The sequence below is a fragment of the Brucella haematophila genome (assembly GCF_005938105.1).
In the GTDB taxonomy this organism is placed as follows: Bacteria; Pseudomonadota; Alphaproteobacteria; order Rhizobiales; family Rhizobiaceae; genus Brucella; species Brucella haematophila.
This window is the reverse complement of record NZ_VCPE01000008.1, coordinates 1-203,446: the sequence shown is the minus strand read 5'-3', so window position 1 is coordinate 203,446 and position 203,446 is coordinate 1. Positions and strand designations below refer to the sequence as shown.

Below are 203,446 nucleotides of genomic sequence, written 5' to 3'. Positions count from 1 at the left end.
CGCTGAAAAACAAACGAGGGAAGGTTCAAACATGGGTCAATTCTAAATGGAAATATCACCCCAAACCGGGTCACTTCTCAGCGGCAATCAACACCATTGATCGCTTCGGGGGGTATTGGAGACGGTCGAGGTATGGCTGCGGCCTTGATGCTGGGCGCGGAAGGCGTGAACATGGGAACGCGCTTTTGCGCGACCAAAGAAGCGCCGATCCACGAGAACATCAAGCAGGCCTTGCTTTCCGCGAGTGAACGCGACACCAATCTTATTTTCCGCACTTTCCGTAATACGGGTCGTGTCCTGAAGAATACCATTTCTGATGAGGTTGTGACGATCGAACATCGTGCAGGAGGCGCGGAGTTTACTGATGTGCAACCACTTGTGTCGGGTAGCCGCGGACGAGCTGCGCTTTCAACAGGGGTCTTAGATAACGGCTTGATATGGGCTAGTCAGGCGATTGGATTGATCGATGATATCCCGAGCTGTGGCGAGCTTATTGAGCGCATGGTTTCGGATTGCCGTTCGGCGTTGAAGGGAGGGCTGGAACTCTTTTCCAACTGATGGTGAAGGCCGCTCGAAACGCCTTGGAGGAGGAACGGTTCGGGCAAGGTCATAAAGCAAAGCAAAATGATCTGGCATGACAATTGCCAAAATGGGAGGAACAATGAAAACAAGAATTATGATTGCGACGGCTGTCGCGATGTTTGCCAGCGCCGCATATGCCAACGAAACTGTGAGCTACGCGTCCTACGGCGGCGCTTATCAGGAAGGCGTGCGCAAAGCCATTCTTGACCAATTGCCTGCGGATCACGGTATGACAGTGGTCGACTATGTATTGGCCGGTGGGATACGCGACATCAGGACCAAGGTGCGCGCCAAGGCCGTGGATATTGATGTCGCTGAGCTTTACGGCGGCCTCTGTGATCTGGCCGGGACGGAAGATCTTCTTGTACCGCTGGATTATTCCAAAATCCCCAACGCAGCTGGTATTCCAGAACATCTGCGAAGCAAATACTGGGTTGGCTTTACCGCTTATACCACGGTTCTGGCCTATAACAAAAATGTCTATGGAGACAATCCGCCCAAGAACTGGACCGACTTTTTCGATGTCGAAAAGTTCCCGGGTAGCCGTGCCATTTCCGGCAATTCGCCCGCGACGAATATGGAAATCGCGCTCATGGCGGATGGCGTGGACAAAAAGGATATCTACCCTATCGATATGGATCGTGCGATGGCGAAATGGCAAAAGCTGAAGCCTGATATCGCGGTTCAGTGGGCCACAGGCGCGCAGGCGACGCAGCTTGCCACGTCTGAAGAAGTCGACATGCTTTCCATCTGGGCGGCCCGTATTGATGCGGCGATCAAGGAGGGTGCGCCCTATGCCTATAAGCTTACCGATGCCGTGATGGATGTCGAGTGTCTGGTCATTCCAAAGAATTCGCCAAATCCAGAAGGCGCAATGCGCCTGATCAATCATTTGCTTGATCCGAAATATCAGGCGCGTCTGCCCGATTACATTTCATACGGTCCGATGAACCAGGATGCTTTCCGTCAGGGACTGGTATCGCCTGAAAAGGCCGCCAGAATCATTACAAGTGGTGACAACCTGAAGCAGCAGCTCATCACCAATATGCCGTATTGGGCGAAACACAGTGAAGAAGCCCAGACGAAGTGGGATTCAACCATGATGAAGTAATCGGCAGCTTGGGTGCGGGTTATTTGAGCCCGCACCCGTTTGCTGATCCATTTCAGGTTCCCATTATTCTCAGCGGTTCGGCGCCCGGAATTGACGGTGTCGTCAGATGGAACGTATAGATGCCTCACTCACCGATCACGGCTCTACCGGTTACGATCCGGTCATTGTCAAAGCACTATGGATCAGTTCGCGCGGTTGATGATGTCTCATTCAACATTCAGGCGGGCGAATTCCTGACCCTGCTCGGTCCGTCGGGTTCCGGCAAGACCAGTCTCCTGATGATGATTGCAGGCTTCTCCAGACCGACGGCCGGATCGATCCGTATAGCCGATCAGGAGATCATTCACCTGCCGCCGCATAAACGCAATATCGGCATGGTGTTCCAGAACTATGCTCTATTTCCGCATATGTCGGTTCAGGAAAACGTTGCCTATCCGCTGCGTCTTCGGAAAGTGTCGAAAAGCGACGTTGAAACGCGTGTGAACCGGGTACTGGATATGGTCCAGTTGTCCGGTTACGGCGCACGGCGGATCAACGAGCTTTCAGGCGGGCAGCGTCAGCGTATCGCACTGGCGCGCGCCATAATCTTTGAACCACGCATTCTCCTCATGGATGAGCCGCTGTCTGCATTGGACAAACAGCTTCGCGAGACGATGCAGATCGAAATTCGGAAACTACATGATCGTCTTGGTATGACGACCATCTCTGTTACTCATGATCAGCGTGAGGCGCTGACCATGTCTGATCGGATCGCTGTTTTCTGCAACGGAAAGCTGGCGCAGATTGCAACGCCGTCAGACCTCTATGAGAAGCCAGACAGCCGTTTCGTTGCTGAATTCATCGGCGAAACCAGCTTTTTGCCTTTGCACAAAACGCCTGATGGCTTCAGCTACGACAACAAGCCTGTGCGCTTTGCCGGAGACGTGTCTGCGCTTGGCGGTGACGCTCTGCTGTCGTTGCGCCCGGAACATCTGCGCATTGTCGTTGACGAAGATCGTGCTGGGCAGAACGGTGATAATATTTTCAAAGGTTTGGTCACATCCTCGATTTATCAGGGCGAATGTATTCTCTTTGAAATCATGCTGGACGGTGGTCACAAGGTTTTCACGCGTATCGCGAACCGGTCAGATAATCATGGTTCTTTGCCTCGTGCTGGTGAACGTGTGACGCTTGGCGTTCAGCGGGCGGACACCCGCTATGTGAGGGCGGAGGCTTCATCATGAAGGAAGCAATCATTTCGGCCCCGATAACAGGCAGCGAACTTGATGAAAACAGTCGCCTCTTGAATAGGGAAAGACGGAACGAAATCTGGTCGATGCTGGGCCTGACAACGCCTGCGCTACTGATCGTTGGTGTCTTGATGGTGGCTCCACTGATGTGGCTGCTTTCCATGTCTGTCATCGATGTGACCGGCCAGATGAGCTTTGAGAACTATCGTCTGTTCTTCTCGGAAGAAGCCTATGTTGAGATGTTTCTCAACACGTTCCGCATTGCGCTGATCGTCACGGTTATCTGTGTGCTTCTGGGCTATCCTGTCGCCTATCTGATCTCGATACTGCCGAGCAAATGGGCTGGTCTGTTGATGCTTCTGGTGTTGGTTCCATTCTGGACATCGGGACTTGTACGCACCTTTGCCTGGCTCATCATTTTGCAGCGCAACGGCGTGGTCAACAAGACGCTTGCCTTCCTTGGCGTCATCGATCGGCCTCTCACGCTCGTGCACAACACGACAGGCACCGTCATCGGCATGGTGCATATCATGGTGCCATTTCTGGTGCTGCCGCTCTATGCGTCGATGAAGACAATTGATGCCAATCTGATGCGCGCAGCCGCGAATGTCGGCTCATCGCCCACCCATGCGTTCCGCCGCATATTCCTGCCCCTATCGATGCCCGGACTTGTCGCGGGAACTGTGATGGTCTTCGTCATGTGCCTCGGCTTTTACATCACTCCGGCATTGCTGGGCGGCGGGAAGGTCAAGCTGATTGCGCAGCGTATCGAAGAGTCGATCTCGCTTTATCCAACTTGGGGACCTGCAGCAGCCCTTGCCGTACTTCTGCTTGCGATGACGGCGCTGTGCCTGTGGATCAGCCTGGTCCTTGTGCGCTGGCTCTCATCAGGTCGTTGAGGTGATATCATGGAATCCCACATCTCTCATCGTGATCGGCTCTGGCTCTATATTCTGGTTGGCGTTGTCATCTTCTTCCTGATTGCGCCGACACTGATTGTCATCCCGGTATCGTTTAGCTCGAGCACCGCCCTGATATTTCCACCGGCTGGATGGTCGCTGCGCTGGTATAATGCCTTTCTTCATCAGGAGAAATGGATTGATGCATTATGGGTATCCCTACGGGTTGCTTTGGGCACCATGGTGTTGGCCACGGTGACCGGCGTCGCGGCATCCTATGCGCTCAATCAGGGCCGCTTTGGTCTGAAAAACCTCATACGCACCACGCTGGTCGCGCCGCTGGCCGTGCCGTCAATACTAATCGCGATAGGAATATTCTTTGTCTATGCGAGCATTGGCGGGATGCTCAACACGATCTGGGGTATGATACTAGGCCATTCGGTTGTGGCGATGCCTTTTGTCATCCTCACCATGACTGCGGGGTTCAGCGCTTATGACGAAAGCCAGGAGATGGTTGCGCGCAGCCTTGGCGCCAACCGCTTCAAGGCCTTTATGACCGTAACACTGCCGCAACTGAAGCTGTCTGTGATTACCTCCATGCTTCTGTCATTCCTGATATCTTTCGACGAACTGATCATCTCATTGATGGTGGCTTCCGGACCGATGTCCACACTGCCACGTGTTACATTTGCGACGTTGCGCGATGATGTTGACCCCACTCTTGCTGTGGTTTCGACAGTGATGCTGGTTGTGACCTCGGTACCCCCATTATTGCTGCACCTCTACAGTCTGAAAGCTGCAAAAAAGGGAACTCAATCATGATCGACACTTTGAACGTCGAGTTCTCAGGCTATCTTTCGTTGCAGCGCGAAGGACCCGTACTGATCATCCGCATGGTCAAGCCGAAGGTCAATGCGATCTGCCGGGCCTTGAGCCGGCATCTGGAAAAGGCCGCACTTTATCTTCAAAACGATCCTGAATTGCGCGTTGGTATTCTGACAAGCGGATCCGACAAGGCGTTCTGTGCAGGTCTTGATTTCAACGAGGCTGGTCACACCGATCAATTAGAACCCGGCGCGCGGGAGGGCGGTTTTGGCGGCATTACAACCTTGTGGTCTTTGAAAAAGCCCCTGATTGCGGCCATTAACGGTCCAGCCGTTGGCGGTGGTCTTGAACTGGCTCTTGCTTGCGACATGCTCATCGCAGCGGAAAACGCCTTTTTCCAATTGCCCGAACTGGAGCGCGGGCTGTTGCCAGATGGTGGTGGTCTTCAGCGTTTGCCACGTCGCATTCCCTACCATGTCGCGACGGCGATGATCTGGACTGGCATGCCGATGAGTGCTCAGGAAGCCTTTCGTTGGGGGCTTGTCTATCGCGTGACAGCGAAAGAGGAACTCATGGCCACAGCCATGGCGGTTGCCCAGCACATCGCCGGAACAGCGCCACTGGCGCAGCAAGCCCTGAAAGAGACTTTGCGGGCTGCGGACGGTCTTTCCGAGCGGGACGCCATGCATCTGCGCGCCGACGGGCGGGCTGATCTCGTCATCTACGAGAAAATGTTGACATCGCAGGACATGATTGAAGGACAGCGCGCCTATCTGGAGAAACGCGCGCCGCAATGGAGCGGAAGCTAGAGGACTAATAATAACGGAACGTGCCCTCGCACCTTGGGCAGAAATGGGAAAAATGTATAAGTTTATCAAAGTCGAACGGCATGACGCCGTTGGGGTGATCGCGCTCGACCGGCCGGAAGCCAGAAACGCGCTCGGCATGGGCCTGACAATTGAATTGCGCAAGGCTCTTCGAGAGGCAGCGTTGGACGCTGATATGCGCGCCTTGATCTTGACCGGTCGTGGAGGCGCATTTTCCGCCGGAGCCGACGTCAAGGAATGGGCTGCTGGCAAGACCGATTGGCCGGACATGAACTGGGTCGAAGAATCTCTGCGTCTAGTCCAGCAGGTCAACGACATGCCAAAGCCCGTCATCGCGATGATTGAAGGCGCGGCTGTTGGAGCAGGTCTGGACATGGCTCTTGCCTGCGATTTCCGCTACGCCTCGACGACGGCCAAGTTCATCTGCTCCTACACCAATGTGGGTTACAATCCGGACTGTGGCGGCACCTGGCTTTTGCCAAGAATTGTCGGATTGGAGACGGCCAAACATTTCGTCTATACCGGCGAATTGTGGAATGCAGAAAAGGCGCTGGAGAACAGGCTGGTCAGTCATGTCAGTGCGCCAGACAAGCTTTGGGCCGAAACGCTCGCATTCGCACAAAAGCTGGCAAGCGGTCCGACGGTCGCAATCGCGCAAGCAAAGAAGCTTCTCAACGCATCCAATCTTCGCAGCCTGTCCGATCAACAGCTTGAGGAAGTACTAGCCGGGAAAATCTGCGCCAAGACGAAAGATCATGCAGAAGGTTTGGCGGCCGCCAATGAACGTCGCGCGCCGCGCTTTATGGGTGCCTGAGGGGGATAGAATATGGATTTTTCACTGAGCTTCGAACAGCAGGCGCTTATCGATTCACTGGAGGAATTCTGCAAAAGAGAACTTTATCCGCATGAGAACATCGTTGAGGAGCTGCGATATGTTCCTGATGAGATCAAGGACGAGATTAAACAGAAGGCGGAGGATGCCGGTTTTGCCGGCATGAATCTGCCCGAAGAATGGGGCGGCCCGGGCCTCGATAAGCAGACGAAAATGCAGGCGGAGCGTGTGCTTGGTAAGGTCAGTTCGGCGCTGACAATGTGTATGAACCGCGGTGTCACGGGCATTCTGTTCAAATGCAAGGGTGAGCAGATTGAGGAATATCTGAAGCCTGCAATCCGGGGCGAACGAAAGGATGCTTTCGCTTTGACGGAGCCGGGGGCCGGTTCTGACGCACGCGGTATCACCACCAAAGCGGTGAAGGAGGGAGATCACTGGGTCATCAACGGGGTTAAACAATTTATCTCCCATGCTGACATCGCTGATTTCATCATTCTGATTGCCGTTACCGGCGTCGATGAAACACCGCGTGGTCGTCGGAAACGGTTTACATCCTTCCTCATCGACAAGTCCTTGCCGGGAGTACGTGTTGAGCCAATGAAATCGATCGTGACACGCGGTTACAATCCGACCATGGTGTATCTTGAAGATGTGCGCGTGCATGAGGACAAGATATTGGGCGAGGAAGGCAAAGGCTTTGATATGGCCAATGAATGGCTTTATGACGGTCGTGTTGCCTTGTCGGCGCATTGTGTAGGGCGCGCGGAACGCATCTTCGAGATGAGCAAGGAATGGGCGGGCACGCGCAAAGCATTTGGTAAGACCATTGGCGAGTTTCAGGGCGTCGGTTTCAAGATAGCCAACATGGCTGTGGATGTTAGGCTGGGCGATCTGATGGTGAAGGAGGCGGCCTGGAAGATCGAAAATGGATTGATGAACCGGACGGAAGCCTCGATGGTCAATTATTATTGCTCAGAAATGGTTTTCCGGGTTGCGGACAATTCTGTTCAAATCTTTGGCGGTATGGGGCTTATGGAAGAATTCCCGATACAGCGCTTCTGGCGTGATGCCCGTATTGAGCGCATATGGGAAGGAACATCGGAAGTTCATCAGGATATCATCGCCAGGGATCTTCTAAGCCCTTATCGACAATAATTGACGCAGGATTCCGTATTTTAGAAGGTAGCTGATGAGAAGACAGAGCAAACCACGGCAGACGAATGAAATCAGGAAGCAGGAACTGATCATTGCTGCGCTGAATTCGATCATCAAGAACGGATATCTGAATTCAACGATTAACACGATCAGCGACGAATCCGGGTTCTCGCGCGGACTGATCAATCATTACTTTGCCAGCAAAGAGGATTTGCTGACGGCTGCTCATCGCTATTATCTTCAAAATGCGGATGATTTTTATCGTCATCTGATGACATCGACCACCACTGGCAACTTCCAACGGCTGATTTTTGCAGCCTCCGGCCCGTTTCTTCGCGATATCGGTTATCACCCATTGCTGATCCATTACATGAGTGCAGCCTGGGTTGTGCCGGAGATACTCGCGCTCCATCGCAGTCTGTGGGGGAAGTATCGGTCGTTCATTGAACGCCGGCTGCTGGCCGTCGCCCATGACAAGGGTATGGAGATTGATGTGCGGCTGGAAGCTATCACACTGACCCAGCTGGCGGATGGCTTGTGGCTTGGCCGTGTCATGGAACAGACCTACACTGACGAGGAATGCTGCATCATCATTCGCAAATGGCTTTGCGGTTTGTTCGGCGAGAAGCCGGAAGACTATCCGTTGAGGCCAGATTTCGGGGTGGACGAGTTTCCAACATCAGCGCCTTTGCCCAAGAGATTTAATACCTATCCCAACCAATCCGACGGTCACTGATACGTCGCGGAGGCGATAGGGGAGCGTTCACGGGAGGAAAGAATGCTAAAGACCCATGCGCTTGCGCAGGATGGATTCGTGCGTCCAGCGTTGAGAGAAAATTTCAGGCGATTGCTGGCGCCAAAGACCATGGCTTTCATTGGGGGTGGTCAGGTTGAATCGACCCTGAAAACCTTGCGCGAGCAGGACTTCGCCGGTGAGGTTTATGTGGTAAATCCAAAGCGCAGTGAGATTGCTGGATATCCATGCGTCGCGTCGATTGTCGATTTGCCTGTTTCTCCCGATGCGGTCTTTCTGGCTGTGAATGCCGACGCTACGATTATCGCGTTGCGGCAACTGCAAGCACTCAAGGCAGGGGGTGTCGTTTGTTATGCCTCCGGGTTCTCGGAGATCGGCGAAGCGGGCATGGCACGCCATGAGGCATTCATTGAAGCTTCCGGCGATATGGCTGTGGTAGGTCCCAATTGTTATGGCCTTGTCAACTACGTCAATCACGGTAGCATTTGGCCAGCCCTTTACCCGCCGCTCAAAGGCGGTCGCGGTGCAGCCGTCATCTCGCAAAGCGGCAATGTCACGGGGCATCTGGTGTCGAACAGCCGTTCGGTTCCTTATTCCTACCTCATAAGCGCCGGTAATCAGGCTGTCCTTGGGTTTGAAGACTATATTGACTGTCTGATCGATGATCCCAATGTCACCTGTCTTGGCCTGTTTATGGAAGGAATCCGCGATGTGGAAGCCTTTTCGCGGGCCTGCCTGCGAGCGCGATCAAGCAAGATACCGGTGATTGTTTACAGGTCGGGCCGCTCGGAACTTGGCGCGGTTATGGCGGCCAGCCATACCAGCTCGCTGGCGGGGCAAAATGAGTATTATGAAGCGCTTTTCAAAAAGCTGGGCGTGCTGGAGACCGATACGGTTCCGCAGTTCCTGGAGATGATGAAACTCGCTTCGATCTGCGAACCTTTGAACGGTGATCGGGTCGCGGTGTTCTCAAGTTCAGGCGGCGACAATGGCCTTGCTGCGGACTATTGCTCTTTCTCAGGCTTGAAATTGCCGCAGCCGGATAAGCATCAGGTCGATACTATCAAGCCGATGTTGCCGGATTTCGGGCATGTCTCCAATCCTCTCGATTTTACAGCCGGTTATTGGGGTAGCGAGCCGTTGTTGACCCCGATGTTTACAACGATGCTGGAAGGTGACGTCGATGCCGGGATTCTCGTGATCGACTATCCGCCCGTCGGATCACCTTACAAAGACAAATCAGCCCATCAGGCGATGGATCGCGCTTTGGCTGCGGCGGGACGTGCAACCGGCAAGCCGGTCTTTCACGCATCGGTCAATACTGAGAGCATCCCTCCGGAAGATGCCGCCATGCTCATCGAGCAGGGAATTGTGCCTTTGAACGGCCTGCATGACGCGGCTCGCGTTATTGCCCTGTGGGCAGGCTATTGCGCAATGATCGCGAATGACACTGAGGCTGGATGCCACAAAATTTCGCTGCCGCTACGTGTTGGCAGGAGGTTGTCGGATCCCGGTGCGAGGGTTGTGCACGAAGCGGAATCCAAGCGGCGGCTGAGTGCCTTTGGATTGCCTATACCAGCGGGACGCGTCGTGTCATTGGCAGCGATACAGGCGCTTCCAGAACAATTCGACAATCCTGTCGTGTTGAAAGTGTTGCACGAAAAGCTGGCACATAAGACTGAGGTTGGTGGCGTTGCATTGAATATCAAGTCGCGCGCTGACGCGATTATCGCTGCCGAGAAGATGGTCGCTTCGGTTGAACGTCACGATCCGTCGATCAAGCTTGAAAACTTCCTGCTTGAACCGATGCAGTCTGCGCCCCTTGCCGAGCTGATTGTCGGTGTCAAACGGGACCCGCTATTCGGTCAGGTTCTGTTGATTGGCGCGGGCGGCATTCTGGTGGAACTTCTAAAAGATGCGGCCACTTTGCTACTCCCGGTCTCTCGCAGTGAAGTCAGATCGGCTCTGCAAAACCTGAAAAGCTTCAGTCTGCTGGATGGTTTCCGCGGGCGTCCAAAGGCCGATCTGGAGGCTGTTGTGGATGCAATCATGGCAATTGCCAGCTATGCCGATGAGCATCATGAAACCCTGCTTGAACTGGACGTCAATCCATTGATGGTCGGAGCTGATGGTGCGGTCGCCGTGGATGCACTTATTGTTGAGACAGTTGGGGCTTGACCAAAGCCCCGCGCTTATGACGGGATACTGTAATCTGGGATTGGAGGACGCATGACCGATAATAGCTTAACCGGAGCCGAAGCTCTCGTGCACACCCTCGTTGAGGGAAAAGTCGATACATGTTTTGCCAATCCCGGGACCAGTGAAATGCACTTTGTTGCCGCGCTCGATACCATTCCGGGTATCCGGTGTGTGCTGGGGCTGCAGGAAAACACGGTCACAGGTATGGCCGATGGCTATTATCGTGTGACCCAAAGGCCAGCAGTCACACTGCTTCATTGTGGACCAGGCTATGCCAATGGCATTGCTAACATTCATAACGCAAAACGCGCGGGCAGTGGCATGCTGAATATTGTCGGCGATCATGCCATGGATCATGTCGCCTATGACAGCCCGCTGACAGCGAATGTCGAGGCTCTGGCGGGCGGTACATCGCAGTGGGTCCGCTTTGGAACCGATCCGGCGAAGATTGGTGACGACGCATTGGCAGGTTTGGCTGCCGCCTCGTCCGGGAATGGCAAAATTGCTTCGCTTGTGCTTCCAGCGGATGTGTCGTGGAGCAAAGGCGGTGTGATCGCCCGAGATTACATTGCCGGAAAACCTGAGCCATTTGTTGCGGAGACCGTCGATAAGGTTGCCAATGCCCTTGGCTCGGATAAAAAGGCGCTCATATTGCTTGGCACAGCGGGACTAAGCGCTGATCTTCATCCGCTGCTACATGGAATTTCCGTCAAGAGTGGCGCCGCATTGATGGGAAGTCCGATGATTGCGCGACAACCCAAAGGACGGGGACGTCTGAACCTGCCAGCCGTACCCTATTCGGTCGCAGATGCTGTTCGCACTCTCGAACCGTATGACATCGTTATTCTGGTGGGCTGTCCGCCGCCGGTCGGGTTCTTCCGCTATCCGGGCTTGCCAAGCCTCACGCATCGAGAAGATGCAGAAGTCTTGACACTGTGCACGCCTAATGAAGATGCACATGGCGCACTTGTGGCGCTGGCGTCTCGCATGAATGCCAGTCCCACAGACGTACCCGTCGAAGGTCAACAATTGCGCGGCCCTGAAACAACAGGTCCGATAACGCCGGAGACCTTGGCTCAGATCGTCGCTTCGCAACTGCCGGACGGTGCAATTGTTGTTAATGAGGCATTGACCTCCGGCGGTGGGTTTGAGGCAGTTATGTCGTCAGCCGCACCATGCGATTGGCTATCTGTCACCGGTGGCGCAATCGGCGGCGGAATTCCCCTTGCGACAGGTGCGGCTATAGGCGCGCAAGCTATGGGAGAGCCTGATCGGCGCGTGATCGCCTTGCAGGCGGATGGTTCAGCAGCCTATACATTGCAGGCCCTGTGGACACAGGCGCGCGAAAATCTGCCGGTCACAACGCTCCTCCTCAACAACCGGTCCTATGCCATCCTGCTCGGTGAATATGCCAAAGTTGGCGCAAAGCCGGGTGAGACGGCGCGGGATATGATGAGCCTCGACAAGCCCGAACTTGACTGGGTTTCTCTGGCTCGTGGTTTTGGCGTGGATGCGGTATCGGTTTCAGACAATGCTGCTCTCGCAGCGGCGCTGAAAACGGCTTTGTCTAAAGACGGACCAATGCTGATTGATGTCCGTTTGTGATGCAAAAATCCGAATGTCTGGCCTGATGCCCGCTTCACAGAAATATGAACGCAATGCGCAGATGTACTGGAGCCTGCGTGATCGTGTTCGCGCGACGCAAGATATCGACAGAATAAACAGCGATTACATATGCATTTTGAAAGCGCGCAAGCTGCTTTTGACTAGCAAGACTTCGGTTGCGTGACCTGAGCAGCCGGAGTCCGGTTGCCAAAAAACCATAATTGCTCCACATAGATTGAAGTCAATTATTTTTGCGCTGAACAACAGGTCGACTCTTGAAACGTCTAAAATTTGGTTCCCTTTGCCTCTTTCTGGCAACCGTTTCACCTGCACTCGCTTTTGAGGCTGGCCCACCACCAGCGCTCGAGCCACTGCCGCAGCAGGTTCAGGCCGCGCGTCTGACCGCAGAATTTCTGACGCGTTTTCATTATAAGCCTGTGCCGCTTGACGATGCATTGTCGACCAAGATCATGGACCGGTTTATCAAGTCGCTGGATCCGGATCGGCTGATCTTCCTCAAATCGGACGTTGACGGTTTTATGGCCAACAAGGCCAAGATCGACGACGCGATCAAGCAGGAAAATCTGAGCATCCCGTTTTCTATCTTCAACATATATGAAAAGCGCATTACCGACCGCATGACCTACGCACGTAGCCTGCTCAACACGAAATTCGATTTCAGCGAGCAGGAAAGCTACCCGCTTATGCGTGACAAGGCGCCGTGGCCGGCGACCGACGAGGAAAGCAAGGATCTCTGGCGCAAGCGTGTCAAGAATGACTGGTTGCGCCTGAAGCTGGCAGGCAAAGATGATGCCTCCATCCGCGATACGCTGGAAAAGCGCTATCAGAACTCGCTTGAACGTATTTACAAATACAAGAGCGACGATGTTTTCCAGATGTTCATGGCTGCCTATACGACGTCCGTCGATCCTCATACGGATTATTTCGGTGCAAGTGCCTCTGCCGAATTCGATATATCGATGAAGCTTTCTCTTGTTGGTATCGGCGCGGTGCTGCAGGAGAGGGATGATTACATCACGATCCGTGAACTTGTGGCCGGTGGACCGGCTCAGGTTTCGGGAAAGATTGCTGTCGGCGATCGTATTACCGGTGTTGGCCAGGATGAAAACGGGCCGATGAAAGAAGTGGTCGGCCAGCGCCTCGATGAAGTTGTGCAGTTGATCCGTGGTGCCAAAGGTTCAACGGTGCGTCTGGATATCTTGCCAGCCAATGCCGGCCCGGATGCAAAACATCAGATCATCAGTCTTGTGCGCGATAAAATCAGCCTTGAAAAGCAGGCTGCACAGAAATCAGTGCTTGATGTCAAAGATGGCAACGCCACCCGTAAAATCGGCGTTATCACCTTGCCCGCTTTCTACGAAGATATCGAAGCGCGGAGAAAAGGCGACAAGGATTATCGTAGCGCCAGCCGCGATGTCGCCAAGCTCATCACCGAGTTGAAGCAGGATAAGGTCGACGGCATCCTGTTCGATCTCCGTAACAATGGCGGTGGTTCGCTGTCGGAAGCGATTGAGCTGACGGGTCTGTTCGTTGGGAAGGGACCAGTGGTCCAACAGCGCAACGCTAACGGCAAGGTCAAGGTGGAAAGCGATGATCTTTCGACGCCTGCGTGGCAAGGGCCTCTCGGCGTGCTGATCAATCGCGGTTCGGCTTCTGCTTCGGAGATTTTTGCCGCAGCGATCCAGGATTATGGTCGGGGCGTGATTATCGGCGAACCGAGTTTCGGCAAGGGCACGGTGCAAACCGTGGTCAATCTTGACGAGGTCGCGAATAATCCCGAGCCGAAATTCGGTGAGCTGAAACTGACGATCGCCCAGTTCTTCCGGGTGAACGGAGGCACGACGCAGCTGCGCGGTGTCACGCCGGATATCAGCCTGCCCGGACTTTTCGATCTGAAGACCGTTGGCGAGTCGAGCTTTGACAATGCCTTGCCTTGGAGTGAAGTCAAACCGGCCAAATACAAGCGTCTTGGTGATATCAAGGCGTTGTTGCCCCAGCTTCAGAGTCTTCATGATGCGCGCGTAAAGGATGATCCTGAATTCCAGCAGTTTGTGGAAGATATCGCGGTGTTGAAAACCCAGCGCGAAAAGACGGAGCTTTCTCTCAATGAAACGGAACGCCGCAATGAAATGGCGACGGAAGAAAACCGCCTCAAGTCTCGTAAGAAGTCCGATGACGGTTTGAATAGCAGTCCCGATGATGGTCTTCAGTCCAATGAGCGGAGCCTGAGCGCAGATATCGCCATTGAGAAGACCCGCAAGAACGCCAAGGATGTTCTGCAAACCGAAGCGGCGGGGATCGTTGCAAATCTGGCGGATATGCAGGCTGGAGCCAAAGCGGCGGCGAAATAATCCAGACAAACATCACCACTATGCGGAATGCGCCGTATAGTGGTGATGTCGAATATTGATCCGGGGCCGTTTAGCCTAGGTGGCTGCAACTTTACTGTCCGATCTTGATGACCAGTTTTCCGAAATGCCCCGCGCCCTGGAGCGCGTTATAAGCGTCTTCGGCTTGGCTGAACGGATAGATCTTGTCGATCTGCGGCTTGATGCCGGTGCGAACAAGGGACGCAAGCGTTGAAACCGGGCCGACATAAATGCCCTGCAAGGTGATCCGCTTTTCAAGGATTGCAGCGGTTTCAATGGGGCCATCGAACCCGGTCAGGACACCCATAAGCGATATGCGTCCATCAAAGCGTGTTGCCTTGAGGGTCTTGTTCAGTGTGGCCGGACCCGCTGGATCAATCGCCAGGTCAACGCCCATATTGCCCGTCAGCCGCAGGACTTCATTTTCCCAATCCGGATGTGTTTGATAGTTGATGACGTGGTCTGCGCCGAGCTTTTTGGCCCGCTCCAGCTTTTCGTCTGAACTCGATGTAATGATGACCCGAGCGCCTGCCATTTTTGCGAGTTGCAAGGCGAAAATCGCCACGCCGCCTGTGCCGAGGAGCAATACGGTCTCGCCGGGCTGAACCGGTCTTCTTTCAAAAAGCGCCGACCATGCCGTGACGCCCGCACAGGGAAGCGTTGAGGCTTCTTCAAATGTCATAGTGTCCGGTATCCGCACGACCCCGGTTGCCGGTACGACGATGCGCTCGCTTAACACGCCATCAACAATATTCCCGCCAAGGCTTGAGGCCTTCTTGGCCTCAGAAAAAGGGCCTTCCACCCATTCAGGCATGAAGCCGATGACCACGCGATCACCGATGGCGTAATCGGTCACGCCTTCTCCGATGGCCGACACTACGCCCGCTCCGTCGGACAAGGGAATGCTGTCTTTGGTACGCTTCGCGACAATGAGGTCGCGATAATTCAACGATGCAGCGCGCAGATCGACTGCAATCTCTCCGCGACCGGGCTTGCGATCCTGCTTTTCAACCAGTTTGAGGCGTGGATTTTCGTTTCCAGTTAGAATGTAACTCTGCACGGCATTGTCTCCTTTAATGCCGGAACAAATAGGCCTATATTGATCTTTGAAAAAGTACGTACAAATTTGGCATGTAGTATCATGGATGATAGTGTCAGGGCCCGCGGCAAGCGTCGCAGTGTCAGCAAAACAGGCTGCGCGGTAGAAGCAACGCTTTCGGTCATCGGCGGCGTGTGGAAGCCGGTTATTCTCTTCCATTTGCTGAAAGGAAAGCTGCGCTTCAACGCGCTTTGCAGGCTTGTTCCGGCCGCAACGCCACGGATGCTGACTTTGCAACTTCGGGAACTGGAGGCCGATGGGATCATAAATCGCACTGTTTTTCCGGAGGTGCCGCCAAAGGTGGAATATGAGCTGACCGGCCTTGGCCACTCTCTGGCGCCTATATTGATCAGTATGCGTGACTGGGGAGAGCGTATGCAGGGCGAGCAAGCACAGCCGGGAGCGAAGTGCTGAGTTGGCATTCGGGGCGACTTCATCCTTGACGGGCAGCCACTTGCGCGTTTAAGCGGAAGGGCAGACGGAACCAACAGCGGAAGCCTCTGCCAATGAGCACTTTGCGCATTCTCCCCAGCGCTGATATCCCGGAACTGCCGAACCGCTACAACGGCAAGGTTCGTGAGAACTACGACCTGCCAGACGGCAGCCGTATCATCATCTCGACTGATCGGCTGAGCGCCTTCGATGTCATTTTGACGTCGATCCCGTTCAAAGGTCAGGTTTTGACGCAGACTGCGTCCTACTGGTTCGAGGAAACCGCTGATATCTGCCCGAACCATGTTCTGGCTTATCCCGATCCGAATGTCGTCATCGGCACGCGGTTGAATATTCTGCCGGTTGAGGTGGTTGTCCGCGGTTATCTCGCTGGAACGACCAGCACGTCGATCCTGACGAAATACCGCAAGGGTGAGCGCCAGATGTATGGCGTTATATTGCCCGATGGTCTCAGGGACAATGAAAAGCTGCCGCATCCAATCATCACGCCGACCAGCAAGGCTTTTGACGGAGGGCACGATGAGCCGCTTTCCGGTGAGGAAATCCTTGAACAGGGTCTGCTGACTGCCGAACAATGGGAAACAGTGTCGCGTTATGCGCTGGCCCTTTTCGAGCGCGGACAGGCGCGTGCTGCTGAACGTGGATTGATCCTTGTCGACACCAAATACGAGTTTGGGACAGACGCCAGCGGTCGCATCATTCTTGCGGATGAAATCCATACGCCAGATTCCAGCCGCTACTGGATTGCCGACAGCTATGAAGAGAGCTTTGCGGCAGGCAGCCGTCCGGCAAGCTTTGACAAGGACTTTGTGCGCGCTTGGGTCACCGAGCGTTGCGATCCTTATAATGATCCGATCCCGGAAATCCCGCTCGATCTGATTGAACAGACGTCGAAGGTCTATGTTCAGGCCTACGAACAGATAACGGGTAAGACTTTTGTGCCTGATCTGACCGGTGATACGGTTCTGGATCGCATTCGCGCCAATCTCAAGCCGTACTTCGTAGAGAAGTCTGCGGGCGCCAAGCCGAAAACCCGCGCGCCGCGCAAGAAAGCAGAGCCCAAGGCTGTGGTTGCAAAGCCTGCTGCGAAGGCAAACAAGGCGGATGTAACTGCCGCAACGCCTATTGCTGGCACGAGAAAGAGATATTCTCCAGCTGAACGCGCTTCCATTCTCGCTTCTGTTGCAAAGGCGATGAAGAGTGGGGAGACCACGCTGAAAGCCGTTTTGCAGCAGGCTGAAGTCAGCGAGCAGACCTATTACAACTGGAAAAACGCCGCTGGAAAAACTGCAGCACCGGCAACGGTCCAGTCGTCTGTGGGTGATGATCTGAAGGCGCTTGTGGCGCTGGAAGCTGAAAATCTGAAGCTGCGCAAGGAACTGGCTGCAAGGCTTCGCGCTGAGAATGCCGAATTGCGCAAGCGTCTCGGCAAGGCGTGAGATTAGCCTACCTCTTGGCTTGCCATCCTGCGCAGTGGCATTGAGAAGTTATACAAACAGGCGCTCTGAGTTCAGGGCGCCTGTTTGGCGTTTATGTTTCGGGCTATAGCAGATCAGCTGACTGGGCATATCCGATCAAATGATTGCATGAAGTGGTCGTTCTCTTCCGGGCTGCCGATGCTGACGCGAATGAAGTTCGTGTAACCCTGCTGCTTCCAGGGTTTGACGATAACGCCGTCTCGCAGGAGCTTTTCGGCAAAAGTGACAGAATCCGACTTCACGTCGATGAACAGGAAATTGCCTTTCGATGGGGCGAACCGGACTCTCCGTGTCATGAGAAATTCAGCCACCCGATCCCGCTCACGCAATGCAAGCGCCACACCTGCCGCAAGATGTTCCGTATCACGGCGTGCAATCAATCCCGTCGCTTGTGCAATCGCATTGGCGTTGAATGGCGTGCGGGCGCGGTCCAGATATCCGCGTAAGGCGCTGTCGCTGGTAAGGCCAAAGCCAAGCCGTGCGCCTGCCAGCCCGTAAGCCTTGGAGAAGGTCCGAAGCACCACCCAGTTGAGATCGGTGTCGCGCAGCAGGTCGATGGCAGATGGATAATCATCGCCAGCGGCATATTCCGCGTAGGCCTCATCCAGCACAAGCAAGGTGTCCGGCGAGACGGCTTCTACGACCCGTTGCAGCGCTTCCGGATCAAGCCAGCTTCCAACCGGATTGAGTGGATTAGCGAACATGACAAGGCGAGGGCCTTTCGAAACCGCTTCGACCAATGCGTCGACATCCACCTCCAGCGATTGTTTCACTTCGACCCGTTCGACGGTTGCGCCCATCAACGTTGAATAGTCTTCGTGCAAAGGGAAGGACGGGTATAAGGTGACAACGTGATCACCAGGGCGAAGGACGGAACGGCAGATCACACCGATCAGATCTTCAGATCCATTGCCCAGAATGACCTCATCTTCGGGCCACAGAAATTCTTGTGCTATTTCCAGCGCCAGAGCCCGACCGGATGGATCGGGATAGAGCCGCAGCAGATCATGCGCCGAGGCGAATAACTCTTCTATCTTCGGGGAAGGGCCTAGCGGGTTTTCGTTTGAACCGAGCTTCGCGATCTGCGCGGGGTGATAGCGGTCTTCAACTTCGGCAATGGTCAGCCCGGCATTATAAGGGTTAAGCGCTCGTATTTCCGGACGAATCAGACTGTTGAGGGGGGCTTCATCATTGGTCATTTGCGTTCTCCTCTGATGGCGCGCTCTTGGATGCGGCGCGTCCTTCATAAAAGAGTTCTAAGACTAAACTCCTATTTTGTATATATATGTATAGACAAGTTCCGAAAAAGATGCCTTTATGTCGGGGAGACCATAAAAAATTGCTAAACATTACTCCCAGAATGATTAGAAGTTCTGGCGATGTTTGTTCAGGCAAGGTCCATAGGGGAACATGATGCAGGTTTTATCGCTTTTCGACCTTAGCGGGCGTAAGGCGCTGGTCACTGGTGCAAGCCGGGGGCTGGGACAGGCTATTGCCGAAGCATTGGCATCGGCGGGGGCCGACGTCGCCATAACAGCGCGTAAGTCCGACGATCTGACCGAAACGGCTTCTCGTATCGCCGCCCATGGGCGCGTCTGTGTGCCGCTCGCCCTTGATGTCCGCGATGTTGATGCCTGTGCTCGCGTGACTGGACAAGCCGCAGCACAACTGGGCGGTCTCGATATTCTCGTCAACAATGCCGGTTATGAAGAAATACGGCCTTCGCTTGATATTGATGAAGCGCTGTGGGATCGCATTGTCTCGACCAATCTGAAGGGCGCTTTCTTCTGCGCTCAGGCTGCTGCGCGTCACATGACGGATGCCAAAAGCGGCGGCTCAATCATCAATCTTTGTTCGCTAACCTCCTATGTTGGTGTTCCGACAGCGGCGCCTTATGGCTCATCGAAATCCGGCCTCATGGGCATGACGCATGCGCTTGCGACCGAATGGGCGCCGCACGGCATTCGGGTCAACGGCATCGCACCGGGCTATTTCCGCACATCAATGACGGACGTCTTTTATGAGAACGACGAATGGCAAAAATCTATGCTGGATAAAATTCCGCAAGGTCGGTTCGGCCGAATGGAAGACGTTGCAGGTGCTGTGGTGTTCCTTTCAAGCAAAGCTTCGGCTTATGTAACGGGGCAGGTCATTCCAATCGATGGCGGCTATCTGGCATCGATTTAAGCGTTTCGAAGCTTCGAAACGCGATTTGAGACAATTCTATCTGGCGTTTTCAAACGCTTCTGAATGAAACGGGAAACATCGATGAAAACCACCGGAAACGGAACTGGCCATACTGCCAAGAATGGACCGGCTGCCGTCTCGGCCAAGAATGTCAGCATGATCTATAACGGTTTCCATGCCGTCCGGTCGGCTTCCTTCGATCTCGAACAGGGGCGTTTCCTGACCATTCTCGGACCGTCCGGTTCGGGCAAGACGACTCTGCTGCGGCTGATTGCAGGCTTTCAGCGTCCAAGTGTCGGCGAAATCTTCATCAATGGACAGGCTGTCAGTGCGGTCCCGTCGCACAAGCGTTCCATCGGCATGGTGTTCCAGAAACTCGCCTTGTTTCCGCACATGACGGCGGCACAAAATGTCGCCTTCCCACTCAAGATGCGCCGGTTTGATGCTCGTACCATTCCCGAGCGGGTTGAGTGCTATCTCGATCTGGTTCGCCTTGGCGGATTGGGCAACAGGCGTGTTCATGAACTTTCCGGCGGTCAGCAACAGCGTGTCGCCATTGCACGCGCTCTTGTATTCGAGCCTGATCTTCTTTTGCTCGATGAACCGCTGGCTGCTCTTGACCGCAAACTTCGTGAAGAAATGCAGCTTGAATTTCGCCGTATCCAGCGCGAACTGGGTGTCACGACCATCAACGTCACCCACGATCAACGTGAAGCTCTGGTCGTGTCGGATGAGATCATTGTTATGGATGGCGGCGAAATACAACAGATGGCAAGGCCATCGGAAACCTATCGCAATCCGTCCAACGCCTTTGTCGCGAACTTTATCGGCGTCACCAATTTCATCACCGGTAAAGCTGCTTCCGTGGACGGCAGCGTTGTGCAGGTTGATGCCGGACCGAAGCTTGCAGGTGTCATGGTTGATGGTCACAAGCCCGTTGCGGCAGGCGATGCCGTTTCTTGTGCCATTCGCGCTGAACAAATCCGTATTGGTGCTAACGCTGAAAGCGGCGCAGGGCTTGATACGAAGCTCGAAGGTGTGGTGACCGACGCGATTTTTGAGGGCGAGCGGATAGTATATGAATTGCGCGTGCCGGCACTGGGCGACGCCTTGATGCGCGTGTTCGATCACGACCCGGTCGGACACAGCCAGTTTGAAGAGGGCGCGACCGTTCCCATTGGCTGGAATGCACGCGATCTCATCGTTTTTGCAGCATGAACTGAATACCAGATTACAGACAAAACCCTAGAGGAGAGAACATTATGAGCGCTCTGAAGAAGCCCTTTTTGATACTCGACCGCCGCCGCTTCCTGCAAAGCGCAGGCGCTCTGGCAGCAGCAGCGGGAACCACTTCACTTGGCTTGTCCCGCGCTTTTGCAGAAGAGCCTGCAAAGCCGAAGGAACTGATCGTTCGCGCCTGGGGCGGTAGCTGGGTGGATGCGCTGAAAGCGGGCGTCTCCGACCCCTTCACTGCAAAGACCGGCATTTCAATTCGCCACGATCTGACCGAAGACAATGAGATTCAGCCGAAGCTTTGGGCTGCGGTGGCGCAGAAGCGTATTCCGCCGATCCATGTCAACTGGGATACGACGACCAATGCGACCAAGTCGGCCTTGCGTGGTGTGACGGAAGATCTGTCGGACCTGTCCAACCTCAAGAACACGACCGATCTTGCCAAGCCGGTCGGCCTCGACGGCTATCCGATCGTCAATACCTATGGCTATGTTTATGTGCTGGCCTATCGTCCGGAAGCCTTTCCAGACGGCCCGCCAAAGTCGTGGCATGCGCTGCTTGATCCCAAGTTCAAGGGACGCATCGCGCTTTACAATGACGGTATCGGCTTCCACTTCCCGGCGCAGGTTGCCGGTGGCGGCAAGCTCGAAGACATTCCGGCCAACATGCAACCGGCTTGGGATTTCATCACAAAGGTGAAGCAGCAGCAGCCGCTTCTCGGTGAAGATCCGGATTTCACCACCTGGTTCCAGAAGGGTGAAATCGATCTGGCCTGCACCATCTCCACCAATGCGCGCGAAGCGCAGAAGAACGGCGTCAAGATCGACTGGACCGTTCCGGAAGAGGGTGCGAAGTTCGATACGGACGGTCTTTGGGTTCCAAAGGGCCTGCCAGAGAATGAGCTTTACTGGGCCAAGGAATATGTCAACTTTGCCTTGACCAAGGATGCGCAGCAGGTCTGGCTCGACGGTCTCGGTTTGCCCGGCGTGGTTCCGGGTCTGACCCCGCCCGCCGATCTGGTGAACGATCCTGCTTATCCGACGACGGAAGAGGATTTCAAACATCTCATCCGCATCTCGGCCAAGGTACAGGTTGAGAACGAGAGCGAGTGGTTCTCCAAGTTCAAGGCGATCATGCAGGGCTGATCCAGCTTTATAAACAACCGGGATCGCCCGAATAGGGCGATCTCATGCCCGATATCTCAAGGCAAATATTCAGGAATTGAAACATGCGAGCGGCACGCACTGCCTATCCCATGACATGGCGCATCATGGATACGCTGGAAGCAATCGCAGCCTTTTTATGGCCCGCGCGGTTCAACCGTGCTGTGCCTTATCTGATGCTGCTTCCGGCGATTGTTCTGGTCGGATTGCTGGTACTGGGTCTGATGCAGATCGCAGATACCAGCCTGCGCACGCTGGATACGTCGACATTCCTGATGTCGGACTATTATACGCTTGCAAACTACAAGCGCGCCCTGACGGAATCCCTTTTTGCGACGGTTGCATGGCGCAGTCTTCTGGGATCGCTCGTCGTGACCTTTTTCACACTCGTTCTGGCATTTCCTTATGCGTATCTGATGGTCAGAACGCCTTCGGCGGCGCTGCGCAAACTTCTGCTGATCGCGCTTTTCCTGCCGTTTTTCATCGGGCAGGTGGTGCGCGCTTATGGATGGCTTATCATCCTGGGCAATCAGGGCATGGTGAACGAGGCGCTTGGCCTCGTCGGCATCGCGCCTTTGCGCCTGCTTTATAACTATCCGGCAGTGCTGTTCGGCCTTGTGCAATATATGCTGCCCTTTGCAGTCCTGATGCTGGCCCCGGCGCTGACCGCCATTCCGGAAGAAATGGAAGCGGCGGCAAGTTCGCTCGGTGCGAACTGGGTGCGAACATTTGCGCATGTTGTTCTACCCATGGCACGTCCCGGCTTGATTGGTGCCGGACTGGTAGTGATGACGCTTTCGCTCACAGATTTTGCCATTCCTGCAATCCTCGGCGGTGGCTCTCAGGATTTTATCGCCAACGCGATTTATGACCAGTTCTTCCGCACCTCCGATCAGGGACTGGGCGCGACATTGGCGCTGCTTTTGGTCGGTGTCGGCTCCATCCTTGTCGGGCTCGTTTTCACGCTGTTCGGTGCTGGAACACTTGCCATGGGGAGGGCACGGAAATGACCGCTCCATTGTCCAAATCTGTTGTTATCTGGACCTTTGTGATTGCCGTGCTGGTCCTGCTTTCGGCACCGACCATCGTGGTTCTCGGTGCGTCCTTTACCTCGGGCAATATGATCACCTTTCCCCCGGAAGGGTTTTCATTGAAGTGGTATCAGAAGATCGTCGGGACGAGCGACTTGTGGGACGCTTTCCTGCGCTCCCTCTACGTATCTTTCATCTGCACCATCGTGGCCATTCCCGTCGGAACGCTTGCCGGTATCGCGTTGGCCAAATATGCGGTCCGCTTTGAAAAGACGATCCAGATCTATCTGCTTTTGCCCTTTACGATTCCGCTGATCGGTTCAGGCATCGGTTTGATGCTGATCTTCGGTCATGCAGGCATTCTCGGTCAGCTTTGGCCAGTGGGGATTGCAGCCTGTGTCATCAATCTCCCGTTCATGATCTGGGCGGTGACGGCAAGCGCCGCCAATCTCGACGCGGATCTTGAGCTGGCGGCAGCCAATTGCGGGGCGGGGCCCATATCGACATTTTTCTTTGTCACGCTGCCTGTTGTCGTGCCGGGTGTGATCAGCGGATCGTTGCTGATGTTCATTCTCGCGCTCAATGAGTTTCTGGTGAGCCTGCTGCTGGTTGATGCCCGTATCGTCACCCTGCCGGTGCAGATTTACAATTCGATCCGGTCCATCATCACGCCCGATCTTGCAGCGATTTCTGTGGTTTTCATCGCCTGCGCTGCGTTTGCCATTTTCCTGCTCGACCGGTTGGTCGGGCTCGACATTTTCCTCAAATCGAAATGACCAGCTGCGACCCCGTGGCAGCAAGCAAGGAGCCGACTATGTCCGATGTTACCTTTCACGAACTGGCAAAGCTGGATGATGCTGGACGTGCGGAGCTTCTGAAGCGTTCCGAAACCGATCTTTCCGGCTTTATCGAGAAAGTGAAGCCGATTATCGAAGCGGTGCGCACGGAAGGCGACGCCGCACTGGTGCGGTTTGCGCGCGATCTGGACAAGGCCGAAGTTGATCCGGCCAATATCAAGGCAACCGAGGCGGAATTTGACGCGGCTTTCGACAAGGTCGAAAAAGATGTCATTGAAGCCATTCAGTTTGGTATCGACAATATCCGTCACTTCCACGAAGAGCAGAAGCCGGAAGCGATGTGGCTGAAGGAAATGCGTCCCGGTGCTTTCGCTGGTGATCGTTTCACGCCAATCCGCTCTGTGGCGCTGTATATTCCACGCGGGAAAGGCGCATTTCCGTCTGTCACCATGATGACAGCCGTTCCCGCTGTCGTCGCCGGTGTGCCGGAACTGGCCATCGTTACCCCACCGACCCCGGACGGCTCGGTTGATGCTGCCACGCTTGTCGCCGCACGTCTTGCTGGTGTGGAAACTGTCTATAAGGTGGGCGGCGCACAGGCCGTTGCAGCTGTTGCTTATGGCACGGAGACGGTTAAGCCCGCGCTCAAGATCGTTGGTCCGGGCAGCCCGTGGGTTGTGGCTGCTAAGCGCCTTCTGGGTGGCGTCATCGATCCGGGTCTTCCCGCAGGTCCTTCCGAAGCGGTGATTTTTGCCGACGACACTGTCAAGGGCGGTCTTGCCGCGCTCGACCTTCTGATCGAAGCCGAACACGGCCCGGATTCATCAGCCTGGCTGGTCACGCATAGCCGTCGCGTGGTTGAGGAAGCACTTGCCGCTCTCCCCGATCATTGGGCGCGCATGACGGAACAGCGCGTCGGCTTCTCCAAGACTGTGCTGACCGGCAAATATGGCGGCATCGTTCTGACGTCATCAGTCGAGGAAAGCTATCGCTTCATCAACGATTACGCGCCAGAACATCTGGAGCTGCTTTCGACCGATCCATTTGCGCATCTTGGCCACATCACTGAGGCAGCAGAAATTCTCATGGGGCCACATACGCCGGTCGTCATTGGCAATTTCGGCCTGGGCCCGAACGCTGTTCTGCCGACCAGCCGCTGGGCGCGCACCTATGGCCCGCTTTCCGTCACCGATTTCGTGAAGCGCTCTTCCATCGGTTATGTGACGGCTTCCGCCTATCCGGAATTCGCCAAGCACGCCCGCACGCTTGCCCGCTACGAGGGCTTTTCTTCCCATGAAAATGCCGTTTCGGAAATCCGTAAAGACTATCTCTGAACAAGGTGGGTTTCATGAAAGCGGTTCGGCTTTATGCAGCCAAAGATTTGCGGGTCGAGAATATCGACCCGCCGGCGCTACTTGAGCCGGGCTGGGTTCGACTAAAAGTATCGGCGGCTGGAATTTGCGGTTCTGACCTGCACAACTTCTCGACCGGACAGTGGATCAGCCGTTCGCCATCGGTCGCAGGTCACGAATTTGCTGGCGTTGTGACCGAGATTGGTGCCGGTGTCAGCGGGTTCAAGCCGGGCGATACGGTGATCGCCGATTCCAGATATTGGTGCGGCGAGTGCCCGGCCTGTGCGAGCGGTCGGCACAATGTCTGTTCCACGCTTGGATTTATCGGTGAAGTCTGCGATGGTGGCTTTGCCGAAGAGACGGCGCTGCCGGCGCGGTTGCTCGTCCCCTATGTCGCTGACATCAACCCCGTTGTGGCCGCGATGGGCGAGCCGCTTTCCGTCGCGTTGCACGCCATTCGCAAGCAGCGTTTGCCATCTGGCGAGGCGGTTCTGGTTGTGGGTTGCGGACCGATTGGCGGGCTTGTTGCTCTGTTATTGTCGCGCTTGCACGACGGGCCGGTGCTGGTCTGCGACCGCAATGAACAGCGGGCAGGACTGGTCGCAAGAGTGACCGGCGCGACCAGCGTCCGGCTCAACAAGACAGCGCTGGAAGCCGTCCTTTCGGGAAAGACTTTACGGTACGCAATCGATGCGACGGGCAACATCGCCGTTTTGAATGCGATAATCGATGTCCTGTCGGGTGGCGGGTCTCTGGCGCTTGTGGGGATTTCGCACGGCAAGATCGAGCTCGATCCGAATATTCTGGTCGAGCGTGAAATCAGCCTGATCGGATGCCACGCCTATCAGGACGAACTTGCGGAAATCGCGGCCTTGCTTCCAGAGCTGGAAGCATCGCTTGTCGAATTGATCGATCGCGAGATTTCGCTTGATGAAGTACCTCAGGCTTACGACCGGTTGCTTGCAGGGCAGGCCGAGGGGCTGAAAACGATCATACGGATAGGAGCGTAGTTTAATCATGGGCTCTACCGGCAAATCGGATAGTGATCACGCATCGGCGATGGAATTGCCCGAGACAGCAGGGCCGCTTTACGAGAAGGTCAAAGCCCAGGTTCTGGAAAATATCCGGTCTGGACGCTGGCCCGGAAATTTTCGCCTGCCATCTGAACATGAGCTTGTCGATGCGCTCGGCATCTCTCGCATGACTGTCAATCGTGCGCTACGCGAACTCACCGATCAGGGCATTTTGAAGCGTATCCAAGGTGTCGGTACCTTCGTTTCACCACCAAAGCCCGAAACGACATTGATTGAAGTGGTGAATATTGCCAATGAGATCGCGGCGCGGGGTGGCACGCATCGCGCGCAGGTGGTGGCCCTCGATATTGTGCAGCCGGATGCAGCACTGTTGAACGCTTTTGAACTGCAAAGCCCAATACCTGTCGCGCATTCAATCATCGTGCATTTCGAAAACAATGTGCCGGTGCAATTGGAGGAACGTTTCGTCAATACGCAACTGGTGCAGGACTACGAGTTGCAGGACTTCCACACCATCACGACCTACGATTATCTGCAGAAGAGCACACCGATGACGGAAGTCGAGCAGGTGATCTCAGCCGTTACCGCAGATGCCCACATTGCAGCTTTGTTGCAAATCGAGGTCAATGCGGCTTGCCTCCATCTCGACCGCCGCACATGGACCAGAGAGACGGTCGCGACCGTCAACAAGCTGATCTATGCCGGTGATCGGTATCGTTTGGGTAGTCGCTATAAGCCCGAAATTTACCGGTAGCGTTTGCCCATTCGTGTTCGTCAGCGTTTCCGAACAATCTCGACATTGCTCTGTTCAATGCGCGCTTTGAGCAGGTCCTGACGCGAGACCAGACCAACCACATTATGGGATTGGGGGTCGAGTATCGGAATGCGCGGGATACCACTCATGACCATGAGATCGGCGACTTCACCCAGTGGCGTTGATGTAAAGGCAGTGGGCTGAGACGCGTCTGAAAGCGTCTCGGCGAGCGAGGCTGCTACCGGAGCGCCCGACACTTGCCATTGCAAAACTTCCGATCGTGAAACGAGACCGAGCAAGCGCCCGTCATCGTCCAGCACCGGATAGGCTCTGTGGCGTGCGTCTTTGGTGAAGAATGCAATTGTGGCATCAATCGACTGTTTGCCCGACAGGCATTGAGGGCTGGGCGTCATTACGTGTGAGGCCTGAAGAAATGCAAACGGGTCTACGGAATATTCCTGCAAGATGTGCCGTCCCCGACGCGCAATTTTCTCCGTCAGAATAGAGCGATTGAGAATGAGCACGCTGACGGCATAGGCAGAGGCCGACGCGGCAATTGTCTCGGGCAAGGCCGCAAAATGGCCGGTGAGTTCGACCGCAAAGATCGCACTTGTCAGTGGTGCTCTCATCGCGCCGCTCAATATTCCGGCCATGCCGATCATTGCCCAGAAACCAGCGCCGCCCGGCAGGAACTGTCCAATCAATGCGCCCAGAGCGCCGCCGAGCAGAAGAAGCGGCGCGAGCACACCGCCGGAAGTGCCGGACCCCAGCGCGATCAGCCACACCGCCGCCTTGACCACCAGTAGCAGTGCGATTGCCTTCATTGTCATTGAGCCATCCAGCAATTGCTGAATGCTGGCATAGCCTGCACCGAGAACATGCGGATCAATCAATCCGCCGATACCGACCGCAATCGCTCCAAGCGCTGGCCACCACATCCAGTGGATAGGCAGCCGGTGAAACATGTCTTCAATGCGATAAAGGCCGGTTGAGAGCAGCACGCTCTGGATGCCGACAATAGCGCCGAGGATCAACGCAAACAAAAGAGGCATTCCACCGCTGGCATCGAGGCTCATGAAGGGGAAAAGCGGCCCTGAACTGATCAGAAAGGGCCGCCAGGCAGTCGAGACCAGAACAGCGACGACCACAGGTATGAAACTGCGCGGTTTCCATTCGAAAAGCAATACCTCCAATGCAAGCAGGATGGCCGCCATTGGTGTGCCGAATATCGCCGTCATGCCTGCTGTTGCGCCTGAGACGAGCAGTGTTTTGCGTTCCGCTGCACTCAGTTCAAAAAGCTGGGCGAATAGAGAGCCGATGGCTCCGCCCGTCATGATGATTGGTCCCTCGGCGCCGAAGGGACCACCGCTGCCGATGGAAATTGCGGAAGACAATGGCTTCAGCACCGCGACCTTGAGCGAAAGACGGCTCTCGCCAAACAGGATCGCTTCAATCGCTTCCGGAATTCCGTGTCCACGGATTTTTTCCGAACCATATCGCGCCATCAATCCGATAATGAGGCTGCCGATGACCGGGATGATAATTGCCAACATGCCCAGTTGATTGTCGATGATCTCGGAATTCGCGAATGAAAATCGGCCAAACCAGAAAAGATTGGTCGAGAGGGCAATGAGCTTCAGCAGCAACCACGCCCCGAACGCGCCGCCTGTACCAACCACGACAGCCGCAAGCGCCAGCATCAACATACGGCGATCGGTCGTATGGTCGCGCAATCGTGGAAGATTTGGTATGGCTGAAGGCGTGGACATAATCGCTCCGGACTTGATGAGATCGAAAGCGAATTATATCGTAATGCGATATAATTCAAGAAGGTAAAAATGGCTTCGAGAAGAATGACTGATGACGATTATGCGGTGCTGGCGGATTTTCGCTATTCGTTGCGAAATTTCATGGCCTTCAGTGAAAGCAAGGCCGCCGAGTATAATCTGACACCGCAGCAACATCAGGCGCTGTTGGCCATTCGCGCAGCAGCAGACGGCAAGGCAACAGTGGGTTATGTCGCAGAGCGTCTGGTTTTGAAGCCGCATAGCGCCAGCGGATTGATTGCGCGTCTTGAAGCACTGGGGCTTCTGAGGCGTTTGCCGGGACCGGATGATAAACGGCAAACTCTACTCGGCCTGACCGACGAGGCGGAAAGAATACTGGCCGAACTGAGCCTGACCCACCGCGAAGAAATCCGCCGGTTGCGTCCTTTGCTGCTCGACTTGCTGTCGCGAATAGAAAGTGAAGCCTAACTGCGGGTCTCTGATATCAGCCAGCTGTGGCTTGTCTAGCCGATGGGCAGGCCAATTTCGGATTTCATTGTGCGCAAGGCGATTTCCGATTGCACACGAGCGACCTGCGGGTGCGGCAGCAATACGAGATGTATGAAATCAGCAAAGGCAGCAAGATCCTTGGCGACGATGATCAACACATAATCCGCATCGCCGGACACCGAATAGGCTTCGCGCACTTCTTCATGTCTTGCGAGAAAGCTGACAAAGGATTCATCAGTGCGTTCATTATGCGTCGATAGATTGATGCGTGTGATAGCCCGCAGGCCATAACCAAGCCGTACGGGATCGAGACGGGCAGAATAGCCTTGAATAATGCCTTCCTGTTCCAACCGCGTTCGGCGGCGCGAGCATTGGGATTGTGACAAATTGACGAGTTCGGAAAGCTCGGCATTGGTCAATGATGCATCTCGCTGCAATGTTTGCAGAATTGCACGATCAAAGGAATCGAGGGTAATTTCGTGCATGAAATGTCCTTATGGCTCACAATTCATGCAAATCTTCTTCGAGGTCGTGCGACATTGCAAGTACTTCGCGTAATCCATCCCGTAGAATCCGTCTTAATGACGATAAGGAGGATTCAAAATGGGACCATATCCGCACGACGCGCCGAAAGCCGAAATCAACGAAGCAAATCCTGCCGGAACGGATGGCTTCGAATTTGTTGAATTCGCCCATCCCGAGCCTGAAAAGCTCGACATTCTGTTCCGCGAGATGGGCTTTCGACCCGTTGCCAAGCACCGCAAGAACGACATTGTTCTCTACCGTCAGGGTGATATCAATTATCTTCTGAACCGTGAGCCAAACAGCCATGCCGCGGCGTTTGTTGCAGACCATGGACCTTGTGCGCCCGCGATGGCATGGCGTGTGGTGGATGCGGGCCATGCGCTGCGGCGCGCTGTGGAATTGGGTGCGGAAGAATATCGCGGCGACGGCAAGTCGCTCGATGTTCCCGCTGTCATCGGCATTGGCGGGTCGCTGCTTTACTTCGTGGATACTTATGGCGACGATGGTTCCTGCTATTCAGCGGAGTTTGAATGGCTGGGTGAGGTCGATCCGAAACCGGAGGGTTTCGGTTTCTACTACCTCGACCATCTTACGCATAATGTCGTGCGCGGGAATATGAACACCTGGTACAAATTCTACCACGACACATTCAATTTCCGTGAGATCCGCTATTTCGACATCGCCGGGAAAATGACCGGGCTGACCAGCCGTGCATTGACGTCTCCTGACGGGAAAATCCGCATTCCAATCAATGAAAGTGCGGATGATCATAGCCAGATCGAGGAATATCTTCGTGAATACAAGGGCGAGGGCATCCAGCATATAGCAATCGCCAGTAATGATATTTACGGCGGCACGGATGCAATTGCTGCGCAGGGGCTGGAATTCATGCCCGGTCCCCCGGACATTTATTATGAAAAGTCAAAGGCGCGTGTCAAAGATCACAATGAGCCGCTCGACAAGTTGAAGAAGCGTGGAATCCTCATCGATGGCGAAGGTGTTCTGGGCGGTGGCGAGACGCGCATCCTTCTGCAGATTTTCTCAAAGACCGTAATCGGCCCGATTTTCTTCGAGTTTATTCAACGAAAGGGCGATGATGGCTTTGGCGAGGGCAACTTCAAGGCCTTGTTCGAGTCCATCGAGGAAGATCAGATTCAGCGCGGTGTGTTAGGCAATGTGCAGCCGACATCCAAGAGCGGCCAACTGGCTGACAATCGTGCATGAGTGATGCGTGGCGCTCATATTCTGGCGCACCTGAGAACGGCACCGTCCTATGCGCCTCTTTGGACATAGCCGATGGTCACACAAAATGTCTGGTTCTTCGCGCTGATGGGAAGGAGTTTCCACTTCTTCTTATCAGGCAGAGCGGAATTGTGCGCGGATTCGTCAATGCTTGTCCGCATCAGTATCTCCCATTAAACTACCGATCAGATGAGATACTCTCAACCGATGGTGCGCGTCTTCTTTGCACAGCTCACGATGCGACGTTCGATGCCGAGAGCGGCGCGTGCCTGTCTGCCGGGCTGGACGGACTTGATGCGGTCCCTGTGGCGGATGACGGAAACGGGAATGTCGTCATCCACGAGCGCGAGTAAACAAGCAATGGGAGGAAGTCATGCCGAGTACAATTCGCCTGCATCGTGTCATTGCAGCAAAGCCTGAAAAGATTTTCCGGGCATTTGTCGAGCCGGACGCGATAGCGAGCTGGTTGCCGCCCTATGGATATCTTTGCACCGTTCACGAACTGGATGCGAAGGTTGGCGGTAGTCACAAAATGTCGTTTCGCAATTTCACGACGGGCCATGGCCACAGCTTTGGCGGGACATATCTCGAATTCGCTCCCGGTGAGCGTCTTGTCTACACAGACAAATTCGACGATCCGAACTTGCCGGGTGAGATGAAGGTTACGGTTGTTCTGAAAGCCGTTTCTGTCGGAACGGAAGTTACCATCACGCAGGAAGGCGTGCCGGATATTATTCCCGCAGAAGCCTGCTATCTGGGTTGGCAAGACTCGCTTCACAAACTCACCAAACTGGTTGTGCCTGAAATAAACGAGTAGCTATCGTCGCTATGTATAAGGACGGGAGCATCCGTCATGGTCATTCGCCACAGGGGCCTTATCGGTTGCAACGCGACAAATAATGCAACTGGTTCTTTTCGGAACAGATCGCGTTATTCTGATGGTTAGCTTGCGAAACATTTTGTCCTTAATCTCGGAAAAGTATCGAGATTAGCCAGCGCGAATGCTTATTTTATAGCTTTCTAATTTTTCTTGGTGGCTTTGCTTGCCTTAAAGCAACTGCGCCCTACTCTCCTTACCTGTCCGATTGTGGCTTGGAGGGCAGTATGCAGTGGCTTCAGTCCGTATTTGAGCAGGCACCGGAGATAGCATTGTTTCTGTCTCTGGCTGGCGGTTACGCGCTGGGAAAAATACATTTTGGGAAATTTCAGCTGGGTGGCGTGGCTGGTTCGCTGCTCGTGGCGGTTGTGATCAGCCAGGTCGGCGTTCACATAGATAATGGGGTGAAGGCTGTGCTCTTCGCCCTTTTCATTTATGCCGTCGGTTTTGAAAGCGGACCGCAATTCTTTCGGTCGCTTGGGCGTCAGTCTCTTCGCGAAATTGCGATGGCCGCCGTGCTGGCCATCAGCGGATTGGTGACGGTCGTTGTCCTGGCGCGAATATTCGGCCTCGACAAGGGTCTTGCAGCCGGCATTGCCGCAGGAGGCCTGACACAGTCAGCCATCATTGGTACCGCCAGTTCGGCGATTTCGAAACTCGGCCTTGCCGCCGACGAAGTTCAGCGATTGCAGGCCAATGTCGCGGTGGGTTACGCTGTTACCTATATTTTCGGGTCTTTTGGCGCGATCCTCGTTTGCGTCAATTTGCTGCCGAAATTCATGGGGCGGACCATACGCGACGACGCCATCAAGGCGGAAGCTGAACTTCTTGCGGGTATCCGGCTGCTCGGCCCCAATGAGCAGGAAGCTGCGCCTGATCTTGTCGGGCGTATCTATCAGGTAGACAAGGCTGCCGGAAAAACCGTCGCTGAAATCGAGGCCAAGACCTCAATCGACAACTCCATCACGGTCGAGCGCGTCAAACGCGCAAACAAGATCATCGGTGTATCACCGGATTTGAAGCTGGAAACCAATGATATCGTGCTCATTGTCGGACGCCGCACTGGTGTTGTCACATTGGGCAATGAACTTGGCTCAGAGCTGCAATCGTCCAATGGCATGGATGTGATCGTCGCCATTCGTGATGTGACGATCACCGCTCCGGACTTCGTCGGAAAGTCAGTCGCAGACATCAAGCAGCATATCAGCTCGGAACTGCGTCACGGCATTTATGTGATTGGCGTCAAGCGAGCGGATAAGCCGCTTCCACTCAAGGCCGACACCGTTATTGCTGCTGGTGATGTCGTTTCTCTTTACGGAACGGATCAGGATTTGCAGCGCGTTGCCAGCTCTATCGGGCCGGTTATTGTCGTCAGCGACAAGACGGATTTTGTCTTCCATGGTCTTGGAATTGCGGTCGGTCTGTTGATCGGTCTCGCAGTCATTCGTCTGGGCTCCATTCCGCTGACGCTCGGAAGCGGAGGTGGCGCACTTTTGTCGGGTCTATTGTTCGGCTGGTATCGCAGCCGCAACATGGCCATCGGCAATATGCCGACAGCCGCTTCGACGCTTCTGCGCGATCTCGGCCTTGCCGGTTTCGTGGCCGTTGTCGGTCTCCAGTCAGGGCTTCAGGCCGTTCAGACGATCGTCAGCAGTGGTCTGTCGATTTTCCTGATCGGCGTGGTGGTGACCATTCTCCCGCTCATCATCACCATGCTGTTTGGCCGCTATGTTCTCAAATACGACAACGTAGCCGTCTTTGCCGGTGCGCTTTCCGGTTCGCGCAGCGCAAACCCTGCCTTTGGCGAAATACTGGATAAGGCCGGTAACTCGATACCAACCACTCCTTTCGCAATCACCTATGCACTTGCCAACGTGTTCCTGACCTTGCTCGGGCCACTGGTAGTCGCGTTTTCCTGAGGAATAGATCATGGCGAAGAATGAATATAGCAAATATGCCAAGCTGAGCCCGTTTGAGCTGAAGGATGCCCTTATCGAACTCGCCTCCAGCAAAGCAAACCATGCCATGCTGAATGCGGGGCGCGGCAATCCGAACTTTCTGGCCACTATACCGCGCCGGGCGTTTCTGCGTCTGGGCCTGTTTGCCGTTGCGGAAGCAGAATTGTCTTATTCCTACCTCTCAACGGGCGTCGGTGGACTTCCGAAGATTGAAGGCATTGAAGGCCGGTTTCAGCGCTTTATTTCCGACAATCACGATCAGCCCGGTGTTCAGTTCCTCGGACGCTCGCTTTCCTACGTGCGCGATCAGCTGGGACTGTCGCCGTCCGAATATCTGCACGAAATGGTGGAAGGCATTCTCGGTTGTAACTATCCGGTTCCGCCGCGCATGTTGAAAATCAGCGAAGAGATTGTGAAGCACTATCTCGTCCGAGAAATGATCGGTGGCTATATGAGCTCCGATAAAGTCGATCTGTTTGCAGTCGAAGGCGGAACCGCCGCCATGACCTATATTTTCGATACGCTGAAGCAGAACAAGATTCTTACAGAAGGCGATACGGTCGCCATCGGCATGCCCGCTTTCACGCCCTATATCGAAATCCCGGAACTGAATAATTATCGGCTGAAAGAGGTGCATATCAACGCGGACCCTAAACAGGGTTGGCAATATCCAGAGGCCGAGCTGAACAAGCTGCTCGATAAATCGGTCAAGGTGTTCTTCCTGATCAATCCAAGCAACCCGCCTTCGGTGAAGGTGGATCAACGCGGGTTGGACCAGATCGCCAAAATCGTCAAGGAAAAGCGCCCAGACCTCATCATCCTGACCGATGATGTTTACGGGACATTCGCTGACGATTTCAAATCGATCTTCGCAATTTGCCCGTACAACACGATGCTCGTTTATTCGTTCTCGAAATATTTCGGTGCGACGGGTTGGCGTCTGGGTGCAATCGCCATGCAGAAGGACAATGTTCTGGATGCGAAGCTGAAGGACTTGCCGGGTTCGGCGAAAAAGGAACTGGATCAGCGTTATTCGTCGCTGGTGCCCAATGTCTCGAAGCTGAAATTCATTGACCGTCTTGTCGCGGATAGCCGCACCGTCGCCCTCAACCACACTGCGGGTCTTTCCACGCCACAGCAGGTCCAGATGGTTTTGTTTTCCCTGTTCGGTCTGACGGATGAAAAGGATGCCTATAAGACGGAACTGAAGAAGCTCATCCGTAATCGCGAGGCGGCGCTGTATCGCGAACTGGGCCTGCCACCGCAAACCGACAGCAATGAGGTCGACTATTATACCTTGCTCGATCTGGAAGACATTGCGCGTCGTCTCTATGGCGACGAGTTTGCAGCCTGGGTGAAGAAGAACATATCGCCGACCGAACTGTTGTTCCGGATTGCCGATGAAACCGGCATTGTTCTCTTGCCGGGTACAGGCTTTGGCACGCAGCAACCGGCGGGCCGCGCATCGCTCGCCAATCTCAACGAGTATGAATATGCAGCTATCGGGCGCGCATTGCGGACGATGGCTGACGAAGTCTATCAAAAGGAATTCAAATCCAAGAAATGATCGGGTTTGTCTTGGCCTTGAGCCAAGGCTGCCTTTTGAAACAAAAACGCCGATCTGTTTCACGCAGGTCGGCATTTTCATGAGATGACCTTTAACTTATAATATAAATTATAGTGAAATAGATGATAACGCCGATAACTCATACCACCTGACTTGTGAGCACTCCGCGGGCCTGCTACCAAAGGATTACGGAAAACAATGTGCAGGATCGCGATGATGACAACGAGAAGCAATGAAACATCCGCCCGTCCTGCGGGCAATCTTGTTGTCAAAGTCAGTGGCGAGCTGAAAAAACTGATCCAGTCCGGCGAGTTCAAGCCGGGAATGAAGCTGCCCAGCGAAGCAAAACTGACGGAAGCCTATGGTGTCAGCCGCACGGTTATTCGCGAGGCGGTGGCTGCCCTGCGGGCCGACGGGCTCGTCGAGGCGCGGCAGGGAGCCGGGGTTTTTGTGCTTGAGGCACAATCAGCTGAAGCTCTGCCGTTTCATAACCTCGATTATGACCGGGTTTCATCGGTTATTGAGCTGCTTGAGCTGCGCACGGGGGTGGAGGTGGAAGCCGCAGGACTTGCAGCGCTGCGCCGTTCTCCCCAGCAGGAAGAAGCTATCATCGACTGCCACCGGCAAGTACTCACTTGCCTGGAAGCTGGGCTTCCGACAGCGGAGGCGGATTTCGCATTGCATCTGGCGATTGCTGATGCGGCCAACAATCCTCGCTTTCGCGAGTTCCTGACGATGATCGGCAGTGGCGTCATTCCGCGTGCGGCTTTACAGTCCCAGTCAGATACGAATTCTGCCGAGTACATCGCGCGTATCCATGATGAACATTCCCAGATCATCGAAGCCATTTCCAATGGTGATGAAGAGGCTGCGCGTTCGGCAATGCGGCGGCATTTGAAGGGAAGCCAGATGCGATATCGCAGCATTCTCAGACAAGTTCGCTCTAAATTATAATATAAGTTGTTGACATATAATATCTGATTGCGCTAGGTCATATGCAGACATCAAAAAGGGGTCAACATATGGAACCGCAGCAGATCAAGGAAAAGCTTGGAGCAGGATTGCTCTCCTTCCCGGTAACGCATTTCGATGCCGAGGGGCAGTTTGCGCCGGAAAGCTATAAAGCCCATGTAGAATGGCTTTCGGGCTTCGATGCACCGGTATTGTTCGCCGCTGGCGGCACCGGCGAGTTCTTTTCTCTGCGCCCGAGTGAAATTCCGACCATCGTGTCTGCGGCAAAGGAGGCCGTTGGCAACAGTGGCACCGCGATTGTTTCAGGCTGCGGCTATGGGACGGAAATGGCGATTGAAATTGCCAAGTCGGCTGAAAAGGCTGGAGCGGACGGCATATTGCTTCTGCCACATTATCTGATCGATGCGCCTCAGCAGGGTCTTTACGAACATGTCAAGCGTATCTGCCAGTCGATTGGCATCGGCGTCATGGTCTATAATCGCGATAATGCCGTTATTCAGGCCGACACGCTAGCCCGGTTGTGTGATGAGTGCCCCAATCTTGTCGGTTTCAAGGATGGTGTAGGCGATATCGGGCTCGTCCGCCAGATTACGGCCAAGATGGGTGATCGCCTGACCTATCTGGGTGGGATGCCGACGGCGGAACTCTTCGCCGAAGCTTATCTGGGTGCCGGGTTCACCACTTATTCTTCCGCAGTCTTCAACTTCGTTCCGGGTCTGGCGGTGGAGTTTTATCGTGCGCTGCGGGCCGGTGAACGCTCCACATGCGAGCGTATTCTCAATGAGTTCTTCTATCCGTTCATGGCAATCCGCAACCGCCAGAAGGGTTATGCCGTGGCTGCCATCAAGGCAGGCGTTCGCCTTCAGGGCTTCAAAGCCGGGAAGGTTCGTTCTCCGCTTTGCGACCTGACCAGAGAGGAAGAAGGCCTTCTCGAAGCGCTCATCGGCAAGTACAGCCGCAAACAAGCGGCTTGAGAGACGGAATAGGAAAAACCGCGGGTCATCCCCGCGGTTTCTTTTTAAGATGCAATAAAGGCCGCGCTTAAAGTGACGCAGCCATTTCTTTCAGGCGTTCACAGGCCTTGGTCAGTTCCGCTTCCGAAGCGGCAATCGACAGGCGGATGAAGCCGGGCGCGCCAAAGGCGATACCTGGCACGCTGGACACGCCAAAATCATTGAGCAGATATCCCGCGACGTCAGTGTCGCTTTTCAAGGTCACGCCCGCTGGCGTTGTTTTGCCAATCAGTTTGGTGACACCGATGAAGGCATAAAATGCGCCGTCCGGCTGGCGGAAGTCGATATTGGGTATTTCCGACAGATGGGCTGTGACAAGCTCGGCGCGGCGACGAAACGTCTTAGCCGCTTCCTGTACAAAACTCTGGTCTCCATCGAGTGCGGCTTTTGCAGCCGCCTGCGCAATGCTGCATACAGAGGTGACGCTTTGTGACTGCATCTTGTTGATTGCTGCAATGAGTGTTTTTGGACCTGCCGCATAGCCAACCCGCCAGCCCGTCATCGCGTAGGCTTTCGAGACGCCGTTGACGATGAGAGTTCGTTCCCGCAATTGCGGGCAGACGCTGCCGAAGGAAACGAAGGGATGGTCGCGCAGCAAGATATGCTCGTAAATCTCATCGGAAAGGATGAGAATGCTCGGGTGTTTTTCCAACACCGCCCCGAGTGCGCGATATTCCGCAGCGCTGTAGATCGCACCTGTCGGATTGGATGGTGAGTTCAGCATGAGCCAGCGGGTGCGTGGCGTTATAGCCTCTTCCAGTTGTTGGACGGTGAGTTTGAAGTCATCTTGCCGCCCACATTCGACATAGACCGGCGTGCCGCCGTGCAAGGAAACGATATCGCCATAAGAAACCCAGCAAGGTGTGGGGATGACCACTTCGTCACCCGGTTCAAGTGTGGCGAGGAACGCATCGAACAATATCTGTTTTGCGCCATTGGCAACGGTCAGCTCTTCCGGTGAAAAATCGAGATCATTGTCACGCTTGAACTTGGCGATAATCGCGGCGCGAAGCGCTTCGGTGCCGGCTGCTGCTCCGTAACGAACACCGCCGGCATTGACCGCTGCACAGGCTGCATCGAGAACATGGCGTGGCGGTTCAAAATCCGGCTCGCCCAGCGACAGATCGACAATGTCTCGCCCCTCGGCACGCAGCTTTTTGGCGGCCATAGAAACAGCCATGCTCGGCGATGACTGAATGCCCGCTGATCTTCTATTTTCATATTGCATTGGAATGCTCTTGTTTGTGGATCGGAAAAAAGGAGAAGCCGCCCTAAAGGCGGCTTCTGACAGGATCTGGTGCTCAACCATTCACGACATAGTCGAATTCTCTGTCGCGTTGCTTGGCTTCCGGGCACCGTTCATCCGCAGCGCCATAGCCGCCGCCGCCCGGCAATTGCAGGATCAGCCTGCGTCCGGCGGGGACATGCTGACGGCCCTTGGCATTGAGCACCGAGCCATCATCGAGCAGCACCGCGCCCGGCGCTCCATTCTCGCCACCTTCACGTCCGCGCGGCGGGTGTTTGATGCGATCAAACATGGCATTGAAGTAGATTTCATGTCCGTCCGTCGGCGCAATCTCGACAACCTGACCAAGCCCACCACGGAATTTTCCGGCGCCGCCGGAACCGTCGCGCAATTCCTTGCGCCAGAAAATAACCGGGCCGACATGTTCCGTCGCCTCAATGGACATCGAATGAACACCGCTTGGAAAAGCGGTTGCGCTCAGCCCGTCGAGATGGGACCGGGCACCGGCTCCACCGCTGTTGAACAGAAGAACCTCGGCGCGCTGGCCGCCATCTTTTGGCGCCTTGTCGCCGGAAAGCGGACGCGCACTGACATGAAGGTTCCAAAGCGCGCCTGAGCCTTCCGCAGGTACCCGACCGGGCAGCATTTTATGGACCGCACCAAGCACTGCATCGGGCACCAGATGGCCGAGCACGTGGCGCACGGAAACCGGGGCAGGGTGCTGCGCGTTCAGGATGCAATCTTTTGGCGCAATCACCTTGAAGGGGAGAAGCGATGCGTGATTGTTCGGGATTTCCGGCGCAATCGAGCATTTCAGGCCGTAGCAGGCATAGGCAGCTGAATAAATCAGCGGACAATTGATGCCCTTGGGGCTAGGGGCAGATGTGCCGTTGAAGTCCGCAAGTATGTGATCGGCATGGACGTCGATCCGTACCGCGATATCGATAGGGTCGCCGTAACCGTCAACCCGCATCACGTTGGAATAAGTGCCGTGCGGAAGTGCTGCGAGTTTTTCAAGCGTGGCATCATAGCTGCGTTTGAAGATGAATTCGGCCAGCCCTTCCAGATCGTTGAGCCGGAACTCATCCATCATGTCCATCAAGCGGCGATGACCGATTTCGTTGCAGGCGGCGAGGGAATAGACGTCGCCGACGACCTGATGGCTTTCGCGAACATTATTACGCAAAATGTTCACGAGATCCTTGTTGACCACCCCGCGTTCCGCGAATTTCATGATCGGCACAAAGATGCCTTCCTCATAAACTTCGTTGGCATCGGGGCCAAAGCCACGTCCGCCCACATCCACCACATGGGCGGTGCAAGCGAAGAAGCCTGTCAGCGCGCCATTGCGAAAGCTTGGCGAGACGACGGTGAAATCATGCAGGTGGCCGGTGCCTTTCCACGGGTCGTTGGTTATGTAGACATCACCTTCGAAGATGTTCTCCCGCCCGATATCGTTGATGAAATGGCCAACGGCTTCCGCCATCGCATTGACATGGCCGGGCGTGCCGGTCACGGCCTGCGCGATCATCTGTCCGGCGCGATTGAAAACGCCAGCTGAAAGATCGCCAGATTCACGCACACTGGTGCTGAAAGCTGTACGAATGAGCGTTACGGCCTGTTCTTCAACGACCGAGATCAGGCGGTTCCACATGATCTGCATGTGGACATCGGAAATAGGTTTCACTGACATGGGTAAACTCCTTCAGGCAGCCTTGGCGCGCAGCAACAGGCAACCATCGGCCTGCATGATTGCTTCGCGGCTTGAGGTTACGATGGTGGATGTCTCGCGTTCCGTGATGACGGCTGGTCCTGCAATCCAGTCGCCGGGCTTCATGTCGCCGCGATCAACCACGCTGGCATCAAGGAAACGCTCTTCGAGAACGTCGAACACCTTGCGCTGGCCGGATACTGTCGCAGTTGATTGTTTCGTCACGGGTTTGGCGGGAGTTGGTGCTGCCGCATCTGCGCTGGCGCGTAGCGACCAGCTGACGATTTCAACATCCAGCCCATCAATCACACGGCCGAAGAAGCGCTCGTAGCATTCATCGAAAAGCGAGCTGAAAAGCGATGCATCCGCTTGGCTATAATCACGAACTTCGATGGTGACTGGCACTTCCCATCCCTGACCAACGTAGCGCATATAAGCGGTGCATTCGAGTGAAGGATTGGCATTTGGGGCGCCCGAGCGCACGAAGGAGGTTGCTTCCTGCACCAGTTCGGCAATCACGGTATTGATCGCCTTGGCGTCGAAGCGGCTGATGCGGCTATAAGCGCTGCGGACCGATTCAAAACCAAAAGGGGCACGCAGGAAGCCGATTGCAGAGCCGACGCCGGCGCCAGGCGGGATCAGCAGATCGTTGACGCCAAGCTTTTCGCAAAGCCGCGCAGCATGAACCGGGGCCGCGCCGCCAAAGGCGATCATGGTGAACTCGGACAGTTCCTTGCCGTTTTCCACCGCATGCATACGGGCGGCATTGCTCATATTCTCATCGACAACTTCGCTGAGACCATAAGCCGAGGTTGCGACATCGGAACCCAGTTTGCTGCCAATATCCGCATCCATGGCGCTTTCAGATGCCGAGCGCGATAGTTTCATCGATCCACCAGCAAAACTGTCTGGATCAAGGCGACCAAGGATGACATCGGCGTCGGTTACGGTTGGGTTGACACCGCCCCGATCATAGCAAGCCGGTCCCGGTTCGGAGCCTGCGCTATGAGGGCCGACGCGGATCTGGCGCATGGAATCGACGGTTGCAATCGAGCCTCCGCCCGCGCCAATCTCGACCATTTCGATGACCGGGATGGAGATTGGCATACCGCTGCCCTTCTTGAAGCGGTAGGTACGCGCTACTTCAAAGGTCTTCGACGTTTTCGGTGTCTGCTGTTCAATCAGGCAGATTTTTGCGGTGGTGCCGCCCATATCGTAGGATACGACCTGATCAAGCTTGTGATTGGCTGCGATATGAGCTGCGAAAATCGCGCCGCCCGCCGGTCCGGATTCAAGCAGGCGAACGGGAAACTCAATCGCACTGTCGACGCTGATAATGCCGCCGCCCGAGTGGATCATAAACACCGGCGCAACAAGGCCTTCATCGTGAAGGCGGCCTACCAGACGATTGAGGTACGATGCCATCAAAGGTTTGACATAGGCATTGGCGCAAACGGTATTAAAGCGTTGAAACTCACGCATCTGCGGCGAGACTTCCGACGAAATCGAGACCGAAAGATCAGGCTTCCTGGCCAGCAGTCGGTCACGGAAACGGCGCTCATGTTCGCCATTGAGATAGGAGTGGATGAAGCCGACCGCGATACTCTCATAGCCTTGCGCGATGATGCGATCGCAAAGCGCTGCCATCTCGGTCTCATCCAGAGGCTTGAGCACTTCGCCGCTCGCACCCATGCGCTCATCGAGGACGAAACGGTCGCTACGGTCGACCAGCGGGGCCGGGAGGACAATATCGAGATCATATTGCTCGAAGCGGCTTTCAGTGCGCATTTCGATAACGTCGCGAAAGCCTTTGGTCGTGACGAGCGCCGTTTTTGCACCACGACGCTCGATCAGCGCGTTTGTCGCAAGAGTGGTGCCATGGATCACCGTATCGATCTGGTTCAGCGCTATGCCAGCCTTTTCCGCGACCTCGCATATGGCTTTGACAATCGCATTTTCAGGGAACGCGTAATCGGTCAGAACCTTGGTTGAGTGCAGTGTTGAACCAACCTCCATCGCCACATCGGTGAAGGTTCCGCCAATGTCGACGCCAACCCTGATCAGTTTGCCATCTATCGTCATGTCTTGCCTAACTCCCAAGATCAGATTCTATGCGTTAAGTGCGGGGCCGGGCTGGAAGGCCGCGGTTCAGGCACGTGTTTCCTCGTTCCGGCAGGTGGTGCCTGCCGGTTCAAACTGTTGCTTTGTGGTGTTCGGCTAACTCGGAACGTTCAGACGTTCACCAGTCAGTCTGTGGTTAGTTCTTGCCGGTGAAGTCCACTCCATCAAGGGTGGTCGGTAACTTTGCGCGATCCACACCGATCCACTTTTTGTAAAGACCGTCGAGTGAACCATCCGCCGTGTGACGGGTGACAAAATCATTCAGGTAGTCGAGCATTTCCTGATCGCCTTTGCGAACCGCCATTGCCTGGAAATTGTCTGCGACCTTGTACTTGCGACCGTAGTTGCCGCTGTTGCCGGTCTTGTCGATCACCAGCCCATAGGTCACGCTGCCAAGAATTGCATCGACCTGACCGGACAGGAGCGCCTGCACGGTGGTCGCATCGTCATCGAAGCGCTTGATCTGCGTGTTGGCTGGGGCAACTTTCTTCAGGACCGGTTCGAAAACGCTGCCACGATTGACGCCAATTGTGTATTTGCCGAGGTCGTCATTGCCCTTGATATCAACGTCGTTCTTGCCCCAGACAGTGATGTCATTGGAGGAATAGGGAATGGCGAATTGAATGACCTTGGCACGCTCTGGCGTGATGGTCATGGATGGAACGAGAAAATCGACCATGCCATTGGTGAGAAGTGGAATACGGTTCTGACCGGTAATGCGCTCGAACTTGATCTGAACGCCCAGTTCCTTGGCGATCAAGTCGGCAACATCGACGTCATAGCCGCCATTCTTGCCGTTCTCATCGATAAAACCCCATGGAAACTGGTCCATCTGCACACCGATGGTAACGGTGCCCTTGGCCTTGATTTCCTCCGGCGTGGCGGCACCAGCCCCGGTAATCAAGCATACAGATGCGAGCAGACCGAATGCGAAGCCGAGTGAAGCCTTGGAACGAGCGAAACTTGAATTGAACATGTTCTTACCTCTGGTTGTTTTATTGTTATTCAACGGGACGCATTCATGCGCTTTTCAATCCGGGCGCTGTAATAGGTGAGCGGAATGCAGATCATGAAGTAGACAAGGCCGACAGCGCCGTAGACTTTGAGTGGTTCGAAGGTGATGTTAGCCATCAGCTGACCTGAGCGTGTGAGTTCGGTCAGTCCAAGCAGAGCCGCAAGGGCGGTGCCTTTGATCAGATTGACGAGAAAGCCAATCGTTGCGGGCAGGCCGATGCGGAATGCCTGGGGAAGCACGACATCCGACATGCGGCGGACATAGCCGATACCAAGCGCGCGGGCCGCTTCATCCTGCCCCGCCGATACAGCCTCAATGCTGCCGCGCCAGATTTCACCGAGAAATGCACTGGTATGGAGTGAAAGACCGATGATGAGTGCGACCCAGACATCGACACGAATGCCCAGCAACGGCAGGCCGAAATAGACGAAGAAAAGCTGGATCAGTAGCGGTGTGCCCTGAAAGATCTGGATATATGTCGCCATGAAATAGCGAAGCCATTTCTTGTTGCTGGTGCGTCCAAGGGCCACGACGAGACCACAGGCGCCGCCGAAGACGAAGGCGAGGAGTGACAGGATTACTGTCCAGCGAGCCCCTTCAAGAATGAACAGGAATTCTGCAAAGCCGAAACTACGTATCATCGGTCTGCCTCACTTCGTCGGGTAGGAAAAGTAAGTTCTGCCAATGAGTTGGAGAACAATGGAGAAGAACTGCGAAAGCGCGAGATAGATAACGCCGAGTGTGAAATAGACTTCAAAGCTGCGGAATGTCTCGGAATCGATCATTTGACCGACATAGGTGAGTTCTTCTGCGGAAACCGAAGCCACCAGGCTGGAATTGAGCATCATCAGGATGAACTGGCTGCAAAGCGCCGGGTAAACCGCGCGAATGGCCGGTCGGAAGATGATGAAGCGATAGACGTCAAGCGTGTGCAGACCCAGCGCTCGTCCTGCTTCCACTTGACCCTTCTTGATGGACTCCACTCCGCCGCGCACGATTTCGGCTGCATAAGCTGCGCAATTGAGCGTCATGGCGAGAATTGCCGCCTGTGTGGCTGTCAAGGTGACGCCAAGAGATGGCATTCCGAAGAAGATGAAAAATACCTGCACCAGAAACGGCGTGTTGCGGATCAGTTCGATATAGGCAAATGCCACCCGGGATAAGGTTCGTATCGAACTCATGCGCATCAACATGAAGACAATGCCGAGCATCAGCCCAAGCGCCATCGAGATGGAGGATATTTTTAGGGTTTGTAATGCGCCGCTGAGCAGCAGTGGCCACGCTGCCAGAACCGGCCCCATGTCGAAACTATATTGCATTGGCAAGCTCCCGTTATTTCGTCTGGTTCCCCTTTATGGTTAGTGATTGAGGATCTGGCCCAGAAATGCCTTGGCACGTTCGTGCTTGGGATTGCCGAAAAACTCTGCGGGAGGGGCGCTTTCGATAATCTCGCCGCGATCCATAAAGATGACACGGTGCGCAACGGCGCGCGCAAACCCCATTTCGTGGGTTACGCAGATCATGGTGATGCCATCGTCGGCAAGCGAGATCATGGTATCGAGAACTTCTTTCACCATTTCAGGATCAAGTGCCGATGTGGGTTCATCGAACAACATGATCTTGGGGCCCATACATAACGCACGTGCAATCGCCACACGCTGCTGCTGGCCGCCGGAAAGCTGGGCTGGATATTTGTTGGCCTGTTCGGCGATATGCACCCGCTTGAGAAAATGCATGGCCTTTTCTTTGGCCTCGGCTGTTGAAGCCTTATGCACGCGGCGCGGCGCCAGCATACAGTTTTCGAGTACGGTCATATGGGGGAAAAGGTTGAACTGTTGAAACACCATGCCGACGTCGCGCCGGATATGATCGACATTGGCCCCTTTATTGCCAAGGCGGGTTCCATTCACATCGATAGTGCCGTCCTGAATCTCTTCAAGATGATTGATACAGCGAATAAGCGTTGATTTACCCGAACCGGAGGGGCCGCACAGAACGATATGTTCACCCCGCTTCACGTGCAGGTCCACATTCTTGAGTACGTGAAGCTGGCCATACCATTTATTGACCGCGCTCATTGTGATGGCTTGTTCAGACATCTATCTCTCGCTTCATATGTGTAGGCAGAACGGAAATCGCCCGTTCAGGGCTGAACTTCGAAAATGGCGTCGACTTCGACAGCAAATCCCCGTGGCAGGGAGCCAGCGCCCAGTGCAGTGCGGGCATGTCGACCTTTCTCGCCGAAAACTTCGAGCAGAAGATCGGAGGCTCCATCAATCACGGCGGGATGATCTTTGAAGTTGGGCACCGCATTCACAAAGCCGCGCACCTGCAAACAGGCTGAAATGCGGTCGAGATCGCCATCAATGGCCATTGAGGCGCGTGCCAGAAGATTGAGCGCGCAGACACGCGCTGCCTGATAGGCTTCCGCTATATCCATGGTGTCGCCGACGAGGCCCAGATAACAGTCAACACCGTCGACGCGGGGCACCTGTCCGGAAATGTAGAGTGTGCTTCCACTCAACCGAAACGGAACATAGGTTCCGCTCGGGGCCGTCACGCTGGGCAAGGCAAGGCCCAACTCCGCCAGTCTGGAAGAAACGATTCCCATCTCGAATTCCCCTGTTTTTGTTCGCCTGTTCTGCAATTGCTTCAGCATCGAGCTATTCGCAACTCCATAGTGATATTATCACATGGCGTCTTGTTGTGATATTAGGTTTGCTGAAATAATATCACTTGTCAAGAATGAATCTCTGGCGCTATTTTTTATGAAGAGACATGTGAAAATGGGCGTTATGCCATATAAAACAGCTCACTGATCAACTTTTGGGCGAATTCAGAAGGTTGTGCTGCGAAATTTGAAAATCTATTTTTGCCAGTGTGTTTTGTTCCGAGGGTGCCCCTTTGACGCGGTTTCGGGTGTTTGAATAGCGGGTGTTGAGTGGCTTAGCTTCAAGAGATATTATCACTGATGTGATGATAGTATCTTGTCTTGAGCTTGCTAACCGCGTATCACCATGGAAAGACAATATTTTCCACCGGGACAGGCTCATATTGAAAACACTGACATCGCGAACGATTGAGAGCCTCAAGACACTGATTGGTGATGGTACGCTTCAGGTCGGGGACAAGTTGCCAACCCTTGCCGAGCTTGGTGACAAGCTTGGTGTCAGCCGCACGGTTATCCGGGAAGCTGTGGCAGCTTTGCGTTCTGACGGATTGCTGGAAGCAAAGCACGGAGTCGGAATATTTATTCGCGATCCCGGAAAGGCAGCTCCTCCCGTCTCGGACGATTCCATGCTGGAGCCGCTGGCGCGGCTTTCGCTTCCATTCATGGATTTGCTCGAATTGCGTATGGCTTTTGAAGTCCATGCCGCCGGATTGGCCGCACAGCGTCGGTCATGGGCGCAGGAAGCCAATATGTGGGAAGCGCTGAAGCAGTTCGAGGCTTCTATTGAGAATGAAGAAGCGCTGGATGAGCTGGACTTCATTTTCCACCGATCCATATCGGAAGCCACGAATAATCTGGCGTTTATCGAATTTTTCAGCGTCATGAGCCTGAAGATACTGCCACAGCCAGCATTTTCGCGGGATCTGAACCCCTCGCTTATCACGCCTGATTATATCCAGAACACCGTTATCGAGCATCGCGCCATTTGTGAAGCGATTAGTGCCGGGAATGCTGAGCAGGCACGTGAAGCGATGCAGGCACACCTCAATCGCAGCCATCAGCGCTATCGCGGGTTCAACGGCGCTTTCGGGTCGCCGTTGAGCAATATTGTGGATAGCTGAAACCTATTCAGTAAGTCGTGTCGGCGACCGTGTACCCGCTGACGGACTATGGTCGCGGCCTTCAACATTCGGGAGGTGAGGGCGGAACGACCGGCTGTTCGAAAGTGCGCTGCAACTGACCCCAGCCGGGATCGTGCATATGGGCGTCCAGTCCGGCTCGGGCGACCAGAGCACGCGCCTCTGCTTCACCGAAGGCAAGCGCCTCGTGCATATCGGCAGTTAGGACCACGCCGTCCTGCATGATAATCTTGCCATCCACGATGACAGTATCAACATCGCTGCCAAGAACCTGATGAACCAGCCGATGGACCGGCATCCAATTGGGCGTCAGATGCGGTTTACGCATATCGATGATCGCGATATCTGCTTTCTTGCCAGTTTCAAGAGAACCGATCTCATGATCCATACCAATGGCACGCGCCGCGTCGATGGTGATCATCTCGAACACTTTGCCGGGCGGCAGAAGGTATCGGTCGTGATTGTGCAGTATATGCTGGGTTGATTGCGCGATCCGCGCGACTTGCAGCATATCAAAATGGCGGCTCGGCGCTGCGCCATCCGATGTGATCGCGACGGGAACGCCCCGCGCAAGCATCTGCATAATCGGCGTGGAACGTCCGGGCGGCGCATGGGTGACGTGGGTGCCGGTTTCGGCAAGGATATCTATTTCCTCATGTGAGATGCCCCAGCAGTGCTGCAAATGCACATCGGGACCCAGCAGCGCATTTTCCTTGTCCTGATATGCCATCCGAACTTGGCCGGCAAAGGCATCGGAATGGATGCGAACGCCCCATTTGCGTGCGGTTTCGCGAATACGGCGCGCTTGCATCCGGTCGTTCTCCGTCAGATTGACGGCAAAATCCGGTGTGGAAGCGTTCGATGGCTCGACCGAAGGGACGATTGTGAAAGGCGTCAGAAAAACCCTGATACGGCCGTCGGCTGTTCCGTTGAGACTCTCAATAGTGGCTTCTGCACCCTCAATCATTTCTTCGAATGAAACAGTATCACGCACAGGCTTGCCGCTTTCCCATCGTGTCACCGATTGCGGCCATGGTAGCCCAGCGGGGCCGACGCAGATGATTTCACGCAGGCCGAGTTCCGCATAGGCGCGCGCGTGATTGGCTGCAAAAACCGGATCGTCACTGCGCGGCATGGAAGTGATGATGCTGGCCGAGGTTGTCACGCCAGCGCACAACCTTTCCAGGCCGGAAACGAGACCATCAGCGTACCAGTAATCGCGGGTCACATAATGATAATAGGTTGGCGTGACGATCCGCATCCAAAGCGAATTGGTGTCGGCGGCAATGCTGCGGATCAGCGCGTGACCGGCATGGCCGTGCGCGTCAATGAGACCTGGAATGAGCATCTTGCCGCGACAGTCGATTGTCTTCTTGTCGGTATGGCGGGGGGAGAGGTCTTGTGATGTGCCGATGTCGACAATTCTGTCGTTCTCGACCGCCACGGCTCCATCTTCGATAATCCGCCGTGTTTTATCGACTGTCACGACCGTTCCGTGAAGCAGCAGCAATCCAGTCATATCTTCCCCTTTTTATGTCCATGACGACAACGTTTGACACTGTGTGGTCTCATATCGATGTGTCGATGTTTTTGAACTTAATTGGCGACAATATCGTTGACAATAAAAGAATGGATTAAGATACTGCAACGAAATTCAGTCCAACAATCTTATCGTTATGGATGAGGGGAAAAGCATGTCGCGTTTAAATAGGTTTTTTATATCGGCCCTGATGGCAGCTGCCATTGCGGCTCCGGCGCTGGCCAGTTCTGCCGACGCGGCTACGTTACGTTGGGGCAGTCGTGCGGATATCTATTCGCTCGATCCTGATTCTGTTCCATCCACATCCAATCTGGCTTTCCTGAACCACATTTACGAAGGTCTGATCCGCTACGGCCCGAACTTCGAGATCGAGCCTGCGCTGGCAACCGAATGGAAGCTGGTTGATAACAAGTTCTGGCGCTTTACCCTTCGCAAGGGCGTGAAGTTCCACAATGGCGCAGATTTCACGGCTGACGATGTCGTGGCTTCCATGAACCGCGTTTCGGACCCAACATCACCTCTGCGCGGCAATATTCCGCTCTATGTCGGTGTCAAGAAGGTGGACGATTCCACAGTCGATATCGAGGTTTCGGCGCCATCCGCGCTGTTCCTCAATGACATGACCAATATTTTCATGTTCAACGCGACGTGGTTGAAGGACAATAATGCTGAAAAGCCGACTGATATCGCGTCCAAGACCGAGAATTATGCCACGCATAACACCAATGGTACCGGCCCGTTCAAGCTTGATAGCCGCGTTCCCGATTCAAAGACGGTTCTGATCGTCAATGATCAGTGGTGGGATCAGAAGAAGCACAATCTGGATCGCATCGAGTATATTCCGATCTCCTCGGCTGCGACGCGCGTTGCGGCGCTTCTTTCCAATGAAATCGATCTGGTTGATTCAGCGCCAATTCAGGATATTCCTCGTCTGGAATCAACACCGGGCATCAAGGTCGACAAGCGTACCGAGTTGCGTACGGTTTTCATTGGCTTCAACGGCAAGGAAAAGCTTGAGGACGGACGTCCGAACCCGTTCCTGGATGTTCGCGTGCGTCAGGCCGTCGAGGCGAGTATTGATCGCGATTTGATCAACAAAAAGATCATGCGTGGTTTGGCGCGTCCTTCCGGTTCGCTGATTGCGCCTGAAATTGCCGGCTATTCGAAAGCGCTCGACACCTATCAGCCAGCCGATCCCAAACTCGCCCAAAAGCTGCTTGAAGAAGCTGGTCAGAAGGGCCTGACGTTCAACTATCTTTGCATGAATGACGAGAGCATCAACGAGGAAGATATCTGCTCGGGCATCGCCAATATGATGAAACGCGGCGGTTTCGAACCGTCCATCGATATGGGCCCGCGTGCCGTTCAGCAGCCCAAGCGCACCAATGGCAAGGCTGACATGTTCAATCTGAGCTGGGCCAATGAACCCACACTTGATGCCTATTCGTTGCTTTCGCAGGTGCTTTCCACACGCAGCGGTTCCACCGGCGTATCCAACTATGGTGGCTGGTCTTATCCTGAACTTGATGAGCTGATGAAAAAGGCAGCACAGGAGCCGGATACGGCGAAGCGTCTTGCTCTGGAAGAACAGGCGCTGAAAGTTGCCAAGGACAAGGCAATTCTGATCCCGCTTCACCAGCAGCCGATTGCATGGGGGATGCTGGGCAAGGTCAAGAGCGTGGACTTCCGAGCCGATAACAAGCCGCGTCATTGGCATACGCAAATGGCTGAGTAAGGCCAGTAACGCGAAAACTGAAAAGCGCTTCACCATGGTGAGGCGCTTTTTTTATGGGCGAACAAGCTGAAAAGCCGCAATGCTCATTGAAAGGCCGTCACTTCGGTTGCTGCATAGAAATGTGGCAATGGTTGACTAATTGTAGAGCATAGTTGTCGACAAATAGGTTATTGAAACCCAAAAAATTGTCTACAATTACGTTGACAACTTTATATCGACTGGCAATACTGCCCTTCGTGATCTGGGAGGCAGGTCACCTCAAAAGGGAGAAATCAGTATTACCCGCCGTCATGGCGTGAGCAGGCACTGAAAACGCAGCACCGAAACGGATGCTGCGATGCATGAAAACAGACCTCCAAAAAAGGAGGCGCAAATTTCCAGAAGCGGAGCAAAATCTATGTTAAGAAAACTTGGCCTTGCGGCCACAATGCTGGCTGGGCTGACATTGGCTGGCCACGCCGAAACGCTCAAATGGGGCGCTGCGCGCGATATCTATTCGCTTGATCCCTATTCTTATGGCGACAGCTATACGCTGTCCTTCCTCAATCACATCTATGAAGGCCTCGTGCGCTACGACGCCGAGCTGAAGATCGAGCCTGCGCTTGCTGAATCCTGGGAAAATGTTTCCGAGACGGTTTGGCGTTTTCATCTGCGCAAGGGTGTCAAGTTTCATGATGGCGCTGATTTCAATGCCGACGATGTGCTCGCTTCGCTGAAGCGCGTCAGCGATCCGGTTTCGCCGCTGCGTGGTAACTTGCCGGCCTACAAGTCTTCGAAGAAAGTGGACGACTACACAATCGATATCGAGTTGAGCGGCCCTTATCCGCTGCTCCTTAACGACCTCACCAATATTCACATCTTCGACGCTGGCTGGCTGAAGACCAATAATTCGGAAAAACCCACCGACGTTGGCGCCAAGATCGAAGGTTATGCAACCTACCACACCAATGGTACGGGTCCGTTCAAGCTGGAAAGCCGCGTGCCGGATTCCAAGACCATTCTGGTCAAGAACCCGGACTGGTGGGACAAGGCGTCCAAGTCCAATATTGACCGCATCGAGTTCAATCCGATTACGTCGGCTGCAACACGCGTGGCGGCACTCCTCTCCGGAGAAGTCAATTTTACAGAAAGCGCGCCATCGCAGGATTTGCCGCGTCTTCAGGCGCAGCCTGACCTGAAGGTCATGGAACGTACCGATTTGCGCACTGTCATGATGGGCTTCAATCGCAAGCCGAAACTCGAAAACGGATCGGAAAACAAATTCAACGACTTGCGCGTGCGTCAGGCTTTCGCACATTCACTTGATCGCGACCTGATACAGAAACGTATCATGCGCGGCAAGTCGCGCACGGCAGGCGCGGTGGTTGCGCCGGAAATTCCTGGCTACACACCGGAACTGGATACCACACTTGCCTATGATCCGGCCCTGTCGAAAAAGCTTCTGGCTGAGGCTGGCGCTACGGATTTTCCGTTCACACTGGTCTGCACGACCGATGCTTATGTGAACGAAGAAGAACTGTGCCAGGGGCTCGTGAACATGTTGAGCCGTGGCGGGTTCAAACCGCAGCTTGATATTGCACCAACGGCTGCGCAGGCACCAAAACGTACGGGCGGCAAGGCTGACGTCTATATCATTGGCTGGGCGACTGAGCCGATGCTCGACAGCTATTCGATCCTGTTACAGATGATTGAAACCAAAACCGATAATGCCGGTGTCTTCAACTGGGGTGGCTGGAGCTATCCGGAAATCGACAAGCTGGTTATTGAGGCATCCACCGAGATGGATCGCAGCAAGCGGCTGGCGTTGCAGACAAAGGCCCTGCAAATGGTCAAGGACGAGATCGTCATGCTGCCGCTGCATCAACAGCCGATGGCGTGGGTCATGTCGAATAAGATTGATCATATCGTCCAGTTGCCAGACAACAAGCCGCGTCACTGGCTGACGCATTTTGCCGAATAGTCTCATCAAGATGCTCCGGGGCACGTCGCACCGGAGCATCCTGTTCCCAAGGAATTCACATGCTGGTTTTTATCATCAAGCGTCTGGCCAATGCCATCATGGTCATGCTGGCGGTTGCTTTGCTGGCCTTTTTGATCTTTCGTCTGGCGGGCGACCCCGTCGAGATGATGGCCAACGAACAGATGACACAGGCCGACCGCGATAATCTGCGTGAGCGTCTGGGGCTTAACGATGGCCTGATGACGCAATATACCCGGTTCGTGGTGAACGCCGCTCAAGGCAATTTTGGCATCTCCTATCGCAATGGTCAGGATGTGCTTGGCCTTATCGCCGAGCGCTTTCCGGCAACACTGGAACTGGTTCTGGTGGCCACCTTGATCTCGCTGTTGCTCGGCCTTCCCCTTGGCGTGCTGACTGCGATCAAACGTGGGAAATGGTACACGGAGGGATTGCAGTTTCTCTCCATTGTCGGTGTCTCACTGCCAAGTTTTGTGGTCGGTATCCTGCTCATTCTGGTTTTCTCGGTTACGCTTGGTTGGTTCCCGGCTTTCGGACGAGGTGATGTCGTACAGCTTGGCTGGTGGTCCACTGGATTGTTGACGCATTCCGGTCGTATCGCGATTTTGCTGCCAGCGATTGCGCTGTCGCTTTACCAAGTCACGCTTGTCATGCGTCTGGTTCGCGCTGAAATGCTGGAAGTGCTGCGTTCGGACTATGTGAAATTCGCCCGTGCCCGTGGCATTCCGCGCTGGCGCATCTATTTTCGTCATGCGCTTCGCAACTGCCTGATGCCAGTTGTGACCATGACAGCAATGAATGTCGGTTCGCTGATCGCCTTCGCGCTGATCACCGAAACCGTGTTTCAATGGCCAGGCATGGGCATGTTGTTCATTCAGGCCGTTACCTTCCTCGATATCCCGGTCATGGCAGCCTATCTCTGCATCATTTCCTTCATCTTCGTTGTGCTCAACACTTTCGTGGACATTGCCTATGCGGTGATCGATCCACGCCTGCGCACGGCGCGTTGAGTTGCCCATGGAACCGATTGTGGAGTCAAAGCCGATGAGCACCCCAACCATTCAAACCCCTTCCGTCCCGCGCCCATCGCTTTTGCAGCGGCTTCGTAAAAGCGACTTGTGGTGGTCGTTCACACACAGCAAGACCGCGATGATCAGCGCAGCGCTGCTCGCGGTTCTGATCCTGACGGCATTGTTTGCGCCCCTCATTGCACCGCAAAACCCCTATGACGGCGCTGCGCTTGATATGTGGAAGGCTGAACTGCCGCCGATCTGGGAAGAGGGCGGCGAATGGCCCTTCCTGCTAGGTACTGATACGCAAGGTCGCGATATGCTGTCTGCCATTCTCTATGGCACGCGCATTTCCATCGTCATTGGCATCGCTTCTGTTGTGCTGTCGTTGGTAATTGGCATGAGTGCCGGTTTGGTCTCAGGCTATTTCGGCGGCTTCATCGACAATCTGCTGATGCGCATCGGCGATATCACGCTGTCGATCCCAACCATTCTGGTGGCCATTTTGGTTTCAACCGTGGTGCGACAGATGCTGCCGGTCAGCCTTCGCGAGGTGGGAGCCTCGGCGGTTCTCATTCTGGCCATCGCGCTCTCTGCATGGGTGCAATATGCCCGAACTGTACGCGCTCAGGCCATCGTTGAAACCGGCAAGGATTATGTGTCCGCCGCCCGTCTGATCGGCGTTCCGGCGCGCCGCATCATGGCGAGACATATCCTGCCGAACACGCTGACCCCCATCATGGTGGCGGCAACGCTTAATTTCGGCATGGCCATTCTTACCGAAGCGACACTCTCCTTTCTTGGTATCGGCATGCCGCCGAGCCAGCCCTCTCTCGGGACCCTGATCCGTATCGGTAACCAGTTCCTGTTTTCCGGTTCCTGGTGGATCGTGCTCTTCCCCGTCATTCAGCTCTGCCTGCTGGTCGTGGCCGTCAATATGCTTGGCGACTGGCTGCGCGATGCTCTCAATCCGAAACTGAGGTAATATCGATGAACAATCTTTTGCTCCGCAATGTGCGCCCTATGGCCGGCGATACATGCGACGTTTTGATCAAGGATGGGAAGATTGCCGGTTTCGGACAGTTCGAGGCAGAGCCGGGCATGGCCACTGAAGATGGTGGCAATGCAATCATGGCGCCCGGCCTGATTGATGCGCATACGCATCTCGACAAGACAACCTGGGGCATGCCCTGGCATGTCAATAATCGTGCCGCGATCCTGCGCGAGCGTATCGATTTCGAACGCGAGCACCGGCTGGAAATCGGCCTTGATCCGCATCGCCAGTCAATGCGTCATGCCATCGGTCTTGCTGCCCATGGCGCAACGCATATCCGCAGCCATGTTGATATCGATCCCACCCATGGATTGTCATTGGTCGAAGGTGTCTGGGCAACACGCGAGAAGCTGAAAGGCATCATCGATATCGAAATCGTCGCATTCCCCCAGTCGGGCCTGATGGTCATGCCCGGTACGGAAGAATTGCTCGATGAGGCCTTGCGTCAGGGTTGCGAGGTTCTCGGCGGTATTGATCCATGCGGTATTGATCGCGACCCGAAGGGTCAGCTCGATATTCTGTTCGCGCTTGCTCTCAAGCACGGTGTACCGATTGATATTCATCTGCATGAGACCGGCGATCTTGGCGCGTTCACGATGGAACTCATCTTCGAGCGTATCCGCGCCAACGGTATGGAAGGGAAGGTGGCGATCAGCCATGCTTTCGCGCTCGGCATGAATGATTATTTGCGCGTTGGCCAGTTGATCGAACAGATCGCGGCTCTGGATGTTGCAATTCTGACGACTGGCGCGCCATCGGCCACGGTGCCGTCGATCAAGCGCCTTAAGGAAGCGGGCGTGCGTATTGGTGGTGGTTGTGATGGCATTCGCGACACCTGGGGACCGTGGGGCCAGCCGGATATGCTGGACCGTGCCAAGATCATCGGCATGAAAAACGGCGTCCGCTCGGACCATGATCTGGAGCATCTCCTCTATATCGTCTCTCAGGGCGGTGCGGATGTGATGCGTCTTGAAAACTATGGTCTGGATGTGGGCTGCAATGCCGACTTTACCCTTCTGACGGGAGAAACATTGGCCCATGCCGTGGTGGATATCGCACCGCGCCCTCTGGTGGTCAAGAACGGTCGCGTCACTGCACGCAACGGCGTTGCTGTGGTGGAGATGCCATGATGAATAACGCTATGGATACACTGACGCTCGGTCAGCGACCTGATGGACGGACCCTGATTACCGCCAGCTGGGTGGTTGGGCACAGGGATGGTGGCCACACGCTTTTGCGCAATGGCGAAGTCGTTTTTGAAAACGGCGAGATTGTTTTTGTGGGACATGGTTTCACCGGGGAACTGGCCCGCCGCATCGATTTCGGCAATGCGTTGATCTCGCCGGGTCTCATTGATCTTGATGCCCTGTCCGACCTCGACACCACCATTCTTGGTATCGACAACCATCCCGGTTGGGCCAAGGGCCGCGTCTGGCCACGGTCTTATGTCGAGGCTGGCCCATATGAGATGTACACACAGGACGAGCTGGCTTTTCAAAAGCGCTTTGCGTTCGGCCAGCTCCTGTTGAACGGGATCACCACGGCAGCTCCCATCGCCTCCCTGTTCTATCGCGAATGGGGCGAAACCGTTGCCGAGTTTGATGCTGCCGCCGAGGCCGCCGGTGAACTGGGGCTACGCGTTTACCTGAGCCCCGCTTACCGTTCCGGCGGTATGGTTCTGGAAGAACCGGGAAAGATTGTTCCGGTTTTTGACGAAGAGCGTGGTTTTCAGGGGCTGAAAGACGCCATTGCCTATATCGAGCGCCAGAATGGGCGTCACGGCGATCTGGTGCGCGGTATGCTGGCTCCGGATCGGGTTGAAACTTCGACACTTGGATTGTTGCAACGCACCGATGCAGCGGCGCGCGATCTTGGCTGCAAGTTCCGTCTTCACATGGCTCAAGGCACGATGGAAGTTGATACTGTGCGGATGCTGCACGGCTCGACGGCTCCGGTCTGGCTTGCGAAACATGGTCTGCTCAGCGACCGGATGATTGCACCTCACGCGACGAATGCCACAGATGAAGATCTGGGCCTCTATGCGGCCAATGGCGTTTCCATTGTGCATTGTCCGCTGGTATCGGCACGCAGCGGTTCGATCCTCAAATCCTTCTCCGCTTGTCGCAAGCGGGGGATCAATATTGCCATGGGTACCGATACCACGCCGCCCGACATGCTGATGAATTTGCTGACGGGCCTTATCGCCGGCCGCATAGCCGATGGTGCGCCGGACCGTTTGCGGTCTGCCGATCTTTTTGACGCCGCGACCATTGGTGGCGCAAAGGCGCTTGGACGTGCTGATATCGGGCATCTTTCGCCGGGTGCGAGAGCGGATATAGCGGTCTTCGATCTCGACGACACCATCATGGCCGCGACAGTTGACCCGATCACGACGATAGTCATCGGTGGTTCGGGCAAGATCACGCGTGCGGTTTTTGTCGATGGCCGCGCGTCCATGATCAATCGAAAGCTTGCAGGGTTGGACATGGAACAAGCGCGTCGTCAGGCGCAGGCCCAGTTCGATGGACTTATCGCCAAATATCCCGAGCGCAGCTGGAACCATCCTCCTGTCGCGGAAATCTTCCCTTCCAGCTATCCGATAGAAGGTGATTTCAATGCATGACATGCAAGAACCAGTCATTGAAGTGCGCAATCTGCGCGTGGATTTTCCGGGGCGTCATGGCACGGTTACCGCTCTGTCGGATGTGAGCCTGTCGATCCGCCCCGGTGAAATCCTTGGCGTTGTGGGTGAATCCGGTGCTGGCAAGTCCATGACTGGCTTGGCCATTCAAGGCTTGCTGGAAGCGCCCGGACATATTGCCGATGGTGAAGTGTGGCTTGGCAAACAGCGGATAGACACGCTGGATGACCGGGCTATGGAGAAAATTCGCGGACGAGAAATCGGCGCGATCTTTCAGGACCCGCTCACCTCGCTCAATCCGCTGTTCACGGTGGGCGCGCAACTTGTCGAGACGATCCGGCGCCATCTTGGTCTTGGTAAGGCTCAGGCACGCGAACGGGCCATCCAATTGCTGCGCGATGTCGGCATTCCTTCGCCGGAGGACCGCGTCAACCAGTATCCGCATCAGTTCTCGGGCGGCATGCGACAGCGCGTGGTGATTGCGCTTGCGCTTGCCGCATCGCCAAAGCTGGTGATCGCGGACGAACCGACGACGGCCTTGGACGTCTCGATCCAGGCGCAGATCATTTCGCTTCTGCGGAAACTGTGCAAGGAAAAGCAGACCGCTGTTATGCTCGTTACGCACGATATGGGCGTGATCGCCGAAGCCGCTGATCGCATTGCCGTGATGTATGCGGGGCGGCTGATAGAAATCGGGCCTGTCGAGCAGGTTCTGCATCAGCCGCGTCACCCCTATACGCAGGGCTTGATGGCCTCAATCCCGTCGCTTGGCGCGCGCGTGGAAAAGCTGAACCAGATCGATGGCTCAATGCCGCGTCTTGACGCTATTCCCAAGGGCTGCGCTTTCAATCCGCGTTGCAAGGTGGCGGTGCCACGCTGTCTTGAGGAGCGCCCCGAACTCAACCTTATCAGTCAAAACCCCAATCTTGGCGCTAGCGCTTGTTGGCTCAACGCAGGAGGCAACGTATGACGAACCCGTCGAAAGAAACTGCGGCTTTGACCGTCGAGCGTCTGGTCAAGACATTTGATGTCTCGGCTCCATGGCTCAACAGAGTGATAGAACGCAAGCCGCGCCAGTACCTCCAGGCTGTCAACGATATCAGCTTTACGGTGCCAGCAGGTGGTTGTCTGAGTATCGTTGGTGAAAGTGGATGCGGAAAGTCAACCGTGGCCCGACTGGTCACCGGATTGCATGGCGCGACAAGCGGCCAAATGCGGTTTGCGCCCGGCAAAAGTGGTGCGCCATTGACGGCGCAGATGATATTTCAGGACCCTTATGCCTCGCTCAATCCTCGTTGGCGCGTCAAGAACATCATTGCTGAACCATTGCGGGAATTGAAACTGCGCAAAACGGCGGCGGAAGTTACCGAGCGCGTGGAGGAACTTCTGCGCACTGTTGGACTTTCACCTTCCGATGGCGAAAAGTTTCCGCACGAATTTTCTGGCGGGCAACGCCAGCGTATTTCAATTGCGCGTGCCTTGGCGAGCGAGCCTGAGTTTCTCGTTTGCGACGAGCCGACTTCGGCGCTGGACGTTTCGGTTCAGGCGCAGGTGCTCAATCTTATGCGCCGCTTGCAGGATGAATTGGGCCTGACCTACCTCTTTATCAGCCACGATATGAGCGTCGTCCGCCACATGTCCGACCGCATCGCGGTCATGTATCTGGGGCGGATTGTTGAAGAGGGCGATACAGAGGAACTCTTCGCGCAGCCTCGCCATCCCTATACGCAGCTTTTGTTGCAGACGATCCCCAATATTGAAGCGCCCAACCGCAACCGCGCACCGGCAAGCGGCGAAATCCCCAGCCCGTTGAAGCCGCCTTCGGGCTGCACATTCCATCCGCGGTGTCCGTTTGCGGTGGCGCGGTGTGCGCAGGAAGCGCCGAAGATGCAGACTTTGTCGAATGGCACACGCGTGGCCTGTCACCTCGTGGAAGAGGCGGCAGCTGCTGCTGCCTGATGCCCGATCCGCAACCGCCGCTTTTGTCTTCGGTTTGAGGTTTGAAAAAGATGACGAGATCTGCGGAAAAGTGCTTCAGGCGAGGTTGAAGCGGGTTGTTAAATTGTCGACAATATGAAATATTATTGTAGATAATAAATCAGGTTTCGGGGACGCGATGGAATTCGATTTTGAAGAGCTGGACCCACAAAGCCGTTACAGGCTTCTGACGAATTTCATCGGTCCGCGACCGATTGCACTTGTGACGACCCGTTCACCGGCAGGCCATAGCAATGCTGCGCCGATGAGTTTTTTCAACGTGTTTTCGCACGATCCGGCAATTGTTGTTCTCGGCATTCAACCGCGTCTTTCGGGTGAGGAAAAGGACACGCTGGCGAATATCCGCCGCACTGGCGAATTCGCAATCAGCATGGTCGACATGGCATTGTCAGAACAGATGCTGATCTGCGGATTGGGTTTCGACAGCGAGATCGATGAGCTTGAAATGGCCGGACTGTCAGCGACACCCTGCCAGAAAATCGATGTCTCTTTCGCTGAGCAAGCGCCTTGCACGTTTGAGTGTCGTGTCGAACGTGTGATCGATTATCCGCGTCGCGCACTCATTCTGGGCGAGGTGGTGCATATGCACGTCCGTCGCAACTGTCTGGATAGTGACGGCCATTACGTCGATCCCGAATTCTATCAACCGATTGCCCGGCTTCATGCCGACAATTACATCACTTCAGATCGCCAGTTCGTTTTGAAGGCACCGCCCATCGCCGATTTCGTGAAGCCAGAAAAATAGGCCATAACGACGGTTCTTCGAGAATTTTTACCATGCACATTCATCTGATCAATCCTAACTCAACAGCGTCAATGACAGCGCAAGCTCTTGATAGCGCTCTGCTCGTCAAACACAGCAACACCAAAGTCTCAGCCTCAAATCCTGCCGACACGCCGGTCAGCATTGAAGGCGGCGCCGACGAAGCATTGGCTGTGCCGGGCATGCTTGCGGAAATCCGTAAAGGTGAGGCGCAAGGTGTAGACGCCTATGTGATCGCCTGCTTTGACGATCCCGGCCTGCATGCGGCGCGCGAGATCGCGAAGGGTCCGGTACTGGGTATTTGTCAGGCGGCGGTACAGGTGGCCATGACGATCAGCCGGCGCTTTTCAATCATCACGACCTTGCCGCGGTCGGTTCCGATCATCGAAGATCTGGTCAGTGATTACGGCGCAGACCGCCATTGCAGAAAAGTGCGTGCGATCAATTTACCGGTTCTGGGTCTGGAAGAAGATCCGGAGGAAGCGGAGCGCCTTTTGCTCAACGAGATCGAACTCGCCAAGCGTGAAGATCGGGCAGAAGCGATTATTCTTGGCTGCGCGGGAATGACATCCCTGTGCGACCGGTTGCGCGATGCAACGGGCGTTCCGGTGATCGACGGTGTCGCGGCGGCGGTGAAGCTTGCCGAAGCTCTGGTCGGCGCGGGCTATGCGACCTCGAAAGTGAACACCTATGACTATCCGCGCGTGAAGACAGGCGATACGGACGCCATCTGCGGAATATGTGCCTGAATTAGAAGCATCACGATGTATTGTTGACAATTTTGTAGGCGCTTTGCGGTTGCAATAGTTGACTTTTTCGGTCGCATCACGCTTCCTGAATCGGAACGGGAGCAAGACCATGACTGATCAGACAGGTGTCTCGACGCAGCAGATTGTTGAGAAAGTATGGCTATCCATTGCCGAGCGCCGTCTGCGTCCGGGGGTGCAGCTTAAAGAAGAGCAGATGGCGACGATTTTTCACGTCAGCCGTGCGCGTATCCGTCAGGCGCTTGCCGCGCTTGAGCGGGAAGGGCTTGTCACGATCATTCCCAATCGCGGCGCTTTTGTCTGCAAGCCGACCGTGGAAGAAGCGCGGGATGTGTTCTTTGTACGCCGGACTGTTGAGCGTTGTGTGGTCGAGCGCCTTGGGCGTTCTCCGTCAAAGGACAAGATCAAGATTTTACGTGAGCATGTCGCGAAAGAACGTGTCGCCAACAAGAATAATGTCACGACCGATATCATCAAGCTGTCGGGTGGCTTTCATCTGCTGCTGGCCGAACTGACAGGCTCTGATTTTTTGTTCACGACGATGCGCGATCTCATTTCTCGCACCTCTCTCATCACGGCTGTTTACCGCAATACCAACCGCTTCAACTGCGGGCCTGATGAACACGCGGAGATTGTGGAGGCGATTCTGCATGGCGACGTCACAAAGGCTGCCGATCTGATGGCACACCACCTCGAACATGTGGAATCGGAGTTGGACCTGCGGGAAATCAACGACCTCTCCCATGATTTGAGTGCCGCACTTGCCTGAGCGGATGTGACCGGAAAACGGGCCGCTCTTCTGTGCTTAGTTACCCTGGCCGAAGCCAGATGCGGCTTTATCAAATTATTTCAATGGATTGCTAACAGGTAAAGCCAGACGGGTATTGCCCGGTTGGTTCGTTATTGCTGTCTTTCTATGACGCGCATAGCGACTTTTCTCGATCAAAGATGGATAAATTTCGGTTGAAACTGGCTGTTCCGTTCTCACCGCAAAGAAATCTACCGTTCATCTTGACATATGTCATAAGTTAGCATTAGCTTGATTGAAATTGAGCAGATGCTGCTTCGAGGAGATCCTTGCGAGGGTGAAGCGCATCGAGCTTGGGAGGAAATATTTGTGACTGGATTGTACACTGCAATCTTCGATTGCGTGATTTTGCGCGGCTGCGTTTCAGGCGGAGTATCCGCCTGTCTGCGGTCGGGCGTGGATCAGAAACTGGCTTGTGCGTTGCAGGGTTCTTCGCCGAAACTGGTGAAGTCTCTATGAGTTACGAGTTCAGTTTCAGCTTTCTGGCTCAGTACTGGCCGCTGCTGTTAAAAGGTACTTTGGCGACGATCCAGATGTCCCTGATCGTGACTGCACTTGGTTTTGTGCTCGGTACGATCTGTGCGGTTGCCAGCATCAGCAAATACAAGTTCCTGCGTATTCTCGTGGCGATCTATGTCGAGGCGATCCGCAACACCCCTCTGCTGGTGCAGCTGTTTCTGGTCTATTTCGGGCTGTCTTCCATGGGCGTCAAATTTTCCGCCCAGACCTCGGCGCTGATCGGCCTGACCATCAATGTCGGCGCTTACTCCAGTGAGATCATTCGCGCCGGATTGCAGGCCATTCACCCCGGTCAGCTGGAAGCTGCCGACACTCTCGGCTTATCGCGCTTGCAAATGCTTGCAGGGATCATGCTGCCGCCAGCGCTTGAGAAGGTTTATCCCGCTCTCGTCAGTCAGTATGTGCTGTTGATGCTGGCAACCAGCGTGGCATCGCAGATATCGGCTGAAGAGCTGACCGGAGCTGCGTCCAGAATCCAGTCGATGACCTTTCGTTCCTTCGAAGTCTATCTCGTCATTCTGGTCATCTATCTCGTCCTTTCCCTATTGATGCGGGGGCTGTTCAAGCTTCTGGGGTTGGCGTTGTTTCCACGCAAACGCCGTCTTGGCACCAATCTTTAGGAGGTCGGGATGTTTACGAATTTCTCCTGGATTCATATCGAAGTTCTGCTTCAAGGCTTGGTCTGGACAGTTCTGCTCTCCATCATCGCCTTTATATTCGGCGGCCTGCTTGGCTTTGCCGTGGCGCTGGCTGGAATAGCAAAGAACAAGGCTCTTGTTGCTCTGGTCGATGGTTATATCGTTCTGGTGCAGGGCACGCCGGTTCTGATCCTGATGTTCATCGTTTACTTCGGCTTGCCGGTCTTCGGCATTGAAGTTTCGTCGCTTTTTGCGGCCAGCGTTGCGATGACGATCTTTGCCAGCGCTTTCCTTGGCGCCATCTGGCGGGGAAGTCTGCAATCCGTGCCGCGCACGCAGTGGGAAGCATCCGACTGCCTGGCCCTGACTGGATTGCAGGGGCTGTTCCTCGTCATCATGCCTCAGGCCGTTCGCATCGCGACGCCGCCAACTGTCGGCTTCATGGTCCAGATCGTCAAGAACACGTCGCTGGCATCAATCATCGGCATGGCCGAGATGACCTATATTGGCAAGGAAATCAACGCTTCGACGTTCCAGCCCTTCACGACCTATCTCGTGATCGCATTCTTCTACTTTTGCATTTGCTTCCCGCTCTCTGCGGCCAGCCGGAAATTCGAGAGGATGTACAGTGTCAGCCGTCGTTAAGTTTGTTGACGTTCATAAAAGCTATGGCTCGCTGCCGGTGCTCAGGGGTATCAATCTCGAAATCGAGAAGGGGCAGGTTGTTGCTCTTATCGGGCGAAGCGGTTCAGGCAAAAGCACAGCGCTTCGCTGTGTCGACCGGCTCGAAACCGTCAATAGCGGGGATATATGGGTTTGCGATCATCGGGTGAGTGATCCCGACATCAATCTGCGCGCGCTCCGTCAGGATGTTGGCATTGTCTTCCAGAGCTACAATCTGTTCCCGCATCTGACGGTTGAACAGAACATCACTCTGGCGCTGCGCTGGGTCAAGAAACTGACAAGACCAGCGGCGCGGGAAATAGCCGAGACGGTTCTGCGGCAGGTTGGACTGGCGGAAAAGATCGATTCCTATCCCGAACAATTGTCCGGCGGGCAACAGCAACGCGTGGCCATTGCCCGATCACTGGCCATGAAGCCGAAGGTCATGCTGTTCGACGAGGTTACCTCGGCACTCGATCCGGAACTGACCGGCGAAGTGCTGAAGGTCATAGAGGACCTTGCCCGAAATGGCATGACGATGCTGCTCGTCACCCACGAGATGGATTTTGCCAAGCGCGTGGCAGACAAGATTGTCTTCATGCATCAGGGCCAGATTTGTGAGCAGGGCGGGCCGGCAATTCTGGCCACTCCGCAAACGCCTGAATTGCGCAACTTTGTTGGCGCGCATCACTAACCATCCAATCAAAGCATGTGGTGTCGATGAGGAGCGACACCATCAACAACAGGAGGAGGAAATATGACTATTCTGAACAAGAGAAAATTTTTGGCGATGATGGGTCTTGGCATCGGCATGGCTGCCATGATGGCACAACCATCCTTTGCCAATCAGCTGGATACCATCCGCCAGCGTGGCAAGCTGCAAGTCGCTATTGACCTTGGCAATCCGCCTTATGCGATGCGCGATGCGAAGTTTCAGCCAACAGGCTCCGAAGTCGAAACGGCGCAGTTGCTGGCCAAAGACATGGGCGTGGATATCGAGTTCCTGACGGTTCCGACCTCGGGCCGCATTCCTTTCCTTGTTTCGGGCAAGGCTGATCTGGCCGTATCGACGCTTTCGATAACCAAGGAGCGGCTTGAGGTGGTGGATTTCAGTATTCCTTATGCTGAAACCGCAATCGTCGTGGCAGCTCCCAAAGAAGCAAATGTGAAGTCCTATGCGGATCTCGCCAATGCGTCGGTCGCCGTCACGCGCGGCACGGTCAACGACGCCAACCTGACGGAAAAGACAGCTGATGTTTCCGGCGTTCAGATCGTGCGGTTTGAAGATGATCCGACATCGAGCGCGGCGGTCACCAGCGGCCAGATTGCAATCTATGCAACGTCCCGCCCGCTTCTGACCGAGTTGATCAAGGCCAATCCCAAGCTCGACCTCGAAGAGAAATTTGTCGCCAAGGCTTATCCGCTCGGCATTGCGCTTCGCAAGAACGAGCCAAAGCTCAAGGAATGGATTGACGCCTGGATAAAGACCAATCTCGATAATGGCAAGTTGATCGACATCTACGAAAAATATCACGGCGCTCGTCTGGACCCGCAGAAGCTGCTGGCCAGTGATTTGCCTCGGTCGTGACACAGGTGCTGTGGCGGGATTGAAAACCACCCCCGCCACGGCTTCGGTCTGGATACTGATGGAACGGAACCTTGCTCTTGAGAACTTGGACGATCCCGAAACCAGTAGATGAGAGCGCATCCCGAAAAGTGTGAAACGGTTTTCGGATCAGATGCGCGTTAAAACAAACATCTGGAGCGCCGATCTGATCCGATCAGGACGAAACGCGCTCTAACGTGCAGGAATGAAATGATGACAGACAAGTTCAGTGTAAGAGACAAGATTGCTATTGTGACCGGCGGGTTGGGGCAGCTTGGCACACAGTTCAGCAAGTCGCTTGCGGAATCTGGCGCCAAGGTCGCGATCTTCAGTCGCCGGGCAATCAATGCCGCCGATCTTGAAGCGAAGTTTCCAGGCCTGACGAAGAACATTCGTGTTTATGTCGCGAGTGTTACGGACAAGGCCAGCCTTGAGCAGGCAACAGAACAGCTCATCGCCGATTGGGGCGTGCCGCATATTCTGGTCAATAATGCAGGCATCGATTCAAAGCCCTCGGGTTCGGCAGACCAGAACAGTCCATTTGAAATCTACCCGCAGAAATACTGGAACGAGATCATCGAGACCAATCTGACGGGTGTGATGCTGTGCTGTCAGGTCATCGGTTCGAAGATGGCCGACGCCAGACGCGGCAGCATCATCAATGTCGGTTCGATCTACGGCATCGTGTCGCCCAATCAGGCGCTCTATGCCTATCGTGAGGCACGAGATGGCGAGCCTTTCATCAAGGCCGTCTCCTATGCGGCTTCCAAGTCCGGCCTTGTCAACTTGACCCGCTATCTTGGCACCTATTGGGGAACCAAGAATGTCCGGGTGAACCTGATTTCATTCGGTGGCGTGAAAACTGCAAACTTCGACAAGGAATTTGTGGATGCGTTTCTTGAACGCGTGCCGATGAACCGACAAGCAGAGATCGATGAATATAATGGCGTGATACAGTTTCTGGCATCCGATGCCTCGTCATATATGACCGGCTCGAATGTCGTCGTCGATGGAGGCTTTACGGCATGGTGACAGAACAGGCAGACAATCGATATCTGACGAGGCGCGCGTTACCTGATCGTGACAAGCTGCACGTCTCGGTCGTTGAGGCGCTGGAAGCACAAATTCTTTCCGGCAAACTCAAGATTGGCGATCGTCTGCCTGCCGAAGCCGCAATGGCGCGTGAATTCAATGTCAGCACGCGATCTGTTCGTGAAGCGCTTCAAATTCTCGAAACAAAGGGTCTCGTTCGCCGCAAGCACGGTGAAAGAGCGCTTGTTGTGCGTGACGATGTCGGAGAATTTCTCGGTTCGCTTGCAACGACTGTCAAACAGCTCTTTGCCAATAATTCGGACTATCTCGTCCAGCTGATGGATGTGCGCCGGATCATCGAGACAGAAGTCGTGACGCGACTGAGTTCGGAAGACCTGGTGATGACGCCGGAAGTTGACGAGGCGCTTGCAAGTATGCGGGCTGCGGCTGACGCCAATGATATGGCCCGTTTTACCGACAGTGACGCCGCTTTCCATCTTGGGCTCGTGCATTCCGTGGGCAACGAGATCCTCAATGTCGTCTATGACAATCTTTTCTCGATCATCATCGACGTCATCCGGGTCACGAGCCGCGTGCCGAACAAGTCGCTGGAAGACGGGTTTGCCGAGCATGAGGAAATTTACAACCTCATCAAGGCCAGAGAACCAGAGACCGCCAGACAATCTATTCGCAGACAGATCGATGAAAGTTCGCGTTATCTCAAGGTGGCGCTGGACAATTCAAATCTTAAGAACAAGGTCAAAACCAAATGAGCAACTTCGATTATTCCGATACAGACTGGGCCTCAATCGAGCGTCTTTCGAAATGGTATTCCGGCGATGTCCATGACAGCCTGGAACAACTCGGCGGCTGGGGTTATCTGGACGGTATATCGTTACAGGGTGAATTGAAGCCGGGCGAAGTGGTCTGCGGTCCCGCAGTCACGGTGCAGTTCGCACCCAGCGAACGTCGCAATCAGCCGCAGGATGTCTATCACAACGCCATCGACAATGCGCCGAAGGGTGGCATTGTTGTCGTCGATGCATCTTGCGCGCAAGGCTCATGTTCGGGAGAGCTGATGAGTTCAGGTGCGAAAACACGCGGTGCAGCGGCTACGATCGTCAACGGAACAGTGCGTGATATCGCCCAGGTTCGTCATCTCGGCTATCCGCTTTTCGGTCGCGCCCGCTCGCCTGTTTCGGTGTCCGGCAAGATGGAACCGAAGCTGTCGCAGGTTCCAATCGAAATCGCCGGCGTGAAGATTATGCCGGGCGACGTTGTCTTCGCGGATATCGATGGCGTCGTCGTCATCCCCAAGGCCATGGTTGCAGCAGTCGCTGATCAGGCCGACAAGCTGGGCGCAAACGAAGCTTCGGCCCGCGACCGCATTCTGGGTGGCGAAAAGCTCCAGTCAGTGTGGCCGGTGGAGTCGAAATACGGCGCCTGATCAAGCGGCGCATGACATAAAAAAGGCCGCCTTTGAGGCGGCCTTTTCATAATATCGCTGTTGAGCCGATTATGGCGTCACGTCAAAGCCGAACCACTTTTCGGAAAGACGCTTGATGGTGCCATCAGCCTTGGCGGCTTCAATGGCTTCATTGAACATCTTCTGAAGTTCAGGTTCGTTCTTGCGAAGACCAACGGCAACGCCGCGACCCAGAATGCCGCCCTTAAAGAAAGGACCGGTCATGACGATATCTTCGTTGCCCGGCTTCTTGGCGGCATCGCTGAGATAAGCCAGCGATGCGACGACGAGATCGACGCGACCCGACTTGAGGTCGAGGTCATGCTGATCGGTGGTCTTGTATTCGCGGATATCGGCAGAATCCTTGAAATACTTGTCGAGCAGCGACAGGCCGAGCGAGGCAGTCTGTACACCGATGGTGCGACCCTTGATTTCAGCCTTGACGTCGTCAATGGCCTTCTGAGCAGCAGCTTCGTCCTTAGCCAGATAGAGCGTTTCGCCCGTATGCGGCAGCTTGGCGAATGGACTATCCTTCAGCGTGGCGAAGGTCTGCGGCGTCAGGCCGTAGGAAACGGAAAAGTCGATGGTTTCTTCGCGCTTCGGCGTGGCGGTCAGGCCAGCCATGATTGCGTCGAACTTGCCTGCATTCAGGGCCGGGATGATGCCGTCGAAAGGCTGTGCAATCATGGTGCACTCGACCTTCATGCGGGCGCAGAGGTCTTTACTCAGTTCGATTTCATAACCGTCCAGCGTGCCATCCGGCTTGGTGAAATTATACGGACGGAAAGCGCCTTCAGTTGCGATGGTGATCTTGGTCCACTTCTTCTCTTCGGCATGGGCCGAAGCAGCGGTCACAACGAGGGCCGAAACGAGAAGGGCTTTGAACAATCCCTTGGTATTCATCTTAATTACCTTACTGCAGTTAAGTGCTGAGCGGTCTTTTGGCATAAATTAGCGACGTTTGAAATAATCAGCCGGCGTTTTCGTGGCTGATAAATTTGCGAAAACGCTCTGATTTGGAGTTTGTGAACACATCTTCGGGCGCACCGTCTTCTTCGACCAGTCCCTGATGAACGAAAACGACCCGGTTAGACACGTCGCGGGCAAATCCCATTTCGTGGGTAACGACAAGCATGGTGCGGCCTTCTTCGGCCAATCCGCGCATAACGCGCAGCACTTCGCCGACGAGTTCAGGATCGAGCGCGGAGGTCGGTTCGTCAAACAACATCACCTTCGGCTTCATCGCCAGCGCGCGCGCAATGGCTGCGCGCTGTTGCTGGCCGCCGGAGAGATGCGACGGGTAGAAGTCGCGCTTGTCTGCGATGCCAACCTTGGCCAGCAGCGCTTCGGCCTCTGCGATGCATTCGGCGCGCTGCCGACCCTGAACATAGATCGGCGCTTCGATGATGTTTTCGAGAATGGTCTTGTGCGACCACAGATTGAAGCTCTGGAAAACCATGCCGAGTTCAGAGCGGATCCGGGAGACCTGCTTCTTGTCGGCGGGATAGGCTTCGCCCTTGGAATTCTTGGCCATCCGGATCGTCTCACCGGAAACGGTGACGGTGCCGGATGTTGGAATTTCCAGAAGGTTGATGCAGCGCAGCAAAGTTGACTTTCCCGACCCCGAAGAGCCGAGGATAGAGATGACTTCGCCTTCGCGCGCTTCAAGCGAAATGCCCTTCAGCACTTCATTCGCGCCAAAGCTTTTGCGCAGGTTTTCGACTTTTAGCGCCACCGGTGCGTTAGGAGAGATGGCTTTACTCACGATGTTTTTCCTTCGGTGGAGATGCTGACGGCTGGCTGGCGCAAATAGGGCGTGAGCCTGTATTCGGCGATCAGCAGCAAGCGTGTCAGAACGAAATTGATGGCCAGATAGATGGCGCCCGCAATCACGAACACCTCAATCACGCGGTAGCTTTCTGCGATGAGCTTGGCTGCAATGCCGGTGACTTCCATGAGCGTGATGATGGAGGCAAGCGAGGTCGCCTTGATCATCGAGATCATCTCATTGCCATAGCCGGGCAGCGCCTGACGGATGGCAAGCGGCATCACTACTCTGCGGAAGCAGGTGAAACGCGACATGCCGCAGGCTCTTGCCGCCTCGATCTGGCCATGTGGTACCGACAACAGGCCACCGCGAATGATCTCGCTTGCATAGGCCGCATTGTTCAGCGTCAGCGCGATGATCGCACACCAGTATGGTTCACGGAGAACGGGCCAAAGGAACGAATAGCGTATCGTCGAAAACTGGCTGAGGCCGTAATAGATGATGAAGATCTGTACCAGAAGCGGTGTGCCGCGGAACACGAAGACATAGAGCCGGGCAATCCAGTCGAGGACGCTTATTCCCGACAGACGCATCATGGCAAAGAGCAGTGCAAGAATTGCGCCGCAGACAATGGAGATGGCCGCAAGCTGCAACGTCAGCGGCACGCCGCCCATCATTGCCAGAAAGGATTCTGTATAGAATTGAAGGTTCATTTTGCCCTCCTGACGCCGCGTGAGAAGTGACGTTCAGCCGCTTGCAGGATGCCGCCGGAAACGGAGGAAATCAGCAGATAGAGAGCGCCCGCGATCAGGAAGAAGTTGAAGGGCAAGCCCGTGGACCCTGCGCCAATCTGTGCCTGACGCAGAATATCGACAACACCAACGACGGATATCAGTGCGGATTCCTTCAAGGCAACCTGCCAGACATTGCCAAGACCCGGCAGCGCATGACGCAGGGCCAGCGGCGCGATAATGCGGCGAAACTTCAGTGCCTGTCCCATGCCGCAAGCCGATGCTGCTTCAAGTTCGCCCTTGGAGACGGCTCGAAACGCACCACGGAACACTTCCGTATGATGAGCGCCGCAGGAAATGCCGATTGCCAGCACACCAGCCAGAAAAGCGGGGAACCCGATGAAACCCTGCGCACCGAAGAGCTTTCCAAGCGCTGTGATGGCGGCGCTGCCGCCAAAATAAAACAGGTAAATCACCAGAAGATCTGGGATGCCGCGAATGATGGTGGTGTAGCCATCAGCAATACCACGCAGTGTGCGTCCGCCGGAAATCTTTGCCCAGGCAGCAAAGACGCCAATGGTAGCGCCAAGCAGAAAGCCGACGACGGCCAGCGAGACCGTTACCAGAGACGCCATCACGAGAACATAGCCCCAGCCATCGGGGCCGAAGCTTAAAATATCGAAAAAAGCCTTCATGATGCTTCAGGCCAATTCTTGAAGGAGCGATTGAACTTCATTTCACTTTCCGGCGGCTGCATTGGCCGTCTTTCATTTCGCTGCGACGGGCAGGGCAGGTTGCACGCTGTCGGGAATAGGATTGACGAAAACGTCGCCATTCAGCCTTTTCACGTGGTCCTGTTTGGCTTCTGCAATCCGTTCTGGATGCAAAAACAGTTCCACGGCCGTGCTTCCCATGACCTTTGCGGCATGAGCCATTCCTTTATGAGCAGTTGATAATTTACCCTGCGCCACCATTTGCCACGAATGGAGCGGCGTGCCAATAGCGCAGGTAGCGCCACGCATTTGCACGGTGGGGACAACCCAGCTCACGCTGCCAACGTCTGTCGAACCAACGAGGGAATTGTCTCCCTTATAGGGTTCATAAACATCCTCACAAAGGGCAAGGCCTTCCTTCGGCTCGACGCCGAAACGGCGAAATGCGTCAGAAATGTCTTCCTTGGTCAGCGTGGCCTGAAAACGTTGTGCCACTTCCTGATCTTTTGCATCGAATATGGGGGGTCCCAGCCGTTCCAGCTCGCGCTGCATGAGCTGTTCCAGCGGCTTGTTGCCGATCAGATTGGCGTCGCCGCTAACGATTTCGCTGCGCACTGTCGTTTCCGTCATGAGCGCCGCGCCGTCAGCAATTTTCTTGACCCGTTCAAGCAAGGTCTGCATGACAGGCAGGCTCAGCGCGCGGATCAGATAACGTACACTGGCCTTGGCCTGCACGACATTGGGCGCGAAACCACCCGTATCCGTGACGGCGTAGTGAATACGGGCCGTTGATGGCATATGCTCGCGCATGTAATTGACGCCGACATTCATCAGTTCCACGGCGTCGAGAGCGCTGCGTCCCAAATGGGGAGCGGAAGCGGCGTGAGCCGCGCGGCCGGAGAAATGAAAGCTAATTTCGTTACAGGCCAGCGATACCGGGTCGTTGACGCCCGCGAACGGTGCCGGGTGCCAGCAAAAGGCAATATCGACATCGTCAAACAGGCCTTCACGCACCATGAAGCCCTTGGCCGATCCGCCTTCTTCTGCCGGGCAACCGTAATAGCGCACGCGGCCCTTGATTCCATGCGTTTCCAAATATTGCTTGACGGCGGCGGCGGCCAGTAGGGAGCCAGCGCCAAGCAGGTTATGGCCGCAGCCATGGCCGTGGCCACCTGCCTCGATGGGCTGTTCTTCTGCAATGCCCGCGATCTGGCTTAAGCCGGGAAGGGCGTCGAATTCACCAAGAATAGCAATGACCGGACCTTCGTCACCTGCTTCGCCCATGACAGCGGTCGGCAGTCCTGCGATACCACGCGAGACGCGAAACCCTTCGGTTTCAAGCATTGCAGCATGAGCAGCGCTGGACTCATATTCTTCGTAATTGGTCTCGGGATGATCCCAAACTGTGTCGCTGAGTTCGAAATAGGCAGCACTTTTGCCGTCTACGATATCCCAGATATCGTGATGGTTCTTCGCCATAGCTCGATCCTCCATCGTCTGGCTCCCTTTGTATTGGGGTCCGTTATTGTCGGCCCTTATGTCCTGGATTGCGCTTTTCAGCGCAATCCCGTCGAAGGGGGTAATCTGAAGTGGTGCTGATTACCCCCTTCTGCGTTCATGTCAAACATTGAATTGAAAGCCATCAACCGTGAATGCCTGACCGGTGATGAAGCACGGTTCGGATGTGGCAAGGAAAGTGACAAGGCGCGCGACATCGTCAGCGCAACCAAGGCGACCGAGCGCGATGCCCTTGATGACTTCATCGGCGCGTTCAGTGACATTCGTGTCGATTTCGGTGCGAATGACGCCGGGGCAGATCGCATTGACGGCGATATTCGGGCCAAGTTCCTTGGCGAGCGAGCGCGTCATGCCGAGAATGCCAGCTTTTGCGGCGGCATAGGCAAACTTGCTGACGGCTGCGGTCACGCCGCCGGAAAGTGCATTGAGCGATGACATGGAAACAATGCGGCCTCCGCCCAGTTGCAGCATATGCGGGGCCGAATGCTGGATATAATTGAAGCAGCTTTTCAGGTTGATCGCGATAGCGCGGTCGAACTCGTCTTCCGAAATGTCGAGAATGCCAACCGGGGCAGAACGGCCTGCATTGTTGAGCAGAAAGTCAAGACGCCCAAATGTTTCAATCGTTTGCGCAACGACTTCACCAGCCCGCTTGTGGCTGGAAACATCGGCCACGCAGGAGATTGCCTTGACGCCGAGGTCTTCGATTTCGGCTGCGGTTGCCGCCAGTTCCACTTCCAGCAGATCAACCAGCGCAATGTCATAGCCCGCACGCGCCAGATCGAGAGCGCAAGCCTTTCCGATGCCTCTTGCTCCGCCGGTAACAATGGCAACCTTGTTTTGTGAGTTCATTTCCAGATGCGCTCCTTTTTGTATTGCCACTTGATCGTATGTCTGCCACATTATTCCACAATAGGAATTTGGTTCACATATATGAACATTGAAAACAGTGGTGAAGTTAAGTCGGCCGTTCGGGTTCTCGAGATCCTCGAATTCCTCGGTCGTGCGCATAAGCCGGTGACGCTCAAAGCAATCGTCGCTGAGCTTGGTTATCCCAAAAGCAGCACGTTCAATCTGCTGGCCACATTGGTGGCGCGGGCATATGTCGTGCGGGACGATACCGAGTCCTATCGCATCCATGAGGCGTTTCGTGACGGGCCGGGGTGGTCGAGCGGCAGCGATGCCTATCTGATCGCGACGGCCCAGCCGATCATGGATGCCATGCGTGACAGTGAAGGCGAAACCGTCTTTCTCGGCACACGCCGCAAGGATGGGCGGGTTAAGCTCCTCGCCAAGAGCGTCAGTCATCAGGCGGTCCGCTTTGATTCCGATCTGACAGGGTCTGATCCTGCCTATTGCACGGCAATGGGGCGGGTTCTTCTGTCACATTGGCAGCCGGAAAAGACATCTACCTATCTAGCCAAAGAACGGATCGTTCCTTTGACGGAAAAGACCGTGATCGACCGCGTGCAGATACGCCGCATCATTGAAGCGGCCCGTGAGGACGGTTTTGCAATCTGTGACGAAGAGGCGGTTGTCGGCGGGTCCGGCGTCGCTGCTCCGGTGTTCGATGCCAGTGGCGACGTGATCGCGACGCTCAACATGGCCACCATCTCATCGCGCTTTACCGCATGCCGTCAGCGCATGATCGACGCCGTCGTCAAGCATGCGGCGGAGTTGAGCGCGCGCCTTGGATACAAACCAACAACAGCAGACAAGCAATAACATGGATATAGAATTCAAAGAAAAGCGGGTTCTGGTGACTGGAGCCGCAAGGGGAATTGGGCGATCTATCTGCGAGGCATTTGCTGCAGACGGTGCAATCGTCACTGCGACGGATGTGTTGGATGACGAACTGGTCGTGCTGGCCCGTGAGGCGCAGCCCGCACGTGGCGGTTCGATCAGAACCGTGCATCTGGATGTGACCGACGAGGCAGCGATTGCGGCACTGGCGGCGGTAGAAGAGGCTAATGGCGGGTTTGATATCTTCGTCCATGTTGCCGGTGGTGTCCTCGGACAGAAGAAGCGCCCAGTGGAAAATGTTCCAGCCGCCGATTGGGATCGCATCTACGACATCAATGTGCGTGGTGCATTTCTGGTAGCCCGAGCACTTGTCCCCGCCATGAAGCGTCGAGGCGCAGGAAAAATGGTCTTCATTTCCAGCGGCGCCGGTCTTGGCGTTAGCCTCACGGGCATTCAGGCCTATGCGAGTGCAAAGGCAGCGCTGATCAGTCTTGCCCGCCAGCTGGGTCACGAGCTTGGACCATTCGGGATCAACGTCAATGCGGTTGCGCCCGGCTTTTTGCGCACCAGCCCGGATTATGAGCGCCAATGGACCTCTTACGGCGAAGAGGGGCAGGCCGCAATGATCAACGAAATTCCGCTACGCCGGATCGGACTGCCGGAAGATATCTCGAATGCTGTGCTCTTTCTCGCATCTCCTTTTGCGAGCTGGATCACGGGGCAGACATTATCGGTCAGTGGAGGGCCGACATCATGACAATCGACGCGCCTGTTCCAACCTGGACCTGGTCTGAAGAACGCCTTCAAACCATCATGAATCGCGCCCGCGCTGGCCGCAGTTTCAAACCGTCCTCATGGCAGGGTGATGCTCGATGTGCGGTCGCTTTGTCCTTCGATTCAGACCATGATACGTTTGAACTGCGCGATGGCGGAAAGTCGATTTCGGCCCTGTCGCAGGGGCAGTTTGGTCCAAGGCAGGGTATCCCGCGCATCCGTGAAATTCTGCGCCGCGATAACATCCCGGCCACATTCTTCGTGCCTGCCATTTCGGCCATGCACTATCCTGATGAACAACGCGCCCTGATCGGCGAGGGGCACGAAATTGCCCTTCATGGTTGGATACACGAGCGCAACACATTGCTTGACGGCGAAACGGAGCGCGATCTTCAACACCGTGCCGCCGACGTGCTGGAAAAGATCACGGGTGTTCGTCCGGTCGGCATTCGTACGCCGTCCTGGGATTTCAGCGACAACACATTGCAGATCACGTCCGAGATGGGATTGATCTACGATTCATCGCTTATGGCGGATGTCGATTGCTACGAGCTTTTGCTCAATGGCGAGCCGTGCGGCGTCACCGAACTACCGGTGGAGTGGATTCGCGATGACGCGGCCTATCTCGTCATGGACAGATGGGGCGGGTTGCGCCCACAGATCGCGCCGCACGATATTCTCCAGATATTTCTTCGGGAGTTCGATGCAGCCTATGAAGAAGGCGGCATTTTCCAGCTGACCATGCATCCGGATATCATCGGGCACCGTTCGAGAATCTGGATACTGAAAGAGCTGATTGCCCATATTCGCACCCATAAGGATATATGGTTTTCGACCCACGCGGATATTGCGTGCTATGCCAAGCTAAATGGTTGATAACTAGAGATTTTCGGTGCTGTTGAAACTAACCTTGGCCCGATTTGCGGGCCAGGCATGTTTGCGTTTGATAGCCATGCGTGGCTTTCATAGAGCAGAACAAAGTTCATATATATGAACCAAATTCCGCTTTTCATCACTGGTCAGTGAGTTCAAACTCTTTGCAACCGGGCAGAGAAAAGTGCGTAACCGCCGCCCGCATTGCAGATAGAAAACACAAATAAGCATGAGGGAACTATGCTGAAGAAAATTGCGGCCATTGGCCTTTGCACTTTGTCGATGCTTTATAGCGGCAGCGTTTTGGCGAAAGACTGGAAAGCTGTGACCGTTGGTGTCGAGGGCGCCTTTCCGCCTTTCAACCTGACAAGCCCCGGTGGTGAGCTTCAGGGCCTTGACCTTGATGTCATCAAGGAAGTCTGCAAGCGCGCCGAGCTTGAGTGCAATATTGTTGCGCAGGATTGGGACAGCCAGATTCCGTCGCTGCTCGCTGGTAAATTCGACGTTGTACTGACGATGGGGCCAAACCCAGAGCGTCGCAAGGTCATCGATTTCTCCGATCCATATGTGATAACGCCGAACACGTTCCTGGTACCAGCTGATGGTCCTTTGGCCAACCTGCCGCACACGGGCGAAAGTCTTTCCACGGATACCGAGGAAGGTAAAAAGGCGATTGCTGATCTCAAGGAAGCGTTGAAAGGTAAGACTATTGGTGCTTCGCTTTCGACCAGCCAGTTGCAGTTTGTCGAACAGAATTTCGGTGATGCCGTTCAGGTTCGCACCTATAAGGGATCGGAACAGGTCAAGCTGGATCTCGAATCCGGTCGCGTTGACGGCCAGTACGACAATGTGGTTTTCGCACGCGACCGCGCTGAGAAGAGCAATGGCAGGCTCAAGATCACCGGGCCGCTTCTGGTTGGCGGCATTCAGGCAACCAATGTCTGCATCGGCCTGCGCAAAGAAGAGCCCGAACTGAAAGCCAAGCTTGACAAGGCATTGGGCGAAATGCGCGCAGACGGCACGCTCGCCAAGATGTCGGAAAAGTGGTTCTCCATGGATTTGAGCCCGAAGAGCTGAGTGAACTCAGCTTTGGTCTTTCAGGAAGGCCCCGCATTTGCGGGGCTTTTTCTGTTGTAGGTGCCTTAGACGGTTCGCTCCATCTGGCGATAGGATCATCTTAAATGCAACGCGTGCGACTTCATTCATCCTCTATTCAAACATCTGGAATTAAAGCATAGTCCGGCACATATGGAGGGACCAAGAATGGTATCTGTAGTTAAGACGACGGTTGCATCGCTTTGTCTTGGCGGCGTGATGGCAATGTTCTCGCCGATGCTCGCAACGACCGCTTCCGCAGCAGAGTTGCAGCGTTGCGCAAGTGAGGGTGGCATTTGCCGACTGCCTTACCCGGCTGAAGTTGTCTATGGAACAGGCGGACGCAACACGTCCCGTTTCATCGATCGCCCGGAAGTACCGTGCTCGAACCGTGTTTTTGACGACCCGGCACCGGGCAAAAAGAAAAGCTGCTCTTTCGTTGTCCGTGACCGTGACTACCGCGACGGTCGCCCTGATCGTCGGGGCCGACCAGACCGTTACGATGACCGGGACCGGGATTGGAGACCTTGCGCCAAGGAAGGCGGGTATTGCGACTTCTATGGTCGTAAACGTGTTCGCTATGGCGTAAACGGTCGCTTTATAGAGCGTACTTTCCGTGATGGGGTTGATTGCGGCAATTATTCATTTGGTGATCCGGCACCCGGAAAAGGAAAAGCCTGCTACGTGCTGGATTAGGTTCTAAAACATTTTGCAAGCCCGAAGGCATCCTGATTAAGGTGCCTTCGGGCTTGCTTTGTTTGATAGCTCAAGTGGAGCAGCACGCCTTCAATGCGCGGTTACAAGACTGTGTATGATCGAGAACATTGTGCGCGCACCATCGGCAGCGGCAAGGATGGCCTGCTGCATCGGCCCCGCAGCACAGTCGCCCGCAGCATAGATACCCTTCAATGAAGTCTCATTCATTTCGTCGCGCCACACGCCACCATCATCTCGTATGTTGAGTCCCAGTCCCGTGATGATGGGTGTCTGGCTTTGAAGTGGTCTGATCCATAGCGACTGGATATCTTCTCGACGCCCATCCTTGAGCACTATCCCGCCAATGGCGTGACCATCACCGCTGAGAACTTCTCTGATTGGCGTTGTTACCAGGCCGATCTCAGCGTGTGACAGGTCAGCCAGCTTCTCGGCTGGAAGGTCAGCGCCATTGGTGAAGACAGTCAGGCGACCTGCCCAGTTTCTGAAGAATGCGGCGTGATCCAGCATTGCTGTTGTCTCCGCAAGCACACCCCAATGCTCGCCGCGATGCTCAAAGCCATCGCAGAAAGGGCAATGATGAACGCCGCGTCCCCAGTTCTCCGCAAGGCCTTCAATGGCTGGAAGTTGATCCGTCACGCCAAGGGCGAGGAGAATTTTGGGCGCAGAAACGATGTCTCCACCGGCCAGCTCTACTGAATAGCCGCCGTCAGCTGGTTGGATCGCTTGAGCTAGACCTTCGCGATAGGTCACCGTTTCATAGCGTGATAGCTCTTCGCGCGAGACCTTCCGAAATTCTTGCGGCAGGATACCATCCCGTGACAGATAACTGTGCATGGCTGGCGCTTTCCGGTTTCTAGGCTCTCCGCCATCGATGACAAGCGCTCTGCGCAGAGCGCGGCCCGCAATCAGGGCCGCTGAAAGTCCGGCGGGGCCGCCGCCGATGATGATGGTCTCGTAATTTCGCATGATTGTTATCCGGTCATCTTGATTGCCGTTGATGTTGTTCGTGCCAAAGCAGCTTTGTTGAACTGTCGTTGCGAACTCCGAAAACGGTGTTTAATCGAATACGATACAACATAAGTTACATGAGATGAGGGAGTCAACAGTCATGTAACTTCACTTGTATCAATTTGCTTTCTGGTCAGAAATATCCGATAATCAGGGCCGTCTTTTCAGGCCGATACAAAGAGTGAAAACATATGAGGCAGGATAGCCGGCTCTCCCGCATGTTGCATGTGTTGATCCATATGGATCATCACGACGGCGCCATGACGTCAGAAGAAATCGCATCAATGTTGGACACCAATTCGGTGGTGATCCGACGCACGATGGCTGGGCTTCGCAAGGAGGGCTATGTGCATTCCGAGAAGGGACATGGCGGTGGCTGGACACTGGCGCGACCGCTGGACCAATTGACCTTGTTTGACATTTATCGCGCTGTTGGCGAGCCGTCGATTTTTGCGGTCGGCCCGGCCTACGACATGCCCGGTTGCGTTATAGAACAAGCAGTTAACGAGAAACTTAAAAGCGTTTTCAATGAAGCAGAGCAGCTGCTTATGATGCGATTGCAAGGCATCACCCTTGCCGATATCGCGCAGAATTTTTCTGCAAGTCTGGCGAGGAATGGCCATTCGGGAAGAGGAAAACCGACCTCTGTCTGAAGCTCCAGCTGGAGACGACCTGCCGGTTGGCTATTGCTTCCGTTGCGTCCAGGGCTCCACAATTTAACGATCATGAATAAGCCACATTAGGACAGGGTTCCTTGCCTTGAAGGCACGTGCAGGGACCGTGCTCTTTGAGGTTGAATCCGCGTAAAACCTCATTCAGCAACGGTTCATGATCACACCGGTAACGCTTCTGTGAAGTTGCCGCAATTTGCCTCTATTCGCATTCCAGCATGCGCGGAATCGGAAGCAGGCATTTGCTTATCAGTTCTGCTTTCCAGAAGGAGAAGGATATATGTCTATTCGTTCCAAGCTTCGCGCCACTGTTGCGATACCGGTGATGTCTGTCTGTGTTTTCGCACAGCCATCTTTCGCTGATATGCTGTCGCAGCCTTATCAAGTGGCACAGGAAAACAGCGAAGAGCGAGCACCTCAGGAACAGCCGCCGGCAGAGGGCGAGCGTCCTTCTGAAGAAGGTCAGGGGCGTCGTCATGCTGAGGAGCAGAAGCAGGCTGAACAGGAAGAAGCGCAGCGTCAAGCCGAAGAGCGCAAACGTGCCGAGCAGGAAGAGGCGCATCGCCAGGAAGTAGAAAAACAGCAGGCGGAAAAGGCAGAGGCTGCAAGGCAGGCTGAAGAGCGTAAGGCGGCAGAAGCGGAAACGCAGCGTCAGGCGGCTGAGGAGAAAAAGGCCGCTGAAGAAGCTGCCGCGCAGCAGAAGGCCGCCGAACAGGCACAGCGTAAAGCTGAGGAACAGCAGAAAGCGGAGCAGGAAGCCGCGGAGCGCCAGGCTGAGAAGCAGAAGCAGGAGAAAGCTGCCGCCGACGAAGCTGAAAAGCAGGCTGCTGAACAGAAGAAAGCCGCAGAGGAAGAGACGCAGCGCCAGGCCCAAGAGAAGAAGCCTGCACCGGAAGAAAGCGCACCGAAAGGCGAGGCTGAACCGGAGCAACAGGCTCCTGCCCACAAAAAGCCAGCCGCGAAGACGCCGGATGCAAGCGGTGTATCGGAAGAGACCGCCAAGGAACCCGTTGAGCGACCGAAGAAGAAGCCGGCCCCTGCCGACGATGCGCAAGCACAAAAGCCTGAGACGCAGCCGGAATCTGCGCCAGCTCCAGTCCAGCCGACCGAGCCGCAGACTGGTGAAACCAGCCCTGTTCAGCGGTCGGAACAACCAGCCGTCAAAGAACAGCATGGCAAGAAGAATCGCGAGCAATCACCGGTAGAACAGCAACCAGCGGAGCAGCCGCAGGAAGCTGAAAAGAAGCCAGAGCCTGTGCCAGCAATCGTAGACAAGCGCTCGGCAGCCGAAAAGGAAGCCATCGCGAAGGATCCGTCGAAGACCGATGAGACGGTGGTTCTTCCGGTTGAGAATGGCGCTGCTATTCTCGATAGCGACAAGGATGCCGATAATAGCGGTGGCAATCAGGCTCGCGAGCAACGTCGCAAGCAACGTGGCCAACAGCGTGAGAACGAAGCATCAGCGCCGCCACCTGCAGACGACGCTTCCGCTCAGGTTGCCATCCCCGAGCAGATCAAGGCCGATCTTCCCAAAAAGATTGAAGCCAATCTGAAGGAAAAGGGAAAGCGCGTCGATGAAGCACCCGCTTTCGTTGTCCCGGAAACCACAAATATCGTGAACAACACCGTTGTTAACAACACGGTCGTCAATAACACGACGGTCAACAATGTGACGAACAACGTCAGCAACGTGAAGGTGCTTGAACAGGTTGATAACCGTGTTGTTATGGATGTGGGCGACCGGATGTTCGTGCGCGGTGATGACCGCCCACGACTGCGTCGCAACGCAGAAGAAGCCTATTATGATGAGCTTCCACGCGGCCGCATGCGTGAAACGATTGTGCGTCCCGGTGGATATCGTGTGGTTACTGTTTATGACCGCTATGGTGATGTTGTGCAGCGCTCCCGTATCGACCGCGACGGCAATGAGTATCTGATGGTCTATGCCCCCGACTATGAAGATACGCCGCGTGCTGCCATCGCCGATGTGGGTTATGATCTGCCACCAATGCGCCTGACGATCCCTGTCAGCGACTACATTATCGACGTAACAGACGACCGTGATCGCGACTTCTATGACTTCCTGGCAATGCCACCAGTCGAGCGTGTTGAACGCGTCTACACAATCGATGAAGTGCGCCATTCGGCACGTCTGCGCGATAAGGTGCGTCGTATCGATCTGGACACAATCCACTTTGCGACCGGCAGCGCTGAAGTCTCGCTTTCACAGGCCAAGACGCTGCGCAAAGTGGCTGATGCCATGCAAAAGGTCCTTGCCAAGGACCCCGGTGAAACTTTCTTCATTGAAGGTCATACGGATGCTGTCGGCTCTGATCGGTCGAACCTCGTTCTTTCCGACAAGCGCGCAGAGTCAGTCGCAAGCCTGCTGACGGAAGTCTATGATATTCCGGCTGAAAATCTTGTCACGCAGGGTTACGGCGAACGGTTCCTGAAGATCAAGACTGATGGACCGGAGCAGGAAAACCGTCGCGTTACTATAAGACGTGTAACGCCGCTGGTTCGCCCGGTAGCGCAACGCTAACCACGGGTAGCGCATCACAAGTAACAGTTCAGGCCGCATGACAAATGCGGCCTGAGCTACAACGACTAATCTCCCAGCACCTGTTTGTCGTCACCGTCGCGGGATCGGACAAGCTCCTCCTTGATCTGTCGGAGCACATGGGCAGAGCGATTGCGGTCGGCATAGGCAACCATATTTGCCAGAATATCGATCGTCGCCAGATAGGCGTAACGGGTGGATGTGGGGCGAAAGATATTCTTGCCTTCATCAAGATCGATTGTGATCACCAAGTCAGAAGCCTGTGCAACAGGGGAGTTGCTTTGGGTTATCGCAATCGTGGGAATAGCGCGGGCGCGCAGCAAGTTCATGCAATGCACCAGATCGCGATCTCGTCCCGTGATGGATGAACCGATGACCACTGTTCCCGGTTGGGCGGCGGCTGAGAGCATATGGTTCATGCTGTGATCGGTTGATGCATTGATGCGGCATCCAAGGCGGAACAACCGGTTGTGGAGTTCATTGGCGATCATGGCCGAGTTGCCGGTAGCACCAAAAGCCTGAATAAAATCGGCTCCCCGCAGCAAATGGGCGGCCTTCTCCAATGCGACCAGATCGAGTTGGCGGTGGAGTTGAAAAAGCGCGTTCTGTGCTTTGGTGATAATGTCTTCCGCTACTTCTTCTACCGTGCTGGTTTCCGTTTCCGGCATCAGATAGCGCAACCCGACATAGGTGATCTTTGCCAGTTGCACCTTGAAATCGGAATAGCCCTGACAACCAATCCGTCTGCAAAACCGCGTTACGGTCGGCGGAGATACGCCCGCTTTCTCAGCCAACTCGCCAATGGAGGAGTTGACGACGAAATCGACATTTTCAAGCACAACAGCAGCAAGCTTTTTTTCGAGACCGGAAAGCCTTCCTTCCTTGTCCGACAATGCGTGAATGACGTCCATGGGATCTCCGGTCGGGTTGCAACTAAGGTTGGCAGGCAATCTTCCAAGCGTATGCTCTGAAAAATAATTACATAACTATGGAAATTTTCTACGTTCTGATTAATGATTATCTCTCAACTGAGGTCAATCAAGAAAATAATATACACCGCCATCGATCATCGCGTTGTACACCCGAGAGAGGCAATCCATGACGTTCCCTTGGCCAGAAGCCGGCACCCCACTTGAAAACATCCCCACGCCGATGCCGGTCATCGATGAAGATCGTATGGCTGCAAATATTGCGCGCGCGCAGGCCTATTTCGATCAGCATGGGAAGGCTTTTCGTCCGCATATCAAGACGCACAAAATCCCCTCTGTCGCGCGACGGCAGGTGGAGGCCGGCGCCAAAGGCATCAATTGCCAAAAGATCACCGAGGCGGAGGTTTTTGCCGGTGCCGGTTTTGATGACATTCTGATCACCTATAATATTCTGGGGGCAGCGAAGCTCGCACGGCTGAAAGCGCTCAATGAGAAAGTCGGTGGATTGAAAGTGACTGTCGACAGTGACTTCACGATCAAGGGACTTGGTGAGACCTTTGATTCCAAGCGACCGCTTGCCGTGCTGGTGGAATGTGATACGGGCGGCAAGCGTTGCGGTGTACAGACGCCGGATGCCGCTGTCGCGCTGGCTGAACTGATCTCCGCTCAACCGGGGCTGCGCTTTGCGGGTATACTGACGTATCCGGCGGCGGGAGGGGCAGCAGGGGTTGAGAATTTCATCGTCGAGACAATGACAAAACTTGCCGCGAAAGGAATAGATTGCCCGATCCGTTCCAATGGCGGCTCACCGGATCTCTATTCCGCGCATCTTGTGCCATCAGCCACTGAGCATCGTGCCGGCACCTATGTCTATAATGACCGCAGCATGGTTCGGGCAGGGCATTGCACCCATGACGACCTTGCCATGCATATTCTGGCGACTGTGGTTTCGAGACCTGCGCCGGGCAGGGCCGTGCTTGATTGCGGCTCCAAAGCCCTGACGTCCGATCTTCTGGGCTTTGTGGATCATGGCGTCATCGAAGGGTTCGACGGCGCACGGGTTGTTGCCCTTTCGGAAGAGCACGGTGTGGTTGATCTGACGGACTGCGCACAGGAATTTCCGCCCGTGGGAGCTGTCGTCCGCGTCATTCCGAACCACACATGTGTCGTCAGCAACCTTTTCGACCGCATGGTTTTTCATCGTAACGGCGTGGTGACTCGCGTTGAAGATGTTGCCGCGCGTGGCACCGTATGGTGAGTTACGTCTTGTCCGTGGTGTGAATTGACAGCGCGCGCCAAAAATAATGAACAGAATTTATGAAAAAGGAGCCGGATTTTCCGGCTCCTTTTTCATCTGATAAGTAAAATTATCTCGCTCGACACATTCTTCCTGAAGCCAAAGGCCTTGAATGAACGCGGATTTTTGACATGTTTCTGCGGAGAGGTCTCCACCGCATCGTGAAAATCAATTTCACAGATTTTCATCCAGTGACCTGCCGTAGTGCCATGATCACGATATCCGGTTGACACAGCCAATATTCGACGCATTATCAAGAAAATAAATTACAGAAAATAATCAAAGGGCGAACACAAGGCGGAGACCATCTTCATAGACCGATTTCAATTGTTGTGCGGACGGGATCGTCGGACTGCGTGAACTGCTCCTTGTGTGCAGGACGTGGAGACAATCCTGAAGCCAGCACGCGTGATCGTGAGGTCGTGTGCGTGATCATCTGCCAATAATACGTCCCTCGCTTAACCCGTGCCACCTGGAACCAACACATGCGCATATTCACAGCCTCGATGGCTACGGAAACGAATACATTTTCTCCCGTTCCAACGGACATGGATGCATTCAAGGCTGCCTTTTATGCCGGGCCGGGTGAGCACCCGGAAACACCGACTTTGTGTTCATCGGTTGTGCCACTCTTGCGACGCCGCGGCAAAGCTGAAGGTTTCACGGTTATCGAAGGCACATCCTGCTGGGCTGAACCTGCCGGGCTCATTCAACGCCAGACCTATGAAACGCTGCGTGATACAATTCTGGCAGAGCTGAAAGCAGCGCTGCCTGTGGATGCTGTCGTTCTGGGGTTGCATGGTGCGATGGTGGCGCAGGGCTACGATGACCCGGAAGGAGACTTTCTGGAACGAGTGCGCGCAATCGTCGGTCCTGACATTCTGGTCGCTGCCGAATTCGATCCGCACAGTCATCTGACCGCAAAGCGTGTGGCCAATCTCGACATCATGGCAACGTTTCTGGAGTTCCCGCATACGGATTTTGAAGAGCGCGGAGAGCACGTCGTTGATCTGGCTCTCAGGACGCTGCGTGGGGAGATCAAGCCCGTCATTTCGACGTTTGATTGCCGCATGATCACTATCTACCCCACCAATCGTGAACCGATGCGGTCCTATGTAGATCGTCTTGTGGCCATGCAGGGCAAGAATGGCATCCTGTCGATTTCTGTGATCCATGGTTTCATGGCTGGTGATGCGCCTGATATGGGAACGCGGATCGTTGTCGTTACCGATAATGACAAGGCCAAAGGCGACCAGCTTGCACGCGCGTTGGGTCATGAATTGTACCGTATGCGCAAACTCACGGCTATGTTGATGTTCGATACAGAAAGGGGCCTGGACCGTGTGCTGAGCGTGCGCGCCAGCGATCCAGCGCGTCCTGTTGTGATCTCCGATATCTGGGATAATCCGGGCGGCGGCGTGGCGGGTGACGCAACCTATATTCTGCGCTGCATGTTCGAGCGCAAGCTCGACAATTTCGCCGTTGCCACCATCTGGGATCCGGTTGCCGTTGCCTTCTGCCACGCGGCAGGCGAGGGAGCCGAGCTTGAAATCCGCGTCGGCGGCAAGTCGTCATGGCAAGGCGGCGAGCCACTGGATTTGCGCGTGACCATACAAAAGGTGGCGGATGCAGGCTGGCAGAGTTTCCGCAATAGTCGGGTCAATCTTGGGCGTGTCGCGGTGATCCGTCCTGTTGGAACGCAAATCGATATCATTCTGATTACCAGCCGGTCCCAGACCTATGAGCCGGATATCTTCACTAACCTTGGGATCGATTTTGCCAACAAGGATTTCCTCGTCGTCAAGTCGACCAACCACTTCCAGGCCGGGTTTCAGCCGATCGCATCGGAGATCGTCTATATCGCAGCGCCAACATCATACCCGACCAATCCGGCGGTGACACGATACAGGAAAGCAAGTCTGGAACTCTGGCCACGGGTCGCCGATCCGTTAGGGCTGGACTAACAATCGCGAACCATCAATCAGTTCAATCATAAAAGGGGAGTTACAATGAAGAAACGTTTCCTGCTCGCGGCCACCGCAGCACTTCTATGTTCAAGCGCCATGGCTTTCGCGCAATCATCGGATGGTGTTCTCACCATCGCGACCATTGGCGAGCCGCCAACGCTGGATGCGATGCAGACTCCAACCGATATTGTTCTGACGATTGATCAGCATATCTTTGAGACGCTTTACACCTATGATGAACAGTGGAAATCAGTTCCATTGCTCGCCGCCGGTATGCCGGAAATCTCCGAAGATGGTTTGACTTACCGGATTGCACTGAGAGAAGGGGTGAAGTTCCACGACGGTAGCGATTTTGACTCCAAGGACGTCGTTGCCTCCTTGAAGCGTTGGATGGAAATCAACTCAAAAGGCAAGCAGGTTGCTGGTATCGTGGACAGTCTGACTGAAGACGGCGACCATGCCGTCATCATCAAGCTGAAGTCGCGTTATGCGCCGCTTCTCGCCACGCTCTCGCAGGCATCGATTATTATCCCGTCCGAAACTGTCGCCGATACGCTGACGAAGTTTGTTGGCACCGGTCCCTACGCGCTGAAGGAACGCAAACCGGATCAGTACACGCAGCTCGTGCGCTTCGATGACTATAAGTCCCCGGAAGGCGCGCCAAGCAATTATGCAGGCAAGCGCGAAGCCATTGCAAAGGAACTGCGTTTTGTGCCTGTTCCCGATGCGAATACGCGCGTTGAGGGACTGATTTCCGGTCAGTTTGATTTCGCAGATTCTCTTCCTGTCAGTGCCTATGAGCGCGTTGAAGCGAGTGGCAAGGCAAAGCCGGTCATCTTCAAGAACTCCGGCTGGGCCTCCATGAACATCAACATGAAGGAAGGCGCGCTCGTCAAAAAGGAACTGCGTCAGGCGGTACAAGCTGCACTCAACGCCTCCGACATGATGCTCGCAGCCTTCTCCGATGACCGTTTCTACAGCGTCGATGGCTCCATCTTCCCCGAAGGCTCGTTCTGGCACACTGAAGCCGGTGTTGCCCGCTATGGCGAAGGTGATCCGGAGACAGCGGCCAAGCTCCTGAAGGATGCCGGATATGACGGCACGCCGATCAGGCTCTTGACCAGCCGTCAATATGAGTTCCACTACAAGATCGGTGAGGTGGCGAAAGCCTATCTTGAGGCAGCCGGTTTCAAGGTGGACATGCAGGTTGTCGATTGGGCTACATTGACGACACGTCGTGCCGATCCCAAGCAGTGGGATATCTTCATCACCCATTCGAATTTCCCTGGCGATCCGACGACGATTAACACCATCACGGATACCTATCCGGGCTGGTATGTGTCGGACCAGAAAGCCAAGGCCGTCGCTACCTATATGGATGCGACGAGCGATGAAGCAAAGCAGAAGGCGTGGGAAGGCATCCAGACTGTTATCTATGATGACGCGCCGCTCTATAAGGTCGGTAATTTCAATGCGCTTTCCGGCGTTGCAGATGGGGTTTCGGGTTATACGCCAACCTACTGGCCGCATTTCTGGAATGTAGCCCCGAAGAAGTGAGGCAAACCATGTCGAGGATCGTCCGGGCACTGTTGCATCGTTTGATAGGCATGGCCGTCGTACTTGCCCTTGTTGTGACGGTTGTATTCGTCATTGTCCGGGTCACGCCGGGCGATCCCGCTGCCGTCATGCTGGGGTCTGACGCGACCCCTCAGGATATTGCAGATTTGAGAGCGCGGATGGGGCTGGATGCGCCCCTTCTGGTGCAATATGGCCAGTTCGTACTGGGCATATTCCAGGGGGATCTGGGTCAGTCTATCTTTCTCAATCAGCCCGTGACGCAAGCCCTTGCTTCGCGTGCGGAACCGACATTTTTTCTCACGCTGTTTTCGATATTGATTGCAGTGCTGATTGCGTTGCCCGTTGGGGTTTTCTCTGCGGTCAAACGAGGCACTTTCTTTGACCAGACCGTGGTGGTGCTGACCATGGTCGCCGCAAGTGTGCCCAGTTTCTGGCTGGGCCTCCTCCTCATTCAGATTTTCGCCGTGCAATATGGCTGGTTCCCGGCGTCAGGTTATGGTGGTCCCGATACGAGCTTTCTGGAGCGTTTACATCACCTGATTTTGCCTGCTGTGGCGCTTGGGGTTGTTAATTCCGCACTGATTACCCGCTTTACACGCGCTGCTATGCTTGATGTGTTGGGGGATGACTATGTGCGCACTGCCCGTGCAAAAGGTGCTAGTGAACGACGTGTGATCCTCAAGCATGCATTCAAGAATGCGCTTGTCCCCATCATCACCGTCATCGGCCTTTCCATTGCAATGCTGGTCGCTGGCGCCGTGGTAACGGAGACTGTGTTCGGCCTGCCCGGCATTGGCAATCTGGTGGTGTCGGCGGTTTTGCGCCGCGACTATCCGGTTATCCAAGGCACGCTGCTTGTCGTCGCCGCCATCTATGTCCTGATCAATTTTGTGGTCGACATGCTCTATATTCTTGTAGATCCGAGGGTACGCCTGTGACGCTCGCTTCCATTTCCTTGCCCTTTGCATCGAGCTTGCGGCGTCTGTTTGGCAATAGAGCAATTTTGCTCGGTGCGCTCATTCTGCTCATTGTCGTGCTGGCCGCGATCCTTGCGCCATGGGTTGCACCCTATGCGCCCAACAAACTGTCTATCGTCAACAAGCTTCACGGACCGTCCTGGACGCATTTATTCGGCACCGACGAATTCGGGCGCGATATCTTCTCGCGTGCCATTTATGCGGGGCGTATTTCGCTGCTGGTCAGCCTCGGTGTGGTTGTGATCTCAACCGTTCTGGGTGTCATACTGGGTGTCACAGCCGGATATTTCCGCAAGCTGGATACGTCAATCTCCAGACTGCTCGACGCGATGATGTCCTTTCCGGATATTCTGCTGGCGATTGCGCTCGTTGCAGCACTTGGTCCTTCGTTGATGACCGTTATCATCGCGCTTGGGATCACCTATGCACCACGTCTGGCGCGTATCGTGCGCGGCTCGACACTGGTGATCCGCGAGATGCCCTATATCGAAGCGGCAATTTCGCTCGGTCTTCCCACCTGGCAGATATTGTTGCGTCATGTGCTGCTCAATCTCGCTTCTCCCATTCTCGTGCAGGCGACGTTCGTTTTCGCTTCGGCAATGCTGGCAGAGGCAAGCCTGTCATTCCTGGGTGTGGGCGTTTCGGCGGACATGCCAACCTGGGGAACCATGCTGGCGTCGGGGCGTGAATATATGAACAACGCACCCTGGCTTATGCTTTTCCCCGGCCTTGCCATCGTCTTTTCCGTCCTTTCGCTGCAACTTGTCGGCGACGGCCTGCGCGATCTCGTCGATCCGCGTCTCGCGAAGGAAAGTTGATCATGTTTGAAGAGCATAACGGCGATATTCGTCCTGTTCTGTCGGTTGAAAATCTGACCACCTCGTTCAAAACGGCGGAGGGTTGGCGGCCCGTTATCCGCAACATCAATTTCCATGTGAACGCTGGCGAGACGGTTGCAATCGTGGGGGAAAGCGGGTCAGGCAAAAGCGTCACCGCGCTTTCCACGATGCGGCTTTTACCACCTGCAAAATCGAAGTCGGAAGGCAAGATTTTGCTCGATGGTCGTGATCTTCTGCAGGTGTCGGAAGCCGAAATGCGCTCGGTAAGGGGCGGCTCCATCGGGATGATTTTTCAGGAGCCGATGACTTCGCTCAATCCGGTTTTCACGATTGGCAATCAATTGGCTGAAGCCTTGGTCCTTCATCAAAAACTGAGCTGGAAGCAGGCCGAAGACGAAGCCGTTCGTCTTATGGAGCGCGTCCGTATTCCTGCGGCTCGCACCCGCCTGAAAGAATATCCGCATAAGTTCTCCGGCGGTATGCGCCAGCGTGTGATGATTGCAATGGCGCTCGCTTGTCGCCCAAGACTTCTGATCGCCGACGAGCCGACGACTGCTCTGGACGTGACGATTCAAGCCGAAATTCTTCACCTCATTCGTGAACTGCAGCAGGAAGAGAACATGGCCGTTCTTTTCATTACGCATGATATGGGGGTGGTCGCGGAGGTGGCGGACCGTACTGTCGTCATGTTCCGTGGTGATATGGTCGAGACCGGTGGCACGGAAGAACTCTTCGCTGCACCGAAAGAAATTTACACAAAATCTCTACTCGCCTCCATTCCGCGTCTGGGGACCATGGGAGATGCTGCAGCGCCAAAGCGGTTTCCTTCGGTTGATCCGCAAACCGGACAGGCCGCTGACGGCGTGCAGACGAAACCCGTGCCCAAGAACAGAAAGCCGCTTCTTCAGGCGTCCAACATTGTCGTACGGTTTGATCTCCCGAATGGTCGCATTCACGCCGTTGAAGACGTATCGTTCGATCTCCGTCCCGGCGAAACACTTGCATTGGTTGGAGAATCCGGTTGCGGAAAATCGACGACCGGCCGGACGATCATGCGTCTGCTCCAGCCGACATCGGGAAATATCGTCATTGATGGTCAGGATGTGACCAAACTAGGTGCATCGCAGTTGCGCGAAATGCGGCGCAGTGCGCAGATGATTTTTCAGGACCCGTTTGCTTCGCTCAATCCGCGTATTCGCGTAGGCGCGGCAATTGCAGAGCCTATTCTAGCCCACAAGATGATGGGCAAGCGTGAGGCCAATCAGCGGGTCGCGGAACTGCTGGAGCAGGTAGGTCTCTCCGCTTCCGTCGCGGAGCGTTTTCCGCATGAATTCTCAGGCGGGCAAAGACAGAGAATTTCCATTGCGCGTGCGTTGGCGCTGAAGCCAAAGCTGATCGTCGCTGACGAGGCTGTTTCGGCGCTCGATGTTTCGGTCAAGGCACAGGTGGCCAATCTCCTGCTCGATTTGCAGGAGGAGAACGATCTTGCCTATCTCTTCATCAGCCATGACATGGCCGTTGTGGAGCGGATCAGTCATCGCGTGGCGGTGATGTATCTCGGCGAGATTGTCGAGATCGGTCCGCGCGAAGCGATCTTTGGCAATCCTCAACATCCCTATACGCGCCGCCTTATTGCAGCAGTGCCGATTCCTGATCCATCGTCGCGCGGGTTGGTGCGCCCGCAGCTTGGCGATGAAATCAAGAGTCCGTTGCGACCGCTCGATTATGTACCGCCCAAACGCAACTATATTGAAGTGTCGCCAGGGCATCTGGTGCAGGATTTCTCCGAATGGGGCGAGCGGCTAACTGCTGTGTGAGTGATACAACATACCAATTGAATAAGGAGCCTAGACATGAGCAATGAAAAGCTGATCCGTTACGAAACCGCTGACAATCAGGCTGGCGGACAGCGCCGCCCATTTGCAAAAGCGGTTCGCGCGGGCGATTTCGTTTATGTCTCAGGGCAAGTCCCGACACTTGATGGCGAAGTGGTGGTGGGCAATATCGTTGCCCAGACTGAACAGGTTATCACCAACATCAAGGATGTGCTGGCTCTCGCTGAGTGCACATTGGCTGACGTGGTCAAAGTGAATGTCTGGCTTGATGACGCGCGCGATTTTTCCAGCTTCAACGCGGTGTTTCAAAAACACTTCATTGACTATCCACCAGCGCGTTCCACGGTGCAGTCACCATTGATGATTGACGCCAAGGTAGAGATGGATGTGATCGCCTATAAGCCGCTTGCATAAAGCATGCACGACAATCGGCAAGCCGACCCAGCTTGGCTTGCCGATATTTACTTAGTTCTGGTCCAGCACGCGTGACAGGCTGAGTGCAGCCAGTGTGCAGATTGCACCGGATATCAGATATCCGCCAATGAAAATAATGCCAAGGCTGGTTGCCAGACCAAGTGCGACCAGCGGGGCAAAAGCTGCGCCGACCAGCCAGGCAAGATCGGACGTCAATGCCGCACCGGTATAGCGATAATACTGCGTGAAACGAGATGAGACAGCGCCGGAAGACTGACCGAATGTCAGCCCCAACACGCCAAAGCCAATAAGGATATAGGCATCTTGTCCGGCACTTCCTGCATCAAGCAGGAAGGGGGCGGAGAAGCTGAATATGGCGATGATGATGGCGCCAACCATCAATTCGCTCCGTCGTCCAATTCGGTCCGCGACAAATCCTGACAGGATAATGCCGACGACACCAATCGCAGCGCCAGCCACCTGCACCCAGAGGAAGCGTTCGGCAGGCTGTGTGCCTGAAAGGACAACCCAGCTCAGTGGAAAGATCGTCACAAGATGGAACATGGCAAAGCTCGCCAGCGGCACGAATGCGCCGAGCAAGACGTCGGTGCTATGTTTGCTCAACATCTCAAATACCGGCCGCGGCTGCAATTCCTGCGCTTCCATAGCCGCGCCGAATTCACTGCTTGCAACGATGCGAAGACGGGCAAATAGCGCAACGACATTGATCGCGAAGGCGACAAAGAATGGATAGCGCCAGCCCCAGGCGAGGAAGTCCGCTTCGCTGAGATTATGCACGAAATAGGCAAAAAGAACACTGGCGAGCGCAAAGCCAATGGGCGCTCCCAATTGCGGGATCATTGCATACCAGCCCCTTTTGTTCTGGGGCGCACTCAAACTGAGCAGTGAAGCCAGACCATCCCAGGCGCCACCGAGCGCGAAACCTTGTCCCAGTCTGAACAGGGCAAGCAGAAACACTGCCCAATATCCGATCGTCTCAAAGCCAGGCAGGAATGCGATAGACGCCGTTGATCCTCCGAGGATGACGAGGGCAAGCGTCAGTTTCGTACCTCGCCCGTACTCGCGATCAATCCACATGAAGATGAAAGAACCCACGGGGCGCGCAATGAATGCGAGCGAGAAAACTGCAAACGACATTAATGTCGCCGTCACCGGATCGGGTGCAAATGGAAAAATCAGCTTTGGGAAAACAAGGATGGACCCGAGCCCATAGACGAAAAAATCAAAAAATTCGGATGTTCGACCGATGACGACACCGATGGCGACGTTACCCGGCGATAAGGGCTTTCCGTCACTGTGGATGCGTCGCGCGTCTTGTTCAAGACCTGATGATGTCGGCGTGGCGGACGAACTCATGAAACTCTCCGAGGGAAACGTATCATGTGCTTTATGATGTCGCACCAACGCACGATATCAAGGAACAGGGCAAAAAAAAAGCGGGTATAGTTGCCTAAAAGCTGCTTTGCCGTGAAATTTTGATAAACTGAAAAATGGGTCTTCCCGAAATGCATTTGTGCCTTATCATGATTAAAGGAACAGAATGTAGGTCGGGTTTAACATGGACGCATTCTTTAGTTTCATACGAAATACGATACTAGCCTCGCTACTTCTGGGGCTGGCCGGGTGCAATATGGTCGTGATGTCGCCATCAGGGGATATTGCCGCTCAGCAAAGGGATCTCATCGTCATATCGACGATTCTGATGCTGATCATTATTGTGCCTGTCATTTTCCTCACGCTGTTCTTTGCCTGGCGATACAGGCAGTCCAATAGTGCTGCCAAATACGATCCAGAATGGCATCATTCGACAGCGTTGGAAGTGGTTATCTGGACAGCACCCTTGCTGATCATCATTGCATTGGGCGCGATCACCTGGGTCAACACGCACAAACTCGACCCCTATAGGCCTCTCGACAGAATTGACAGTGCAAGGCCAGTTGAGGCTGGAACAAAGCCACTGATCGTCGAGGTGGTGGCGCTCGACTGGAAGTGGCTGTTCTTCTACCCGGACTATGGTATCGCCACCGTCAACGAGATGGCCGCCCCCGTCGACAGACCGATTGATTTCAAGATCACCGCTTCATCTGTTATGAATTCCTTTTATATTCCGGCACTTGCGGGCATGATCTATGCGATGCCCGGAATGCAGACGCGGCTTCATGCCGTCATCAACAAAGCAGGTGAATATGAAGGCTTCTCATCGAACTATAGCGGTGAAGGGTTTTCGCATATGCGGTTCCAGTTTCACGGAGTTGACAATTCCGGCTTCGACAACTGGATAAATCAGGTGAAGCAAAACGGAACCGCGCTGAACCGGGATACATATCTCAAGCTTGAAAAGCCAAGTATCAAGGAACCTGTTCGGTATTTCGGAGCGGTCGAAGACGGGCTTTTTCAAGCCATACTTAATATGTGTGTACGTCCGGGCCAGATGTGCATGAGTGATATGATGCATATTGACCGGATGGGTGGCGCAGGCGTCGACAGCCGGGAAAATAAGGCCAAGCTTCAACACGACAATCGCTATAGCAATGATGCGGCTCAACCCGCAGCAACTGATGTTCAAACTACTCCAAGCACCAATCAGGAACAGGGCCATGACATGCATAATATGCACAACATGCCTTGAGGCTAATTCAGGTCGATTGCGTGACACAGGTTAGGACGAATTAAAGTTAGAGTTCAGACGAGTACACAGGCCCAAACATTGAAAACGCGATGATCGCGTGAATATAACTTCGGGAATGTTCTATCATGATTGGCGGTAACAGTCCTACGAGTATGATTTTTGGACGTCTCACTCTTGAGGCGATACCTTATCACGAACCGATCCTCCTGCTGACCTTCATAGTGGTCGCAATCGGAGGGATCGCCGTCGTGGGGCTGATCACCTATTTCAAGCTTTGGGGCTATCTGTGGAACGAGTGGTTCACCAGTGTGGATCACAAGAAGATCGGCATCATGTATGTTGTTCTCGCGCTGATCATGCTTTTGCGTGGCTTTGCGGATGCTATCATGATGCGTATTCAGCAGGCGCTCGCCTTCAACGGATATGAAGGCTATCTGCCTCCCCACCACTATGATCAGATCTTCACCGCCCATGGCGTGATCATGATTTTCTTCATGGCCATGCCCTTCGTCACGGGTCTGATGAACTATGTGGTGCCGCTTCAGATCGGCGCGCGCGACGTGTCGTTTCCGTTTCTCAATAATTTCTCGTTCTGGATGACAACCGGCGGTGCCGTCATCATCATGATGTCGCTTTTTGTGGGAGAATTTGCGCGTACTGGCTGGCTGGCTTACCCACCTCTGTCCGGTATTGACTACAGTCCTGATGTCGGGGTTGATTATTATATATGGGGCTTGCAGGTGGCAGGCGTCGGCACGACGCTATCTGGCATCAATCTGATTGCGACAATCGTCAAGATGCGTGCGCCGGGCATGTCTTTTATGAAGATGCCTGTGTTTACCTGGACGTCCCTGTGCACCAATGTGCTTATCGTCGCGACATTCCCGATCCTCACTGCAACGCTCGCTCTGCTATCGCTGGACCGTTACGTGGGGACGAACTTCTTCACCAATGATCTTGGTGGTAATCCGATGATGTATATCAACCTCATCTGGATTTGGGGGCACCCGGAAGTTTACATTCTTGTTCTGCCTGCCTTTGGTATTTTCTCGGAAGTGGTGGCGACATTCTGCGGCAAACGCCTGTTCGGCTATGCTTCAATGGTCTATGCGACCTGTGTCATCATGATCCTGTCCTACATTGTGTGGCTCCATCACTTCTTCACCATGGGTTCCGGCGCATCCGTCAATGCGTTCTTCGGGATCACGACGATGATCATCTCCATCCCAACGGGTGCGAAGATGTTCAACTGGCTCTTCACGATGTATCGTGGACGGATACGCTATGAAGTGCCTATGCTTTGGACGATAGGGTTCATGGTGACCTTCGTGATTGGCGGCATGACTGGTGTGATGCTGGCCATACCGCCAGCGGATTTCGTGTTGCACAATTCGCTCTTTCTCATCGCGCATTTTCATAATGTCATTATCGGTGGCGTTGTTTTCGGTCTGATGGCGGGACTGGTCTACTGGTGGCCGAAAGCTTTCGGCTACAAGCTCGATCCGTTCTGGGGCAAGATGAGCTTCTGGTTTTGGCAGATCGGCTTCTTCTTTGCCTTCATGCCGCTTTATGTTCTGGGCCTCAAAGGCGTTACGCGTCGTGTCAGTCAGTTTGAAGATTCATCATTGCAGATATGGTTCGTCATTGCTGCCTTTGGTGCGTTTCTCATTGCGCTTGGCATTGCGTCCTTCGTCATCCAGCTTGTGGTCAGTTTTCTGAAACGAGAACAATTGCGTGACTTCACCGGTGATCCATGGGGCGGACGAACGCTTGAGTGGTCAACCTCTTCGCCACCGCCGGAATACAACTTCGCTTTCACGCCCGTCGTGCATGACCATGACAGTTGGTATGACATGAAGAACCGTGGTTACGAGCGGCCGCTCACCGGTTATCGTCCCATCCACATGCCGCGAAATACGGGTGCTGGGGTCATACTTGCAGGGTTGAGCGTTGTTCTCGCCTTCGCCCTCATCTGGCACATCTGGTGGCTCGCAATCGCGTCCTTTGTCGCTTTGCTGATCACCGCCATCGGCCATACATTCAATTATAAACGCGATTTCTACATTCCCGCTGAAACCGTGGCGGCGACTGAAGATGCCCGTTCGAAACTTCTCGCTGGATAGGCTGAACTATGACAGAGACACATCTGGATCAAACCGAGAAGCCGCAGTTCTATCTGACGGAAGACCATCATCCGGAAAACAGCACCATGCTGGGCTTCTGGCTCTATCTGATGAGCGACTGCCTGATATTTGCTGTTCTGTTTGCTACCTATGGTGTGCTTGGTCGCAATTATGCAGCCGGACCATCACCGGCAGATCTGTTTGATCTCAACCTTGTCGCGATCAATACGGCGATGCTTTTGCTGTCGTCGATTACATATGGCTTTGCCATGTTGCAGATGCAACGCGATGACAAGACCGCAACATTGTTCTGGTTGGGTATCACCGGCATTTTTGGCGCGCTGTTTCTTGCAATCGAAATCTACGAGTTCAGCCATCTTATCCGCGAAGGGGCCGGGCCCGGTCGCTCGGCATTTCTATCCTCGTTCTTCACGCTCGTCGGCACCCATGGGTTGCACGTCACGTTCGGCATCATCTGGCTGATTACGTTGATGTTGCAGGTCATGCGTCACGGCCTGATTGTTGAGAACCGCAGACGTCTGATGTGTCTCTCAATGTTCTGGCATTTCCTCGACGTGATATGGATTGGGGTGTTCTCCTTCGTATATTTGTTGGGAGTTCTGGGATGAGTGTACAAGGCGAGCACCACGGAGCCCAGTCGGGGCATCACGATCACCATGGATCAGGCGCGGATGAAATCCACGCGACCTTTGGCGGATATATGACTGGCTTTGTCCTGTCGGTTATTCTGACAGCCATCCCATTTTGGCTGGTCATGGGGGATGTCTTCGCCAGCAAGCAGCTGACCGCTATGCTTGTCATGGGGATAGGGGCTGTCCAGATCGTGGTTCACATGGTTTATTTCCTGCATATGAGCCCACGCTCTGAAGGCGGCTGGACGCTGATGGCGCTGATCTTCACACTCATCATTGTCGGTATCGCATTGGCTGGATCGCTATGGGTCATGCACCATCTTAACCAAAACATGATGCCGATGAGCCCGGAAATGATGAAAAACATGCCATAGCTGCGGTCGCGACGACCGCCTTCTATGATCAGTCAGCTGAAAGCCGCTGTGACAGGATTTCGGCCACAGATTCAGGCAATGAACCTTGCGGCAATTCCAGAGCGGAAACGGCGCCCATGGCTGCTTGAACGTCGGCGATCTTGTCAGCAAGAGCGCCTGTCAGGCCCAACGCGTCAAGTGTGGCGGCGCTTTCACGCATTTCGGCTGACCGGCGTGCACCGTGACGCAGTGTTCGTTCAAACATGTAGCTGACGTTCTGCGGCCATCCGAGGCCAGGGTAGCTCGCTGAAAGCGAAGAAAGGACGTAGTCAAAGCAACCCGAAGCCGAAGCAGCCAGCATTGTTTCGACGGTTAGTGCTTCCAGCCCTTTGACGAAGAGTGAACGAACCATCTTGATGGCGGTCGCCGCACCTGGCTCCGCCCCGACGACTTCGAAGTTGAAGCCCAGGGTGCGCATTTCCTTGCTCACCTTATCCGCTGTCGAACCGGCGAGCAGCACAGGCGTTTGATGACCTCTTGGGTCAACGGGAGCCATAACCGCCATGTCGAGATAAGTGGCGCCGCTTTTTCCCACTATGGCGGCGGTTTCCTTTTTCCGGTCAGGTGAGACGGAATTGATGTCGATAAACAGCTGACCACTGCAAAGTGCATCCTTGACCGCATTGGCTGCGGCGAAGCTCTGGTCGGCGGTAACAGCGCTGAAAATCCAGTCGGCGCCCGCAATTGCTGCGCCTGCGGTGGGCTTTAATGAAACGCCGCGCGCATTGGCTGCGGCGGCAATTGAGCCGTCCGCTTTCAGGTCGTAGGCGGCTATTATTTTGGCGGTGCCGAGCTTCTGCAAACTGTCCGTAAATGAACGTGCAGCTTCGCCAAATCCAATAAATGCTATTTTCATAGTTCCTCTCAAGACTGGTGTGCCGCCACCAGATCGATGAATTGTTGCTGCGCTGCCGTTGGCATCCAGTTCTTGCGCGTGGTCAAGCCAATGGGGCGCTCGGTATGGCTAAGGTCGAGCGGCAGCTGTTTGAGAAATCCGCGAGCGAGTTCCGCCTGTGCCTGAAGATAGGATATGCAGCCAAGATGCTCGGTGCTGAGCAGCAGTTCGCGCATCAGCACCAGCGAGCTGGATTCGATGAGGCTATCCGGTGCACAATCGGCATTTTCAAACAGCCGGTCGAAGTGCTGGCGGATGGGCGTTTCGCGATTGCCGACGACCCAGGGATAGCGCGCCAGATCCTGAACGGTAATGGTGCTTTGGCGCATCAAGGGGTGTTCGCTTCCGGCAATCAGCGCCAGCGTATCGGTGAAGAGAACCTGTTGTTCCACATCGTCTATAGGTGTGGGAAATCGGAGCGCTCCAATAAGAAAATCGATCTCACCTCGCCGCAGAGCGGAAAGAAGATCGACATAGGGTCCTTCCACAATCTTTATCAGGGTCTTGGGACGCAGAACGCGAAACTTGGCGATTGCCTTTGGCAAAATATAGGACCGCGACAGCGGCATGCCGCCGATGACTACTCGCCCTGTTTCTTCGGAAACTGTATCTGCGACATCGGCTTCCGCTTGTTCAAGCTCGGCAAAAGCCAATCGCGCGGCTTGTGCCAGTTGGACGGTTATGCGGGTGGCGATGATGCCATAGGCGGTGCGCTCGAAGAGCTTGCGTCCTGAGGCATCTTCCAGTTGCGTGATTGCGCGGTGGACGGTGGGCTGGGCCAGATGCAAACGTCTCGCGGCGAGCGTGAAATTCTGAGTCTCATGGACAGCGATCAGCGCTTCCAGCTGAGCCGTGGTGACGGTGATACACAGACGCGGATTGATGCTGGACAGGATCGGGTCGATCAGTTCGAAAGTGCGCCGCACGCGTGTCGCAAAGGCTTCGCCATGCCGGTTCGCAAAGAGGCCGGTGCTGGTGCGGGAAAACAGCGACATGCCAAGCTTGCGCTCGATTTTCGCTAGCGCCTGCGTCACGGCGGGTTGTGAAACATGGCAGGTTTCAGCCGCTCTGGTGACTGAGTTGCTATCGACAACGGCCAGAAACACACGCAGATGCCGGAAATTATGACGCGTATCCGATTGCGAAGACGGCGATATGTGTGGGAAGAGCGGTGTTTCAGCGTTCATTTTTTCAAGCTTGCCAAGGGTAGCAAACTCTAGGCTGAGTTTAACGCTCTGTCCACGAGAGACGCGGCGATGCGGTGTACTTGGCCGGGACTGATCCATGCGTCAAACCTCACATAACCGCTTTCGAATTATAAACGGGAGCGGCGGATATCGCCGCTCCCGATACTCTTTACTTTGCAGGGTCCTTGACCTGCTCGTAGGTCTGAAACTCGGTGTTATAGAGTTCTCCGTCGACTTTCTCGACCTTACGCATGTAGATGTTCTGGACGATGTCCCGCGTCGCCGGATCGATGGAAATCGGCCCGCGTGGGCTGTTGATCTGCATGCCCTTGGCAGCGTCGACAAATGTATCGCCGGTTGCATCACCGCCAGTCTTTTCCAGCGTCTTGTAAATCAGCTCCAGTGCGTCCCAGGCGGACACTGCCACCATGTTGGGGCGCATGCCGCCATTTTCCTTCTTGAACGCTTCCACGAAGGCTTTGTTTTCAGGCGATGCGTGGTTCGCGGAGTAGGGCCCTCCGGTGATAACGCCGATAGCCGGATCACCCATATCATTGATGAGGTCATCATCGGTGACGTCGGCCATGGCGATGACCTTGATGCCAGACTTGTCGAGGCCGCGCTCGACAAACTGCTTCATGAAAGCCGCGCCCGCGCCGGTTGGCACGAAGACGAAGATGGCTTCCGGCTTTTCGTCTGCGGCGCGTTGCAGAAACGGGGCGAAGTCCGGATTGGCGAGTGGCACTTTGAGTTTGGACAACAGCGTGCCGCCATTGTCCTGCAACGTCTTTTCAAACCATTTTTCGGCATCCGCGCCCGGGCCATAGTCCGACACGATGCTGACGAATTTCTTGGTACCGTTTTCCGGTGCCCATTTGCCGATAACCGCTGCCATCTGCGGAATGGTCCAGGACGTCCGGAGAATGTAAGGCGATGCACCGGGGATTGAAGAAGTGGCCGCCACCATGATGATCTGCGGCACCTTGGCACGCTTTGAAAGCTGCGCCACAGACAAGGCCGTTGGTGTGTTGCCGAAGCCAGTCAGAATGGAAACCTTGTCTTTGGTCACGAGTTCCTGCGACAGCCGCAAGGCATTGTCTGGGGTGCTGGCATCATCCTTGATGATGAACTCCACCTTCTTGCCGCCAGCCGTGTCGCCGTGCGTGGCGAGATAGGTCTTGAGCGCGGCATTGATCTGCCGTCCGTTCGACTGAAAGCCGCCAGTCAGCGGTATAACGACGCCAACTTTGACGGTGTCCTCAGCCTGTGCCAGTGCAGGCAGACCGATTGCCGCCGCCACCAGTGCTCCAAGTGCAAGTTTCTTCAATCCCATTGTTTTCCTCCTCCAAATTTGACCGGACGTTCTGTAGCTCCGGCGATATGCTCAAGCTGTCGGCTGGTTCTACGAAAGACCGACACCCAAAAGCTGCCCCAGTGTTTTTTCGTCACGGGCCAGATCGTCGCTTCGGCCCGCATAGGCCACAGTCCCGCGGTCGAGAACGATGGCTTCGTCTGTAATGTTGAGTATTTGTTGTGCGTGCTGTTCCACGATGATGGCTGAAAGGCCTTCCTCGCGAACGATCCGGCGGATGGCGGCCAGCAGTTCTTCCACGATGATCGGCGCGAGACCTTCGGTTGGCTCATCAAGCAGAAGCACCTTTGGATTGATGACCAGCGCACGCGCGATAGACAGCATTTGCTGTTCGCCGCCTGACAGCTGGTTACCCATATTGGCGCGCCGTTCCTGCAATCGCGGAAAAAGCGTATAGACGGCGTCGAGTGTCCAGCGACCGGGCCGCGCAATGGCCGTGATGTTTTCCTCGACTGTTAGTGAGCGGAAAATGCCGCGCTCCTGCGGAACCCAACCGATCCCCGCCACAACGCGCCGTTCCGGTGCCATGCGCGCAATGTCTTCGCCATCCAGCAAAATGCGCCCACTGTGAAAGCGGGTCAGCCCGACAATGGTGTTGAGCGTTGTCGTCTTGCCGACACCGTTGCGTCCGAGTAGCGCCAGCGCTTCGCCAGCACGCAAGTTGAAGTTCACGCCATGCAGCACGGTTGCCTTGCCATAACCGGCGCAAAGTCCTTCCAGTTGCAGAAGATCAGCCATGCTGCCCACCTCCAAGATAGACTTCCTTGACGCGTGGATCAGAGGCGATCTCTTCAACATTTCCTTCCGCAAACAAGGCTCCGGAAACCAGAACTGAAATGCGGTCGGCAAAGCTGAAGACGAGGTCCATATCGTGTTCGATCAGCAGAACGGAAACATCGGCTGGAAGTTTCGCCAGACGCTTAAGCACTTCCTGCCGGTCGGCCTGCGGCACACCTGCCGCGGGTTCATCCAGCAGCAGAACTTTCGGTTCGCAAGCGATGGCAAGCGCTATTTCCAGCAGGCGTTGCTTGCCATAGGGCAGGGACGAGCAGGTGGAATCCATGACGCTTTCCAGCCCGAAATCCTCGACCAGCCGTGCTATTTCATCATCGATCCCGGGCAAGGAGCCGGTGCGGCGATACCATTGCCTGCCATATCCGCGACGCTCATTGATGACGAGCGCCAGACTTTCAACGACACTGAGTTCGGCGAAGAGCTGGTTGATCTGGAATGTGCGAACAAGTCCGCGTTTCACACGTTTCTCGCGGGAAACGGTCGAGATATCGGCGCCATTGAGACGGATTTCGCCATGTGACGGGGTAATCACGCCGGTCAGCAGATTGATCAGCGTGGTCTTTCCGGCGCCGTTTGGTCCGATCAGGGCATGGCGTGCGCCGCGTTCCAGGCGGAAAGTCACATCATTGGTGGCTTTCAGTCCGCCAAAGAACTTGCTGAGATGAATGGTTTCCAGTGCGGCGACGGTCATTGTGTGGCCTCGCGGGATTTCTGGGTGCGCCGCGACAGCCGTGCAGAAAGTGCGCGGATGAACTGGCGAGGACGGTCGCGCCCGAACAGAACGAAAGACACGAGAAGGACACCGAGCCAGAACTGCCAATATTGCGGTGTCACGGATGACAGGGCATCCTGGATCAGTTCGTAGACGAGTGCGCCAATCAGGCCGCCATAGAGATAGCCGGAGCCGCCGATGACGAGTACCATCAGGCCGTCTGCCGATTTCTGGAACGATAATACATCGAGCGAAATGAACTGCTGTGTCTGAGTGAAAAGCGCGCCCGCTATGCCCGCATAGGCACCGGCAATGGTGTAGATCGTCACCAGTCGGGGGCGTACAGGAACGCCCACCGCCGAAGCGCGCAGCGGATTTTCACGGATCGCTTGTAGCGAATAGCCGAAAGGCGAGAAGACGATGAGGCGGGCAAGCACGAACAGCACGAACAATACGGCCAGACTGTAGGCGTAGCCCGTATGGCCAAACAGGTCGAACTCGAAGATGCCGAAGATCGGCTCGATGGCAATGCCCTGAAGCCCATCTGCACCGCCTGTCAGCCAGCTCGCCTGATTGGCAATTTCATGGCAGACTGCGGCAACGCCGAGTGTCACCATGAGGCGGGTCAGGTCGCCACCGCGCAACAGGAGAAAACTTGTGGCGAAGGCCAGAAGTGCACCGGAGACAGCACCAACTGCGAGACCCGTCAGTGGCTCGCCGGAAACATAGATCGAAAACAGGCCGCTGGCATAAGCGCCGACGCCATACATCGCGGCCTGTCCGAGCGTTACCACGCCGCCATAGCCGAGGATGAGGTCGATAGAGAGCGCCAGAATGGCAAAGCCGACGACTTCGATCAAAATGAGATGCTGGTCAGGAAAGAGGAACCAGGCGGCAACGGCTGCAACCCAGAAAATGGCTTCCAGCACACCCCAGCGCGTTCGCCGTCTGAGACTTTGCGCGACATCCGCGGCGGAAAGTGTCTGTGTCTGGGCGTTATCCATCAGCTTGCCCTCGCAAACAGGCCCTGCGGACGGAAGACAAGCACCGCGACCAGAACGATATAGATGATGAAACCGCCGAGTGCCGGGACGTAATATTTGCCCATGACATCGGCAATGCCGAGCAGGATCGACGCCACAAGCGGTCCAGTCATGCTGGATGTGCCGCCGATGGAAACGACGATCAGGAAATAGACCATGAATTTCAATGGAAAGGTTGGATCAAGGCCAAGGATCTCTGCACCAAGCGCTCCGCCCAGACCAGCCAGTCCAGAGCCGACAGCAAAGGTTACGGCGAAGACAGTGTTGACGCGAATGCCAAGTCCGCGCGCGACACGGCGATCATCGACCGAGGCGCGCAATTGGCTGCCGAAACGGGTCCTTGCCAGCGCCAGTTGAAGCGCTATAGCAAGAGCGCCGCAAACGACGATAAGAAATGCACGATAAATGCCGATGCCAACGCCTGCAATTTCGACGCGTCCGCGCAGGAATTCGGGAAGGTTGAGGATCTGTTGTTGCGATCCCATCAGATAGTCGATCCCGGCCACGGCGATGAAAACAATACCGATGGAAAACAGCACCTGATCGAGATGCGATTTTTCATAAAGACGGATATAGAGAGTCTTCTCCAGGACGACCCCGGCTATAGCCGTCACGATGAACGCGATGGGTAGCGTCGCCAAAAAAGGCACGCCAATACGGTTCGTGAGAATGACGGTGACATAGCCTCCGGCCATGGCGAAAGCGCCATGCGCGAGGTTGATGAAGTTCATCAATCCCAGCGTAACCGCCAATCCGCATGACAATACGAATAGCAGCATTCCGTAAGCCACCCCGTCGAACAAAAGGGTAAGCATTCTTCCTCCCAGTCGGATCGCGCCGTAAGGCGCGCCTCTCTATCGGACGGATCGGAGGCGACCATGCACTCGCAGCGCTTCCAATGCGTCCTGATTGGCTGTCAGGATTATGGAAAGTACGCGCCAAACCCATTTAGAAATGGGCGTGACGACATAAGAAAATGCTATAGTTGAAATGAAGTCCGTCGAGATATCAGATTTCCCTATAGCAAAAACTTATCATGTTGCGCCCATAACCAAATTGGAATGTGGCGCGGTCTGTTGTGAAGTTTCCTCAGATTAGAGGAGAGTTTCATGACCGAGAAAAAGACGGCGCTCGTTATCAGTGCGCATGCAGCCGATTTTGTCTGGCGCTGCGGTGGAGCGATCGCGCGGCACGCCGAGCTTGGATATAACGTAACAGTCGTCTGCCTTTCCTTTGGTGAGCGTGGAGAGTCAGCCAAGCTCTGGAAAGATGCAGGTATGACGCTGGAGCGCGTCAAGGCGGCGCGCCGTGCGGAATCGGAAAAGGCGGCAAAGGCTCTTGGTGTGCATGACCTCGTTTCGTTCGATCTTGGCGACTATCCGCTGCGTTTGAACGATGAAGACAAGTTCAAGCTTGTGGATGTCATCCGCAATGTGCAGCCAGCTTTCATGCTCAGCCATTCGCAATATGATCCCTACAATACCGACCATATGTATGCCACCGAGATTGCGCTTGAAACGCGCATGATCGCGCAGGCCTGGGGGCACAAGCCAGGCGAGAAAGTGCTCGGTGCGCCGCAGCTTTATCTGTTCGAGCCGCATCAGACCGAACAGATGGGCTGGAAGCCGGATACGTTTTTAGACATCACGCCGGTGTGGGACAAGAAATGGGCCGCCATCCAGTGCATGGAAGGGCAGGAACATTTGTGGGCCTATTACAAGAACGTTGCCGAAAATCGCGCAAACCATTTCATGCGCAATTCGGGCGGGCAGTCCGGCGGTCGTAAGGCAAAATATGCCGAAGGCTTCCAATCTGTATTTCCACGTACCGTGGATGAGCTTTAAACAGCATGGCGTATGACAGGGAGGACGCCATGGAGCGGAGTTTTGATATTGCCCACCTCGCGCATGTCGAGGTTTATTCCGACAAGTTTGAGGAAAGCCTCGACTTTTTCACGCGCATCTACGGGCTGAAACTGTCCGGCATGGATGAGCAGTCCGCCTATTTGCGGGCCTGGGACGATTATGAATTCCATTCGCTCAAACTCACCCGGCATCACACCACGGGCGTTGGACATATCGCTTATCGCGTAGCGTCGCCAGAAGCACTGGAGCGCCGTGTGAAAGCGATCAGCGAAAGCCGATACAAGATCATCGGTTGGGTGGGGGGTGATCGAGGGCATGGCCGAGCGTTCCGGTTTGAAGATCCGTTCGGCCATGTCTTCGAGATCTATTGGGATACTGTACGCTATACCGGACAAGGCGCGGATGCGCCGGTGCTCAAGAACACCGCAAGCTCCTACACCGGCGCAGCACCGCGACGGATCGATCACCTCAATCTTCTTTGCAGCGATGTGACGGAGTTCCGCCAGTTCATGGAAACCTGTCTTGGGTCGCGTGTCACAGAGATGATCCAGCTCGATAATGGCCGTATCGGTGGTGCGTGGTTCACCATCAACAACAAGACCTACGATCTCGCCTGCACAGAAGAACATGGCGGCGGTCATGCGCGTTTGCATCATCTGACCTATGCCACGGATCAGCGTGAAGACATCCTGCGTGCAGCCGACATCTTCCTTCAAAATGGTGTCCATATCGAAACCGGGCCGCACAAACACGCCGTGCAGGGCACGTTCTTTCTCTATGTCTGGGAACCGGCGGGCAATCGCGTGGAATTGGCCAATTCGGGTGCACGTCTGATCCTCGCGCCGGACTGGGAGCCGATCGTCTGGACGGAGTCGGAGCGCAAAAAGGGACAGGCCTGGGGTCTGAAGACCATCGAGACGTTCCACACCCATGGAACGCCCCCGGTCGCAGGAAGTAACAAGGAGCGTTGAAATGCCAGTTGTCGTTCAGAATATTGCGCGCGCCAAACCGGAAGTCATTGATGGGCTGGCGGCGGCAGGTGTGGCAACCGTCCACGAAGCGCAGGGACGCAAAGGTCTGCTGGCAAGCTACATGCGCCCGATCTATTCCGGCGCGCAGGTTGCCGGATCGGCTGTAACGATTTCGGCGGCTCCGGGCGACAACTGGATGATCCATGTGGCAATCGAACAGTTGCAGCAAGGCGATATTCTGGTTCTGGCACCAACAAGCCCCTGCGAAGACGGATATTTCGGTGATCTGCTTGCCACTTCGGCACAGGCGCGGGGTTGCCGCGGGTTGATCATCGATGCGGGTGTGCGCGATGTGCGCGATTTGACGTCTATGGGCTTTCCAGTTTGGTCAAAGGCTGTCTTTGCGCAGGGAACGGTGAAGGAAACGCTGGGATCGATCAATGTTCCTGTTGTCTGTGCCGGAGCCTATATCGAGGCGGGTGATATTATCGTAGCCGACGATGACGGTGTCTGTGTCGTGAAGCGCAGTGAGGCCGAAGACGTGTTGAGTGCTGCACAAACGCGCCTTGCAAATGAAGAAGCCAAACGCGCAAGGCTGGCGGCGGGTGAACTGGGCCTCGACATCTACAAGATGCGCGAACGACTGGCGGAAAAGGGACTCAGATATGGATGAGGACGGCATTCCCTGCCTCTGGATGCGGGGAGGGACATCCAAGGGCGCTTATTTTCTGGCGGCCGACCTGCCGTCTGATAAGCAACAGCGTGATGCAGTGCTGCTGAGCGTCATGGGCTCGCCGGATGTTCGCCAGATTGACGGTATTGGCGGTGCCGACCCGCTGACCTCGAAGGTGGCCATCCTGTCGCCTTCAAGCCGCGACGACGCGGATGTGGATTATCTCTTTTTGCAGGTCTTTGTGGATCAGCCGCTTGTCAGCGACGCGCAGGGCTGTGGGAATATTCTCGCAGGTGTTGGCCCTGCGGCCATTGAAATGGGACTGGTGGCTGCAAAGGACGATTTGACGCCCGTGCGCATTCACATGGTCAATTCCGGTGAGATTGCGCTTGCCCAGATTTCTACGCCCAATCGCCGCGTCAATTATGTTGGAGATACCGCTATCGCGGGCGTACCGGGTACGCACGCCGCCGTACCGCTTCTTTTCATGAATGTCGCTGGCTCCATGTGCGGAACGCTGCTGCCGACCGGCAACGAAATGGACGTCATAGACGGTGTCGAAGCAACCCTTATCGACAATGGAATGCCTTGCGTCATCATGCGTGCCGCCGATTTCGGCATGACAGGCATGGAGACCCGAGAAGAACTGGAAGCGAATAACGATCTTAAAGCAAAGCTTGAAGTGATCCGGCTAAAGGCCGGTCCATTGATGAAGCTTGGCGACGTGAGTGAAGCGTCCGTGCCGAAAATGACACTCGTTTCTGCGCCCACTGCCGGTGGCGCGATATCGACGCGCAGCTTCATTCCGCACCGTGTTCATGCTTCCGTCGGTGTTCTGGCGGCGGTGACGGTCGCGACAGCAACACGCTTGCCGGCCAGCCCCGCAGCAAAGCTGGTGAACGCACCGAACGATGGTCGTTATGCGATTGAACATCCAAGCGGCGCGATGGAAGTTTTTCTCGATCTGGCAGAAGACGGAACAGTCAAAGGCGCAGGCACGATCCGGACAGCGCGCAAACTGTTCGAAGGCAGGGTTTTTCCGGCGGCGAGTGAGTAGCCATTTGACATGCATTTGATGAATATGCCTGTGTGAGGAGCGAAACAGGCGGGAAACAGATGCTGACATTGCGACAAATCGAAGTTATCCGGGCAATCATGGTGACCGGGACGATTGCCGGTGCGGCCAAGCTGTTGAATGTCTCTGCTCCGGGGATCAGCAGGCTCATGAAATATTCGGAAGATTCGCTCGGCATCCGGCTTTTCGACCGTCGCGGCGGGCGTTATGTTCCAACATCACAAGCCCGCAATATCTTCGATCTTCTGGATACGGTGCATCGGAAAATCGATGATCTGCAATCGGCTGTCGCGGATTTGAGCAAGGGCAAGGCGCAGGAACTTTGCGTTGCCTCCGTGCCGAGCATCGCCAATGTGATGGTTCCGCGTGCGGTCGCAAAGGTGCGTGAGCGTTATAGCGATGTTCACCTCGACCTCAATATTCTCAAGATTGAAGAAGCGGTTGACTATCTTCTGCTCGGACGTGGCGAGATCGTTGCAATCTCATCGCGTTTCGATCATCCGCTGATCGAGTTTGAACCGCTGGCAAAGGGGCGGTTGCTCTGCATCGTGCCTGAGACAAGCCCGCTGGCATCACGCGAAAAGATTACGCCTCGGGAAATGTCGGAACATCCGCTGATCGGCATCAACCCGAAAGACCCGTACGGTGCGATCATGGCGGCGATGTTTACCAATGCGGGTCTCGACTATCGCATGAACATCAAAGCGCGTTTTGGTACTACAGTGTGCAGTCTGGTCGCAGCCGGATTGGGTATAGCGATTATTGATGAGTTTACGGTTGCGCACGGCGTGGTGAGGGGTCTCAAGAGCATTCCAATTGACGCCGAGAGCGCTTTTCATACTTACATCGCCTACCGCAACGATCTGCCGCTTTCCGTCTATGCGGAACATTTCATCGATGTGTTGCGCAAGGAAATGAACGCTGTCAGTTCATTCAGCCGCAAATGCTGATCCGCTGCCAATTAACATCATGTTATGGATTCCTATTCATTTGGTAGGCGATATTATCACTGCCATTCGCTAATCTGTTCCTGGGAGCGCTCGAATGCGAGCGCGCAGGCTAGGATCAGTGAATTCATGGCATATGGCGATAATGCTCAATCTTCGCAGGACAAAGGACCGTTTCCGAATGGAGCGACGCGCCTTTTTCCAGTGGTTGGAGACCCGATTGAGCAGGTGCGTTCGCCGGAAGTCATGACGGAACTGTTCCGCGAGCGCGGCGAGAATGCGCTTGTTGTTCCGCTGCATGTTGCGCCATCCAATCTGCCAGTTGTTTTCGCCACATTGAGCGTGGTGGACAATGTATGCGGTTTGCTGGTGACGATACCGCACAAGCAGCAAGCCTATGAGTTATGTGCGGGATTGACGGATAATGCCGCCTTTATTCAGGCGGTCAATGTTGTTCGGCGCGCTGGAAATGGCTGGTACGGCGATAATACTGACGGGATCGGCTTTCTCGATGGCATCGAACGGGAAGGGTTCGATGTGCAAGGGAAAAGCGTCCTTCTCGTCGGATGCGGAGGTGCAGGAACAGCCATTGCGCTGGAAATGCTGAAGCGAGGAGTAGCGCGGCTTGCCATTCACGACGTCGATAGCGACAAGCGTGATTCTGTAATCGGCAAACTCAGTGCACGTTATCCGGGTAAGGTTGTCGTTGGCAGCGATGACCCTTTCGGGTTCGATCTGATTGCAAATGCTACGCCGATGGGTATGAAATCGAATGATCCATATCCCATAAACGTAACAAAGTTGCGGTCAGCGCAGTTTGCTGCTTGCGTGATTACTAAACCGCACGTATCGCCATTTATCGAGGAAGCTAGAAAACGGGGCTGTCAGACGATGATTGGTGCTGGAATGTTCGATGCGCAGGCGGAGGTCCTGGCGGATTTTCTGACTGGTCACGACGGGCACCATACAGGTCGCGCAACGTTGCCGACACCCGGAAGAGGGTAGGCTTATCTCTATATCTTGATCTCTATGAACTTAAGGGGAGGAACTAAAATGCATTATCGTAAGAAACTTCTGGCGCTTTCGACGGCAGTTTTCGCGACTTTCGGCGCAGCCCACGCAGAAGACGTGGTCAAGCTGGGCATGGTTGTCGAACTATCCGGTCCGGGCGCACCGTCCGGTACGAACTGGCGTGACGGCATCAAAATCGCCATTGATGAAGTGAATGCGGGCGGCGGCATTCTGGGCAAGAAGGTCGAGCTGGGCGAGTATGACACCCAAACCGACCCGCAGGTCTCGCGCGCGCTCGTGCAGAAGGCCATCGATGATGGCGCATATGCCATTCTCGGCACGATCTATTCGGGCTCGACGATGGTCAACATGCTGGTTGCCCAGCAAAACAGCATTCCGCAGTTCGTCGGTTCGGAATCGCCGAGCATTGTCGAAAAGGGCAATCCGTTCGTCTTCCGCACCTCGACCGGCGCTCAAAAGGGCGTCCCGGCGCTGACGTCCTACTTCACCGACACGCTGAAGGTGAAGAAAGTCGGCGTGGCCTGGCTGAACAACGAGTTTGGCAAAGGCGGCCATGATGTTTTCGTTGAGGAAATGAAGAAGGCCGGAATCGAAATTATCGCCGACGTTGCCTCCGAACAGGCGCAAACCGACTATGCGGCCGACGTTGCCAAGCTCAAGCAGGCCAATCCTGAAGCGATTTTCGTCTATATGAATCAGGAAGAATCCGCGCGTTTCCTGATCGAAGCGAAGAAGCAGGGTCTGAAGATGCCTCTCGTTGGCGAAGTAACGCTGACGGAAGCCAAGGTGGTCGAACTTGCAGGCGGTGCTGCGGATGGCGCTATCGCGCATGTTGGCATCACAGCTGCGGCGACGGATGTGCCGGGCATCGGCGAATTCGCAAAGAAGTTCGAAGAAGCCTACAAGCGCAAGCCGACGCATGACGCTTTGAAGGGTTATGTTGGCGTCTGGACCACCAAATATGTCACCGACATGGTGGGCAAGCTCGACGGTGAAGCATTTGCTGAAAAGATGCATGGTCTTTGCCTGAAGGCGGCTGACTATCCGAAAGTGCTTCTCGACACCTGCTGGGATGACCGCGGAGAAATGTCCCGCCCAAGCTTCATGGTTCAGGTGAAGGACGGTGTGCCGACGGTCATTGGTACTGTTCCGGCAAACTGATCAATCCTTTCAGCAGAGGCGGCGGCCCGGCTGCCGCCTCAGACGGGTAAAGTCATGTCCCAGTTTCTACAGGTTTTGTTATCCGGTCTTGCGACCGGCTCCATTTACGCACTTGTTGCGATCGGTTTCACGCTGGTTTGGCAAGCAGCCCAGACTGTGAACTTCGCTCAGGGTGAATTCGTGATGCTGCCGGCCTTCTTCGTTCTGGCGGCAATGACCATCTTCGGCATTTCGTTCTGGCCCGCGCTACTTATCGGGCTGGTGGTTGCTCTGATCGTACTTGGGCTTTTGTTCAAGAAGCTGATCGTTGAACCCATTCTGCCCCACGGGGGCATTACGCTCATCATCGCGACGATGGTCTTGGGCATCTTGCTCAAAGAAAGCGTGAAAGAGTTCTATTCCGCTGAAGCGCAGCCATTCCCATCGATGTTCCCGAACGATCCCATCGAGTTTTTCGGCGCGGTTCTCTCATTGCGTGACATTCTCAACCTGGCGCTGTCGCTCGGTATCGTTGTGCTGTTGACGCTGTTTCTCAATCGCACCCGCACGGGGCGCTGCATGCAGGCAACAGCGCAAAATCCGGCTGTTGCGGAAATTCTCGGCGTCAATGTCAAGCGCATGATCCTCTATACATTCCTGATCAATGCTGCTCTGGCGGCTCTTGCGTCCTATCTGATCAGTCCCGTCTATCTCGCAAAATTCTCCAATGGTGAAACACTTGGCCTTATCGCCTTCATTGCGGCCATTGTTGGTGGTTTCAACCAGATCCGCGGTGCGCTCGTCGGTGGATTGCTGATCGGTGTTCTCGATAATCTGACGGCGGCTTATGTCACCGCACAATATCGCGCCGCACTGCCATTGGTCCTGCTGATCGTGATTATCCTTGTCCGCCCGCAGGGCATCATGGGCACTTCCGAAGGGAGGGCTGTGTGATGACTGCAAGCAAGCGCAATATTTCAATTGCTGTCCTTTTGCTTTTGTCGGTGCTCGCACCGATTGGGCAGGGCAACTACATCATATACGTTTTGACATCCTGGCTGATCTTCTCGATCGCAGCGATGGGCCTCAACCTGACACTTGGTTACGCAGGCCAGATTTCGCTGGCGCAGGCGTCCTTCATGGCGATTGGCGCCTATACCACGGCGCTTCTGACGCTCGCCGGATGGCATTGGTTTCTGGCAATGCCGGTCGGCCTCGTGCTTTGCTTCATTGTGGGCCTTGTGCTTGGATATCCGGCGTTGCGTGTCAAAGGGCATTTCCTTGCCTTCGTGACGCTTGCCTTCAATACTCTGGTCTTTCTGGTGTTGCGTAACGAAGAGTGGCTGACTGGTGGCAATTACGGGCTCGTCGGCATGCCACGTCCTCATCTCGGACTGTTCGCCACCACCAAGCAGCTGCCATTCTATTACTTCACGCTCGGCATCACTGTTGTCGCCGCGCTGATCATGTGGGGTATTGTGCGTTCCCCTTGGGGCCGCGCCTTCAAGGCTCTGCGTGAAAACCCAATCCGCGCTGAAAGTCTTGGCGTTGATACACGTCGTATCACGCTTCTGGCGTTTGCCATCGGCTCCGTCTATGGCGGGCTTGCCGGATCGCTGATCACACCGCTGGTTCAGTTTATCGAGCCAGGTTCGTTCGGTCTCGTTCATTCGCTGCGCATTCTGCTCATGGTTGTTGTGGGTGGTGCAGGCTTCTTCTTCGGCCCTTTCATCGGTGCTGCAGTTGTGATTTTGCTGCCGGAAGTGCTTCGCTTCACGGAAGGCTACTATCTGATCATTTATTCCGTGCTGGTGATCGTCATGCTGATCTTCGTGCCTTCGGGCCTGATCGGAGTATGGGGCAAGTTCCGCGAAAAATTCTGGCCGAAACGTCAGGTGCGCGGTGACATGAGCGAAGGAGCGCGGCTGAAATGAGCAGTCCTGTACTTTCCGTACGCAATATCGAGAAGCGTTTCGGCGGCATTCACGCCGTTCGTGATGTGTCCTTCGACGTCAATCAGGGTGAGATACTCGGGCTGATCGGGCCGAACGGTTCCGGCAAGTCGACGCTGTTCAACTGTATCCTTGGCCAGCTTCAGCCCAATGCTGGCGAGGTGCAGGTCAACGGTAAGAATGTCTCGGGCATGCGTGCATCCGACCTCAACAAGCTTGGCGTCGGACGAACCTTCCAGCAGCTTTCCGTCTTTCCGAAGATGTCTGTTCTTGAAAACATCATCCTCGCTGGACAGGAACACAAAGGCACCATGGCCTCGCGGCTTTTCGGTCCAGGCGATGCCGGACTGACCGAAGAAGCGGAACAGATGATTTCGTTCTTCCGTCTCAACCATCTGCGCGACGAACTGGCGGGGTCGCTTTCCTACGGCCAGCAAAAGCTGGTCGATGCGGCCATGGCTTTCATGGCGGGGCCTAGTCTTGTTCTGCTCGATGAACCTGCCGGTGGAGTCAATCTGACGATGCTTGCCAATCTCAAGGACCGGCTCGTCGCTTATAATGCGGAACATGGAACAACCTTCGTGGTCATCGAGCACAATATGGAGTTCGTCATGAGCCTTTGCACGCGCATTATCGTGCTGGCGGAAGGCCGCATCATTGCTGAAGGCAAGCCCGAAGAAATCCGGTCAAACCAGATGGTTATCGACGCTTATCTGGGAGGATGACACATGCTTGAACTCAAAGACCTCCACGGTGGCTATGGAAAGATCACCATTTTGAATGGTGTCTCGTTCTCTATTCCGAAGGGCTCGATTACCACTGTGATCGGCCCGAATGGAGCAGGCAAGTCAACCGTATTCAAGGCGATCTTCGGTCTCTTGAACATCCATTCGGGACAAATCCTGCTGGATGGAAAAGACGTCACCCGCAATACGCCGCGTCAGATGATCGCCAATGGCGTGACCTATGTGCCGCAAGGGCGCAATGTCGTGCCGCAGCTTTCCGTCTACCATAACCTTGAGCTTGGGGGTATCACATCGCCTGATCCATCCAAGGTCCGCGCCCGCATCGAGCAGGTCATGGATCAGTTTCCAATGCTGCGGCAGTTTAGGGATCGTAAAGCGATTGAGCTGTCCGGCGGCCAGCAAAAGCAGCTTGAGGTCGCCCGCGCTCTTCTACTCGATCCGAAACTTATTTTGATCGACGAACCGTCCATCGGCTTGTCGCCCAATCTAGTTCAGGAGGTGTTTCAAACACTCATTCGCTTGCGTGATCAGGGCGTAACCATTCTCATGGTCGAGCAGAACGCGAAAGCCGCACTCGCGATGTCGGATTACGGCCTGGTTCTCGAACTTGGCCAAACGCGCATGCATGATGAAGCCTCAAAGCTTCTTGCTGATCCACGCGTGGGGCAGCTGTTCCTTGGCGGACATGTCGAGCATGACGACGCAAAAGTTTGACATCATCGACGCTCCCGCCAATCGTCTGGGGGAGTGTCCAATCTGGTGTGAGCAGACAGGCACCCTATGGTGGGTCGATGTGCTCACACCGGCGCTCATGAGCTATGTCCCGCAAGCGGGGCAAGTTCAACAGCACAAGGTTGAGGCCCGCCGTATTGGGTCTCTGGCCTTGCGGGAAAAAGGCGGCCTTATTCTAGCTTGCGACAATGGTCTATTTGCCTTTGCCCCCGAGAGCGGCGAACAGACGTTTATTGTGGACCCTGAACCGGGTGTCTCGGGTCATCGAAAGAACGATGGACGTGCGGATTGGGCGGGCAATTTCTGGATCGGCACCTTGCGCGAAGCGGATTACGCACCTGTGGGCGCGCTTTACCGGGTACAGCCGGATTATGCCGTATCACGGGAAGCCGCCGATCTCGCAATTCCTAACGGACTGGCCTTCGATCAAGATCGCAGGCGCATGTATTTCGCTGATACGCGCGCCTATACGATCTGGATGCGCGATTATGACCCCGCGCAAGACCGGCTTGGGGAGCCGCAGATTTTCGCAACGACGACTGCGCCGGAACGACCGGATGGCAGTTGCGTTGACGAAGAAGGCTTCGTGTGGAGTGCGATTTACGCTGGCGGCAAGCTCATCCGTTTTGACCCGGACGGCGCAATAGACCGCGTGATCGAACTGCCGGTCAGCCATCCGACCTGTTGCTGCTTTGGCGGCGAAGCCCTCGATACACTATTTGTCACCTCGGCGATTGAGCCTCTTGGCCCTGAAGAGCGAACACTAGAACCACTTGCCGGCAAGGTGCTGGCGTTCAAGCCGGGTGTTCGGGGACGAGCCGAATTTAAAACCCGACTTTGAAACAACGCCCAATCAATAGACGATACTGGCCCGAATTTGCTGAATGCGGGTGCAACAAGAACCGGAAGCAGGAGAGCACGCCATGAAGACTTCGATAGCAACGGTTTCGATCAGTGGTGATCTGCCACAAAAACTCGAAGCCATTGCCAAAGCTGGCTTTGACGGTGTCGAGATTTTCGAGAATGACTTTCTCACTTTCGATGAAAGCCCGCGTCAGGTTGGCCGCATGGCCCGCGATCTTGGCCTAGAAATAACGTTGTTTCAGCCTTTTCGCGATTTTGAGGGCATGCCGGAGCCGTTGCGTAGCCGCACCTTCGACCGCGCCGAGCGCAAGTTCGATCTGATGCAGGAGCTTGGCACGGATCTCGTTCTTGTGTGTTCGAATATATCGCCGGTTGCTATGGGCGGCCTTGATCGGGCAGCTGATGACTTCCGCGAGCTTGGTGAACGGGCCGCTCGCCGCAATTTGCGTGTGGGTTACGAGGCGCTCGCCTGGGGGCGCCACATTAACGACCATCGCGATGCCTGGGAGATTGTGCGCCGCGCAGATCATCCCAATGTTGGCCTGATCCTTGATAGTTTCCACACGCTTGCGCGCAAGATTGACGTGAATTCGATCAGGTCCATTCCGAAGGAAAAGCTGTTCATCGTCCAGATGGCAGACGCACCGCTGATCGATATGGATCTGCTTTATTGGAGCCGTCACTATCGCAATATGCCGGGTGAGGGTGACCTGCCGGTTCTGGATTTCATGCGCGCCGTGGCCGCGACCGGTTATGACGGCTATTTTTCGCTGGAGATTTTCAACGATCAGTTTCGTGGTGGGTTGCCCGCGTCCATTGCGGCCGATGGCCGTCGCTCGTTGATTTATCTTGGCGATCAGGTCCGGCGCGTCGAGCCTGAAAACCGGCTGACTGTGACCGATATGCCTGCAAGAGCCAAGGTGGAGCGCGTCAGCTTTATCGAGTTCACAGCCCATGCCGAGAGTGCGGATAGGCTCGCATCGGTGCTCGGCGCCTTGGGATTTCAGCTTGCAGGCAAGCACAAAACCAAGGATGTGGCGCTCTATCGCCAAGGTGAGATCAATCTGGTCGTCAATACCGATATACGCGGCTTTGCAAGCTCGGCCTATGCTGTTCACGGCACAACGGCCTATGCCATGGGCCTTGTCGTCGATGACGCCGCAGCGGCACAAGCGAGAGCAATAGCCTTGGGCGCGGAGCCGTTCGAGCAACCGCTCGATCCCGGTGAAATCGGTATGCCAGCGATACGCGGTGTCGGCGGCGGACTGATCTATTTCCTTGATGAAAAGACCGATTTAGGTCGTATCTTCGATATAGAGTTCGAGCCGGTCGCTGAGGCTGGCAGCTTCCATGGTGTTGGGCTTACCCATATCGACCATGTTGCCCAGACGATGAAGTTCGACGAGCTTTTGACCTGGCTTCTGTTCTACGCGTCGCTTACGGAATCCCGGAAATCGCCTATGGTTGATATTGTCGATCCGGGCGGCGTCGTGCGCAGTCAGGTCGTAGAAAATGACAGCGGATCGCTGCGGATCACGCTTAATGGTGCTGAAAACCGGCGCACATTGGCTGGCCGTTTCATCGCCGAAACCTTCGGCTCCGGTATTCAGCATCTTGCATTTGCCACCGACGATATTTTTGCGACGGCTTCAGCACTGAAAGCCAACGGCTTTCATACGCTGGAAATTTCGCCCAACTATTATGACGATCTTGAAGCGCGGCTCGGCCTCGATCCGGATTTCACGGATAAGCTCAAAGCCGCCAATGTTCTCTATGATCGCGATGAGACCGGTGAATATTTCCAGCTCTACAGCCCGACCGATGATCAGGGCTTCTTCTTCGAAGTTGTGCAGCGGCGCGGCTATAAAGGATATGGGGCCGTGAATGCCATCTTCCGTATTGCAGCACTTCGGCGCTATCTGAGGCCCGACGGCATGCCGAGAATGATGTTATAAATCGCTTTGGCGAATTGCGTGACGACGTTTAATCGCGCCGTCACAGCAAGCATATCTCCTCGGCCTCGCCCCCTGCTCTTGTCTTAAGCTTGCTGCGCAAGAAATGGTGGTTGATTTAAAGTACGTAACGGTAAATTGGATGAAATCTACTGCATTCCAATAAGTAAATGTTGCGCGGGAAATCAACTCGAGTATCTTGATTGTGGACTGATCCGGAGGGGAAACCATGATCAGACACTTCAAGGTGCTCTTCTTAACAAGTGCGGCTTTGCTGACAACCCACGCAGCATATGCGGATGAAGGTGGTGTCAGTTTCTGGCTTCCCGGGCTTTATGCGAGCTTTGCCGCAGTGCCAGCGCAGCCCGGTTGGTCCTTTGCGACAGTTTATCTTCACCCTTCCGTCAGCGCAGGGGCAAGCGAAGCATTTCCTCGTGGTGGCGATGGGCGGGTTGACCTTGGCGTCAGGGGCCGAGGTGATCTTGTTGCGTTCGGGCCGACCTACACATTCGCCCAACCATTATGGGGTGCGCAATTTGCCGTCAGTCTGCTTGCAGTTGCGGGACGCAACAATGCCTGCGTGGACGCAACCCTGACCGGACCACTCGGGCGTCATATCTCCGGCGAACGCTGCGAAAGCAAAACGGCGTTTGGCGACCTGTTGCCTCAGGCTACGTTGAAATGGAACGATGGGGTCGATAACTATCTTGCCTACATCACAGGCGACATTCCCGTGGGCTCCTATGATCCAGACCGGCTCGCCAACTTAGGGATTGGCCACGGCGCGATTGATGGCGGTCTTGGCTATACTTATTTCAATCCATCAACCATGCGCGAATTTTCGATCGTCGGTGGTTTGACCTATAATTTCAAGAACCCCGATACCGATTATCAAAATGGCGTTGATGCTCATGTTGACTGGGGCGCGTCACAATTCCTCAACAAACATGTCTATGTTGGTGTCGCTGGGTATGCCTATCAGCAGATTACAGGCGATCGCGGGGATGGTGCGACGCTCGGTGACTTCAAATCGCGTGTTTTCGGCATCGGTCCGCAAATTGGTTACAACTTCGATGTTGGTGAAAAGACATCCGCTTTCATCAATCTCAAAACTTACTTTGAATTCGGCGCGAAAAATCGGCCTCAGGGGTGGAATATCTGGGCTACGCTCGCCTTTTCCCCTCGTGCCGCAAAGAAGGCCGAGTGACCGTTCTGAATTGAAGCGGACGGCACTAATCCTGCCTTTTCGCGGCAGGTTTTGTTGATGGTGCAGGCCTTTCGATCACAATTATTCCGAACATTTCCATGTTACTGTTAAGTACTTACGTGAAGGATCACTTTTCCGCAGACTTCGGCGTCAGCTTAAACAGCCTCACTGCTGTTGCGACACCAATTTACGGAGAACGTGATGACGTACAAGTTCTACAAGAGCGGAGGCGGATCATGGAAAGGCCTCCAGAATTGCCTGCTCGTCGCTGCCGTAGGCGCTGCGCTGGGTACGACAGCGTTGGTTCCGATGCACGCGCAGGCACAGCAAACCCCGGCGGCAACAACCACAACGGAAACGCCCGCAACTTCGCAGCCATCGCAAGGCACCGGCAAGCCGAATATCCTTGTGATATTCGGGGATGATATCGGTATCACCAATATCAGTGCCTATTCTGACGGGTTGCTGGGGTATCGGACGCCGAATATCGACCGTATTGCCAAAGAAGGCTTGAGGTTCACCGATTATTACGCGGAAAACTCGTGCACGGCGGGACGTTCGACATTCATCACCGGGCAGGTGTGCCTGCGCACAGGGCTTTGCAAAGTCGGTATTCCCGGTGCAACAGTCGGCCTTCAACCGCGCGATATCACCATCGCACAGGCTCTTAAGCCGCTTGGCTATGCAACTGGCCAGTTCGGCAAGAACCATCTCGGCGATCGCGACGAGTACCTGCCCACCAATCATGGCTTCGATGAATTCTTCGGCAATCTTTATCATCTTGATGCGGAAGAGGAACCCGAGCGGCCCTACTACCCCAAAGAAGACACTGAGTGGGTAAAGGCAAATGCGCCGCGTGGTGTGCTCAGAACCTTCGCTGACGGAAAAATCGAGGATACAGGCCCTTTGAACCGCAAGCGCATGGAAACGGTCGATGATGAAACGACCGATGCTGCTTTGGATTTCATGGAGCGAAAGGTTAAGGAAGGCAAGCCATTCTTCACATGGATGAATACAACGCGAATGCACGCCTTCACCCATGTTCGGGATTCCATGAAGGGGCAGAGCGGTATGCCCGGCAATGAATATGCCGATGGCATGGTCGAACACGATGGCGATGTGGGTAAGCTGCTCAAAAAGCTGGATGACCTTGGCGTCGCCGATAACACCATCGTCGTTTACACGACAGATAATGGCCCCAACCAGTTTTCGTGGCCCGATGCGGCAACCACGCCTTTCCGGTCCGAAAAAGATACCAACTGGGAAGGCGCTTTCCGCGTACCCGCGCTCGTGCGGTGGCCGGGCCATATCAAACCGGGCGAAGTAACCAACCAGATCATGTCAGGCCTTGATTGGTTCCCGACGCTTCTGGCTGCAGCAGGTGATCAAAACATCAAGGATGAGCTTCTCAAGGGCAAGACTATTAACGGCAACCAGTTCAAGGTCCATCTTGATGGATTCAATCAGCTCCCGTTCCTCACGGGACAGGAGCCTAAGTCGGCCCGTAGCGAGTTCTTCTACTTTAATGACGACGGCAATCTGGTTGCAATACGCTATGACAACTGGAAGCTTGTCTTCTGCGAACAGCGCGCGCCCGGAGGTCTGCAAGTCTGGGCGAATCCGTTCACATGCCTGCGTGTTCCAAAGGTATTCAACCTCAGGATGGATCCATTTGAACGCGCCGATATTGTTTCGGATCAGTATTACGACTTCCTGTTCAAGAATGGCTATCTGGCAGCCTATGGGGTCTCCAAAGTTGCGCCGTTCCTGCAGACGTTCAGGGATTTTCCACCGAGCCAACGCCCTGCGAGCTTCAGCGTCGACCAGATGATTGAGAGTTTGATGGCGTCCCTCAACAATACGGGAGGCAAGTAAATCTCTTGCCTGACGCTCCGATTGCGAGCGCCAGGCGACTGCTAATCAGGGGGCTCCCATGACGACGGTGGGACTCCCTGATTATTTAATATCTGCGGCGTGATCATTCACGCGTTTTCGAGGTGTTTCTCCAATATGGAAAACTATTCCAACTCTCGCCGCCGCGACCATCTGAACCTTCCTTGATAAATTCTATATAAATTATAGGTTTTTCGCGAATGCGAGAGACCATGACCAAAAATACGTTAGAAATATCAACGGATGTGCTTGTTGTTGGAGGAGGGCCAGCAGGTTGCTGGGCCGCCTGGAATGCCGCTGCCAACGGTGCGAGTGTCGTACTTGTCGAAAAGGGATATGTTGGCACGAGCGGTGCCACCGCTGCCGGTAACACCACGACGATCTACACACGTCGCGGTACTGCCGAACGGAGCGCGACGGTCACACAGAGGGTGCGGTTGGGACAGGGTTTTGCCGAGCAGGAACGCATCGAACGCGTGCTCGACCGGACTTACGAGAACCTCGATCTCCTCGCCCAATGGGGCTACGACTTCCCAACTTACGAAGATGGAACACCCTATCGTGGCATGCTGCGGGGACCCGACTATCTGCGGTTCATGCGGCAGAAGCTCATCAAGGCCGGTGTCCAGATAATTGACCATTGCCCGATTGAAGAATTGCTCGTGTCCGATGGGGCGGTTGCGGGTGCCATCGCGCGATATCGTAGATCAGGCGAAACGCTGCATATCCGTTCCGGAGCAGTTGTAATTGCCACAGGTGGCTGTGCGTTCAGAAGCGGCGCGCTTGGCACCAACAACCTCACCGGCGACGGTTACCTTATGGCTGCCGAGGCGGGCGCTGTTCTTTCCGGCATGGAGTTTTCAGCACAGTTTGGCATTTCTCCCGCCTATTCGAGTGTTACGAAAGGCGTGGTCTATTTCTGGGGCAGTTTCAGCGACGAGCAGGGCAATGAACTTTCAGCGGCAGGGGACCGTCAAAGCGTTGTCGCGCGGGAACTGATCAGGGGGCCAGTCTATGCCGTTCTCGACAAGGCGCCACCCCGCCTTCAGGAGGGCTTTCGCCGGGGCCAGCCAAACATTTTTGTTCCATTCGACCGTATGGGGATCGACCCATTCACACAACGTTTTCCCATCACCCTTCGCCATGAAGGGACAGTGCGCGGTACTGGCGGCCTCAAGATTGATGATCGCACAACGACGACGATTCCCGGCCTGTTTGCTGCCGGTGATGCTGCCTCGCGTCTGGGCATGTCTGGGGCTTCGAGTGGCGGAGGCGGACCGAACTCCAGCTGGGCGATGGCGACAGGCTCCTGGGCTGGCGAGGACGCAGCCAAGTTTGTGCAATTGCTTGGCACAAAATGGCGTGACCGTGAGGTGCGTTCCGCTAATGCCCAATTGAGCGAACGGGCCAATCAGGCAACCGGCGATGTCGATGCGGTCTTGAACGATGTCAAACGACAGGTTCTTCCGCTGGATGGCGGGTTCTTCAGGAACCATGATCGTCTGGTCGCCATATCCGACAGGTTAGCTACATTTTGGCAGGACGAGAGCTGGCGATTGCAACGCACAACCAAAGTGCGTGAGGTCGAAGCACTTATCGCAACCGCTCGATGGGCGACCCATAGCGCGCTGTTACGCAAGGAAAGCCGCGGCTTGCAGCGACGTACGGATTTTCCCGAAACCAATCCCGCCATGGCTAAGCCGATTGACTCCGGTGGTGTCGACAACATCTGGGCTTCGTTCCAGACCGAAGATCGAGTGAGTGCAGCATCATGATAGAGATCGTTAGTGAAGACCGTTGCATCAAGTGCGATCTTTGTGTTGAGGCCTGTCCAGACGATGTGTTCGAGGCAGTACCCGATAGCGCTCCCATCATCGTGCGGCAATCGGACTGCCAAACCTGCTTCTTATGTGAGCTTTTTTGTCCGACAGACGCGCTCTATGTGTCGCCTCTTTCCGAGGCAATTGAAGGCGCGATAGAGAGCGAACTCATCGCACGAGGCGTGATGGGCAGCTTCCGTCGTGAGATGGGATGGAAAAATGCCAAGCCACGCGGAACGGCTGGCGACTGGAGTTACCGGATCTTCGAGACCGGCAAAATCATACCCTGACTGGAGAAATCTATGAGACGTTTTCTATCAACAATGCTGCTGGCTGTCGGCGTTCTAACAGCTGCGGCAGCGCCATCACATGCCGAGGATACGCCCGCGACTATTCGCTTTGGCGATGTGGGCTTTGGGTTCGGGACGCCATTCGGCGTTGGACTTCAGGCCATTGCTGATGCGAAGGGCTTCATCGCCGATGAATTCAAAGGCACTCCCACCAAGATCGAGTTCACTTACTTCACGGGAACCGGACCGGCCATCAACGAAGCGCTGTCCAACGGTCAGCTTGACTTCGCGTCCTATGGCGCTGTTCCGAATATCATCGGTAAAGCCAATGGTCTCGATACGGTCATCCTCGCGTCCTATGGTGGTACAACGATCTTTGGCGCGTCCAGACCTGATCTCGACATCAAATCCATTGCTGACCTGAAGGGCAAGAAAGTTGCCATCCAGAAGGCAACCATCATTCATTGGGCATTGATTACGGCTCTCAACAATGCTGGTTTGTCAGAAAAAGATATCACCATCGTCGATCTGAAAAATGCGGACCAGCTTGCGGCTATTGCAGCAAAGAGCGTCGATGCCGTATTCGGGGCAGACTTCCTGCTTCCACTTGAGGACAAAGGTCTGGCCAAGATCTTTTACAAATCCTCCAATGCTGGAGCGACTGGCGACGGCTTCGGTGCATTCCTCGTCACCGACAAGTTCCGCAAAACTTACCCGGAAGCAACGCAGAAAGTCGTGACGGGTTTTGTCAAAGCCGCGCAATGGCTGTCGGATGACAAAAATCGGGAAGAGGCATTCAATATCTGGTCGCGGGCAGGGTCGCCAATCGCGGTCATTCGCAAGTCCAATGAAGGCGGCGAGCTTGGTAAGAAGTACAATCCGCGTCTCGATGGTTTCTTTGCGGCGCGTTATCGCAGCGGCATCGACTTCGACAAGCAGCAGAAGCTCATTAGGCATGATATCGATCTCGATACATGGGTCGATAGAAACTACGTGGAGAATGCCATCAAGACATTGAACCTTCAGTCGTTGTGGCCTGATCGTTCCGCGACGGGTGAACTTCTGAACTGATCGGAGAAGGCTGATGGCGACGTTCGAAGCTGGAGCCGACTTTAGCGTCTCCCGGAGAATGAAAGTCGAGCGACTGGCGAAACTGCAGTCTCGCATCGCAAGCTCAGTTCTGGCCTTGACCGGGCCGGTTTGCCTGCTTGTTCTCTGGTGGATCGCGTCGGCCAATAGCTGGATATCGCCGCAAGTACTTCCACGGCCGGATTTGGTCTTCAAGACGTTTCTGGATCTTCTGAAGGACGGTGACATATTCTCTGCCGCCGTCGTCAGCTTCCAACGCATCGCCGAGGGCTTTCTGATCGGATCATCCCTCGGCTTTGCGTTCGGTCTCCTGATTGGGAAATCTAAAATCGCAGAGGCCTATCTGGGGCCAAGCTTCAGAGCGCTTGCTGCTGTACCTTCTCTTGGGTGGTTGCCCATTCTCATCCTGCTATTCGGCATCGAAGAAAGCGTGAAAATCATCGTTCTTTCCAAAGCCTGTTTTGTACCCATGGCTATCAGTACTGCGGAAGGAGCCCGAAACATTCCCAAGGGGTTTAACGAGGTCGCCGACATCCTAGGCCTCCGTGCACGGACCCGGTTTTTCAAGTTGACGATTCCGGCCATGGCTCCCTATATCGCAAGCGGGGTTCGGCTTTCGCTCAGTCAGGCATTTGTTTCCCTAATCGTTGTGGAAATGCTCGCGGGTACTGACGGGCTTGGTTATATGATGGTCTGGGGGCGCACCCTCTTCCAGCTCGATATCGTTATCGTTGGCATGATCGTTGTAGGTGTTGTCGGTTTTGTACTTGATCTTCTCCTGAAGCGGGCGGAAGCGCTCATGCGGAAGGGTAGTCATGTCTAAAGCTGAACGGTCCTCCTTGCGGCTTCCTCGCGGTGCAGTGGTGCCGCTTGCGGCGGTTGCCGTCTGGTGGGGTAGCGTGTCTGCGGGACTTATCACTGGTCCCATGGCTATTCATCCGTTGCAAGTGCTGGAGGCGCCTTTCCTTGATCCTTCAGGACGCGAACTATGGGCGGCGCTTTTAACAAGTATCGTTCGCGTTGTGATCGGTGGTAGCATCGGCGGCATTGCCGGACTCGTACTTGGTTACGTGGTTGGAAGTTACCGCTGGGCCGGTTTAGCGTTTGCTCCGTCCATTCATGCCGTACGTCAGGTGGCACTCTTTGCCTGGATACCGCTGCTGACAGCGTGGTTTGGTAATGGTGAGGGCACCAAACTGGTGTTTACGGCTCTCTCGACATTTTTCCCGCTCTTTCTGGCGACTGAGCAGGGGGTGAGGCAGGTCCCGTTCTCGTTGATCGAAGTGGCCGACACTTTGAATTTGCGGCGCTGGACCAGCATCCGCCGACTTTACCTGCCATCAGCGCTCCCCAGCATCTATGTCGGCTTGCAGATCGCTGCTCTGTCGGCCTGGATTGGAACTGTTGGCGCGGAATATGCCATTGGAAACGGTCGTGGATTGGGTAGCTACATCGCCAGCGCACGCGACCAGTTTCGCATGGACATTGTGATTGTCGGTGTCTTCACCCTTGCGGCGGGTGGCGTCTTGCTTGCATCCATCATTCGCCGCGTCACATCGATCATATCGCCTTGGAGCTTAGAGAATTGATGAATGCCCTTTCAATCGAACATGTCAGCAAGTCCTTTGTTCTCGATGGTACTCCTCGACCCGTATTGAAGGATATCAACTTTCAGGTCGGGCACAACGAGATCATATCCATTGTCGGCGCGTCCGGCTGTGGAAAATCCACACTGCTGCGGTTGATCATTGGGCTCGACGGTGACTACCGTGGGTCAATTACGCGTGGTGATACAGACGAAACATCGCCGGCAAAAATCGGTATGGTCTTTCAGGATCATCGCTTGTACCCGTGGCTGACTGTTGAGGGCAATGTCGAGCTGGCTTTCGACAAGTCTGATCTTTCGCCAGCATCCACGCGGGAGAGAGTACGGCATTATCTCGCACTTGTTGGGCTCAGTGACTATGCGAAGGCTTATCCAAAGCAGCTTTCAGGTGGGATGGCTCAACGCGCGGCGATAGCCAGAGCGCTGGCGCAGGAACCCGACATTTTGCTTATGGATGAACCTTTCGGGGCGCTGGATTCAATCCTGCGGATGCGTCTTCAAGATGAACTTTTGTCTATCTGGGAGAGGAACAAGGTCTCCATCATTATCGTCACGCATGATGTGGAAGAAGCACTTTATCTCGCTGACCGGGTTTTGATCATGGAGCCCAATCCCGGTCGAGTGCGTGATGTGTTCGATGTCGGACTACCGCGCCCACGCGACCGCAGCGCGCCCTTGTTGGGTGATCTGAAAAAGCGCTGTCTTGCCATGCTGGTTTGAACCGCCACAGACCTTATAAACCACGATCTCCCAGGCTGCCTGAACGCCGCTCTGCACTGTTCCGAATATGAACGGAATCGCTTGACTCGCTCAAAACGATCATTAATGTTCACATTTGGGAGCAGGACATGAGCGAAGCAAGAACACGTTTTCCGCAGGAACGTCACCGGCAGATGATGGACGTCATCGCCGACGCGAAGCGTATTGGCACCTCGGATCTGGCTGGCATCATGGGTGTGTCGCTTCCGACATTGCGCCGTGACCTGATCACGCTGGAACAGGCGGGGTTGATCCTGAGAATTCACGGTGGTGTCGTTGCCCGCGGTGCGGGTGAGGGCGTTGCCGAGCCCATGTTTCTGGAAAAGCTGCGCATAAGCCAAAGTGCCAAGGCGCGAATTGGTGAAGCGGCGGCTGCATATGTTGCCAATAACTCGACCGTTATTCTTGATTCCGGCACGACAGCGCTTTCTATCGCGCGCGCCCTTGCGGGTAGGGCAATCACACTCGTGACAATGGACCTCAAGATTGCTGAAGCGGCGGCAGTAGGCGCAACGGAAGTGCATATCATCGGCGGTCGGGTCAGAAATGACTATTATTCGCTTATTGGTGCGTGGGCTACCGAAACGCTGCGCCATATCCGCGCCGATTGTTTCTTTCTGTCCGCCGATTGCGTCGATCTGGAAGGCGTCTCTACCTCAACCATTGAGGAAGCAGAAGTGAAGCGCGCAGCAATCGCCATTGCGCAAAAGACGATACTTGTGGCCGAACAGCGTAAACTTGGATGCCGCAGCTTTGCGCCAGTTTGTGGGCTGCAGGATTTGAGCGGCTTTATCACCGATAGCGGCTTCGAAGGTTCTTTGCAGCCTTATCGCGACCAACTGCCTTTTCTGGAAACCGTTTAACGGGCACCTCGGGGGAGGAACTGAAATGCTAATCGCCAAACACGTTTTCGCCCGCTAGGCGGGCCAAGGCAACCAGCGCAGGGGAGAGCGCCGATGGATGCAAGACAGGATACGACAGGCAATTATCTGAAGGGGCTGGCCGTTCTGGCTATCGCTATCTTTGGAGTGTTGAGCCTGCTCGCGCCAGGCTTTCTAACGGCTGCAAACCTCAATTCAATGGGATTTCAGTTTCCAGAATTCGGATTGCTTTCATTGGCTGTCCTGCCGACGATGGTGTCTGGTGGCATAGACCTTTCTGTCGTGGCCACAGCTAACCTAGCCGCCATCGTGGCTGCGGTGATGATGAGGGCAGGGCCAGAACTCGCCATCCTTGCCATTCCGGTGGCGCTGCTGATCGGTGTTGCCTGCGGGTTGCTCAACGGCTTTCTGATTGCCTATCTGCGCCTGCCGCCAATTCTGGCCACGCTCGGCACGATGCAGCTGTTCTCCGGAATTGGTATCGTGATAACCGGGGGGCCGGCAATTACCGGTCTTCCGCAGTGGTACACAGCCTTCGGCAACTGGTCGCTGGGCGGCGTGGTGCCTCTGCCACTCGTCCTGTTTGTAGCCACAGCGCTTCTGTTGGGTTTTCTGCTCAAGCGAACGCCGGTCGGCATCCACCTGCGGCTGTTTGGTGCCAATCCTGTCGCGTCTCACTTTGCGGGTACGCGCGAAAAGGGTCTGTTGCTTCGCATCTACGCCATTGCCGGGCTTATCGCATCGATTGCCGGACTTGTGGTTCTGGCGCGGGTGAATTCCGCCAATGCCGACTATGGTAGCTCCTATCTGCTTCTCGTCATTCTGATCAATATTCTGGCAGGCGTTTCGCCAGCCGGCGGCTTTGGCACCGTGACCGGTGTGACGCTAGCCGTCATCTGTCTCCAGCTCATATCGAGCGGGCTGAACTTTCTGTCGTTCAGTGCGTTCTCACGCGATCTGTTCTTTGGTGGCCTGCTTGTGGTCGTCATGTCGGCGCGCGTTCTGGCAGGCCGACTTGGCCTTGCGCCCATTTTCCAAAGAAAGGCCCGAACAGCATGAAAAATCGACTACGTTCAACGCTCGAAGCATTGATGCTGACGCCTGGTCTGTCGGGTCATGAGGATCGTGTGCGGCGCCTCATCGCTGGCGATCTGGCTGATCTGCCGCTCGAATTTGTCACCGATCGTCTGGGTAATTTGATTGCAACAATGAAGGGGGATGAAAACGCACCCTCCGTGATGCTGTTTGCGCATACGGATCAGCTGGGCTTTATCGCGCGCAAGATCGAGGATAATGGCCTGATCCGCATCGAGCGGTTGGGCGGTATTCCGGAAAAGGCGTTGCCTGCACAGGCGGTGCTATTTTGTGTCGGCGAAGGGCGCGACGTTCACGGCGTTATTGCGAATAAGAGCCATCATGCCACGCCTGCCGAAGAAAAATACAAGGTTACGCCCTATGCCGAACTTTTCATCGATGTCGGCGCGGAAAGCGCTGTGGATGTAAAGGCGCTCGGCATCGAGATCGGCACGCCAGTGGTCTACGCTCCGCGCGTCATCCATCTCAACGAAAATCGCGTTATCGGAACGTCGGTCGATGACCGGGCCGGTTGTGCCGTCGTGATGGAAGTTGCCCGTCAGCTCGCGAAAGGTGGACCACGACCTACCGTCCATTTTGTCTTCGCGGTTCTGGAAGAGTTCAACCTGCGTGGTGCCATGGTCGCAGCGCAGGCCATCAAACCGGATATCGCCATTCAGCTCGATATCGGGCTCAATGCTGATACGCCGGATATGGCTCATCGCGGTGAAATTCAGTTGGGCGGCGGTCCGGCCATCAGCCTCTATTCCTTCCATGGACGCGGCACGCTCAATGGAACGATCCCCCATCCGGCACTGCCGAAACTATTCTCCGACACCGCTGCCAACGAAGCTATCCCGCTGCAACGCACGGCCCATACAGGCGCATTGACGGATTCGTCTTATGTGCAGCTCGTCAATGAGGGCGTTGCCTGTATCGATGTGTGTTTCCCGTGCCGTTATACCCATACGGCGCTTGAAATGTGCGATCTGCGTGATCTTGAAAACCTAACCGCGCTTCTGGTCGCGGCTATTGGCAGGATCGACAAGGACTTCAGCCTCGACAGGGATCTTTACACCTGATGCGCTATTATCTGGGCATCGACATTGGCACATTTGAATCGAAGGGCGTCCTTTCCGATGAGGAAGGAAGGATTGTCGCTTCTGCCGCACGTCCGCATCGCATGCTGGTTCCACAGCCGGGTTGGGCGGAACATGATGCCGAACAAAACTGGTGGGGTGAATTCTGTTCGATCAGTCGTGAGTTGATCGAAAAAAGCTCAGTGGCGGCAAGCGATATTCGCGCAGTCGCGGCCAGCGGCATTGGCCCATGTATGCTGCCAGTCGATGAAAACGGCGCTCCGCTCATGAATGCCGTTCTTTATGGTGTTGACACGCGTGCGGCTGCTGAGATCGAAGAACTGACCACTGAAATCGGGCTTGAACGCCTCATGCAGGAAGGCGGCAATGCGCTGACCTCACAGTCGGTCGGCCCGAAAATCCTTTGGTTGAAAAAGAACCATCCTGATATTTTTGACCGCACACACAAGTTTCTCAATTCCTCCTCCTTCCTCGTTCACAGGCTGACGGGCAACTATACGATTGATCACTATTCGGCGGCTGGGTTCTCGCCGCTTTATGATGTTGCGCGGCAGGACTGGACTGACGATTTTGCCGAACGCATCGTTTCACGTGAGCGGCTACCCAATCTCCTTTGGACAACCGATATCGCGGGAACAGTGACGCCGCAGGCGTCAGCCGCGACCGGGCTCGCTGTTGGAACGCCTGTGATCGCCGGGACCATCGATGCCGCCGCCGAGGCTGTCAGCGTTGGCGTGCAGAAGTCCGGCGAGATGATGGTCATGTATGGTTCGACCATGTTCATCATTCTGGTCACTGATCAACGCATCGCTGATACGCGGCTGTGGTATGCGCCTTGGCTTTTCCGTGGAGAACATGCCTGCATGTCCGGAACGTCGACCAGCGGAACGCTGACGCGGTGGTTTCAGGAGCAGTTCGCTCGCGAGTTACCCGCCGCCAGCGCCTTGCAATCCCTGGCGGAAGAAGCTGCATCGTCACCGCCCGGTGCAAAAGGGCTTTTTGTCGTTCCCTATTTTTCAGGTGAGAGAACACCTGTCCATGATCCGTCAGCACGAGGCATGATTTTCGGCCTTGATCTCACTCATAAGCGCGCTGACATTTATCGTGCGCTTCTTGAAGGCGTCGCTTATGGCGTCAACGACATTTTCAATACCTATCACGAAGCAAATGCTCCGCTGGAGCGCATTGCTGCTGTGGGCGGCGGTACCAGAAATGCCGTCTGGTCGCAGGCCATTTCAGACGTCAGCGAAAAGCTTCAGCTTGTAAGAAGCAAGACTATCGGTGCGGCCTACGGAAATTGCTTTCTGGGTGCGCTTGCGGTGGGCGATGTGGCGAAAGCCGATATTGAACAATGGAACCCGGTGGAGAGGCGCATTGAGCCTGATGCGGGGACAAAGCGCGTCTACCAGCAGGGTTTCGATACCTTCAAGACGCTCTACGAGCGGACTGCCGATCTGATGCGGATCGCATCGTCTTGAAGATAGCCCGGTCGCGGTCATGCGACCGTGCAGGAATTGGTGAAAGCCGCAGAAGCTTCGCCAGAATACAGCCTGACTGATTGCCGGGGAGGCAAGCAGGGGTGAACCAACGGAGGGAATAACAATGAATATCAGCTTGAGGAAAATGGCAGCCGGTCTTGCTGTCAGCGCAGCTATTGTTGCTGGTGGTGCATTCTATGCGAACGCGCAGGATGCAAAACACACTATCGTCACTGTCGTCAAACTTTCCGGCATTGCCTGGTTCAACCGTATGGAAACCGGCGTGAAAGAATATGCGAAGGAAAGTGGAAACAACGCCACCCAGATCGGACCCGCTTCGGCTGACGCAGCCTTGCAGGTACAGCTGATAGAAGACCTGATTGCCAAGAAGGTGGATGCGATCACTGTGGTGCCGAATTCCCCGGAAGCCCTGGAACCTGTATTAGGCAAGGCGCTACAGGCCGGGATCAAGGTGATCGGCCACGAAGCATCAAGCATGAAGAATGTCACCTATGACGTCGAAGCTTTCGACAATGGCGCCTATGGCGAACATCTGATGAAGGCACTGGCCGAAGCGATGGGCGAAGAGGGCGAATATGCGGTGTTCGTTGGCCATCTGACGGCAAAAACCCACAATGAATGGGTTGATGCAGCCATTGCCTATCAGAAAGAGCATTATCCGAAGATGAAGCTCGCGACCGACAAGATCGAGAGCAACGAGCAGCAGCAGACGGCCTATGCCAAAACCAAGGAACTGTTGAGGACCTATCCGAATCTCAAGGGCATTCAGGGCTCCGCAGGTGAAGATGTCGCCGGTGCGGCGCTCGCAGTCGAGGAAGCGGGTCTTGAGGGCAAGGTCAAGATTGTCGGCACCAGCCTTGTTTCGGTTTCAGGCCCATATCTTGAAAGCGGCACGATCAACATGATCTCGTTCTGGGACCCGGCCAAGGCTGGTATCGCCATGAACAAGCTCGCCGCAATGGCCATTGACGGCAAAGCTGTAACCGATGGCATGGACCTTGGTGTCGAAGGCTACAACAAGGTTCAGCTCAAGGACAAGGTTGTCTATGGCCAGGCTTGGGTCGATGTGACCAAGGAAAATATGGGCAATTACGACTTCTGATCCATGGATAATGGGCCGCCGGGACAACCGGCGGTCCCTATGGGAGAGCTGCATGAGTGATACGCAGAATTCCGGCGCTTTTGTTCTGGAAATGCAGGCTGTTGCCAAGTCTTACGGTCCCGTTCGGGTACTGGAAGATGTGGGTTTAAGCCTGCGACCGGGCGAGGTGCGCTGTCTTGCCGGTGAAAACGGGTCCGGTAAATCGACTTTGATCAAGATATTATCCGGTGTCGTTCGTGCCGACGCCGGGACGGTCACGATTGGCGGCAAGTTCATCGAAAATGACGCAAAAGCCGCGATAGCAGCGGGGCTTTCAGTCATCTATCAGGACTTTGCACTTTTCCCCAATCTGACGGTTTGGGAGAATGTCAGCTTTCTGGCGGCAGTGACCGAGAACAAGCGTTTCTTCAACCGCATGTCTGGACGTAAACGGGCGATTGAAACCCTTGCACGAATGAAGGTCGATATTGACCCCGATATTCTGGTTGAAACACTGCCAGTTGCTTCCAAGCAGCTGGTTGCCATTGCGCGTGCGCTTGCCAATGATGCGCGCATCATCGTCATGGATGAACCCACCACGGCCCTGACCCGCAGTGAGGTCGCCAAGCTTCTTGATATCGTCTTTGCACTGAAGGCTGAGGGCGTTGCCTTTCTGTTTGTCAGTCACAAGATCGAAGAGATCTTTGCTGTTTGCGACAGTGCCACAGTGCTGCGTGATGGCCATGTCGTGGTTGCAGGCCCGATTGATGAATTCGACCAAGCGCGCCTGGTGGAGGCAATGTCCGGTCGTCCAATTGACAGCCAGCGGCTGGCGCGTGAGGTGGTCACGCCTTCGGAAGCCATATTCAAAGTGCGCGATCTTGGACGACGCGGCCAGTTTGCCTCGATCAATCTCGATTTGCGCGCGGGCGAAATCATATCGGTGGTTGGTCTTCTTGGGTCAGGGCGAACGGAACTTGCGCTGGCTTTGTTTGGATGTCTTACGCCGGACGAGGGTCGCATTGAAGATGTGAATGGACCATTGCATCTCAGGGCTCCCGCAGACGCGATGGAACACGGCATCGCTTATGTGCCGGAAGATCGTCTGACAGAAGGCCTTTTTCTCAATCAGCCGATCCGTGAAAACATCATCGTCTCAAGTCTTGATGCGGATACTAAAGGTGGCATTGTCAGCGCGTCGAGCCTCACCGAGCGCGCGCGTGAAGCCGTTAAGCGGTTGCGTATCAAGACCCCCAGCGTCTTTCCACCTGTGGTTACGCTGTCGGGCGGCAATCAACAACGTGTCGTTCTGGCGCGATGGATGGAGAGAAAGCCGAAGCTGCTTATCCTCAATGGTCCGACGGTCGGCGTCGATGTTGGCTCCAAACGGGAAATCCACGAATTATTGCTCGCATTGAGCCGTTCGGGAACAGCGGTTCTGGTGGTGACTGACGACATCGGCGAAGCCATTGCACTGTCCGATACGATCAAGGTGATGGTGAAGGGACGAATTGTGGCCAGTTTCGATGCTGGTGATATCGACGAAGAAACGCTCTATCAGGAAGTCATTCGGGAGGACCGGCCATGAACAATTCGTTGATCCGGGTGCTCTCGACACCGCAGGGTGTGGTCTTTCTGACAGCTGTCGCCTTTGCAGTTGTGTTGAGCATTCTCAATCCCGCGTTCTTCTCGCCGGCAACGCTGATAGACCTGGCACGCAACTCACTGGTGACCGGAATATTTGCTCTGGGTGTCATGATGGTGCTGGCATCGGGCGGCATCGACGTATCCTGCACGGCAATCGGTGCCTTTGCCATGTACGCAACGGTAAAAATCGTCATGGGTATCGATATCCATGTTCCGATTATCGCCTATTTCGGTCTGGCGGCGCTCATTGGTGCCAGTCTAGGGCTCATCAACGGAATACTGGTCGGTGGGCTTGGTCTGCCGACGCTTATTGTCACCCTTGGTACGATGAGCCTTTTTCGGGGGGCATTACTGACCTTCGTCGGGACGGTCTACATCACGTCTGTGCCGCGCGAAGTTATCAGTTTCTCGCGCAGCATTCTGGTGCGGATGGAAAACGCATTGGGTCAGATGGTATCGCTTCCAATGTCATTCTTTGTTCTGGTAGGGGTCGCTATATTCGTCGCCTTCATCATGAACTTCACGCTGTTCGGGCGGAAAATTTACGCCATCGGCGGTTCTGAAGAAGCTGCCACTCGCATCGGCATACGTGTGGGGCGCGTCAAGCTATTGATCTATGTTCTGGCGGGCGCGATTGCCGGTCTGGCTGGAATGACACATATGACCCTGTCGCGCATGGCCAATCCGTTCGATCTGGTCGGCATGGAGCTGAACGTCATCGCAGCCGTTGTTCTTGGTGGAGCGCGAATAACAGGCGGTCACGGTACAGTACTCGGGACGCTACTTGGTGTATTTGTCATCACAATGATCAATACGACGCTGTTGATGGCGGGTGTGCCATCCTATTGGCAAAAGGTCGTTATTGGTTGTCTGATTGTGGTGGGTACGGGTTTGCCGATATTGATCGAACGATTGAGCCGGCATCGGGCGCGTCTGGCGCAGCCTTTGGGAGCGTGATAGGCGTCTATCGCGCGCGGCGAACAGTCACCGCGCGCGATTGTCTTTTCATTAGTCCTTGCGGGCTTTCTTCACGATGTTCATGAATTCCTTGGCACGTTCCGGATCGACTGCATTCCAGGTGTTGCCATCGACCTTCAGCGAAGAACCAACAATGCAGCCATCGGCAATCTTGAGGATGTCGGCGACGGTTGCATGACGCACGCCCGTATTGGCCAGAACCGCCGTGTTCGGCAGTACCCGCTTGACGGCTTCGAGGTCCGAAACATTGGCGGCTTCACCGGTGATCGTTCCCGACACCAGAACGGCATCGGGAATGGATGAGAACACAGCCGAACGTGCCCGGTCGGGGAGGGGGCGGCGATCCATTGAATCCGCGAATTCAGCAGATACGTTGTCCAGCATGACAAGATCCGAGCGGCCAAGACGATTGCGATAGCGCATCGTTTCACCCGCATTTGGCGTCCACGGCCCCATGTCGGAGGCATAAGTGCCGGTCAGGATTTCGCGCATGAAGGACGCACCGGTTGCTGTGGCCAAGGCGACCGAGCTTTTAGGGTCCCAGAGAACGTTGACGCCAAAAGGCTTTGCGATCTCACCACGCAGACGGCCAATGACATAGGCCATGGTTGCTGTGGAGGCGACATCGACAGCAAGTTCGTATGGACGGTCGTTTTCATTGCCGAACATAACGGCATCGACATCAGCGTCCTGCAATGCTGTGAGATCGCGACGCGCTGCCTCAACGATACCTTCGATGCCAGCTTCCGCGTCATAAAGCGGAGCGCCAGGCATCGGGTTAAGATGCACCATCGCGATGATGGGCTTCTTCGTCGGGAAAAGATCAAAAAACTTGCTCATGGTGAACCCCTTTGTTGTGCCCGTCTTCGGTTCAATCCGAAGACGGCGTTAGCTTCGTATTCTTCTTCCGACCTCTGGCCGGTTGATCTTCATGCAGTGTGTTCGCTCACATGTGAGCGCGCAGGATTGCCGGTAACTCTGTGTAGTGATGCAGGTAGTGATCGATTGGATTTCCTGGCTGTTCAGCCATACCGTAGCCGACCACCTTCATGCCTGCGGCACGCGCCGAGATTGCTCCCGTCAAACTGTCTTCGATTGCAATCATCTCGGCGGGAGCGAGCCGTAGCCGCTCAGCCGCAGCCAGATAAGGCTCTGGGTCCGGTTTGCCATGCCGCACATCATTGATGCTGATGGAAAAGCGCAGCTTGTCTGCAATTCCAAGCGCGGCGATGTTGGTGTCGACAATGTTGCGACCGGAATTCGAGACGCATACCTGCAACAGACCGTAGTCCTTTGCCGCGTCCATTGCTTCCAGGACGCCCGTGATGGGCCGAAGTTCGCCCGCATGGGCGATGTAATGGTCACGAATGCGTTCGATCCATGGCTCAAAGCTCAAATCGGCTGGCAGTCGCGGTTTGACCACTTCAAAGACGGCATCCATATGGACCCCGCGAAATCGTTCTTCTGGAATATCGCTGAGATCGGTGCCGAAATGTGCCGTACCGGTCAGAAGTGCCTTATGGTGAAGCGGCTCACTATCAACGAGCGTACCGTCTATATCCCATGCGATGGCTTTGATCGTCATCGTTGTGATTACTCTCTGTAAAGCGGCTTGAGGTTGGTGTAAATCTCGCGGAAACGTTGATAACCGCTGTTGTAAGTCGCAGCATTTTCGGGTCTCGGCAGGATGAGATCGCCGTTTTCAACGAAGGCGGAAATTCCCGACCAGCCATCGACTGCCTCTGCGCCCACAGCCGCCGCCCAGGCTGCGCCTAATGACGAGCCGGGATGCCCTTTGAGCTGACGAATTGGAGCCTGTAGTACGTCCGCCACGATCTGCATCCAGACGCGGCTGTTGGCGCCGCCGTCGGAGGCGAGATATTGCTTGGGGTGATGCCCCATATCCTGAAGCACTTCGATATGATGGCGCGCAGCATAGGCATAGGCCTCAAGCAACGCACGCCATACATGGCCGACCTTGTGATTGAGGCTAAGACCGGTAATGGTGCCTCGGGCGAAGGGGTCATGGATAGGGGTCTTCTCGCCAAGGAAATATGGGACAATCGCCACGCCGTCAGCGCCTGCATCGATTTTCGCGGCAAGCGTGTCGAGATGTTGGTGCAGGCTTAGACCTGCATCAATTGCGGCCTGCTTTTCGCCGCCTGCAAAGTTCTCGGCAAACCAGTTAAGCCCGGAGCCACCGGTCGACATGCAACCATTCGGCATGTAAAGCCCCGGCACCAGATGATAATCGAGGAACAGGCGCGGATCGGGCGCTGCCTTTGCTGTCGCAACCAGAATATCCAGCGCACCACCAAATTTGAGCAGTACCTGACCTTCTTGCGATACACCTGCCGCAAGCGCCGAGGCAATCATATCGGCAGCACCGCCGACAACCAGTGTTCCCTCTGCAAGGCCCGTAGAGAGGGCCGCAGATTTCGTTATTGTTCCCATGACCGCATGGGATGAAACCTTCGCAGGAACGACCGACAAAGCCAGATGGGTGAGGGCGATCAATTCCGGGGACAGTTCGTCGGTTGCGATGTCGACAAAACCGGCTTCCAGAGCCCAGTTTTGTTCAATCCGCCGTTCTCCGGTCAGCTTCCAGTTAATGTAGTCGTAGGAACCGAAAACGGTTGCGATCCTGGCAAAGACCTCCGGTTCGTGCCGTTCGATCCAGCGCAGCTTGGTGGCGACAAGCTGCTGGTTTATGCCGTTGCCTGCTTTGGTAATAAATTCGGCTTCATCAATTTCATTACGCAGTTCGGCGACCTCAGCGGCGACACGTCCATCGCTTTGCTGAATGCTTGGTCGAAGCACAGCACCATTCTCGTCCAGGAGAACAACGGCGGGCAACATACCGGTCACACCAACACCAACAATCTCTGAGGCTGCGATGCCGGCTGTGCCAATCAGCTCTTGAATGATGGCACAGCAATTGCTCCACCATTGTTCCGGGTCTTCTTCTGCCCAGCCGGGCTGACGCGACGTCAAGGTAACGGGTCGGGATGTGATGCCGAGCACTTCGTCCGGAAGTCGCACGAGAATGCCGATAGTAGAGGTGGTGCCGATATCAAGACCTAGAACGCAGCTCATGGAAATTTCCGGTCAAATGCCTGTAACAGGGGGAGCTATGATGATTTCGACATTCGCTCTGGAAAGCGCGCTGGCGATATTCGGAGGAGGGGCTGCATCGCTGATCAGGGTGTCGATTTCGTCGAGATCGGCGATCCTGATGAGGGACATATGGTTGAACTTGGCGCTATGGCAGAGAAGCACCTTGCGATTGGCGCGGCGCAGGTAAACCCGCTTCAGGTCACTATCTTCCGGCGAATAATCGAAGAGACCATCTGCCGTAATGCCCGAAACGCCAATAAAGGCGATATCAAACCACAGGCGCTCAAACTCGTCACAGGCCGACTTGCCACAGATGGAAAGTTCTTCACCGCGGATCTGACCCGCAGGGACATAGACTTCGCGCTGTGCGCCGCCGAGAAGCTGCGCGGTCCGGAGGCTGGACGTAAAAAACTTGACGCCCACGGTGTCACACAGGGCTTCCGCGAGCAGATAAGTGGTGGACCCGACATCAAGCGCCAAGCTCATGCGGCGTTCAACAAGCTCCAGTGCCTTGGCAACGATGCTCATTTTTTCGGGATTGTGTTCGCGCAGGCGAGCTGAAAAAGCAGGTTCCTCGCGGTCGAGAAAAGGTTCCGGCGCGTCATCATCGATGACGGCTCCGCCATGCGTTCGAACCAGCAGACCGTCGCGCTCCAGTTCAATGAGATCGCGACGAATGGTCATTTCCGAGACGCCAAGTTCAGCAGCGATATCAACAACCTGGAGGAATCCACGCTTGCGTGCGGCGTCGACGAGATGGGCATGGCGAACGCGGGCAGGCAGCCGTTTTGCTTCCGCTGGCTGGATGTCCTTTTGCTTGTCCGTCATGCTTTCCTCCGGTGGTTCGACCAGACATTCAACTTATTCATTAGGAGAAGGATCGAACAAAATCAATCGCAAAAAAACATAAACGAACATAATTTTATGTATTGCCAACATAATCAAACAGTGAATATGCTTTTTCGTGATCGATAACATTCGTTCCGAGGGTGAACAAAATGACAAACGCTGCAATGCCGGGCAAACTGGCCAGCGAACTGAACGGCAAGCGCGCCATTGTGACGGGTGCAGCTTCCGGCATAGGCAATGCGATTGCGCGTGCATTGGCGCGCCATGGCGTTCGTATTGCAATTGCCGATATCAACGGTGATGCTGCGAAACGCGCAGCAAGCGAATTTGGCGGCGATGCTGTCGGACTGGCGATGGATGTCAGCCAGCGCGCATCCGTCGAGGCAGGCTTCGATGCTCTGATCGCCCAATGGGGTGGTCTTGATATTGTCGCGGCAAATGCTGGTGTTTCCACGATGAACCGTGCGGTCGACCTCACTGACAAAGAGTGGGACTTCAATTTCGACGTTAATACACGTGGCGTGTTTCTGACCAACCAGATCGCCGCCCGCTATTTTCTCGCCAGCGACACCAAGGGCGTGATCGTCAATACGGCATCGCTTGCCGCCAAGATTGGGGCACCGCTTTTGGCCCATTATTCAGCAAGCAAATTTGCAGTTCTTGGTTGGACACAAGCACTGGCGCGTGAACTCGCGCCGAATGGAATTCGCGTGAATGCGGTTTGTCCCGGCTTCGTCAAAACCTCCATGCAATCACGTGAAGTGGAATGGGAAGCAGAACTGCGCGGCATTACACCTGAACAGGTCATTGCCGATTATGTATCACAGACCCCGCTTGGTCGTCTCGAAGAGCCGGAAGACGTCGCCGAAGTTGTCGTCTTCCTCTGCTCGGATGGCGCGCGCTTCATGACCGGACAAGGCATCAATGTGACCGGCGGCGTCTATACGACCTAGTGCAGACAAGGCGCTTCACGCCAGATGTGAAGCGCCCACGAACAAGAATGGCTGACAAAGTGCAGTCACCTCCAGGGGAATAACGGCGGCCGGCTAAAAATGGCCCGTGTCGCTGATCGTGCAGAAGGGTAGACCTGAATGGCGTCGATCGAACTAGAACACGTCTCCAAACTATACGCCAATGGCGCCTATGGGGTGCGTGATGTCGATCTCAAGATCGAGGACGGCGAGTTTGTAATTTTTCTCGGACCATCTGGTTGCGGGAAATCGACGACATTGCGCATGATTGCAGGACTTGAGGGCATCACCTCTGGCGACCTGCGTATTGGCGGTAAATCCGTGACGCGGCTCCCACCAAAAGATCGTAATGTTGCGGTCGTGTTTCAGTCCTATGCGCTCTATCCGCATATGACTGTGCGGCAGAATATGGGCTTCGGCCTCAAGATGCGTGGCGTGCCCGCTGCCGAGATTGCAGCCAAGGTTTCCGATGCTGCCAATATGCTGGGGCTGAACAAATATATTGATCGCAAACCCGCCGCACTGTCCGGCGGGCAGCGTCAGCGCGTTGCGCTTGGCCGGGCGATTGTCCGCGAGCCCAACGCCTTTCTTCTCGACGAACCGCTATCAAACCTTGATGCCCAACTGCGTGCTGAAATGCGGCTTGAACTGGTCAAGCTGCATCGCAGGCTTGGCAAGACCATCATCCATGTGACGCATGATCAGGTCGAGGCCATGACCATGGGAGATCGCATCTGTATCATGCGCGACGGCGTGATGGTTCAGGTGGGGGCTCCTCTGGAGGTCTACGCCAATCCTGCGGATACGTTCGTTGCAAAGTTTCTGGCGACGCCGCCGATGAACCTCATCCCTGTGCAACTCACGTCATCTGGCGATGGCAAGTTGCAGGCAAAGGGTGATGGCGTCGATATTCGTATTCCAGCGATGCACAAGCCGCATTATGCGGCCAGCAGCGGCAAACCGCTTCTGTTAGGTATCAGGCCTGAAGACATTTACGAAGCCCAGAACAATCCCGATTGGCAGCCGCTTGATCTGACTGTTGTTGCGGTCGAAAAACTGGGTGTCGAGACAGTCGTCATCGGGCAGATTGGAAACGACAAGCCGCTGGAACTGAATGCCCGCGTCAGCCGCCACTTTACCGCCGAAGTCGGGCAAAAGGTACGGTTGTTCATTGATACGAGACCGATGCATCTTTTTGATGCCGAGACCGAAAAGGTGATCAAACGACCACCGTTAGAACCCGGCCTTGTGACGGTCTAGGAGATGGCGATGCGCAAGATAGTCATCCATACGGGTCTTTTCATCGTATCGCTTGCGATCCTGTTACCATTGCTGTGGACATTGCGAACAAGCTTTGTTCCAGAGCAGATGGCCTATTCCACCGAACTGATGCCGCAGTTCACTTTCCAGAACTATGTGGATCTGTTCACGCAAAAACGCTTTGGCGTTTATTACCTTAACAGTCTGATTGTGGCGACGGGGTCTGTGTTACTCGCGCTGCCCTTTGCGGCAATGACGGGCTATGCCTTTGCGCGCTTCAAGACCGGTGGTCCGCTGGCCCGCTTCACCGTGCTTGCTACACAGATGCTTCCGCCCGTGGCGATTGTCTTGCCAGCCTTCATGCTGTTTCGCTCCGTGGGCATGACCAATTCTGTGCTCGGCCTGACGATTGCGTATGCTGCAATCAATCTGCCGTTCCTGATCTGGATTCTCATGGGTTTCTTCGAGGGTATTCCTGTCGATCTGGAATGGGCAGCGCAGACAGATGGTGCCAGCGCCTGGGGTGCGTTCTGGCGTATCGTCGTGCCTGTTTCTCTGCCCGGTATTGCAGCGGCAGGTGTGCTGGGTTTCATCCTTGCCTGGAACGAATTCCTGTTTGCACTGGTGCTGAGCGGCCCGGCGACAGCGACCGTGCCGGTCGGTCTCGCCTCCCTACAGACCTCCAACGGGGTTCAGATTGCGAAAGTGGCGGCGGGCGTCATTCTGGCCATTTTGCCGCTCGTGATCGCATCGCGTTTCATCCAGCGCTTCATCGTGCAGGGGCTCACATTCGGCAGCGTCAAATGACGCCAAGATAAATTGCATGCGGGTAAACATAACAAAGGGAACCACGAAAATGCTGAAATATGGGAACAAGTTAATGGCGGGTGTCAGCCTGCTTCTGCTGGCGGGAATGGGATACGCACAGGCGGAAACCGTCACGCTGCGCGCCCTGATGGAAGATGTGCCCGAAACGCACATCATTGAAAAACTGCTGCCGGACTTCGAGAAGGAAACCGGCATCAAGGTGGAATTTGAAAAGGTGGGCTATGGCGATATGCATGACAAGCTCGCCACGCAGCTTGTCTCGCCAGAAAGCTATTACAATCTCCTTGAGGTCGACTTCCTGTGGGCGGGCGAATTTCCCGCTGCCGGTTGGTTGACCGATCTGAAGCCTCTCGCCGAACGCGACAAGCTTGATCTGTCGGAGTTTATCCCCTCTACACTCGATCTGCTTGGCCGGACCGATCAGGCGATGCCGATCCTGCCGATGTACAACTACTCGATGGGCATGCTTTATCGAAAAGACTTGCTGGAAGATCCAAAGCTCAAGGAAGCTTACAAAAGCGAGTTCAATGCCGAGCTGAAGAAGCCCGAAACGCTTGAAGACTATGTGCAGGTCGCCAAATTCATGAAGGCGAAGGCAAATGTTGCGGGCGCGGCGATGCAGGGCCAGCGTGGCGATCCGAACAGCATGGAGTTCTCCAATTATCTGTTCTCGGCAGGTGGCGGCTATCTCGACAAGGACCGCAAGGTTACGCTCGACAGCCCGGAAGCAGTCAAGGCGCTGACACTCTATGTCGATGCAATCAAGAATGCGGCGCAACAAGGCGCACTGTCCGCCACGCTGGATGACACCATGCGCCTGATGTGCAGCGGTGAAGCCTTCAGCATGGTCACCTATTGGTGGATGCTGCCTCAGATGGACAATGCCGAAAAATGCCCGAATGTTGCGGGCAAGGTCGGCCTTTCCGTCATGCCGGGTGGTCATGGCGAAAGCGGCGGCTGGGGTTGGGGCATTCCAAAGAACGCATCGCCGGAAGCACAGGAAGCAGCCTGGACATTCATCAAGTGGGTTCAGAGCAAAAAGATCGGCATTGCACGTGCGCTTGAGGGCCACGCGCCTGTCAGCGAAGCTGTCTACAAGGATGCAGATGTTCTGAAGAAGTATCCGTTCTATGAGCAGGCTTTGGATGTCGTGGCTTCCGGAAAGTCGTTCCCGATATTCGCCTATTCGGCGCAGTATGAAGATGTTCTCGGCACGCAAGTATCGCAGGCGGCAGGCGGGGAGATTACGCCGGATGCAGCCATAAAGGCAGCCGCTTCCGGTCTGGAAGACCTTCTCAAGAAATAATGCTCTTGCCGCCCTGTCTGTTGAAGGGGAGGGCGGCAAAGAATCTTCAGTTTCACCCCGCCGGCATTCTAGGAAACGTTCGTATGTCCACGTCCACCACTGCAATCGACCGTACCTGGAAAACCGGCTGGGCGTTTTCCCTGCCAGGATTGTTGACCCTTGCAGTCGTCATGGGGCTGCCGCTTCTCTATGCAGTCCTGATGTCGATTTCCTCGATGACACTGATGCGGCCATCGCTGTTACCGTTCACGGGCTTTGAAAACTACGCGCGGATCATGAGCAACGCGCAATTCTGGAGTTCACTATGGCTGACGGTCAAATATTCGATCGTCACCGTGGTTGCAGAATTCATACTCGGGCTAGGGATCGCGCTCATGCTGAACGCGGTCGTGAAAACCAAGCCGATCTATTTCGCAATCCTGACCATTCCTATGGCCATGTCTCCGGTCAGTGTCGCCCTTATCTGGCGTATGCTGCTGCAGCCCAATCTGGGTATCGTGAACCACATGATGGAGACCATAGGCCTGCCAAGGCTTGACTGGCTCGGCTCGTCGGACCTCGCGATCTGGTCTATGGCCGCCATCGATATCTGGCAGCAGACATCCTTTGTCGTGCTTATCCTGGCCGCTGGGCTGGCTTCGCTGCCGCGCGACCCTTACGAGGCGGCGGAAGTGGACGGAGCGGGCAAGATCGAACAGTTTTGGTATCTGACACTGCCGATGCTGCGTCCCGTTGCGGCCATCGCCATTATCATCCAATTGATCAACGAGTTCCGCACCTATGATCTGACCTATGTTCTCACAAAGGGCGGCCCCGGCACGTCGACGGAAGTCTTGAGCTTCTTTGCCTATAGACAGGCGTTCCTCGGGCTGTCTCTCAACGAGGGTTCGGCAGCAGCATTCATCCTGCTTCTGATCGTGCTCGTCATAACAATCGTCTTCTTCTGGGTTCTAGAAAACAGACGGTTTCGGGACGTTGGCTAACCATTAGCAATACTGTGCAGCTTCCGCCTTACTTCATTTCGGGCAGAAGCAACCGTTCAGAACACCAGTTCCAAACAGCATCGACGGCCTTTCTCGGTGAGGTCGACCGTTTGCGGACAAGGTAATAATCCGGTTCTATTATGATTGTAGGCTCGGCCACTTGCACCAATCGTCCGGCCGCCAAGTCGGATGCAACGAAGGCTCGACACGCGAGGGCAACCCCCTGACCGGAGAGTGCTGCATCCAGTGCAAGTGCTGTCTGGTTGAACATCGCACCTGGCAGTTTTCCTTTTGAGCCAAGAAGCTCGGGCCAGTGATTATGCGCATCGTGCAGAAGTGGCATTTCCCGAAGCTGCTCGCTTGTCAGCGGCAAAGGCCTACCGTCGATGAGATAGGGGCTGGCAACAGCTACCAGTTCCTGACGAAACAACAGTTTTGCATCAAGCGTAGACGGGAAAGGCGGTCGTGTGAGGCGCAGCGCTATGTCCACATTGTCCCGGTCGAAATCGGAAACCGCCTCGGTCGCAACGGTGCGCAATTCCACGCCTGCAAGGTCGGCATGAAGTCTGGCCAGCCTTGGAATGAGAAGTTTCGCCGCGACAGTCGGCGTAACGCTGATCGTAACCGTCTCCGGTCTGTCCAGAAGCCGTCCAGTCGCTTCTCCAAGCGTATCGAAGGCACGGGTCACATCCGCCAGATAGTTCGCACCTTGCGTAGTCAGGGCTAGCCCACGTGGCAGGCGATGAAACAGCGTCAGGCCAAGATGATCCTCCAGTGCACGAACTTGTTGCGCGACAGCGCCTTGCGTGACACGCAATTCATCGGCAGCGGCACGGAAATTCAGTCTGCGGCCCGAAGCTTCAAAGGCGCGCAGGGCATTCAACGGCGGCAGTTTACGGCGTGACGGGTTCATGAAGTAGCCTGTAGATTTTCTACAGTATAACGTGTTTCTTTCTGGCGCGAAAGTCTCATCGAAATTTGGCATAGTGTGCTCAATATCGAAACAAAGGAGCCTTTGATGTCTGGAGAAAAAGTTGCAATCATCACCGCTGGCGGTTCCGGCATGGGCGCAGCGGCTGCACGGAAGCTGGCGCAGGATGGATATCGCGTTGCGATCTTGTCGTCATCCGGCAAGGGCGAAGCGCTGGCGCAGGAATTGGGCGGCGTGGGCGTCACCGGTTCAAATCTGGTCAATGACGATGTGAAGCGACTTGTCGATCTGGCGATGGACAAGTGGGGCAGGGTGGATGCACTGGTTAATTCTGCCGGTCACGGTCCGCGTGCGCCGATCCTCGAAATTACCGATGAAGACTGGCATAAGGGCATGGAGGTTTACTTCCTGAGCGCCGTGCGCCCGATCCGTCTGGTAACGCCAATTATGGAAGCGCAGGGCGGCGGCGCTATCGTCAACATTTCGACGGCATGGGCCTCGGAGCCTTCGGCTATGTTTCCGACTTCGGCGACATTCCGAGCCGGTTTGGCTAGCTTTACGAAGATATTCGCGGATAATTATGCCGCCAAGAACATCCGTATGAACAATGTGCTGCCCGGCTGGATTGACAGCCTTCCGTCTACCGACGAGCGGCGCGACAGCGTGCCGATGAATCGCTATGGCACTGCAGAGGAAATTGCCGCGACGATCGCGTTTCTGGTGTCTGATGGGGCAGGTTATATCACTGGGCAGAACCTTCGCGTCGATGGTGGTGTGACCCGTTCTGTCTAAATGGGGCTTGTCTGCAACAATCAAGAAGCGGTGCCGGCTATTAGGTCAGCGCCGCTTCTTATCGTATGGGGAGATGCTGAATGGATAACGTCACGGAAGTGGAACTTGCCGCATGGGCCGAGCTTGAAGCGGCGGCGTCTTCTCCGGAATCCGGCTTCCGTTATGTGAATCTCTGTTCGGTCGATGCTGATAACACCCCGCAGGCGCGAATGGTTGTATTGAGGCGAACCGACGTGGCCAAACGGGTGCTCGAATTCCACACGGATACCCGCAGCGCCAAGTGGCGTGAGTTTGGCGCGCGTCCTTATGCGACGGTGCTCGGTTATTGTTCACAGACGCGTTTGCAGCTTCGTTTGCAGGGAACCGTCGAACTTCACGCGCCGGGTAGCGCGGTTGCCGAAACGGCTTGGGATGTGCTCCCCGCCAGGACGCGTGGGACCTATACGGGAGGGCCGCCTGGAGACGAACGCGCCTTTGTGACTGACGAACAGCCCTTTTTATCGGAACTAGCAGACGGTGGTGATGGTAAAGAGCACTTCGGCGTGCTGGCTTTTCGAGCGGGTATGCTGGATTGGTTTCAGCTTCGGCGGGAGGGTAATCGCAGGGCGCGATTCAGCTATGACGCTGCGGGCGTGGTCATGGCCTCCGAGTGGATCAACCCTTGATATGAAACCACATCGCTTGCAAATTCCACTTCAAGCCACATGTACCCTAGCCAAACAATTGAATCGCGTAATCTATCTTATGGAACGTCAGGAAAGCCTGAGTGCACAACGCAGCCGATCAGATAACTCGTTCAGCATTGCCCATCGCAACGATTTCGGTTCGATTACGACCGTTGTTCTTTGCGGTGTATAGTGCTTTATCCGCGCGTATCATCACATCATCAAATTTGGTTGGCGCATTGCGCGTCACGAGTCCAATTGAAACCGTCACCGATATGGATGCGTTCTCTATCGCGAACCTGCTCTCAGCCACCGCATTGCGGATATGTTCCGCTGCTAACTCAGCATCCAGACTGCTTTTCTCACCAAAGATAATAACGAATTCCTCACCACCCGTCCGGGCGATGAAGTCGTCTGCTTCCAAGACACTTTTCAATCTCTGCGCAAGCGTTTGCAGGACAAGATCGCCTGCAAAATGGCCATAGGTATCATTGATGGATTTAAACCAGTCAATGTCCAGAACCGCTACTGCGCGACGCCTCGAATTTTCGTCGTTGGATTCTATAATCGATGTGCCATAAGCTATCAGTGAGCGGCGGTTCGGAAGATCCGTTAGATAATCGCGAGACGCGGCATTCTGCCAACGCCGCTTCACCTGATCGGAGCACATCAGCAGGAATGTTGTTGTCCCAATAACAGGCAGTACCGATAAAAAGACCGGCGTGACGCTGTTCATCCAATGGGTGTTGTCGGCTATTGTGAAGTTCGCTTTCGTATCCAGCGATACATATAAAATTGCACGAAGTATCGTTGTAAATGCGGCCATCATATAGATGACCGCCATTGCGAACCGGCTCCGGGATTGATACTCCGCTGAATGTTCCCGACTGATCAAGATAGACGTGGAGGCCAACATGATGATGGCCCAAAGTACCGATACTATAACCACACGCACTTTGATATCAGGGACATAGATTACGTAATAGAGGAATGCGAGCATCCCAAAAAGCGGTACCAGCAGCACATTTGAATAGAGCGGCAAACCGTGAAACCGCCTTATAGCAACATGGTACATGCTGAGCGCCAGAACCAGAACCACATTTGCGACAATGACGGTGAGATCTTTGGGTAAGTAAACTTCAGCCGCAAAAATCCCGCAGCCCAATGCCACAAGAAGTGTAGCCCATTGCCAAATACGGGCAGCGGGACGCAAGGCAGCTGGAAAATCCGAAAGGATGGCACTCAGAACACCACCATTTGCAAGAATGATCAGCATGACTGTGATATAAACTGACTTTGCGTCCATGCCCCGCCCTCTTCGATACTGAAGAAGTCGAAATGCTCCCCAGGTCGCCGGAATTCTTTATATTAAATATGCTTATTTTCCCAAATCAAATTCAAGATAGCAAGTAGTTCCTAAGAGATACTAACAACTATAATACATAGCGCGCTCATTGATAAATGCACAAGAATTGATAATTGCAGTATCGTAGAGTGAAATGCCGGTTTTTACCTGTTCAGCATTTTCCGCATTTGTTGATTTTCGGTGTTGAGCTTTTGGGCCAGTTGGCGTTTTAACGCGGTATTCTCGGCCTCAAGCTCAGCCAGTTCATCCAGAATGTCAGCTACGGCTTTAGGAGCTGGTTTGGCTTTCACCGGCTTGTCAACAATTGGCTTCAAGCGACGGCGCGCATTGACTTTTTTCTTGGCTGGAATTGGTGAAACTGTAGCTTCGGCGGTGACAGGCGCTTCTGGTTCCGACGAGGCTATGCTCGCTTTTGTGGCAACAGGTTCTGGTATATCGGCAATGAGGATCTTCGGCTCAGTCTTGGCTTCTATCTGTGGCGTTGGCGCGTGGACAGGTGCGGCTGGTTCATTGCCTGCCTGGGAGGCAGCAGGCGTTACGGGGTCGGCAGATGTCGGCGCCTTGGTATCTTCTTCCACTTCCCGCGCAATCGACTTCAGATCAAGGTTGCCCCACAGCGCATTGCCACTCTTGCGCGCACGCCGGTTCTTATATTCAACGACAACATTGCGGATTGGATTCTTCATCCGAAAATAGCTTTCTCAATCAAATTCGTGGAAGTGCACCGACAGGTACTGTGCTCTACCTACAGATTTCAGCCTCAGTTTTCAACAATCAATCCTGCTTCATAATAGATCGTCTCACCATGCTGATGTGATGGCATCTCTTCATAAATTGTCAAAGTAATGGCACTTATAGTTGCATTAAGCATTGTCCCATATATTCGGCACCCGGAAAGCTGACCCGAGTATCAATTCAGGAGAAACTGAACATGGCTGATGAAACCATTGTAGAAGCAAACCAGACCGCTGCAGCTGAGCCTGTGAGCGCCAAGCCGAAAACCCGCGCACCGCGCAAGAAGGCTGAGCCTAAAGCTGCGTCTGCCAAACCAGCTGCCAAGGCTCCCAAAGCGGCAAAGGCTGCGTCTGCCCCCAAGGCCGCCAAGGTTGTTGCAACTGCTGCGGCACCGACTGGTCGTAAGGTGAAGAAATATACACCAGCTGAACGCGCTTCCATTCTTGCTTCGGTTGAAAAGGCCACCAAGGGCGGCAAGACCACGCTGAAGGCTGCATTGCAGCATGCTGAAGTCAGCGAGCAGACCTACTACAACTGGAAGAACGCTGCAGGAAAGACCGCAGCTCCGGCGGCCGCGAAGGCATCACCAACGAGCGACGATCTGAAGGCGCTTGTAGCACTGGAAGCTGAAAACCTGAAGCTGCGCAAGGAACTGGCGGCAAAGCTCCGTTCCGAAAACACCGAACTGCGCAAGCGTCTCGGCAAGTTATAACAAACAGCCTATCGGGACAGCCCCTGCCCCGACCCTACCAAACAGGTGACCTGTGTAAACGCAGGCCACCTGTTTTCGTTTTGCAATCTACTGTGGAGCGCAATTCGGCAAAAGGTGTCCCTGACTATGTACCTCTCACCACTTCACTCTAAAGCCCAGCGTCCCTTTATAGGCGTAGCTGTCGCCGAAGTCAGCAAGGCTGGTATTGATAGCACCCTCGCCATAGATCGAGTATTTTTCGCTGTTCCAGTTATAGCTGCCACCAAGCCCGATGCCGCCCCACAGCCGCTCGTTCTCATTGGCAAATGTGGTTTCCGAAACATCCACTTTCGTTCCTTCGAGGAACTCATAGTAGAGGTTTGCGATGCCATAGACCTGTGTTCTGTCGATCAAGCCACTAGCATTGTACCAGGAGTTTTGATGCTCGATGGCGACACCAAGGCGGCCTTGCAGGCTTTCGCCGCGATCAAGACTGATACGCGCTCCGAAGACATCGTTGAAGATGTCGAAGTCAACCTTCGAATAGGTCAATTCCGCTTGCGGTGTGATCGACCAGTTTTGATTGAGTGTGTGGCAAGAAAAGCAATCTCGAGAGGCTTGGCGCATTTGTGCGAGCGGGAAATGCTAAGCTCGTTTGTCTGTCTGATACACTAAAAGAGCTATCACCCGATCTCGTGCAGAAGGCCGGCGTGTAAGCCGTCAGCTACAGTCAATTGGATGCCATTCAAGGTGACGTATTGAACTGCGCCGGATTTGCCGGAGACCCCAACTCGTGAGAAGTAGGATCTAAGACAAGCAGGACGACGAACAAATTTTCTCCTGAAGTCCGAGCCCGCGCTGTTCGAATGGTGGTCGAGCATGAAGCTGAACATCCATCGCGGTCGGCGGCTGTTTGCTTGATAGCCGCCAAGATCGGCTGCTCGGCGCTTACGCTCAATGAATGGGTTAAGAAGGCCGAGGTGGACAGCGGCAAGCGTGCTGGTTTGCCGAGTGAGGTCGCGGAGAAAATGAAGGCTCTGGAGCGGGAGAACCGCGAGCTTCGTCAGGCCAATGAGATTTTACGCAAAGCCTCGGCGTATTTTGCCCAGGCGGAGCTCGACCGCCCACTGAAGCGATGATTTCTTTCATCGACGAACACCGCTCGGTGCTCGGGGTCGAGCCGATTTGCAGACTGCTGCCGATTGCCCCGTCCACCTATTATGAGGTCATCGCCAAGCGAACGGACGTGGATTGCTTGGCGGCCCGCGCCCGGAGCGACACGGCCATGAAGATCGAGATACGCCGGGTGTTCAACGAGAACTTCCAGGTCTATGGCGTGCGGAAAGTCTGGCGACAGTTGCGGCGAGAAGGCTTCGATGTCGCTTGCTGCACCGTCGCACGGCTCATGAGAATGATGGGACTTCAAGGCATCATTCGCGGCAAGCCAGTCAAAACCACCGTGTCGGACACGTCCGCTCCATGCCCACTCGACCGGGTGAACCGACAGTTCTTCGCTCCAGCGCCGAACATGCTGTGGTTATCCGATTTCACTTATGTCGCGACCTGGCAGGGCTTCGGTTACGTGGCCCTCGTCATTGATGCCTTCGCCCGCCGCATCGTCGGGTGGCGGGCAAGCCGAACGGCCCATGCGGCTTTTGTGCTCGATGCCCACGACCAGGCGCTTCATGATCGGCAGCCCGTCCAGCGCGGCGGACTGGTTCACCATTCCGATCGCGGCTCGCAATACGTGTCCATTCGCTATTCCGAGCGGTTGGCGGAAGCAGGCATCGAGCCTTCCGCAGGAAGTGTTGGCGACAGTTATGACAACGCTCTCGCCGAAACGATCAACGGTCTTTGCAAGGCCGAGGTCATCCATCGACGTGGGCCGTGGCGCAACTTCGAAGCCGTGGAGTTCGCCACGCTCGAATGGGTCGATTGGTTCAACAACCGCCGCCTTCTGGAGCCCGTCGGAAACATACCGCCAGCCGAGGCCGAAGAACGATACTACGCCATGCTGGACGAACCAGCATTGGCCGCATAACTTAAACCAAACGGTCTCCGGCAAACCCGGCGCGGTTCATATCGCTGGATCCGCTTCAACCTGATGAACCGGCTTATATCCAGTTTTCGTCAGGTTCAACGGCAGAGCCGAAAGGTATTCGTATCTCACAAGAAGCGGTGTGCCATAATGTAGGGGGAATATTGCGTGAGTGCATTGAAATTACCGCCGAAGATCGCGCCTTCTCGTGGCTGCCATTCTATCACGACATGGGGCTGGTCGGCTTTTCTATAGCGCCGCTGTTTTCTCAAACGACCGTGGACTACATGGCACCTGCGACATTTGCCAGACGTCCGGTACTACGGCTACAGTTGATGTCCCGAAACAGGTCTACAATCACCTACGCACCGGTCTTCGGTTACAGGCTTGCCGCACAGCGGCTCAAGCAGTCAGACAGCGATCTTGATCTTTCTTCTCTTCGGGTTTCAGGAGTCGGAGGGGATATGATTGATCTTCGTAAGCTCAATGATTTTGCCAAAGCCATGGCACAGTTCGGATTCCACGAAGCATCGTTTACGCTAAGTTATGGACTTGCGGAGTCCACGCTTCTGGTCAGTTTTCGCCACGGTCTTCGTGAAGAGATGGTCAATCGCAAAGGACTGGAGGAAAATCTAGTAATATCCACTGAACGAGACGAACCGGATACACGCTTGTTGGCTGTGTGCGGCAGACCGTTGAACGGTCATGAGATTAAAATCTGTGCTTCCGACGGAACTCCCCTGCCCGAAGGCCAGATTGGCCAAATATGCATTCGCGGCCCCAGCCTGATGTCCGGCTATTGCGACGGGTCGCTTCAGTCAATGAAGCGGATTGCGGATACCGACTTCTTGGATACAGACGATGCGGGGTTCATGAAAGACGGCGAGCTGATTGTCACCGGTCGCTTCAAGGACATGATAGCAATCAATGGCCGCAACATCTGGCCGCAAGACATTGAACAGACTGTCAATGCTGTTCCGGAGTTGCAGAATACGCGCGTTGCAGCTTTTGCTGTCGATAGCGATTGTTCCGAGGTCATTGTCATCCTGGTTGAATACAGGAGCACACAGCGAGATAACGCCGAAATGCTCAAAAGGCAGATCACCGCGGCGGTCAATTCCAGCATTGGCATAACGCCCCATATAAAACTGGTCCGCCCCGGTAGCCTGCCCATGACATCGTCCGGTAAATTGAGCCGCGCGGGTGCCCGCACGGCTTATCTGTCGGGCACAATTGCCAAGACATAATCACAGCTCAAACTGATTTACTGATGTTGATGCCTAACGCAAATCAGTCGGCGCATTTCAACCCTCCCGGTAGAGTTGGGGAAACAAGCACTCTACGAACTTGGCCGCTGTGGGTCTTGGCTCATGATTGGCGAGCCCGGGGCGTTCATTGGCTTCGACAAAGATATATTCCGGCTTATCTGGTCGCTTTATCATGAAATCTATGCCCACCACGGGAATATTGATTGCGCGCGCGGCACGGCAAGCAGCATCAACAAGCTCGGGATCAACAAGCGATGTCACATCGTGGATGGTTCCACCCGTATGCAGATTGGCCGCTTTGCGCACGGTGATCTCACGGCCGTCATCAAGCACGCTATCGAGCGACAATTTCTGCTCCTGAAGACATCTCTTCGTTTCGGTGTCGACAGGAATGCGACTTTCCCCGCCGGTGGCGGCGGAGCGTCGTCGCGATTGAATATCGATGAGTTTTCGTACCGTCGTTTTTCCATCACCCACCACTCGTGGTGGTCGCCGCACCGCTGCTGCGACCAGCTCAAAATTGATGATGACCAGGCGCAGATCCTGGCCCTCAAAACAAGCCTCCAGCAACACCCTATCGCAAACAGTACGGGCCTGTTTGATCGCCGTTTGTAGGTGTTTCATATCGGATATTCCGACAGAAATACCGCGCCCCTGCTCGCCCCGCGCCGGTTTGACGACAAGTTTTCCATGTTGGTGCAAGAAAGCTTCCTGCGTTTCAACGCTTTCGTCTGCGGAAATCTGCGCAGGAACGACCAGCCCGGCTTTTTCAACGACCCGCCGCGTCACGGCTTTATCGTCGCAAATCGACATGGCAACACCGGATGTCATCTCGGAGAGGCTTTCCCGACAGTGAACCGAGCGTCCACCATAGGAGAGACGAAAGAACCCACCGTCCGCATCCGTAACATCAACCTGCACACCCCTGCGCATCGCCTCATCTACAATGATCCGCGCATAGGGATTGAGTGCTTCTACAGCTTCGAGGCGGGACGCGAAAAACTTTTCATTGATCGCGTTTTTGCACTTCACTGCGAAGAGCGGAACACGATTGAAACCAAGCTTCTCGTAGAGCCGAATGGCGTTCTCATTGTCGTGAAGTACAGACAAATCCATATGACGCAACCCACGCGCCTGAAAGTGTTCGGCAAGCATACGCACCAGCTTTTCACCGATGCCGGGCTGGCGTGCCTGTGGGTGAACGGCAAGGCACCACAGCGAAGCTCCGCGGTCCGGATCGTCGAACAGGCGCTGATGGTCAATGCCTGTCACCGTGCCGACAATTTCGCCAGTGGCATCGTCCTGAGCGACAAAATAGGTGACTGCACGGTTTACACGCTCTGCAGAAAAGAAATCAGCTCGAAGCTGAACCATGCCGCATGCGGCATAAACTCCATTGATACCGTCCGCATCAATTTCCGAAATGGCGCGGCGAATGGTGACGCCGCGCGTGCGGCGTCCTCCGGCCCGATAAGTCGACAGTTCCAGACGATAGGTGTGCGACGGATCAAGAAAAATCTCGTGCGGTGCCAACGACAACAGAACATGCGGATCGCTGACATAAAACAGAATATCGCGGCTTGCCGGGGCCTCCGCTCGCATCGCGTCGACAATGGCTTGATTGCTGTCGAATGTCTGCGCAAACAACAGTCGCCCCCAACCGCAGTCGAGGGTCACATTGTGTTGTCTGCTATCAACTTCTGCCTTGTTAGCGCCATGCGAATGCTCCTGGTAAAATCCAGCGCTTTCCGGCGTGCGCAAGCGTGTCAGACGATGCGAAAGAGCCTTGCCGCCCCTGACTTTCTGCCGGGTCATTTGTTCCTCACCATGATTTCGCATTCATGCCTCCTGCGTCTGGAGCCACATTTCCAGCAGTCCTGCTTGCCACAGCTCCGATCCGCGCAGCGGCGTGATGTGGTCTGATGGGTTGGCGAACAAGCGCTCAAGATAGTCACGCTGGAAAAGACCGCGCTCGCGCGCCTTCTGGGATGACAATGCATCGCGCAGCATATCGAGATAGGGCCCGGCGATATATTTGAGCTGCGGTACCGGGAAATAGCCTTTCTTGCGATCAATGACTTCACTTGGGATGACTTTCCGGGCAACGTCCTTGAGGATACCTTTACCGCCATCGCGCAGCTTTTCTTCTGGCGGAATACGCGCTGCCAGCTCTACCAATTCGTGGTCCAGGAAAGGCACACGTGCTTCCAGTCCCCACGCCATCGTCATATTATCGACGCGCTTGACCGGATCGTCCACGAGCATCACATTGGTGTCGAGCCTCAGCGCACGGTCAACAGGCGTATCGGCACCGTCCTCAAGCAACTTCTCTTCGAGAAGCTCCAGACTGTAATCCTGCTCGGGCATCCAGTCTGCGGACAATTGTGTGGCAAGCACAGCATGCGTGCGGTCGCGAAAGCCCTTGGCATAGTCACCGACCACATCGTTGGAATCCACAAGCGGTGGATACCAGTGATAGCCGCCGAAAACTTCGTCAGCACCCTGACCGGACTGGACCACCTTGATGTGTTTCGACACTTCTTTTGAGAGAAGGTAGAAGCCGACATTGTCATAGGAAACCATCGGCTCCGACATAGCAGCGATGGTTCCAGGCAAAGCCTCCATAAGGTCCGCTGACGGAACGAATATTTTGTGATGATCCGTTCCGAAATGCTTGGCTATGAGGTCCGAATAGACGAATTCGTCGCCCTTCTCACCATTGGCTTCTTCGAAACCGACAGAAAAGCTCATAAGACCAGTCTGGCCTGCTTCCGCCAGCAAGCCTACAATGAGGCTGGAATCCACGCCGCCGGAAAGAAGAACACCGACCGGAACGTCTGAAATCATGCGCCTTTTGACTGCCAGGCGGAGCATGTCCAACAGTTGTTCCTGCCATTCCTCCCGGCTTAGTGCGCTGTCGCCCGGCAGGCGGCGATAAGGCGCTTGCCAATAGATGCGATCCTTGAAACTGCCATTGGCCTCATAAATACGCATCGTTGCTGGGGGCAGCTTGCGTACGCCTTCATAGATCGTACGCGGTGGCGGCACGACAGCGTGGAAGCTCATGTAATTGTGGAGCGCAGCACGATCAATTGAGGTATCAACGCCGCCAGCCTTTACCAGTGCTGGCAACGAAGATGCAAAGCGCAACGCGCCGTTGACCTCGGAGAGATAGAGCGGCTTTATCCCGAACCGATCACGGGCAAGAATGATCCGTCCCGTATCCCGTTCGTGGATTGCAAAAGCGAACATGCCTAAAAACCGAGAGACGCAGTTTTCTCCCCAGGCGTGCCAAGCCTTCAGGATCACCTCGGTATCTCCATCGGAAAAGAAGTGATAACCCTTCGCTTCAAGCTCTGCGCGCAACTCACGGAAATTGTAGATACATCCGTTGAAAACCAATGTCAGACCGAGATCTGCATCGATCATGGGTTGCTGTGATTTTTCGGAAAGATCGAGAATTCTCAGTCTTCTGTGACCGAAGCCTACATTGCCCCGGATGACGATACCAGATGCGTCGGGCCCTCTGGGACTCAAGACATCTGCCATTTTCGAGACTGCCGAAACCGATGGCGTACCGCCATCGAACCTGACTTCTCCGCAAATTCCACACATAAAAAGGGTCGAAACCTCCATTGTCATAACGAGAGCGCATCTGTGACCGTAACGCCGTCAAACCCGCTTCGTCTCTTTGCACAGCCCGAAGACTGCTTGATCTTCCTACGGGCTATGCCCTCACGAATGGGGCCGTCGCGTGTGTTCTGGCGGCGGCCCTCCCAGTTGCAAATGCAACAGCGCCGGGATGGTTCCCATTTTTATCGGCTTTTCCTAAACCTTTCCGACGATGGTCGTGGCCTTTGAAAGCATATAATCTTCGGCGGAAACCATATGTTCGTAAGCAATCTGCCGTGCATCCTCCCGTCTGTTTTCGATAAGAGCGGCCAGCAGACGATGTTGAAAAACAAGCCCAGATTCGCGAGACGCAGGCGTTGGATCTGCATAGATGGCGCGGGCAACAGGCAAGTTGCGCAAAAGATGGTGGGTGAGCCCGGAAACGAAGCCCAGCAGCCGGTCTGGACATTGTTGCGCCAACAGTGAATGGAAATCCAATTCGGCCACCCGCTGTTGATATTGATCATCCAGATCGACAGGCGGGCGATCATAAAGACGCATGGTGTTCTCAAGTTGAACAATATCACCGTGCGTCAGCTTGCCTGCCAGCAATGCTGCAATTTCCGGTTCCAGCAACTTGCGTATCGAATAGATTTCGCTCAAGCTCGGCTGATCGAAGAAGAAAAAACTGCCCAGCATTTCCATGGCATGTCTTGCCGATGGCTCCGCCACAAATGCGCCGCCCCCCGGTCCGCTTCGCGTATAGATAAGCCCTTGTGTTTCAAGCGCTTTCATTGCTTCTCGAACCGTGCCCTTCGCAGCTTTGAACTGATCGATCAGCTCCTTTTCCTGTGGTAGGCGGTCACCGGGCTTCAATGTTTTGGCTCTGATGAAATCCTTGATGCGGTCGGCAATTTCTTCCGGCCTACGCTTGGGCTTTGCTGCCTTCACGCTCACACGCTTCAGTGTTTCGCCGCTGTTTTTAAGGCCCGTTTTGACCATGCCACTTCTACTCTTTCCTGATGCGTGGTGCGCTATCCAGCAATTGTCGCGTATAGGCGTGTTGCGGGTGAGCGAAAAGATCGCGAGCGGAAGCCTCTTCCACAATTTCCCCGAAATACATCACTGCCACCCGATCCGAAATGGCCTCTACAACAGCGAGATCGTGACTTATGAAAAGATAGGACAGATCGAATTCCCGCTTAAGCTCATCCAGCAACAAGAGGACCTGAGCTTGTACCGAAACATCGAGGGCGCTGACTGGCTCATCAAGCACGACAATCTCGGCTTCTGCTGCGAGCGTACGCGCTATCGCAATACGCTGTGCCTGCCCGCCCGAGAACTCATGCGGATAGCGTTCCAGCGTGTCTTTGGGCATCTGCACCGCATCGAGCAATTTTAACATTTTCTGTGTGCGCTGCGCTGCGTCGTATTTGCCGAGAAGCTTGAGCGGAACGTCTAGAATCTGTTTGATGGTCTTACGCGGATTGAGCGAGGCGACGGGGTCCTGAAAGACATATTGAATGACCTTGCCGAATGCACGCGCCCCCGATCTACGCAAATCGGTCACATCGCGGTCAGCGATTGTCATGGTTCCGCTTGTCGGTTCCGTCAGCCCCACAAACATGCGCGCAAGCGTACTCTTTCCCGAGCCGCTTTCGCCTACCACGGCAAGGGTCTCACCTCGCCGCAGATCAAGAGACACTTTTTTGACTGCATCGACCTGATGGTGTTTCCTGCCAAAGAGAGTTCGCCCACCGCCAAATGTCTTGGTAAGCTCCCGTGCACTGATCGCAATTTCACTCATGCTTTCATGCCTTTATTCTCCCGTCCGAAGACTTTGGCTACCTTGTCGAGAAAGCTCAGGCCTTGTCCGAGTTCTGGCACGCAAGCAATGAGCCGACGCGTATAGTCATGCTGCGGATTGGATAAGACCGCCCTCGCCGTACCTGTCTCGACAATCTCGCCATCTTTCATCACCGCAACGCGGTCGCAGATTTCTGAAACCACTCCAAAGTCATGGGTGATGAACAACAATGCTATGCCGCGTTCGCGTTGCAACTCGCGCAGCAGATCAAGAATTCGTGCCTGCACAGTCACATCCAGCGCCGTCGTGGGCTCGTCTGCGATGATGATATCGGGGTCATTGGCGAGAGCCTTTGCAATGCCGACACGCTGGCGTTGTCCGCCAGAAAGCTGATGCGGATAATGGCTGGCGCGTTCTCTGGCGTCTGGAATGCCAACCTTCTCAAGCAGGGCTATTGCTTGTTCGCGTCGCTCAGTCGCGGTAGTGCGACGATGCGCTCCGATAGTTTCCTCAACCTGCCAGCCGATGGAATACATCGGATGCAATGTCGTCAGCGGGTCCTGAAACACATAGGTCACCTTACTGCCGCGAAGGGTCGTAAGCTCCGTTTCCCGCATGGAAAGAACATCCTTGCCCTCCAGAAATATGGACCCGTTACGGATAAGCCCGGGCGGTGATGCGACAAGCCCCATGATTGAAAGGGCTGTAACGCTTTTACCTGAACCGCTCTCTCCAATCAGGCCGAGACACTCCCCCCGATGCAACTCGAGAGAAACGTTTTTGACAGCTGGCCTAAAATGTCCGCCGCTGACGAAACCTGTTTCCAGCGCCGCGACCGACAGTGCCGCCTTGCCAGACACATCAGACTTCGTAGCTCGATCACGGGCTATCTCGGTTCTGGCTCCGGGACGTGCAAGCGCACCTGACCGCAGGCGTGGATCGAGTATGTCGCGTACACCGTCACCAAGCACATTCAAGCTGATCACAAGCAGGAAGATCATCAGGCCGGGGACTATGGACACATGCGGAGCGTTGAAGAGCTGCGCCCTGCCCTCCCCCAGCATCGATCCCAGATCAGCCTGTGGTGGTTGCGCGCCCAGACCAAGAAAACTGAGACCCGCCGTTTCGAGGATCATCCAACCGGCGGTCGTCGACATGGTGATAACGATCACCGGCATGACATTCGGAAGAACCTCGGTCGCCAGGATCGAGAGTGGATTTTTGCCGGAAAGCCGCGCCGCATCGATGAACTCTCGATGAGCGAGACCCAACGTAACACCACGGACATTACGGGCAAAAAACGGGATATTGACGACAGCTATCGCGAAAAGCGCATTCATCAAACCTGGCCCAAGGACTGCTACAATCGCCAACGCCAAAAGAATGTAGGGGAACGCCATCAGCATATCGATGCCGCGCATCATCAGATTGTCGGTGCGCCCACCGACAAAACCAGCGACGAGGCCAATGGAAGAACCGATGATGGCCGCTATTAAAGTGGCGGCAAAGCCGACCGCTACCGACACACGTGTGCCCCAGATAACTCTGCTTAGAATATCCCGGCCCAGTTGGTCCGTACCGAGCCAATGGCCGGACGTGAACAAAGGCTGTAAACGTGTCGCGGGCGACGTGGCATCCGGGTTCGGCAACGGTAGCAAAGGTGCCGCCAGAACGACCACGCAGATAGCGACCAATAGAAAGAAACCGAAAGCGGCCAGCCGGTTGCTCATGAGCAATCCCCATGAGGTCAGACGTATCGGCGCGCGAACCACCGCGGTTTGTGTTAGCAAACTCATGTGCGAATCCTCGGGTCAAGCATGGTCTGGAGAATATCGGCAACCAGATTGAAGATAACGTAGCTTGCAGCCACCACAAGCACACCGCCTTGGACCAGCAGGATATCACGCGTGGATATCGCCTTTACCAGCATCGCGCCGATGCCAGGCCACTGAAATACGGTTTCGATATAAACCGCACCGCCCAGCACAAAACCGGCTTGTATGCCGATAACGGGAATGACACTGACAAGCGCTGCGCGGAACGCGTGACGGTAGATCACCCGTCGTTCGTTGAGTCCCTTGGCACGGGCAGTACGGATATAGTCCTGTCGCAGAACTTCCAGCATTGCGCTGCGCGTCAATCGCGCGATAACACCCGCCGCCACAACGGCAAGCGTTCCTGCCGGTAAAATCAGATGCCAGAGCAGGTCCTTTAGATCACCGCCGCCATAAACGGCATACATTCCGGAAGCCGGTAGTACCCGCCAATGAACTGCGAAGAGATAAATCAGCAATAGGCCGAGCCAGAATGAGGGAATGGAAATTCCGGCAAGAACGACAAAAGTTATCGCGCGGTCGGCCCAACCGAATTGGCGCACCGCTGAAACGATGCCAGCCAACAATCCGACGATGGAACACAGAACGAGCGCCACACCAGCCAGGATGAGCGTGGCATGAAATCGCTCCAGAACTTCATCAAGCACGGGCCTGTTGAGGACAAAGGAACGACCAAAATCGCCAAGCAACAGATTACCGATCCAGATAAAATACTGCTGCACCAGTGGCTTATCCAGACCAAGATCGCGGTTCACCCGCTCAACGTTTTCCGGTGTTGCATAGGAGCCGAGCAATGCGGTAGCCGTGTCGCCGGGGATCATCGCCATCACGAGAAAAACGATAATTGAAAGTCCCAACAAAACCGGGATGACTGCGGCAAGGCGTTTTAGAATATAGGCTGGCATTTCAAGCCCTCCTGTATGTCATGGGAAAATGCTGCCGTGAACTTCGGCAAGCTGGCTTGGGGCCTACTCCTTCGTTACGTTTTTGAGATGCAACAGGAAGGACGGTTGCAGCTTGAAGCCTTTGACAGCCGCCGTCGTGACGGCATTCTGCTTCCAGTTGGCCACAAAAAGCCACGGCGCATCATCGTGCACGATTGCCTGCACCTCGCCGTAAAGCCTGCCTCGTTCGGCCTGATCGGTTGACGTGCGCGCCTTTTCGAGAAGCGTGTCCAGTTGCGGGTTGGAATAATATCCGGAGTTGAAACCGCCCTTGTCAGGCAGAGCGTCCGTACGCAACGTCAGATATGGAACAGTGTCGGGATCATTGGTCATCCACGCCATTTCTGCCATATCGGCTTTGCCATCGAGACCCGTGTTTACGCGACCAAGAAACGTGTTCCATTCATAGGTCTCAATTTTCACCTTAAATCCAACGGCCTGAAGATCAGCCTGTATCGCTGCTCCCATGGTGATGGGATCAAGCATACCGGAACCGCCCTCCGTCACATAAAATGTGATCTCCGGATTGGTGACACCGGCTTCCGCCAGCAGTGCTTTGGCTTTTTCAGGGTCATAGGGATAAGGCTCTGTCTTGTCTTCCACCCAGTTGAAAGCAGGTGGAATGGGGCCCGCTGCCACAGTTGCCGAGCCTTGCAAGATATTATCGACGAGCGCATTCTTGTTGACTGCATAATTAGCGGCCTGACGCACCTTTTTATCCGCGAAAGGGCCCGTTTTTGCATTCAGAATCGTGAACCAGACGTGAGGTCCTGCCTGTTCTGCAACGGCAAAGTTCCCGTCCTGCTTGAAGGTCGCGAGGTTGTCTGGAGGCACTTCCACCATGACATCAAGTCCACCAGCCATCATCTCTGCGACGCGGGTATTGGGATCAGTAATCGGACGGAATACGATAGCTTCCAAGGCTGGCGCACCGTCCCAATAGTCGGGGTTTCGTTCCACGACAACACGCTGACCCGATTGCCATTCGGCAAATTTGAATGGACCTGTTCCCGATGGATGCCGCCCAAATTCCTTGCCGTATTTCTTTACGGCTTCGGGTGACACGATCAAACCAGTCGGATAAGCCAGATTTGACAGGAAGGGCGCAAATGGCTCCTTTAGTTTGAATTCGACCGTTGCCTGATCAATCGCATTGACCACTTCAATCGACGAGAAATTGAAGGATAGTGGGAATGGTCCAGTGTTGTAGAATGGGTGATCCTCCTTCAACATGCGATCGAAGTTGAACTTCACCGCTTCGGCGTTGAAATCGGACCCGTCTTGAAATTTGACACCCTGACGCAGCTTGAAGCGATAGGTTTTACCGTCATCCGAAATTGTCCAGCTTTCAGCGAGTGCCGGTTCAACCTCAAGCGTTCCATCCTTATAGCGCACCAGGCCGTCATACATATTGACCAGAATGCGGAAATCATTGGTCGCCGTCACCGTATGGGGATCGAGCGATTGCGGCTCGGCGATCTGTCCCACGATCAGCACATTGGGCGGCGTTTGAGCCAGCGACGGCATTGCAGGCCCGGCAATTGTGAGCGCTATTGCCGCCAGCGCAGCACGAAATAATCTTCTCATAGAGCGATCCCCTTTCGTTATGCAAATTAGATAACTCTAATTTATAGGCATAAAATTGATAGGATCAATGAATTATCATAATAAATTTTGAAACGACAAAAAAGGCGGGACCCAGCCCGCCCGATGGTTCGGGTGATTTTCTGCTATTCGGCAGGCGTGTCTTCCGGCTTCAAGTCCTGCTCTGCTTTGGTGGATTTCTGATGTGTGAAGCCCTTCAATCCCTTGGCGGTTTCTTCAGCGTCGCGTTTGATTTCCACGTCGCTCATAGCGTAATGAACGGCCAATTTTGCAATCGACGTCAAAGCACTCAAATGGATGCGCTCATATCCGTGAGACGCGTCCACACCGAATGTCAATAGCGCCGTGCGCACGTCATGCCCTGCTTCAACGGCGGAAGCAGCATCCGAGCGATAATAACGGAACACATCTTTCTGCACCTGAATATCGTGTTCGCCGCAAAGCTCGTAGAGCTTCTTGGTCAGGTGAAAATCGAACGGCCCGGTCTGGTCAGCCATCGCAAGTGTTACGCCAAATTCGGATGAGTTCTGCCCCGGTGCTGTGGTACCATTGTCGATGGCAACGAGAGAGGCAATATCGGGAACCACCACAGCCGATGCGCCGACACCCACCTCTTCACCGATCGTGAAGAGCCAATACGTATCGACGGGCGTTTCGATCTCGGCGCGTTGCATGGCTTCGAGTGAGGCCAGCATGATGGCCACGCCTGCCTTGTCATCGAGATGACGAGACACGATGAAGCCGTTATCGATAAACTCCGGTGCGGGGTCGACAGCAACAATATCGCCGACATCAATGCCAAGCTGAACAAGGTCGTCCTTATTGCGCGCCAGCGCATCGACCCGCAATTCGACATAGGGCCATCCGACCGGCTGGCTATCCACTTCTTCATTGAAAGTGTGTCCGGATGCCTTCAAGGGCAGGATTGACCCGCGATAGGTTCCCTTGCCGGAAAAGATCGAGACGCGCGCACCTTCTGCGAAACGGGCAGACCAATTTCCGATAGAGACCACTTCGAGACGGCCATTATCTTTCAGGTACTTAACCTGAGCACCTAATGTGTCGACATGGGACACGATGCCCCGAGCTGGGCGTCTGGAAACGCCTGGTCGGCGCGCCCGGATTGCACCACGTCTGGTCAACATGACTTCCAGACCGAGCATTTCCAGTTCACGTGCTACATAGCGGACGGCTTCATCCGTAAAGCCCGTCGGGCTTGGTATCGAAAGAAGCGCCTTGAGCCGTGTGACGAGATAGTCCTGATCAATGGAGATGGAATTTTGCATGACGCGAATGTCGCAGAATGCGGAAATATCGTCAACAATGCGGGGCCAACCTATCGTAATGTTGACCCCGCGAAGTTCAATCATCAGCGATTTGCGAAAACGCTTTCAATCGCCGCTTTTGTTGCTGAAACGACCTGATCGGCTTCGTCTTGCGTCAGACAGAGTGGCGGCGCAAAGCCCAGAATATCGCCTTCCGGCATTGCACGTCCGATGACCCCATTGGCAAGAAGGGCTGCCGAAATCTGCGCTCCAATCTTGAGGGATGGATCGAAGAATTTGCGATCATCGCGATCTTCTACAAACTCGATAGCAGCCATCAGCCCTTCGCCGCGCACGTCTCCGACATGCTTATGATCACCGATAGCGTCCTGAAGTGCCTTACGGAAATAGGCGCCCGTGGAACCTGCATTTTCTACCAGTTTCAGGTCATCGATGAGCTGGAGATTTGCCACACCGGCGGCGGCACAGATGGGATGCGCCGAATAGGTCCAGCCATGGCCAATCGGGCCCATTTTGTCCGATCCCTTAACCAGCACGTCCCACATCCGATCAGAGACTATCGATCCAGAAAGCGGTGCATAGGCCGACGTCAATCCCTTGGCGATTGTGATCAGATCGGGCTTCATTCCATAATGTTCGGAACCAAACATGCTGCCCAGACGGCCGAAACCGGTCACGACCTCATCTGCAACAAGCAGAATGTCGTATTTATCGAGAACAGCCTGTATCTTCTGCCAATAGCCCGCCGGGGGCGGAACAATCCCTCCTGTACCCAACACAGGCTCGCCAATGAACGCGGCAATGGTGTCAGGCCCCTCGGCGAGGATCATTTCTTCAAGCTTATCGGCGCAATCTTGCGAGAATTGCTCTTCGCTCATCGAGCGATCTTCGCGGCGGAAATAATATGGTGCCTGTGTATGCAAAATGGGCGCACGCGGCAAATCGAATGCGTTATGGAAGGTCGCAAGACCGGTCAAACTGCCTGTCATGACGCCTGAGCCATGATAACCGCGCCAGCGCGAGATGATCTTTTTCTTCTCGGGACGCCCAAGAATATTGTTGTAGTACCATATCAATTTGATGTTGGTTTCGTTGGCATCAGAACCGGACAAACCGAAATAGACGCGGCTCATATGCGCGGGCGCCCTGTCGATAATCATCTTGGCAAGTGTGATAGAGACTTCGGTGCCATGGCCGACATAGGCGTGATAATAGGCAAGCTTATGAGCCTGTTCGGCAATCGCATCAGCGATTTCCGTCCTGCCATAACCCACATTCACACAATAAAGACCGGCAAAAGCGTCTAGGCTCCGGCGTCCATTTACATCGGTGATAAACACACCCTTGCCTTCGTCCAACACGCGGGTTGGTGTTTCACCCCGCGCATGCATACCCATATGTGTCGAAGGGTGGAAAAAATGATCGCGGTCCCAGGCGGTCAATTCGTTGCTGTTGTTCAACACTGTCAATTTCCTTTCGTTTCACGACACATTCAAGCAGCGGTATCGATGCAGAGATATTTGAGTTCCGTGAAGGCGTGGATGCCATGATGTGACCCTTCACGCCCCAATCCGGATTGTTTCCAGCCGCCAAAAGGGATGGGGGCGCCGGTGATTTTCGCGCGATTGATGGCAACCATGCCGTATTCGAGCGCACGCCCCATCCTCAATTGCCGTGCACCGTTTGCCGTTACGACATAAGCGACAAGGCCATATTCTGTGGCATTAGCCCGCGCGATGACTTCATCTTCCTCATCAAACACAGCAATTGCAGCAACCGGGCCAAATGTTTCTTCGTGCATGATCGCCGCTTCATTCGGCACATCGACTAGCAAAGTCGGTTCATAGAACAGCGTATTATCGCCAATGCGTTTACCGCCTACGAGCATGCGTGCTCCACACACGCGTGCATCCGCAACGTGCTCTTCTACCTTTGTGACGGCCCGCTCGTGCATCAGCGGCCCGATATCCACCCCATCCTCAAAACCTTGCCCCACCTTGAGAGCAGCAATGCGCGCTGCAAATATTTCGGTGAAGGAAGCGAGAATACCCCGCCGGACGAAAATACGATTTGCCGCAAGACAGTCCTGACCAGATGTTGCGAATTTCGCGGCCATCGCTACATCTATGGCACGCTCCAGATCCGCATCGTCAAAGATGATCAGTGGTGCATGCCCGCCAAGCTCCATGACAAGACGTTTGACAGTTGACGCACATTTGGACGCAATCAACTTGCCGATCTCAGTAGAACCGGTAAAGCTCAAGGCGCGTATGCGAGTGTCGCCACAAAGCGTATCGACAATGGGTGCTGCTCTGCCCGTTACAACGTTGAAGATACCTGCGGGAAAGCCCGCTCTTTCGCCAAGCTCAGCCAAAGCAAGTGCGGAAAGCGGCGTCTCGGATGATGGGTGAACGACGACCGGACAGCCTGCAGCAAGAGCAGCAGCTGCTTTTCTGGTAATCATGGCGTTCGGGAAGTTCCATGGTGTCACCAGTCCCACCACGCCAAGCGCCTCACGACGTACCAACATCTCTGCATCGGGCAGATGACTCGCTATTGTTTCCCCGTTCAGGCGTTTTGCTTCTTCGGCAAACCATTCCACAAAGGCCGCGCCATAATCGATCTCGCCAAGAGATTCTGAAAGCGGCTTGCCCTGCTCCAATGTCATCAGCACTGCAAGGTCGTCCCGGTTCTGAACAATCAGTTCATACCATCGCCGCAAAATACCCGCGCGCTCCTGTGGGAGACGCCGCGACCAGTCTGGAAATGCGGTCTCCGCCACATCGATTGCCGCAAGAGTTTGGTTTTCGTTCAGACTTGCAACCCGCGCCAAGCGCTGTCCAGTTGCAGGATCGACAACCGGAAATGTCTCGGCTTTCTCACCAGACACCCAACGTCCGTTGATATAGGCAAGCTCGCGAAACAGGTGTTTGTCGCGAAGCCTTTTAAGCCCGTCATGTTGTATCAGATGATCCAGAACGGCATTCATCGTGCTTCTCCCAATTCAGAAAAAGCATCTCATGGGACCCCCGTTGATTTGGACCAAAGCAAAGTGCAACACAGGTGATTTGGACCAATCTTGCCCCTGTTCGCAGCCCGCTTGGTCTACGTCGGATTATCGGCAAGAAGTGACAGTGGAGCAGTGCCTTTCGCGTCCTTGACCAGCTTGGTCACGATGTAGGTGAAATATCGCTCGATACCTATATTCTGGTCCAGGAGCCGGTCGATCAACCGCTGGTAGCCGTCAATATCACGCGCGGCGACCATTAGAAAATAGTCCACGCCGCCGCCAACGGACCAACACGAAATGATTTCCGGCAATGCTGAAACGGCACGCTCAAACCGATCGAAGTCGCTTTGGCGATGATTGCCAAGTGTAATTTGCACGATCACATGTGCTATCGGGGCAACTTTGCGGTAGGCGATATGCGCATGATAACCGGTCACTATGCCCGCTTCTTCCAGTTTGCGAAGCCGTAGCCAGCACGGTGTCGGCGACAGGCCAACCTTTTCCGCCAATGCAAGTTTGGTAATTTTTGCATTCTCCTGCACGGCATCGAGAATGCGCAGATCAACGGCATCGAGCTTCAAGGCGGACTTCATTCGGTTGATCCGGTTCAAGTGTGGTTATCTAATTCAGCGCGCTCTTCCTTGGCATGAGCAAACAGGGCTGGCAAGGCTGGCCCCTAAAACAGCGGCTCAAATCTAATTGTAATGATCCAATATAATCATTGACATGATCTTCCCTGTCTTTCACACATATTGCAACGAAAATAATCAAGACATGGGGAACGAGCTTGCGGCCACACGGTTTCGCATATGGTGCGTTATTGCGCCCTGCGTTTGAGTACTGTTCAAATTGGCCGCAGCCTATCCGTTCCTCAACAGGTTTTGTGAGGCAATAGGCGTGTCGGAAACAGTGGGTATCAGGGAAATTGAACAAGCTCGCGACAGGCTGCAAGGTCATGTTGAGCGCACCCCGCTTGTGCGATCAAATGCCCTAAGCAAATTGTCGGGAACAGACATATTTCTTAAACTCGAAAATCGACAAACGACTGGCAGCTTCAAACTGCGTGGCGCAACGAATGCCGTACTAGGCCTTCCAGCATCCAAGCGAAAGTTCGGCGTTGTCACGGCTTCAACGGGAAATCACGGCCGCGCATTGGCTCATGCGGCTTCCTTACAAGGCCTCAAGGCCACGATCTGCCTGTCTTCGCTCGTTCCACAAAACAAGGTTGACGCTATTCGGCGACAGGGTGCCGATATTCGCATTGTCGGAAAATCTCAAGATGACGCGATGGAAGAAGTCGCTCGTCTCGTTCGCGACGACAAGATGAATTCGATCCCACCATTCGATGATCCACATGTGATCGCAGGCCAGGGAACGATTGGCCTTGAACTGCTGGAAAGTGCGCCGGAAATTGAAGCCGTACTCATTCCGCTTTCCGGTGGCGGGCTCGCAGCGGGTATAGCTGCGGCAATCAAGGCGCATAAGCCGATGGCCCGCATAATTGGCATTTCTATGAAACGGGGTGCCGCGATGCAAGCAAGTCTTGCTGCCGGTAGGCCTGTGAATGTGGAGGAAGTGGATACACTGGCGGACTCGCTTGGTGGCGGTATCGGCCTTGATAATCACTGGACCTTCGCTATGTGCCGCGACCTTTTGGACGACGTTGTTCTTCTTGAAGAAGAAGAGATTGCCGAAGGCGTGAGACATATGGCGATCTACGAGAACGAGATTGTTGAGGGCGCTGCAGCCGTTGGCATTGGGGCGCTTCTCAGCCGGAAAGTTGAGGTTTCGGCGCCGACCGCGATCATTGTTTCTGGTGCCAATATCGACCCCAGACAGCATCGCATGATCATGACTATCAGCGCAGAGAGGGCAAACTGATGGCCGAGATGCGGATACTGAGCGAAGGGGATCTCCGCCAATTCGTAGCGCTCGATCTGGAGAGTATTGCCTGTGTTGAGGGTGCGTTTCGTGCACTTGCAAGTGGTAAAGTCAGTATGCCTCCGATCCTTCGGCTCGACATTCCTGCCGAGCGGGGCGAAGTCGACGTTAAGACCGCTTATATTCCCGGCCTCGACAGTTTCGCGATCAAGATCAGCCCCGGCTTCTTTAACAATCCTTCGATTGGTTTGCCCTCAACCAATGGCTTGATGATCCAGTTTTCCGCGAAAACCGGGCTGATCGAAGCATTACTGCTCGACAATGGCTATCTGACGGATGTGCGAACAGCCGCGGCGGGCGCGGTCGCTGCAAAACATCTGGCGAGGGAGGACGCGAGCACGGCCGCAATCTTTGGCGCAGGCATACAGGCCCAATTGCAGCTCGAAGCCCTGACGCTGGTGCGCCCGATCAAGGAAGCCCGCATCTGGGCGCGCGATTTCGCAAAAGCGAAAAGCGTCGCAGCTACTCTTGCACAGAAACTCAATATTCCTGTCATTCCGATGCAGGATGCCCGAAAAGCCTGTGCGGGTGTTGATATTATCGTCACGACCACCCCATCTGAAAAGCCGCTTCTCGACGCTGACTGGCTGGAACCAGGGCAGCATCTCACTGCGATGGGTTCTGATGCTGAACACAAGAATGAAATAGATCCCGCGATCTTCCGCCGTCCAGTCCTCTACGTTGCGGATAGCTTGAGCCAAACACGCAGGCTGGGTGAATTGCATCATGCGATTGAAGCCGGGATTGTCAAAGCTGACGCCCCATTCCCTGAACTAGGAGAATTCATATCGCAGAGTGGCAGCTTCCATCGCAATTCTGAAGACATCACATTCTGCGACCTGACGGGGACGGGCGTTCAGGACACCGCCATTGCACGTCTTGCGACTGAGCGGGCGACCAAGCGCAACGCTGGCACCAAAATCGACTCGAACAAATCTGCTGGAGACAATCAATGAGCGTTGAACTCAATTTCACCCGCACCGAGTATGATGCCAGAATTGCCAAGACCAGACGCGCCATGGAGAAGGCCGGCTTCGATATCATTATCGTAACGGATCCATCCAATATGCACTGGCTAACCGGCTATGATGGCTGGTCTTTCTATGTCCATCAATGTGTCGTCCTTGCCATGGATGGAGAACCGATATGGTATGGGCGTGGTCAGGATGGAAACGGTGCAAAGCGCACGGCCTGGATCAGCCATGACAACATCATTGGCTATCCAGATCACTATGTGCAGTCGCTGGAGCGGCATCCGATGGATTTGCTAGCGGCCATTTTTGACGGCAAGGGCTGGGGCAATAAGACCATCGCGGTGGAGTTCGACAATTACTGGTATACCGCCGCCGCCCATCATGCCTTGCAGAAAAATCTGCCGAATGCGCGTTTCAAGGATGCGCAGGGGCTAGTGAACTGGCAACGCGCAGTCAAAAGCCCCACAGAGATTGACTATATGCGCAAAGCGGGCCGCATTGTCGAAGCCATGCACAAACGCATCGTCGACACGATCGAGCCGGGCATGCGCAAATGTGATCTTGTGGCGGAAATCTACGATGCGGGAACGCGTGGCGTCGGGGAATTTGGCGGGGATTATCCAGCCATCGTGCCGCTCTTGCCGTCAGGCCCAGATGCTTCGGCCCCTCATTTGACTTGGAACGACTTACCGATGAAGTCCGGTGAAGGTACGTTCTTTGAGATAGCCGGTTGCTATAAGCGCTATCATTGTCCACTGTCTCGCACGGTCTTTCTCGGCAAGCCCACACAGGCATTTCTCGATGCCGAAAAGGCCACATTGGAGGGGATGGAAGCGGGTCTTGCAGCCGCCCGTCCCGGCAATACATGCGAAGATATTGCCGCCGGATTTTTCGGCGTTCTGAAAAAATATGGCATCGTGAAAGACAATCGCACTGGCTATTCGATTGGGCTTTCCTATCCACCAGACTGGGGCGAACGCACAATGAGCCTGAGATCCGGCGACCGCACTGAATTGAAGCCGGGCATGACTTTCCACTTCATGACAGGGCTTTGGCTCGAAACCATGGGGCTGGAGATCACCGAAAGCATCGTCATTACCGAAACCGGCGTTGAATGCCTTTCAAATGTACCGCGCAAGCTGGTGGTCAAGGACTAGGCCTATCATGATGCACACAACGCCACCTTCCCGCCCTTCCCCAATCACGCCGAGTGTCGATCTCAACCGAGATGGGGTCCAGCATGGTCATTTGCGGCTGCCTTGGTCGCGGGACGATTCCGCCTGGGGCTCAGTGATGATCCCCATCTGCGTGATCCGCAACGGCGACGGTCCGACAGCGTTGCTGACTGGCGCTAACCATGGCGACGAATATGAGGGTCCCGTTGCGCTATATGATCTCGCAGCAAACCTGATGCCGGATCAGATCAAAGGTCGCGTTATCATCGTGCCAGCGATGAACTTTCCAGCCTTTCAAGCGGGTACACGCACCTCCCCTATCGACAGGGGCAATCTCAATCGCAGCTTTCCGGGTCGTCCGGATGGTACTGTGACGGAGAAAATCGCCGACTACTTTACACGCTATCTGTTGCCGGAAGCCGATATCGTTCTGGACTTTCATTCAGGAGGTCGCACGCTGGATTTCCTGCCCTATGCGGCTGCGCATGCTTTGCCGAACAAAGTGCAGGAGAAGCATTGTTTCGCCGCTGTCAAAGCCTTCTGCGCGCCCTATTCCATGCGCATGATCGAGATTGATGCTGTAGGCATGTACGACACAACTGCAGAAGAAGCCGGGAAGCTCTTTGTAACAACCGAGCTCGCCGGTGGTGGTACCATATCCGCCCGAACGGCTGCCATAGCCAAACGCGGCATTCGCAACCTTTTGCGTCATTCCGGCATTCTGGAAGGTGAGATAGAACATTCGCCGACTGTCTGGCTTGATATGCCATCACAGGATTGTTTCGGCTTTGCAGACACAGATGGCCTTCTGGAGCCTCTTGTTGATCTGGGTTCCGAAGTTCGCAAAGGCGATGTCATTGCCCGGGTGCATAGCATCACGCGAACAGGCGGCGCACCGCAGGAATATCGCGCAAAACTCGACGGTGTTCTGGCTGCACGTCACTTTCCAGGACTCATCAAGATGGGTGATTGCCTCTCGGTTATCGCCACGATCTGCGAGGAACCCGTCGCGGGTTAGCGTACCAAACGAGACACGAAAGCAAAAAGCCGGTGCAAAACAAAACCGGTAATCTCAAAGAGGAGTGAACACGATGCGCATGAAACTCTATACGATCTCCGCCCTGCTTTCAGCGGTGGCCACGGTTGCTCTGACATTGCCATCACAAGCCGTCTCGATCGACGATCTTAAAAGTGCTGGCTTTGTTCGTGGAGCAACTGCCAACGAGATGCCCTATGGCTATATGGACGAAAGCGGCGCGGCCAAGGGTATCGGTCCCGATGTCGCGGCAGCGATCTTTAAAAAGCTTGGCATCGAAGAAGTCGACTGGACCGTGACGCCGTTCGGCTCTCTCATCCCCGGCTTGAAAGCCAAGCGTTTTGAATTTGTTGCCGCTGAACAGAATGTCTTGCCAGAACGCTGTAAGCAAGTGCAGTTCACGGTAGCTAATTCCAGCTATGGTGAGGGTCTTCTGGTACCCAAGGGTAATCCCAAAAACATCCACTCATACGACGATATCAAAAAGGACCCTTCCCTGAAGGTGGCGATTGTATCGGGGGCAGATCAGATCGACTTTCTACATGGAATGGGGATCGACGAATCCCAGATCGTCATGATTCAGGGCAATGCCGACGCACCATCCACGGTGCAAACCGGACGGGCTGATGCCTATGCCGCGACCGAGTTGACGGTAGCAAAGCTTGTCGAAAACTCGCCGCAGCTGGAGCAGGCTCATCCGTTCACCGATCCTGTCGTTGACGGCAAATCGGCTCGAAGCTTCGGCGCTTTTAGTTTCCGCCCTGAAGACAAGGACTTCTACGCGGCTTTTAACAAAGAGCTTATCGAATTCAAAAAGACCGATGATTACAAGAAAATCCTGACAACATATGGGCTTAGCGAAGAAAGCGTAGAAGCTGCTCGCTCGGCTGACACAGCGGCGCTCTGCAACGCAAAGTAAGCCTATCAGCACCCGCCGGTCTCAACAGGGGTCGGCGGGTCTAGTCTTTTCTCTGCCCGGGAGACGACCCTATGCATTGGACGGAATATCTACCCGCCCTTTTCAAAGGTGCCCAAGTCACCATCATTCTGGCTCTCAGCTCGATGGTGATTGGCACGATACTCGCATTTGCTGCTGGCATAGCCCGCTTTGCAGGCGGAAAGATACTGTCGACGATTGCCGTGATCTATATCGAGGTCTTCCGTGGTACCTCGCTTCTCGTGCAGCTATTCTGGCTCTACTATGCTTTGCCGCTTATCGGCATTTCCTTTGACCCGATCACGACCGGTATCATGGGGTTAGGTCTGAATATTGGTGCTTATGGTGCGGAAGTCGTGCGCGGCGCACTGCAGGCAGTGCCGGAAGCACAACATGAAGCTGCGCGAGCGTTGAATTTTGGCAAGCGACACACGCTATTTCACATTGTCCTGCCGCAGGCAATCGTCGAGATGATGCCAGCCTTCGGTAATCTCGCCATCCATAATCTCAAAGATACTGCTCTTGCATCTCTGATCGCTATCAGTGATTTGACGTTTCAGGCGCAGAGATTGCGTAATCTGACGCTGGATAGCGTCACCATTTATTCCCTGACGCTGCTTGGTTACTTCGCGATGGCTCTCGTGCTTGCAACCGCAATCAGATGGCTGGAGCGACGTCTCCGACGCCAGACAATGGCCGGAGGTTTCGCATGATATATGGATATGCCTGGGACACCTCGTCCACCCTATCCTTCGCCATATCGATCCTGCCGATCCTCGCCATTGGCCTGACTGTAACGCTGAAAGCCGCAGCGACCGGTTTTGCCATCGCTTTGGTACTTGGACTTGTCTTCGCACTTCTGCGTCGCAGCCAGCTCAAGATCGTATCCTGGCCGACCATCGTTGTTGTGGAGTTTTTGCGCGATACCCCACTCTTGGTGCAACTCTTCTTCCTCTATTATGTGCTGCCGGTCTACGGCATCGTCCTGCCCGCGTTTTTGACAGGAGCGCTGGCACTTGGTCTCCAGTATTCGGCCTACACGTCGGAAGTTTATCGCGGCGGCATCGAGGCGATTCCTCGTGGACAATGGGAAGCAGCGCGCGCGCTCAACCTAACGCCATGGCGGACGTATCGCGATATTGTCATTCCGCAAGCAGTGCCGCGCATCGTCCCAGCCATGGGCAATTATCTGGTGTCGATGCTCAAGGAAACCCCGGTTCTATCGGTGGTCAGCATTGTCGATATGCTCAATCTTGCCAATTTGATCGGTGACCGCACCTTCGAATATCTCGTGCCATTGTCTATGGTCGGCCTGATCTTCCTTATCCTGACGCTCATCTGCTCGGCAGCCATCCGTCTGCTTGAACGCACACTTCCAAAGAACGGGATCGCTCTCAAATGACCCAGGAAATCATTCGCTTTCAGAACGTCGTCAAACGCTTTGGAGCACTGACCGTATTGGATCAGTTCAATTTCTCGGTCACGACTGGCGAGAAAGTTACGCTCATTGGCCCATCCGGTTCCGGTAAATCTACCGTACTGCGTATTCTCATGACGCTGGAACCCTTTCAGGAAGGTACACTGGAACTAGGGGGCATGCCCTATCATGAGGCGGGCGGCAAGGAACCATTTCATGCCAGTGAAGCGCATCTACGCAAGATCAGATCGCATGTTGGAATGGTGTTTCAAAGCTTCAATCTCTTTCCCCACATGTCCGTATTGCGCAACATCATAGAAGCGCCGGTTCATGTCCTCGGCCTCAAACGGGCCGAAGCCGAAGCACGCGCGCTGGACCTGCTATCGCTTGTTGGCCTTTCAGACAAGAAGGATCACTATCCATCGCAACTATCAGGTGGCCAGCAGCAGCGCGTCGCCATCGCGCGATCTCTGGCAATGCGTCCTCGCGTTCTGCTTTTTGATGAACCAACATCGGCACTCGATCCCCAGTTGGTCGGCGAGGTACTATCGGTGATACGCAGCCTCGCACAGGAGCATGATCTTACCATGCTTCTGGTGACCCATGAGATGCGCTTTGCGCGCGAAGTCTCTGATCGCGTGTGCTTTTTTGATAAAGGGCGCATCTGCGAACAGGGCACGCCGGAGCAGATATTTCATACGCCGAAAGAACAGCGAACCAAAGAGTTCCTCCAGTCCGTTCTATAAGGTCAGGCGATGGCGCCGACGTCATAGACAGGAGGAAGCTGCGCGCAGGTCTCCCGGATCGTCTCGAGTGCCTTGCGCAAGGCCGTGCGGGATAACCGCCCGCCAAGGCAAATCCGGATGCCTCCTTGGCCACGATCGGCGCCAGCAACAAACGGGTCCGATGGCGTCACCGCAACTCCCTTATTTGCCAGCGCCCTCACCAGCCCGTCTTCCGACCAATGACGCGGGATCTTGAGCCAGGCGCACAGAGACAAGGGGTTGCTCCCCGCTATCAGGGGCCCCAGAATATCGGTGACCTGTGCCTGTCTTGTCCTCAATTCGCCGCGTTGGAGTTCTAGCAACTCGTTGACGGTGCCATCCTCGATCCAGCGGCTTGCCATTTCGCCCAGAAGGTTAACCCCGCTCCAGCTGGTCACGCGCAAGATGGACGCGACACGGATGGAATATTGCGAAGGGACAACAAGATAGCCGGTGCGGAGGCCCGTCATGACGGTCTTTGTAAAACTGGTTACAAAAAAGCCGAGCTCGGGGAGCAATTCCGGCATTGAGGGTAACCGCTCTTCGAGGATCGGTTTATACACTTCGTCTTCGATAACACAGACATCATATCTGGCTGCGATTTCGGCGATCGCCATTCGGCGTTGCGCCGACATGAGATGGCTTGTGGGATTGCCCAGTGTTGGGATCAGAACAAGTGCGCGTACATCGTCCGCTTTGCAGGCCAGCTCCAAAGCATCTGGAATGACGCCCTGCTCATCGATTGGCAGGCCGCGCAAAGTAAAGCCCAGCACGTTTGCAAGCCCGATAATTCCATGATCGGTCAAGCGCTCGGTCAATACAACCTCACCCGGCTGAACAATCGTCGCGACTGCGAGAAACAGGCCATGTGCCGCGCCATTTGTAATGACGATGCGGCCCGGATCGACATCAACGGATAGACCGCGCAACCACTCCTGAGCAACCGCGCGATGACGATCCAGACCGGCTATCGGGCGACAGGGCCGCATGAAGCTGGCATTTTCCGATTGGCTCAACTGTTCGAATAGATGCTTTGAAGCCCGCTCATGCGCTTCTGTATAGACAGCCCGAATAATCGACATGTCAGACGTACCGCTCGGGTCACGATCCAGCATGAAACGATCCGCACGCTCTGTCACGCGATTGCAGACATATGTCCCGCGCCCCACTTCCCCGCGCAGATATCCGCGTCGTTCGGCCTCTTTGTAGCTGATACTGACGGTCTGAACCGAAAGACCAAGCTTGTGCGCCAGCTCGCGATGGGTTGGCATTTGCGTTGCCGGTTGCAAAATACCGTTCTCGATGTCGTCTACGATTTTTTCCGTCAGAAGTCGGTGCTTGGTTGCGCCTTTGCGCAGCTCCAATACGGGTTTCCACATGCGCGCACTGGCTCCATCAGGACAAAATACCGATTGAACTGTTATAGTGGTTTTTTGTCATGATATACAGACCAAATCCGGTTCAAGGGCCCTTCACCCACACATTGTGAAATCAGGCTTTTGTGGTCGTGTGATCGAGCCGATGCCTTTGACCGAACATGCTTTGACCTCGCAATAACCCTGAAATCAACTCTTTGCCGTCACATTGGACCTGTGCACTGGCCACGTCGCCCCAAATCGCCTCTAGCAGAATCTCTGGAAAGGAAAGATGATGCCAAGAATTGTATCGCTTGCATTCGTAACTCTCGTCGCCCTGACCCCTGCCGCAATGGCCCAGCAACAGGCACCGCAGCCGCCGGCAAATACGGCACCTGCGACCGAGCAACCATCGACGGCACCGACGATACAAACTGTGGCTGTCGTTGACATCAAGGAACTCCCGGCCGAAAGCCAGAAAGAAGTTCAGGCCGTTGTCGAAAAGCGGAGTGCTGACGATCTCACCAAATTACGCACTTCGGTGAAGACGTTCCCGCAGGCACGCGAGGCCCTTCAACAGAAGGGTATGAACGAGCAAGATGTCATTGCAGCCAGTCTTTCAGAAAACGGCGCTTTGACCCTGATCACAAAAAAGGCGAGTTAAGCTGTAGCGCATACGCGCTGCCTTTGTGGATCACTCGTTTGTTGAGACAAAAGTCGGACCGGAAAGGTCCGATTTTCCAGATCACACCTCACTAAAACTGGTTCGAAGTGTGACGATATCGTCGTGATACTCAATACGACCATCGCGGATGATAATACCGCAATCGCAATACTGCATGATCTGCGATATTGAATGCGAAACCATGATCACCCGCGCATGCGAGATTTTGGCGTCAAGTGCGGTCTTGGATTTGGCTTTGAAGCGCTCATCCCCCACGGCAATAATTTCATCGATCAGATAACAGTCGAAATCAATAGCAAGGCTCATGCCAAAGGCCAAACGTGCTTTCATCCCGCTGGAATAGGTTTTGACCGGAAGATGGAGTGCCACACCGAGCTCGGAAAAATCGCCCACATAGTCGATCATCTTCTCCGTATCCTGCCCGTATATCCGCGCGACAAAACGGATATTTTCCAGCCCGGTCATTCCTCCATTGAACCCGCTTGAAAAGCCGAGCGGCCACGATACACGGCCATGCCTTAGAACGCGCCCCCGGTCTGGCAGTTCGGTCCCAGCAATCAAGCGGATCAAAGTCGATTTTCCGACCCCGTTGGGGCCAAGAATGGCAATATTCCTGTCTTTCGGAAAAGAAAAACTGATGCTGTCGAAAATGACCTTTCTTATCCCGTTGGTTTTATAGGATTTAGATAAATCGATCAGATCGATCACGCGGCTCTCCTTTTTCTGAAAAGTCGCTCTCCGCTAAAGCCTGCTGTCATAAGAACAAGTATCGATTTCAACAGATAGGCGCGGTCCAGAACCGTACTTTCATAGTTCGGGTAGAAGCCATCACGCATCCACTCGACCGCGTGCAAGATCGGGTTCCATGACAAATATGCAAGAATATCGGGGGGCAACAGGCTCGGCACATAGAAAATTCCGGACAAGAAAAACAGCGGACTGGTGACGATCTTCTCAACATGTCGCCAGGAATCCCACAGTGACAGAATGACGGCATTTACAATTCCGAAAGCCAAGCCCAAAAGTGCTATAGCTGCAAAAGCTTCCATCGTCCTGCCAGGATGGGCGGGCATGCCGCTTGTGTCCCACAGCATAATGCCACAGAAGACCAGCATGAATATAACGGCATAGGTCGCAGTGATCAGTGTCGCACGCGCAAGCAAGACATCCAGCTCCTTTATTGGTGGATAGGTCAGTAACGCCTTGTTCGCTTCAAATGCCGCCATCAGTGAAGACGATAATTTGCTGAAGAACTGTAGCGTCAGAACGCCTGTTGCGAAGAAGAGGGCGAAGCTCGATCCATAAGGCGGATTTCGCCCGGTGAGCGTGAACACCATAACAAGAACCGCTATGCTCGTGACTGGCACAATCACCGCCCAAAGATAACCGATGTGGGATGCGCCGAAAGCTGCGCGCGTTTCGCGTAAAACAAGCGCTCCAATCACATGGGCCTGCAATTGCAGCAACCCCATCATGACAAGTGATCCCGTATGGAATAGACCATGAGAGCAGCAAGCCCCCACAGCGCAGCAAGGATTGCACCTAACTCAAGACTGTTGAAAATACGTTTGGGATAGAGCGGATATTCCGGCAGCAACGGCGCTTCATAGATCGCCAGATAGCGTTGCTGTCGTCCTGCTTCCACCCGCGCTTTTTCCAGTGACGAAAGCGCCGAAGCATAGGCTTGTTGGGCAAAATTGCGTTCGACTTCAAGTGTCTCATAGGTAGCGAGTAATTTGGACAATGCCGTGTCAGGCAAGTTCTTACCGCCTGCGCCTTTCGTTGCCTCCAGTTTTTTTGCGGCAATCTCCTGTTGGAGCGCATCGGTCTGGCGTCTGAGAATTTTGAGCGAAGGCGAGTCTTCGTCCACAGTGCCGACGAGCGCAGCTATTCTGGCTCGCCGTTCAGCCAGTTCCTTCTCAAGCCCACCGACAATTTCGATCTGGACCTGAGCACTTCGTGTCGGGTCGATCGACTTTTCATCATCACGGAAAGAACGTAATTTTTCTAATGCATTACGAAGTCTGTCTTCTGCATGCGTCACCTCGCCCCTGGCAAAGGAAACAGCATCCGTTCTTGCCCGTTCCGATAATTCGTTCACGAGTTCCGTACAATAACGCAAAATGAGATCCGCGATTTTCTTCGAATCTTCGGGCGTGAAAGCATTGACCTTGAACGAGATGACGCCCGAAATATTGTCATAGGATGTCTGGATCATTCCACCCCAATAGTCGACAACGTGTTCAATATCACTACCAGAGGGAAGATGGGAGATAATGTCCGGTCCATTGGAAGCATAGGCAAGTCGCAGCGGGAAATCTTTCTCAAGCTTTTCAACCATGCTGCGGCTTTTGATGTATTTGAGCAGAATGTATGAATCCGACGTTGTGCTTCCGGCATTTGCAATGCCGGTGAATGTCCCAAAGAAGTCCCCGCCGCTTCCGGCGTCCATGCTTCTGACTGCAAATCCGACGCTTGCGATATAACGGTCTGAAGCGACAAATGCGAAGTACAATGCGCCCAGTATCGTGGGAACTATCACGAAAACCACGAACGAAGTCGCCAACAAGCGACGTCTCCGCTTTTGAGGCCGGAGCTTCTTTTGTGCGGGTGTCTCAATCTCTGCTGACGCGTGCTGCATCTTCAGGGATACGACTGTTCTATTGGCTTCGTTCAATTTCCGTTTCCACCGTGTGACTTCTCGGTGGCAAACCCGGTACCGAGCTGAGGGATAGGAACTTTGCTTTAATTGCTTTGGTTGTGCGCATGGCAAGCTTATAGGCCCGCCTCCACAATGAAATTTGCAGGCGTGAGTGATCACGCCACGCAACCAGTTCCTGCACAACACGCTCTGGCGTGGTATAATGCCCGGTTACGGAGCTCACATATACTGGATATTGGATCAGGGTTCCTGCGACGAGTTCATCCAGACTTAGCTGCCGCTTTCTGGTAGCGGGAACGACGTCTACCGTGAGCCCCCAACCCGAATAGAATGGCTTTCCATAGCAGGTGACGGGAATATTTCTCAGAAGTGCTTCGAAACCCGTGAGCGAGGTCATCGTGTGGACTTCATCAACCACACCAAGCACTTGAGCTATTCCAGCATCACACAAAATCTCATCACAATAGGTGCTGAATGGAGTGTTTTCCATTCCTCCGAAACGTAAACCTGCTGTCACGTCTGGATGGGGTTTGTAAACGATATAGGCATCGGGCCTAGATTGGCGAACAGCCTTCAACAACTCGATATTCGTAGCTATCAGCGGCGCGCCCCAACGCAGCGAAGCATCGTTCTCAACCTGACCTGGCACCAGAATGACGGTTCGTCCCTCCTGAGGGCGACTCCACATCGCCTGCTGAACATTGTACTTGGAAAGTCCGGCAGCAACTATACTGTTACGAAGTGCCGCCGCGCGTTTCAGAAGTCGTTTATCCGCATCAGTGTTCGAGAGGATTTCGGTAAGAGCGGATGCTTTCGTTGCATCATAGTAGATGCCTGTGTCATCCACTACCCATGACAGCGGAGGTGTCAGTTCTGCACCCAAACCCACAGACCTAAGGAAGCCATCCTCAACTTGACGAACGGATAATGGGTTACAGATGCCCGGAGGATATTGCTTTCCCCAGATCAAAACATGTGAATTGGCCGGTACAGTCTCACTGCTCTCGTGAAAATCAATTTCAGCACCGGCAGTGAAACGGCGCAGGATTGGTTGCTTCCATTGGCTGAACCCGACAGCATGCAGCTTTCGGGGCAAACGCTCTCGCATGGCGCGTTGAAATGCTAGATAATTGATCGCGTGCTCCACCTCGCAGCTTTGCCCATTCTCTGGATCGACATATCGAGCGTAGCCAATCAGAGCTGCATGAATGAGCTTTTCGATACTCACCTTCTGGCGTCTGATTGGTGACTGTTGTTCATCTTGTGTCAGACCCCACCCGCCATAAAAAGGCATGCCAAAGCAACGGACTTCCTTGCCCCAGATCAATGCTTCAAAACCGATCTGAGATGTAACTGTATAGACCCGTTCGCAATTCTCTATCAGTCGGACGGGATGGCAGTTTTCGGTAATCCACTGGACGCGCGGATTTTCTAGAACCGCTGAATTGGTCAAGTAGCCTCGTCGCTTGCGGGTGAAAACGTCCGGGTGCGTTTTGATAATGACGGTGCAATCCGGGTTTTCGCTTAGGGCAGCAAAGAGCATATAATGGAATGCACGTCTATCGGCGCAGCCATAAGAAATTGACCGGTCTCCGCAGACCTGATCAACAACGAGAACATACCGATCTGGCAGGACGTCATCATATTCACGAGCGAAATTATATTTGGAAACGCGCCCTTGTCGCCATGATTGAATGAGTGCTTGCGCCCGGTCGAACTCAACCAGCGAAAGCGGCTTCGCAATCAGATGTTCAAGGCGGCTCGGACGCGTTCCATCGTAATAGATGCCTATATCGTCTTGGACGAGCGACATGGATGGATCGTCGCGTTCCACCGAACGCAAAAAGCCATCTTCCAGTGCCAGAAACGGCAATCCCCAATAGGTAGCGAGACGTTCTGCAAAACGAGACTGCAAGCTGCGGCCCCAACCGGCCAGAGCATCGATATCACGCAATCCGCTGAACGGGACATAGCGGGGCTCGGCATTGAGCAACGCAGCCAGATTTGACAATCGCGCGGCCTGCGCAGATAGAAACCCCAATCTTTTCAAAGCCGGGGCCCTTTCAGTTAACTCGATCCATGATTTGCCCGAGGCGATGCTTCCACGTGTGATGCCGGAGCACGTGATCGCTCCCTGCGCGAATACGTTCGCGATCTGTGGGAGACCAACCATCCCGGGAAAGCCTGTTGAACAAAGCGCGCGCTTGCTCCTCGTCGTCAACCATTTCGCAGAAATCCCGGAAATGGCGAATAACGGCGGGGGTGGTGTTTGTCACGGCGAGGCCGCCACTGGCGATGATCTCGACCAAACGCCTTGAAAAGGCGGTTCGGGAATTATCGACCGTATTGACATTGAGGCAGGCAATATGACGGCGATAGACATCGGCTGTTCGTGTATGGGCAATCGCCTTTTTGACGTTAATCCAAGGCCGCTGCGGAAAGCGGTATTGTGCTGACCGGCGATTGGAATTGCGGTTATAGACCGTCAAGCCAATCTCATTAGCAGCCTCAAATGCCATATCCTGCCATTGGCGACGATGAGTATGGAGATGTCGGCTATAGCTGCCGACGAAAGCAAGTCGGCGATCTGGTTCAATCCGCGCCGGATAGTGGATTGCGGGTTGAACGGCGAACATCAATACGTCGAGCGTTACCGTGTCTTTAAGTGCCGCCCGATAAAGTGGAATCGTGTTTTCATCGACAGTGAAGATATGCTCGAACAGACTTGCCGAAGCGAGAAAACGATCAAAATGTACGCCGTCCTCGCGGTTCCAAAACACGGTCGGGACATTTCCATCCCGTGCACGCCCTACCAGACAATCCAGCACCGCATTGCTACGTTCCGGATGATCAGGGTAGGAAGCAATACCATAGCGCCAGCTACCCCAGAAACCCTCCCACGCGGATTCAACCAGCAGAAGATCGGGCTTCCAATGGTCGAAAACATAGAGGCTGTTCCAATAGGTGAGGTTCATCACCCGGCATTCGTGCGACAGGCAGGTCCGTGTCGGTTCATCGGCAATCAGGGCAATCTTGAGACCGGAGAAGATGGACCGTTGTGGGGTCAAGACGAAACCTCCGCATGGAGGCCGCAGATCAGAGTCAGCTCCTGACGAATGATCTCGTCAGCGCTGCTTTGGTTGCGAACGCGTTTGGCTGCGGCCTTCGACATATCCAGGAATTTCTGCGGATGTTTGTATAAATCGGCGATAGCCGTTGCCAGTCCGGCAGCATCTTCTGGTTTGGCCAGATAACCGCAGGTTTCGTCCAGAAATTCGGGTATGGCGGATATTCCGGTCGTAACCGGCACGAGCCCAGAAGACATTGCTTCATCCCGGGAAACACCTTGCGAATCCCATCGCGTCGGCGTCAAGAAAACCCCGTAATTTTCCTGAAGTGCGACAATTTCCGTATGGGAGACAAAGCGCTTTTCCAGAAAAACATTCTTGAAGCCCTGAAGAGGTTGGGTTTCCTCGTCGAAGAGTTGCCCGTCGCCAATCAAGCGGAACTCAAGAGCCGAAAAGAACGGCTCATCCTTCAGTGCCAGTATGGCGCCAACGGACAAGTCATTGGCATATTTCTTGGAAGCGTAGGTTCTGATCGACAGAATCCGCTGGCGGTGAGAAATGTCTTTCTTGCGATAAGCGAAAAGCTCTGTATCAATCGGATTGTGAATGATGGAATATCGCCATTCTGCAAGGCGGAACCCCAGATCTTCCATCACCTCTTCAGAAAAGTTCTTCGACACAAAGATGATGTGCAGATTGTCATGCTGCTTAGCCAGTAGCGTCTGCCAGAACTCGAGCCTCTGCTGGCTTTTGGCCTTTTCTGCCTGTCGCTCCATATCATTGCGGAAATTGAATTCTCTGCGATGCCAGGGCTGAATTTCCGCACCATGAATCCAGACATTGACCCTGACCCGATCGATATGGCGTTCCAGCACCTGCCACATTGCCGGATCAAGAAAATGCACGGCAACGCTATCAAACTGCCGGTCGCTAATCAGCTTGTCCAACGCTTCCGCACCACCTGTTGTCACATCAACATCTTCGAACTCGTGATAGCCGAGAGCGCTACTCGTCTGAAACCTGAAGACATCGACAGGCACACCGTGCTTGAAATAGTGCTTAATCCGACTGTGCACGAAGCCATTCCGATAGAGGTCGTCATAGCGGGGATAGTGGTTGGTCAGAACGAGGTGGCGCGCTTTCCCAAGAAGCGTGCCTGGCACCATTGCTTTGTGGCCTTTGAAAAGCCTTTTGACTTCAGCGGTTCCAGGACCGTAAAGGCGCAAGCCGATACGAATGAGGGCTGCACCTTCCGGCAGGGTGCAAGTGGCGTTCTGGTTGGCATGGAATATTTCGTGGCTGAGCTTCTGCTTCTTTGCGTCGAGATAAACCAGCACGCACTGGACATTTAGTCCCGGGGTCGTTTCCAGATGGAATTTTGCAATGCCGGAAAAGCCGAGCGCTGCCGGTTCCAGTTCTTTGGCGGCATAAACATATTCATGCTTGCCATCAGGCAAGGTTGACGACATGTGCCAGCTCTGACCTTCAACCACCAGTGTCAGACATTCGCTGCCTGATGTCTTGAAAAGGCCAGCCAGTTCCGGCGCAGCAATCGCGGAATCTGCTCCCGCCGGCATTGCATCGGGCTTGATTGCCTCAGCATGAGCGATCAGGGACTCCATGCTGAGGCCCATATCGAAACTCGCATCGTCAACCAGTTTCAGGGCAGTTTCGGTCGCCGATGTTCCGTTCTCACAGTAATTGAATTCGTCGACAAACAGCGCGCGATCAACAGTAATAACCTTCTGATGAAGACCCGCGATCCAATCGCAAACCGCTTCATTTTCAATGACCGAGACCGCGATCAGCGCCGCCTTTGCCATCACCGTTTTACCGGGACGATAGCGTTGGCCGGTGTCGCTCAAACTGATCCCATCGGCTGAATCCTGCGCATAGTAATGGTCACGCTTACCGATGGCCTCGCCATCGAAATAGCGTGTCGCCAGCGCAAGATCGGTCAGATAGTTAGGACCATAATAATCCACCGCAATCATACCCGCGACGTAACGGGTGTTGCCGGCAAGCGAAGTGAAACGCGTTTCCAAAAGACGTGCACTGTCAACCACATGGACTATATCTTTCTCCTGCGGTCCGACTTCAAAGCCGTTAGTGATAATCAGAAGGCGCTTTTGCCGGTAGGCCTGACGCTGAAAACTCGCCCGTATCCGATCAAATGCCTCGCGGTCGTCCGCATATGCGACCACCAGAATATCCGGGAGCAGTTGGGCCGGTTGGGTGCGCAACGCCTTTGAAGCAACGTAAGCGAGGCGATCCTGCATCGTGTGTTCACTCAAGACCTTGCGCAGTCCTGCCAGCCTGAATTTCCGCTCCATTGTTTCATTGGCAATACCATCAAGTCGCCGGATGATTTCCGCACCATTATCGCTGCAAATCACCAAGTCGCCGAAGAGATTACGTACTCCACGTGAAAAGTTGCTGATCGTAACTGTATTGCTTCCAAGCAGCTCGTAAACTCGTCGCGCGAACATGCTTTGCGACTGTTTGATCGAATTCATGTTGATAGCATGCGTGTAGGCCTTATAGGCTCTTTCGATCTGATCGTAGGGAAGATGCCCCACAATGAAGGGCTGAAACTCTGGTGGGAACTGATAGCGTGGGTCATCCTGTCCGTAGTTGCGGTCATAGATTGCCACTTTATGATTTTCGGCTAGCGCCGAAATGATACTCGCCAGATCTCCGTTGCGTTCGGGGTAACGGGCATAATAGGCACCCGCAAAGGAGAAGGCCTGTTCGCGAGCATAGATTTCAATCGGATTGAAGCGATTTGTGGGGCAGGCAAAAGGCAGGAGCCAGACATTGTCATGTCCAAGCGCTGCTTTATAGCGCCCGATACAATCAATATCTGTCGTGAACACATGATCGAACAGCACGGCCGTGTTCAGGAATGTCTCGTAATGGACGGGATCTTCCTTATTCCAGAAAACGGTCGGTATTTTTCGATGCCTGCACCACTCCACCAGCTCGACCAAATGGTTGCTGCGATGCCCGACCTGATTGCCCCACAGCTCATCTTTTCCGCGCCAGGCAGATTCAACAAACAGGATTTCAGGCAAGAAGGCCTCAAGTTGCTCACGCCAGTCGGCTGGCGTTAGTTGCAGTAGAACGGCTTCATTCTCGTAAGACGCATAGGTGAAGTCGTCCATGATGCAGGCAATTTTCAATGCCTTGAGTTGTTGAGCACTATAGCCCGCCTTTTCGAAGGTGATTGAGGGCAGCTTGGGCGCTGCGGGAACCAACCGGGCGGGTTTCAAATCACCCTTGGCGCGCCGCCTGGCGTCTTTTGATATATCCCGAAGACGCTGCGGCAAAAGCGCAAGACCCTGCCAGGATTTGCTCGCCTGAATAAGCGCAAAGCCGAGCTGGAACGAAATCATATTGCGCGTCCGCAGCGTCTTTGCCTCCGCCAAAACTCGCGCCCGTTCAGCAGCATCGACCTTGTTTTGCAGCGTCATGATGTGAGCGCTGGAGCGCTGAACCTGTCGTTGCAATTCTTCATAGCGTATTCCGCCGCTGCGTATGTCCAACTGCGCAGCTTCAAGCCTGCCGGATGTGGCTTGATGCAAACCTCTTTCGGCTTCCAGTTCCTTTTGGGTCTGATCGTGAACGAGTTTTCGTTGCACCGCATCGGTACGCAATCGCAACAAACTATGTTCAGCATCGGTCAGGCTGGACGACAGCGACGCGATTTTCTCATCCTTGCCTGTAAGCTCAATTTGCAGTTCGCCAATTTTACTTTCGAGAACCCGACGCTGGAACCGCTCGCTCTCCTGCAACTTCGCAAACAGCTCAAGCTCGGCCTTTCCCTGACTGACGATCGCAAGCGCCGCTTCCAGTTCGCCAGAGAGACGTGTGATTTCCTGATCCTGATCGTCGCGTTCGGCGCGCAGCTGTTTTAAACGGCCCGTCGCAATATTCGTCTCGTTTGTCTGTGTAGTGAGGCGTTCACTGGCTTCCTTCAGCAGCGTCTCGACCGCCTCAAGGCGACCTTCTGCCAAAATAACCTTTTTCTCAGCCACGAGCCGCTCGCGCCGCTCGGTTTCCAACGTTCCGGCGAGCTGCTCAGCTTCACGTCTGAAACGTTCCGTCAAAGTTTCAAGAGCTGCATGTTCAGCCGACAAGCGGGCTATATCTTGGGCAGACGCTGCTCTTTCCAGCTTTGCCTTCTGCAAGCTGTCTTCCAGCAGATCGACATTATCGGCTATCTCTGCGTCTTTGCTTCGATGGAGATGTATTTCTGCATTCAGCGCCGCAATTCGCTCCTCCGCGAGCAGCTGAATAATCTCCGCCTGCGATATAGTGTCGATCAAGGTATCGTTCTGATCGCTGACTGCTTGCAGCCGGGTCTTCAGCTTATTGATCTTGGTGGTCAACGTGCCCGATTTAGCGATCAGATCACGTTCAACTTGTTGAAAGGCTTGCTCCACTTCCAGAAGCAATGCCTCGGGCGGCATTTCATCCAGATCACGCGTTTCTTCGCGCTTTCGACCGGTAAAGCCAATCCATTTGCCGAAAAACCTCACTTCCTTGATGTCAAAATGTGTCGAGAGCAGGCGCCACGGTGCGAGCAGGTAGAATGTATGCTTGTGGTCTGGCCAGTCATTGACGCCAAAGGGCACGGTGACAATGAGGGTTCCGTCTTCATTGAGTAATCGTGCCGCAGCGGTGACGAATTCATCCGGCTTCGTCAAATGCTCCAGCACTTCGCTCATGATGACGGTGTCGAATGTTTCGGCTCCGAAATCCGTGCCTATGAAATCGCCATGAATAAACTTGACGCTTTTCTGGACGTGCGATGGCTCACGCGCAATGAACTGGCGCGCCTCGTCGATTGATCTCTTTGAAATATCCAGAGCAATGACGGAACGTCGTTCCCGTCCAAGTAGAATGGACGTGATGCCCTGACTACAGCCGACATCGAGAATGCGCATACCTGTAGCACGAGCACATATCCAGTGGATGCGCTCGCGCGTGGATTGGGCAAACTCTTTGCCAAGCTGCCCTAGATAGGCTTCCATAATGCGGTCATGCAGATCGGGCAACGGCACGGCGTCCGTAATCCCGGTTGCTATTGCTTGTTCAGTCATATCTGCTGATTGAAGTGTCATGCTAAGGGCTCAACCTTCAAGCGCAGTCTCAAGCACCTTTGCGGGCGCAAGAACTCTTTGGTTCGCCAACAATCCCACCACATCGATGATGTGCTGGTCGGAGCGTAAGGATTTCTCTGCAAGGATTTGAAACTGCCGGTGGCCGACCAGAACCAGCAATATGTCGGCCTCATCCGCAGCCGTTGCGATGTTCACAAGGCGGGCCGTTGACAGACGCGGTGGAAGCTTTTCGATGTTGGGTTCGACAATGATTACTTGGTCCCCAAACTCTTCATGGAGTTCGATCGCTATTTCCAGCGCAGGGCTTTCGCGCAGATCATCGATATCCGGTTTGAAAGAAAGTCCACAGACGGCAATCATGGGCTTTCGACCCTCATGAGCCAACGTAAAGCTTGCAGCTGCGGTTCGAAGCTTTTGCAAGGTCCATTCCGGCTTCGCATTGTTCACATTGCGGGCTGTACGCACCAGATGCGCCAGATCAGGCGCTCCGGCAACGATGAACCAAGGATCGACAGCAATGCAATGCCCTCCGACCCCTGCACCGGGCTGGAGAATATTGACCCTTGGATGACGATTGGCCAGCCGGATAAGCTCCCAGATATCGATCCCACTGCGGTCGCAAATCAGCGAAAGTTCATTTGCGTAGGCAATATTCACGTCGCGAAAAGCGTTTTCAGCGAGCTTGCACATTTCGGCTGTGCGCACGTCCGTGGCGATACACTCACCTGTGACAAACACTTTGTAGAGCGCTCGCGCAGCGGCTGCGCATAGTGGTGTGATGCCGCCAATAATGCGGTCATTATGTACGAGTTCTTCCAGAACCCTGCCGGGCAGGACTCGTTCAGGACAATGCGCAATCCTAATGTCGGAAGTTTCTCCGGCATCCTGTGGGAATGTCAGATCGGGTCTGGATTCAGCCAGCCATTCCGCCATTCTCTGCGTTGCACCAACAGGTGATGTCGACTCCAGAACGACGAGATCTCCCGCCTTCAACGCAGGAGCGATAGCGCGTGCTGCCGCTTCAATATAAGATAAATCCGGCTCGTGGCCGTGTCCGATGAAAGGCGTTGGCACGGCAATCAAAAAGGCATCTGCGGGATCGACTACCGTGGAGGCACGAAGATAGCCATTCAGCACTACTTGCCTGACGCATTCGTCGAGACCGGGTTCGACAATATGGACCTCACCCCTATTGATTGTAGCTACGACAGAAGCATTGACATCAACGCCCTGAACCTTGAGCCCATGTTGGGCAAAGACTGTGGCAGTGGGAAGTCCGATGTAACCAAGGCCGATTACAGATAGGGTTTCATAGGCAAAGGAACGCTGCATGAAAGTGGTCCTGTCAGGAAAGCAGTGCAGAGGCATGTTTGCGACCAAGACCAGTCGAATAATTTTGGAGGGCTTTGACGATGGCAATCGATGCCAGACCGTCCCCGTAGGGGTTCTGTGCCGTTGCCATTTGCATGTGGATTTCTGGATCACGAAGCAGCTCGCTGACCCCATCAAAAATGCGATTTCTGTCGGCGCCGACCAGTTTCGCGGTGCCAGCCGCGACAGCTTCAGGTCGTTCGGTTGTCTCGCGCATCACAAGGACTGGCTTGCCGAATGTGGGCGCTTCTTCCTGGACACCGCCAGAGTCCGTCAATATCAGATAGGAGCGCTTCATCAGCCAGACGAAAGGCAAATAGTCCTGTGGTTCAATCAGGTAAATATTTGAAACCCCGCAAAGAAGTCGCCCTACAGGCTCGCGGACACTGGGGTTCAGGTGCACCGGATAGACAAAATCGACATCCGGGAAACGGCGTGCCAAATCGCATATTGCTTCGCAGATGTTCTCAAAACCAGTGCCAAAATTTTCTCGCCGGTGGCCGGTTATAAGCACAAGCCGCGCCTTCGGGCGTAGGAAGTCGAAGCGTCGACGCATAGTGCTGTCCAGCTTTGTATCATGTGCAAAAAGCTGTTCTGTGTGGACCAGTGCGTCAATGACGGTGTTCCCGGTCACTGTGATGGTACGTGCCGGAATACCTTCCAACAGCAGGTTTGTGCGCGCACTTTCCGTGGGCGCAAAATGAAGAGCAGCTAATGCGCCTGTCAGTTTACGATTGGCTTCCTCCGGCCATGGAGAATAAAGATTGCCGGTCCGCAAACCCGCCTCAACATGGCCAATAGCGGTGCGGTGATAATAGGCCGCCAGACTTGCGCCAAAGGTCGTGGACGTGTCGCCGTGAACCAGCACAATATCGGGCGAAAAATCATCGAACACCGCATCCATGCCATGCAGAATAGCGCTCGTGATGTCGCCGAGCGTTTGACCTGGTTTCATGATGTCGAGGTCATAATCCGGTGTCAGATCAAAAAGCTGAAGGACCTGATCCAGCATCTGCCTATGCTGTGCCGTCACGCATAAGCGTGCCTGGAACCCCTCGGTGTCAGAAAGACGCCGCACCACCGGTGCCATCTTGATCGCTTCGGGTCGAGTGCCGAAGACCGTTAGTACTTTCATGTGCCCCCACATCAATCGTCGGAGCGTTTCCGTTCAAAACCGGAATATGGAAGCGCTGATTTATCTCTTTGTTCATTCGGCCTTGCAGAAACCGTTCATTCTCCAATCACCTGTGCTGTTCGGGCTGTGCCGAGAAGCGGTGAAACGATCAGTGACAGAAATTTGCTCAACTCCGCGGCGGGATGATTTGCGACATAAATGACATCCTTGTCTCGCATCTGAAACGACTGGGAAAGGAAGAAGGATTCCGGCTTGTTGAAATCAAGCCGGTAGATGACTGGCACGCGTCGCATATCATCCGTTGGCAAAAGGTCAGCCCGCTTACCTATCATCTGTTGCACAAGATCATGAGGTTCGAACCTGAAGATAAAGACACCACCGGCATCGGCAGCTCTGTCACTCAGACCGCCCACTTGCGCCAGCGCTTCTGATAGAACCAGCTTTTCGGAAGGGAACGCTACAAGCTGACTACTTTTCACCGCGCCGAACGCCGAGAAAGTTCGCGGCTGGTGCGTTACGGTTATGTTGTCGCCGGATGCAAGCCAGATATTATCACTCGGATGGCTGACGGCATCTTCAAGTCGCACGGTTGCACTTGTTAAGCCACGTGTCACGGTCGCAGTGCTTTCGAACATGGCTTTTTTGGTTCCACCTGCGAGCGCCACCGCATCCAGAAGTTTTAGTCCACGCAGGGGCACTGGAAATGGACCGGGACTTGCCACATCCCCCACAACAATCAGCACTTTGCTTCGATTTTCGCTGACGAGAACCTGTATCTGCGGCTCTGCGGCCTTCCCTTTCAGGCCCGCTTCTATCGATCTGCGTAGGGATTCTGTGGTTTGTCCCGCAGCGTGTACCTGTCCGACATAGGGAATGAAGACCATTCCTCGCTCGTCCACGACAAGTTGAAGAGTTGCGCTCTTTTTCTCCGCTGTCGAAAACAACCCGTCGGGGGCCGCTTCCCAGATATTCACGGCAAGCCCATCACCAGCACCGATTGTCATCGACTGCCTGTTGCCAAGTTTGCCCTTGAAGCTGTCCGGAATGCCATTGAATTGATAGTTTCTCAGGTAGGACAGGATGGCTGTATTGAGCGGTAGGACAGAGTAGTTTTGATGGTCGGCTTTGTTTGTTGTCTCAGTGCCGACCGCTGATGTTAGCGGCCCACTGCCAGGTACAGCGGTGCATCCCGCCAGACCGGATATAGCCACAGAAGCGACTATAAGGCGTGCAAACTTGATCATCATGCTGCATCCCTTAAAACGTCATGCCGGACCGCAGACGAGCGGATCGCATCGACGATAGCCTTGCAGCTTGCTTCAATGCCGTGTGCGGTGAAAAAATCACCGGGTCGTAAGCAACACGTCCGAACCCAGGAAATGTAGCGTTTTCGCAGTCGTGCGTGAGCTACCGGTCCACCTTTCCAAAAGCTATCAAAATCCGGGTTTCCAAACGCACAAGTAGCGATGTCTTTATTCGCATAAACCGCATCTCCAATCACCAGCAGAGGAACGCCGTGGTGGATCGCCGAGAAACCGGAGGTACTATTGATGGTGATCATGCCCGCGGAATGGCGCGTCAGATAACCGATTGACCCAACATCGACAATATCGACGCGATCCCTGATGCCAAGCCGGCTCGCTTGTTCGTCTATCCGGTGCCGATCATTGTCATGACCGCGCTCAAGCGGATGTATTTTGAAAACCAGCCGAAGCCCGTTCGGAGCCGTCGCAGCGAAACTATCAAGCACTTCGGAGATCAGACGCGTGTTGTTCCACCCTCGAGCAGCACACTTCAACTGTGTATCTTGAGAGACCTGAAGCGCTACAACAAAGTACTGCCCCACATTGTGCTCCAGCAGTCGCTCAATGACGGCGCTATTCCTTGACTGCCCCCAAAACCAACGATGGAAGTTTTTGGTCCAGCCCAAAATCTCTTGAACCGCATTGATCTCGCGGTGCAAAAGCCGCCTTTGTCTGCGCCTCCCAAAGAGTGTAACAAACCCGTAATAGAGGCCTCCATAGATGCACATGGCGGAAAATTGCCCACGATGCGCGGTGTAAGAAACCTCGGCATCGCTCCGATAGTGGCTTGGTGGAAGCTGTCCCGCAATTGGTGAAAATGCGTTGTTTGCACCGAACTCCAGTGTGATTGCACCGGGGCGTATATACCCCTCCTCAAGGGAAATGACGGTTAGTCCTAATCTTTCGCCGACCAGGCGCGCAACGACGTGAACCGGTCGTTCTGATCCGAAGAGAACCATATGGGTGATTTTCTTTTCTACTGCCTGAGCACAAAGCCAAGCTTCGAGACCATCCATATTTCCGCGATAGATCAACGTATTGCCCAAGACCCCCGCGAACAGCCGATCTCCCGGATTAAACACCACCTGAAAACAATGAAAACTCTGCTGTTTCAAGCATTTACGAAGTCGATAGAAAGCAGGTCCCACGGGGCCTTGCAGCAGTAGAACCCGCTGCCACGGTTCAGACCTTAACTCGTCTTTCAGAACAGCCCGCACAATGGTTTTCCTGTTTTCTCGCGCGATAATTCGTACGGAAGTGGTGGTGTTTGACATGACTAACCACCCTGCTCGTTCACTCGTTGGATTTACCGTTTGCCCAATGCGTGCTCTTCAATTCTTGACCAGCAGAATAACAACACAAACGTGATAACAGAGCTGGCAAAGCGAACAGGAAATCGCTGAAATAGCGAGCAATCATTTGTTTGCAAAGCACCGGGAAAACACGAGGCGCCCGCCCACATGGACGCAAAATAAAGTATATATTTATGGTTGAGCGATGTAGAACTTGCAGTTACACTGCTGAAATGACAATGTTTAAAGACATTGATGGCCTGCTTTCGCAGATGGGACGGCTTCTGGTTAGATTTTGGCCGCAACTGCTTTTGATTGGCGCGGTTGGCTTTGTTGCGCGTGACTTGCTGATGAATGCGGCAGTTGCGACTGGACTCAGATTTCCATTGGGCGGCATGGTTATCCTGTCGCTGGTTGTTCTGGTCAAGCTTCTTGTCTTCGTCACGATGTTTGCTGTCTTGCGCCCCGGCCTGCCGGCGTTAGTGGGCTTGCGTGAAAGCGCGTCCAAGGGGGCGTCACCGCGAAAAGATGACAAGCGCGGCGACCGCATGCTTATGGTGACTGCCGCAGCGATTCTGCCGTTCTTTGCCTATTATGCCGCCTGGGGGTTCCTAGGTGATACAGTCCGCGAATATTCCCGTCTGGCTTTGGATCGTGTGGCCTTAGGGGAGAAAATCCAGATATTCGACCTCGTCCGCTCCCGCAGTCTGATCGCGGCGATTGTTCTTTGCTGGATCATCAGATGGGCTGCCAAAAAAGGTGCCGACAAAACCCAATCGCCATGGCTCCGGCTGCTGATCGTGGCCGCTGACGCCAGCTGGATATTCATAGGCCTTTATGCCCTCGATAAATGGAAGGACGATTTCATCGCATGGCTAGGAGCGGGGTCGTTCCTCGAGTATCTTGAGGCTCAGGCGCTGTGGTTTTCAATAGAAGCTTATGCAGCGGCTCCGGATTTTGTCCCTGTTGAATTTCGCCAGCCGGGCTTCATCGAGCAAGCGCAGGCTCTCTTCTTCTATGCGTTGCTGCCGTTCGTCTGGTTGGTGATGACTTCCATTATTTATGGTTATGATCTGTCGGCGAAGCGAGCAATCATCCCTCCTCTTCCCTCGCGCGTGACTACATTGCGAGGATGGTTGCGAGATTTCATCGCCCATTATCTGGGTGGATATCGCTCGCGATATCGACCCGTCTGGACATGTTTGCGGCTTGTCTTCGGCGCGGGTCTTGGAACATTGTTGAGTTTCATCGTGTTTTATAAGGTAATCAGCTGGGGCGGAGCGTGGATCTGGTTTGGCACCACCCATATTCTTGGTCCTTACGATATCGAGACCTGGCAACGTATCTCCGATATTCTGGTCATCCTCATCGGCAGCCCATCGGAGCTTGACGGTGGCATTGTGCTTGACGCAGTGAGAGTTGCGCTGCTGGCAGCCGTACTTGAATATTCCGTTGCAGGCGGCTTATCGAGCGTCACTTCAAAACCAGGCTCTGCTGCGGCTCGCCCCGCATAGAGACCGCAATGGTAAAACCCTTGGCGTCGTCAGGAACGAGGAATGTTTCCACGATTTGCACAGTTCCCTTATCCGCGCTTTGAAGCAGATTGAGACAGTGCTGCTTTTCAGCTGCATCGCGTTTCAACTTTTGCAATACTCGATCCGTTAGGAAGGTCGGGCTCCAGCTTCGGCTTTGACTATCCGTCAGGGCAATAATGCAAGGCATTGCCTGCTTGAACCGATCAGGATCATCAATATTGAGTTCGAGTTCCGCCACAATCATATTGGTCTGGGGTAGCTCGCCGGGAAAAGGCGTCAGCGCCAGAAGCCTCCAGTTCGCACCTGCATAGCCCGGCATTTCGCCGCGCTCGGCTATTATCGGCTGACGCAATTTATTCTGCGCCCATTCTATATAGCCGCCGCGCGAATGGACCAGAACCGCAAGCGGAATGAATAGCACCAGCAATGCGAAGCTGATCCAGAAATTTCTCTTCTCGCGCCGGACTTGTTCCACAATCATCTCGCCTCCAAACCCCAAGGTTGAATGCGACCACCGCGCTTGATGAGGATCGACGGGTGGATGTGGTTCGCATTTGGAGGGCCGACGTGGATTTCAGCCTGTTGCGCGAGCGGGGTGATCAGGCTTTCTGCCACGAGAAGGGAGCCGCCTTCGATCTCACGTTCCGGCAACTCGAGTATGAGGAGAACAGGTCTCGGAATGCCCGGCTCCAGCCTTTCAGACCCAAGCAACCCCCACGCATTGGTGATCCGTTGGCTCATCGAATATTGTGCACCACTCGGCCCCTGCCACAAAGCCGACAACAGATTGATGCTCTCTTTGTTCGCTTTGGCCGCAGCTTCCAGCACCAGCCATTTGCCCGACGTGGTGTAATTGCGCTCGGTCCCAAAGCTGGATGTGACCAGTTGATCTGCCGTATAAGCTTCTGCAACTCCCATAGTGAATTTGGCAGTTGAGACTGGCTTTCCCTGTTCACCCTTCACTTTAACCATTGAAACGATGTCGCTGTAATACGGTGTTGAATGTTGCATAGCGTATAAGCCAGCAATGGTAACAACCACGGCGATGAGGGTGAGAAGCGCCCGTCTCATTCACTATCTCCGGATGTGGCATCCGCAATCTTTAGTTCGACAGCGGCAACCGGGTCGCGATCAAGCCAGTTGGATGCGCCATAGAGGTTGTCGCGTTTTTTGTATATCTGGCTTCCGACCGATAGTCTTATCTTATCCGGTAAGGCCGCATCGATGGGTACTTCCCAGGCGAGTGTCAGCTTTTCCGCCAATCCCGGATGGATCGCACCAGCAACAAATCGATCACGGGCAAGATAGATCGTCGGATCGGCCAGCCCCGTTACAGGAGGGTCGAGCGCCAGCAATTTCATTGGGACAAATGCCGATGCAGCCGAGCGGTTAGCAGCGTCAAAGTCGACTATGAGGAATTTTTTGGGTGTAATCGGCTTAAGACCCGTGGGCGACGACGTGCTCAACCGCGCGTTAGAAACTGTTATGTTCCATCGTCCGGTATCTATCGTTTCGCCCGCTGTGAAAACCTGCAACGGCTTCGGGTTGGCCGCTTCATAGATTGCAGTCGCATAGGAAATAACGCTCGCCAAAGCACTGCCGACCCCAGCAATGATGATTGTAGCAAGGCGCTGCCGGACACTTCTTCGTTTTTCGTCCGCCATGACCCTCCCCGTCTGTGGCGTTTCAACGATTGTCCCAAGCCCGCTAACGCTCCTATAGCATAATCCTTCCGTTTCGTCACCTTAAGCGACGTTGTCGCTTAAGGTGACATGCAACTTAAACACTATCCCGCAGATAGGTCTCATCCCGCGATAAGAGGCGGATTGATCTGGGCGAAACCTGCCTGACGTTGATAGGGAAAATGCGGATATGGTGCCGCAACTGCGCTGGCTGCATCGAGTATTGCAATCTGCTCGGGAGACAATGACCAGCCCACGGCACCAAGATTCTGGCGCAATTGCTCTTCATTCCGGGCACCTACGATAACCGAAGCCACAGTCGGCCGCGACAATAGCCAGTTCAGTGCCACTTGCGGCACCGTTTTACCAGCTTCTCCCGCAACGATCTCCAATGCATCGATGACATTGAACAGATGCTCCGTTTCCACGGGCGGACCATAGCTCGCCGTCTCGTGGAGACGGCTGCCTTCAGGAAGTGCCTCTCCCCGCCTGATTTTCCCGGTCAATCGGCCCCAGCCAAGGGGGCTCCAGACCAATGCGCCCAGTCCCTGATCAGCACCAAGCGGCATCAGATCCCACTCGTAATCCCGACCGATCAATGAATAATAGACCTGATTGGCAACATAACGCGGCCAGCCATAGCGATCTGCAACAGCGAGCGCCTTCATGATCTGCCAGCCAGAAAAATTCGACACACCGACATAGCGGACTTTGCCAGCCCGCACGAGCATATCAAGCGTGGACAGGACTTCTTCCACTGGCGTATGCGCATCAAAGGCATGAAGTTGCAGAAGATCGATGTAGTCCGTGTCGAGCCGCTTTAGTGCCTGTTCCACAGAACGTATCAGGCGAAATCTCGACGTACCGGCATCATTGGGACCTTCTCCAACCGGCAGGCTCATTTTGGTTGAGATAATGACACTGTCGCGCCGTCCACGGATTGCAGCGCCCAGAACTTCTTCCGAAGCTCCGTTCGAATAAACATCCGCGGTGTCAAACAGATTGACACCAGCTTCCAGACATATGTCGATGAGGCGGCGTGCCTCATTCACATCTGTGTTTCCCCACGCGCCGAACAAGGGGCCAGTTCCACCAAACGTCCCCGCTCCAAAGCTCAAGGTCGATACTTTGAGCCCAGAACGTCCTAGAAAACGATACTCCATAAGGTTTTACCTTTCAAAACGGTGGGGCGCTATGAACCCCGCAACACTTGATGAATAAACAATAGACCTCCGCCAACCTGTGATATAGATTGCAACAATTCAAATCATTTGTGAATTAGAAGACCAATGGCTAGATCAGAGATCAACCGTTCCGGCGAAATGGAAGTCTTTACCAGCGTTGTGGAGCAAGGCGGTTTTTCAGCGGCTGCAAGAGCTTGCCGGATGACACCTTCTGCTGTCAGCAAGCTCGTCGCCCGATTGGAAGCACGGCTTGGCGCACGCCTGATAAATCGTTCAACGCGCGCGCTTCAGCTTACGCCTGAGGGATGTGCATTCTACGAGCGCGCAACCCGGATTCTTGCCGATATTGAAGACGCCGAACGCATTGCAGGCGTCGGCGAAAGGCCTGTCGGCCGCATTCGTTTCAGTACCAGTCCATCCTATGCAACGCATGTTCTGGCACCGATCTTACCCGCATTTCTGGAACTTTATCCAGATGTTACGCTTGATCTGACGCTGAGCGATACGGTCGTCGATTTGCTGACTGAGCGGATTGATGTGGCGGTACGGGCAGGACCATTGAAGAGTTCAAGTCTCGTTGCGCGCAAACTTGGTGAAACATCGCTGATCGTAGTTGGTGCGCCTGCATATCTTGCCCGCTTTGGCACACCGCAGACGCTCGAAGAACTTGCTTCGCACAATCGCATCGGTCTTGGATATATACGCACAACAGATGGTTGGCCGATGGTCCAGAACGGTGAGAATACCGTCGTCCCAACGGTCGGGCGCGTTCAGGCCAGTGATGGGGAAGCGGTGCGGCGCCTGGCTCTCAGTGGAACGGGGCTTGCACGCTTGACCGAATTCACGGTTCGCGACGACATCGCCGCTGGAAAGCTCGTGCCTGTTCTGGAACATTTAAACCCGCATGACCGAGAGGCGTTCCATGCTGTTTATATCGGTCAAGGTGGCCCGTTGCCATCAAGGGTTCGGGCACTTCTCGACTTTCTTGCTGAAAGAGGCCGCGTAACTTGACATGATTAGCCCCCGACAGTTCTTCTGTCAGGGGCAGGTTGTGAATCCCAAGCCGCTTTATTCGGCGGGTTGAGCCAAGCAATTGACATCGGCACTCGATGTTGTGCGTTCTCCAGACAAGGCTCGCTGTCCCAATCCGACGATCAGAACGGTTGTCACGGTCGCCACAATCGACACCCAGAAGCCGTTGGCAGCGCCAAAATTGTCGACTACCCAGCCTGCGATAAATGCACCGAGCGCCATCCCGATACCAATCCCCGTCATGACCCAAGTAATCCCTTCCGTGAGCATGGTTTCCGGCACCCTTCGCTCGATAAGGCCAAAGGCAGTGATGAAGGTGGGTGAAATGGCAACACCGCTGACGAACACAGCCAGTGCGAGCACGGTAACCGACGAGCTGGCAAACAAAAGTGGTACCGCCGTAACTGCAAGTACACTGACCGCGATCAGTAGCTGTAGCGGCAATTGAATTCTTGGCTTAAGCGCACCGAGCGTGAGCCCAACGACGAAAGACCCGATGGCATAAACACCAATCACCAGGCTTGCCATATTGGGCTGCCCAAGCTCTCTGGTGATTGCCACAGCACTGACTTCCGCCGTCGCAAAGGTTGAGCCAACGAAGACGAGTGCAAGCGTTATAATCTGAACAGACCGAAGCCGGATGGCAGAACGCTGTGGACCGGCTTGATCAGAAGCACGAACCTTCGGCTCTGTGGAGCGCTGCGCCAGGAACGCAATAGTGCCAAGTGCGAGAAAAACCGTGCTGATCAGCATCCCGGCCTCTGGAAACAACGCGACAGCCAGGCCAACCGAGAGTGAAGCGCCAGCGATATAGACCAGCTCATCAGCTGCCGATTCAAAGGCAAAGGCCGTGTTCAACTCAGGCCTTTCGCGGAAAATCTCCGTCCACCGAGCCCGCACCATCGCAGGTATACTTGGCATAGTACCTGCCAGAAAGGCTGATGCAAACAGCGTCCAGTTCGGCCATTTCTGATTGGCGGCCAGAATGAGCGCTATAAATGCGACCACCGAAATGACAGTGACTGGCCCCACGACAGCCCGCTGTCCAAATTTGTCGACAGCCCTTGAAATCTGTGGTGACAGAAATGCGTTGGTCAGCGCGAATGTCGCCGAAACTGCGCCTCCGAGCCAATATTCCCCATGCGTCAGAGACAGCATAGCGACAATTCCAATTGGGGCCATTGCCATTGGGAGACGAGCAAAACCTGCTGCGCCCGAAAATCCGAGGGCACCCGGCGCCCGGAAAATCTCTCTATAAGGATTAGACATGGACGTGTTCCTTGATGATAAGGATTTACCACTTACATACGTGGCGTATGCTAATTAATTAGTTGATACGCGGCGTATGTCAACTAATATACGCATCGTAGGTAAAATTGGAGAATGATATGCGCAAACCCCGTAGCGAGATGATCGCGGAAACCCGGGCAAAACTGCTTGCAGCCGGGCGTCAAGCATTCGGGACGGTCGGCTATGCGGATGCTTCAATGGATGACTTCACAGGCGCAGCCGGTCTGACGCGCGGTGCACTGTATCATCACTTCGGCGACAAGAAGGGGCTTCTGCAAGCTGTCATCAGCCAGATCGATGCCGAAATGACCGACAGACTTTGCGCTATTTCTTCGCAGGCCGCCTCACCTTGGCAGGGTTTCGTTGATGAGAATGTTGCCTATGTCCAGATGGCTCTCGAGCCGGAAATCCAGCGCATCATGTTCAGAGACGGGCCAGCGGTGCTTGGCGACCCATCCGGCTGGCCGAATGCCAATGGCTGTATTGCAACAGTTGCCCGCAGTCTCGCCGATCTACAAAAGGCTGGCATTATTGTCGATGTCGACCCGGAAGCTGGTGCGCGGCTCATCAATGCGGCAAGCAGTTGTGCCGCTCAATGGATCGCCAATGCAGATGATCCGGAGATCATATCGGGAAAAGCTGTCCAGACATTTCGTATTTTCCTTGAAGGGCTGCTTTTAAAAAAGGAAACAGCGGCGGTGCACTCCGAAGCCTAAGACAGGTGCAGGCGTTTTTCCTTTCCTGCGTCGCTTGTGCGATGCTCCTCCCATGGCGATTTGTTTCCAGCAAGTCACGAAACGGAGGCGCCCATGAACAAGACGATCCATTTCAATGCATTCGACAAGAATTGCGTTGGCCATCAGTATCCCGGTCTATGACCTGCCTTTGCCTGCGCCGCTGGAAACGCGACACGTGAAGGCGACATAACATCGAATGCGCCAATCGTCTTAAACTGAAGGTCCGCCACTGTTTGATACGGGAATCCGGCTTGACCAACCCCCGCGGGCAACCACCTCGCAACCCGGCGAAAAGTTGGCCATCCCGCTGTTCAGCAGGCTTCAGCCAATTATAAAGCAAGCCCGGACTGGCTTCGTTTTTCGCGTAATAAGAGCCTGGATAAGGGTCTGTCCGCTTGCACTCTGATAAAAAGAGCTTCTGGTTTTTAGGTTTAAAACAACACGGCGTCCAATCGCCCCACGAGCTCTCAATTACCTTGCCAGAATTTCTACATTCACCGACTTTAATGGAAAAACCGACCTTCGAATGATCGGTATCTTTAGCTAAATATTGTTTTTTGGCCGGAGATCAGATCATGGGACTTACCGCTAATTCACGCACGGCAGATCATCAGATCGAGCCCTTATTTCTTCAGCGTTGGTCGCCGAGAGCCTTTACCGCCGAACCTATCAGCGAGGCCAATTTGCTAGCGATACTCGAAGCTGGCCGGTGGGCGCCTTCTGCCTATAATGCTCAGCCATGGCGCTTCATTTATGCCCGCCGTGACACACCGCAGTGGGAAAGCCTTCTTTCGCTTCTCAACGATTTCAATCGCAGTTGGGCGCAAAATGCGTCGGCACTCGTCGTGCTTGCCTCTCAGAAAACATTCACAGCGCCCAACGCTACTGAAGCACAGCCCTCCTCAACACACTCCTTCGATACAGGTGCAGCGTGGGCGGCGATTGCTTACCAGGCGACCTTATCGGGCTGGCATGCACATGCGATGGCTGGCTTCGATCACGACCGAACGCGGACAGAGCTTGCAATACCTGACGATGTCGCCATTGAAGCCATCGCAGCGATAGGCCGCATTGCCGATAAGTCCACGCTTTCGGAAATTCTGCAAAAGCGTGAAATTCCGAGCCCACGCAAGCCTCTCAGCGAGATTGCGTTCAATGGCTCGTTTTTTAACATCAAAAAGACGACAGCCTGAAGAGCGCGCCACCCGTCTAAGACTTTGGACGATGTGGTGAGCCGATGTTCAAATCGGCTCACGCCTTTGCAGCATTGAGAACTGCATCGAGAAGCCCCGGAAAACGTTGGTCAAGTTCTTCTCGCCTTAGCGACAATAAACGGCCACGACCGTTCGGCTTGTTCCAGACCACACCGCTTTCACGCAGCACTTTCATCAGATGCGAACGCGTCGATTTCGGTACATTCGGATCGCTCAAATGGCAGCGCGCCATTTCCAACGGACCGCCATCCAACTGCCGAACGATCTCCAGACGCGACGGATCGCTAAGCGCAAAAAGCACCTGAGCGAGCGCTATCTCATCGCGATCTGGATGAGGCAAATCAACCGGGTTAGATAAGATTTCTTCCGTCATTGTTCGAATATAGTTGAACCATCGTCGGTTTCATAGTAGAAAATGGTTCGAATAATATCGAACCATTGCGCAGTCGCTTCAAGGCGATTGCATCAGGTAAAGCCATGTCGAACGATCAAATTCACGTCTCAAGCGGCGAACGATCCGGCTTCGCGATTGCTTTGGTCAGCCAATTTGTCATGATGGCCAGTGCAAGCTTGCCCTCTCCCTTTTATCCCGCGCTGCAGCAAGAGATTGGGTTTTCGCCTGCTGCAATGACGGGTATTTTCGCTATCTATGCTGGCGCTTTACTCACCACCCTCCTAGTTGCTGGCGCAAGTTCTGATTATATCGGCCGCCGTCCGGTTCTATCCCTCGGCTTCCTGCTTCTCGCCCTATCCGCCTTCGCCTTCATGACAGCTACAAGCCTTGCGGGATTGTTGGTTGCAAGATGTGTTCAAGGTGTCGCCTGTGGACTTTTGATAACGGCATCCTCGGCAACTGTAGTTGATTTTGAACCGCGCAAGTTTCCCGGCATAGCCGCAATCTGCAATTCCGTTGTACCACTTCTAGGATTGGCTGCTGGGGCTGTGATAGCTGGCCTTATCATGGACATGTTCGAACAGCCGCGAAGCTACGCTTTTGGTGGGCTTATCTTCGTCAGCCTGGTTCTGGCTGTCATGATATGGACCTTGCCTGAGAGTTCACCGCGCCATCGCGGAATACTCACCTCATTACAACCGCGCTTGGGACTACCATCAAGCGTGAGGAACATGTTCTGGAAATGCGCGCCTGCTGTTGTTGCGGCATGGGCCACCGGCGGCTTTTACCTCGCTCTTGGGCCGCTCATCATGTCCAAGATTTTCAACTTCCATGACTATCTCGCTCAAGCAAGCGTCATCACATTCTTGTCCATTGGTGGGGCGATTGCCAGTTATGTCGCGCGCAAATTCGCGCCGCGAAATACTATGCTATACGGCACGAGCAGCCTTGCTGTCGGAACGATCTTCACCCTCGTTGGTATTCTTTCATCCAACATCACTGTCTATCTGATTGCGCTTTTCATCGCCGGAACAGGCTTTGGAACATGTTTTTATGCCAGTTTGCGGAGCATCGTGCCACTGACACCAGTCAGCGAGCGAGGTGAGGTTTTCGCTTCGATCTTTACGCTCAGCTACCTTGCCTTTGGCATGCCTGTTGTTGTGGCTGGCATCGCCATGCCTTATCTCGGCCTGCAAACAACACTGTTGATCTATGGCCTCGCCATAGCCCTTATGGCTGCGATAGCCGGAGCTTTGAGGAAAGCCGACCGGCTGGAAAAAGCATGCCCATCACCGGTTCTCGGTAAATAGCCGAAAACCATGTCGTAAAGGCGAGCTGCCTTTAGAGTTTGATCTGGGTTTCAATGCGAACGAGCATTTTCCGCATTTTTTGATTTTCGGTGTTGAGCTTTTGGGCCAGTTGGCGTTTTAACGCAGTATTCTCCGCCTCAAGCGCAGCCAGTTCATCCAGAATGTCAGCTACGATTTTAGGAGCTGGCTTGGCTTTCACCGGCTTGTCAGCAATTGGCTTCAAGCGACTGCTGGGATTGACTTTTTTCTTGGCTGGAGTTGGTGAAACTGTGGCTTCGGCAGTGGCAGGCGCTTCTGGTTCTGGAGAGGCCATGCTCGCTTTTGTGGCAACAGGTTCTGGTATATTGGCAATGAGGATCTTCGGCGCAGTCTTGGCTTCTACCTGTGGCGTTGACGCGTGGATAGGTGCAGCTGGTTCATTGTCCGTTTGAGAGATGGGAGCTGTCCCCTGATCGGCAGATGTCGGCGCCTTGGTATCTTCTTCCACTTCCCGTGCAATCGACTTCAGATCAAGGTTGCCCCACAGCGCATTGCCGCTCTTGCGCGCACGCCGGTTCTTATATTCAACGACAACATTGCGGATTGGATTCTTCATCCGAAAATAGCTTTCTCAATCAAATTCGTGGAAGTGCACCGACAGGTACTGTGCTCTACCTACAGATTTA

The 203,446-nt window shown here is 54.7% G+C and carries 184 protein-coding genes, 2 pseudogenes and 1 other annotated feature; of the genes and pseudogenes, 120 read left to right on the top strand and 66 right to left on the bottom strand.

Going from position 1 to position 203,446, the window contains the following annotated elements; all coding sequences use genetic code 11:
• The first annotated feature begins 96 nt into the window (after positions 1–96).
• From FGI60_RS13880 to FGI60_RS13825, 12 genes are all read left to right on the top strand, one after another.
• Entirely contained in the window at positions 97–558 is a 462-nt protein-coding gene (locus tag FGI60_RS13880) for an NAD(P)H-dependent flavin oxidoreductase (protein WP_268898832.1), read from the top strand.
• Between the two features lie 103 nt (positions 559–661).
• On the top strand, positions 662–1,693 hold the full coding sequence (locus FGI60_RS13875; protein WP_138785694.1) for an ABC transporter substrate-binding protein: 1,032 nt from the start codon (positions 662–664) through the stop codon (positions 1,691–1,693).
• A 119-nt stretch (positions 1,694–1,812) separates the two neighbouring features.
• A complete protein-coding gene (locus FGI60_RS13870) occupies positions 1,813–2,916 on the top strand; it encodes an ABC transporter ATP-binding protein (protein ID WP_138785693.1) in 1,104 nt (367 codons plus the stop codon).
• On the top strand, positions 2,913–3,821 hold the full coding sequence (locus FGI60_RS13865) for an ABC transporter permease (RefSeq protein ID WP_138785692.1): 909 nt from the start codon (positions 2,913–2,915) through the stop codon (positions 3,819–3,821). Before FGI60_RS13870 ends, FGI60_RS13865 begins: the two co-directional genes overlap by 4 nt.
• A gap of 9 nt (positions 3,822–3,830) precedes the next feature.
• Positions 3,831–4,643 (top strand): ABC transporter permease, encoded by an 813-nt coding sequence (locus tag FGI60_RS13860; RefSeq protein WP_138785691.1) that lies wholly within the window; start codon positions 3,831–3,833, stop codon positions 4,641–4,643.
• A complete protein-coding gene (locus FGI60_RS13855; RefSeq protein WP_138785690.1) occupies positions 4,640–5,455 on the top strand; it encodes an enoyl-CoA hydratase-related protein in 816 nt (271 codons plus the stop codon). The genes FGI60_RS13860 and FGI60_RS13855 overlap by 4 nt, the downstream gene beginning before the upstream one ends.
• A gap of 52 nt (positions 5,456–5,507) precedes the next feature.
• Positions 5,508–6,287 carry an enoyl-CoA hydratase/isomerase family protein gene (locus tag FGI60_RS13850; protein ID WP_138785689.1) on the top strand — a complete coding sequence of 260 codons (780 nt, stop codon included), beginning with the start codon at positions 5,508–5,510 and terminating at the stop codon, positions 6,285–6,287.
• Positions 6,288–6,299: 12 nt separating this feature from the next.
• Complete coding sequence (locus tag FGI60_RS13845; RefSeq protein WP_078337206.1) at positions 6,300–7,460, top strand: acyl-CoA dehydrogenase family protein; 1,161 nt, start codon at positions 6,300–6,302, stop codon at positions 7,458–7,460.
• A gap of 34 nt (positions 7,461–7,494) precedes the next feature.
• Complete coding sequence (locus FGI60_RS13840) at positions 7,495–8,196, top strand: TetR/AcrR family transcriptional regulator (protein ID WP_138785688.1); 702 nt, start codon at positions 7,495–7,497, stop codon at positions 8,194–8,196.
• A 42-nt stretch (positions 8,197–8,238) separates the two neighbouring features.
• Complete coding sequence (locus FGI60_RS13835) at positions 8,239–10,392, top strand: acetate--CoA ligase family protein (protein ID WP_235889811.1); 2,154 nt, start codon at positions 8,239–8,241, stop codon at positions 10,390–10,392.
• Positions 10,393–10,443: 51 nt separating this feature from the next.
• Positions 10,444–12,018: an acetolactate synthase large subunit gene (locus FGI60_RS13830; RefSeq protein WP_138785687.1), complete on the top strand. Its 1,575-nt coding sequence runs from the start codon at positions 10,444–10,446 to the stop codon at positions 12,016–12,018.
• Between the two features lie 275 nt (positions 12,019–12,293).
• Positions 12,294–14,390 carry a carboxy terminal-processing peptidase gene (locus FGI60_RS13825; RefSeq protein WP_138785686.1) on the top strand — a complete coding sequence of 699 codons (2,097 nt, stop codon included), beginning with the start codon at positions 12,294–12,296 and terminating at the stop codon, positions 14,388–14,390.
• 91 nt (positions 14,391–14,481) lie between these two features.
• Here FGI60_RS13825 and FGI60_RS13820 read toward each other — a convergent pair whose 3' ends face one another.
• Positions 14,482–15,468 (bottom strand): zinc-dependent alcohol dehydrogenase family protein, encoded by a 987-nt coding sequence (locus FGI60_RS13820; protein ID WP_138785685.1) that lies wholly within the window; start codon positions 15,466–15,468, stop codon positions 14,482–14,484.
• An 81-nt stretch (positions 15,469–15,549) separates the two neighbouring features.
• On the opposite strand from FGI60_RS13820, the gene FGI60_RS13815 reads away from it, so the two are divergent.
• From FGI60_RS13815 to FGI60_RS26530, 3 genes and pseudogenes are all read left to right on the top strand, one after another.
• A complete protein-coding gene (locus tag FGI60_RS13815; protein WP_138785711.1) occupies positions 15,550–15,921 on the top strand; it encodes a winged helix-turn-helix transcriptional regulator in 372 nt (123 codons plus the stop codon).
• 101 nt (positions 15,922–16,022) lie between these two features.
• Positions 16,023–16,961: pseudogene (locus FGI60_RS13810) on the top strand (phosphoribosylaminoimidazolesuccinocarboxamide synthase); the annotation flags it as partial.
• A gap of 66 nt (positions 16,962–17,027) precedes the next feature.
• Positions 17,028–17,399: a transposase gene (locus FGI60_RS26530; protein ID WP_268898835.1), complete on the top strand. Its 372-nt coding sequence runs from the start codon at positions 17,028–17,030 to the stop codon at positions 17,397–17,399.
• A 113-nt stretch (positions 17,400–17,512) separates the two neighbouring features.
• Here FGI60_RS26530 and FGI60_RS13805 read toward each other — a convergent pair whose 3' ends face one another.
• Complete coding sequence (locus tag FGI60_RS13805; RefSeq protein WP_138785683.1) at positions 17,513–18,637, bottom strand: histidinol-phosphate transaminase; 1,125 nt, start codon at positions 18,635–18,637, stop codon at positions 17,513–17,515.
• 214 nt (positions 18,638–18,851) lie between these two features.
• On the opposite strand from FGI60_RS13805, the gene FGI60_RS13800 reads away from it, so the two are divergent.
• The 8 genes from FGI60_RS13800 to hutC all read left to right on the top strand — a co-directional run bounded on the left by FGI60_RS13800 (position 18,852) and on the right by hutC (position 26,989).
• Positions 18,852–19,625 (top strand): SDR family NAD(P)-dependent oxidoreductase, encoded by a 774-nt coding sequence (locus FGI60_RS13800; protein ID WP_138785710.1) that lies wholly within the window; start codon positions 18,852–18,854, stop codon positions 19,623–19,625.
• Between the two features lie 81 nt (positions 19,626–19,706).
• Positions 19,707–20,843 (top strand): ABC transporter ATP-binding protein, encoded by a 1,137-nt coding sequence (locus FGI60_RS13795; protein WP_138785682.1) that lies wholly within the window; start codon positions 19,707–19,709, stop codon positions 20,841–20,843.
• Between the two features lie 44 nt (positions 20,844–20,887).
• Positions 20,888–22,003, top strand: coding sequence for an ABC transporter substrate-binding protein (locus tag FGI60_RS13790; protein ID WP_138785681.1), 1,116 nt, complete (start codon positions 20,888–20,890; stop codon positions 22,001–22,003).
• Positions 22,004–22,086: 83 nt separating this feature from the next.
• Entirely contained in the window at positions 22,087–23,031 is a 945-nt protein-coding gene (locus tag FGI60_RS13785; protein ID WP_138785680.1) for an ABC transporter permease, read from the top strand.
• Complete coding sequence (locus tag FGI60_RS13780) at positions 23,028–23,828, top strand: ABC transporter permease (RefSeq protein WP_113534202.1); 801 nt, start codon at positions 23,028–23,030, stop codon at positions 23,826–23,828. The genes FGI60_RS13785 and FGI60_RS13780 overlap by 4 nt, the downstream gene beginning before the upstream one ends.
• A 38-nt stretch (positions 23,829–23,866) precedes the next feature.
• Complete coding sequence (gene hisD, locus FGI60_RS13775; RefSeq protein ID WP_138785679.1) at positions 23,867–25,183, top strand: histidinol dehydrogenase; 1,317 nt, start codon at positions 23,867–23,869, stop codon at positions 25,181–25,183.
• A gap of 14 nt (positions 25,184–25,197) precedes the next feature.
• Entirely contained in the window at positions 25,198–26,211 is a 1,014-nt protein-coding gene (locus tag FGI60_RS13770; protein WP_138785678.1) for a zinc-dependent alcohol dehydrogenase, read from the top strand.
• Positions 26,212–26,218: 7 nt separating this feature from the next.
• Entirely contained in the window at positions 26,219–26,989 is a 771-nt protein-coding gene (hutC, locus tag FGI60_RS13765; RefSeq protein WP_138785677.1) for a histidine utilization repressor, read from the top strand.
• A 20-nt stretch (positions 26,990–27,009) separates the two neighbouring features.
• On the opposite strand, the gene FGI60_RS13760 is transcribed toward hutC, so the two are convergent.
• Positions 27,010–28,758 (bottom strand): chloride channel protein, encoded by a 1,749-nt coding sequence (locus FGI60_RS13760; RefSeq protein WP_210238444.1) that lies wholly within the window; start codon positions 28,756–28,758, stop codon positions 27,010–27,012.
• A 69-nt stretch (positions 28,759–28,827) separates the two neighbouring features.
• Between FGI60_RS13760 and FGI60_RS13755 the strand changes: the two genes are divergently transcribed.
• Positions 28,828–29,244: a MarR family winged helix-turn-helix transcriptional regulator gene (locus FGI60_RS13755; protein WP_235889810.1), complete on the top strand. Its 417-nt coding sequence runs from the start codon at positions 28,828–28,830 to the stop codon at positions 29,242–29,244.
• A 35-nt stretch (positions 29,245–29,279) separates the two neighbouring features.
• On the opposite strand, the gene FGI60_RS13750 is transcribed toward FGI60_RS13755, so the two are convergent.
• Positions 29,280–29,750: an Lrp/AsnC family transcriptional regulator gene (locus FGI60_RS13750; protein ID WP_138785676.1), complete on the bottom strand. Its 471-nt coding sequence runs from the start codon at positions 29,748–29,750 to the stop codon at positions 29,280–29,282.
• Between the two features lie 118 nt (positions 29,751–29,868).
• Here FGI60_RS13750 and hppD point away from each other — a divergent pair, with 118 nt between their 5' ends.
• The 7 genes from hppD (at position 29,869) to kdgD (ending at position 37,380) form a co-directional block, all read left to right on the top strand.
• The gene (hppD, locus tag FGI60_RS13745; protein ID WP_138785675.1) at positions 29,869–31,014 is read left to right on the top strand and encodes a 4-hydroxyphenylpyruvate dioxygenase; all 1,146 of its coding nucleotides are present in this window, start codon (positions 29,869–29,871) and stop codon (positions 31,012–31,014) included.
• Positions 31,011–31,385, top strand: coding sequence for a Rieske (2Fe-2S) protein (locus FGI60_RS26820; RefSeq protein ID WP_138785674.1), 375 nt, complete (start codon positions 31,011–31,013; stop codon positions 31,383–31,385). The genes hppD and FGI60_RS26820 overlap by 4 nt, the downstream gene beginning before the upstream one ends.
• A gap of 20 nt (positions 31,386–31,405) precedes the next feature.
• Positions 31,406–31,849, top strand: coding sequence for an SRPBCC family protein (locus FGI60_RS13735; RefSeq protein WP_138785673.1), 444 nt, complete (start codon positions 31,406–31,408; stop codon positions 31,847–31,849).
• Between the two features lie 287 nt (positions 31,850–32,136).
• Complete coding sequence (aspT, locus tag FGI60_RS13730) at positions 32,137–33,828, top strand: aspartate-alanine antiporter (protein ID WP_138785672.1); 1,692 nt, start codon at positions 32,137–32,139, stop codon at positions 33,826–33,828.
• Positions 33,829–33,838: 10 nt separating this feature from the next.
• A complete protein-coding gene (locus tag FGI60_RS13725; protein WP_138785671.1) occupies positions 33,839–35,434 on the top strand; it encodes a bifunctional aspartate transaminase/aspartate 4-decarboxylase in 1,596 nt (531 codons plus the stop codon).
• Positions 35,435–35,650: 216 nt separating this feature from the next.
• Positions 35,651–36,388, top strand: coding sequence for a FadR/GntR family transcriptional regulator (locus FGI60_RS13720; RefSeq protein ID WP_138785707.1), 738 nt, complete (start codon positions 35,651–35,653; stop codon positions 36,386–36,388).
• A 68-nt stretch (positions 36,389–36,456) separates the two neighbouring features.
• Positions 36,457–37,380 (top strand): 5-dehydro-4-deoxyglucarate dehydratase, encoded by a 924-nt coding sequence (gene kdgD / locus FGI60_RS13715; RefSeq protein ID WP_138785670.1) that lies wholly within the window; start codon positions 36,457–36,459, stop codon positions 37,378–37,380.
• A 67-nt stretch (positions 37,381–37,447) separates the two neighbouring features.
• Here the strand turns inward: kdgD and FGI60_RS13710 are convergent, their stop codons facing one another.
• From FGI60_RS13710 to FGI60_RS13675, 8 genes are all read right to left on the bottom strand, one after another.
• Positions 37,448–38,647, bottom strand: a complete 1,200-nt coding sequence (locus FGI60_RS13710) for a pyridoxal phosphate-dependent aminotransferase (RefSeq protein WP_138785669.1) — start codon at positions 38,645–38,647, stop codon at positions 37,448–37,450.
• 73 nt (positions 38,648–38,720) lie between these two features.
• Positions 38,721–40,358, bottom strand: coding sequence for a hydantoinase B/oxoprolinase family protein (locus FGI60_RS13705; RefSeq protein ID WP_138785668.1), 1,638 nt, complete (start codon positions 40,356–40,358; stop codon positions 38,721–38,723).
• 12 nt (positions 40,359–40,370) lie between these two features.
• Positions 40,371–42,458 carry a hydantoinase/oxoprolinase family protein gene (locus FGI60_RS13700; RefSeq protein ID WP_138785667.1) on the bottom strand — a complete coding sequence of 696 codons (2,088 nt, stop codon included), beginning with the start codon at positions 42,456–42,458 and terminating at the stop codon, positions 40,371–40,373.
• A gap of 175 nt (positions 42,459–42,633) precedes the next feature.
• Positions 42,634–43,473 carry a transporter substrate-binding domain-containing protein gene (locus tag FGI60_RS13695; RefSeq protein ID WP_138785666.1) on the bottom strand — a complete coding sequence of 280 codons (840 nt, stop codon included), beginning with the start codon at positions 43,471–43,473 and terminating at the stop codon, positions 42,634–42,636.
• Positions 43,474–43,502: 29 nt separating this feature from the next.
• Entirely contained in the window at positions 43,503–44,153 is a 651-nt protein-coding gene (locus tag FGI60_RS13690; protein WP_138785665.1) for an amino acid ABC transporter permease, read from the bottom strand.
• 9 nt (positions 44,154–44,162) lie between these two features.
• Entirely contained in the window at positions 44,163–44,831 is a 669-nt protein-coding gene (locus tag FGI60_RS13685; protein WP_138785664.1) for an amino acid ABC transporter permease, read from the bottom strand.
• A gap of 39 nt (positions 44,832–44,870) precedes the next feature.
• Positions 44,871–45,611, bottom strand: coding sequence for an amino acid ABC transporter ATP-binding protein (locus FGI60_RS13680; RefSeq protein ID WP_121537824.1), 741 nt, complete (start codon positions 45,609–45,611; stop codon positions 44,871–44,873).
• Between the two features lie 44 nt (positions 45,612–45,655).
• On the bottom strand, positions 45,656–46,123 hold the full coding sequence (locus tag FGI60_RS13675; protein WP_138785663.1) for a RidA family protein: 468 nt from the start codon (positions 46,121–46,123) through the stop codon (positions 45,656–45,658).
• Positions 46,124–46,566: 443 nt separating this feature from the next.
• Here FGI60_RS13675 and FGI60_RS13670 point away from each other — a divergent pair, with 443 nt between their 5' ends.
• A complete protein-coding gene (locus FGI60_RS13670; protein WP_138785662.1) occupies positions 46,567–47,304 on the top strand; it encodes a FadR/GntR family transcriptional regulator in 738 nt (245 codons plus the stop codon).
• A 61-nt stretch (positions 47,305–47,365) separates the two neighbouring features.
• Here FGI60_RS13670 and FGI60_RS13665 read toward each other — a convergent pair whose 3' ends face one another.
• Entirely contained in the window at positions 47,366–48,841 is a 1,476-nt protein-coding gene (locus FGI60_RS13665) for an amidohydrolase family protein (protein WP_138785661.1), read from the bottom strand.
• A 175-nt stretch (positions 48,842–49,016) separates the two neighbouring features.
• Between FGI60_RS13665 and FGI60_RS13660 the strand changes: the two genes are divergently transcribed.
• The 18 genes from FGI60_RS13660 to FGI60_RS13575 all read left to right on the top strand — a co-directional run bounded on the left by FGI60_RS13660 (position 49,017) and on the right by FGI60_RS13575 (position 67,521).
• On the top strand, positions 49,017–50,597 hold the full coding sequence (locus tag FGI60_RS13660; protein ID WP_138785660.1) for an ABC transporter substrate-binding protein: 1,581 nt from the start codon (positions 49,017–49,019) through the stop codon (positions 50,595–50,597).
• Positions 50,598–50,994: 397 nt separating this feature from the next.
• A complete protein-coding gene (locus FGI60_RS13655; protein ID WP_138785659.1) occupies positions 50,995–52,557 on the top strand; it encodes an ABC transporter substrate-binding protein in 1,563 nt (520 codons plus the stop codon).
• Positions 52,558–52,616: 59 nt separating this feature from the next.
• Positions 52,617–53,585, top strand: coding sequence for an ABC transporter permease (locus FGI60_RS13650; protein WP_078337171.1), 969 nt, complete (start codon positions 52,617–52,619; stop codon positions 53,583–53,585).
• A gap of 34 nt (positions 53,586–53,619) precedes the next feature.
• On the top strand, positions 53,620–54,570 hold the full coding sequence (locus tag FGI60_RS13645) for an ABC transporter permease (RefSeq protein ID WP_138785658.1): 951 nt from the start codon (positions 53,620–53,622) through the stop codon (positions 54,568–54,570).
• A 5-nt stretch (positions 54,571–54,575) separates the two neighbouring features.
• Positions 54,576–55,769 carry an amidohydrolase family protein gene (locus tag FGI60_RS13640; protein WP_138785657.1) on the top strand — a complete coding sequence of 398 codons (1,194 nt, stop codon included), beginning with the start codon at positions 54,576–54,578 and terminating at the stop codon, positions 55,767–55,769.
• Positions 55,769–57,262, top strand: coding sequence for an amidohydrolase family protein (locus FGI60_RS13635; RefSeq protein ID WP_138785706.1), 1,494 nt, complete (start codon positions 55,769–55,771; stop codon positions 57,260–57,262). Before FGI60_RS13640 ends, FGI60_RS13635 begins: the two co-directional genes overlap by 1 nt.
• On the top strand, positions 57,255–58,250 hold the full coding sequence (locus FGI60_RS13630) for an ABC transporter ATP-binding protein (RefSeq protein ID WP_138785656.1): 996 nt from the start codon (positions 57,255–57,257) through the stop codon (positions 58,248–58,250). Before FGI60_RS13635 ends, FGI60_RS13630 begins: the two co-directional genes overlap by 8 nt.
• Positions 58,247–59,239: an ABC transporter ATP-binding protein gene (locus FGI60_RS13625; protein ID WP_138785655.1), complete on the top strand. Its 993-nt coding sequence runs from the start codon at positions 58,247–58,249 to the stop codon at positions 59,237–59,239. The genes FGI60_RS13630 and FGI60_RS13625 overlap by 4 nt, the downstream gene beginning before the upstream one ends.
• Before the next feature lie 157 nt (positions 59,240–59,396).
• Positions 59,397–60,023 carry a flavin reductase family protein gene (locus FGI60_RS13620; protein WP_138785654.1) on the top strand — a complete coding sequence of 209 codons (627 nt, stop codon included), beginning with the start codon at positions 59,397–59,399 and terminating at the stop codon, positions 60,021–60,023.
• Positions 60,024–60,055: 32 nt separating this feature from the next.
• On the top strand, positions 60,056–60,790 hold the full coding sequence (locus tag FGI60_RS13615) for an aspartate/glutamate racemase family protein (protein WP_138785653.1): 735 nt from the start codon (positions 60,056–60,058) through the stop codon (positions 60,788–60,790).
• A 109-nt stretch (positions 60,791–60,899) separates the two neighbouring features.
• On the top strand, positions 60,900–61,577 hold the full coding sequence (locus FGI60_RS13610) for a GntR family transcriptional regulator (RefSeq protein ID WP_078337166.1): 678 nt from the start codon (positions 60,900–60,902) through the stop codon (positions 61,575–61,577).
• Positions 61,578–62,071: 494 nt separating this feature from the next.
• Positions 62,072–62,755, top strand: coding sequence for an amino acid ABC transporter permease (locus FGI60_RS13605; RefSeq protein ID WP_078337165.1), 684 nt, complete (start codon positions 62,072–62,074; stop codon positions 62,753–62,755).
• Between the two features lie 9 nt (positions 62,756–62,764).
• Positions 62,765–63,418 carry an amino acid ABC transporter permease gene (locus FGI60_RS13600; RefSeq protein ID WP_138785652.1) on the top strand — a complete coding sequence of 218 codons (654 nt, stop codon included), beginning with the start codon at positions 62,765–62,767 and terminating at the stop codon, positions 63,416–63,418.
• Positions 63,402–64,130, top strand: a complete 729-nt coding sequence (locus tag FGI60_RS13595; RefSeq protein WP_138785651.1) for an amino acid ABC transporter ATP-binding protein — start codon at positions 63,402–63,404, stop codon at positions 64,128–64,130. Before FGI60_RS13600 ends, FGI60_RS13595 begins: the two co-directional genes overlap by 17 nt.
• Before the next feature lie 63 nt (positions 64,131–64,193).
• Positions 64,194–65,024 (top strand): transporter substrate-binding domain-containing protein, encoded by an 831-nt coding sequence (locus FGI60_RS13590; protein ID WP_235889809.1) that lies wholly within the window; start codon positions 64,194–64,196, stop codon positions 65,022–65,024.
• A gap of 231 nt (positions 65,025–65,255) precedes the next feature.
• Positions 65,256–66,074, top strand: a complete 819-nt coding sequence (locus tag FGI60_RS13585; RefSeq protein WP_138785704.1) for an SDR family oxidoreductase — start codon at positions 65,256–65,258, stop codon at positions 66,072–66,074.
• A complete protein-coding gene (locus FGI60_RS13580) occupies positions 66,068–66,847 on the top strand; it encodes a FadR/GntR family transcriptional regulator (protein WP_078337161.1) in 780 nt (259 codons plus the stop codon). The genes FGI60_RS13585 and FGI60_RS13580 overlap by 7 nt, the downstream gene beginning before the upstream one ends.
• Complete coding sequence (locus FGI60_RS13575) at positions 66,844–67,521, top strand: RraA family protein (protein WP_138785650.1); 678 nt, start codon at positions 66,844–66,846, stop codon at positions 67,519–67,521. The genes FGI60_RS13580 and FGI60_RS13575 overlap by 4 nt, the downstream gene beginning before the upstream one ends.
• 69 nt (positions 67,522–67,590) lie before the next feature.
• Here FGI60_RS13575 and FGI60_RS13570 read toward each other — a convergent pair whose 3' ends face one another.
• From FGI60_RS13570 to FGI60_RS13545, 6 genes are all read right to left on the bottom strand, one after another.
• The gene (locus tag FGI60_RS13570; RefSeq protein ID WP_138785649.1) at positions 67,591–68,442 is read right to left on the bottom strand and encodes a transporter substrate-binding domain-containing protein; all 852 of its coding nucleotides are present in this window, start codon (positions 68,440–68,442) and stop codon (positions 67,591–67,593) included.
• A gap of 67 nt (positions 68,443–68,509) precedes the next feature.
• Positions 68,510–69,304 carry an ABC transporter ATP-binding protein gene (locus FGI60_RS13565; RefSeq protein WP_138785648.1) on the bottom strand — a complete coding sequence of 265 codons (795 nt, stop codon included), beginning with the start codon at positions 69,302–69,304 and terminating at the stop codon, positions 68,510–68,512.
• Positions 69,301–70,020 carry an ABC transporter permease gene (locus tag FGI60_RS13560; protein WP_138785647.1) on the bottom strand — a complete coding sequence of 240 codons (720 nt, stop codon included), beginning with the start codon at positions 70,018–70,020 and terminating at the stop codon, positions 69,301–69,303. Before FGI60_RS13560 ends, FGI60_RS13565 begins: the two co-directional genes overlap by 4 nt.
• Entirely contained in the window at positions 70,017–70,733 is a 717-nt protein-coding gene (locus tag FGI60_RS13555) for an ABC transporter permease (protein WP_138785646.1), read from the bottom strand. The genes FGI60_RS13560 and FGI60_RS13555 overlap by 4 nt, the downstream gene beginning before the upstream one ends.
• 72 nt (positions 70,734–70,805) lie before the next feature.
• Positions 70,806–72,245 (bottom strand): M20 family metallopeptidase, encoded by a 1,440-nt coding sequence (locus FGI60_RS13550; RefSeq protein WP_138785645.1) that lies wholly within the window; start codon positions 72,243–72,245, stop codon positions 70,806–70,808.
• 126 nt (positions 72,246–72,371) lie between these two features.
• Positions 72,372–73,121 carry an SDR family NAD(P)-dependent oxidoreductase gene (locus tag FGI60_RS13545; RefSeq protein ID WP_138785644.1) on the bottom strand — a complete coding sequence of 250 codons (750 nt, stop codon included), beginning with the start codon at positions 73,119–73,121 and terminating at the stop codon, positions 72,372–72,374.
• 81 nt (positions 73,122–73,202) lie between these two features.
• Between FGI60_RS13545 and FGI60_RS13540 the strand changes: the two genes are divergently transcribed.
• The 5 genes from FGI60_RS13540 (at position 73,203) to FGI60_RS13520 (ending at position 77,450) form a co-directional block, all read left to right on the top strand.
• Positions 73,203–73,994 carry an IclR family transcriptional regulator gene (locus tag FGI60_RS13540; RefSeq protein WP_138785643.1) on the top strand — a complete coding sequence of 264 codons (792 nt, stop codon included), beginning with the start codon at positions 73,203–73,205 and terminating at the stop codon, positions 73,992–73,994.
• Between the two features lies 1 nt (position 73,995).
• Positions 73,996–74,769: an SDR family NAD(P)-dependent oxidoreductase gene (locus FGI60_RS13535; protein WP_138785642.1), complete on the top strand. Its 774-nt coding sequence runs from the start codon at positions 73,996–73,998 to the stop codon at positions 74,767–74,769.
• On the top strand, positions 74,766–75,662 hold the full coding sequence (locus tag FGI60_RS13530) for a polysaccharide deacetylase family protein (protein ID WP_138785641.1): 897 nt from the start codon (positions 74,766–74,768) through the stop codon (positions 75,660–75,662). The genes FGI60_RS13535 and FGI60_RS13530 overlap by 4 nt, the downstream gene beginning before the upstream one ends.
• Positions 75,663–75,899: 237 nt before the next feature.
• Entirely contained in the window at positions 75,900–76,736 is an 837-nt protein-coding gene (locus tag FGI60_RS13525) for a transporter substrate-binding domain-containing protein (protein ID WP_113534238.1), read from the top strand.
• A 186-nt stretch (positions 76,737–76,922) separates the two neighbouring features.
• A complete protein-coding gene (locus tag FGI60_RS13520) occupies positions 76,923–77,450 on the top strand; it encodes a hypothetical protein (protein ID WP_138785640.1) in 528 nt (175 codons plus the stop codon).
• Between the two features lie 90 nt (positions 77,451–77,540).
• On the opposite strand, the gene FGI60_RS13515 is transcribed toward FGI60_RS13520, so the two are convergent.
• Positions 77,541–78,437 (bottom strand): NAD(P)/FAD-dependent oxidoreductase, encoded by an 897-nt coding sequence (locus tag FGI60_RS13515; protein ID WP_138785639.1) that lies wholly within the window; start codon positions 78,435–78,437, stop codon positions 77,541–77,543.
• Positions 78,438–78,670: 233 nt separating this feature from the next.
• Between FGI60_RS13515 and FGI60_RS13510 the strand changes: the two genes are divergently transcribed.
• The gene (locus FGI60_RS13510; RefSeq protein ID WP_138785638.1) at positions 78,671–79,132 is read left to right on the top strand and encodes an Rrf2 family transcriptional regulator; all 462 of its coding nucleotides are present in this window, start codon (positions 78,671–78,673) and stop codon (positions 79,130–79,132) included.
• Between the two features lie 298 nt (positions 79,133–79,430).
• Positions 79,431–81,692, top strand: coding sequence for an OmpA family protein (locus tag FGI60_RS13505; protein WP_138785637.1), 2,262 nt, complete (start codon positions 79,431–79,433; stop codon positions 81,690–81,692).
• 65 nt (positions 81,693–81,757) lie between these two features.
• Here FGI60_RS13505 and FGI60_RS13500 read toward each other — a convergent pair whose 3' ends face one another.
• On the bottom strand, positions 81,758–82,621 hold the full coding sequence (locus FGI60_RS13500) for a MurR/RpiR family transcriptional regulator (protein ID WP_138785636.1): 864 nt from the start codon (positions 82,619–82,621) through the stop codon (positions 81,758–81,760).
• A gap of 187 nt (positions 82,622–82,808) precedes the next feature.
• Here FGI60_RS13500 and FGI60_RS13495 point away from each other — a divergent pair, with 187 nt between their 5' ends.
• From FGI60_RS13495 to FGI60_RS13465, 7 genes are all read left to right on the top strand, one after another.
• On the top strand, positions 82,809–83,897 hold the full coding sequence (locus tag FGI60_RS13495; RefSeq protein WP_138785635.1) for a D-TA family PLP-dependent enzyme: 1,089 nt from the start codon (positions 82,809–82,811) through the stop codon (positions 83,895–83,897).
• Between the two features lie 524 nt (positions 83,898–84,421).
• The gene (locus FGI60_RS13490; RefSeq protein ID WP_138785634.1) at positions 84,422–85,900 is read left to right on the top strand and encodes a M81 family metallopeptidase; all 1,479 of its coding nucleotides are present in this window, start codon (positions 84,422–84,424) and stop codon (positions 85,898–85,900) included.
• Positions 85,901–85,945: 45 nt separating this feature from the next.
• The gene (locus FGI60_RS13485) at positions 85,946–87,460 is read left to right on the top strand and encodes an ABC transporter substrate-binding protein (protein ID WP_138785633.1); all 1,515 of its coding nucleotides are present in this window, start codon (positions 85,946–85,948) and stop codon (positions 87,458–87,460) included.
• An 8-nt stretch (positions 87,461–87,468) separates the two neighbouring features.
• Positions 87,469–88,419, top strand: a complete 951-nt coding sequence (locus FGI60_RS13480) for an ABC transporter permease (RefSeq protein WP_210276519.1) — start codon at positions 87,469–87,471, stop codon at positions 88,417–88,419.
• The gene (locus FGI60_RS13475; RefSeq protein ID WP_138785632.1) at positions 88,416–89,276 is read left to right on the top strand and encodes an ABC transporter permease; all 861 of its coding nucleotides are present in this window, start codon (positions 88,416–88,418) and stop codon (positions 89,274–89,276) included. Before FGI60_RS13480 ends, FGI60_RS13475 begins: the two co-directional genes overlap by 4 nt.
• A 2-nt stretch (positions 89,277–89,278) precedes the next feature.
• Positions 89,279–91,114 carry an ABC transporter ATP-binding protein gene (locus FGI60_RS13470; protein WP_138785631.1) on the top strand — a complete coding sequence of 612 codons (1,836 nt, stop codon included), beginning with the start codon at positions 89,279–89,281 and terminating at the stop codon, positions 91,112–91,114.
• Between the two features lie 36 nt (positions 91,115–91,150).
• Positions 91,151–91,546 carry a RidA family protein gene (locus tag FGI60_RS13465; protein ID WP_138785630.1) on the top strand — a complete coding sequence of 132 codons (396 nt, stop codon included), beginning with the start codon at positions 91,151–91,153 and terminating at the stop codon, positions 91,544–91,546.
• Positions 91,547–91,597: 51 nt separating this feature from the next.
• Here FGI60_RS13465 and FGI60_RS13460 read toward each other — a convergent pair whose 3' ends face one another.
• Positions 91,598–92,923, bottom strand: a complete 1,326-nt coding sequence (locus tag FGI60_RS13460) for an MFS transporter (RefSeq protein ID WP_138785629.1) — start codon at positions 92,921–92,923, stop codon at positions 91,598–91,600.
• Between the two features lie 202 nt (positions 92,924–93,125).
• Here FGI60_RS13460 and cyoA point away from each other — a divergent pair, with 202 nt between their 5' ends.
• The 4 genes from cyoA to cyoD all read left to right on the top strand — a co-directional run bounded on the left by cyoA (position 93,126) and on the right by cyoD (position 97,346).
• Positions 93,126–94,196, top strand: a complete 1,071-nt coding sequence (gene cyoA / locus FGI60_RS13455) for a ubiquinol oxidase subunit II (RefSeq protein WP_138785628.1) — start codon at positions 93,126–93,128, stop codon at positions 94,194–94,196.
• A 125-nt stretch (positions 94,197–94,321) separates the two neighbouring features.
• Positions 94,322–96,319: a cytochrome o ubiquinol oxidase subunit I gene (gene cyoB, locus FGI60_RS13450; RefSeq protein ID WP_138785627.1), complete on the top strand. Its 1,998-nt coding sequence runs from the start codon at positions 94,322–94,324 to the stop codon at positions 96,317–96,319.
• A gap of 8 nt (positions 96,320–96,327) precedes the next feature.
• Positions 96,328–96,948: a cytochrome o ubiquinol oxidase subunit III gene (gene cyoC / locus FGI60_RS13445; RefSeq protein ID WP_138785626.1), complete on the top strand. Its 621-nt coding sequence runs from the start codon at positions 96,328–96,330 to the stop codon at positions 96,946–96,948.
• A complete protein-coding gene (gene cyoD / locus FGI60_RS13440) occupies positions 96,945–97,346 on the top strand; it encodes a cytochrome o ubiquinol oxidase subunit IV (RefSeq protein ID WP_138785625.1) in 402 nt (133 codons plus the stop codon). The genes cyoC and cyoD overlap by 4 nt, the downstream gene beginning before the upstream one ends.
• A gap of 28 nt (positions 97,347–97,374) precedes the next feature.
• Here cyoD and FGI60_RS13435 read toward each other — a convergent pair whose 3' ends face one another.
• The 7 genes from FGI60_RS13435 to FGI60_RS13405 form a co-directional block, all read right to left on the bottom strand.
• Positions 97,375–98,241: an NAD(P)-dependent oxidoreductase gene (locus FGI60_RS13435; protein ID WP_138785624.1), complete on the bottom strand. Its 867-nt coding sequence runs from the start codon at positions 98,239–98,241 to the stop codon at positions 97,375–97,377.
• An 8-nt stretch (positions 98,242–98,249) separates the two neighbouring features.
• Positions 98,250–99,467: a LysR family transcriptional regulator gene (locus FGI60_RS13430; RefSeq protein WP_138785623.1), complete on the bottom strand. Its 1,218-nt coding sequence runs from the start codon at positions 99,465–99,467 to the stop codon at positions 98,250–98,252.
• Between the two features lie 169 nt (positions 99,468–99,636).
• Positions 99,637–100,800, bottom strand: a complete 1,164-nt coding sequence (locus FGI60_RS13425) for an ABC transporter substrate-binding protein (RefSeq protein WP_138785622.1) — start codon at positions 100,798–100,800, stop codon at positions 99,637–99,639.
• A gap of 69 nt (positions 100,801–100,869) precedes the next feature.
• Positions 100,870–101,577, bottom strand: a complete 708-nt coding sequence (locus FGI60_RS13420; RefSeq protein WP_138785621.1) for an ABC transporter ATP-binding protein — start codon at positions 101,575–101,577, stop codon at positions 100,870–100,872.
• On the bottom strand, positions 101,570–102,325 hold the full coding sequence (locus FGI60_RS13415) for an ABC transporter ATP-binding protein (protein WP_138785620.1): 756 nt from the start codon (positions 102,323–102,325) through the stop codon (positions 101,570–101,572). Before FGI60_RS13415 ends, FGI60_RS13420 begins: the two co-directional genes overlap by 8 nt.
• Positions 102,322–103,350, bottom strand: coding sequence for a branched-chain amino acid ABC transporter permease (locus FGI60_RS13410; protein WP_138785619.1), 1,029 nt, complete (start codon positions 103,348–103,350; stop codon positions 102,322–102,324). The genes FGI60_RS13415 and FGI60_RS13410 overlap by 4 nt, the downstream gene beginning before the upstream one ends.
• The gene (locus FGI60_RS13405) at positions 103,350–104,204 is read right to left on the bottom strand and encodes a branched-chain amino acid ABC transporter permease (protein ID WP_138785618.1); all 855 of its coding nucleotides are present in this window, start codon (positions 104,202–104,204) and stop codon (positions 103,350–103,352) included. Before FGI60_RS13405 ends, FGI60_RS13410 begins: the two co-directional genes overlap by 1 nt.
• A gap of 294 nt (positions 104,205–104,498) precedes the next feature.
• On the opposite strand from FGI60_RS13405, the gene FGI60_RS13400 reads away from it, so the two are divergent.
• The 28 genes from FGI60_RS13400 to FGI60_RS13265 all read left to right on the top strand — a co-directional run bounded on the left by FGI60_RS13400 (position 104,499) and on the right by FGI60_RS13265 (position 134,241).
• The gene (locus FGI60_RS13400) at positions 104,499–105,233 is read left to right on the top strand and encodes a PIG-L deacetylase family protein (RefSeq protein WP_138785617.1); all 735 of its coding nucleotides are present in this window, start codon (positions 104,499–104,501) and stop codon (positions 105,231–105,233) included.
• A 29-nt stretch (positions 105,234–105,262) separates the two neighbouring features.
• The gene (locus FGI60_RS13395; protein ID WP_138785616.1) at positions 105,263–106,225 is read left to right on the top strand and encodes a VOC family protein; all 963 of its coding nucleotides are present in this window, start codon (positions 105,263–105,265) and stop codon (positions 106,223–106,225) included.
• A gap of 1 nt (position 106,226) precedes the next feature.
• Positions 106,227–106,898 (top strand): 4-carboxy-4-hydroxy-2-oxoadipate aldolase/oxaloacetate decarboxylase, encoded by a 672-nt coding sequence (locus FGI60_RS13390; RefSeq protein WP_138785615.1) that lies wholly within the window; start codon positions 106,227–106,229, stop codon positions 106,896–106,898.
• On the top strand, positions 106,891–107,955 hold the full coding sequence (locus FGI60_RS13385) for a 4-oxalomesaconate tautomerase (RefSeq protein ID WP_138785614.1): 1,065 nt from the start codon (positions 106,891–106,893) through the stop codon (positions 107,953–107,955). The genes FGI60_RS13390 and FGI60_RS13385 overlap by 8 nt, the downstream gene beginning before the upstream one ends.
• Before the next feature lie 59 nt (positions 107,956–108,014).
• On the top strand, positions 108,015–108,923 hold the full coding sequence (locus tag FGI60_RS13380) for a LysR family transcriptional regulator (RefSeq protein ID WP_138785613.1): 909 nt from the start codon (positions 108,015–108,017) through the stop codon (positions 108,921–108,923).
• A gap of 126 nt (positions 108,924–109,049) precedes the next feature.
• On the top strand, positions 109,050–109,925 hold the full coding sequence (locus tag FGI60_RS13375) for a shikimate dehydrogenase family protein (protein ID WP_138785612.1): 876 nt from the start codon (positions 109,050–109,052) through the stop codon (positions 109,923–109,925).
• Between the two features lie 48 nt (positions 109,926–109,973).
• Positions 109,974–111,113, top strand: coding sequence for an ABC transporter substrate-binding protein (locus FGI60_RS13370; protein WP_138785611.1), 1,140 nt, complete (start codon positions 109,974–109,976; stop codon positions 111,111–111,113).
• A 54-nt stretch (positions 111,114–111,167) separates the two neighbouring features.
• The gene (locus FGI60_RS13365) at positions 111,168–112,046 is read left to right on the top strand and encodes a branched-chain amino acid ABC transporter permease (RefSeq protein WP_078337121.1); all 879 of its coding nucleotides are present in this window, start codon (positions 111,168–111,170) and stop codon (positions 112,044–112,046) included.
• Positions 112,046–113,026: a branched-chain amino acid ABC transporter permease gene (locus tag FGI60_RS13360; RefSeq protein WP_113534266.1), complete on the top strand. Its 981-nt coding sequence runs from the start codon at positions 112,046–112,048 to the stop codon at positions 113,024–113,026. Before FGI60_RS13365 ends, FGI60_RS13360 begins: the two co-directional genes overlap by 1 nt.
• The gene (locus tag FGI60_RS13355; protein WP_113534267.1) at positions 113,023–113,769 is read left to right on the top strand and encodes an ABC transporter ATP-binding protein; all 747 of its coding nucleotides are present in this window, start codon (positions 113,023–113,025) and stop codon (positions 113,767–113,769) included. The genes FGI60_RS13360 and FGI60_RS13355 overlap by 4 nt, the downstream gene beginning before the upstream one ends.
• Before the next feature lie 3 nt (positions 113,770–113,772).
• On the top strand, positions 113,773–114,504 hold the full coding sequence (locus FGI60_RS13350) for an ABC transporter ATP-binding protein (protein WP_078337118.1): 732 nt from the start codon (positions 113,773–113,775) through the stop codon (positions 114,502–114,504).
• Entirely contained in the window at positions 114,485–115,363 is an 879-nt protein-coding gene (locus FGI60_RS13345) for an SMP-30/gluconolactonase/LRE family protein (protein ID WP_171058770.1), read from the top strand. Before FGI60_RS13350 ends, FGI60_RS13345 begins: the two co-directional genes overlap by 20 nt.
• An 82-nt stretch (positions 115,364–115,445) precedes the next feature.
• Positions 115,446–117,341: a bifunctional sugar phosphate isomerase/epimerase/4-hydroxyphenylpyruvate dioxygenase family protein gene (locus FGI60_RS13340; RefSeq protein ID WP_138785609.1), complete on the top strand. Its 1,896-nt coding sequence runs from the start codon at positions 115,446–115,448 to the stop codon at positions 117,339–117,341.
• A 226-nt stretch (positions 117,342–117,567) separates the two neighbouring features.
• Positions 117,568–118,545, top strand: a complete 978-nt coding sequence (locus tag FGI60_RS13335) for a SphA family protein (RefSeq protein WP_138785608.1) — start codon at positions 117,568–117,570, stop codon at positions 118,543–118,545.
• A gap of 309 nt (positions 118,546–118,854) precedes the next feature.
• Entirely contained in the window at positions 118,855–120,420 is a 1,566-nt protein-coding gene (locus FGI60_RS13330) for an arylsulfatase (RefSeq protein WP_138785703.1), read from the top strand.
• Between the two features lie 230 nt (positions 120,421–120,650).
• Positions 120,651–122,213, top strand: coding sequence for an FAD-dependent oxidoreductase (locus FGI60_RS13325; RefSeq protein WP_138785607.1), 1,563 nt, complete (start codon positions 120,651–120,653; stop codon positions 122,211–122,213).
• The gene (locus FGI60_RS13320; protein WP_138785606.1) at positions 122,210–122,548 is read left to right on the top strand and encodes a 4Fe-4S dicluster domain-containing protein; all 339 of its coding nucleotides are present in this window, start codon (positions 122,210–122,212) and stop codon (positions 122,546–122,548) included. Before FGI60_RS13325 ends, FGI60_RS13320 begins: the two co-directional genes overlap by 4 nt.
• 12 nt (positions 122,549–122,560) lie before the next feature.
• Positions 122,561–123,619, top strand: coding sequence for an ABC transporter substrate-binding protein (locus FGI60_RS13315; RefSeq protein ID WP_138785605.1), 1,059 nt, complete (start codon positions 122,561–122,563; stop codon positions 123,617–123,619).
• A gap of 13 nt (positions 123,620–123,632) precedes the next feature.
• Positions 123,633–124,460 carry an ABC transporter permease gene (locus FGI60_RS13310; protein ID WP_138785604.1) on the top strand — a complete coding sequence of 276 codons (828 nt, stop codon included), beginning with the start codon at positions 123,633–123,635 and terminating at the stop codon, positions 124,458–124,460.
• Positions 124,453–125,226, top strand: a complete 774-nt coding sequence (locus tag FGI60_RS13305; RefSeq protein WP_235889808.1) for an ABC transporter permease — start codon at positions 124,453–124,455, stop codon at positions 125,224–125,226. The genes FGI60_RS13310 and FGI60_RS13305 overlap by 8 nt, the downstream gene beginning before the upstream one ends.
• Complete coding sequence (locus FGI60_RS13300; RefSeq protein ID WP_138785603.1) at positions 125,226–125,963, top strand: ABC transporter ATP-binding protein; 738 nt, start codon at positions 125,226–125,228, stop codon at positions 125,961–125,963. Before FGI60_RS13305 ends, FGI60_RS13300 begins: the two co-directional genes overlap by 1 nt.
• Before the next feature lie 128 nt (positions 125,964–126,091).
• Positions 126,092–126,865, top strand: coding sequence for a DeoR/GlpR family DNA-binding transcription regulator (locus FGI60_RS13295; protein ID WP_138785602.1), 774 nt, complete (start codon positions 126,092–126,094; stop codon positions 126,863–126,865).
• Positions 126,866–126,958: 93 nt separating this feature from the next.
• Positions 126,959–127,942: an ABC transporter permease gene (locus FGI60_RS13290; protein ID WP_138785601.1), complete on the top strand. Its 984-nt coding sequence runs from the start codon at positions 126,959–126,961 to the stop codon at positions 127,940–127,942.
• Positions 127,939–129,039, top strand: coding sequence for a M42 family metallopeptidase (locus FGI60_RS13285; RefSeq protein ID WP_138785600.1), 1,101 nt, complete (start codon positions 127,939–127,941; stop codon positions 129,037–129,039). The genes FGI60_RS13290 and FGI60_RS13285 overlap by 4 nt, the downstream gene beginning before the upstream one ends.
• Positions 129,039–130,535, top strand: coding sequence for an FGGY-family carbohydrate kinase (locus tag FGI60_RS13280; RefSeq protein ID WP_138785599.1), 1,497 nt, complete (start codon positions 129,039–129,041; stop codon positions 130,533–130,535). Before FGI60_RS13285 ends, FGI60_RS13280 begins: the two co-directional genes overlap by 1 nt.
• A 124-nt stretch (positions 130,536–130,659) precedes the next feature.
• Positions 130,660–131,658 carry an autoinducer 2 ABC transporter substrate-binding protein gene (locus tag FGI60_RS13275; RefSeq protein ID WP_209445980.1) on the top strand — a complete coding sequence of 333 codons (999 nt, stop codon included), beginning with the start codon at positions 130,660–130,662 and terminating at the stop codon, positions 131,656–131,658.
• Positions 131,659–131,710: 52 nt separating this feature from the next.
• Positions 131,711–133,225, top strand: a complete 1,515-nt coding sequence (locus tag FGI60_RS13270; protein WP_138785598.1) for a sugar ABC transporter ATP-binding protein — start codon at positions 131,711–131,713, stop codon at positions 133,223–133,225.
• Positions 133,222–134,241: an ABC transporter permease gene (locus tag FGI60_RS13265; RefSeq protein ID WP_138785597.1), complete on the top strand. Its 1,020-nt coding sequence runs from the start codon at positions 133,222–133,224 to the stop codon at positions 134,239–134,241. The genes FGI60_RS13270 and FGI60_RS13265 overlap by 4 nt, the downstream gene beginning before the upstream one ends.
• Before the next feature lie 51 nt (positions 134,242–134,292).
• Here the strand turns inward: FGI60_RS13265 and FGI60_RS13260 are convergent, their stop codons facing one another.
• The 4 genes from FGI60_RS13260 to FGI60_RS13245 all read right to left on the bottom strand — a co-directional run bounded on the left by FGI60_RS13260 (position 134,293) and on the right by FGI60_RS13245 (position 138,207).
• On the bottom strand, positions 134,293–135,102 hold the full coding sequence (locus FGI60_RS13260) for a BtpA/SgcQ family protein (protein ID WP_109365979.1): 810 nt from the start codon (positions 135,100–135,102) through the stop codon (positions 134,293–134,295).
• Between the two features lie 106 nt (positions 135,103–135,208).
• Entirely contained in the window at positions 135,209–135,847 is a 639-nt protein-coding gene (locus FGI60_RS13255) for an HAD family hydrolase (RefSeq protein WP_138785596.1), read from the bottom strand.
• An 8-nt stretch (positions 135,848–135,855) separates the two neighbouring features.
• Complete coding sequence (locus tag FGI60_RS13250) at positions 135,856–137,358, bottom strand: FGGY-family carbohydrate kinase (RefSeq protein WP_138785595.1); 1,503 nt, start codon at positions 137,356–137,358, stop codon at positions 135,856–135,858.
• 12 nt (positions 137,359–137,370) lie between these two features.
• The gene (locus FGI60_RS13245; protein ID WP_138785594.1) at positions 137,371–138,207 is read right to left on the bottom strand and encodes a DeoR/GlpR family DNA-binding transcription regulator; all 837 of its coding nucleotides are present in this window, start codon (positions 138,205–138,207) and stop codon (positions 137,371–137,373) included.
• 170 nt (positions 138,208–138,377) lie between these two features.
• Here FGI60_RS13245 and FGI60_RS13240 point away from each other — a divergent pair, with 170 nt between their 5' ends.
• The 5 genes from FGI60_RS13240 to FGI60_RS13220 all read left to right on the top strand — a co-directional run bounded on the left by FGI60_RS13240 (position 138,378) and on the right by FGI60_RS13220 (position 143,576).
• Entirely contained in the window at positions 138,378–139,181 is an 804-nt protein-coding gene (locus tag FGI60_RS13240) for an SDR family NAD(P)-dependent oxidoreductase (protein ID WP_235889807.1), read from the top strand.
• A 138-nt stretch (positions 139,182–139,319) separates the two neighbouring features.
• Complete coding sequence (locus FGI60_RS13235; protein WP_138785593.1) at positions 139,320–140,459, top strand: ABC transporter ATP-binding protein; 1,140 nt, start codon at positions 139,320–139,322, stop codon at positions 140,457–140,459.
• Positions 140,460–140,468: 9 nt separating this feature from the next.
• Positions 140,469–141,266, top strand: a complete 798-nt coding sequence (locus tag FGI60_RS13230) for a carbohydrate ABC transporter permease (RefSeq protein ID WP_078337097.1) — start codon at positions 140,469–140,471, stop codon at positions 141,264–141,266.
• 73 nt (positions 141,267–141,339) lie between these two features.
• On the top strand, positions 141,340–142,593 hold the full coding sequence (locus FGI60_RS13225) for an extracellular solute-binding protein (RefSeq protein WP_235889806.1): 1,254 nt from the start codon (positions 141,340–141,342) through the stop codon (positions 142,591–142,593).
• Between the two features lie 83 nt (positions 142,594–142,676).
• Positions 142,677–143,576 (top strand): carbohydrate ABC transporter permease, encoded by a 900-nt coding sequence (locus tag FGI60_RS13220; RefSeq protein ID WP_138785591.1) that lies wholly within the window; start codon positions 142,677–142,679, stop codon positions 143,574–143,576.
• A gap of 28 nt (positions 143,577–143,604) precedes the next feature.
• On the opposite strand, the gene FGI60_RS13215 is transcribed toward FGI60_RS13220, so the two are convergent.
• Positions 143,605–144,489 (bottom strand): LysR substrate-binding domain-containing protein, encoded by an 885-nt coding sequence (locus tag FGI60_RS13215; RefSeq protein WP_138785590.1) that lies wholly within the window; start codon positions 144,487–144,489, stop codon positions 143,605–143,607.
• A gap of 105 nt (positions 144,490–144,594) precedes the next feature.
• Here FGI60_RS13215 and FGI60_RS13210 point away from each other — a divergent pair, with 105 nt between their 5' ends.
• A complete protein-coding gene (locus tag FGI60_RS13210) occupies positions 144,595–145,299 on the top strand; it encodes an SDR family oxidoreductase (RefSeq protein ID WP_138785589.1) in 705 nt (234 codons plus the stop codon).
• 80 nt (positions 145,300–145,379) lie between these two features.
• Positions 145,380–145,964 (top strand): pyridoxamine 5'-phosphate oxidase family protein, encoded by a 585-nt coding sequence (locus tag FGI60_RS13205; RefSeq protein WP_138785588.1) that lies wholly within the window; start codon positions 145,380–145,382, stop codon positions 145,962–145,964.
• Positions 145,965–146,082: 118 nt separating this feature from the next.
• Here FGI60_RS13205 and FGI60_RS13200 read toward each other — a convergent pair whose 3' ends face one another.
• Positions 146,083–147,270, bottom strand: a complete 1,188-nt coding sequence (locus tag FGI60_RS13200) for a GGDEF domain-containing protein (RefSeq protein ID WP_138785587.1) — start codon at positions 147,268–147,270, stop codon at positions 146,083–146,085.
• Positions 147,271–147,473: 203 nt separating this feature from the next.
• The gene (locus FGI60_RS13195) at positions 147,474–148,016 is read right to left on the bottom strand and encodes a hypothetical protein (protein ID WP_138785586.1); all 543 of its coding nucleotides are present in this window, start codon (positions 148,014–148,016) and stop codon (positions 147,474–147,476) included.
• 245 nt (positions 148,017–148,261) lie between these two features.
• Between FGI60_RS13195 and FGI60_RS13190 the strand changes: the two genes are divergently transcribed.
• Positions 148,262–148,777 carry a transposase gene (locus FGI60_RS13190; protein ID WP_138785585.1) on the top strand — a complete coding sequence of 172 codons (516 nt, stop codon included), beginning with the start codon at positions 148,262–148,264 and terminating at the stop codon, positions 148,775–148,777.
• A 135-nt stretch (positions 148,778–148,912) separates the two neighbouring features.
• Here FGI60_RS13190 and FGI60_RS13185 read toward each other — a convergent pair.
• Positions 148,913–149,344, bottom strand: a pseudogene (locus tag FGI60_RS13185) (autotransporter outer membrane beta-barrel domain-containing protein); the annotation flags it as partial.
• 278 nt (positions 149,345–149,622) lie between these two features.
• Between FGI60_RS13185 and FGI60_RS13180 the strand changes: the two are divergent.
• Both FGI60_RS13180 and FGI60_RS13175 read left to right on the top strand, forming a co-directional pair.
• Positions 149,623–150,797, top strand: a protein-coding gene (locus FGI60_RS13180; protein ID WP_210238442.1) for an IS3 family transposase whose coding sequence is annotated in 2 segments (ribosomal slippage) — positions 149,623–149,857 and positions 149,857–150,797 — 1,176 coding nt in all. Because the reading frame shifts where the segments join, the coding sequence is not laid out codon by codon here.
• Positions 149,850–149,966, top strand: a sequence feature (AL1L pseudoknot). Its footprint overlaps the gene before it by 117 nt.
• 38 nt (positions 150,798–150,835) lie before the next feature.
• Positions 150,836–152,041, top strand: coding sequence for an AMP-binding protein (locus FGI60_RS13175; RefSeq protein ID WP_328592655.1), 1,206 nt, complete (start codon positions 150,836–150,838; stop codon positions 152,039–152,041).
• A 57-nt stretch (positions 152,042–152,098) separates the two neighbouring features.
• Here the strand turns inward: FGI60_RS13175 and ngg are convergent, their stop codons facing one another.
• The 11 genes from ngg to FGI60_RS13120 all read right to left on the bottom strand — a co-directional run bounded on the left by ngg (position 152,099) and on the right by FGI60_RS13120 (position 166,742).
• Complete coding sequence (gene ngg, locus FGI60_RS13170; protein WP_138785583.1) at positions 152,099–153,901, bottom strand: N-acetylglutaminylglutamine synthetase; 1,803 nt, start codon at positions 153,899–153,901, stop codon at positions 152,099–152,101.
• On the bottom strand, positions 153,902–155,677 hold the full coding sequence (locus tag FGI60_RS13165; protein ID WP_138785582.1) for an N-acetylglutaminylglutamine amidotransferase: 1,776 nt from the start codon (positions 155,675–155,677) through the stop codon (positions 153,902–153,904). It lies immediately after the preceding gene.
• Between the two features lie 213 nt (positions 155,678–155,890).
• Positions 155,891–156,676 carry a FadR/GntR family transcriptional regulator gene (locus FGI60_RS13160; protein WP_138785581.1) on the bottom strand — a complete coding sequence of 262 codons (786 nt, stop codon included), beginning with the start codon at positions 156,674–156,676 and terminating at the stop codon, positions 155,891–155,893.
• Positions 156,677–156,683: 7 nt separating this feature from the next.
• A complete protein-coding gene (locus FGI60_RS13155) occupies positions 156,684–157,481 on the bottom strand; it encodes an ATP-binding cassette domain-containing protein (RefSeq protein WP_138785580.1) in 798 nt (265 codons plus the stop codon).
• Positions 157,478–159,277 (bottom strand): dipeptide/oligopeptide/nickel ABC transporter permease/ATP-binding protein, encoded by a 1,800-nt coding sequence (locus tag FGI60_RS13150; protein ID WP_138785579.1) that lies wholly within the window; start codon positions 159,275–159,277, stop codon positions 157,478–157,480. The genes FGI60_RS13155 and FGI60_RS13150 overlap by 4 nt, the downstream gene beginning before the upstream one ends.
• Positions 159,274–160,221, bottom strand: a complete 948-nt coding sequence (locus tag FGI60_RS13145; protein ID WP_138785578.1) for an ABC transporter permease — start codon at positions 160,219–160,221, stop codon at positions 159,274–159,276. The genes FGI60_RS13150 and FGI60_RS13145 overlap by 4 nt, the downstream gene beginning before the upstream one ends.
• Positions 160,222–160,284: 63 nt before the next feature.
• Positions 160,285–161,847 carry an ABC transporter substrate-binding protein gene (locus FGI60_RS13140; RefSeq protein WP_138785577.1) on the bottom strand — a complete coding sequence of 521 codons (1,563 nt, stop codon included), beginning with the start codon at positions 161,845–161,847 and terminating at the stop codon, positions 160,285–160,287.
• Between the two features lie 143 nt (positions 161,848–161,990).
• Entirely contained in the window at positions 161,991–163,151 is a 1,161-nt protein-coding gene (locus FGI60_RS13135; protein ID WP_138785700.1) for an osmoprotectant NAGGN system M42 family peptidase, read from the bottom strand.
• Positions 163,152–163,234: 83 nt separating this feature from the next.
• A complete protein-coding gene (locus tag FGI60_RS13130; RefSeq protein ID WP_138785576.1) occupies positions 163,235–164,614 on the bottom strand; it encodes an aspartate aminotransferase family protein in 1,380 nt (459 codons plus the stop codon).
• A gap of 29 nt (positions 164,615–164,643) precedes the next feature.
• Positions 164,644–166,140 carry an NAD-dependent succinate-semialdehyde dehydrogenase gene (locus tag FGI60_RS13125; protein ID WP_138785575.1) on the bottom strand — a complete coding sequence of 499 codons (1,497 nt, stop codon included), beginning with the start codon at positions 166,138–166,140 and terminating at the stop codon, positions 164,644–164,646.
• A 116-nt stretch (positions 166,141–166,256) separates the two neighbouring features.
• Entirely contained in the window at positions 166,257–166,742 is a 486-nt protein-coding gene (locus tag FGI60_RS13120) for an Lrp/AsnC family transcriptional regulator (protein ID WP_171058771.1), read from the bottom strand.
• A 316-nt stretch (positions 166,743–167,058) separates the two neighbouring features.
• Here FGI60_RS13120 and eutB point away from each other — a divergent pair, with 316 nt between their 5' ends.
• The 8 genes from eutB to ehuA all read left to right on the top strand — a co-directional run bounded on the left by eutB (position 167,059) and on the right by ehuA (position 174,387).
• Complete coding sequence (gene eutB, locus FGI60_RS13115; protein ID WP_138785573.1) at positions 167,059–168,042, top strand: hydroxyectoine utilization dehydratase EutB; 984 nt, start codon at positions 167,059–167,061, stop codon at positions 168,040–168,042.
• Complete coding sequence (locus FGI60_RS13110) at positions 168,042–169,058, top strand: cyclodeaminase (protein WP_138785572.1); 1,017 nt, start codon at positions 168,042–168,044, stop codon at positions 169,056–169,058. The genes eutB and FGI60_RS13110 overlap by 1 nt, the downstream gene beginning before the upstream one ends.
• Positions 169,055–170,233 carry an ectoine hydrolase DoeA gene (gene doeA, locus FGI60_RS13105; protein WP_138785571.1) on the top strand — a complete coding sequence of 393 codons (1,179 nt, stop codon included), beginning with the start codon at positions 169,055–169,057 and terminating at the stop codon, positions 170,231–170,233. Before FGI60_RS13110 ends, doeA begins: the two co-directional genes overlap by 4 nt.
• A 7-nt stretch (positions 170,234–170,240) precedes the next feature.
• Positions 170,241–171,269 carry a N(2)-acetyl-L-2,4-diaminobutanoate deacetylase DoeB gene (doeB, locus tag FGI60_RS13100; protein ID WP_138785570.1) on the top strand — a complete coding sequence of 343 codons (1,029 nt, stop codon included), beginning with the start codon at positions 170,241–170,243 and terminating at the stop codon, positions 171,267–171,269.
• A gap of 73 nt (positions 171,270–171,342) precedes the next feature.
• On the top strand, positions 171,343–172,206 hold the full coding sequence (gene ehuB / locus FGI60_RS13095) for an ectoine/hydroxyectoine ABC transporter substrate-binding protein EhuB (RefSeq protein WP_138785569.1): 864 nt from the start codon (positions 171,343–171,345) through the stop codon (positions 172,204–172,206).
• A 71-nt stretch (positions 172,207–172,277) separates the two neighbouring features.
• Positions 172,278–172,937, top strand: a complete 660-nt coding sequence (ehuC, locus tag FGI60_RS13090) for an ectoine/hydroxyectoine ABC transporter permease subunit EhuC (RefSeq protein WP_138785568.1) — start codon at positions 172,278–172,280, stop codon at positions 172,935–172,937.
• Positions 172,934–173,626, top strand: coding sequence for an ectoine/hydroxyectoine ABC transporter permease subunit EhuD (ehuD, locus tag FGI60_RS13085; protein WP_138785567.1), 693 nt, complete (start codon positions 172,934–172,936; stop codon positions 173,624–173,626). Before ehuC ends, ehuD begins: the two co-directional genes overlap by 4 nt.
• Positions 173,623–174,387, top strand: coding sequence for an ectoine/hydroxyectoine ABC transporter ATP-binding protein EhuA (gene ehuA / locus FGI60_RS13080; protein WP_138785566.1), 765 nt, complete (start codon positions 173,623–173,625; stop codon positions 174,385–174,387). Before ehuD ends, ehuA begins: the two co-directional genes overlap by 4 nt.
• 2 nt (positions 174,388–174,389) lie before the next feature.
• On the opposite strand, the gene ehuR is transcribed toward ehuA, so the two are convergent.
• A complete protein-coding gene (gene ehuR, locus FGI60_RS13075; RefSeq protein WP_138785565.1) occupies positions 174,390–175,784 on the bottom strand; it encodes a MocR-like ectoine utilization transcription factor EhuR in 1,395 nt (464 codons plus the stop codon).
• Between the two features lie 268 nt (positions 175,785–176,052).
• Here ehuR and FGI60_RS13070 point away from each other — a divergent pair, with 268 nt between their 5' ends.
• Positions 176,053–176,424: a hypothetical protein gene (locus FGI60_RS13070; RefSeq protein WP_235889805.1), complete on the top strand. Its 372-nt coding sequence runs from the start codon at positions 176,053–176,055 to the stop codon at positions 176,422–176,424.
• Positions 176,425–176,505: 81 nt separating this feature from the next.
• On the opposite strand, the gene FGI60_RS13065 is transcribed toward FGI60_RS13070, so the two are convergent.
• From FGI60_RS13065 to FGI60_RS13020, 10 genes are all read right to left on the bottom strand, one after another.
• Positions 176,506–177,153, bottom strand: coding sequence for an ABC transporter ATP-binding protein (locus tag FGI60_RS13065; RefSeq protein ID WP_138785564.1), 648 nt, complete (start codon positions 177,151–177,153; stop codon positions 176,506–176,508).
• A complete protein-coding gene (locus tag FGI60_RS13060; protein ID WP_138785563.1) occupies positions 177,150–177,920 on the bottom strand; it encodes an ABC transporter permease in 771 nt (256 codons plus the stop codon). Before FGI60_RS13060 ends, FGI60_RS13065 begins: the two co-directional genes overlap by 4 nt.
• Positions 177,917–179,122 carry a lipopolysaccharide biosynthesis protein gene (locus FGI60_RS13055; RefSeq protein ID WP_138785562.1) on the bottom strand — a complete coding sequence of 402 codons (1,206 nt, stop codon included), beginning with the start codon at positions 179,120–179,122 and terminating at the stop codon, positions 177,917–177,919. The genes FGI60_RS13060 and FGI60_RS13055 overlap by 4 nt, the downstream gene beginning before the upstream one ends.
• Positions 179,106–181,118, bottom strand: a complete 2,013-nt coding sequence (locus FGI60_RS13050) for a capsular polysaccharide biosynthesis protein (protein ID WP_171058769.1) — start codon at positions 181,116–181,118, stop codon at positions 179,106–179,108. The genes FGI60_RS13055 and FGI60_RS13050 overlap by 17 nt, the downstream gene beginning before the upstream one ends.
• 52 nt (positions 181,119–181,170) lie before the next feature.
• The gene (locus FGI60_RS13045; protein ID WP_210238441.1) at positions 181,171–182,175 is read right to left on the bottom strand and encodes a CgeB family protein; all 1,005 of its coding nucleotides are present in this window, start codon (positions 182,173–182,175) and stop codon (positions 181,171–181,173) included.
• Positions 182,172–187,280, bottom strand: a complete 5,109-nt coding sequence (locus FGI60_RS13040; protein ID WP_171058768.1) for a methyltransferase domain-containing protein — start codon at positions 187,278–187,280, stop codon at positions 182,172–182,174. The genes FGI60_RS13045 and FGI60_RS13040 overlap by 4 nt, the downstream gene beginning before the upstream one ends.
• Positions 187,281–187,310: 30 nt before the next feature.
• Entirely contained in the window at positions 187,311–188,633 is a 1,323-nt protein-coding gene (gene wecC, locus FGI60_RS13035) for a UDP-N-acetyl-D-mannosamine dehydrogenase (RefSeq protein ID WP_138785559.1), read from the bottom strand.
• 13 nt (positions 188,634–188,646) lie between these two features.
• Positions 188,647–189,807, bottom strand: coding sequence for a non-hydrolyzing UDP-N-acetylglucosamine 2-epimerase (gene wecB, locus FGI60_RS13030; protein WP_138785558.1), 1,161 nt, complete (start codon positions 189,805–189,807; stop codon positions 188,647–188,649).
• Positions 189,808–189,902: 95 nt separating this feature from the next.
• Positions 189,903–191,054 (bottom strand): polysaccharide biosynthesis/export family protein, encoded by a 1,152-nt coding sequence (locus tag FGI60_RS13025; RefSeq protein ID WP_138785557.1) that lies wholly within the window; start codon positions 191,052–191,054, stop codon positions 189,903–189,905.
• The gene (locus FGI60_RS13020) at positions 191,051–192,385 is read right to left on the bottom strand and encodes a capsular polysaccharide export protein, LipB/KpsS family (protein ID WP_138785556.1); all 1,335 of its coding nucleotides are present in this window, start codon (positions 192,383–192,385) and stop codon (positions 191,051–191,053) included. Before FGI60_RS13020 ends, FGI60_RS13025 begins: the two co-directional genes overlap by 4 nt.
• Positions 192,386–192,636: 251 nt before the next feature.
• Between FGI60_RS13020 and FGI60_RS13015 the strand changes: the two genes are divergently transcribed.
• Positions 192,637–193,917 (top strand): hypothetical protein, encoded by a 1,281-nt coding sequence (locus FGI60_RS13015; protein ID WP_138785697.1) that lies wholly within the window; start codon positions 192,637–192,639, stop codon positions 193,915–193,917.
• On the opposite strand, the gene FGI60_RS13010 is transcribed toward FGI60_RS13015, so the two are convergent.
• From FGI60_RS13010 to FGI60_RS12995, 4 genes are all read right to left on the bottom strand, one after another.
• Complete coding sequence (locus tag FGI60_RS13010) at positions 193,877–194,419, bottom strand: hypothetical protein (RefSeq protein ID WP_138785555.1); 543 nt, start codon at positions 194,417–194,419, stop codon at positions 193,877–193,879. The two genes, FGI60_RS13015 and FGI60_RS13010, sit on opposite strands and share 41 nt — an antisense overlap.
• Positions 194,416–195,009 (bottom strand): hypothetical protein, encoded by a 594-nt coding sequence (locus FGI60_RS13005; RefSeq protein ID WP_138785554.1) that lies wholly within the window; start codon positions 195,007–195,009, stop codon positions 194,416–194,418. The genes FGI60_RS13010 and FGI60_RS13005 overlap by 4 nt, the downstream gene beginning before the upstream one ends.
• The gene (locus FGI60_RS13000) at positions 195,006–195,602 is read right to left on the bottom strand and encodes a hypothetical protein (protein WP_138785553.1); all 597 of its coding nucleotides are present in this window, start codon (positions 195,600–195,602) and stop codon (positions 195,006–195,008) included. The genes FGI60_RS13005 and FGI60_RS13000 overlap by 4 nt, the downstream gene beginning before the upstream one ends.
• A gap of 140 nt (positions 195,603–195,742) precedes the next feature.
• Positions 195,743–196,783: an aldo/keto reductase gene (locus tag FGI60_RS12995; RefSeq protein WP_138785552.1), complete on the bottom strand. Its 1,041-nt coding sequence runs from the start codon at positions 196,781–196,783 to the stop codon at positions 195,743–195,745.
• A gap of 126 nt (positions 196,784–196,909) precedes the next feature.
• Between FGI60_RS12995 and FGI60_RS12990 the strand changes: the two genes are divergently transcribed.
• Complete coding sequence (locus FGI60_RS12990; RefSeq protein ID WP_138785551.1) at positions 196,910–197,815, top strand: LysR family transcriptional regulator; 906 nt, start codon at positions 196,910–196,912, stop codon at positions 197,813–197,815.
• Between the two features lie 57 nt (positions 197,816–197,872).
• Here the strand turns inward: FGI60_RS12990 and FGI60_RS12985 are convergent, their stop codons facing one another.
• Entirely contained in the window at positions 197,873–199,105 is a 1,233-nt protein-coding gene (locus FGI60_RS12985; RefSeq protein WP_138785550.1) for an MFS transporter, read from the bottom strand.
• 119 nt (positions 199,106–199,224) lie between these two features.
• Between FGI60_RS12985 and FGI60_RS12980 the strand changes: the two genes are divergently transcribed.
• On the top strand, positions 199,225–199,842 hold the full coding sequence (locus FGI60_RS12980; RefSeq protein WP_171058767.1) for a TetR/AcrR family transcriptional regulator: 618 nt from the start codon (positions 199,225–199,227) through the stop codon (positions 199,840–199,842).
• 596 nt (positions 199,843–200,438) lie between these two features.
• Positions 200,439–201,056, top strand: coding sequence for a nitroreductase family protein (locus FGI60_RS12975; RefSeq protein WP_138785549.1), 618 nt, complete (start codon positions 200,439–200,441; stop codon positions 201,054–201,056).
• 58 nt (positions 201,057–201,114) lie between these two features.
• On the opposite strand, the gene FGI60_RS12970 is transcribed toward FGI60_RS12975, so the two are convergent.
• Positions 201,115–201,450 carry an ArsR/SmtB family transcription factor gene (locus tag FGI60_RS12970; protein WP_138785548.1) on the bottom strand — a complete coding sequence of 112 codons (336 nt, stop codon included), beginning with the start codon at positions 201,448–201,450 and terminating at the stop codon, positions 201,115–201,117.
• A gap of 65 nt (positions 201,451–201,515) precedes the next feature.
• Here FGI60_RS12970 and FGI60_RS12965 point away from each other — a divergent pair, with 65 nt between their 5' ends.
• Positions 201,516–202,781, top strand: coding sequence for an MFS transporter (locus FGI60_RS12965; protein WP_210238440.1), 1,266 nt, complete (start codon positions 201,516–201,518; stop codon positions 202,779–202,781).
• Between the two features lie 31 nt (positions 202,782–202,812).
• Here the strand turns inward: FGI60_RS12965 and FGI60_RS12960 are convergent, their stop codons facing one another.
• Positions 202,813–203,376, bottom strand: a complete 564-nt coding sequence (locus tag FGI60_RS12960) for a hypothetical protein (protein ID WP_138785547.1) — start codon at positions 203,374–203,376, stop codon at positions 202,813–202,815.
• Positions 203,377–203,446: the final 70 nt, after the last annotated feature.

What these genes read in the sequence shown, in the direction of transcription:
- FGI60_RS13755 (WP_235889810.1), top strand. Translation starts at nt 28,828, where the DNA reads ATGGCTTCGAGAAGAATGACTGATGACGATTATGCGGTGCTGGCGGAT.
- FGI60_RS13850 (WP_138785689.1), top strand. Translation starts at nt 5,508, where the DNA reads ATGTATAAGTTTATCAAAGTCGAACGGCATGACGCCGTTGGGGTGATC.
- FGI60_RS13770 (WP_138785678.1), top strand. Translation starts at nt 25,198, where the DNA reads ATGAAAGCGGTTCGGCTTTATGCAGCCAAAGATTTGCGGGTCGAGAAT.
- FGI60_RS13245 (WP_138785594.1), bottom strand. Translation starts at nt 138,207, where the DNA reads ATGACGGACAAGCAAAAGGACATCCAGCCAGCGGAAGCAAAACGGCTG.
- wecC (WP_138785559.1), bottom strand. Translation starts at nt 188,633, where the DNA reads ATGCAGCGTTCCTTTGCCTATGAAACCCTATCTGTAATCGGCCTTGGT.
- FGI60_RS13150 (WP_138785579.1), bottom strand. Translation starts at nt 159,277, where the DNA reads ATGAGTTTGCTAACACAAACCGCGGTGGTTCGCGCGCCGATACGTCTG.
- FGI60_RS13785 (WP_138785680.1), top strand. Translation starts at nt 22,087, where the DNA reads ATGCGAGCGGCACGCACTGCCTATCCCATGACATGGCGCATCATGGAT.
- FGI60_RS13020 (WP_138785556.1), bottom strand. Translation starts at nt 192,385, where the DNA reads ATGTCAAACACCACCACTTCCGTACGAATTATCGCGCGAGAAAACAGG.
- FGI60_RS13010 (WP_138785555.1), bottom strand. Translation starts at nt 194,419, where the DNA reads ATGATTGTGGAACAAGTCCGGCGCGAGAAGAGAAATTTCTGGATCAGC.
- FGI60_RS13875 (WP_138785694.1), top strand. Translation starts at nt 662, where the DNA reads ATGAAAACAAGAATTATGATTGCGACGGCTGTCGCGATGTTTGCCAGC.
- FGI60_RS13370 (WP_138785611.1), top strand. Translation starts at nt 109,974, where the DNA reads ATGCATTATCGTAAGAAACTTCTGGCGCTTTCGACGGCAGTTTTCGCG.
- FGI60_RS13500 (WP_138785636.1), bottom strand. Translation starts at nt 82,621, where the DNA reads ATGGACGTCATTCACGCATTGTCGGACAAGGAAGGAAGGCTTTCCGGT.
- FGI60_RS13305 (WP_235889808.1), top strand. Translation starts at nt 124,453, where the DNA reads ATGTCTAAAGCTGAACGGTCCTCCTTGCGGCTTCCTCGCGGTGCAGTG.
- FGI60_RS13800 (WP_138785710.1), top strand. Translation starts at nt 18,852, where the DNA reads ATGCAGGTTTTATCGCTTTTCGACCTTAGCGGGCGTAAGGCGCTGGTC.
- FGI60_RS12985 (WP_138785550.1), bottom strand. Translation starts at nt 199,105, where the DNA reads ATGTCTAATCCTTATAGAGAGATTTTCCGGGCGCCGGGTGCCCTCGGA.
- FGI60_RS13290 (WP_138785601.1), top strand. Translation starts at nt 126,959, where the DNA reads ATGGATGCAAGACAGGATACGACAGGCAATTATCTGAAGGGGCTGGCC.
- FGI60_RS13470 (WP_138785631.1), top strand. Translation starts at nt 89,279, where the DNA reads ATGTTTGAAGAGCATAACGGCGATATTCGTCCTGTTCTGTCGGTTGAA.
- FGI60_RS12995 (WP_138785552.1), bottom strand. Translation starts at nt 196,783, where the DNA reads ATGGAGTATCGTTTTCTAGGACGTTCTGGGCTCAAAGTATCGACCTTG.
- FGI60_RS13255 (WP_138785596.1), bottom strand. Translation starts at nt 135,847, where the DNA reads ATGACGATCAAAGCCATCGCATGGGATATAGACGGTACGCTCGTTGAT.
- FGI60_RS13395 (WP_138785616.1), top strand. Translation starts at nt 105,263, where the DNA reads ATGGAGCGGAGTTTTGATATTGCCCACCTCGCGCATGTCGAGGTTTAT.
- FGI60_RS13125 (WP_138785575.1), bottom strand. Translation starts at nt 166,140, where the DNA reads ATGAATGCCGTTCTGGATCATCTGATACAACATGACGGGCTTAAAAGG.
- FGI60_RS13865 (WP_138785692.1), top strand. Translation starts at nt 2,913, where the DNA reads ATGAAGGAAGCAATCATTTCGGCCCCGATAACAGGCAGCGAACTTGAT.
- FGI60_RS13555 (WP_138785646.1), bottom strand. Translation starts at nt 70,733, where the DNA reads ATGAAGGCTTTTTTCGATATTTTAAGCTTCGGCCCCGATGGCTGGGGC.
- doeA (WP_138785571.1), top strand. Translation starts at nt 169,055, where the DNA reads ATGAGCGTTGAACTCAATTTCACCCGCACCGAGTATGATGCCAGAATT.
- FGI60_RS13575 (WP_138785650.1), top strand. Translation starts at nt 66,844, where the DNA reads ATGAGCAACTTCGATTATTCCGATACAGACTGGGCCTCAATCGAGCGT.
- FGI60_RS13235 (WP_138785593.1), top strand. Translation starts at nt 139,320, where the DNA reads ATGGCGTCGATCGAACTAGAACACGTCTCCAAACTATACGCCAATGGC.
- FGI60_RS13070 (WP_235889805.1), top strand. Translation starts at nt 176,053, where the DNA reads ATGATGCCAAGAATTGTATCGCTTGCATTCGTAACTCTCGTCGCCCTG.
- FGI60_RS13430 (WP_138785623.1), bottom strand. Translation starts at nt 99,467, where the DNA reads ATGAACGCTGAAACACCGCTCTTCCCACACATATCGCCGTCTTCGCAA.
- FGI60_RS13345 (WP_171058770.1), top strand. Translation starts at nt 114,485, where the DNA reads ATGACGACGCAAAAGTTTGACATCATCGACGCTCCCGCCAATCGTCTG.
- FGI60_RS13665 (WP_138785661.1), bottom strand. Translation starts at nt 48,841, where the DNA reads ATGACTGGATTGCTGCTGCTTCACGGAACGGTCGTGACAGTCGATAAA.
- wecB (WP_138785558.1), bottom strand. Translation starts at nt 189,807, where the DNA reads ATGAAAGTACTAACGGTCTTCGGCACTCGACCCGAAGCGATCAAGATG.
- FGI60_RS13295 (WP_138785602.1), top strand. Translation starts at nt 126,092, where the DNA reads ATGAGCGAAGCAAGAACACGTTTTCCGCAGGAACGTCACCGGCAGATG.
- FGI60_RS13205 (WP_138785588.1), top strand. Translation starts at nt 145,380, where the DNA reads ATGGATAACGTCACGGAAGTGGAACTTGCCGCATGGGCCGAGCTTGAA.
- FGI60_RS13790 (WP_138785681.1), top strand. Translation starts at nt 20,888, where the DNA reads ATGAGCGCTCTGAAGAAGCCCTTTTTGATACTCGACCGCCGCCGCTTC.
- kdgD (WP_138785670.1), top strand. Translation starts at nt 36,457, where the DNA reads ATGGAACCGCAGCAGATCAAGGAAAAGCTTGGAGCAGGATTGCTCTCC.
- hisD (WP_138785679.1), top strand. Translation starts at nt 23,867, where the DNA reads ATGTCCGATGTTACCTTTCACGAACTGGCAAAGCTGGATGATGCTGGA.
- FGI60_RS13140 (WP_138785577.1), bottom strand. Translation starts at nt 161,847, where the DNA reads ATGAGAAGATTATTTCGTGCTGCGCTGGCGGCAATAGCGCTCACAATT.
- hppD (WP_138785675.1), top strand. Translation starts at nt 29,869, where the DNA reads ATGGGACCATATCCGCACGACGCGCCGAAAGCCGAAATCAACGAAGCA.
- FGI60_RS13040 (WP_171058768.1), bottom strand. Translation starts at nt 187,280, where the DNA reads ATGACTGAACAAGCAATAGCAACCGGGATTACGGACGCCGTGCCGTTG.
- FGI60_RS13780 (WP_113534202.1), top strand. Translation starts at nt 23,028, where the DNA reads ATGACCGCTCCATTGTCCAAATCTGTTGTTATCTGGACCTTTGTGATT.
- FGI60_RS13210 (WP_138785589.1), top strand. Translation starts at nt 144,595, where the DNA reads ATGTCTGGAGAAAAAGTTGCAATCATCACCGCTGGCGGTTCCGGCATG.
- FGI60_RS13750 (WP_138785676.1), bottom strand. Translation starts at nt 29,750, where the DNA reads ATGCACGAAATTACCCTCGATTCCTTTGATCGTGCAATTCTGCAAACA.
- FGI60_RS13620 (WP_138785654.1), top strand. Translation starts at nt 59,397, where the DNA reads ATGGAATTCGATTTTGAAGAGCTGGACCCACAAAGCCGTTACAGGCTT.
- cyoA (WP_138785628.1), top strand. Translation starts at nt 93,126, where the DNA reads ATGGACGCATTCTTTAGTTTCATACGAAATACGATACTAGCCTCGCTA.
- FGI60_RS13315 (WP_138785605.1), top strand. Translation starts at nt 122,561, where the DNA reads ATGAGACGTTTTCTATCAACAATGCTGCTGGCTGTCGGCGTTCTAACA.
- FGI60_RS13260 (WP_109365979.1), bottom strand. Translation starts at nt 135,102, where the DNA reads ATGAGCAAGTTTTTTGATCTTTTCCCGACGAAGAAGCCCATCATCGCG.
- FGI60_RS13585 (WP_138785704.1), top strand. Translation starts at nt 65,256, where the DNA reads ATGACAGACAAGTTCAGTGTAAGAGACAAGATTGCTATTGTGACCGGC.
- ehuC (WP_138785568.1), top strand. Translation starts at nt 172,278, where the DNA reads ATGCATTGGACGGAATATCTACCCGCCCTTTTCAAAGGTGCCCAAGTC.
- FGI60_RS13005 (WP_138785554.1), bottom strand. Translation starts at nt 195,009, where the DNA reads ATGAGACGGGCGCTTCTCACCCTCATCGCCGTGGTTGTTACCATTGCT.
- FGI60_RS13510 (WP_138785638.1), top strand. Translation starts at nt 78,671, where the DNA reads ATGAGGCAGGATAGCCGGCTCTCCCGCATGTTGCATGTGTTGATCCAT.
- ehuD (WP_138785567.1), top strand. Translation starts at nt 172,934, where the DNA reads ATGATATATGGATATGCCTGGGACACCTCGTCCACCCTATCCTTCGCC.
- FGI60_RS13025 (WP_138785557.1), bottom strand. Translation starts at nt 191,054, where the DNA reads ATGATGATCAAGTTTGCACGCCTTATAGTCGCTTCTGTGGCTATATCC.
- cyoC (WP_138785626.1), top strand. Translation starts at nt 96,328, where the DNA reads ATGACAGAGACACATCTGGATCAAACCGAGAAGCCGCAGTTCTATCTG.
- ehuR (WP_138785565.1), bottom strand. Translation starts at nt 175,784, where the DNA reads ATGTGGAAACCCGTATTGGAGCTGCGCAAAGGCGCAACCAAGCACCGA.
- FGI60_RS13325 (WP_138785607.1), top strand. Translation starts at nt 120,651, where the DNA reads ATGACCAAAAATACGTTAGAAATATCAACGGATGTGCTTGTTGTTGGA.
- FGI60_RS13425 (WP_138785622.1), bottom strand. Translation starts at nt 100,800, where the DNA reads ATGGGATTGAAGAAACTTGCACTTGGAGCACTGGTGGCGGCGGCAATC.
- FGI60_RS13405 (WP_138785618.1), bottom strand. Translation starts at nt 104,204, where the DNA reads ATGCTTACCCTTTTGTTCGACGGGGTGGCTTACGGAATGCTGCTATTC.
- FGI60_RS12960 (WP_138785547.1), bottom strand. Translation starts at nt 203,376, where the DNA reads ATGAAGAATCCAATCCGCAATGTTGTCGTTGAATATAAGAACCGGCGT.
- FGI60_RS13225 (WP_235889806.1), top strand. Translation starts at nt 141,340, where the DNA reads ATGGCGGGTGTCAGCCTGCTTCTGCTGGCGGGAATGGGATACGCACAG.
- FGI60_RS13220 (WP_138785591.1), top strand. Translation starts at nt 142,677, where the DNA reads ATGTCCACGTCCACCACTGCAATCGACCGTACCTGGAAAACCGGCTGG.
- FGI60_RS13265 (WP_138785597.1), top strand. Translation starts at nt 133,222, where the DNA reads ATGAACAATTCGTTGATCCGGGTGCTCTCGACACCGCAGGGTGTGGTC.
- FGI60_RS13535 (WP_138785642.1), top strand. Translation starts at nt 73,996, where the DNA reads ATGGATATAGAATTCAAAGAAAAGCGGGTTCTGGTGACTGGAGCCGCA.
- FGI60_RS13690 (WP_138785665.1), bottom strand. Translation starts at nt 44,153, where the DNA reads ATGATACGTAGTTTCGGCTTTGCAGAATTCCTGTTCATTCTTGAAGGG.
- FGI60_RS13385 (WP_138785614.1), top strand. Translation starts at nt 106,891, where the DNA reads ATGGATGAGGACGGCATTCCCTGCCTCTGGATGCGGGGAGGGACATCC.
- FGI60_RS13795 (WP_138785682.1), top strand. Translation starts at nt 19,707, where the DNA reads ATGAAAACCACCGGAAACGGAACTGGCCATACTGCCAAGAATGGACCG.
- FGI60_RS13380 (WP_138785613.1), top strand. Translation starts at nt 108,015, where the DNA reads ATGCTGACATTGCGACAAATCGAAGTTATCCGGGCAATCATGGTGACC.
- FGI60_RS13350 (WP_078337118.1), top strand. Translation starts at nt 113,773, where the DNA reads ATGCTTGAACTCAAAGACCTCCACGGTGGCTATGGAAAGATCACCATT.
- FGI60_RS13465 (WP_138785630.1), top strand. Translation starts at nt 91,151, where the DNA reads ATGAGCAATGAAAAGCTGATCCGTTACGAAACCGCTGACAATCAGGCT.
- FGI60_RS13215 (WP_138785590.1), bottom strand. Translation starts at nt 144,489, where the DNA reads ATGAACCCGTCACGCCGTAAACTGCCGCCGTTGAATGCCCTGCGCGCC.
- FGI60_RS13015 (WP_138785697.1), top strand. Translation starts at nt 192,637, where the DNA reads ATGACAATGTTTAAAGACATTGATGGCCTGCTTTCGCAGATGGGACGG.
- FGI60_RS13640 (WP_138785657.1), top strand. Translation starts at nt 54,576, where the DNA reads ATGAACAATCTTTTGCTCCGCAATGTGCGCCCTATGGCCGGCGATACA.
- FGI60_RS13710 (WP_138785669.1), bottom strand. Translation starts at nt 38,647, where the DNA reads ATGCAATATGAAAATAGAAGATCAGCGGGCATTCAGTCATCGCCGAGC.
- FGI60_RS13520 (WP_138785640.1), top strand. Translation starts at nt 76,923, where the DNA reads ATGGTATCTGTAGTTAAGACGACGGTTGCATCGCTTTGTCTTGGCGGC.
- FGI60_RS13725 (WP_138785671.1), top strand. Translation starts at nt 33,839, where the DNA reads ATGGCGAAGAATGAATATAGCAAATATGCCAAGCTGAGCCCGTTTGAG.
- FGI60_RS13605 (WP_078337165.1), top strand. Translation starts at nt 62,072, where the DNA reads ATGAGTTACGAGTTCAGTTTCAGCTTTCTGGCTCAGTACTGGCCGCTG.
- FGI60_RS13570 (WP_138785649.1), bottom strand. Translation starts at nt 68,442, where the DNA reads ATGAATACCAAGGGATTGTTCAAAGCCCTTCTCGTTTCGGCCCTCGTT.
- aspT (WP_138785672.1), top strand. Translation starts at nt 32,137, where the DNA reads ATGCAGTGGCTTCAGTCCGTATTTGAGCAGGCACCGGAGATAGCATTG.
- FGI60_RS13060 (WP_138785563.1), bottom strand. Translation starts at nt 177,920, where the DNA reads ATGATGGGGTTGCTGCAATTGCAGGCCCATGTGATTGGAGCGCTTGTT.
- FGI60_RS13480 (WP_210276519.1), top strand. Translation starts at nt 87,469, where the DNA reads ATGTCGAGGATCGTCCGGGCACTGTTGCATCGTTTGATAGGCATGGCC.
- FGI60_RS13835 (WP_235889811.1), top strand. Translation starts at nt 8,239, where the DNA reads ATGCTAAAGACCCATGCGCTTGCGCAGGATGGATTCGTGCGTCCAGCG.
- FGI60_RS13110 (WP_138785572.1), top strand. Translation starts at nt 168,042, where the DNA reads ATGGCCGAGATGCGGATACTGAGCGAAGGGGATCTCCGCCAATTCGTA.
- FGI60_RS13805 (WP_138785683.1), bottom strand. Translation starts at nt 18,637, where the DNA reads ATGACCAATGATGAAGCCCCCCTCAACAGTCTGATTCGTCCGGAAATA.
- FGI60_RS13560 (WP_138785647.1), bottom strand. Translation starts at nt 70,020, where the DNA reads ATGAACCTTCAATTCTATACAGAATCCTTTCTGGCAATGATGGGCGGC.
- FGI60_RS13155 (WP_138785580.1), bottom strand. Translation starts at nt 157,481, where the DNA reads ATGAGTGAAATTGCGATCAGTGCACGGGAGCTTACCAAGACATTTGGC.
- FGI60_RS13505 (WP_138785637.1), top strand. Translation starts at nt 79,431, where the DNA reads ATGTCTATTCGTTCCAAGCTTCGCGCCACTGTTGCGATACCGGTGATG.
- FGI60_RS12980 (WP_171058767.1), top strand. Translation starts at nt 199,225, where the DNA reads ATGCGCAAACCCCGTAGCGAGATGATCGCGGAAACCCGGGCAAAACTG.
- hutC (WP_138785677.1), top strand. Translation starts at nt 26,219, where the DNA reads ATGGGCTCTACCGGCAAATCGGATAGTGATCACGCATCGGCGATGGAA.
- FGI60_RS13550 (WP_138785645.1), bottom strand. Translation starts at nt 72,245, where the DNA reads ATGGAGGATCGAGCTATGGCGAAGAACCATCACGATATCTGGGATATC.
- FGI60_RS13675 (WP_138785663.1), bottom strand. Translation starts at nt 46,123, where the DNA reads ATGGGAATCGTTTCTTCCAGACTGGCGGAGTTGGGCCTTGCCTTGCCC.
- cyoB (WP_138785627.1), top strand. Translation starts at nt 94,322, where the DNA reads ATGATTGGCGGTAACAGTCCTACGAGTATGATTTTTGGACGTCTCACT.
- FGI60_RS12990 (WP_138785551.1), top strand. Translation starts at nt 196,910, where the DNA reads ATGGCTAGATCAGAGATCAACCGTTCCGGCGAAATGGAAGTCTTTACC.
- FGI60_RS13280 (WP_138785599.1), top strand. Translation starts at nt 129,039, where the DNA reads ATGCGCTATTATCTGGGCATCGACATTGGCACATTTGAATCGAAGGGC.
- FGI60_RS13240 (WP_235889807.1), top strand. Translation starts at nt 138,378, where the DNA reads ATGACAAACGCTGCAATGCCGGGCAAACTGGCCAGCGAACTGAACGGC.
- FGI60_RS13600 (WP_138785652.1), top strand. Translation starts at nt 62,765, where the DNA reads ATGTTTACGAATTTCTCCTGGATTCATATCGAAGTTCTGCTTCAAGGC.
- FGI60_RS13320 (WP_138785606.1), top strand. Translation starts at nt 122,210, where the DNA reads ATGATAGAGATCGTTAGTGAAGACCGTTGCATCAAGTGCGATCTTTGT.
- FGI60_RS13695 (WP_138785666.1), bottom strand. Translation starts at nt 43,473, where the DNA reads ATGTTCAATTCAAGTTTCGCTCGTTCCAAGGCTTCACTCGGCTTCGCA.
- FGI60_RS13860 (WP_138785691.1), top strand. Translation starts at nt 3,831, where the DNA reads ATGGAATCCCACATCTCTCATCGTGATCGGCTCTGGCTCTATATTCTG.
- FGI60_RS13545 (WP_138785644.1), bottom strand. Translation starts at nt 73,121, where the DNA reads ATGAACTCACAAAACAAGGTTGCCATTGTTACCGGCGGAGCAAGAGGC.
- FGI60_RS13530 (WP_138785641.1), top strand. Translation starts at nt 74,766, where the DNA reads ATGACAATCGACGCGCCTGTTCCAACCTGGACCTGGTCTGAAGAACGC.
- FGI60_RS13300 (WP_138785603.1), top strand. Translation starts at nt 125,226, where the DNA reads ATGAATGCCCTTTCAATCGAACATGTCAGCAAGTCCTTTGTTCTCGAT.
- FGI60_RS13760 (WP_210238444.1), bottom strand. Translation starts at nt 28,758, where the DNA reads ATGTCCACGCCTTCAGCCATACCAAATCTTCCACGATTGCGCGACCAT.
- FGI60_RS13705 (WP_138785668.1), bottom strand. Translation starts at nt 40,358, where the DNA reads ATGTCAGTGAAACCTATTTCCGATGTCCACATGCAGATCATGTGGAAC.
- FGI60_RS12975 (WP_138785549.1), top strand. Translation starts at nt 200,439, where the DNA reads ATGGGACTTACCGCTAATTCACGCACGGCAGATCATCAGATCGAGCCC.
- FGI60_RS13330 (WP_138785703.1), top strand. Translation starts at nt 118,855, where the DNA reads ATGCACGCGCAGGCACAGCAAACCCCGGCGGCAACAACCACAACGGAA.
- FGI60_RS13815 (WP_138785711.1), top strand. Translation starts at nt 15,550, where the DNA reads ATGGATGATAGTGTCAGGGCCCGCGGCAAGCGTCGCAGTGTCAGCAAA.
- FGI60_RS13840 (WP_138785688.1), top strand. Translation starts at nt 7,495, where the DNA reads ATGAGAAGACAGAGCAAACCACGGCAGACGAATGAAATCAGGAAGCAG.
- FGI60_RS13685 (WP_138785664.1), bottom strand. Translation starts at nt 44,831, where the DNA reads ATGCAATATAGTTTCGACATGGGGCCGGTTCTGGCAGCGTGGCCACTG.
- FGI60_RS13390 (WP_138785615.1), top strand. Translation starts at nt 106,227, where the DNA reads ATGCCAGTTGTCGTTCAGAATATTGCGCGCGCCAAACCGGAAGTCATT.
- FGI60_RS13435 (WP_138785624.1), bottom strand. Translation starts at nt 98,241, where the DNA reads ATGAAAATAGCATTTATTGGATTTGGCGAAGCTGCACGTTCATTTACG.
- FGI60_RS13635 (WP_138785706.1), top strand. Translation starts at nt 55,769, where the DNA reads ATGAATAACGCTATGGATACACTGACGCTCGGTCAGCGACCTGATGGA.
- FGI60_RS13410 (WP_138785619.1), bottom strand. Translation starts at nt 103,350, where the DNA reads ATGGATAACGCCCAGACACAGACACTTTCCGCCGCGGATGTCGCGCAA.
- FGI60_RS13375 (WP_138785612.1), top strand. Translation starts at nt 109,050, where the DNA reads ATGGCATATGGCGATAATGCTCAATCTTCGCAGGACAAAGGACCGTTT.
- FGI60_RS13830 (WP_138785687.1), top strand. Translation starts at nt 10,444, where the DNA reads ATGACCGATAATAGCTTAACCGGAGCCGAAGCTCTCGTGCACACCCTC.
- FGI60_RS13460 (WP_138785629.1), bottom strand. Translation starts at nt 92,923, where the DNA reads ATGAGTTCGTCCGCCACGCCGACATCATCAGGTCTTGAACAAGACGCG.
- FGI60_RS13135 (WP_138785700.1), bottom strand. Translation starts at nt 163,151, where the DNA reads ATGCAAAATTCCATCTCCATTGATCAGGACTATCTCGTCACACGGCTC.
- cyoD (WP_138785625.1), top strand. Translation starts at nt 96,945, where the DNA reads ATGAGTGTACAAGGCGAGCACCACGGAGCCCAGTCGGGGCATCACGAT.
- FGI60_RS13655 (WP_138785659.1), top strand. Translation starts at nt 50,995, where the DNA reads ATGTTAAGAAAACTTGGCCTTGCGGCCACAATGCTGGCTGGGCTGACA.
- FGI60_RS13335 (WP_138785608.1), top strand. Translation starts at nt 117,568, where the DNA reads ATGATCAGACACTTCAAGGTGCTCTTCTTAACAAGTGCGGCTTTGCTG.
- FGI60_RS13645 (WP_138785658.1), top strand. Translation starts at nt 53,620, where the DNA reads ATGAGCACCCCAACCATTCAAACCCCTTCCGTCCCGCGCCCATCGCTT.
- FGI60_RS13720 (WP_138785707.1), top strand. Translation starts at nt 35,651, where the DNA reads ATGACAACGAGAAGCAATGAAACATCCGCCCGTCCTGCGGGCAATCTT.
- FGI60_RS13650 (WP_078337171.1), top strand. Translation starts at nt 52,617, where the DNA reads ATGCTGGTTTTTATCATCAAGCGTCTGGCCAATGCCATCATGGTCATG.
- FGI60_RS13590 (WP_235889809.1), top strand. Translation starts at nt 64,194, where the DNA reads ATGACTATTCTGAACAAGAGAAAATTTTTGGCGATGATGGGTCTTGGC.
- FGI60_RS13355 (WP_113534267.1), top strand. Translation starts at nt 113,023, where the DNA reads ATGAGCAGTCCTGTACTTTCCGTACGCAATATCGAGAAGCGTTTCGGC.
- FGI60_RS13400 (WP_138785617.1), top strand. Translation starts at nt 104,499, where the DNA reads ATGACCGAGAAAAAGACGGCGCTCGTTATCAGTGCGCATGCAGCCGAT.
- FGI60_RS13310 (WP_138785604.1), top strand. Translation starts at nt 123,633, where the DNA reads ATGGCGACGTTCGAAGCTGGAGCCGACTTTAGCGTCTCCCGGAGAATG.
- FGI60_RS13250 (WP_138785595.1), bottom strand. Translation starts at nt 137,358, where the DNA reads ATGAGCTGCGTTCTAGGTCTTGATATCGGCACCACCTCTACTATCGGC.
- FGI60_RS13630 (WP_138785656.1), top strand. Translation starts at nt 57,255, where the DNA reads ATGCATGACATGCAAGAACCAGTCATTGAAGTGCGCAATCTGCGCGTG.
- FGI60_RS13525 (WP_113534238.1), top strand. Translation starts at nt 75,900, where the DNA reads ATGCTGAAGAAAATTGCGGCCATTGGCCTTTGCACTTTGTCGATGCTT.
- FGI60_RS13495 (WP_138785635.1), top strand. Translation starts at nt 82,809, where the DNA reads ATGACGTTCCCTTGGCCAGAAGCCGGCACCCCACTTGAAAACATCCCC.
- FGI60_RS13200 (WP_138785587.1), bottom strand. Translation starts at nt 147,270, where the DNA reads ATGGACGCAAAGTCAGTTTATATCACAGTCATGCTGATCATTCTTGCA.
- FGI60_RS13700 (WP_138785667.1), bottom strand. Translation starts at nt 42,458, where the DNA reads ATGACGATAGATGGCAAACTGATCAGGGTTGGCGTCGACATTGGCGGA.
- FGI60_RS13145 (WP_138785578.1), bottom strand. Translation starts at nt 160,221, where the DNA reads ATGCCAGCCTATATTCTAAAACGCCTTGCCGCAGTCATCCCGGTTTTG.
- FGI60_RS13270 (WP_138785598.1), top strand. Translation starts at nt 131,711, where the DNA reads ATGAGTGATACGCAGAATTCCGGCGCTTTTGTTCTGGAAATGCAGGCT.
- FGI60_RS13845 (WP_078337206.1), top strand. Translation starts at nt 6,300, where the DNA reads ATGGATTTTTCACTGAGCTTCGAACAGCAGGCGCTTATCGATTCACTG.
- FGI60_RS13230 (WP_078337097.1), top strand. Translation starts at nt 140,469, where the DNA reads ATGCGCAAGATAGTCATCCATACGGGTCTTTTCATCGTATCGCTTGCG.
- FGI60_RS13365 (WP_078337121.1), top strand. Translation starts at nt 111,168, where the DNA reads ATGTCCCAGTTTCTACAGGTTTTGTTATCCGGTCTTGCGACCGGCTCC.
- FGI60_RS13160 (WP_138785581.1), bottom strand. Translation starts at nt 156,676, where the DNA reads ATGGTCAAAACGGGCCTTAAAAACAGCGGCGAAACACTGAAGCGTGTG.
- FGI60_RS13610 (WP_078337166.1), top strand. Translation starts at nt 60,900, where the DNA reads ATGACTGATCAGACAGGTGTCTCGACGCAGCAGATTGTTGAGAAAGTA.
- FGI60_RS13735 (WP_138785673.1), top strand. Translation starts at nt 31,406, where the DNA reads ATGCCGAGTACAATTCGCCTGCATCGTGTCATTGCAGCAAAGCCTGAA.
- FGI60_RS13680 (WP_121537824.1), bottom strand. Translation starts at nt 45,611, where the DNA reads ATGTCTGAACAAGCCATCACAATGAGCGCGGTCAATAAATGGTATGGC.
- FGI60_RS13485 (WP_138785633.1), top strand. Translation starts at nt 85,946, where the DNA reads ATGAAGAAACGTTTCCTGCTCGCGGCCACCGCAGCACTTCTATGTTCA.
- FGI60_RS13340 (WP_138785609.1), top strand. Translation starts at nt 115,446, where the DNA reads ATGAAGACTTCGATAGCAACGGTTTCGATCAGTGGTGATCTGCCACAA.
- FGI60_RS13615 (WP_138785653.1), top strand. Translation starts at nt 60,056, where the DNA reads ATGCACATTCATCTGATCAATCCTAACTCAACAGCGTCAATGACAGCG.
- FGI60_RS13540 (WP_138785643.1), top strand. Translation starts at nt 73,203, where the DNA reads ATGAACATTGAAAACAGTGGTGAAGTTAAGTCGGCCGTTCGGGTTCTC.
- FGI60_RS13660 (WP_138785660.1), top strand. Translation starts at nt 49,017, where the DNA reads ATGTCGCGTTTAAATAGGTTTTTTATATCGGCCCTGATGGCAGCTGCC.
- FGI60_RS13855 (WP_138785690.1), top strand. Translation starts at nt 4,640, where the DNA reads ATGATCGACACTTTGAACGTCGAGTTCTCAGGCTATCTTTCGTTGCAG.
- FGI60_RS13275 (WP_209445980.1), top strand. Translation starts at nt 130,660, where the DNA reads ATGAATATCAGCTTGAGGAAAATGGCAGCCGGTCTTGCTGTCAGCGCA.
- ehuB (WP_138785569.1), top strand. Translation starts at nt 171,343, where the DNA reads ATGCGCATGAAACTCTATACGATCTCCGCCCTGCTTTCAGCGGTGGCC.
- FGI60_RS13165 (WP_138785582.1), bottom strand. Translation starts at nt 155,677, where the DNA reads ATGTGTGGAATTTGCGGAGAAGTCAGGTTCGATGGCGGTACGCCATCG.
- ehuA (WP_138785566.1), top strand. Translation starts at nt 173,623, where the DNA reads ATGACCCAGGAAATCATTCGCTTTCAGAACGTCGTCAAACGCTTTGGA.
- FGI60_RS13285 (WP_138785600.1), top strand. Translation starts at nt 127,939, where the DNA reads ATGAAAAATCGACTACGTTCAACGCTCGAAGCATTGATGCTGACGCCT.
- ngg (WP_138785583.1), bottom strand. Translation starts at nt 153,901, where the DNA reads ATGCGAAATCATGGTGAGGAACAAATGACCCGGCAGAAAGTCAGGGGC.
- FGI60_RS13870 (WP_138785693.1), top strand. Translation starts at nt 1,813, where the DNA reads ATGCCTCACTCACCGATCACGGCTCTACCGGTTACGATCCGGTCATTG.
- FGI60_RS13360 (WP_113534266.1), top strand. Translation starts at nt 112,046, where the DNA reads ATGACTGCAAGCAAGCGCAATATTTCAATTGCTGTCCTTTTGCTTTTG.
- FGI60_RS13580 (WP_078337161.1), top strand. Translation starts at nt 66,068, where the DNA reads ATGGTGACAGAACAGGCAGACAATCGATATCTGACGAGGCGCGCGTTA.
- FGI60_RS13190 (WP_138785585.1), top strand. Translation starts at nt 148,262, where the DNA reads ATGGCTGATGAAACCATTGTAGAAGCAAACCAGACCGCTGCAGCTGAG.
- FGI60_RS13415 (WP_138785620.1), bottom strand. Translation starts at nt 102,325, where the DNA reads ATGACCGTCGCCGCACTGGAAACCATTCATCTCAGCAAGTTCTTTGGC.
- doeB (WP_138785570.1), top strand. Translation starts at nt 170,241, where the DNA reads ATGATGCACACAACGCCACCTTCCCGCCCTTCCCCAATCACGCCGAGT.
- FGI60_RS13195 (WP_138785586.1), bottom strand. Translation starts at nt 148,016, where the DNA reads ATGAAGAATCCAATCCGCAATGTTGTCGTTGAATATAAGAACCGGCGT.
- FGI60_RS12970 (WP_138785548.1), bottom strand. Translation starts at nt 201,450, where the DNA reads ATGACGGAAGAAATCTTATCTAACCCGGTTGATTTGCCTCATCCAGAT.
- FGI60_RS13420 (WP_138785621.1), bottom strand. Translation starts at nt 101,577, where the DNA reads ATGGCTGATCTTCTGCAACTGGAAGGACTTTGCGCCGGTTATGGCAAG.
- FGI60_RS26820 (WP_138785674.1), top strand. Translation starts at nt 31,011, where the DNA reads ATGAGTGATGCGTGGCGCTCATATTCTGGCGCACCTGAGAACGGCACC.
- FGI60_RS13490 (WP_138785634.1), top strand. Translation starts at nt 84,422, where the DNA reads ATGCGCATATTCACAGCCTCGATGGCTACGGAAACGAATACATTTTCT.
- FGI60_RS13515 (WP_138785639.1), bottom strand. Translation starts at nt 78,437, where the DNA reads ATGCGAAATTACGAGACCATCATCATCGGCGGCGGCCCCGCCGGACTT.
- FGI60_RS13000 (WP_138785553.1), bottom strand. Translation starts at nt 195,602, where the DNA reads ATGGCGGACGAAAAACGAAGAAGTGTCCGGCAGCGCCTTGCTACAATC.
- FGI60_RS13625 (WP_138785655.1), top strand. Translation starts at nt 58,247, where the DNA reads ATGACGAACCCGTCGAAAGAAACTGCGGCTTTGACCGTCGAGCGTCTG.